The 207,625-nt window shown below is 64.4% G+C and carries 195 protein-coding genes, 1 tRNA gene, 3 pseudogenes and 1 other annotated feature; of the genes and pseudogenes, 88 read left to right on the forward strand and 111 right to left on the reverse strand.

Annotated features, from left to right (window positions below):
* Nucleotides 1–293 (reverse strand): annotated as a pseudogene (locus VLI63_RS15015) (hypothetical protein); the annotation flags it as partial.
* Nucleotides 294–309: 16 nt separating this feature from the next.
* Here VLI63_RS15015 and VLI63_RS15020 point away from each other — a divergent pair.
* Nucleotides 310–618: pseudogene (locus VLI63_RS15020) on the forward strand (recombinase family protein); the annotation flags it as partial.
* 148 nt (nucleotides 619–766) lie between these two features.
* On the opposite strand, the gene VLI63_RS15025 reads toward VLI63_RS15020, so the two are convergent.
* The 3 genes from VLI63_RS15025 to VLI63_RS15035 form a co-directional block, all read right to left on the reverse strand.
* Complete coding sequence (locus VLI63_RS15025; RefSeq protein ID WP_409157672.1) at nucleotides 767–1,423, reverse strand: response regulator transcription factor; 657 nt, start codon at nucleotides 1,421–1,423, stop codon at nucleotides 767–769.
* A gap of 1,127 nt (nucleotides 1,424–2,550) precedes the next feature.
* On the reverse strand, nucleotides 2,551–3,207 hold the full coding sequence (locus VLI63_RS15030; RefSeq protein WP_409157673.1) for a response regulator transcription factor: 657 nt from the start codon (nucleotides 3,205–3,207) through the stop codon (nucleotides 2,551–2,553).
* A complete protein-coding gene (locus VLI63_RS15035) occupies nucleotides 3,204–4,619 on the reverse strand; it encodes an ATP-binding protein (RefSeq protein ID WP_409157674.1) in 1,416 nt (471 codons plus the stop codon). The genes VLI63_RS15030 and VLI63_RS15035 overlap by 4 nt, the downstream gene beginning before the upstream one ends.
* Before the next feature lie 931 nt (nucleotides 4,620–5,550).
* Between VLI63_RS15035 and VLI63_RS15040 the strand changes: the two genes are divergently transcribed.
* The 3 genes from VLI63_RS15040 to VLI63_RS15050 all read left to right on the forward strand — a co-directional run bounded on the left by VLI63_RS15040 (nucleotide 5,551) and on the right by VLI63_RS15050 (nucleotide 8,816).
* Nucleotides 5,551–5,820, forward strand: coding sequence for a hypothetical protein (locus tag VLI63_RS15040; RefSeq protein WP_409157675.1), 270 nt, complete (start codon nucleotides 5,551–5,553; stop codon nucleotides 5,818–5,820).
* A 552-nt stretch (nucleotides 5,821–6,372) separates the two neighbouring features.
* Nucleotides 6,373–7,272: a bacteriorhodopsin gene (locus VLI63_RS15045; RefSeq protein WP_409157676.1), complete on the forward strand. Its 900-nt coding sequence runs from the start codon at nucleotides 6,373–6,375 to the stop codon at nucleotides 7,270–7,272.
* Nucleotides 7,273–8,534: 1,262 nt separating this feature from the next.
* Entirely contained in the window at nucleotides 8,535–8,816 is a 282-nt protein-coding gene (locus VLI63_RS15050) for a histidine kinase (protein ID WP_409157677.1), read from the forward strand.
* Between the two features lie 490 nt (nucleotides 8,817–9,306).
* Here VLI63_RS15050 and VLI63_RS15055 read toward each other — a convergent pair whose 3' ends face one another.
* From VLI63_RS15055 to VLI63_RS15085, 7 genes are all read right to left on the reverse strand, one after another.
* Nucleotides 9,307–9,825, reverse strand: a complete 519-nt coding sequence (locus VLI63_RS15055; RefSeq protein ID WP_409157678.1) for a hemerythrin domain-containing protein — start codon at nucleotides 9,823–9,825, stop codon at nucleotides 9,307–9,309.
* Nucleotides 9,826–10,054: 229 nt separating this feature from the next.
* Nucleotides 10,055–10,282, reverse strand: a complete 228-nt coding sequence (locus VLI63_RS15060) for an IS3 family transposase (protein ID WP_409157679.1) — start codon at nucleotides 10,280–10,282, stop codon at nucleotides 10,055–10,057.
* Nucleotides 10,283–10,304: 22 nt separating this feature from the next.
* Nucleotides 10,305–11,375 (reverse strand): IS110 family transposase, encoded by a 1,071-nt coding sequence (locus tag VLI63_RS15065; RefSeq protein WP_409157680.1) that lies wholly within the window; start codon nucleotides 11,373–11,375, stop codon nucleotides 10,305–10,307.
* A gap of 200 nt (nucleotides 11,376–11,575) precedes the next feature.
* The gene (locus VLI63_RS15070; protein WP_409157681.1) at nucleotides 11,576–12,268 is read right to left on the reverse strand and encodes an IS3 family transposase; all 693 of its coding nucleotides are present in this window, start codon (nucleotides 12,266–12,268) and stop codon (nucleotides 11,576–11,578) included.
* 57 nt (nucleotides 12,269–12,325) lie between these two features.
* Nucleotides 12,326–12,640, reverse strand: coding sequence for a transposase (locus VLI63_RS15075; RefSeq protein ID WP_409157682.1), 315 nt, complete (start codon nucleotides 12,638–12,640; stop codon nucleotides 12,326–12,328).
* 197 nt (nucleotides 12,641–12,837) lie between these two features.
* Nucleotides 12,838–13,488 (reverse strand): cation diffusion facilitator family transporter, encoded by a 651-nt coding sequence (locus tag VLI63_RS15080; RefSeq protein ID WP_409157683.1) that lies wholly within the window; start codon nucleotides 13,486–13,488, stop codon nucleotides 12,838–12,840.
* Nucleotides 13,489–13,679: 191 nt separating this feature from the next.
* On the reverse strand, nucleotides 13,680–14,276 hold the full coding sequence (locus VLI63_RS15085) for a TetR family transcriptional regulator (RefSeq protein ID WP_409157684.1): 597 nt from the start codon (nucleotides 14,274–14,276) through the stop codon (nucleotides 13,680–13,682).
* Nucleotides 14,277–14,363: 87 nt separating this feature from the next.
* On the opposite strand from VLI63_RS15085, the gene VLI63_RS15090 reads away from it, so the two are divergent.
* The 3 genes from VLI63_RS15090 to VLI63_RS15100 all read left to right on the forward strand — a co-directional run bounded on the left by VLI63_RS15090 (nucleotide 14,364) and on the right by VLI63_RS15100 (nucleotide 16,037).
* Nucleotides 14,364–15,122, forward strand: a complete 759-nt coding sequence (locus VLI63_RS15090) for an SDR family NAD(P)-dependent oxidoreductase (protein ID WP_409157685.1) — start codon at nucleotides 14,364–14,366, stop codon at nucleotides 15,120–15,122.
* 328 nt (nucleotides 15,123–15,450) lie between these two features.
* Nucleotides 15,451–15,696: a CopG family transcriptional regulator gene (locus VLI63_RS15095; RefSeq protein WP_409157686.1), complete on the forward strand. Its 246-nt coding sequence runs from the start codon at nucleotides 15,451–15,453 to the stop codon at nucleotides 15,694–15,696.
* Nucleotides 15,693–16,037, forward strand: coding sequence for a type II toxin-antitoxin system PemK/MazF family toxin (locus tag VLI63_RS15100; protein ID WP_409157687.1), 345 nt, complete (start codon nucleotides 15,693–15,695; stop codon nucleotides 16,035–16,037). The genes VLI63_RS15095 and VLI63_RS15100 overlap by 4 nt, the downstream gene beginning before the upstream one ends.
* A gap of 160 nt (nucleotides 16,038–16,197) precedes the next feature.
* Here the strand turns inward: VLI63_RS15100 and VLI63_RS15105 are convergent, their stop codons facing one another.
* From VLI63_RS15105 to VLI63_RS15120, 4 genes are all read right to left on the reverse strand, one after another.
* Nucleotides 16,198–16,650, reverse strand: coding sequence for a DUF6176 family protein (locus tag VLI63_RS15105; protein ID WP_409157688.1), 453 nt, complete (start codon nucleotides 16,648–16,650; stop codon nucleotides 16,198–16,200).
* 334 nt (nucleotides 16,651–16,984) lie between these two features.
* Entirely contained in the window at nucleotides 16,985–17,755 is a 771-nt protein-coding gene (locus tag VLI63_RS15110) for a polyprenol monophosphomannose synthase (protein ID WP_409157689.1), read from the reverse strand.
* Nucleotides 17,733–19,253 (reverse strand): hypothetical protein, encoded by a 1,521-nt coding sequence (locus VLI63_RS15115; RefSeq protein WP_409157690.1) that lies wholly within the window; start codon nucleotides 19,251–19,253, stop codon nucleotides 17,733–17,735. Before VLI63_RS15115 ends, VLI63_RS15110 begins: the two co-directional genes overlap by 23 nt.
* Nucleotides 19,254–19,865: 612 nt before the next feature.
* Nucleotides 19,866–20,909: a YhcG family protein gene (locus tag VLI63_RS15120; RefSeq protein ID WP_409157691.1), complete on the reverse strand. Its 1,044-nt coding sequence runs from the start codon at nucleotides 20,907–20,909 to the stop codon at nucleotides 19,866–19,868.
* A gap of 294 nt (nucleotides 20,910–21,203) precedes the next feature.
* Here VLI63_RS15120 and VLI63_RS15125 point away from each other — a divergent pair, with 294 nt between their 5' ends.
* The gene (locus VLI63_RS15125) at nucleotides 21,204–21,785 is read left to right on the forward strand and encodes a recombinase family protein (RefSeq protein WP_409157692.1); all 582 of its coding nucleotides are present in this window, start codon (nucleotides 21,204–21,206) and stop codon (nucleotides 21,783–21,785) included.
* A gap of 130 nt (nucleotides 21,786–21,915) precedes the next feature.
* Here VLI63_RS15125 and VLI63_RS15130 read toward each other — a convergent pair whose 3' ends face one another.
* The 6 genes from VLI63_RS15130 to VLI63_RS15155 form a co-directional block, all read right to left on the reverse strand.
* Nucleotides 21,916–22,866 (reverse strand): glycoside hydrolase family 43 protein, encoded by a 951-nt coding sequence (locus VLI63_RS15130; protein ID WP_409157693.1) that lies wholly within the window; start codon nucleotides 22,864–22,866, stop codon nucleotides 21,916–21,918.
* Nucleotides 22,859–24,187 (reverse strand): family 1 glycosylhydrolase, encoded by a 1,329-nt coding sequence (locus VLI63_RS15135; protein ID WP_409157694.1) that lies wholly within the window; start codon nucleotides 24,185–24,187, stop codon nucleotides 22,859–22,861. The genes VLI63_RS15130 and VLI63_RS15135 overlap by 8 nt, the downstream gene beginning before the upstream one ends.
* Before the next feature lie 4 nt (nucleotides 24,188–24,191).
* Complete coding sequence (locus tag VLI63_RS15140; protein WP_409157695.1) at nucleotides 24,192–25,046, reverse strand: carbohydrate ABC transporter permease; 855 nt, start codon at nucleotides 25,044–25,046, stop codon at nucleotides 24,192–24,194.
* A complete protein-coding gene (locus VLI63_RS15145) occupies nucleotides 25,036–25,851 on the reverse strand; it encodes a carbohydrate ABC transporter permease (protein ID WP_409157696.1) in 816 nt (271 codons plus the stop codon). Before VLI63_RS15145 ends, VLI63_RS15140 begins: the two co-directional genes overlap by 11 nt.
* A gap of 146 nt (nucleotides 25,852–25,997) precedes the next feature.
* Nucleotides 25,998–27,245, reverse strand: coding sequence for an ABC transporter substrate-binding protein (locus VLI63_RS15150; protein WP_409157697.1), 1,248 nt, complete (start codon nucleotides 27,243–27,245; stop codon nucleotides 25,998–26,000).
* Nucleotides 27,246–27,517: 272 nt separating this feature from the next.
* Nucleotides 27,518–28,558, reverse strand: a complete 1,041-nt coding sequence (locus VLI63_RS15155; protein ID WP_409157698.1) for a LacI family DNA-binding transcriptional regulator — start codon at nucleotides 28,556–28,558, stop codon at nucleotides 27,518–27,520.
* Nucleotides 28,559–29,097: 539 nt separating this feature from the next.
* Between VLI63_RS15155 and VLI63_RS15160 the strand changes: the two genes are divergently transcribed.
* The 3 genes from VLI63_RS15160 to VLI63_RS15170 all read left to right on the forward strand — a co-directional run bounded on the left by VLI63_RS15160 (nucleotide 29,098) and on the right by VLI63_RS15170 (nucleotide 31,434).
* Nucleotides 29,098–29,283, forward strand: coding sequence for a hypothetical protein (locus tag VLI63_RS15160; RefSeq protein WP_409157699.1), 186 nt, complete (start codon nucleotides 29,098–29,100; stop codon nucleotides 29,281–29,283).
* 854 nt (nucleotides 29,284–30,137) lie between these two features.
* Nucleotides 30,138–30,512, forward strand: a complete 375-nt coding sequence (locus VLI63_RS15165; protein ID WP_409157700.1) for a helix-turn-helix domain-containing protein — start codon at nucleotides 30,138–30,140, stop codon at nucleotides 30,510–30,512.
* Nucleotides 30,513–30,609: 97 nt separating this feature from the next.
* A complete protein-coding gene (locus tag VLI63_RS15170; RefSeq protein WP_409157701.1) occupies nucleotides 30,610–31,434 on the forward strand; it encodes an ImmA/IrrE family metallo-endopeptidase in 825 nt (274 codons plus the stop codon).
* Between the two features lie 342 nt (nucleotides 31,435–31,776).
* Here the strand turns inward: VLI63_RS15170 and VLI63_RS15175 are convergent, their stop codons facing one another.
* The 4 genes from VLI63_RS15175 to VLI63_RS15190 form a co-directional block, all read right to left on the reverse strand.
* On the reverse strand, nucleotides 31,777–34,869 hold the full coding sequence (locus tag VLI63_RS15175) for a type I restriction endonuclease subunit R (RefSeq protein WP_409157702.1): 3,093 nt from the start codon (nucleotides 34,867–34,869) through the stop codon (nucleotides 31,777–31,779).
* The gene (locus VLI63_RS15180) at nucleotides 34,870–36,186 is read right to left on the reverse strand and encodes a restriction endonuclease subunit S (RefSeq protein ID WP_409157862.1); all 1,317 of its coding nucleotides are present in this window, start codon (nucleotides 36,184–36,186) and stop codon (nucleotides 34,870–34,872) included. It lies immediately after the preceding gene.
* Between the two features lie 38 nt (nucleotides 36,187–36,224).
* On the reverse strand, nucleotides 36,225–38,204 hold the full coding sequence (locus tag VLI63_RS15185; protein ID WP_409157703.1) for an N-6 DNA methylase: 1,980 nt from the start codon (nucleotides 38,202–38,204) through the stop codon (nucleotides 36,225–36,227).
* A gap of 115 nt (nucleotides 38,205–38,319) precedes the next feature.
* On the reverse strand, nucleotides 38,320–38,901 hold the full coding sequence (locus VLI63_RS15190) for a recombinase family protein (protein ID WP_409157704.1): 582 nt from the start codon (nucleotides 38,899–38,901) through the stop codon (nucleotides 38,320–38,322).
* Between the two features lie 519 nt (nucleotides 38,902–39,420).
* Here VLI63_RS15190 and VLI63_RS15195 point away from each other — a divergent pair.
* Entirely contained in the window at nucleotides 39,421–40,956 is a 1,536-nt protein-coding gene (locus tag VLI63_RS15195) for a hypothetical protein (protein ID WP_409157705.1), read from the forward strand.
* A gap of 104 nt (nucleotides 40,957–41,060) precedes the next feature.
* Nucleotides 41,061–42,077: a hypothetical protein gene (locus tag VLI63_RS15200; RefSeq protein WP_409157706.1), complete on the forward strand. Its 1,017-nt coding sequence runs from the start codon at nucleotides 41,061–41,063 to the stop codon at nucleotides 42,075–42,077.
* A gap of 270 nt (nucleotides 42,078–42,347) precedes the next feature.
* Here VLI63_RS15200 and VLI63_RS15205 read toward each other — a convergent pair whose 3' ends face one another.
* The 5 genes from VLI63_RS15205 to VLI63_RS15225 form a co-directional block, all read right to left on the reverse strand.
* Entirely contained in the window at nucleotides 42,348–44,960 is a 2,613-nt protein-coding gene (locus VLI63_RS15205; RefSeq protein WP_409157707.1) for a CBM35 domain-containing protein, read from the reverse strand.
* Nucleotides 44,961–44,994: 34 nt separating this feature from the next.
* Nucleotides 44,995–46,635 (reverse strand): hypothetical protein, encoded by a 1,641-nt coding sequence (locus VLI63_RS15210; RefSeq protein ID WP_409157708.1) that lies wholly within the window; start codon nucleotides 46,633–46,635, stop codon nucleotides 44,995–44,997.
* 39 nt (nucleotides 46,636–46,674) lie between these two features.
* Nucleotides 46,675–47,949 (reverse strand): ABC transporter substrate-binding protein, encoded by a 1,275-nt coding sequence (locus VLI63_RS15215; protein WP_409157709.1) that lies wholly within the window; start codon nucleotides 47,947–47,949, stop codon nucleotides 46,675–46,677.
* Nucleotides 47,950–48,014: 65 nt separating this feature from the next.
* Nucleotides 48,015–48,866 (reverse strand): carbohydrate ABC transporter permease, encoded by an 852-nt coding sequence (locus VLI63_RS15220; RefSeq protein ID WP_409157710.1) that lies wholly within the window; start codon nucleotides 48,864–48,866, stop codon nucleotides 48,015–48,017.
* The gene (locus VLI63_RS15225) at nucleotides 48,866–49,801 is read right to left on the reverse strand and encodes a carbohydrate ABC transporter permease (RefSeq protein ID WP_409157711.1); all 936 of its coding nucleotides are present in this window, start codon (nucleotides 49,799–49,801) and stop codon (nucleotides 48,866–48,868) included. Before VLI63_RS15225 ends, VLI63_RS15220 begins: the two co-directional genes overlap by 1 nt.
* Nucleotides 49,802–49,945: 144 nt before the next feature.
* On the opposite strand from VLI63_RS15225, the gene VLI63_RS15230 reads away from it, so the two are divergent.
* Complete coding sequence (locus VLI63_RS15230) at nucleotides 49,946–50,977, forward strand: LacI family DNA-binding transcriptional regulator (RefSeq protein WP_409157712.1); 1,032 nt, start codon at nucleotides 49,946–49,948, stop codon at nucleotides 50,975–50,977.
* A gap of 595 nt (nucleotides 50,978–51,572) precedes the next feature.
* Nucleotides 51,573–52,754: an IS30 family transposase gene (locus tag VLI63_RS15235; RefSeq protein WP_409157713.1), complete on the forward strand. Its 1,182-nt coding sequence runs from the start codon at nucleotides 51,573–51,575 to the stop codon at nucleotides 52,752–52,754.
* A 272-nt stretch (nucleotides 52,755–53,026) separates the two neighbouring features.
* On the opposite strand, the gene VLI63_RS15240 is transcribed toward VLI63_RS15235, so the two are convergent.
* Nucleotides 53,027–53,629, reverse strand: coding sequence for a hypothetical protein (locus tag VLI63_RS15240; RefSeq protein ID WP_409157714.1), 603 nt, complete (start codon nucleotides 53,627–53,629; stop codon nucleotides 53,027–53,029).
* Nucleotides 53,630–53,896: 267 nt separating this feature from the next.
* Here VLI63_RS15240 and VLI63_RS15245 point away from each other — a divergent pair, with 267 nt between their 5' ends.
* Complete coding sequence (locus VLI63_RS15245; protein WP_409157715.1) at nucleotides 53,897–54,166, forward strand: hypothetical protein; 270 nt, start codon at nucleotides 53,897–53,899, stop codon at nucleotides 54,164–54,166.
* Between the two features lie 132 nt (nucleotides 54,167–54,298).
* On the opposite strand, the gene VLI63_RS15250 is transcribed toward VLI63_RS15245, so the two are convergent.
* A complete protein-coding gene (locus VLI63_RS15250; RefSeq protein ID WP_409157716.1) occupies nucleotides 54,299–55,048 on the reverse strand; it encodes an SOS response-associated peptidase in 750 nt (249 codons plus the stop codon).
* A gap of 427 nt (nucleotides 55,049–55,475) precedes the next feature.
* Here VLI63_RS15250 and VLI63_RS15255 point away from each other — a divergent pair, with 427 nt between their 5' ends.
* Genes VLI63_RS15255 through VLI63_RS15265 form a run of 3 tightly spaced genes read left to right on the forward strand, consistent with a single transcriptional unit; the run spans nucleotide 55,476 to nucleotide 58,893 of the window.
* On the forward strand, nucleotides 55,476–56,582 hold the full coding sequence (locus VLI63_RS15255) for a tyrosine-type recombinase/integrase (protein ID WP_409157717.1): 1,107 nt from the start codon (nucleotides 55,476–55,478) through the stop codon (nucleotides 56,580–56,582).
* Nucleotides 56,579–56,917, forward strand: coding sequence for a helix-turn-helix domain-containing protein (locus VLI63_RS15260; RefSeq protein WP_409157718.1), 339 nt, complete (start codon nucleotides 56,579–56,581; stop codon nucleotides 56,915–56,917). Before VLI63_RS15255 ends, VLI63_RS15260 begins: the two co-directional genes overlap by 4 nt.
* On the forward strand, nucleotides 56,914–58,893 hold the full coding sequence (locus tag VLI63_RS15265; protein WP_409157719.1) for a hypothetical protein: 1,980 nt from the start codon (nucleotides 56,914–56,916) through the stop codon (nucleotides 58,891–58,893). Before VLI63_RS15260 ends, VLI63_RS15265 begins: the two co-directional genes overlap by 4 nt.
* Before the next feature lie 350 nt (nucleotides 58,894–59,243).
* Here VLI63_RS15265 and VLI63_RS15270 read toward each other — a convergent pair whose 3' ends face one another.
* The 3 genes from VLI63_RS15270 to VLI63_RS15280 all read right to left on the reverse strand — a co-directional run bounded on the left by VLI63_RS15270 (nucleotide 59,244) and on the right by VLI63_RS15280 (nucleotide 60,214).
* Entirely contained in the window at nucleotides 59,244–59,513 is a 270-nt protein-coding gene (locus VLI63_RS15270; protein WP_409157720.1) for a TetR/AcrR family transcriptional regulator, read from the reverse strand.
* Entirely contained in the window at nucleotides 59,506–59,799 is a 294-nt protein-coding gene (locus VLI63_RS15275; RefSeq protein ID WP_409157721.1) for an SOS response-associated peptidase family protein, read from the reverse strand. Before VLI63_RS15275 ends, VLI63_RS15270 begins: the two co-directional genes overlap by 8 nt.
* Before the next feature lie 70 nt (nucleotides 59,800–59,869).
* Nucleotides 59,870–60,214: a DUF3024 domain-containing protein gene (locus VLI63_RS15280; RefSeq protein WP_409157722.1), complete on the reverse strand. Its 345-nt coding sequence runs from the start codon at nucleotides 60,212–60,214 to the stop codon at nucleotides 59,870–59,872.
* Nucleotides 60,215–60,521: 307 nt separating this feature from the next.
* Between VLI63_RS15280 and VLI63_RS15285 the strand changes: the two genes are divergently transcribed.
* Complete coding sequence (locus tag VLI63_RS15285; RefSeq protein ID WP_409157723.1) at nucleotides 60,522–60,749, forward strand: hypothetical protein; 228 nt, start codon at nucleotides 60,522–60,524, stop codon at nucleotides 60,747–60,749.
* Between the two features lie 104 nt (nucleotides 60,750–60,853).
* On the opposite strand, the gene VLI63_RS15290 is transcribed toward VLI63_RS15285, so the two are convergent.
* Entirely contained in the window at nucleotides 60,854–61,672 is an 819-nt protein-coding gene (locus VLI63_RS15290; RefSeq protein ID WP_409157724.1) for an SOS response-associated peptidase, read from the reverse strand.
* Here VLI63_RS15290 and VLI63_RS15295 point away from each other — a divergent pair.
* Nucleotides 61,572–62,794 (forward strand): IS3 family transposase gene (locus VLI63_RS15295; protein ID WP_409157725.1). Its coding sequence is split into 2 segments (ribosomal slippage): nucleotides 61,572–61,851 and nucleotides 61,851–62,794, totalling 1,224 coding nucleotides; the frame shifts between segments, so codons are not numbered across the junction. The genes VLI63_RS15290 and VLI63_RS15295 overlap by 101 nt on opposite strands.
* Nucleotides 61,850–61,963: a sequence feature (AL1L pseudoknot), on the forward strand. It overlaps the preceding gene by 114 nt.
* A 700-nt stretch (nucleotides 62,795–63,494) precedes the next feature.
* Here VLI63_RS15295 and mobF read toward each other — a convergent pair.
* From mobF to VLI63_RS15390, 19 genes are all read right to left on the reverse strand, one after another.
* Nucleotides 63,495–67,079: a MobF family relaxase gene (gene mobF, locus VLI63_RS15300; protein WP_409157726.1), complete on the reverse strand. Its 3,585-nt coding sequence runs from the start codon at nucleotides 67,077–67,079 to the stop codon at nucleotides 63,495–63,497.
* 234 nt (nucleotides 67,080–67,313) lie between these two features.
* Nucleotides 67,314–67,844 carry a DNA-processing protein DprA gene (locus tag VLI63_RS15305; protein ID WP_409157727.1) on the reverse strand — a complete coding sequence of 177 codons (531 nt, stop codon included), beginning with the start codon at nucleotides 67,842–67,844 and terminating at the stop codon, nucleotides 67,314–67,316.
* Between the two features lie 21 nt (nucleotides 67,845–67,865).
* Complete coding sequence (locus tag VLI63_RS15310; RefSeq protein ID WP_409157728.1) at nucleotides 67,866–68,246, reverse strand: hypothetical protein; 381 nt, start codon at nucleotides 68,244–68,246, stop codon at nucleotides 67,866–67,868.
* A gap of 77 nt (nucleotides 68,247–68,323) precedes the next feature.
* Nucleotides 68,324–69,829 (reverse strand): ParB/RepB/Spo0J family partition protein, encoded by a 1,506-nt coding sequence (locus VLI63_RS15315; RefSeq protein ID WP_409157729.1) that lies wholly within the window; start codon nucleotides 69,827–69,829, stop codon nucleotides 68,324–68,326.
* A 788-nt stretch (nucleotides 69,830–70,617) separates the two neighbouring features.
* Nucleotides 70,618–71,205 (reverse strand): prepilin peptidase, encoded by a 588-nt coding sequence (locus VLI63_RS15320; protein WP_409157730.1) that lies wholly within the window; start codon nucleotides 71,203–71,205, stop codon nucleotides 70,618–70,620.
* Nucleotides 71,202–74,081, reverse strand: a complete 2,880-nt coding sequence (locus VLI63_RS15325) for a LysM peptidoglycan-binding domain-containing protein (RefSeq protein WP_409157731.1) — start codon at nucleotides 74,079–74,081, stop codon at nucleotides 71,202–71,204. Before VLI63_RS15325 ends, VLI63_RS15320 begins: the two co-directional genes overlap by 4 nt.
* Before the next feature lie 13 nt (nucleotides 74,082–74,094).
* A complete protein-coding gene (locus VLI63_RS15330; protein ID WP_409157732.1) occupies nucleotides 74,095–74,613 on the reverse strand; it encodes a hypothetical protein in 519 nt (172 codons plus the stop codon).
* Nucleotides 74,614–75,113: 500 nt separating this feature from the next.
* Complete coding sequence (locus tag VLI63_RS15335) at nucleotides 75,114–75,728, reverse strand: hypothetical protein (protein WP_409157733.1); 615 nt, start codon at nucleotides 75,726–75,728, stop codon at nucleotides 75,114–75,116.
* 17 nt (nucleotides 75,729–75,745) lie between these two features.
* Nucleotides 75,746–76,123 carry a hypothetical protein gene (locus VLI63_RS15340; protein ID WP_409157734.1) on the reverse strand — a complete coding sequence of 126 codons (378 nt, stop codon included), beginning with the start codon at nucleotides 76,121–76,123 and terminating at the stop codon, nucleotides 75,746–75,748.
* A gap of 4 nt (nucleotides 76,124–76,127) precedes the next feature.
* Nucleotides 76,128–76,571 carry a hypothetical protein gene (locus VLI63_RS15345; protein WP_409157735.1) on the reverse strand — a complete coding sequence of 148 codons (444 nt, stop codon included), beginning with the start codon at nucleotides 76,569–76,571 and terminating at the stop codon, nucleotides 76,128–76,130.
* The gene (locus VLI63_RS15350) at nucleotides 76,568–76,969 is read right to left on the reverse strand and encodes a hypothetical protein (RefSeq protein WP_409157736.1); all 402 of its coding nucleotides are present in this window, start codon (nucleotides 76,967–76,969) and stop codon (nucleotides 76,568–76,570) included. The genes VLI63_RS15345 and VLI63_RS15350 overlap by 4 nt, the downstream gene beginning before the upstream one ends.
* 29 nt (nucleotides 76,970–76,998) lie before the next feature.
* On the reverse strand, nucleotides 76,999–77,211 hold the full coding sequence (locus VLI63_RS15355) for a hypothetical protein (RefSeq protein ID WP_409157737.1): 213 nt from the start codon (nucleotides 77,209–77,211) through the stop codon (nucleotides 76,999–77,001).
* 19 nt (nucleotides 77,212–77,230) lie between these two features.
* Nucleotides 77,231–78,118, reverse strand: coding sequence for a hypothetical protein (locus tag VLI63_RS15360; protein ID WP_409157738.1), 888 nt, complete (start codon nucleotides 78,116–78,118; stop codon nucleotides 77,231–77,233).
* Nucleotides 78,115–78,990 carry a type II secretion system F family protein gene (locus VLI63_RS15365; RefSeq protein WP_409157739.1) on the reverse strand — a complete coding sequence of 292 codons (876 nt, stop codon included), beginning with the start codon at nucleotides 78,988–78,990 and terminating at the stop codon, nucleotides 78,115–78,117. Before VLI63_RS15365 ends, VLI63_RS15360 begins: the two co-directional genes overlap by 4 nt.
* A complete protein-coding gene (locus VLI63_RS15370; RefSeq protein ID WP_409157740.1) occupies nucleotides 78,990–80,573 on the reverse strand; it encodes an ATPase, T2SS/T4P/T4SS family in 1,584 nt (527 codons plus the stop codon). The genes VLI63_RS15365 and VLI63_RS15370 overlap by 1 nt, the downstream gene beginning before the upstream one ends.
* Nucleotides 80,573–81,418, reverse strand: coding sequence for a hypothetical protein (locus tag VLI63_RS15375; protein ID WP_409157741.1), 846 nt, complete (start codon nucleotides 81,416–81,418; stop codon nucleotides 80,573–80,575). The genes VLI63_RS15370 and VLI63_RS15375 overlap by 1 nt, the downstream gene beginning before the upstream one ends.
* Before the next feature lie 2 nt (nucleotides 81,419–81,420).
* On the reverse strand, nucleotides 81,421–81,990 hold the full coding sequence (locus VLI63_RS15380) for an SAF domain-containing protein (RefSeq protein WP_409157742.1): 570 nt from the start codon (nucleotides 81,988–81,990) through the stop codon (nucleotides 81,421–81,423).
* Nucleotides 81,991–82,268: 278 nt separating this feature from the next.
* Nucleotides 82,269–82,580, reverse strand: coding sequence for a hypothetical protein (locus VLI63_RS15385; protein WP_409157743.1), 312 nt, complete (start codon nucleotides 82,578–82,580; stop codon nucleotides 82,269–82,271).
* A gap of 83 nt (nucleotides 82,581–82,663) precedes the next feature.
* Entirely contained in the window at nucleotides 82,664–83,392 is a 729-nt protein-coding gene (locus VLI63_RS15390; protein WP_409157744.1) for a hypothetical protein, read from the reverse strand.
* A 715-nt stretch (nucleotides 83,393–84,107) separates the two neighbouring features.
* Between VLI63_RS15390 and VLI63_RS15395 the strand changes: the two genes are divergently transcribed.
* The 16 genes from VLI63_RS15395 (at nucleotide 84,108) to VLI63_RS15470 (ending at nucleotide 99,970) form a co-directional block, all read left to right on the forward strand.
* Nucleotides 84,108–84,920 carry a hypothetical protein gene (locus tag VLI63_RS15395; RefSeq protein ID WP_409157745.1) on the forward strand — a complete coding sequence of 271 codons (813 nt, stop codon included), beginning with the start codon at nucleotides 84,108–84,110 and terminating at the stop codon, nucleotides 84,918–84,920.
* Nucleotides 84,917–85,978, forward strand: a complete 1,062-nt coding sequence (locus VLI63_RS15400; RefSeq protein ID WP_409157746.1) for a ParB N-terminal domain-containing protein — start codon at nucleotides 84,917–84,919, stop codon at nucleotides 85,976–85,978. Before VLI63_RS15395 ends, VLI63_RS15400 begins: the two co-directional genes overlap by 4 nt.
* Nucleotides 85,979–86,018: 40 nt before the next feature.
* Nucleotides 86,019–86,669: a hypothetical protein gene (locus tag VLI63_RS15405; RefSeq protein WP_409157747.1), complete on the forward strand. Its 651-nt coding sequence runs from the start codon at nucleotides 86,019–86,021 to the stop codon at nucleotides 86,667–86,669.
* A gap of 8 nt (nucleotides 86,670–86,677) precedes the next feature.
* Nucleotides 86,678–87,889 carry a hypothetical protein gene (locus VLI63_RS15410; RefSeq protein WP_409157748.1) on the forward strand — a complete coding sequence of 404 codons (1,212 nt, stop codon included), beginning with the start codon at nucleotides 86,678–86,680 and terminating at the stop codon, nucleotides 87,887–87,889.
* A complete protein-coding gene (locus VLI63_RS15415) occupies nucleotides 87,886–88,173 on the forward strand; it encodes a DUF6112 family protein (RefSeq protein ID WP_409157749.1) in 288 nt (95 codons plus the stop codon). Before VLI63_RS15410 ends, VLI63_RS15415 begins: the two co-directional genes overlap by 4 nt.
* Nucleotides 88,174–88,278: 105 nt before the next feature.
* Nucleotides 88,279–88,608 (forward strand): DUF6112 family protein, encoded by a 330-nt coding sequence (locus VLI63_RS15420; protein ID WP_409157750.1) that lies wholly within the window; start codon nucleotides 88,279–88,281, stop codon nucleotides 88,606–88,608.
* Nucleotides 88,609–88,632: 24 nt separating this feature from the next.
* Nucleotides 88,633–89,973: a conjugal transfer protein TrbL gene (locus tag VLI63_RS15425; RefSeq protein WP_409157751.1), complete on the forward strand. Its 1,341-nt coding sequence runs from the start codon at nucleotides 88,633–88,635 to the stop codon at nucleotides 89,971–89,973.
* Between the two features lie 15 nt (nucleotides 89,974–89,988).
* A complete protein-coding gene (locus VLI63_RS15430) occupies nucleotides 89,989–91,446 on the forward strand; it encodes an SCO6880 family protein (RefSeq protein ID WP_409157752.1) in 1,458 nt (485 codons plus the stop codon).
* 16 nt (nucleotides 91,447–91,462) lie between these two features.
* Nucleotides 91,463–92,962 carry an ATP-binding protein gene (locus VLI63_RS15435; protein WP_409157753.1) on the forward strand — a complete coding sequence of 500 codons (1,500 nt, stop codon included), beginning with the start codon at nucleotides 91,463–91,465 and terminating at the stop codon, nucleotides 92,960–92,962.
* Nucleotides 92,963–93,112: 150 nt separating this feature from the next.
* Nucleotides 93,113–94,180, forward strand: a complete 1,068-nt coding sequence (locus tag VLI63_RS15440; RefSeq protein ID WP_409157754.1) for a hypothetical protein — start codon at nucleotides 93,113–93,115, stop codon at nucleotides 94,178–94,180.
* 136 nt (nucleotides 94,181–94,316) lie between these two features.
* Nucleotides 94,317–94,718 carry a hypothetical protein gene (locus VLI63_RS15445; protein ID WP_409157755.1) on the forward strand — a complete coding sequence of 134 codons (402 nt, stop codon included), beginning with the start codon at nucleotides 94,317–94,319 and terminating at the stop codon, nucleotides 94,716–94,718.
* Nucleotides 94,715–96,475 (forward strand): type IV secretory system conjugative DNA transfer family protein, encoded by a 1,761-nt coding sequence (locus tag VLI63_RS15450; protein WP_409157756.1) that lies wholly within the window; start codon nucleotides 94,715–94,717, stop codon nucleotides 96,473–96,475. Before VLI63_RS15445 ends, VLI63_RS15450 begins: the two co-directional genes overlap by 4 nt.
* Nucleotides 96,476–96,583: 108 nt before the next feature.
* The gene (locus VLI63_RS15455) at nucleotides 96,584–97,663 is read left to right on the forward strand and encodes an ArdC-like ssDNA-binding domain-containing protein (protein ID WP_409157757.1); all 1,080 of its coding nucleotides are present in this window, start codon (nucleotides 96,584–96,586) and stop codon (nucleotides 97,661–97,663) included.
* Nucleotides 97,660–98,556, forward strand: a complete 897-nt coding sequence (locus tag VLI63_RS15460; protein WP_409157758.1) for a bifunctional DNA primase/polymerase — start codon at nucleotides 97,660–97,662, stop codon at nucleotides 98,554–98,556. Before VLI63_RS15455 ends, VLI63_RS15460 begins: the two co-directional genes overlap by 4 nt.
* 160 nt (nucleotides 98,557–98,716) lie before the next feature.
* Nucleotides 98,717–99,277 carry a single-stranded DNA-binding protein gene (locus VLI63_RS15465; RefSeq protein ID WP_409157759.1) on the forward strand — a complete coding sequence of 187 codons (561 nt, stop codon included), beginning with the start codon at nucleotides 98,717–98,719 and terminating at the stop codon, nucleotides 99,275–99,277.
* Nucleotides 99,278–99,379: 102 nt separating this feature from the next.
* Nucleotides 99,380–99,970: a hypothetical protein gene (locus VLI63_RS15470; protein ID WP_409157863.1), complete on the forward strand. Its 591-nt coding sequence runs from the start codon at nucleotides 99,380–99,382 to the stop codon at nucleotides 99,968–99,970.
* Between the two features lie 135 nt (nucleotides 99,971–100,105).
* Here VLI63_RS15470 and VLI63_RS15475 read toward each other — a convergent pair whose 3' ends face one another.
* The 3 genes from VLI63_RS15475 to VLI63_RS15485 form a co-directional block, all read right to left on the reverse strand.
* Nucleotides 100,106–101,311: a tyrosine-type recombinase/integrase gene (locus tag VLI63_RS15475; RefSeq protein WP_409157760.1), complete on the reverse strand. Its 1,206-nt coding sequence runs from the start codon at nucleotides 101,309–101,311 to the stop codon at nucleotides 100,106–100,108.
* Nucleotides 101,304–101,498 carry a helix-turn-helix domain-containing protein gene (locus tag VLI63_RS15480; RefSeq protein ID WP_409157761.1) on the reverse strand — a complete coding sequence of 65 codons (195 nt, stop codon included), beginning with the start codon at nucleotides 101,496–101,498 and terminating at the stop codon, nucleotides 101,304–101,306. The genes VLI63_RS15475 and VLI63_RS15480 overlap by 8 nt, the downstream gene beginning before the upstream one ends.
* Before the next feature lie 196 nt (nucleotides 101,499–101,694).
* Nucleotides 101,695–101,766 (reverse strand) — tRNA-Gln (locus tag VLI63_RS15485).
* A gap of 198 nt (nucleotides 101,767–101,964) precedes the next feature.
* Between VLI63_RS15485 and VLI63_RS15490 the strand changes: the two genes are divergently transcribed.
* Nucleotides 101,965–102,798 carry a cytochrome c oxidase assembly protein gene (locus VLI63_RS15490; protein WP_409157762.1) on the forward strand — a complete coding sequence of 278 codons (834 nt, stop codon included), beginning with the start codon at nucleotides 101,965–101,967 and terminating at the stop codon, nucleotides 102,796–102,798.
* Nucleotides 102,799–102,923: 125 nt separating this feature from the next.
* Here VLI63_RS15490 and gltX read toward each other — a convergent pair whose 3' ends face one another.
* The 5 genes from gltX to VLI63_RS15515 all read right to left on the reverse strand — a co-directional run bounded on the left by gltX (nucleotide 102,924) and on the right by VLI63_RS15515 (nucleotide 108,692).
* Entirely contained in the window at nucleotides 102,924–104,414 is a 1,491-nt protein-coding gene (gltX, locus tag VLI63_RS15495) for a glutamate--tRNA ligase (RefSeq protein ID WP_409157763.1), read from the reverse strand.
* Nucleotides 104,415–104,543: 129 nt separating this feature from the next.
* Nucleotides 104,544–105,548, reverse strand: a complete 1,005-nt coding sequence (locus tag VLI63_RS15500; RefSeq protein WP_409157764.1) for a YeiH family protein — start codon at nucleotides 105,546–105,548, stop codon at nucleotides 104,544–104,546.
* A gap of 142 nt (nucleotides 105,549–105,690) precedes the next feature.
* Nucleotides 105,691–106,467 (reverse strand): fumarylacetoacetate hydrolase family protein, encoded by a 777-nt coding sequence (locus tag VLI63_RS15505; RefSeq protein ID WP_354576336.1) that lies wholly within the window; start codon nucleotides 106,465–106,467, stop codon nucleotides 105,691–105,693.
* The gene (locus tag VLI63_RS15510) at nucleotides 106,464–107,597 is read right to left on the reverse strand and encodes a branched-chain amino acid aminotransferase (RefSeq protein WP_409157765.1); all 1,134 of its coding nucleotides are present in this window, start codon (nucleotides 107,595–107,597) and stop codon (nucleotides 106,464–106,466) included. The genes VLI63_RS15505 and VLI63_RS15510 overlap by 4 nt, the downstream gene beginning before the upstream one ends.
* Nucleotides 107,598–107,636: 39 nt before the next feature.
* Nucleotides 107,637–108,692, reverse strand: a complete 1,056-nt coding sequence (locus VLI63_RS15515) for a 3-isopropylmalate dehydrogenase (RefSeq protein WP_409157766.1) — start codon at nucleotides 108,690–108,692, stop codon at nucleotides 107,637–107,639.
* 202 nt (nucleotides 108,693–108,894) lie between these two features.
* On the opposite strand from VLI63_RS15515, the gene VLI63_RS15520 reads away from it, so the two are divergent.
* Nucleotides 108,895–109,146 carry a DUF6458 family protein gene (locus VLI63_RS15520; RefSeq protein ID WP_409157767.1) on the forward strand — a complete coding sequence of 84 codons (252 nt, stop codon included), beginning with the start codon at nucleotides 108,895–108,897 and terminating at the stop codon, nucleotides 109,144–109,146.
* Nucleotides 109,147–109,291: 145 nt separating this feature from the next.
* Here the strand turns inward: VLI63_RS15520 and VLI63_RS15525 are convergent, their stop codons facing one another.
* Together VLI63_RS15525 and VLI63_RS15530 are read right to left on the reverse strand one after the other, a co-directional pair.
* On the reverse strand, nucleotides 109,292–110,866 hold the full coding sequence (locus tag VLI63_RS15525) for a 2Fe-2S iron-sulfur cluster-binding protein (RefSeq protein ID WP_409157768.1): 1,575 nt from the start codon (nucleotides 110,864–110,866) through the stop codon (nucleotides 109,292–109,294).
* Complete coding sequence (locus VLI63_RS15530) at nucleotides 110,863–111,780, reverse strand: FAD:protein FMN transferase (RefSeq protein WP_409157769.1); 918 nt, start codon at nucleotides 111,778–111,780, stop codon at nucleotides 110,863–110,865. Before VLI63_RS15530 ends, VLI63_RS15525 begins: the two co-directional genes overlap by 4 nt.
* 72 nt (nucleotides 111,781–111,852) lie before the next feature.
* On the opposite strand from VLI63_RS15530, the gene VLI63_RS15535 reads away from it, so the two are divergent.
* Entirely contained in the window at nucleotides 111,853–112,275 is a 423-nt protein-coding gene (locus VLI63_RS15535) for a hypothetical protein (RefSeq protein WP_409157770.1), read from the forward strand.
* Between the two features lie 6 nt (nucleotides 112,276–112,281).
* Here the strand turns inward: VLI63_RS15535 and VLI63_RS15540 are convergent, their stop codons facing one another.
* The gene (locus VLI63_RS15540; protein WP_409157771.1) at nucleotides 112,282–112,695 is read right to left on the reverse strand and encodes a hypothetical protein; all 414 of its coding nucleotides are present in this window, start codon (nucleotides 112,693–112,695) and stop codon (nucleotides 112,282–112,284) included.
* Between the two features lie 121 nt (nucleotides 112,696–112,816).
* On the opposite strand from VLI63_RS15540, the gene VLI63_RS15545 reads away from it, so the two are divergent.
* Both VLI63_RS15545 and VLI63_RS15550 read left to right on the forward strand, forming a co-directional pair.
* On the forward strand, nucleotides 112,817–113,500 hold the full coding sequence (locus VLI63_RS15545) for a response regulator transcription factor (protein WP_409157772.1): 684 nt from the start codon (nucleotides 112,817–112,819) through the stop codon (nucleotides 113,498–113,500).
* A complete protein-coding gene (locus tag VLI63_RS15550; protein WP_409157773.1) occupies nucleotides 113,497–114,885 on the forward strand; it encodes an ATP-binding protein in 1,389 nt (462 codons plus the stop codon). The genes VLI63_RS15545 and VLI63_RS15550 overlap by 4 nt, the downstream gene beginning before the upstream one ends.
* A 4-nt stretch (nucleotides 114,886–114,889) precedes the next feature.
* Here VLI63_RS15550 and VLI63_RS15555 read toward each other — a convergent pair whose 3' ends face one another.
* From VLI63_RS15555 to serA, 3 genes are all read right to left on the reverse strand, one after another.
* The gene (locus VLI63_RS15555; protein WP_409157774.1) at nucleotides 114,890–116,101 is read right to left on the reverse strand and encodes an RNA polymerase sigma factor; all 1,212 of its coding nucleotides are present in this window, start codon (nucleotides 116,099–116,101) and stop codon (nucleotides 114,890–114,892) included.
* 39 nt (nucleotides 116,102–116,140) lie between these two features.
* Nucleotides 116,141–116,506, reverse strand: coding sequence for a YciI family protein (locus tag VLI63_RS15560; protein WP_409157775.1), 366 nt, complete (start codon nucleotides 116,504–116,506; stop codon nucleotides 116,141–116,143).
* Nucleotides 116,507–116,698: 192 nt separating this feature from the next.
* A complete protein-coding gene (serA, locus tag VLI63_RS15565) occupies nucleotides 116,699–118,288 on the reverse strand; it encodes a phosphoglycerate dehydrogenase (RefSeq protein ID WP_409157776.1) in 1,590 nt (529 codons plus the stop codon).
* 187 nt (nucleotides 118,289–118,475) lie between these two features.
* Between serA and VLI63_RS15570 the strand changes: the two genes are divergently transcribed.
* A complete protein-coding gene (locus VLI63_RS15570; protein WP_409157777.1) occupies nucleotides 118,476–118,877 on the forward strand; it encodes a DoxX family membrane protein in 402 nt (133 codons plus the stop codon).
* A 12-nt stretch (nucleotides 118,878–118,889) separates the two neighbouring features.
* Here VLI63_RS15570 and VLI63_RS15575 read toward each other — a convergent pair whose 3' ends face one another.
* The 3 genes from VLI63_RS15575 to VLI63_RS15585 are packed head-to-tail and all read right to left on the reverse strand — an operon-like array spanning nucleotide 118,890 to nucleotide 120,833.
* Nucleotides 118,890–119,276 carry a hypothetical protein gene (locus VLI63_RS15575; protein WP_409157778.1) on the reverse strand — a complete coding sequence of 129 codons (387 nt, stop codon included), beginning with the start codon at nucleotides 119,274–119,276 and terminating at the stop codon, nucleotides 118,890–118,892.
* On the reverse strand, nucleotides 119,276–119,680 hold the full coding sequence (locus VLI63_RS15580) for a hypothetical protein (RefSeq protein WP_409157779.1): 405 nt from the start codon (nucleotides 119,678–119,680) through the stop codon (nucleotides 119,276–119,278). Before VLI63_RS15580 ends, VLI63_RS15575 begins: the two co-directional genes overlap by 1 nt.
* A 4-nt stretch (nucleotides 119,681–119,684) precedes the next feature.
* Nucleotides 119,685–120,833, reverse strand: coding sequence for a mannitol-1-phosphate 5-dehydrogenase (locus tag VLI63_RS15585; RefSeq protein WP_409157780.1), 1,149 nt, complete (start codon nucleotides 120,831–120,833; stop codon nucleotides 119,685–119,687).
* A gap of 80 nt (nucleotides 120,834–120,913) precedes the next feature.
* Here VLI63_RS15585 and VLI63_RS15590 point away from each other — a divergent pair, with 80 nt between their 5' ends.
* Both VLI63_RS15590 and VLI63_RS15595 read left to right on the forward strand, forming a co-directional pair.
* Nucleotides 120,914–121,756 carry an FAD binding domain-containing protein gene (locus VLI63_RS15590; RefSeq protein ID WP_409157781.1) on the forward strand — a complete coding sequence of 281 codons (843 nt, stop codon included), beginning with the start codon at nucleotides 120,914–120,916 and terminating at the stop codon, nucleotides 121,754–121,756.
* Nucleotides 121,753–124,443, forward strand: coding sequence for a molybdopterin-dependent oxidoreductase (locus VLI63_RS15595; protein WP_409157782.1), 2,691 nt, complete (start codon nucleotides 121,753–121,755; stop codon nucleotides 124,441–124,443). The genes VLI63_RS15590 and VLI63_RS15595 overlap by 4 nt, the downstream gene beginning before the upstream one ends.
* 24 nt (nucleotides 124,444–124,467) lie before the next feature.
* Here the strand turns inward: VLI63_RS15595 and VLI63_RS15600 are convergent, their stop codons facing one another.
* The gene (locus tag VLI63_RS15600) at nucleotides 124,468–125,391 is read right to left on the reverse strand and encodes an XdhC family protein (RefSeq protein ID WP_409157783.1); all 924 of its coding nucleotides are present in this window, start codon (nucleotides 125,389–125,391) and stop codon (nucleotides 124,468–124,470) included.
* 139 nt (nucleotides 125,392–125,530) lie between these two features.
* On the opposite strand from VLI63_RS15600, the gene VLI63_RS15605 reads away from it, so the two are divergent.
* Nucleotides 125,531–126,892 carry an amidohydrolase family protein gene (locus VLI63_RS15605; protein WP_409157784.1) on the forward strand — a complete coding sequence of 454 codons (1,362 nt, stop codon included), beginning with the start codon at nucleotides 125,531–125,533 and terminating at the stop codon, nucleotides 126,890–126,892.
* A gap of 4 nt (nucleotides 126,893–126,896) precedes the next feature.
* On the opposite strand, the gene VLI63_RS15610 is transcribed toward VLI63_RS15605, so the two are convergent.
* Together VLI63_RS15610 and VLI63_RS15615 are read right to left on the reverse strand one after the other, a co-directional pair.
* Nucleotides 126,897–127,838, reverse strand: a complete 942-nt coding sequence (locus tag VLI63_RS15610) for a PDR/VanB family oxidoreductase (RefSeq protein ID WP_409157785.1) — start codon at nucleotides 127,836–127,838, stop codon at nucleotides 126,897–126,899.
* Complete coding sequence (locus VLI63_RS15615) at nucleotides 127,835–128,398, reverse strand: helix-turn-helix domain-containing protein (RefSeq protein WP_409157864.1); 564 nt, start codon at nucleotides 128,396–128,398, stop codon at nucleotides 127,835–127,837. Before VLI63_RS15615 ends, VLI63_RS15610 begins: the two co-directional genes overlap by 4 nt.
* 239 nt (nucleotides 128,399–128,637) lie before the next feature.
* Between VLI63_RS15615 and VLI63_RS15620 the strand changes: the two genes are divergently transcribed.
* The 9 genes from VLI63_RS15620 to VLI63_RS15660 all read left to right on the forward strand — a co-directional run bounded on the left by VLI63_RS15620 (nucleotide 128,638) and on the right by VLI63_RS15660 (nucleotide 136,880).
* Nucleotides 128,638–129,912 carry an amidohydrolase family protein gene (locus VLI63_RS15620; protein WP_409157786.1) on the forward strand — a complete coding sequence of 425 codons (1,275 nt, stop codon included), beginning with the start codon at nucleotides 128,638–128,640 and terminating at the stop codon, nucleotides 129,910–129,912.
* A gap of 8 nt (nucleotides 129,913–129,920) precedes the next feature.
* The gene (locus VLI63_RS15625) at nucleotides 129,921–130,700 is read left to right on the forward strand and encodes an ABC transporter ATP-binding protein (RefSeq protein ID WP_409157787.1); all 780 of its coding nucleotides are present in this window, start codon (nucleotides 129,921–129,923) and stop codon (nucleotides 130,698–130,700) included.
* On the forward strand, nucleotides 130,700–131,572 hold the full coding sequence (locus tag VLI63_RS15630; RefSeq protein ID WP_409157788.1) for an ABC transporter permease: 873 nt from the start codon (nucleotides 130,700–130,702) through the stop codon (nucleotides 131,570–131,572). The genes VLI63_RS15625 and VLI63_RS15630 overlap by 1 nt, the downstream gene beginning before the upstream one ends.
* A 73-nt stretch (nucleotides 131,573–131,645) precedes the next feature.
* Nucleotides 131,646–132,821 carry an ABC transporter substrate-binding protein gene (locus tag VLI63_RS15635; protein ID WP_409157789.1) on the forward strand — a complete coding sequence of 392 codons (1,176 nt, stop codon included), beginning with the start codon at nucleotides 131,646–131,648 and terminating at the stop codon, nucleotides 132,819–132,821.
* A gap of 7 nt (nucleotides 132,822–132,828) precedes the next feature.
* On the forward strand, nucleotides 132,829–133,602 hold the full coding sequence (locus VLI63_RS15640) for an SDR family NAD(P)-dependent oxidoreductase (RefSeq protein WP_409157790.1): 774 nt from the start codon (nucleotides 132,829–132,831) through the stop codon (nucleotides 133,600–133,602).
* A 56-nt stretch (nucleotides 133,603–133,658) separates the two neighbouring features.
* A complete protein-coding gene (locus VLI63_RS15645; RefSeq protein WP_409157791.1) occupies nucleotides 133,659–134,978 on the forward strand; it encodes an FAD-binding oxidoreductase in 1,320 nt (439 codons plus the stop codon).
* Nucleotides 134,975–135,757: a creatininase family protein gene (locus VLI63_RS15650; RefSeq protein WP_409157792.1), complete on the forward strand. Its 783-nt coding sequence runs from the start codon at nucleotides 134,975–134,977 to the stop codon at nucleotides 135,755–135,757. The genes VLI63_RS15645 and VLI63_RS15650 overlap by 4 nt, the downstream gene beginning before the upstream one ends.
* Complete coding sequence (locus tag VLI63_RS15655) at nucleotides 135,754–136,341, forward strand: pyridoxal 5'-phosphate synthase (RefSeq protein ID WP_409157793.1); 588 nt, start codon at nucleotides 135,754–135,756, stop codon at nucleotides 136,339–136,341. Before VLI63_RS15650 ends, VLI63_RS15655 begins: the two co-directional genes overlap by 4 nt.
* 146 nt (nucleotides 136,342–136,487) lie before the next feature.
* Nucleotides 136,488–136,880 (forward strand): PPOX class F420-dependent oxidoreductase, encoded by a 393-nt coding sequence (locus VLI63_RS15660; protein WP_409157794.1) that lies wholly within the window; start codon nucleotides 136,488–136,490, stop codon nucleotides 136,878–136,880.
* Between the two features lie 13 nt (nucleotides 136,881–136,893).
* Here the strand turns inward: VLI63_RS15660 and VLI63_RS15665 are convergent, their stop codons facing one another.
* Both VLI63_RS15665 and VLI63_RS15670 read right to left on the reverse strand, forming a co-directional pair.
* Entirely contained in the window at nucleotides 136,894–137,493 is a 600-nt protein-coding gene (locus VLI63_RS15665; protein ID WP_409157795.1) for a class I SAM-dependent methyltransferase, read from the reverse strand.
* Nucleotides 137,490–138,542 (reverse strand): methylenetetrahydrofolate reductase C-terminal domain-containing protein, encoded by a 1,053-nt coding sequence (locus VLI63_RS15670; RefSeq protein WP_409157796.1) that lies wholly within the window; start codon nucleotides 138,540–138,542, stop codon nucleotides 137,490–137,492. Before VLI63_RS15670 ends, VLI63_RS15665 begins: the two co-directional genes overlap by 4 nt.
* Before the next feature lie 130 nt (nucleotides 138,543–138,672).
* On the opposite strand from VLI63_RS15670, the gene allB reads away from it, so the two are divergent.
* From allB to VLI63_RS15685, 3 genes are all read left to right on the forward strand, one after another.
* Nucleotides 138,673–140,010: an allantoinase AllB gene (gene allB / locus VLI63_RS15675; RefSeq protein ID WP_409157797.1), complete on the forward strand. Its 1,338-nt coding sequence runs from the start codon at nucleotides 138,673–138,675 to the stop codon at nucleotides 140,008–140,010.
* A 65-nt stretch (nucleotides 140,011–140,075) separates the two neighbouring features.
* A complete protein-coding gene (gene pucL, locus VLI63_RS15680; protein ID WP_409157798.1) occupies nucleotides 140,076–140,969 on the forward strand; it encodes a factor-independent urate hydroxylase in 894 nt (297 codons plus the stop codon).
* The gene (locus tag VLI63_RS15685) at nucleotides 140,966–141,448 is read left to right on the forward strand and encodes a nucleoside deaminase (protein WP_409157799.1); all 483 of its coding nucleotides are present in this window, start codon (nucleotides 140,966–140,968) and stop codon (nucleotides 141,446–141,448) included. Before pucL ends, VLI63_RS15685 begins: the two co-directional genes overlap by 4 nt.
* A gap of 97 nt (nucleotides 141,449–141,545) precedes the next feature.
* Here VLI63_RS15685 and uraH read toward each other — a convergent pair whose 3' ends face one another.
* Both uraH and uraD read right to left on the reverse strand, forming a co-directional pair.
* Nucleotides 141,546–141,863, reverse strand: a complete 318-nt coding sequence (uraH, locus tag VLI63_RS15690) for a hydroxyisourate hydrolase (RefSeq protein WP_409157800.1) — start codon at nucleotides 141,861–141,863, stop codon at nucleotides 141,546–141,548.
* On the reverse strand, nucleotides 141,860–142,363 hold the full coding sequence (gene uraD / locus VLI63_RS15695; protein ID WP_409157801.1) for a 2-oxo-4-hydroxy-4-carboxy-5-ureidoimidazoline decarboxylase: 504 nt from the start codon (nucleotides 142,361–142,363) through the stop codon (nucleotides 141,860–141,862). Before uraD ends, uraH begins: the two co-directional genes overlap by 4 nt.
* A gap of 16 nt (nucleotides 142,364–142,379) precedes the next feature.
* On the opposite strand from uraD, the gene VLI63_RS15700 reads away from it, so the two are divergent.
* Nucleotides 142,380–142,928 (forward strand): NTP transferase domain-containing protein, encoded by a 549-nt coding sequence (locus tag VLI63_RS15700; RefSeq protein ID WP_409157802.1) that lies wholly within the window; start codon nucleotides 142,380–142,382, stop codon nucleotides 142,926–142,928.
* A gap of 28 nt (nucleotides 142,929–142,956) precedes the next feature.
* On the opposite strand, the gene VLI63_RS15705 is transcribed toward VLI63_RS15700, so the two are convergent.
* Complete coding sequence (locus VLI63_RS15705; RefSeq protein WP_409157803.1) at nucleotides 142,957–144,189, reverse strand: allantoate amidohydrolase; 1,233 nt, start codon at nucleotides 144,187–144,189, stop codon at nucleotides 142,957–142,959.
* Nucleotides 144,186–145,403, reverse strand: coding sequence for a pyridoxal-phosphate-dependent aminotransferase family protein (locus tag VLI63_RS15710; RefSeq protein WP_409157804.1), 1,218 nt, complete (start codon nucleotides 145,401–145,403; stop codon nucleotides 144,186–144,188). Before VLI63_RS15710 ends, VLI63_RS15705 begins: the two co-directional genes overlap by 4 nt.
* A gap of 98 nt (nucleotides 145,404–145,501) precedes the next feature.
* Here VLI63_RS15710 and VLI63_RS15715 point away from each other — a divergent pair, with 98 nt between their 5' ends.
* Complete coding sequence (locus VLI63_RS15715) at nucleotides 145,502–146,266, forward strand: SGNH/GDSL hydrolase family protein (RefSeq protein ID WP_409157805.1); 765 nt, start codon at nucleotides 145,502–145,504, stop codon at nucleotides 146,264–146,266.
* 854 nt (nucleotides 146,267–147,120) lie between these two features.
* Here the strand turns inward: VLI63_RS15715 and VLI63_RS15720 are convergent.
* The 6 genes from VLI63_RS15720 to VLI63_RS15745 form a co-directional block, all read right to left on the reverse strand.
* Entirely contained in the window at nucleotides 147,121–148,671 is a 1,551-nt protein-coding gene (locus VLI63_RS15720; RefSeq protein ID WP_409157806.1) for an AtzH-like domain-containing protein, read from the reverse strand.
* Nucleotides 148,664–149,731, reverse strand: a complete 1,068-nt coding sequence (locus VLI63_RS15725) for an acetamidase/formamidase family protein (protein WP_409157807.1) — start codon at nucleotides 149,729–149,731, stop codon at nucleotides 148,664–148,666. The genes VLI63_RS15720 and VLI63_RS15725 overlap by 8 nt, the downstream gene beginning before the upstream one ends.
* 119 nt (nucleotides 149,732–149,850) lie before the next feature.
* The gene (locus VLI63_RS15730) at nucleotides 149,851–150,882 is read right to left on the reverse strand and encodes a sulfate/molybdate ABC transporter ATP-binding protein (protein ID WP_409157808.1); all 1,032 of its coding nucleotides are present in this window, start codon (nucleotides 150,880–150,882) and stop codon (nucleotides 149,851–149,853) included.
* A complete protein-coding gene (locus VLI63_RS15735) occupies nucleotides 150,879–151,685 on the reverse strand; it encodes an ABC transporter permease (RefSeq protein ID WP_409157809.1) in 807 nt (268 codons plus the stop codon). Before VLI63_RS15735 ends, VLI63_RS15730 begins: the two co-directional genes overlap by 4 nt.
* Nucleotides 151,686–151,687: 2 nt before the next feature.
* On the reverse strand, nucleotides 151,688–152,461 hold the full coding sequence (modA, locus tag VLI63_RS15740) for a molybdate ABC transporter substrate-binding protein (protein ID WP_409157810.1): 774 nt from the start codon (nucleotides 152,459–152,461) through the stop codon (nucleotides 151,688–151,690).
* On the reverse strand, nucleotides 152,458–152,862 hold the full coding sequence (locus tag VLI63_RS15745; RefSeq protein ID WP_409157811.1) for a molybdopterin-binding protein: 405 nt from the start codon (nucleotides 152,860–152,862) through the stop codon (nucleotides 152,458–152,460). The genes modA and VLI63_RS15745 overlap by 4 nt, the downstream gene beginning before the upstream one ends.
* A gap of 55 nt (nucleotides 152,863–152,917) precedes the next feature.
* Between VLI63_RS15745 and VLI63_RS15750 the strand changes: the two genes are divergently transcribed.
* From VLI63_RS15750 to VLI63_RS15790, 9 genes are all read left to right on the forward strand, one after another.
* On the forward strand, nucleotides 152,918–153,526 hold the full coding sequence (locus VLI63_RS15750) for a GNAT family N-acetyltransferase (protein ID WP_409157812.1): 609 nt from the start codon (nucleotides 152,918–152,920) through the stop codon (nucleotides 153,524–153,526).
* Between the two features lie 142 nt (nucleotides 153,527–153,668).
* On the forward strand, nucleotides 153,669–154,745 hold the full coding sequence (locus tag VLI63_RS15755; protein WP_409157813.1) for a ThiF family adenylyltransferase: 1,077 nt from the start codon (nucleotides 153,669–153,671) through the stop codon (nucleotides 154,743–154,745).
* Nucleotides 154,745–155,935: a gephyrin-like molybdotransferase Glp gene (gene glp / locus VLI63_RS15760; RefSeq protein ID WP_409157814.1), complete on the forward strand. Its 1,191-nt coding sequence runs from the start codon at nucleotides 154,745–154,747 to the stop codon at nucleotides 155,933–155,935. The genes VLI63_RS15755 and glp overlap by 1 nt, the downstream gene beginning before the upstream one ends.
* Entirely contained in the window at nucleotides 155,932–156,900 is a 969-nt protein-coding gene (moaCB, locus tag VLI63_RS15765) for a bifunctional molybdenum cofactor biosynthesis protein MoaC/MoaB (RefSeq protein WP_409157815.1), read from the forward strand. The genes glp and moaCB overlap by 4 nt, the downstream gene beginning before the upstream one ends.
* Complete coding sequence (locus tag VLI63_RS15770) at nucleotides 156,893–157,309, forward strand: molybdenum cofactor biosynthesis protein MoaE (RefSeq protein ID WP_409157816.1); 417 nt, start codon at nucleotides 156,893–156,895, stop codon at nucleotides 157,307–157,309. The genes moaCB and VLI63_RS15770 overlap by 8 nt, the downstream gene beginning before the upstream one ends.
* A 121-nt stretch (nucleotides 157,310–157,430) precedes the next feature.
* Nucleotides 157,431–158,921, forward strand: a complete 1,491-nt coding sequence (locus VLI63_RS15775; RefSeq protein ID WP_409157817.1) for an alkaline phosphatase family protein — start codon at nucleotides 157,431–157,433, stop codon at nucleotides 158,919–158,921.
* Nucleotides 158,922–158,950: 29 nt separating this feature from the next.
* Nucleotides 158,951–159,490: a hypothetical protein gene (locus tag VLI63_RS15780; RefSeq protein WP_409157818.1), complete on the forward strand. Its 540-nt coding sequence runs from the start codon at nucleotides 158,951–158,953 to the stop codon at nucleotides 159,488–159,490.
* Nucleotides 159,491–159,611: 121 nt separating this feature from the next.
* Nucleotides 159,612–161,129: an alkaline phosphatase gene (locus VLI63_RS15785; protein ID WP_409157819.1), complete on the forward strand. Its 1,518-nt coding sequence runs from the start codon at nucleotides 159,612–159,614 to the stop codon at nucleotides 161,127–161,129.
* A gap of 71 nt (nucleotides 161,130–161,200) precedes the next feature.
* Nucleotides 161,201–161,737, forward strand: a complete 537-nt coding sequence (locus VLI63_RS15790) for a hypothetical protein (protein WP_409157820.1) — start codon at nucleotides 161,201–161,203, stop codon at nucleotides 161,735–161,737.
* An 18-nt stretch (nucleotides 161,738–161,755) separates the two neighbouring features.
* Here VLI63_RS15790 and VLI63_RS15795 read toward each other — a convergent pair whose 3' ends face one another.
* Entirely contained in the window at nucleotides 161,756–162,007 is a 252-nt protein-coding gene (locus VLI63_RS15795) for a MoaD/ThiS family protein (protein ID WP_409157821.1), read from the reverse strand.
* A complete protein-coding gene (gene moaA, locus VLI63_RS15800; RefSeq protein ID WP_409157822.1) occupies nucleotides 162,000–163,082 on the reverse strand; it encodes a GTP 3',8-cyclase MoaA in 1,083 nt (360 codons plus the stop codon). Before moaA ends, VLI63_RS15795 begins: the two co-directional genes overlap by 8 nt.
* A 166-nt stretch (nucleotides 163,083–163,248) precedes the next feature.
* Between moaA and VLI63_RS15805 the strand changes: the two genes are divergently transcribed.
* The 4 genes from VLI63_RS15805 to VLI63_RS15820 are packed head-to-tail and all read left to right on the forward strand — an operon-like array spanning nucleotide 163,249 to nucleotide 165,672.
* Complete coding sequence (locus VLI63_RS15805) at nucleotides 163,249–164,022, forward strand: hypothetical protein (protein ID WP_409157823.1); 774 nt, start codon at nucleotides 163,249–163,251, stop codon at nucleotides 164,020–164,022.
* Nucleotides 164,023–164,058: 36 nt separating this feature from the next.
* Nucleotides 164,059–164,652 (forward strand): sulfite oxidase-like oxidoreductase, encoded by a 594-nt coding sequence (locus VLI63_RS15810; protein ID WP_409157824.1) that lies wholly within the window; start codon nucleotides 164,059–164,061, stop codon nucleotides 164,650–164,652.
* 10 nt (nucleotides 164,653–164,662) lie between these two features.
* Complete coding sequence (locus VLI63_RS15815) at nucleotides 164,663–165,415, forward strand: ferredoxin reductase (RefSeq protein ID WP_409157825.1); 753 nt, start codon at nucleotides 164,663–164,665, stop codon at nucleotides 165,413–165,415.
* Entirely contained in the window at nucleotides 165,415–165,672 is a 258-nt protein-coding gene (locus VLI63_RS15820; RefSeq protein WP_409157826.1) for a DUF6510 family protein, read from the forward strand. The genes VLI63_RS15815 and VLI63_RS15820 overlap by 1 nt, the downstream gene beginning before the upstream one ends.
* Nucleotides 165,673–165,680: 8 nt before the next feature.
* Here VLI63_RS15820 and VLI63_RS15825 read toward each other — a convergent pair whose 3' ends face one another.
* From VLI63_RS15825 to otsA, 8 genes are all read right to left on the reverse strand, one after another.
* A complete protein-coding gene (locus VLI63_RS15825) occupies nucleotides 165,681–168,347 on the reverse strand; it encodes an FG-GAP-like repeat-containing protein (RefSeq protein ID WP_409157827.1) in 2,667 nt (888 codons plus the stop codon).
* Nucleotides 168,348–168,695: 348 nt separating this feature from the next.
* Nucleotides 168,696–169,328 carry a DUF998 domain-containing protein gene (locus VLI63_RS15830; RefSeq protein WP_409157828.1) on the reverse strand — a complete coding sequence of 211 codons (633 nt, stop codon included), beginning with the start codon at nucleotides 169,326–169,328 and terminating at the stop codon, nucleotides 168,696–168,698.
* 150 nt (nucleotides 169,329–169,478) lie between these two features.
* Nucleotides 169,479–170,504 (reverse strand): ketol-acid reductoisomerase, encoded by a 1,026-nt coding sequence (ilvC, locus tag VLI63_RS15835; RefSeq protein WP_409157829.1) that lies wholly within the window; start codon nucleotides 170,502–170,504, stop codon nucleotides 169,479–169,481.
* 166 nt (nucleotides 170,505–170,670) lie between these two features.
* On the reverse strand, nucleotides 170,671–171,177 hold the full coding sequence (ilvN, locus tag VLI63_RS15840; protein WP_255461241.1) for an acetolactate synthase small subunit: 507 nt from the start codon (nucleotides 171,175–171,177) through the stop codon (nucleotides 170,671–170,673).
* A gap of 4 nt (nucleotides 171,178–171,181) precedes the next feature.
* Nucleotides 171,182–172,981 carry an acetolactate synthase large subunit gene (locus tag VLI63_RS15845; RefSeq protein WP_409157830.1) on the reverse strand — a complete coding sequence of 600 codons (1,800 nt, stop codon included), beginning with the start codon at nucleotides 172,979–172,981 and terminating at the stop codon, nucleotides 171,182–171,184.
* Nucleotides 172,982–173,042: 61 nt separating this feature from the next.
* Complete coding sequence (ilvD, locus tag VLI63_RS15850) at nucleotides 173,043–174,740, reverse strand: dihydroxy-acid dehydratase (RefSeq protein ID WP_409157831.1); 1,698 nt, start codon at nucleotides 174,738–174,740, stop codon at nucleotides 173,043–173,045.
* 215 nt (nucleotides 174,741–174,955) lie between these two features.
* Nucleotides 174,956–175,771 (reverse strand): trehalose-phosphatase, encoded by an 816-nt coding sequence (otsB, locus tag VLI63_RS15855; RefSeq protein ID WP_409157832.1) that lies wholly within the window; start codon nucleotides 175,769–175,771, stop codon nucleotides 174,956–174,958.
* A complete protein-coding gene (gene otsA / locus VLI63_RS15860) occupies nucleotides 175,771–177,261 on the reverse strand; it encodes an alpha,alpha-trehalose-phosphate synthase (UDP-forming) (RefSeq protein WP_409157833.1) in 1,491 nt (496 codons plus the stop codon). The genes otsB and otsA overlap by 1 nt, the downstream gene beginning before the upstream one ends.
* A gap of 44 nt (nucleotides 177,262–177,305) precedes the next feature.
* Between otsA and VLI63_RS15865 the strand changes: the two genes are divergently transcribed.
* Nucleotides 177,306–178,274: a magnesium transporter CorA family protein gene (locus tag VLI63_RS15865; protein ID WP_409157834.1), complete on the forward strand. Its 969-nt coding sequence runs from the start codon at nucleotides 177,306–177,308 to the stop codon at nucleotides 178,272–178,274.
* Here the strand turns inward: VLI63_RS15865 and VLI63_RS15870 are convergent.
* Nucleotides 178,252–178,707, reverse strand: coding sequence for a hypothetical protein (locus VLI63_RS15870; protein ID WP_409157835.1), 456 nt, complete (start codon nucleotides 178,705–178,707; stop codon nucleotides 178,252–178,254). The genes VLI63_RS15865 and VLI63_RS15870 overlap by 23 nt on opposite strands.
* Before the next feature lie 147 nt (nucleotides 178,708–178,854).
* Nucleotides 178,855–180,012 (reverse strand): SLC13 family permease, encoded by a 1,158-nt coding sequence (locus tag VLI63_RS15875; RefSeq protein WP_409157836.1) that lies wholly within the window; start codon nucleotides 180,010–180,012, stop codon nucleotides 178,855–178,857.
* Between the two features lie 106 nt (nucleotides 180,013–180,118).
* On the opposite strand from VLI63_RS15875, the gene VLI63_RS15880 reads away from it, so the two are divergent.
* The gene (locus tag VLI63_RS15880) at nucleotides 180,119–180,310 is read left to right on the forward strand and encodes a hypothetical protein (protein ID WP_409157837.1); all 192 of its coding nucleotides are present in this window, start codon (nucleotides 180,119–180,121) and stop codon (nucleotides 180,308–180,310) included.
* A 2-nt stretch (nucleotides 180,311–180,312) separates the two neighbouring features.
* The gene (locus VLI63_RS15885; protein WP_409157838.1) at nucleotides 180,313–181,080 is read left to right on the forward strand and encodes a hypothetical protein; all 768 of its coding nucleotides are present in this window, start codon (nucleotides 180,313–180,315) and stop codon (nucleotides 181,078–181,080) included.
* A 46-nt stretch (nucleotides 181,081–181,126) separates the two neighbouring features.
* Here VLI63_RS15885 and VLI63_RS15890 read toward each other — a convergent pair whose 3' ends face one another.
* From VLI63_RS15890 to VLI63_RS15910, 5 genes are all read right to left on the reverse strand, one after another.
* Nucleotides 181,127–181,882 (reverse strand): FadR/GntR family transcriptional regulator, encoded by a 756-nt coding sequence (locus tag VLI63_RS15890; protein ID WP_409157839.1) that lies wholly within the window; start codon nucleotides 181,880–181,882, stop codon nucleotides 181,127–181,129.
* A gap of 2 nt (nucleotides 181,883–181,884) precedes the next feature.
* Nucleotides 181,885–182,673, reverse strand: a complete 789-nt coding sequence (locus VLI63_RS15895; protein WP_409157840.1) for a 3-oxoacyl-ACP reductase — start codon at nucleotides 182,671–182,673, stop codon at nucleotides 181,885–181,887.
* A gap of 68 nt (nucleotides 182,674–182,741) precedes the next feature.
* A complete protein-coding gene (locus tag VLI63_RS15900) occupies nucleotides 182,742–184,103 on the reverse strand; it encodes an aldehyde dehydrogenase family protein (RefSeq protein ID WP_409157841.1) in 1,362 nt (453 codons plus the stop codon).
* The gene (locus VLI63_RS15905; protein WP_409157842.1) at nucleotides 184,100–184,927 is read right to left on the reverse strand and encodes a gamma-glutamyl-gamma-aminobutyrate hydrolase family protein; all 828 of its coding nucleotides are present in this window, start codon (nucleotides 184,925–184,927) and stop codon (nucleotides 184,100–184,102) included. Before VLI63_RS15905 ends, VLI63_RS15900 begins: the two co-directional genes overlap by 4 nt.
* Complete coding sequence (locus tag VLI63_RS15910) at nucleotides 184,914–186,281, reverse strand: glutamine synthetase family protein (RefSeq protein ID WP_409157843.1); 1,368 nt, start codon at nucleotides 186,279–186,281, stop codon at nucleotides 184,914–184,916. The genes VLI63_RS15905 and VLI63_RS15910 overlap by 14 nt, the downstream gene beginning before the upstream one ends.
* Nucleotides 186,282–186,473: 192 nt before the next feature.
* Between VLI63_RS15910 and VLI63_RS15915 the strand changes: the two genes are divergently transcribed.
* Together VLI63_RS15915 and VLI63_RS15920 are read left to right on the forward strand one after the other, a co-directional pair.
* Nucleotides 186,474–188,015 carry an amino acid permease gene (locus VLI63_RS15915; RefSeq protein ID WP_409157844.1) on the forward strand — a complete coding sequence of 514 codons (1,542 nt, stop codon included), beginning with the start codon at nucleotides 186,474–186,476 and terminating at the stop codon, nucleotides 188,013–188,015.
* A gap of 132 nt (nucleotides 188,016–188,147) precedes the next feature.
* On the forward strand, nucleotides 188,148–188,606 hold the full coding sequence (locus tag VLI63_RS15920; RefSeq protein ID WP_409157845.1) for a hypothetical protein: 459 nt from the start codon (nucleotides 188,148–188,150) through the stop codon (nucleotides 188,604–188,606).
* Between the two features lie 431 nt (nucleotides 188,607–189,037).
* Here the strand turns inward: VLI63_RS15920 and VLI63_RS15925 are convergent, their stop codons facing one another.
* The gene (locus VLI63_RS15925) at nucleotides 189,038–189,238 is read right to left on the reverse strand and encodes a hypothetical protein (RefSeq protein ID WP_409157846.1); all 201 of its coding nucleotides are present in this window, start codon (nucleotides 189,236–189,238) and stop codon (nucleotides 189,038–189,040) included.
* A 159-nt stretch (nucleotides 189,239–189,397) separates the two neighbouring features.
* On the opposite strand from VLI63_RS15925, the gene VLI63_RS15930 reads away from it, so the two are divergent.
* The 5 genes from VLI63_RS15930 to arsA all read left to right on the forward strand — a co-directional run bounded on the left by VLI63_RS15930 (nucleotide 189,398) and on the right by arsA (nucleotide 193,943).
* Complete coding sequence (locus VLI63_RS15930) at nucleotides 189,398–189,709, forward strand: hypothetical protein (RefSeq protein ID WP_409157847.1); 312 nt, start codon at nucleotides 189,398–189,400, stop codon at nucleotides 189,707–189,709.
* A 76-nt stretch (nucleotides 189,710–189,785) separates the two neighbouring features.
* A complete protein-coding gene (locus VLI63_RS15935; protein ID WP_409157848.1) occupies nucleotides 189,786–191,210 on the forward strand; it encodes an SPFH domain-containing protein in 1,425 nt (474 codons plus the stop codon).
* A 168-nt stretch (nucleotides 191,211–191,378) separates the two neighbouring features.
* Nucleotides 191,379–191,768 carry a metalloregulator ArsR/SmtB family transcription factor gene (locus VLI63_RS15940; RefSeq protein ID WP_409157849.1) on the forward strand — a complete coding sequence of 130 codons (390 nt, stop codon included), beginning with the start codon at nucleotides 191,379–191,381 and terminating at the stop codon, nucleotides 191,766–191,768.
* 17 nt (nucleotides 191,769–191,785) lie between these two features.
* Nucleotides 191,786–192,178, forward strand: a complete 393-nt coding sequence (gene arsD, locus VLI63_RS15945; RefSeq protein ID WP_409157850.1) for an arsenite efflux transporter metallochaperone ArsD — start codon at nucleotides 191,786–191,788, stop codon at nucleotides 192,176–192,178.
* A 7-nt stretch (nucleotides 192,179–192,185) separates the two neighbouring features.
* Nucleotides 192,186–193,943, forward strand: coding sequence for an arsenical pump-driving ATPase (gene arsA / locus VLI63_RS15950; RefSeq protein ID WP_409157851.1), 1,758 nt, complete (start codon nucleotides 192,186–192,188; stop codon nucleotides 193,941–193,943).
* Nucleotides 193,944–193,993: 50 nt separating this feature from the next.
* Here the strand turns inward: arsA and VLI63_RS15955 are convergent, their stop codons facing one another.
* The 5 genes from VLI63_RS15955 to VLI63_RS15975 form a co-directional block, all read right to left on the reverse strand.
* On the reverse strand, nucleotides 193,994–194,404 hold the full coding sequence (locus VLI63_RS15955) for an arsenate reductase ArsC (protein ID WP_409157852.1): 411 nt from the start codon (nucleotides 194,402–194,404) through the stop codon (nucleotides 193,994–193,996).
* A gap of 74 nt (nucleotides 194,405–194,478) precedes the next feature.
* Nucleotides 194,479–195,381: a metalloregulator ArsR/SmtB family transcription factor gene (locus VLI63_RS15960; protein ID WP_409157853.1), complete on the reverse strand. Its 903-nt coding sequence runs from the start codon at nucleotides 195,379–195,381 to the stop codon at nucleotides 194,479–194,481.
* Between the two features lie 65 nt (nucleotides 195,382–195,446).
* Nucleotides 195,447–195,929: a hypothetical protein gene (locus tag VLI63_RS15965; RefSeq protein ID WP_409157854.1), complete on the reverse strand. Its 483-nt coding sequence runs from the start codon at nucleotides 195,927–195,929 to the stop codon at nucleotides 195,447–195,449.
* Nucleotides 195,930–196,796: 867 nt separating this feature from the next.
* Nucleotides 196,797–198,146, reverse strand: a complete 1,350-nt coding sequence (locus VLI63_RS15970) for a glycoside hydrolase family 28 protein (protein ID WP_409157855.1) — start codon at nucleotides 198,144–198,146, stop codon at nucleotides 196,797–196,799.
* Nucleotides 198,143–200,677 carry a glycoside hydrolase family 2 protein gene (locus VLI63_RS15975; RefSeq protein WP_409157856.1) on the reverse strand — a complete coding sequence of 845 codons (2,535 nt, stop codon included), beginning with the start codon at nucleotides 200,675–200,677 and terminating at the stop codon, nucleotides 198,143–198,145. The genes VLI63_RS15970 and VLI63_RS15975 overlap by 4 nt, the downstream gene beginning before the upstream one ends.
* Nucleotides 200,678–200,939: 262 nt before the next feature.
* On the opposite strand from VLI63_RS15975, the gene VLI63_RS15980 reads away from it, so the two are divergent.
* The 5 genes from VLI63_RS15980 (at nucleotide 200,940) to VLI63_RS16000 (ending at nucleotide 206,550) form a co-directional block, all read left to right on the forward strand.
* Nucleotides 200,940–202,214, forward strand: coding sequence for an ABC transporter substrate-binding protein (locus tag VLI63_RS15980; protein WP_409157857.1), 1,275 nt, complete (start codon nucleotides 200,940–200,942; stop codon nucleotides 202,212–202,214).
* Nucleotides 202,215–202,293: 79 nt separating this feature from the next.
* The gene (locus VLI63_RS15985) at nucleotides 202,294–203,217 is read left to right on the forward strand and encodes a carbohydrate ABC transporter permease (protein WP_409157858.1); all 924 of its coding nucleotides are present in this window, start codon (nucleotides 202,294–202,296) and stop codon (nucleotides 203,215–203,217) included.
* A gap of 31 nt (nucleotides 203,218–203,248) precedes the next feature.
* The gene (locus tag VLI63_RS15990; RefSeq protein WP_409157859.1) at nucleotides 203,249–204,061 is read left to right on the forward strand and encodes a carbohydrate ABC transporter permease; all 813 of its coding nucleotides are present in this window, start codon (nucleotides 203,249–203,251) and stop codon (nucleotides 204,059–204,061) included.
* Nucleotides 204,062–204,113: 52 nt separating this feature from the next.
* Entirely contained in the window at nucleotides 204,114–205,502 is a 1,389-nt protein-coding gene (locus VLI63_RS15995; RefSeq protein WP_409157860.1) for a glycoside hydrolase family 28 protein, read from the forward strand.
* Nucleotides 205,503–205,542: 40 nt separating this feature from the next.
* Entirely contained in the window at nucleotides 205,543–206,550 is a 1,008-nt protein-coding gene (locus tag VLI63_RS16000; RefSeq protein WP_409157861.1) for a LacI family DNA-binding transcriptional regulator, read from the forward strand.
* Between the two features lie 250 nt (nucleotides 206,551–206,800).
* Here the strand turns inward: VLI63_RS16000 and VLI63_RS16005 are convergent.
* Nucleotides 206,801–207,466 (reverse strand): annotated as a pseudogene (locus tag VLI63_RS16005) (IS30 family transposase); the annotation flags it as partial.
* Between the last annotated feature and the right edge of the window lie 159 nt (nucleotides 207,467–207,625).

Consider the following 207,625-nt stretch of genomic DNA (forward strand, 5'->3'; position numbering starts at 1 on the left):
TCACGGACTGTCGAATACGACAGATCCGTGGCGTCGTGCTCCTCCGCGAGACGGGCGAAGACTCGCCTCGCTGTGTGGCGCTGCTTGCGAGGGGCATCGAGGTCCTGGCGGAGCATCTCGTCGATCGCCGCCTTGAACACGTCCAACCTCGGCGCAGTCCGGACTCTTGGTTTTCGGACGGGCGGTTCCGCCTGAGCGAGAGCCTGCCGAGCTGTCGGCCGGCCGACGCCGTATCTTCGGGCTAGCTCTCTGATCGGATACGCACGCGTGTCCACGAACGAGCATGACCTCACCGCCCAATAGAACTCCCTGGAAGCTCTCGGCGTCCGATCGAACCTGATCTACACCGACCACGGTCTCACCGGCACCAACCGAGCACGCCCCGGCCTCCGCGAAGCACTCGCCGCCTGCCGGAACGGCGACGCTCTCGTCGTTGCCAAACTTGACCGGCTGGCCCGTTCACTCCGGGATGCGAAAGACATCATCGACGAACTCACCCTCAAGGGCGTCAAGCTCAGCATCGGCGGATCCGTGCACGACCCGACCGACCCGGTCACAGGCCTGCTGTTCAACGTCCTGGCCATGGTGGCCGAATTCGAATCCGACCTCATCCGTGCCTGGTTTCTCTGTCTCATAGAGGTTGTCGCTTGACGGCACCCGCGGGGCATGGAATTCAAATCTCGAATGGTCGTTTGAGAAACTCGACCAGGAAACGCTTTCGACGGACGTCCACGTTTCTAGGAGTTGTATGGGCGGGGAGCTCCTCCTACCGGAGTCGGTAGCCCATTCCCCTCACCGTTTCGATGCACTCCGGGCCGAATTTGCTGCGCAGGTAACCCACATATACCTCGACGACGTTAGATCCTGGGTCGAAGTCGTATCCCCAGACTCGGCTGAGGATTTGTTCGCGACTGAGGACCTCGTCGGGATGGCTAAGGAATTCTTCGGCGAGAGCGAACTCCCGAGCTGAGAGGTCCACGGTTTGATCGCCGACTTGAGCGCGGCGTGTTTTGAGATCGAGGGTTAGTGAGCCACGTCGAAGGGGAGCATTGCTGGCCTGTGCGGTGTCTTTTAGACGGACTCGAACCCGGGCCAGCAGTTCCTCGAATTTGAATGGTTTGGCGAGAAAATCGTTCGCGCCGCTATCAAGACTTAATACGGTGTCTTGCACGGAATGACGGGCCGTCAGCATGATCACCGGTGTAGTGGAATCAGTCAGACGAAGCCGGCGGAGGACCTCAAATCCGTCGAGGGAAGGAAGGCCGATATCAAGAAGGATGAGGGAGTAGGAGCCTGTTTGAACCTCCGCGAGGGCTTCGGCGCCATCGATTCGGGAGGTGCAGCCGTATCCTTCTGCAGTCAGGCCGCGGCGGAGGAAGTCGGAAATTCGTGTCTCGTCTTCGGCGATGAGGATAGTGCGCACGGCGTCGAGCCTCCAGTCGTGAGGCCCCGTTCACCGTCCGAGCATGCCAACAATGGGCGGTTGCCGCTCCGAAAAGCCTCTACTACTTCCTATCGGCCGGACACGGTTCGAATGTTAGCGGATCTGACGACAATTTTTCGACCGGTCTTCACAACTTTTTGGTGAGACTTCTCTTATATTTTCCCGCCCGGAACGCTAATCCGCGAGACTAAGTGGTGTGAAACATTCGCTGCTTGTGGTTGCCGTGTGTGCGACCGGCGCTGTCGCCGCTCTCAGCGGTACTGCGATCGCCGCGTTCGCTGTGCCGGCTACATCCCAGTCCATCGCCGTCAGCCGAGTTGCAGCTATCTGGGTACCTCTCGACTACCACCCGACGAATGTCACTGCATTTCCGTACTCCCGTCAGGCCAGCGTGGATGGCATCACTCTTGTCTCGGCGCCCGGCGCTCGCACAATCGGATACCCAAGCACTCCCCACAGTGCAGACGACACCGATTCTGAATCTACAGTCGCTTCAATTGGAGACTCTTTCTCGTCTCAATCTGAACCGGTAGCGCCCGGAGCGCCTGTCTCCGCTCAGCCGGTGGTGACGAGCCCAGCCGAACCCGGAGATCTGTCACCAGCACCGAGACCTGCAGGCACCGGAGAAGGAAACGCGACTGAGACTTCCCCCGCTAAGCAGGACCAGCCCGCCAAGCAGGACCAGCCCGCCAAAGACAAGCCCGCCAAGGCGTCGAAGGTGGAAGGTCCAAAGGGCAATGGTCCGACAGGGTCGAATTCATTGTCGGATCAGTCAACTGGTGGTGACGGATCCAATAAAGATAAGTCGGGCAAGAACGGCAAATAGTTCAGGTTGCTGTGACCTCCTCCTCGTCTTTCGTCCTTATCTGTCTGTCTCGGCGAGGCTCTTCTAGAGGAAATCCCGCCGGGAATTCCGAAGCACGGGAGTGGTCGCCAGGCGGGAAAGCTATTCCTGTCCACTAGCTGGTGGTTGTGGACATGTTTGGGGAAAGTGTCAGCGTTCGCACGTTGGTGTCCCGGTCGCTGGGTCGACTGCGCACTGGTTCACTTGTGGTGAGGGTGCGAGCACTGTTCGTTGTGTCCGCCCCCCCGTCCGGGAGACCTCCTTATTTGAGTCGGTACCCGAAGCCGTGGACGGTTTCTATGCTCGCACCGCCAATTTTTGATCGGAGCCCAGCGACTGTTTGCGCGACGACAGTCTGAGGCGACAGAGCCGCTCGGTCCCAAACTTCGGCGAGAAGTTGTCGGGGGCTGAGTATCTGGTTGGGATGCAGGAGGAACTCCTGAGCTAGAGAGAATTCTCGTGCTGTCAACTCCACCTGGCTCTGGCCGACGTATGCTCGCCGTGTGGCCGGATTCAGACGAAGCTCGCCGCGACACAGTTCGTCCGGGGTGGCTGGTGCCCGTTCGCGGAGCCTGAGTCGGACGCGCGCGAGTACTTCATCAAATTTGAATGGTTTGGTGATGTAGTCAGTGGCTCCTCCGTCGAGACCACGGACGATGTCATCGACTGCGTATCGCGCTGTCAGGAGCACCACCGGGGTTGAGACGTCGGTGAGGCGAATGTGGCGAAGAATTTCAAACCCGCCCATTCCGGGAAGTCCGACGTCCAGGAGCATGAGGTCGAAATGCCCAGATTTTGCGTGAAAGAGTGCTTCGGAACCGTCAGCTACGACCGTGCACGCAAACCCGGCTGACTGTAACCCACGGCTCACGAACCCGGAGATCCTGATCTCGTCTTCGGCAATCAATAATCTCGTCACGATTCCACCAGATCTGCTGGGGCCGAAACTTCGCGGGGAAGCATCAGGGAAAATCGGGTCCCGTTCGGCGACGAGACGAAGCTGACAGTGCCGCCATGCGATTCGGCGATTGCTTTGACGATGGGCAACCCCAGCCCAGAGCCGGCGATTCCGCGCCCCGAATCCACTCTCCCGAATCGGTCGAAAACTCGATCGGCCGCCTCCGGTGGGATTCCTGCACCTTGGTCGGCCACCCACAACTCCGCCCCCTCAACATGTGAGGTCGATCCGAGCTCGATCGGAGAACCGGGTGGCGAATACTTCGCCGCGTTGTCCACTAGTTGCAGCCATGCTTGTGTGATCTTCGCGGAATCGATGGACACCGTTACCTCCGCGGTATCGCCCAGAATCCACTCATGGTCGGGCAGGACAGATGCTTTCGCGAACACTTTCTGTGTCAAAGGGGCAATGTCCACTGCCGTCAGTTTCGGGGTTGCCCGTTCAGACTCGGCCAATAGTGCAAGGTCTTCAACTAAGCCGGTCACTCGGTCAAGTTCCTCGATTGCGAGCGTTCGAGTGGCGATTACCTCATCCGGGTCGAAAGCATTAAGGATTTCCAGATGACCGCGGACAATGGTGATCGGGGTATGGAGTTCGTGTCGAACATCGTCAAGAAGCTGCCGTTGGTCCGTCATCGCTTGATCTAAGCGGTCGAGCATCCTATTCACGGTGCGGGTAAGAGATGATAGGTCATCGTTTCCAACGACTGGGATCCGCTCACTTCGATTCGTGGAGGTCACTCGAGAGGCGGCCAAACGGAGAATTCGAAGTGGGCCGAGAAGTCGGCCTGCGAGGAACCAGGCTGAAGACCCAATGATGGCTATTGCCAGACCGATGACAATCCAATACGTCGTGAACGCCGATGTTAGGTCTCCGAGTTTCGCATTTAGATCTACCGCTGCCACGTAGACGCCGAAAGTGTGGTCCTCCGCGACCGTCACTGGCGTGGCCACATAGCGAACAGGACCGAACGCAGAAGTGATCGTCCCGATGTGAGTTTTACCGTCGGCCACCTCGCGATTTACCCGGGATACCAAGCCGGGGATCGCTTGCAAACGAAAGTCTGTCGGAACGCCGGGCGCGAATCGTGCCCGCGAGTCGAGAATACCGAGAGAGCTTTCATGCCGGGAGGGAAGCACCCGTCCGACCACGGCCTGTAAGGCACTGGAAGACGTGCGGAACGGCTCCGGGATCGTCGTGGACAAGCTTCCGGAGTCGGTGATGTTAGAGGCGCCGAGCACAACAAGACGCGCCGCTTCCAGACGAGAAAGGAGCGACGCATCCACCGCGCTCATGATCCGTTCCCGCTGAATGAGAAACGTCGCAGCGCCACCCGCGGCCATACCAAGAGCAGACACCAGAACGATAGCCACGACCAAACGGGCACGCACTGACCGGAACGGCCAGCGCAACCGGCGTCCCCCGAGACGATTCACCTCTCCAGTATGACCAGACAGTCCCGCTACAAGGTTGGCGTTCGGTACCCCAGAGAGGGGGGGCGCAAACCTTTCCCCAATTTTCCTTGGCGATGGTGCGGACTATTCGACCACGGCTTGAAGCTCTGCCGCTCCCCCTCATCTGGCTCGCGAGGCGCGATCCGAATGATGATTCAATCGACACTACGGGGAAGGTGGGCGACAGAAACGGGAGAGGGAGGCAGAGCACAACTAGCGCTCGGCTCCGGAGTCTTCCAATGAAATGCCGCAACCATCACACTCAAGCTCAACAGGGAAGTGCCCGGCTCCACCCGGACCGGGCACTATCACTGGCGTCATTTTGTGCCGGACCCGAACCAGCACCAAAGGACAACTCTGGAGAAACGTTCCACATGAACGACAACACTCACCCTCATGAGAAGTGCTGAACGATCGTCTACCCGAAAGAGATCGTTTTTCGCCCGTCTAATCCATTCCCCCGCCGGTACCCCTTGGGGTTCCCGGTAATACGATCCTGCCGCGTCGCGGAGGTAACAACGGAAGACGAGAATGAGAGACTTCTTATCTTCGCCTCTGAGCTGGGCCAACTCGTTATCGGGTTACCGCGGCCGGACAGCGGTCTTGGAATGGTAAGGCGAACGCTAGCCGCCTTTAAGCGCACCGCTCAATCCTGTCCCGTTCCCACCAGACCCAATTCGGTGCGTGCTGACCAGGTCGCTGCCACAGCGCGTAGGATCTCGGAGGTCGTTGACACCCGCCTTCGCTCTGAGATGAGCCCGCTGAAGTCTGCGTTGGCTTCCCAACCAGAATCGGCTTACGCCGGCCCCGGGCCTGGTACGCCGACGACGCGACCACCGACACTGTCGTGATGTTCATCTCCCCGACCGGTTCATCATTTGACACAGCTCTCACCGTCGATGGACTCACCGAATTCAGCTACCGGAACACCTCGGAACAGCCTGACGGTGTCACCGATCAGCAGTGGCGCGAACGGGAAGAGTACTGGGAGCGAGTCACTCCGACCGGAGCGCTCAAGGCGACGATGACTGACCTCGCGATCGAATCCCCTGTACTCGATTCGGCGGACCCCGCTGTGATCACTCAGCTGCTCGAGGTAATGCCTTCGTCGAACCGCTGAGCCCGGAGCGTGACAGTCATAACAGTCACCGATTGTGGCGAAGGAGGGCATCCGTCCGGATGGGCGAACTTTGTTCGTGAACGCCCATGACGTGAAGTGGACTCCGTTGTCGGCGTGGACAATTCCGCCAGCAGCGGGTTGCCTGGTTGATTGGGCTGTAGATGACTGCAGCATTTTTTCCCTTAGTATCAGCCATTCCGTGACCGTGAGTCCTAAGTGACGAACTTCAGAATCCGATCAGCCGGTTTGACCCGAGCGTGCAGTACCGGTTGATCGGCGAATGAGCAATGGCGAGACGCGAGATGAGGATTGTGATGAGCCGGGCGATCGCGAACGCGAGCACAACAATGACCAATTCGCTCGCCATCCACCAGCGGGTGTTTCGCCTGTCGCGCGGTTAGTGGGACTGAGCTGCAATTACCCGAGGCTGAGCTCGTACTCGCCGAGTCTCTCCTTCCGATGGGAGGAAAAGTACCCTTCCAACCAGACGTGTGCAGGAGTACAAGTATCTAAGTAAGTTACCTAATCCACACACTGTTAGGGGTTTCACACATGATTGACACGATTTCTCCCTGGAAAGCGAGCTTGACGCTGGCTGAGCATTCCATCATCGCTTATGTTCTCTCCATAGCGGGCTTGGCGCTGTTCGCGTTCTTCGTCAAATCGTGGGTATCCAGGAATGAAGTCACCTCCCGGTACCGCGACGGCGTGTACGCAGCCATGGGCGTCACCGGTATCGCTTTCCTGTCCTACCTTCTCCTTGTTGTCGAGTTCGCGATCGGATATGTGCAGAAAGGGCAACTCTGGGTGCCCAACTCGAACGCCATCCTCTCCTGGGCTGCGCGATATTTTGACTGGACTGTCACCGTCCCTCTTCTCGTCATCGAACTTCTCGCTGTGGCGACCCTCGCGGGCGCCGAAGTGACTCGTTTACGATTCGTCGGAGTCGGAGCCGCGATCCTCATGATCTCCACCGGCTACATCGGAGGCGTCGTCATCGATGAGGGCCAAAACATCGGCGCGCTGTGGATCTGGGGAATCATCTCTGGTGTTTTCATGCTGATTCTCTACTTCCTGGTCATCTATGTCATCGTTCGCGGCAACCGGGATCTCCCCGGCACAGCCGCCGCGGTCACGTTGCGAAATGCCGGCATCTTGCTTCTGATCACTTGGATGGCGTACCCGGTCGTGTTCGGTCTCCAGGGTTGGGGCCATGGCGGTGCCGTCACCACTTGGATGCAGGTTGTACTTTCAGTGGCAGACATCATCGCAAAGGTGGGATTCGGGGCAATGATTCATAAGGTCGCCAAAATTCGCTCGGCGATGGACATCGTGGAAGGCATCGACACGCTGCCCGAGGCGGTGTGGATCTCGTCCGAGAAACTCTCCGACAGCACCGCATTAACTGTGCCGGGCGTAACGCCTGCTGGCGGGCACGCGGGTCAACGCTAAAAGCACCTTGCACCGCTCCACCCGCTGGGAGGATCACTCGGTCTTCACGGGAGCCTCCCAGCCGGAGGTGCACGGGTCCCAGCCGACACCATTTGTACGGGACGGGCTGTGACCTACTGGGCTCTCCCCGCCCCCGGGGGGTTGGGGGGCGATAAACGGCGGAGAACGCGCCGGGCTCGCGGCGGTCACATCCGTTGCCCAGGCCGGCTCCAAGAAGCTAATCGTGATCTTGGACAGACGTCCGGAAGACGATGTCCGGCGTATCCGGTGCTTCGTGGGATAAGGGTGCGAACTTAGTTCCAGGAGAGATGACTCACAGCTGTCCCCACTGGGAGGTCCGGACCAATGCCGACATGGTCACCGCCTCAGACCGGGGATAGCCATGCCGCTTTATTTCCGCGGTCGAGTCGCCCTTCCGTTAGCACGAATAATGGTGGACCTTTTGGTCGTCTGCGCGTTGTTCACCGCGGTCCCATCTGTGATGGCGGTCGGATTTCACGTCACCTTCCGGACCTCAGTTCGTCACCTGACCGCCCCAAACGCACCGGGGTGGCTCCCGCTGAACGTTCACGGCCAGTGCGCGTCCTCGCTCCCCTGATGTTGCACACTACGAATCCGGAACTGCACCTTACCCTTATTGGCACCGTGGCAGCACGCCACGCCCTCATTGGCGAGTATTCACCAGTATGGAAATGCGTCAAAGATGTTGGATAGAACACCCGATGCCGATGATTTCTCTCGAGGCAAAATGACCACACGTGAACCTGCAGAGATATACCCCTCCCCTCATTTTGTGGACCCGGGAAAACTGTCGCACGATAATCCCACAGCGCCCTCGGTAGTAGAGCGATGGCTGTTGCAAACGCACCAATTGGGGCGGGCATTACTTACCTCGAATTCAACTCGTGATCCATCCACCGTCGTGGTGGAGCGTCTTCGCCGGGCTGCGCGCGCATCCCACGCCGCAATAATCAGCGGCCCCGGCCCCGAGGTCCAAGAACCCATCCCGTCCACGACCCTCAACCAACCCGCGATAAACCCCCACTCCCCCAAGCGCATCACCTCCCCGCCCCTGCCGGAGATCACCAATTTGTCGACCGCCTCGATCAGGACGGGAGTCTCATGCCCGGTACTGTTCTGATCGTCACCCTCACCGGCATGGGAGGGGAGAACACGACCCTCGCCCTCATCCGTTATCCTCCGCAACCTCGTTTCGCCCGGTTGAATCATCGCTCGCGCAACATTTTGTCGCCTCCGCTGCGGTGCTGGTCCAGTACAAGCAATCTCAAGAAGCGAAAATAGCCCAGGCGGTCCAAGCTGACCGTTTGCGTATCGCGTCAAACCTTCACGATCTCGTGAGACAGGACCTGTTCGGCTTAGCGCTCGCCCTTCACACAGTCGCAACACAGCTCCCCGACTGCACGCTCACCCAGGCGATCAGAGACAGCGTGGAAGAAATTGACGATGCTGACTATGTCAAGCTGACATGGTCACAAACTCTATTTTTGCGCTACGTCAACCCGTGCTCGATCAGACGAGTCTGAGGTCACGAATACTCAATATCGTGACCGCAACTCCGTTCGGGTTCGATCCTTCCGTAATGTTTGCCGGACGAATCGACGCCGCGTTTCCCGAGGAGCTTCATGAACCACTTTTGCATCGCTGAGTGAGATGCTCGCGAACGTGCTGCGTCACTCTGCCGCTCTCGCGGGTAGGGTTTCGGTAACTGCTGACCTTGGGTTCCCAATTGACCCAACTCATGGTCGTAGACGACGGTATCGGGTGGACCGGGAAACCCCACACCGGTCACTTCACCGAACGCATGGTGGACTGGGCAAGCGAACTCGGTGGCTCGTGCACATTCTCGACTTTCCCCTCAGGCGGAACACAGGTCCAGTGCAGCGTCCCATTTCGCCCAGCTTTAGCGACGTCGGAAAGCCCAATCTCTCCGTGGGCTGAATCAATCAGCATCGATTGCCGCGACCGCCCTACAGTGTCAACCACTGGATCGACGCATTCATCTAAGGGGACCGGTCACTGAGACGCATGATTGGTCACGAAGGTTTCAGGATCTCGATCCTTCGCAATGATGCCGCCCGCATTCTCTGATTCGAAAGTGACGAATGCCACAGCGATATCGTGACGTAGCTGGAAGTCCGCGTGATGCCGGAAGTCGGCGAGGTCCTGGCGTTCTTCCTCGGCCATGTGGTCGCTGTTTGCTTCCCGCGCCTTGACCACAGCTTCCCGCCACGAGTCGCTACCGACCTCGTGCCGTCCCACGTCCGCGACCGCGTCCCGGATCTCGTTGTGGTCTTTGATGACGTCCAAAGTTTCGCTGGCAGCCGTGTCCTCGCCCCCAGCGCCGGTGCCGATGTCCAGCAGGTGAGGATAAAAGAATTTCTCCTCCGCGGCGGCGTGAACGTCGAGCAAGATTTCCAGCCGCTTCCACACTGCGCTGAGCGCCTCGGTGTTATCGCGGTCAATTTCGTCGAGGTATGCAAAGAGGCGACGTTGTTCGTGGTGATCGTTCAAGATCACATCGGTGATGTCCATCAACACTCCAAATTGTCGGACCCGCGCATCCCGTATCTGCCGGGTCCCTGCGGTGGAAAGCGAGACTTCTGCGACGGGAGATTTGCCACGGTACCCCCAAATATGGTTGGTTTCCAGAGGCTTCAAATCTTCACCTCGCCGCTCAACACCATGTACACCACCCGGGGGAACCGCCGAGCGGACAAGTGGGCACGTATCGGACTGTTTTGAATCGCCCTGGGTTTCGTTCCTAGGTGTTCTCTTGGGAAGCGGTCGCTTCCAAGAGTGATTCGGTTTCAGCGTAATACTCGGTTTCGGCTTCAATGGGGGTGCGGTAGTCGAGCTCGGAGTGAAGTCGCTGGTTGTTCCACCACCACACGTACTCCAGGGTCGCGAGTTCGACTTGCTCGACCGTTCGCCACGGCCCGCGAGCACGGATCAGCTCGGCTTTGTAGAGCGCGTTGAGGGCCTCGGCCATCGCATTGATGCTCCTATGTCTGTCAAGTCGTGATTTCACCTGTTGTCGGGTTGACTTTGATGAGCTGATAGACCTCGCGGATGACGTAGCGCTTGAGGCATCGGATGATGTCTCGTTTGCTTTTGCCTTCGGTGGTTCGGCGGGTCACGTATGCCTTGGTGGGCTCGTGATGTTGCATGCGCACGATGACGGTGCGGTAGATGGCGGCGTTGAGTTGTCGGTGGCCGCCGTGGTTGATGCGATGCTTGCCGGAGGTCATCCCTGAACCGGTCGGGACGGGGCTGATCCCGGCGAGTTTCGCGAATGCCGCCTCGGAGCGGATGCGTTCGGGGTTGTCGCCTGCGACGATGAGGATTTCCGCGGCGGTGTCAACGCCGATGCCGAACTCGTCCAGCAGGTGCGGTGCCCGCTTCATGACGAGCTGCTCGATCATGGTCACGAGTTCCTTGACCTCCTCCTCGAGGGCAAGCCAGCGTTTCGCGATCGAACGCAGTGTGTGACGGATCGAATCGTCCGGGGTTTCCAGCGCACGAGGTCGTAACGCTGCGCAGTGTCGGGCGAGCATCCGCTGCGTCTTGTGGGCGGTATCAGCGCGGAGTTGTTCCGGTGCGTGGACGATCATCGCTTTGAGGGTGATCATCGCTGCAGAGCGATCCTTAACCGCGGTGTCGTGGGCGACTTTCAGTTGCCGGATCATCTCCACGGCTCCGTCGGCGGTCTTCGGGATCGCCGTTGCGAACCCGGCGAGAACAGCTCTGGCTGCGTTTTCCGCATCGAGGCTGTCGGACTTGCCATTGAGTCGGCGCAGGCGCCGGTCGGGCCTGGAGACCTCGATGACCTTGTGCCCGTGCCGCCGGAGGAACGAGGCGAGACCGGCCCCATAGGAGCCGGTGCCCTCGATCCCGAACGCGATGATCCTCCCGAACCCACCAGCCCAATCGAGGAGCTGCGTGAAGCCCGCAGTATCGGTCGCGATGGTCAGAGCTGCGAGGATTCCCCCAACCGAGTCCATCACTGCAGCAACATGAATGTGTTTGTGGGTGTCGACGCCGATGACGACGTGCCCCGATCTGACCTGCTCTATTTGGTCCACTGTGGTGTCTCCTTTGCCGGTTAGCGTGGTTTCCACGCTGTCGTCGGCGGGTGGACAGGACTGTCACGGGGACGCTGTCGAAAGTATGCTCCAGGCTCCTATTAGGTCACGCCCGTCCGGCGGCAGCGCTTGATACGTGCCCGGCCGGACGGTCGACAGATCAACGCAAAGGCACCATGCGGGCCAATCGTAAGCAAGGGTCAGACCGTGCCGGCCAGGACTACCCGATTCTTGCGGAACCCGGCAGAAACAGACTGACAATCGTATGAATCGCCGACGGTTCCAGTTGAGGGGATCGCGCCGAGTTCCATGATCCGATCCGTGTAGACCAACGCCATATAGTTCGACCCGTGGTCCGAATGGTGCGTCAGCCCGGTGAGATCTCCACCCGCGTCGAAGGCGGCCATGTCCAGGGCCTGGAGGGGCAAGATGTCGGCTTTCAGTGTGGCGGCGACGTTCCAGCCGACAATACGGCGGGAGAAGACGTCGGTGACGAACGCGACATAGGCGAATCCCTGCCAAGTGCGCACATACGTGACGTCAACGACCCAAAGTCGGCGTGGTGCATCAGCACGAAAACGTCGCTGCACTAGATCAATCGGGCGCTTGCCGGCGGGATCCGATTTGGTGGTGAACACCCGTTTCGAACGCTTCACCCCGCGCAGCCCAAGGGATCGCATGAGTCGGCCCGTCTGATCCCTGCCGATGCTCCAACCTTGTCGCCCCAGCAGTCGGTGCATTTTCCGCACCCCGTAGACGCCGTAGTTCTCCGCATGCAGGCGGCTGATCTCGCCGCCGATCAACTGATCCGACAGGGTTCTGGCCGATGCCGGGCGGCATTTCGCCGCCCGATATCCGCGGGCGCTGACAAATCCCACCTCAGCTGCCCGCATGGTGCGGCAGACGAGCTCGACCGGCGAAACGCTGCTTCATCTTGTCGATGAAGCGGATCATCTCGATGAGGGGCGGCCGAGCTCGGTGGCGAAAAACACGCTCGCTGAGCGCAGGATCTCGTTAGCTTTCTCCAGCTCGACGATCTGTTTCTTCAACCGTTTGATCTCCACCTGCGCCTCCGAGGTCGTCCCCGGTGTCCGGCCGGCATTGATATCGGCACGCTTTTTCCACAACCGCAACGTCTCAGGATTCACCCCAAGACGACCCGCGACATGATTGGCGGCAGCGAAATCAGACAAGTGATCAGGACGCGCCTCGGCGAGCATCCGAAGAGCACGCTCGCGAAACTCGGCGGGATAAGGGTTCGGCATAGTTCAATCCTCCAAAAGGAAAGAGCGGAACGAAACCCAGGGCGATTCAGAATCCCTTGTGGAGGCGATCGGTAAGGGACCCTTTTGACTTCTACGGGTGCCCGCAAGCCGAACCTTCCCCGAGCCAAATTCCGGCAGTAGTGCGATTGGTTGTGACGTGGTTGATGGTCTTTCCGTGATGCCAGACCCGGTCGGTCTCAGTCGTGATCGAAGTCGATATCGGCTCCGCGTATTGCGGCGACCGCTTGGATGGCCAGCTGGGCCCCCGCGTAGCCGATAACGGCGGCGAGGATGAGGGCGATGACTGGGTCGAGCCAGTAAAGCCCGCCGGTGAGCCAGATGATGGTGCCGGCCACGAGTACTCCAGCAGCTGCTGCCGCATCCGCGAGGGTGTCCAGGAGCACTGACTTCATGTGGATGTCTTCGCGACGCGAGGACAGGCCGAGCACAATTGCGCCGGCGATCATTACGGCGAGGGTGATCAAGCTGACCACGGCCATCGGGAATCCGAGCACGGCTGGAGAGCCTTCACGCAATCTCGCGATCGCTTCGACGGTGACAATGACGGTCACCGCGATGAGGATCGCGGAGTTGATGAGAGCGACGATAGCGATCGGCCTGTTAGCGCGGAGGTGATCCGGGTTTCGGTCGCGCAGGGTCACCGCGATCAGCCCGAGGGCCAGAGCCACTGAGTCGGCCAGCGTGTCGCCTGCTGCCGCGAGGACGCCCACCGAGCGGGCCGCGATGCCGACTGTAACCAGTCCGCCGATCAGGGCGAGATTCAAGGCGAGAACGATGGCAAGCCTGCGCCTCTGGCTGAATCGTACTGTGCCTGGATTCGAGCTCATGCGCTGGCAACGGATTTAAAGTAATACCTGTTGCACAGCGGACCGCACACCGAATCAACAGAACTGGGAGAACTCACCAGATCATCCTTTCAGACCAAGGCTGCGGCCTCGTCGTAGCGGCCCGCACGGGAACGGTCGGCGGGACGCGTCCCTGCTCCGAAGGCGGATCACTCTGCGGGCGCTTTTGCCTGTCAGCGATGGGATGGTGACGCGATTCGCCTCGCCGCTTCGACGACGAAGCGGCGACGTGCGGCACGTTCTGGCTGGTCGTCCGGTCCTGCGCCGGTGATCATCTCGGCCAGCTGAGGTACGGTCTGCCACCAGGCGGCCAGGGCGATCAGAGCGAAGACGAGATGTGCAGGATCGATGTCGCGATCGAGTAGGCCGTCACGCTGAGCGGTGGCGAAGCGGGCCACCTTCTCCCGGTAGTGCGTCGTGCGCACTGCGGCGTGGGCGGGCTGGCTGGCCTGCAGGCCCTCCCACTGCAGCAGACGGCCGAGCTCGGGATGGGCTGCGTGGTAATCATACGTGGCGCCGGCGAACTCGCCGATATCGTCCAAGGCAACCCCGGTGAGCTCGACGGCAGCGGATAGGCGCTCCAGCTCCGTCGCCAACACAAGTTCCCAGAGAGCCTTCTTGTCGCCGAAGTAGCTGTAGAGCCTCTCCTTATTCACGCCGGACCGGGCTGCGATCGAGGCCACCGTTGTGCCCTCGAACCCCCGAGCGGCGAATTCTATGAGTGCGGCATCACGAAGCCGGCGCTTTGTCCCATCCGTATCCCATGCCATCTTCACAGATTACCAACACTTGAGTTGGAGATGAGATGGATCTGGGATAGTATTCCAACCACATCGTTGGAGTTGGAGAGGAATATCATGACAGACACTAACCGTCTTCCTGCAGAGGTCCGTTCACCTGGGCCGGGTTCGGTCGCACTGGTAACTGGGGGAAACAGCGGCATCGGATTCGAGACGGCGCGACAGTTACTCGATCACGGCGCGACCGTATGGATCGGGGCACGCGACCTCGACAAAGGACACCGTGCTGCCACTGAGCTGGGCTCTTCCGCGCGCGTCGTGCAACTCGACGTCACGGATCCGTCATCGGTCGCGGCGGCCGTGCAGCAGATCGGCGAGCTTGACATCCTGATTAACAATGCGGGAGTGAATCCTGGCGGCGAAGACATTACCGGCGCCACCCTCGAGCAGCTGCGGACAGCGTACGAGACCAACGTCTTCGGTCTTATTTCCGTCACGCAGGCGTTCCTTCCCGCGTTGCGGAGATCGGCGCACGCTCGCATCGTCAACGTGTCCAGCGGGACCGGATCCCTCACCTGGAACAGCAGCCAGAACCCGCAGTTCGACTGGGAACGGGTGAAAGGTGGCGGCTTGGCCTACCGGAGCTCGAAGACCGCCGTCAACGCCGTTACGATGCTGACCGCTCAAGCACTCGGCGAGGAGATCAAGGTGAATGCCCTGGCGCCAGGGCTGCGCCTCACCAATCTCATAGCCGGGATGACAGCCGGCGGCGACCCGGCCGAGGCCGCTACGGGAGCCGTGCGTCTCGCGCTGCTGCCCGACAATGGCCCCACAGGAGCCCTCTGGTCCTGGGACGGCACCCGCGCCCCCTGGTAATCCACGGCCCCGTCAGCACAACCAGCCAACCAAGAAGGCATAAAAGACAAGCGCTGAGCCAACTCGAACTTCATGCCCGCAAGCCGGACGGCGACCGGACGGTATTTCCCACCATCGCGGAAGCAAGCTCAAGAGCACTTTTCGACCGATTCGGCCGCCCGTTAGCGGAACGACCACCGGACGGTATTTCCTCCCCTCGCGAGGGCGCGCGCGACACCACTTTTTGTCCGCATCGCCCGCCCGATAGTGGAAGGGTCAATGAAACATTTGGGTGGTGACGATTGGGGCCATCCTCGCTCGGGAAAGTATAACTAGTTATACTTTGGCTATGAAGACAGCGATTTCTATTCCGAACGGCGACTTCGAACGCTTCGAGCGCGTAGCAGCGCGGCACGGCATGAACCGGTCCGAGTTCTACCGCCTAGCGGGCAGTCGCCTCGCGGAAGAGTTGGAAGGCGAAGCCGAGTTGACGGCGCTTGCCAACTCGGTCATCGCCCGCGTCGGACAACCCTCCGCGGACAGCCCATTCCTTGGGGAATCGGAGCGCACCGTGCGTGAAGGTACGGACTGGTGATCGCCCACGGCGATGTCGTCTGGGTCGACTTCGGGTCACCACGTGGTTCTGAGCCAGCAAAGCGCCGTCCGGCCGTCGTCATGCAGGAGCAATGGCTTCTCGCCACTGAGATCGCGACAGTACTTGTCGTTCCGCTGACCTCGAACACTGCACTCGAAGCATTTCCCGGCAACGTTCTCGTGCCGGTCGAGGCGTCTGGGCTCGGGCAGGACTCCGTTGCAGTAGTGTCGCAGGTGGGCCCGGTCAGCCGCGAGTTCGTCGAGCCCTATCCCGTTGGACATGTCCCGAGCTACGTCCTCTCCAAGATCGCCGACGGCCTTCGCCTGGTCTTGGGTATCTGAGGGGCGCAGCATGCGCACCTGCCCACAGGCGGATCCCGCATGAGGGACGGCCAGCGGGCGGAATATCACGCCGGCGCGAGAGCGCGCTCGAGACCACTTTTCGTCCATATCGGCCGCCCGTAAGAGGAACCTCTTGCGGGCTTGGCAGGCCCGTTGCTTTCTAGACCGCCCCTGTTCGACCCCACCGCTCCATCATTAATCGGATATGCGAGGGAGTGAGCATGAACTTCGGCGTGAGCTCTTCCCACCCGCGTTCCTTTGTCCTTCGCGCATATGCATCATGCTCGGCACCCACGGGGTTCGACGTATCCAGGCCGCTACCGCCCTCGCCCATCAAGCTGAGGTGATAAATCCAGACGGACCCGTCGGCTTCGGTGTGCTGGAAAGTCGCTTCAAAGACGGCGCGTTCCGCTGGCAATTCCTCCAGGCACTCGTCATAACGATCGTTGAGCATATGCATCCACTCACCGAACTCCGCGTCCTTACCATCAAGCAACTTGGCACGGGACAGTTCCAGTCGAAGGCCATCCGGGACGGACCGCGGCATCGGATAGCCGTGGAACTGGTCGGGATCCACTGGTCGGAACGGGGTGTGCGGCACTGGCTCTGTCATGCACGCATTCTCTCAGCTTTGCGGGACCGCCTACCGATCGACCTTCGCGCGGAGATTTACCGCACGCGGAAGCCCAAGAGGAACAGCCGATAAGCCATTGACCTGTCCCTCGGAGGCAGAAATACCGTTCGCAGGAGGGACGATCAACGGGCGGTATTTCTCGGCGGCGCGAGAGGACGCTCAAGACCTCTTTTCGTCAGGATCGGCCGCCCGTAAGCGGAACGGCTACCGGGGCAACTTTTCGTCCGAATGCGAGTCAGTTCATTTTCAGAGGTGAAGCCGGGTCGGATGAATTGGGATGAAGAAGCCAACAAAGGTGGTCGCTTTGGTGACGCTATCGGTAACGGGCTGCGGCAGATTTGCCGCCGGTCAAAGATTTGGAGTTACGGGCTGTGATCGTCCACCAGGTGACTCGTACGAATGCTTCGACGACGATCCGGGTGCTCATTTTGGATCTGCCGTGCAGTCGTTCCACGAAAGTGATGGGGACTTCCACGATGGTTGCCCCGGCACGTTCTAGTTGCCAAGCAAGTTCGATTTGAAACGCATAGCCTTGCGCATCAATTTTGGAGAGGTCGAGGGATTTGAGTGCCTCGGAGGAAAATGCTCGGTAGCCAGAGGTGAGGTCATGCAGTCGTGACCCTAAAAGGGTGCGTGCATATCGGGTGCCTGCACGGGAAATGAATTGACGGTACCACGGCCAATTCTCAACTGTTCCCCCCGCGATCCAGCGCGTTCCGATTGCGAGATCCGCTCCGTTGCCAACGGCGGCGAGCAGCGTAGGTAGCTCTTCGGGCTGATGTGATCCATCAGCATCCATCTCCACGATTGCGGTGAAACGTTTAGACAGTGCCCAGGTGAAACCGGCAATGTACGCCGGTCCAAGACCCTCCTTGTGCGGCCGTTTCAAAACGTGTACCCGGGATTCGTCGGCTGCGAATAGGTCAGCCCAATCACCGGTGCCGTCGGGGCTGTTGTCATCGACGACGAGGATTTCCGCGGTCGGTACGGCAGTCAGGATGCGAGAAAGGACGCCAGGGAGAGTCTCTCGTTCGCAGTAGGTGGGAAGAATTACGAGAGGTTTAGGGGTTGCGGAGGAATTCACAGATCGTTTCTCTGTTCGTGGTGGATCGCTCGATCAATCGGTATCCAGCATTGTGCAAGAACCGAATATCAGAATTGTTGTCGCACGACGCGTTCTGCCCGGGACGCAAATACCAGAGTCTCGAATGGGTTTGAAGCGTGCCGGCGAGTTGAGAGAGCGCCGCTGTGGTGTCCGAAAATGACCACCGACCGGAATTGTTGAATGGCTTCAACAATCCGATATCGGAGACACGTTCAAAACTGTGCGGATATCCGTAGAGCGCGAGCCGTGGCCGAAGCGTTGACGGACCCGTCTCCGAAAAAAATATCGCGTCGCCCTCGCGGGAATTCTTCTGAATGTAGGCGGCCACCTCGGCTAAATCGCTGCCGCCGTTCTTCGCGTACAGGCTGCGCTGTGACACGTATGTGGGCACAGACACAACCACGATCAGCAGCAACCCCGCGACAGGCAACCAACGACGCTCGAACGAACGAAGAGCGAGGGCGATTAATAACGCCGCTCCCGGCGCACAAAAGGACAAATATCGCGCCAGGAATAACGGTCCGTCAATCGTGTTCGCAATCAGCAAAAGGACCAACGGAAGCAAAGTCCACGCGGCCGCCAATGGGAACAACGGCATGCTGGTAAGACGTCTTCGAGTTCCGGGTATCGAAACCGCAATGATCATCAAAACAACCACGACGCCAGCAGTCCCGAACGACGAGTCAAAAAAGGGTTCAACAACTATCGACCACACGTTGACCACATTTTGATCAGCCAGCCAAGAAATCTGCCCTTTTTGTGATGCGACCGCCGCCAAGAACGGGGCCGATACAGCGATCGCGATCGCCACAGAAGCAACCCAACGGATCTTGACGGACTTAGACGGTCGTGAAGACAAGAGGTACACGGCGTGAACCGGCAGGAGAAGCAGCGAGTAAATAAATAGGCCGGTGCTAGCAATGATCGTCGCAACATAGACCAGCCAAGGCAGGCGCCGGGGCTGAGAGCTGCACCACAACAGGGCAATAACCGCCCACACTGCCAGCGCGGCCGTGATCGCGTAAGAGCGCGCCTCGGCCCCCATATATGTGGTGCGCGGGAGCACCACGAATACCGCGGCGGCAAGAAGTCCCAGTCGCTGGTCCTGCATACGTATCCCGAGGATTACAAGACCAGCAGTCGCACATCCAATCGCCATCGCGGAAGGAGCCCGCAATGACAACTCGCTCGACCCGAAAAAATCGATCCACACATGCATCAGGGCGTAATACAACGCATGGACTGCGTCCTTGTGTCCAACGAACTCGACCAACGACACCCAATCAAGCCGCGCAGCACGAACTGTTGCGACTTCATCGCTCCACAACGATGGCCGCCACGACCAAGCAAAAGAAATCAGCGCACCAACAAGCCCGCACGCGATCACAACGATCCTCGAGAATGTCCCACCGCGAACGCTGTGATCGGTCGAAACGTGACCTGATGCCGGGGTCATATTGCCTCCCGTTCCAGCCATGACATCACGCGTAGTGCGACTCACTCGATGTCGATCTGTGAGCAGGAGAGCCAGAGAGAAGGGTGACAATGGCTGTAATAGCGCTCACGACAAAGCCATTGATTCTTCCAACTATTCAGCTTCCCGGCATTCACCGTGCTGGGATCGCCCATGACAACGGCCCGCATCGACACCGAGTCAGGGGCGGTTCGTGAGCGATCGTTGACAAGCACTCGATCAACAATAGTGAACCGAGTCTCCAGAACCAGAGCCTCAGCCGCCCGCCGCCCGGTGGTAATTGCAAGCTTGCACGAGAGCCATCGAGGCGCGACCTCGACTGTATTCGCCCGCCCGCAAGCGGGACGTCCTACGGGCACTCCCCCGCCGTTACTGGCATCGAGACATCAAAATTTCCGAGGGTGCCCGTTTAGGTGTTTCGACATTAAGCCCGATGACGGGGCGTCCTACGCAACAAATCACTGTCTCGAAAACCAAAGGATTTTCGAGACACTCGAGCTGGACGGGTCTCCAGGATCGCGTTCCTTATATGTAGGAACGACTTCACCGTCTCGGTAAGTTATCTCGCGGGCCGCGAGTGTCTCGGATGCGGGCCTGAGGGTTTTTGAGTCAGCGCTATTCCTGTTCGGCGGGCCCGTCAGTCCAGTCGAGCGCCGCTGCCAGCCGTTCAGCGTCAGGAAGCGCAGTTCGCTCCTCCGCCGGCAGGGTGTCATACGTGTACGTAGACACAGCCAACGGGGAACTGGACTGCCCCAGAGAATAACGAACAGTGTGATCGTTGCGACTGCCGCAGATCAAGATCCCGACTGTCGGGTTGTGGGCGGGTAGGCGCATTTTGTCGTCGACAACGGCAACGTAGAAGCCGAGCTTCCCGGCATACTCCGGCTGGAACTTCCCCGTCTTCAACTCGACGACGACGTAGCGCAGTTGGACAACATGGAAGAACAGCAAGTCCAGGTAAAAGTCGTCGCCGCCGACGTCGAAATGCACTTGCCGACCGACGAAAGCGAATCCGGCGCCGAGCTCCCGGAGGGTCTCGACGATGCGGTCCATCAGGGCCTGTTCCATGTCCCGTTCCGCCACCACACCGGTCAGGCCGAGGAAGTCGAACACGTAGGGGTCTTTCGCGATCTGCTGCGCAAGCTCAGAGTCAGGCGCCGGTAACTGCCGGGTGAAGTTGCTGGGACCAGCCCCGACACGTTCCCGGCTTCGGTTCATAATCTGGTTCATCAACACGTTCCGTGACCAACCATGCTCGACCGCTGCTGCTGCATACCAATCGCGTGTCACAGGGTCATCGAGTTTGTCCAGCAAGACGGTGATGTGACCCCACGGCAATTGTGCAACAGCCTGTTGCACAATTGGCTCGCCCGACCACGCCGAGGCGAACGACCTCATATATTGCAGATTGCGATACGACAGGCCGGTCATCTGCGGGAACTCCGCGCGGAGATCATCCGCTATGCGGCGGATTACCCCACTCCCCCACGCTTGGGTCTCCTGCTGCGCCAGGATCTCGTTCCCGAGATTCCAATACAACTCCACCAGTTGCGTGTTGACCACGCGTTGAGCACGAATCTGAGCGTCTCGCACACGGGTCTTCAACCCGGCGAGGAAGTTGAGGTATCCGTCTGGGATCGCTGCAACGGTATCGGCCATGCCCCTATTGTGGCCGACCCCTCCGGCATCAGCCCATCATCACCACCGGCGGAGTGCGTCAACACAAACTGCCGGTACCGATAAATGACACCGGCCGGCTCACCCGCGCCGCCGCTGAACCCGATCAGGGCGTCCCATCAAAGGATCCTTAGACAAGACGAACCGTCCGCATTCCACCACATCGAAAATTCTTGGCGTGTTCGCTCAGTCCCCTGTCTCAACAATGTGTCTCACACTGCTATTCTCAAGATTACAAGATTTAGACCTTTGGCGAGAAACTAAGAGGTAACCCCTATGACAGTTCTTGGTTATGCGCGAGTGAGCACTGCGGACCAGAACACCGAGCTCCAAATCCGGGAACTGGAAGCCGCGGGATGCCAACGCATCTACCGCGACCAGGGGATCAGCGGGACCAAGATCAGCCGGCCCGAGCTGGACAAAATGCTCGACCGCCTGAGCCAGGGCGATGAAGTGGTGGTGTGGAAGCTGGACCGGTTGGGACGCAACACTCGCCACCTCCTCGAGCTGCTCGATGGGTTCACCGAACGCGGCATCAAGTTCCGTTCCTTGCGCGACGGAATAGCCACCGATCCCGACAGCGAATTAGGGGGTGCCATGGCCAAGGCGATGGTCACCATCATGTCCGCTTTCGCGCAGCTCGAGCGCGACCAGCTCTCCGAACGAACTCGCGCCGGCATGGCCGTGGCGGCCTCCCACGGGCGGAAAGCAGGGCGGCGCGAAGTCACCGCCGACCATCGTGCCGTCACGAGAGCCCGCGAACTAAGAGCCCAAGGCCTGAAACCAGCTGACATCGGAAAGATCATCGGCACGAGTCGTGCCACCGTCTACCGATACCTCAACATGAATGCCGGTTGACACCAGCACCGGAAACAAGCGATTCGCCCAAACTCGGCCATTCCCGAACTTGATTCTTCTCATGCGCCAAAATGTCATAGAGCTCTGCGGGGCGTATTTAACAGCAAGCGGGACACGTTGCTACTTGTCCTCAGTCCTCGACGGATCGGTCTGTGTGCGACGGTGAATGGGTGAGCTTTCCCGGTTGGGCCACCGGTGCGCCATTGGCCCAGATCAGGCGATCGATGTACATCTGCCGTCGGGTGCGTGCGGGATTCCATGCGTGATAGGCGATGAGCGCGGCTCCGTCGGGGTCGTGGGTCACGGAGTTGTGGCCCGGGCCGATGAGTCCTGTGATGGCCGTGCTGAGAATATCGGCTTGAGCGCTGGGCGTGTGCGTCCAGGGGCCGAGAGCGGATGATGCGGTGGCGACGGAGACACCGTATCCCGCGCCTTCCCATGAACCGCCCGAGAAGAATAGGTGGTAGCGGCCGTGCTGCTGCACGACGGTTGGGCCTTCGAGGGTGTGCCAGTTCAAGACGCGACCGTACATGTGACGGGAGCGTTCGTAGATCTGCCAGTCTGAATCTGGCGCGCGGACTGCGGTCGTCGCCGTTTCCACGTCTGTCATAGTGATCATCCGTTTGACCGCAAGATGGGTGCCAGGTCGCGGTGCATCGAGCACGTCGCGTGCGAAGAAAAGGTATCGGTCACCGTTGTGGTCTCGGAACGGGTGCGCGTCGATCGCAAAAGTCTCGTCCGGGGTGAGGTTCACGCCGGTGTCGTCAAATGGCCCGAAGGGCGAATCAGCGACTGCGACTCGAAGGTGATGGCCCGCTATCCCATGTCCGACGGAATAATACATCCAATATTGACCGTCAGCGAATGCAACTTCTGGCGCCCAGTAAGAGTCGCCGAGCGCCGGATCCGTGCCGGCGAAAACGGTACCGATGGGTGTCCAGATTTTCAAGTCCGGTGAGCATAACGCTTCGAATCCTCGGGTGGAGAGTGCGGGGTCACCGGTGCCGTAGGCGAAGTATTTTCCCTCGAATCGGGTCAGGAATGGGTCGGCGAAGTATCCGCTGAAGACTGGTTTACGCATTCGTTTTTACCATTGGAATACCGGCAGCGAGCTCGGCAAAGCGGAGCGCTGCTGATGTGGGCGCTCGCCCAAGGTGCCCGTCCTCCCCTTCCTCGAGACGGATGAGGCCCATTCGACGCAGGAACGGTGTCTTTCGTCTGTCGCCGAGCTGCGAGGTGCTCGACGTTGACCTCGCGGAGATAATCGCGTCGTCGACGACAAACTCTTCGACGTTTTGCCCGGCTGATGCGTAGGACCAGTCGACGAAGTCCATGATCGGCCACCAGGTGTAGCCGCGGAGGTCCATTCCGTCGGCACGTAGTTCCTTGACGCGCTGCGCTGAGTCGTTCAGCCAGTTCGTTCGAGTTGCATCGTCGCCTTCAATGCTCGTCTCGGTGATCAGCATCGGCAGCGCATAGCGGTCCGCAAACCGAGCCAACGATTGCGTCAGTCCCGCTTCGCCGAGGTTTGTGGCGACCTGGGAAACAATGCCATCTGACTGTGTAAGCGTGCGCGGGGAGAGATCAGGGTAGTAATTGACCCCGAGCAGGTCGATGACGGGAACATTAGTGCGCATCGAGTCGAGTTGTTGCCGAGTAGCTCCGTTGTCGATGAGCCATTCGTACATCTCGTGCGATGGATCGACTCGTCCCAATAGGAGATCCGTTGGCAGCATCCCCAGCGATGACAGCTGCCTCGCGTGATCTTCAAGATCCTTTTCGGCTGTCTGGTACAAAGTCGCTGCTTCGACGTGCACGATGATCGCCTCAGGGTTCGCTGCCCGTACGGCGGCAATGCTGCTGGAGATTCCGGTGACGATGCCGAGCATCACGGTCGTCCAGCCATTCCAGCCCGTAAGCGCTGGTGGCCAGACCCCGCGAAGCCCGCAGAATGAGGCGGTTGTCAGGGGTTCGTTGAGGGGGGTGATGTGGTCCACCATCCCTCGATATCGTCCCGCGAACGCTCCGGCGAATTTCGCGATTGTCTCCGGGTATTCGGGATCGGCGAAGGAGTGCCTCAACCAGGTGGGGGTTCCGTAGTGGACGAGGTCGGCGATGACGGTGAGGCCCAGCTCATTGCTTGCATACTCGAGTCTCTCGTCGAGGACAGTCCAGTCGAACTCGTTGGGGCCTGTGTGCACGAGTGGCCAGTTGACGCCGTAGCGAACGGATGTTCCACCCATTTCGCGCACTGCCCGAAGGTCGGCCTGCCAATGGGCGCTGTGCTCTGTTAGCTCATATTCGTCGAGTGGCAGCATGCCAGACTCGAGAGGTGGATAGACGCAGGTGTCTTCTATGCCGCCGATCCAGGAGAACGAACCGGGAATAAATGGGTTTGTCATCAGGTCACTTCAATCCGGTGGTGGCGACTCCGGCTACGAAGTATTTTTGGGCGAAGAAGAAAGCAACTGCAATAGGGAGCAGTGAAATTGTGGCTCCCGCGAGTAGGACTGCATGGTCGGTGATGTGCTGCCCGCCGAACAGGGTGAGCCCGGCCGGGAGCGTCAACATGTCTGGCGAGGTAGTGACCACTAGCGGCCAGAGCAGGTCGTTCCACAGGTTCATGAAGTTGAGGATCGCCACTGTGGCGATGGCGGGTTTCGACAACGGCAAGATGACCTGCCAATAGATGCGCCAGTGGCTGGCCCCATCGATACGTGCCGCTTCATCGAGTTCTGTGGGGATGCTGATGAAGAACTGGCGAAATAGGAAGATACCGAATGCGCTGGTTGCCCTCGGGATGATGAGTCCCTGATAGGTGTTGAGCCAGCCGAAGTGGAATAGCTCAATGAAAACCGGGATTAGTGTCACCTGGAAGGGCACCATGAGTGTTGCAAGCACAATCCAAAAGCAGATCGTCCGCCCACGGAAATGCAGACGGGCGAGTGCATACGCGCACATTGAGTCGAACAGCAGGGTTGCCGCTGTGGTGACTCCCGCGAAGATGAACGAGTTGAGAAGCAGCCGCACGAAGGGCAGTTGCTGCCACACCCCGATGTACCCGTGAAGCGTGATCGAGGTAGGGAACAGGCTTGCTGGGTTGTGGAACAGGTCGTTTTCGGAACGCAGCGAGCCTGACAGCATCCAGATGAATGGGACGATCGCGGCGGCCACGCCGAGTCCAAGGAAGATCCATTTCGCGGAGGCCTGCAGCGGATGGGGGCGTGTCTTGCTGCGAACGCGGAGAGTGTCAGTCGACATCGTTGAACCTAAAGAATCGGAGCTGGAGGGCTGAGATGAGCATGATGATAAGGAACAGCACGAACGAAATCGCGGACGCATAACCGGTCTGATAGTTCACGAACCCGTCGCGATAGACGAGGTTCACGAGAGAGTCTGTTTTGAATAGCGGACCACCGCCGGTCATGACGTAGACAAGATCGAAGATCTGCAAGGACTGGATGGTGAGGATCAGCGTTGCGAACAGCATGGTGGGCCGGATTCCCGGGGGCGTGATGTAACGGATAATCTGCAGCGTCCCGGCTCCGTCAAGGCGACCTGCCTCGTAGCGTTCCTGCGGTACACCTTTGAGTCCGGCGAGCAGCAGGATCATTGCGAATCCCAGGTTCTTCCAGATGCTCACAAAAATCACGGTTGGCAGAGCGAGGCTGGTTGAGGTGAGCCACGCCACCGGCGGCAAACCGAGAAGGTCGAAAATACCGCCGACCAATCCGATGCTCGGGTCCAGCAGAAACTTCCAAACCAGTCCGATGCTGACCAGCGACACGATGGTGGGGAAGAAGAAAATGGAGCGAACGATCCGTGTCACGATCCCTTCGCCCTGGAGAAGAAGCGCCAGGATAAAGCCGACAACGATGAGCACGGCGACCGAAATTACTGTGAACTCCAGGGTGACTCCGAGAGCATTCCAGAATTGGGGATCTTTCACGAGCGTGACGTAATTGTCCAGCCCGATCCAGGCGGCCGGACCCCCAATCGTGACGCTCTGGAAACTGAAGATGAACGACTGAACGATCGGATAAATCACGAAGATGCCGAGGATCAAGAAGCTCGGCACCATGAACAAGACGGCGGGCTGCCAGCGACGACGACGAGGTAGCCTCCCGCCCGAGCGACGCGTTAGAGCGTCGCCCGGGCGGGAGGGGATTCCTGCTCGCGAGGAACGAGAGAGAATCCGATCAGATGCGATCACTACCCCTTGCATCCCGTCAGAGCGTTGATCGTGGCGGTGGCTGTAGCCGCGGCCGTGGAGACCGATGTACCGCGCGTGATCTGGCCGATCAGGGTGACGTAGCCGTTCGCGTCAACCTGGGTGGCGTTTTTCACCTTCGGCAGATACAGACGGGCATCGGGAAGCTGCGCTGTGAAGACCTTGACCGTTGCGTCATTGTTCAGCTTGGTGTCGTCGGCCATGTCGGTCCGCAGTGGCGGGAATCCGGTAGTCAAAGAGAACTTCTGCTGCTGCGCCTTGGAGGTGTAGTAGGCGAGGAATTCCTGAGCCTGCTTTGGATACTTCGTCTTTGCCGAGATGGCGAGCGGCGCGATCGAACCAAGCGTGACATTGCCGTTGACACCAGTGGGAATCTTCACAATTCCAAAATCCAGCCCGGCTGCCTTGTAGGACGACGCTGCCCACGGGCCGTTCATCTCCATCGCCGCCTTCCCTGCGGCGAACAGCGAGTCCGCCTGCGCGCCAGTCTGACCGACAGGAGAGATGTGGTCGTTGACGACGAGATCAGCCCATGTCTTGAGGCCGGCCTGGCTTTTCGCGGTCGACAGCACGCTGCATCCGGCCGAGTTGACGATATCCCCACCGGTCAGCCACTGCAGTATCGGCCACATCTGGATCGTCTGGTTGTCGGCCAGCGACAGCCCATACTGCGTCCGCCCGCTATCGAGTGTGAGCTTTTTGGCGTCCGCCTCGAATTCCGCGACAGTGGTGGGCGGCGTGAGGCCGGCGGTGGTAAACATCTTTTTGTTGTAGTAAAGGCTCAGGGACGCAAAGTTCGCCGGTATCGCGTACAGCTTGCCATTGTAGGAAGGCTCCTTAACGGCCGCCTGGGCAAGGTCAGTGGAGTTAACCTTCTCGCTGCCTGATCCGGTTTCGATCGGCAACAACGAATTCGTCTTCACGTAATTGGCGATGACGTTCGGGTCGGGGCTGGGCGCCGCGATGTCCGGACCGCTGCCAGTGAGCCACGCAGTGGGAAGCTTTTGCTGGATGGTGTCCCACGACTCAACAATTTGCTTCACCTTGATGTTCGGGTGGGAAGCGTTGAAATCCTTGACGATCTCTGCGTAGCCCGGACGGTCTCCGCCAGTGAATCCCGTCCACATGTTCAGGGTGACCTTGCCGGTGGAAGCGGTGGAGCCACTGCCGCTCGAACACGCGGACAGCGCAAGCGCTGCTACCCCGACGACCGCGATCGCCGCGGCCAATTTCCTCTTATTCACTGTGTACCTCTTCTTTGAGTGCTGCTGCCGATAGTTGTGGTGGTGCTCGGGTGGGAATCAGCCTGGTGCGATCCTAAAATCTGGCACTGCTAATCGCCCATTTGTTTTATCGTTTAAGCAAAGGATAAAAAATAAGCGATTCCTACCAGCGCTGGTCGAATCGACGATGTGCTGAATCGTTAAAGCTTGAAGCTAGCTTGACAAATGTCCTTGATCAAGTGCATAAATTTGTTTGGCGGCAATAATCGGTCCGGTAATCACGGGCAGCCGCACGATCGCCGCAGGGTGAGGGTGACGGGCAGCTCTAGTTGAGATGGTCCGACCGCAGTGCCGTCGATGAGCTCGAAAAGCAAGGTAGTAGCAATCCGTGCCATCTCTTCGGCCGGAGTGTGCATGGTCGTTATGCCGGGGGTCGTCACCCGCGAAAGCCCGAAGTCGTCGAATCCGACGATCGATACATCCTCGGGAACGTGTATGCCGTGCCCTTTGAGGGCCGCGAGCCCCCCAAAGGCCATATCGTCGTTAGCGAACACGATCCCGTCGAACTCGACGTTTTCATCAAGCAGTTGTTCGACTGCGCGACGACCCGACTCTTCGCTAAAATCTCCGTCGACGATGGTCGCGGCAGCAGCGACGCCCTGATCTTCCACCGCGGCAAGAAACCCCCGGCGGCGGTCGATTCCGGTTTGGTGATCAAGCGGCCCAGTCACATGGACAAGGCGCGACCGTCCGTGGATGTCCAGTAGATGGTTGGTAATTTTTCGACTGCCGGCTACGTCGTCGATCCACACGGTCACCGCGTCCGCCAGATAGGGAAAATTGCCGATCAGCACAACCGGAAGACCGGTGGCGACCAGAGCGCCAAGACCTGCGTCTGTCACTGCGGCGCTGGTGACTATGGCGCCGTCCGCGCTCCTCGAGCGCATGACTCTCTCGTACGCCACACGCTCCCCTGCCTCGCCAGTATCCGAGGTAGTCGACAGGACCACTTGCACATCGTGCGCGTTAGCCGCGGCAGAAATACCCGTGAGGAGGTGCATGAAATAGCTGTGTCCGAAAACGTGTTGTGAAGTATCCGGAACGATCAGCGCAATTGCCCCGGAGCGCTGGCTGCGAAGCGCGCGACCGACGGAACTCGGAACGTATCCCAGGTCGGCGGCAGCCTTGCGTACCGCGTCCTTCGTCTTCCCGCTAATGCGGGAGTGATCCGACAAAGCCATCGACGCCGCTGCCGATGTCACCCCGACTCTCTCCGCCACATCCTTCAGCGTCACTGACACGCGCGCCTTCTTGGGCATGAAAACTCCTTACGTCTCGACAATTATGTCTTAGGAGCACCTGCCAAGATTTATCGATTAAACAGTTTCAGAAGCTGTGATCGAGATTCAGGTTGCGTGCGAACGATAGATTGCTGAAGTCGCTTGCTGCTGAGCCCTCGAATATCTAGTCACGCATTGGCTAATTGTGGGATGCGTTTGGAATAAGTGCGGAAAGAACCTCCTGCGAGGGCTCACCATCGTCGCCGGTTTGACCGACCTCGTCGGCTTGCGCAGCCGCATCATCGTGTTCCGACATGTTTCGCAGTTACAGCCCACCCGTTCCTGAACTCACTTCTCATCGTGGATATCGGAGCAGTTCTCCAGTCACTCTTGCCACCCACAATTTCGGGCGCTCAACGTAATCATTCACACTTTACATATCGGCAGTTATCGGTCATTGAGCAGAACCAATTGCTCGTGAAGCACGGACATGGGGGGCAGCAAACTAAGTGATAGCGCGTTATGAAGAACCGAAAAACGGACGACCGCGCACGGCTGTGGCCCCGTACCCTTCGGATATGGCTCCAGACGAAAAGACACAGGACGAACCGATCATGGACGGCGCCACAGAAGCGAAGGCGCAGGAGAAGCTGGACGGCGGGCAGGATCAGGCGCGTGCGGATGCGAAGCGCGATGCGACTCTCGACGCCAGGGTTCGAGAGGTCGGCGGGGATCAGGCTGGGGACGACCCTGACAGTGATTAGATCGCCGTTGTCTGCACGTGACGAGCCAGACATGACCGGTCGCATGTTCGCTCGACTTCTTCGTTCTGCTGGTGCCCACTATCCAATTTCTGATGTCTATGAGCGGGATTATTTATCCGGCCGACATTGGTGGACCAGTCAGCGCGAGCATGTCACCGCATGGCTCGATGAGATCGAAGGACCAGGCGCTTATGAGCGAGCGAGCCGCGGCCTCGGCGCTCGGCGCTCGGCATGCATTCACGCACTTCCAATGCGCTCCGGGTCTGCTTTGGATTGCCGAGGCGCTGGGAGAAGATTGGGAAACGGTGCAGCTTGCCGCGGATACTGCAGCAGGCGTCGGCCGTCCTGGGACGCAATGCGCGGCCATTCGACGTCTGATCCCCTGGCAACGGATCCAAACGCTGCCGCGGTACGTTCAGATGGATGTGAATCACAAGTAGACTGCCGATCATGCGGCGCCGTACGCCGAAGGGGTCCGATCTCAATTCCAGTGAGATCGAACCCCTTTTTTTATTGGCGAGCTAGTACTACTACCCCTTCTCTGTGAGGCTCGTCTTCGGGTGCCTGCCGGCTGCCGCCGATGTGATGAAATGCCCGGTGATCGCGCTCCGGTGGTGCGTGCCGCTTGAACGGTTAGCACCGCTTTCGGTCACGCTAGTGCGCGGGTGGCGTGCGGCGGCTGCATTCGAGATGTAGCGACCGGAGATTGAACTGCGGTTTGCCATTATTTGGCCTTTCTGTCTTGTGCAAGCTATGTCCTGCAACGCTTAGAATACTATGCAACTCTGCTCCAATGTGCAAGTTTTTACCTGCACCGCTTGGTGGTCTACGCAAATATGCGTCAAACTAGGGGTATGCGCACGACCGAGCAGCAAGCCCCCCAAATCCCACAGCCCTTGGGTCCCTACCTCAAGAGCGCTCGACGATCGGTGGGGATGACTCTTCGTGACGTTGAGGCGAAATCCGAAATCACCAATGGCTATCTCAGCCAGATCGAGAACCAGCTGATTTCGAAGCCATCCCCGAACGTCCTATTCGAACTCGCAGAACTGTACGGACTCGACTACTCGAATCTTCTTGCGCGAGCTGGCCACCGGGTGCCTTCCAACTCGGCGCCTAATCAAGCGGCGTCTCTCAATGGAATTCCCCTTAGGGCATTGGAAGATCTGAATGAATCCGAGCGAAAAGATCTGATGGATTACGTTCAATTTCTGAAGAGCAAGCGGTAGTCGAGTGTCAGCGGGATCAGCTGGATCAGCATCAAAGAAGAAAATTCGTCAATATGCTCGAGGGTCGTTATCGGCCGCGGGAGTCGGCGACGTCTCTATGGTGCCTATCGATCAAGTTGCAGCAGCAGTTGGGCTTCAAAAGAGCGATCTCTACGAACTGGGAGAAGATGCACCCCAACGTATTCGCGACATTGTCAAAAAGCTGAAGGGAAATGTTCTCGGTTTCCTGGCAATCGAAGAGCGGAAGTATTTTGTCGACCGCAGCATGCCAATCCCGCGGCAGCGATTCACCGAAGGTCACGAAATCGGCCATGATGCCCTGCCGTGGCATCAGGCGGCCTTCTGGGGAGAAGACAAAACTACGATCGATCCCGCGACCAAGGAAACTCTCGAAATTGAGGCCAATCAGTTTGCCGCTGAGCTGCTGTTCGGGGCGGGACGATTCACCAACCAAGCGGATCAATATGCGCCAGGACTAGAAATTGCTCTCTACCTCGCAGCTGAGTATGGCGTGTCGGTTCATGCGGCCATCCGAAAGTATGTGGAAGACAGCAAACATCCCATTGCCGTGCTTGCGCTAGGGCGTTATCCCTCACACACCGGTGGAGTCAGACGATTCGACGGGCAGACTTTTGAGTCAGAGAAATTCGAAGAGAAGTACGGCCGGCTAACTGCGTTGATGCACTCCTCGATCGGAAGTACCACATACCCGGAATTGCCGGCACTTCTGAAACTGCAGACGGGAAGAGCACCAGCATGTGATGTCAAATTAGACACGGCACGCGGGTCTGTGACTTTCACAGCTGAAGGATTCACAAACGGTCGACTGAATTTCATTGTGCTTCACAAGCCCAGCAGACTCAGGGGCCAGAAGTTTCGACTTATATCAGCGAGCGGCTTCGAGCTACTTCCGGCCGGTTAAATACAGTTCGCGCTCGCCCGGCGACCAGCAGACACGCGACCCTACCGAGATGGTAAAGCCGAGTGAGGCAGTTTGCCTGCTTCAACATCTCCGCGACATATTCTTCATCAAGAATGGATCATCCGGCGACCTCCCGCCCGAGGAATTCGAAGCCAACTATTACGATGGCAAAACCGGCCCAACAGCCGATGAATTGACCAAAACAGCGGCATGAAACCTCGGACGATTCAATGACCCGTTTTAGTTGGCTAGGAAGTCACGTCCACCAGGGTGAACGGATCGACAAACTCAGGCAAGCAACCGACTAAGTCCGGAAAATCCATTGTTCTTCCAGCAAGCTGGTCAACCAGCAGCGCGTTCGGCCTCGTCGCGTGTTTTCTCATACAACCCCATCGCCACGAGAACATTGACCAGGGGCGCGAGGTTCTGCATCTGCAGCAGCGCTTTGATGGCGTTGTTGTGGCCGATGCCGGAGGCGTAGATGACGTCTTCGAGCTCGGCGAGGATAGTGGGTGATGTTTCGAAGTCGACGGCGGTGTTTGCCATCGCTTCGGCTTGAATCTTTTGGTTCTCGATGACGTGGCGGAGGATCGTTTCGGCACTGCTGACACCGTTCACTTCGTCGATATCCGTGCCGGTGAACAGCACATTGATCTTGTCGATGACGTCCTGAAGCAGCCCGTATTTCGCTTCCCGTGGTTGTGCGGAGCCCGCCGCGGTGATGCCAGTCAGTTCGCCCCCGCTGCCGGAGGTTAGCCCGAGGTTTTGTGCGTCGAGCTTGCGTAGGCGGTAGTGGGTGAGCACGATGTCGTCGGTGTTGACTGATGACGGGTCAGCGTCTTGGCGTTCGATCACGCGGCGATACACTCGCAGGAAGATGGCCCACTTCTCAATGTCGGTGTCGCCGTAGTCGAGAATTTGGGAGAGGAAGTCGTAGGCGCGAACGAACGCGTACACGGTGCCGCGGAACTCTTCCAGCCGGCCTTTCTCGAGGTCGTCGGCTGCTTCCACTGCGTCAGTCCAGCGGGTCCAGAACACGTCACGGGATGCTTTGATGTGCGAGTAGAGAGTGTTGTGGCTGATCTTGTTCAGCCAGGCGTCAACGACCGCGTCGACGTCGTGGGGGTCGATGATGTTCATGCTTCGCAGCTTGCCGCGCATGTCGTGGATGATGTTCGGATCCGACGGCACGGTAAGTTCTGCGTCTTCGTAGTAGGTCTGGAACGCTTCGAGAATCTCGGCCGGGTCGTTGACGAAGTCGATGATGTAGGTGTTCTCTTTACCCGGGATGACCCGGTTCAGACGGGACAGGGTCTGCACGGCGGTGATGCCGGAGAGTTTCTTGTCGACATACATGCCGACCAGTAGCGGCTGGTCGAAGCCGGTCTGGAACTTGTTGGCGACGATCATCACCTGAAAGTCGTCCCCGGCGAATGCCGCCTCCAGCGCGCGTCCTTTGAGTCCCGGGTTCATGTTGAGTTCGGTAAAATCCTCCGCACCCGACGCCTCATCGGTCACAGCGCCGGAGAACGCGACGAGGGCGCTGAGCTGCCCGTCGAGGTTCTGGTCTTTGAGGTAGTTGTCGATAGCCAGCTTGTAGCGGACCGCTTCTTTGCGTGAGCCGGTGACAACCATCGCTTTCGCGCGTCCGCCGAGTTCGCTACGCACGTTCGACCGGAAATGCTCAACAATGACGGCGACTTTCTGGGCGATGTTCGTAGGGTGAAGCCGCACCCACCGCATCACTTCGCTGTTCGCCTTCGACGTGTCAATTTCGACATCCAGCCCGGTCGCGGTGTCGGTGTGGGCAAGGCTAAATGCGAGATCGTATGGCAGGTAGTTCTTCAGCACATCGAGGATGAAGCCCTCCTGAATGGCCTGCTTCATCGAGTACAGGTCAAACGCCCGCTTCACCCCGATGTCGTCGCCAAGGCCGAACAACTCAACAGTCTTACCCTTGGGCGTTGCGGTGAACGCAAGGAACGAGATTGTACCGATGCCGACCTTGCGGGCCATCACATCCGCGAGCACATCCTCAACGTCAACAACCACATCCTCGACCTGCTCGTCATTCTCTGGTGCACCAGCGGTCAACACTTGCTTCAGGGATGCGGCTGCCTCACCCGTCTGGGACGAGTGCGCCTCGTCAGCAATAACGGCATACTTACGACCTGCCAGCCCCGCGTTCTTCTCGATGACAGCCAACGCATGCGGGAAGGTCTGCAACGTCACACCGATGATCTGTTTACCCGCCAGCAGCGCCTCAGCGAGCTGCTTCGACTTCGACGAATCAACCCCACGCGTGATCGCCTGAAAAACACCGGCTGTTGTCTCTAACTGCTCCACCGCACGCTGCAGCTGCCCATCGAGCACCTGACGGTCTGAGACGACGATGACCCCGTCGAACACTTTGACTCCGTCGGCGTTGTGCAGCTGCGCCATCCGGTGGGCTGCCCACGCAATCGAATCGGTCTTGCCGGAACCTGCGGAATGTTGGATGAGGTAGTTGTGCCCGGGGCCTTCGGCAAGCACCGCACGCTCAAGCTTGGTGACCGCCCGCCACTGGTGGTACCGCGGGAACCGCAACATCCGCGTGTAAGTCTTCTTCCCATCGATCGGGTCGGTCTTCTCCTCGAACCGGTAATGCAGAAACCTGCCGATGAGATCCAACCAGGTGCCGCGCTCGAGGATCTCTTCCCAGAAATACGCTGTCGGGCTGGTGCCAGGAATGGGTGCGTTACCGGCACCGTTGTTGTTGCCACGGTTGAACGGCAGGAACCGCGAGTTCACCCCATCCAGCTTCGTGGTCATGTGAACTTCCTCGTTCGTCACCACGAAATGCACCAACGCACCGCGACCGAACGACAGCAGCGGCTCCCCATCAGGCTTCCGATCCTGCGCATACTGCTTCAACCCCGCCGCAAGATTCTGCGTCAGGTCAGTCTTCAACTCGATCGTCGACACCGGGATGCCATTCACGAACAGCACCAAGTCGATACGGTTGCCATTCTTGGACGAGTACTCGACCTGGCGCATGACCCGCAAACGGTTGGCAGCGAACCGCTCCGCAGTCTTCGGATTCAGAGTCGTCGCAGGCCTCGCCTGGAACATCGTGAATTTCGCATTCAACACCCCAATGGATGCTTTCAGGACGTTCAGCGTCCCGCCACCGTTCATCGTGTCCGTCGTCTGCGTCTGAACGATACGGTCAAGAATCTGCTTCCGGCCAAGCTCACGCGATGCTTCGGACGCGTCGGCTTTGACAAGCTTTACCAACTGCTCCGGCTGCGTTGCCTCAAGCCACGCGAACACATCCGCCGGGAACAGGGCTCGGTCCCGGTCGTACCCGTCGTCGTTGGGCGAATACTCCCACCCGTGCGCCGCGAGGTATTCACAGATCTCGGTCTCGAACGCGTCCTCATGCTGAATCGCCAACTACGCCACCGCCCCATGCTCTCGTACATCAATCTTGCCGGTAACAGCGGCAGAGATGAGCGCGGCTCGACGCTCACGGGAGAGAGAGATAGCCTCGCGCGCGTCAGTCACGGCTGCGTCGAGTTCTTCAACCGCGATTCGGGCAACCTCCGCGATTTCCCTTTGCTCGCCGACTGCAGGAAGCGCTAGCAAAAAGGACCTCAGGGCGGACATCGGCAAGTTGTTGGCGAGACCCTCTGCGCCACTGATTGCACCTAACACTTGCTTCCGGTAGGGGTTCGAGTTCATGAATAGTTCGAGGAAGTCCAGGTCGATGTCCCTCCGGGGTTCAAGCCTGAACGTCTTGTCGGAAAGAATGAGGTCAAAATCGAGGACTCGGACTCGTGCGGCGGACCCGACGAGCGTTGGACTTCCACTTGCCCGATTCACGATCAAGTCTCCGATTCGAACCCTAATCGCGGCGTCGAACTCGAAACCTTCCGGCAATCGCTTGTGCTCTAACTGATTGAAGACCCCACCGTTAACGCATCCTGCTCGGAGCACCCCGGTTGAATTCTCGTCCGCCAGGCCCCCATCTGCCTGAGGGCTCACCCCTTGGGAAATGCGGCGGAGAGCCCGCTTGAGCGGCAACAACTTCCAGTGCTCCGGCACCTCGCCCATCCACTCAACCCCGCTGTCCTTCATCGGAACATTCGGGTCGAGCCCCTTCGTCACCGCGTGGCTGATCGTCGCAGCGCGCCGCTCGGCGAGCAGCCCGACGAGCTCCTCCTGGTCCGCGATGAACGCGTCGATTTCGGCTGTCTCACGGTCGAGGAAATTTGCGATTGATGTCTGCTCTCGAAGCGGCGGGAGTGGCGCTTGGATAGCGCCGATGTGCTGCAAATTTAGGCCGTCTCGCAGGTCGCCCCCGGCCATGTTCCTGATGGGCTGGTAGTTAGTCCGCAGCCAATACTGCAGAAATCGGTACTCGAGCAGATTGGCGCGCGGCACGATGGCCGCCATGGACTGATTAAAGGTGCTGCTTATTTCGAGGCGCGCGGCCATGCCCTTAGTTTTGCCTTGGCCCGCGAGGGCAATAAGCACTGAGCCTGCATGTGCCCATCTGGTACTGCTGCCTGTCGCGGCCGCAGGGGTGATGAGTTCGGAGGGACTCGTGATTGTCCCGTCATTGACCGAACCTGAATTGAGCCATGGAACGGAGCCATCTGTCCAGAACTCCGCCTTTGTCCGGTCCGGCGTCCCACCAGCAAAGATGGATGCCACGCGGGCGAGGCTCGTCGACTTCCAACCAGCGGGCAACCTCGAGGCCCAATCCATCGAGGTGTTTTGGTAGCTCGGGTAAGGCTCCAGTTCTGTCACGCTTTGACCGCCTCCAGCCGTGCCCGAATACGCCCGAGAACCGCATCAAGGTCTGCGTCAATCTCGGCTAGCGACCGTGGCGGCACATACTCGTAGAAGTGGCGGGTGAACGGTATCTCGCAGCCCTCTTTGGTTTTCGATTCGTCTATCCAAGCGTCGGGCGCGAATGGTGTCACCTCGCGTAGAAAGTATTCGTGAATATCTTCAGACCATGGGACGTTCTCGGTATCGCGCAGCGTCGGGTCGGCCTCGGGCTTGCGCCTCGCATCTGTGACGATCGGCGCATTCTCATCCCGATTAGAGAGCCCGGCGAGAAATGCCTTGAGCTGCGGAGCGGTGAGCGAAACCCCGCCGGCGGCGAGACGCGCGGCGAGCTGCTTTCGGAACTCGGCAACATCGGCTGTGGCCTCGATTGGGTGAGCGTTCGTGTGTGCCACCATCGCGTCGAAGTCGAGGGAGGCAAGCGCCTTCAACTCGCGGGCCACGGCTAGGCGCTCGGGGGTGAGCGCCCAGTTCAGACGCAGCGGCCGTTCAACGGTGATGGTGCGGTAGAAGAAGTCGGCGACAGGGAAAGTTTTCGAGCGGGGGTCATCCGTTGTCTGTTCGTAGAGTTTGACAAGCGTGCTGATGTCCTCTGGCCCGAGCTCGTTGCGCTTCGAGCCAAGTCCTTTGCGCATTTTGCGGAACAGCTTTGAGCCGTCGATGAGTTGCACCGTGCCCCTGCGCTCGGCGGCCTTTTTGGTGGAGAGCACCCAGATGTAGGTACTGATTCCGGTGTTGTAGAACATGTCTGTCGGCAACGCGATGATCGCCTCCAGCAGGTCACGCTCGAGCACCCATTTGCGGATGTTCGACTCTCCTGAGCCTGCGCCACCGGTGAAGAGCGGGCTGCCGTTGAGGACGATGGCTGCGCGACCGCCGCCGTCTTGTTCTGTGCGCATCTTTGAGATGAGGTGAAGCAGGAACAGCATCGACCCGTCTGACACACGCGGGAGTCCTGGTCCGAAGCGGCCGGCGTACCCGCGGAGGGTGTGCTCTTCGGTGACGGTCTTCTGCTGTTTCTTCCAATCGACACCGAACGGCGGGTTGGAGAGTCCGTAGCTGAATGTGGCGCCAGCGTGCCCGTCGTTGATGAGGGTGTCGCCGAAGAAGATGGCGTCAACCGACTGGCCTTTCACGGTCATGTCGGCTTTGCAGATGGCGTACGACTGCGGATTTATCTCCTGGCCGGCAAGGGTCAACGTCGCGGTCGGGTTGGCGCTTCGGATGTGGTCCTCGGCGACGGAAAGCATCCCCCCGGTGCCAGCCGTCGGGTCATACACGGACCGCACCACGTTCGCCTTCGCAAGCGTGTCCGACTCTGGGGCAAGAAGGATGTCGACCATCAACTCGATGACGTCACGAGGTGTGAAATGCTCACCAGCAGTTTCGTTGGATGCTTCCGCGAACTTGCGGATGAGCTCCTCGAAGATGTGGCCCATCTCCTCGTTCGGTACCTTCGCCGGCGACAGGTCTACTTGGGAGAACTTCTGCGTAACCATAAACAGCAGGTCGTGCTCGTCGAGCTCTGCGATGCGTTCAGAGATTTTGTACTTATCGAAGATGTCTTTGACGTTCTCAGAGAACCCGGTCACATAGTCGAGCAAGTTCGCGGCGAGGTTCTCGGAGTCACCGAGTGCGGTCTTCAGATCGAAGCGCGATTCGTTCCAGAACGAATACTCGTGCCCCGCCTTGTTGCGAAGCAGCGACGCGCGCACGGGAATCCCGTCCGCGGCGGCTTGCTCGACCGCAGCGAACACAGCCTGCTTCGTTGGCGCGAGCACGGCATCGAGACGGCGGAGCACAGTAAACGGGAGAATGATGTCTCCGTACTGGTGGGCTTTGAAACTGCCCCGGAGCAGGTCAGCAATCGACCAGATGAACGTTGCGTGATTGTCGCTCAAGCGCTTTTCCCCTTGTGTGTTCTGGCCACTCACGAGCCAGGCCGGCCTCTGCACGAGGGATCTGATGAGAACTTCTCCCGCATCCTACCTTCGGGTCGCAACGGCAGGGTTGCCCGAGGGAACGCCCGCCGTCGCGCTACTTGTTCTGTCAGTCCGCGAGAGCTCGAGACCTTCTATAGAACGTCGCACGCGACATTCCTAGATCGCGGGCGACTTGCGCTGCTGGCTCACCACTTTCGACAAGGCGGATGGCACTGCGGATCTGGCTGTCGGTGACGCGTTGTGGGCGTCCACCGAGATCCTTTCCGGCGTCGCGGCGTTTGCTGACGGAGTCGATGATCCGCTCGCGCTTGATATCGTGCTCCATTTGAGCCAGAGCCGCCATGATCGTGAAGAGCATCGATCCCATCGGCGTCGAGGTCTCCACGTCGCCACCGCCGAGGTTCAACACGCGAAGGCCCGCGCCACGGTCGCGGAGCCCTTGAGCGAAGTCGAGCATGTTCTGCGTTGATCGGCCGAGCCTGTCCAGGGTCGTGATGACGAGTGTGTCCCCGGCTTCGAGCGCGGTGAGGGCACGATCGAACTGCGGGCGTGAAGCGCGAGCCCCTGAGACTCCCTGATCGACGTAGAGATCATCGCGCCGGACGCCGGCGGCAAGCAGATCAGTTTCTTGCCGATCCGTCGACTGCGGCCCAGTCGATACGCGCGCGTAACCGATCAGCTTCGTCATGACGCTCCAGGTGTCTCGTAACTAGCGGTGAGTACTGAAATCCAAGCACATAGTTTCGACACATAGTTATAAGAATCGCGAGCCCGCTGAATTGCTGCACGCTGATGCGCTAATTGTTGCGACCGTCGAGACGTCTTACAACCCTAGGGATACGAGATCGCTGTCAATCTGTGTCGCTCCTCGTACTATTGGTCTGGGCCGAATAAATGAGGATTTGGAGCGAATGTGGCAAATCTAAGGGTCCACGAAATTGCGAGCCGCGCTGGCGTGACAAGCCAACAGGTCCTGGACTGGTTAAAAGCGCAGGGCGAGTTCATCAAAGGCCCATCGAGCAGCCTCGAAGGACCAGTCGCGCGAAGAGCCCTTCGACACTTTGGGGACGGCGCATTGGAAAAAGCTCTGACCCCCGCCTCTACCGCGGGAACGCCCGTCGAACATCGAGACTCGACCACGGAAATAGCCCGAATACTACAACGGGCGACTCCTGCTTCTAGGGAGATCGGCTGGCGAGCTGGGTCGGTGAAGCAGCCTATCCATCCCGATTTGCTAGCAAAGATGGATGAACTAGGACGCGTGTTCCCGGATTTCGTGGCGCATCGAAAAGCGCTAGCCGAGTTGGGCTCCCAGATCGTCTTTGCCCGGTTCTCCAAGAACCCGAAGTTCCTAGACTGCGGCGTCGCACTGGTCCGTTTCAGTGGCGCGATTGAATCGGGCTTTGGCCTGACTCGGGAGCTCCTGATCTTTTACACGCCCCACCATGACCTTCAGGTGCGCACCTACCAAGCCGCATTGGCTGAGATGCAGACTGTGGACCGGGAAATAACCCCAGACATTATTTTTGTGAGCGCTCCGGATCCTCGACTGCGTACCAAATTAGACGACTGGTCATCGGCGACACCGTCGTTGCGCGCAATTCCTTTGTCGCATGAAATGGATCCGAATGCCATAACGTTCATCAAACTGATCCGCGACTATGTCTACAGCAGGGATCTCTTCTATGAGACGACTCCCGTTCGCGGTGCCAGCTTCTTCGGTCGGAAAACGCTTCTGCAATCTCTCCGAGACGACGTCTTAAGTCAGCGGGTAGCTGGCGTGTTCGGTCTCAGAAAAGCAGGCAAGACCAGCGTTCTTTTCGAGCTTGCAGATCAAATGAGGCAGCAAAACGTTATCCCAATCCTTCTCGACCTTGAAGCTTTCCCTTCACCTCCCGAGGATCCAACTCCGGAGATTCTCTCGGACCTTCGTCGACGCTGCCTGGAAGAGCTCCGCGATCGAAAACTGAGAACGAAAGAGCTAGCCGAGCTGTCCCCCTCACCGACCATTGTTGAGTTCAAAACTGCGCTGCAGGCTCTACTGAGACGTCTCGAACCCGAGGGCGTCCGCCTCTTGATCATGCTTGACGAAATCGAGTACTTGACGCCCGCCGACAAGGTCGACATCGCCGAAGGCGACATGCCGCGAATTTCTCAGCTTCTTGCTTCTCTACGAAGCCTTGTTCAGGAGGCTTCAAATTTCACTTTTATGCTGTCGGGACTCACAAGCGCCATCATTGAAAGCGGGCGGCTTTACGGCCGCCCAAACCCTCTCTTTTCATGGGCAAAGGCTTATTACGTAGGCCCCTTTGCTCGCGATGAAGCGGACGACTTGGCATTGTCGACGGGCGCAAAAATGGGTATCGAGATCGAGGAGAAAGCACTGGAGGCACTTTTTGAGGCATCCGGCGGCCATGCGTTCCTTTACCGGAATTTCGCCTCGAATGTCGTGAGCGCACTTCCGCTGGAGGTCTTCAGAAGAATCATCACACGGCCCCTGGTCTTGTCCCGACTGATGGACTGGAAGGCGCAGGTCGGCGGAAACATCTCAGAAATGATTAATCACGTCACTCGCTACTACTCGACCGAATCGGTTCTGCTGGATGTTCTCCGCGAGCTTCCCGCAGAGTTTATGCAACTAGCAGAGGATGAACCACAAGCATTGCGTCATCTACTGGACCTGGGACTCGTCCGGAAGGTCGACCATCATTACGAGCTGAACTCGCTATTGGACCTGCTGTGACAATCGCGCGGAATTACAAGTCGGAATGGCTAGACACTCTGATCGGACAAGCTCAGCGATTCGGACTCATATTCCTTCAGCTCGGCGCCGCTCAGGGTCCAGTCATGGAATTGCTTCTCGCGTCTACCCACTCGTACGACATAGCAACGTACGTCTATATGCCGAAAGGGAACCGCAACGGGGACCCGACTTTCCTCACTGGCCTCAGCCCAAACGGCATTACTGCTGGGAATGGCGTGTCCTTGGGGGCCCTCAGAGAGCGTGTGATGGAAGACATGGCCTTGGGTGGGCGATTCGTTCTCGTGTCAGCCAGTCCCCGGATCGCATACCCGCTTGTTCCGGGAAGCTCACTTTTGGAAGACGCCAAGTTTCTCGCTGGTCCACTCGCTCCCGAACCGGCTGATCGAGACAAAAGCCCTGAGCTGGTCCTTCCAGAATGTCTTGAACGAGAAACAACTCTTTCGACTGTGCTCGAGACCGCCCTTTACGAGCTTGGCTTAGAACTCTGCGCGTCTCTCGACCATGCTTTGTTCGAAGCGCTGCTCGACACGAACGAATTATTCAGTACGCTTTCTGCGCGCGAGATCGAGGGTCTTCGTGGAGCTTCTCTCGTTCGAATGTCCGAGATCGGTCCGCAATGGACAATGCCGAAGCGAGTAAATGAACTTAAAAGAGCTCTCAGCGCGGTCCTCGCTGATCAGACCAACACTCAAGAAGCGATCGCAGCTGTCTTTGCGGGATTGTGGACTATAGAACGGACTATCCGCAGGGCGCTTCGACTGCGGGCTATAGACCTCTGGGGTGAGAAGTGGCGCCGACAGATTCTGGCGGGCGATTTGACCCCGAAAGTTGAAGGTCGAGCAATGACATCGGCATATGCGGCAGCAACAGGCGTTAGCCAGATCCGTGATCCTCTGGAATGGCTGACCATGGGTGAGCTTCTGGAAACCAGGGCACGGACCGTAATCGGCAACCTAGGCCTTGAAGATCCTCTTTGGAGGACCCTTGCGAACGAAGTTCTTCCTGTTCGAAACCAGATCTCGCATATGCGCCTCATCCGCCCGAGTGACTTGGGCACAGTATTGAAGTGGGTCAAGGTGGTTCAGCTCAAGCTGAGATGAGAGAGGGATTGCTGTCGCTTTACCTGACCCTCACGACGGGATTCCAAACGGCTAGCTGCAGCTCTGGCTCGGAGCTGAACCGGCGCAATAATTCGCCATCGCGCGCCCGAAAGCTCTATTTCCGGGTCCCCAGTGGGAGCCGACGAGACGCCTCGTAACACATGCGATCCAAGACGTTCCCGCCTCTATTCGCGCCGCCGAGTAACCGCAGAACACCGCCACTAACCGATCAACTCCACAGCGAAGTGTTCAGCATCGTTGCAAACGATGTCACTGCCTCCACAGCTGGAACCCGTCGTACGACGACCACTGACCGGAGGACGCCTTCGAGTACGCACCGAGCTGGAGCGTGCCGTTGGTCACGACGATGCCGCTGATCGAGATGCGCCGCCACTGCGGGAAGCCGAGCCCAGGGGTGCGAGCGGTCAACTCGGGCACGCTCGATCCGTAGCCCTTCGCCGAGAGGAATGCCTGGGTCTGCCCGCCGCCGCCGGTGGCCCAGGCCGTGAGCGTGTACGTGCCGTTGGTCAGACCGGTAAGCGTCTGGCCCGAATACACCTCGTAAGTGGCCGCCTTGTACTGGGTCAGCCGGTTCGTTCCCTCGAATCCGCCCGTCTCGACGAAGTCGGCGTCGGCGTCGGTGCCCGCGGTACCCGGCCACGTGGTCCAGTTGGCGGGTGTCTGCGCCACCCCGGCGGTCTCGAAACCGGCGTTGCCGACGGCGATGTCGGTTATTGCGCCGTAGACGGGCGTCGGCGCTGTGGACAGCGTCAGGGCGTCCAGTTCGACGAATCCGCCGTTGGCCGGTCTAGTGAGACGGATCGTGTTTGTCCCGGCCGCGAGCACTACCGGTACGTTCACGATGTTGCGGGAGAACGTGCCCCAGGCGGGCGTTCGCGGGAAGGGCACGGTGGCCTTGCTCGCGCCGTTCACTGCCATCGCAAGCGTACTGGTGCCCGTCGTCGCGTTGGCAAAGTTGATCGCCGCGCGATACTCGCCGGCCGCAGGCGCGGTCACTGTGAACAACACGTAGTTGCCTGTGTCGTCGAGTCCGCCGACATAGCTGCCACCGGACGCGCTCGTCGCGGTGCGGATGTCGCCCCCGCTGATCGAAGCGGCCTCTGCCTGGTAGACCGTCGCGCTGGGCGTCGAGATCTGCTGAACGCTGAGATCGTCGATGGCGCCGAATCCGTCCGGTCCAGACGGCATGTAGAGGCCGACCTCGGCTGTAGATCCCGTAGGTGTGAACTCGATGGATCGGTTAACCCACTGCTTGCCGGAGTTTGCGTAGGAGCCAACCACGCTGGCATCCAACTCGGATCCGCCGAAGTTGCTCGCGTAGAGGGCGGCCACCTGGTCGCTCTGTATGAACGCGCTGACGCGATAAGTGGCCCCGGCTTGGAGCCCCCTTAGCTGGGTCGAGAGTCGGGCCTGGTCGATGGCCGAGTCGGTGACGACGGTTCCCTTCCATGCGCCGGACAACGCCGTGCCGTTGCTCTCGGCGAACACGTTGGGAGAGCCGGTGTCGGGCGCCGACGTCCACGCCGTCCAGCCGGCAAGAGTGCCCTGCTCGAAGTCGTAGTTGTCGACGAGGACCGTCTTCTCGGGCAGCACTGTTTGCGCGTTGACGTAGAAGTTCGTCGAGTCCTGCGATCCGCCGTTGGCTACGATCTGTGCTGCGGCATTGCTTCGGTAGAGCGCGGCGATCGAGTCCCAGGACTGGCTCGTTGGATAACCGGACTTGATATTCGGCGGGAAGCCGGTCGTTAGGTCATTGATATATCGACCCGCGCCATTCTGGTAGATCTTGTCCTTAAATGGCTGGGGCGTGCCCGCCATGCCTTTGATGATGCCCATCAAGCCGGCAACTCCCGACGCGGTGCAGTCCGCATCGTTGCCGATCAGCGAGGCGATCTTGAGCGTGGTCAGATAGTCATTGTTGCCGTAGAGGATCGACAGGATCATCGAGCCATTGTTGCGGTCGGGGATCGCCTGCACGTTGTCCTGGCCGTAGACGTTGCGCACGAAGGAGAGCAGCTGACCCTGCGCCCAGCGCCAGTCGGTCGTGTTCTGATTGTGGAGCGCGACGGCCTTCTGGTAGATCTGGTAGGGCCAGCTGTTCCTGGGCAGCACGACGGACGCGTCCGCGAGCACCGTACGCGCGTCGGTGGCGAAGTAGCCGAGCGAGTACATGGTGCCGTACAGCTTGGCCCACGTGATCGAGTCGAACTCGGTGGTGACCGACGCGAACTTGCCCGTCAGGTCCCGGGCGGTCGAAGGCATTCCGGGGGCGACCATGCCAACGGTGTCGTTCTCGATGTAGCCCTCCGTCAGCCAGTAATACTGGTCGTATTCGGCTTGGCCCGTGAAGGGCGGGAGGTAGCCCGCATTGCGCATCAGGTCGTTCGCCACGCCTCCCGGACCCCAGTCGCCGATGTTGTGGGCCACCCACTCGTCCTTGATGTCCTGATAGCTGACATTCGGCCCGTGATCGCCCAGGATGAGCTGGTCGAAGAAATCGATGTGATAGTCATCGTCACTTCCGACCTCGTTGCTGGCGAAGTTGGGCAGCCCGACGCGGTCATAGCCCGGGTAGCCGTTGGGGGTCCAGCAGCTGGCCGGCGCGTCGCCCGAGTACGGTCCGGAGGCCGGCGAGAAGCAGGCGTCGGTCGGGTACGGATTTTCGCTCGCATACTCGTAGCCCGACGTCACACCACCGACCTGCCCAAGGATGCCCGCGAGCGTCTTGTCGAGATAGCTCGCCTTCGAGATCGTAAGCGTGGCCGCGTGCGCCGGTGGCGCGACCTCCGACACGGTGACTATTCCTGCTACCCCGATCGCGACAACTGCCGCGATCGCCCAGGCGGGTCGATATTTCACCATTGAGAACTCCTCGTTGAGATCGGTGGGTGGATTGTCAGAACGTGCGGGCGGACTCGGACTCGAGATACAGCTCGGCGTACTCGCGGGCGTCGCTGATGATCTGCGAGACGCGATCGGGGGCGAGTGCGAGGGTGTCCTCGACTACGCCCATCGTCGGGATCACGCCGCGCCGTACCGGCAGGCGCCACGCGGACACATACCCGGCTTCGTGGACGCCGGATGAGCCGTGCGCCGGGTCTCCGAGGCAGACGTGCCCGAAGGAGCGGTTCGTACGGGTGAAGAGCTGATCGTCGGGCAGGTCGTGGTACACGGGCACCGTGTCATGGTGCCCCGTCTGCACGAGCGGGATGATGCTGCTGAGGGCGTCGAACCAGGCCTCGCCCGCGATGAGGTGGCCGGGGATCGCGCGGAGGATATCCCCCGCCAAGCTTCGCAGTCCCTCGGTGGTGTCGCCGTTCGGGTCGTTAGAGTGCATGGCGGTGATGTCGAGGAAGGTCGCGTCGAAGCCGAAACGTTCGTGGAGCGATCCGATCTGCTCGACCAGGTGCGCACGCCAGGGCGCGAAAGCGGGGTTGATCATTGCGCCGGACCCGTGGTCGTAGTGGCGGGAGCCGTCCCAGTCGACCGATCCGGCGTCCATGAGCCCGCTCGCCCGGCGCACGATGCCCGGCTCGCCCCAACGCTCGAAGCCGGGCACGTCGCGAGAGGCGATGTTGGCGCCGAACATCGGCATGACGTGCACGCCGAGCTCGCGGGACTCGTCGACGAGGCGGCGGAATCCTTCTTCGCCGCCGAGCGCGGGATCGACGTCGTATCTTCCGTACCACCGGTAGTAACGCCCCTCCCAGCCGGGGAGGTAGGCGAGCACACGGGATCCATCGATCTGCCGGGCGACCTGGCGGATGACGTCCAGCATTGCGCTGTAGTCGAGGAAGGTGCGGCCGGTGAAGTGCTTGCCGTGCAGGGTGAGCACGAGCGACTTCTCGCGCATCCACTCGGGCACGTCGCTGCGATGCTCCCACGTGTCGGTGGGGTAGGCGCGGGCGATGTGCTCCCGGTGCTCGGTCACGAAGGCCGCGACATCCCGGGGCGGCTCGATTACCCATCCCGGAGCGTCGAACGCGGCCGACGGATGTGTGGCGTCCGCCTCCACGAGTAGGTCGACGTCCATGATCGCCGCATCGTCGAAGTGGGGGATAAAGGCGAACGTCTTGGGTCGCGGTTGCCCGTCGATGGAGCGCACGGCGAGGGCGTCTCCGATGATGAATGAGGGGCTCGACAGGTCGAACCAGCCGTTTGGGTACGAGAGGATGCGGCCAGTAGGCGGCACCTCGAGTGCATCCTCACGCACCCCCGAGACTGCCGAGGTCGGAAGGTCGTGAACGGTGACACCGATGCTGCGGATGCCGTCGGCGTGCTCGCCGCTGACCTCCACCCGTACCCCGCGCGCCGTGGGTGTGATGGACGCACGAAGGGTGCCGGGCGCCGTGGCCTGCCCGCCCGCCCAGGAGAGACCCCGCGCGTCCACCACCATCGAGCCGTCGGCGCTCACCTCGACGCTGGTGAGCGCCGGGTCGATGCCGTACACGTTCTCGAAGGTGTGGAGTCGGAAGCTGAGCTCGCCGATCGCCGTGCTGTAGCGCGGGTGCGGCCAGCGGAAGCTGAGGTCCATCATGAGGTCTCTCCTGTAACGGGGGTGGTCGGGGCCGGTGGGCTAGTTCTTCAGTCGGTCGTCGAACGCGCTCTTGGTGGACGCGATGGCGCCGTCACCCTGGCCTTCGAATACCCATGAGCGGATGAACTGCAGGAACGGACCGGTCGAGTCGATGAAGACCGAGTTGTACTTGGCCGTTTTCGGCACCTCGGCCACCGAGATCAGCTTGTTCGCGGTGACCCGGCGCGGCTCTGCCGCGGTGACGGGGTTGTCGACGAGGTCGGAGCGCACGACGAGCGATCCGGCCTTGGCGACGATGTTCGTCTGCGCGCTCTTGGACATGCTCCACTGGATGAACTGCCACGCGGTGCCCTTGTTCTTGGCGTTGGTCGGGATCCCGACGACGTCACCACCGAGGAAGGCGGAGGTCTTGCCCTTCGCGCCGGGAATGCCGGTCACGTCGAAGTCGGGGCCTCCCTTGGCACCGTAGATGCCGATGCCGAAGCTCCCGAGCGCGACCATGCCAATTTTGTTCGATTGGAATGCGGTGATCCAGGTGGCGCCGTTCTCGTCTTTCGCCGTCGGCGGCATGAGTTTCTCGTCCCACATCGACTTGAGAAGGTTCATTGATTTGGCGACGGCCGGGTCATCCAGCGTCGCGGCGGTGCCAGCTTTGTTGAGGATGTCGCCCCCGTCGGCCCAGATGAACGGGAGCGTCGTGTATGCGTTGCAGCCCGCGCAGTTGCCGGCGAAGTAGAAGCCGTAGGTGTCGGTGCCGAGGGCTGTCACCTTGCGGGCGTCGGCCAGGATCTCGGCCGAACTTGTGGGCGGTCCATCGATGCCGGCCGCCTTGAACAGCGTTGGGTTGTAGTAGAGAAGTGAGACGTCGAGCTGGTGGGGGACGCCGTATATCTTGCCCTTGCTGCTGGCGATGTCCACCGCGGCGGGGGCGAGCTCCTTCTCATAGGAGAGGCCCTTTACCTTGGACGTGATGTCGGAGAGCAGGCCCTGGGTCACGAGCGCTTGGGCGTTCGCGATGTCGACGACGGCGATGTCCGGGGTATCGCCGGACTGTACGCCCTGCACGAACTTCTGCACGTACTGCGCATCGGGAATCGCGACGAGCGAGATCTTCTGCTTGGGGTGATCCTTGTTCCACTGGGCCACGAGCGACTTGTCGAGCGGGGCATCGTTGGCGCGCACCCACAGGGTGGCAGGTCCCGTGCCCTCGGTGGCCGTCGGGGTGGCTGAGCTTGCACAGGCCGACAGCGCCAGCGCTGTTGTCGCCAGCAGGCCGACTACGGCGAGACGGCGGGACGCTTTCCTGGAATTCATGAGGTGCCTTTCGTTGAGTGGGTGCTCTTCTCTGAGCGTGGATGTGATGCGGACGGTGTGACGGGTCACTCTTTGACCGCCCCGGCGGTGAGGCCGGCGACGTAATAACGCTGAAGCAGGAGAAAGACGATGATGCAGGGCACCGCGGAGACGATCGCGCCGGACTCGAGAACGCCCCAATCCAGGGTCCCGAACGCTCCCGACTGCAGGTTCGCGAGGGCGACGGGAAGCGTGAACGACTCCTGCCGGGTGGTGAAAATGAGCGCCGCGAGGAACTCGTTCCATGCGTTGAAGAAGGCGTAGATCGCGACCGTGGCGATGCCGGGCACGACCATTGGGGCCATGACCGACCGCAGCGTCGTGAACGTGCTTGCTCCGTCCATGATCGCGGCCTCCTCGATCCCGAGCGGGATCGCCTGGAAGGCGGCGCGCATAGTGAAGACACCGAAGGGAAGCACGAAGCTCGTGTATACGAGCACAAGACCGAGGATCGTGTTGGTGAGGTGTGCACCGCTGAGGATCGCGTAGAGCGCTGGGATGATCGACTGGAACGGGATCATCAGTGTGCTTAGCAGCAGTACGAAGAGCACGCTGCTTCCGGGGAAACGGAACCGGGAGAATCCGTACCCGGCCAGCACGCTCAGTACCGTGGCGAGCAGCACTGTGCCTATGGACGCGCCGATGCTGTTGAGCACGTACCCCCAGATGCCGGCATCCGCCAGCGACTGGTAGTTCTCGGTGCTGAACGAGTGCGGCAGGAAGGTGGGCGGCACCTGGGCGAATTCGGCGGAGGTCTTGAATGAGCTGAGAAACAACCACGCCAGTGGCGAGATGAACAAGATGGCGAGGATGCCGGCGCAGATATAGAACGTCGCCGAGCGGAAGAATCCGCGGCTTATCGAGCGCGTACGGGCCATCAGTCGTTCCCCCGTCTCAGTACGCGGAACTGCAGGATGGTGAGTAGCAGCAGGATGACCATGAGGATCACCGAGAGTGCTGAGGCGTAGCCGAGGTCGAAGTCGATGAAGCCAGCCCGGTAGATCAGGTAGACGACCGTCACAGTCGAACTGTCCGGGCCGCCCTGCGTGAGGATGAAGAACTGGTCGAAGGCGAGGTAGCTGCTGATCACGGTAAGGATGAGTACCAACGCGATGGTCGGGCGCAGCAGCGGGATGGTCACGCCGAAGAGCTTCGTCCACCATCCGGCACCGTCAAGCTCTGCGGCCTCGTACAGGTCGCTCGGGATGGCGTTCATGCCCGACATGAGCAGGAGCATCGTGAGCCCGACCGTCTTCCAGACCACCATGATGATGACCACGGTGAGAGCGAGTCCGAAGTTGCCGAACCACGAGATGGGGGCGTGGATGAGGCCGAGCCGGGTGAGCACGTCGTTCACCACACCGATGCGCCCGTCAAGGATCCAGAGGGTCACGTAGCTGGCGGTAGCGAAACCGATCACCACCGGCACCACGAAGATCGTGCGGAAGACGGGAATGCCGCGGCGCTTGGACGACACGAGAAGCGCGAGGCCGAATCCGACGACGAATAGCACGACCGTGACGATGACCGTGTAGAGCGTCGTAAATCCGAGGGCCTTGAGCAGCGAGGCGTCGGTGAAAGCGCGCGCATAGTTGGCGACGCCGATGAAGCTGAGGTTGCCGAGAAGGGAGTACTTGAAGAACGAGACGACGATCGTCCAGATGGTCGGCGCCACGAACAGCACAGCGACGAGTGCGATGGCCGGGAGCACGTAGAGCACTCCCGCAAGTTGACGCTGCCGAAGCGGCCCACCCCGACGGCGCGGCACGCGACTTCGCGTTCCTGCGCCCGGGGGCAGTGGCACCGTCGCCATCAGAATCGTATCCTTCGAATAAATTACGAAATCGTTCCCGTAAGGTCGTGAATAGAGTTACTCACAAACGATGGCACAATGTCAAATAACGATTTCGTAATTCCGTTCTCCACGTTGCTATCACCAACCGAATCGAGGTCGATCGTGGCTACTAAGCCAGAGGCTGTCGACGCCCGCATCACCCTGAAAGACGTAGCCCAGCGGGTCGGCGTCGCGGTATCCACGGTGTCGAAGGTGGTCAACGACCGTCCGGATGTCGGTCCCGAGGTCAGGCAACGGGTGCTCGAGGCCATCGAGTCCATGGGATTCCGCCCCAACACGGTCGCGCGGGGGTTGCGCACCCATCGCAGCGACACGATCGCCATCGTCACGGACGACCTTGAAGGCGTCTTCACCAACGCGATGATGCGCGGGGTGGAAGAAGCGGCCTGGACCGCGGGCATGGGTGTTCTGCTCTGCAACACCTACGGCGACCCGGAACGGGAGCGCTCACAGCTCACCCGGCTCCTCGACAAGCAGGTGGACGCGCTCATCTTCATGTCGGGCAACCGGGTCGGCGCGCGCCCGAATCCCTCGGTGCACATCCCTGGCAGTGTGCCGGTCGTGTACCTCTACGAATACGGCGACCCCACGATCCCCTCCGTGCTCCCCGACGACGAGGGCGGCGCGCGCCTTGCCGTCGACCACCTGGTCTCGAACGGCGCCAGTAGGATCGCGTTCCTCAACGGACCGCCGGCGTGGGAGGCTACGCGCGATCGCCTGCGCGGATACCGCCGTGCGCTGGAGGCCGCGGGGATCATGTTCGACCAGACCCTCGTGCGGTCGTCACTGACCTGGCAGCCGGAGGACGCATACTCCGAGATGGTGGAGCTGCTTCGAACGGCTTCGCCCCTCGATGCCGTCTTCTGCGGCAGTGACGACCTGGCAACCGGTGCGCTCGCCGCGCTCGTCGACGCGGACGTGCACGTGCCCGACCAACTCCAGGTCATCGGCTTCGACGATCGCTCGCTGGCGGTGCACCAGCGACCGCCCCTCACCACAGTCGCGCTGCCGCTGATCGAAATGGGGCGAACCGCGGGGGAACTGGTGCTCGCCTCCATCCGCGGTGAGGCCGTCGAACCCGGAATCCGACTGATCCCGTGCGATCTGAAAGTGCGTGGGTCGACGCGCGACTGAGCTGCCGTCGAGCAACTTCAAGTGAGGGCGAGGCGCTCGCCCAGCACAGAGACATGTCAACGCGGTGACCCTCGCCGGTTGGCGATGGTTAGACGAAATTAGTCGCGCACCCAGCAGCGCCGGTAGACCTGTATGTTGTCCCTGCCCTTTAAAGGGTGAGATGTCATCTTCTCCGCGCCATCGATCATGCGGGAGCTGCTGAGCATGAGTGACGACGGCTTCGATGTAGCCGTACCGACGCTGGAACAATCGCTCCAATACTTCCGCAATGAGCACCTCGACGTTCCCAGCTACCTTGTCCTCACCGAGGGCGGGTAGACCGTCAACATCACAGTGGGAACCCCGAGACAGACGGGAATGCTGCGATCGATTATGCAGAGGCCCGAAAGGCATAGAGGGTCTGTGGCAGTGTCGGTTCGTGCGACGGGTGGATCTAGCACGCTGACGGCCCGAAGCTGAGCTTGCGCAACAATTTGCCGGCGCGCGCTCGAAATCGTTGTGCAAGCGACAAGAGCCCGAGCCGACGAGACGTCTCGTAACCCTAGGGCGGTCTCAGCCGGTCGTCGCAACACCTCATCGATATGGAGTGTTGCGCATGCCTGCAAGCCAGGTTCAGAAGGATCGTCAGTCTCGTTTCTGGGAATTGATCATCGAGGGACTTTCGTCGTCGACAGCGTGTGAGGCTCTCGGGGTGGACCGAAGCCAGGGGTATCGATGGATCAAAGCAGCGAGCGGACGAATACCGGTCCCGGAGCGACCGAGGTCGGGTCGTTACCTCGAGCAGGATGACCGGCTGCGGATCGCTGACCTGCGCATCACTGGCGCTGGTGTGAGGGAAATCGCCCGCGAGCTCGGCCGGTCTCCGTCGACGATCTCGCGGGAGTTGCGCCGAAATAGTCGCCCGAACATCGGTGCCTACCGGCCCTATGCAGCGCAGAAACGGTGTGACGAGCGGGCGCGTCGACCGAAGTCGTGGCGGCTCGATGATCCGGTCTTGGCGGCCGCGGTCGAAGAGCGGCTGGTGAAGAATTGGAGTCCTGAACAGATCAGCGACGACCTCGCCCGATCGTTCCCTGACCGGCCGGAGATGCAGGTGACCCACGAGACGATCTATCAGAGCTTGTTCGTTCAGGGCCGCGGGCACCCGCGCGCTGACCTCTACAAACACGTCCGCACCGGGCGTGCTGCCCGGCGTCCGCGGGCTCAGCGGTTCAACCCGAAGGGAAAGATTCGCGACAAGATCCTGATCAGCGAACGCCCTGCCGAAGCCGCCGACCGAGCCATTCCCGGGCATTGGGAAAGAGACCTCATCATCGGGTCAGCGTCAGGCTCGGCGATCGGAACTCTCGTCGAGCGAACAACCCGCTACGTGATGCTCGTGCACCTGCCTAACGGCCACAGCGCCGAGAACGTCCGCGACGGCCTCGTCGCCACGATCGCGACTCTGCCTACACATCTGCGCCGGTCGTTTACCTGGGACCAGGGCACCGAGATGGCCCGACACCGCGACGTCACCCTTGCCCCCGACATGGCGATCTACTTCTGCGACCCACACTCGCCCTGGCAACGCGGATCCAACGAGAATACGAATGGCCTGCTGAGGCAATATTTCCCGAAGGGCACTGACCTCAACGCTCTCGGCCCGGAACGCCTTCTCGAGGTCGCTACCGAACTCAACCAGCGACCCCGGAAAACCCTCGATGGAACCACCCCCGCCGCCGCTCTCGAGAAGCTACTCTCGAACCCACCAGAACCACCTGTTGCGACGACCGCCTGAGACCACCCATGCGATCCAAGACAGATCTGATGCCGACCGCGACACCGAGCGATCACAGAACACCGCTACTTACCGATCAACTCCACTGCTGAAGACCCCGGGAAAAACGGGGGTCAGCTTTGCCGGCGAAGACCTGGTGATAAACGATCGTTTATGACTTTCCGGTAGACGATCACTCATTGGGGCACTGCGTCAGGAAACTGTGGATGCTCTGCCGGACGGTCCGACGCGCACTCGGAGAGGTTGGTATTTGCTCGCATAGGGCATGTGAGTCAGTGTCGATACTGTCCGAGTGTGCCGGTCCTGACTGGCATGAATCGGGAGAAGTCGTTCAGGTCGTCCAAAGTGATGAACTCGTCTGCGCTTTCGTAGGCGAGGACCGGGTTTCTCGCTGTCGACGACCACAGTACGTAGGCATGATCCGGAACTCCCCGTTTGACTGCCGGGTAGGCCGCAGCTGTGACCGACGGTTGGACGTCAAGACTGCTTTCGTACTGCAAATGAACTCGAGCCACCAGCAGCGCGGCGCGGCCAAACTCGCTCAGATCGAACACGACCCGTTGCTTATCGCCGCCGATCAGCCCCCTGTTGCCCAGGCTGAGAACCGCGCGGCTTTGGTCAACTGTCGGGTGGTCAAGGATTGCAATTGACCAACCAACCCGTTGAGGCCACTGCTTCTCCCGTGTGCCTACGTCCCCGACACGAGACTCCTCGAAGGATGGCAGTTCCCAAGGCCGTGTGGCAGTCAAGCCGAGGATCTGCGCACGCGACAAATCTTTCAGGGGCGGGTACTGAGCGATTCGTTTTGGGATCCGCACGCCGGACAGGCTCGCGGCGACTCGTCCGGTTTGGTGGTAATGCAGCTTGGGTCGCACAGATACCTCCGAGTACGAGCCTCGGTCCGGTACGACGTTTGCTTGCAGTTCTCCGTACCGCCATCGTGCGCCCTGCACTTCTACGGGCGCGACGATCACGCCGCCGTCGGTGGCGAATACGAGTGTCCCGAAGGGTACGAAACAGCCTCGGGGGGACCACATACCTAGCCGGACACCCTTTCGTAGGGGCTTCATCTGGTGCTCAGGCATGGGAGGAGTTTACGATCCAAGCCCGAGGTCCCGACTAGTGGTCCCTAGGCTCAATGCATGGACGACGACGAGCTGCCCGACCTCGACAACATGACCGAGGCCGAAAAATCGGACTGGGCAATGAGTGTTCTCGACTCCTCGCCCCCGAACCTCGTTCGACAAGAAATCCTCGACAGGGGCGTGATCGAACCGGCGCTCGACCTCTTGAGAAAACGGGCCTACTCGGATGATCCCGAGATACGGGCAGATGCGCGGAGAGCCATAGCGGAGAGCAGCCTCGGCCTGTTGCTCTCTGAGGATCCGAACGACGAAGGAACGACACCGTAGCCACTCGCGGCGGCTTTCACAAACAAGGAATACCCGCGACCGAGGTTCCGGGATCCCGACGTCACCCCGAAATCGTTTCTGGCCTCGCACGGACGTCCCGCCAAGCGCTCGGTAGCGATCAGTTTCGGTCGATCAGGTTTCCGTGCTGAGCCAGTCCTCGGTCCCCTCGAGTGCCATGACGGGTTCGATGAGAGCTGGACCGTTGCCCCGAAACGGTATCGGTGCGACTTCGTACACCTCAAGCGCATTTGCGACAGGCAGGGCGGCCGTCACAGCGGCGTCGACCAGCTCCTGCGTGCCCTCGACAGCAGGATCTAACCACTGGTCCCACCACTCTTCGGGGAGCATTACCGGGTTGCGGTCGTGGATGTGAAGTAGCTCGTCGACCGCGCCGGAGGTCAGGATCGTTGCGGTGAGCGTCCACGCGTTCGGATCCTCATCGGTTACGGTGTGGTCTCTCCACCAGGAGTACAACCCGGCGAGCATCAGCTGTTCGCCGGCCGGATGGTGGATGAAGTGCGGCACTTTCGTCCCATCCGCGAAGGTCTGCCATTCGAAATACCCAGTCGCCGGCACCAGGGCGCGATGTGCTTTCAGCGGCCCTTTCCAGGTCGCTTTCGAGGCGAGATCTTCGGAACGCGCATTGAAGGTGGGGTACTTCAGCTTGAGGGTCTTTGACCAGGTGGGCACCAGTGACCAGCGGGCCGGCTCGAGCCGCCGCACCACCTCGGCACCGCCTTTCGCGGCCTCGAGCAGCACGGGGATCGTTTGGGTCGGGGCGAGGTTGTAGGACGGACGCCAGTTGCGGAAATCGCCGCCCTCGGCGACGAACTCGGTGATGAGCTCGTCGGTCTCTTTCGTCATAGCGAATCTGCCACACATGGTTACGACCGTACCGGCCTGCACGTGCGGTGGCTAGGCACTCCCCCGCCGCTCCACAGCAGACGCCCATACCCACACCTCGCGCGGTGTTCCGTTATACATCGTCCAGCGGATCTTCACGGCACGATCGGTCCAGGCGATCAACCATGTCCTATTGCATTAGATGCAACGCGCTGTTTCTATGGATCCTGCTTAGCGACTTGCAGTGGGGTCGAAGTTCCTGTGGCATTTATAAGCGGCTATTGACGGGCATGCGTACCGTCGCTGAGAGGACGGGGCTCGATTGCCGCGAATTCGGGGAGCATGAGTGTGCTTGTGTCGCGCATCGAGGACTATCCAGCTCCGATCCGGCGAACGTCGAAGGCGGCCGAGAACGTCTATTGAGTCATCTATTGCAACTTTCTTGCTTAAAGTTTACGCTCAGGGTGTGAGCAATGCTGCACTTCCGGGATCTGCACAGCTTGCTCTTGTTCCCGGCGTCCAGCATCTCGACGAGCACGATGCGGTCTGGCGGGGGATGTTGGAGGGCTGGGCGCGTCAGCAACGTAGCCGCGGCGTTGGGTCGTCGACCATCGAATCGAGCGTCCGGATGGTCAGTCGCTTCTGCGACTTCGCCGGGTCCTATCCATGGCAGTGGATGGCGGCGGATGTTGAGGAGTTCACGGTCCAGCTGATGTCGGGCACGTCCCGTATGGCTCCAAGCACTATCCGGCGATATCACGGGGCGATTTGTGCGTTCTGCGGGATGGTCACCGACAATCGGTACGGTTGGGTGTTTGAGTGCGAGAAGCGCTTCGGGGAGGGCCCTCATCAAATCTGCCATGAGTCGAACACACTCGCGCACCTGGCGGAGTACGAGGGGAAACCGGGTCGGCGCCCGTTCACGTTCGATGAGATTCAGCATCTGTTCGACGCTGCCGACGAAGAGGTTGCACGGACTGCGGGACTCCGGACGAAAGGCGCGGTGAGTGCACTTCGCGATGCCTACATGGTGCGAGTGACCTATGCGTACGGGCTTCGTCGGGGCGAGCTAGTGATGCTGGAGCCGGTCGACCTTCACCACAATCCCGCGGCCGCGGCATACGGTCAATTTGGTTCGCTGCACGTCCGATTCGCGAAGGGCTCTCGGGGGACCGGACCAAAGCGGCGGACGGTTCTGACCGTGCCGGAGCTCGACTGGGTCGTCACCTCTCTCCAGGAGTGGCTCATCTATCGCCAGGACGCCGGCATCGAGGATTCTGCACTGTGGCCGTCCGAGCGCGGAGGCAAGATGGGTTTGGGCTACTGGGACCGTCGTTTCAGCCATATCCGCGAGGTCGCAGGGCTCGACGTCCATCTGACGCCGCATTCGCTCCGCCACTCCTACGTCACGCATCTCACCGAGTTCGGTTACCCGATGGAGTTCCTCCGTCAACAACTCGGACACGTGTTCGCGGCGACCACACAGACATACGCCGGCGTCTCTGACGACTTCCGCCAACGTCTCATCCTGAAGTCCCTGTCCCGCATCAACCAGATGGGATCTCCAACATGACCACCACGATCAATATCAGCTGGCATCTCCGTACCCTCCTCGCGGAGCACGGTATCTACCAAACCACCCACGTCGTCCCCCTGCTGAAAGAGCACGGCGTGCACCTCTCGCGCGAGCAGGTCTATCGCCTGGTCACCCAGACGCCGCAGCGCCTCAACATGGAGGTGCTTGCAGCTCTGTGTTCAATCCTTAGCTGCACCCCGAACGACCTCATCACACTCGCGGCCGAGGAAGCAGCCTCGCCCCGACGCGCAGCGACCAACGGAAAGCGGTCGACTGTTCCTCCCCCACAGCCGCCCACCAAAACCACCCTGCGACGTCCTGGCAATCAATGAGCGAGAGCTCCGCGGAAAGCATCTCGCGTCTCACCGCGGTGTTGTCCGCTCAACTTCACGACCTTGGTGAGATCGGCGTCGACGAGAGCTTTGTGACGACCGCAATTGAATCGATGCGCGGCCGACCGAAGCTGGACCGACTGGCCCGAGAGGCAGAGGCGCACCCGAGCTTTGTAACCAGCCCGACCGTCGACTTGCCCGCCATGTTGCAGCGACTGAACGTCGCTCTCACCGCTTCCGGCGCCCGCCTGCCCCGATGCCAGACGTGCGGCTTCGAGCGACTGCTGCTGCGTTCTTCCAGTTCTGGCCTTTTTGTCTGCCGCTCGTGTCGGACCCACGAAACTGTTGAGGACTGCGCGCGGTGCCGCCGCCGCCGGTCTATCGCCGCTGTGATCGACAACGAGCGTCTCTGCGCGCCATGTGCGCGACTCCATCCCTCGAGGCAGACGGTCTGTATCGAATGCGGCAAGTTAGCTGCGCCGGCGGTCCGTACCCCGGAGGGTGGGATCTGCACCGCGTGCTACTGCCCGCCTCGCGAGATTTGCGGAGACTGCGGCGGACTGGAGCCGGTGACCGCTCGCATCGGCGCCTCCCCGCGGTGCTCCCGATGTTGGATGCGCACCAAGCGCACGGCATCGATCTGCCCCCGGTGCCAGCAGCTCCGAATCGTCACCTACCACGACGCCAACGCGCCCAAAATGCTCGTCTGCGCGCGCTGCTCAGGGCGAGGCCTGCGAAACGCCTGCGAGCAATGCGGGCGCGAGGACCTGACCTACGGACGCCGGTGCCAGATCTGCGAACTCACCCACCGCCTCACCAGCCTGTTTGAACCTGCCCACCCGCTTCAACTCGCCTGGACACGCCAGTTCCAGGCGAGCCTGCTCACGGTCATCACGCCCTCGAGTGCCCTCCGATGGCTGAGTAAGCCCGGCGGCGGAGAGCACCTTCGCCGCCTCTCACAGCTGGACCGGGTCATCGCACACGACGATCTTGATGACCTCGGCGACCGCCGCACCGCCGAGCATCTCCGAGCCTGCCTACGAACAGTCAGGTCGCTCGATGAGCGGGACGAGCAACTCGCTCTGCTCGAGCGCCGAATCGCCCTGTTCCTCGCCGCAGACCAGACACCAGACGCTCCCGCCCTTCGCGCCTACATGAACTGGGAAGTTCTCCCCCGATTACGGAAACGATCGAGCCGCTCCGAGCTGACCGCGAGCACGACGCGCCACACCCTCAGCCGCATGCGGGATCTCCACAAATTTCATCAATGGCTCGGAACTGAAGCCACCGACCTCGGCGACGCCACCCAAACACTCGTCGAGCGATTCATTAATAGCAACCCGACCCCCTGGCTCGCCGGTTACCTGAACTGGGCCCGCAGAACCCGTCGATGCGGCAACGTCGACGTTCCCGCCCACCGACACGGCACGCCGAACATCACCATGTCTGAAGCGGAACGATGGGACCGAGTCAACCAGCTGCTCACCTCACCCGATGGCGGTATCTCGGCACGTGTCGCTGGCCTATTCGTACTGCTCTACGGACAGCAACTCAGCAAACTCGTTCTACTCAGCAAAGGCGCCATCCATACCCTCCCAGACGGACACACGGAAGTTGCCCTGGGCACGCATCCAGTCCCGCTGCCGCGTCCGCTCATCCCGCTTCTCAAAGAGCTTCTCGGAGGCACTGATAGCAGTGCCTCCTCGGTCACCCGACCATGGCTTTTTCCCGGAAAGCACCCCGGAACGCACGCAACCGTTGGCGCACTCTCGCACCAGTTGACCAAGCTCGGCGTCAATGCGACACATGCACGAAACGCCGCACTCATCACCCTCGCGAGAGACCTTCCCACCCCCGTGCTCGCCGGCGCAGCCGGCATCGCACCAAACACCGCATCCAGCTGGGCCGAGCTCGCAGGCGAACAATTTCAGACCTACCCAGCAGCCCGCCAGACAACCAGTCCAGATTCGCAATAGTCCACTCCGCAATACTCCACTGCGCCGATAGCTTCACAACCCGGTCGGATAACGGCCTCATGGAAGCGAACATACGCACGCACGGCAATCGGAGCAGCTGCCTCGGTCACCGGATGGTGTGGAAGGTCAAGCTCAGCGTCGGTGAGCCCCACAGGGCGTGGACGCACTACAGCTTCTTCTATCTGCCGCTCGATACCACCGCCGTGGCGCTTGTTGTCTCCCATCGATTTAGTAGAACACATATTCGAATGTGTGAGCGTGCGGGCGCACAAACGCCCCCAGCCGGGGGAGAGAATGGCTGAGGGCGTGGCTTGTGAGACCTATCACCGTCGGTAGGTCGCGGCGGTGGGCTATTCGGGTGGCATCGCGGCGTCTTGCCGCTCGGGCCAGACGTGCTCGAGGATCGCGGTGCGGTCATCGAAGTATCGGTACAGAGTGCCGATCGACACATCCGCACCTCTGGCAACCTGCGCGGTAGTGAACCTGTCTCGGCCGATTTCCGGATCCCGGAGCAGCTGCCTGGCAGCAGCCTCAATCCGTTCGAGAGTTGCCCGAGAACGCCCCTGTTGTGGAGGATTGCGAATCAAACCGTTCCCAATGAGGTGCGTCGTATCAGTCATATCTTGTTCCTACTCTCAGGCCCGAACCGACGCTACTGCCCGGTGTCATCCTGGGTGACGCGCCGTACCTAGGCCGCCGCGCGGTCGATATCAACAGTGACCAGCGGGCCGGCTCGAGCCGCCGGACGACGTCGGCACTGCCTCTCGCGGACTCGAGCAGCACGGGGATCGTTTGGGCAGGGGCGATGTTGTAGAACGGACGCCAGTCGCGGAAATCGCCGCCCTGGGCCACGAACTCCGTTATGAGCTCGTCGGTCTCTTTCGTCATAGCGAATCTGCCACACATGTGTACGACCGTACCGGGACACCCACCCCGAGATGTGCGTTCAGACTGCTCTGAGAGTGCTGGTGGCCGGTTATCCCCAGAAGATAGCTGTCGGATCCCGCTCCACCTCCGACAACAGGTCCTCGATAGTTGCTGTCGCCGGCACTAAATCGTAGAGATGGAAACGTAGGTGCCGGTCGCGCCAGAACAGTTCCCACAGGCCCGTCGTTTTCGTGAACCGGATCCGGGCGATCGGAAACCGAGACCACTCAGAGCCGGCCTCCTCGTCCTGCCAGGGTGGTCGGCATTCCATGATCGTGAGATGACGGTCGGCAACGTCCACCTCAACCCGGATCTCATCCCGAACATGCTCCGGCACCCTCGTCCGGCACCACCGTTGCACCCGAGCAACATCCATTTCCGGTAACCCCGTCATGACAACCACTCTGCAGCCCACCACTCGCAGCCCACCGAACTGTGGACCGCTCCCCCGGAAGTGGAGGCTCCGATTCGACCAGGCATCACCTTGACCGTCCACGCAGCCCTCCGACCCGTAGGTGCTTCTATGGTCCCTCCCCCGGTGATTGATCATCTTCACGTGCTCGCTGCGACGAAATGGCTCATCGAGCATTGATTCGAATATGTGTTCGAATATGTGTTCGAATGGCTGAGCGCGGGAACAGCAGGAAAGGAGTGCGTCCATCAGAACGAGTAAGCGGTATGCGGCTCACTACGACCGTCTGATGGGACAGAACATTCTCAAACGGATCGCCGCCACCTCCGGCCCGCTGCAGTCCCTAACTCGCGCCGAACTGGCACTGGATACCGAGACGGTCACCCGGGATCCTCAACCCAAACCAGTGACCGCGTGGGTACGGTTCGGTGCAACACCTGCACAAGTCGATGCTGAGGCGTGCAGCTGGACGACGACCGCCGTGTCGATCAGATTAACGATCGCCGGCACCGAATAAAAAGTCTGAGTATGGGGATCAGCCGTACAACCACAAGGCCCACCCCGACCTAATCTCATGCTGATCTGACCTACCGGCCAGAATCAGGACTGCTCACCGCCGCGTCACGACGGTCGCGTGCTCACGGCTGCGACATCACTGCTGTGATATGTGTGCTCTACGGACCTCGCGCCCGTCGTGAGGCTCAACAACGCACCCCCAGCCGGAAGGGAGGAGGCGACAGGAAGCGCAGCGGCCACTGCCGCGTCGACGAGCTCCTGAGTTCCCGCAACGGTCGGGTCAAGCCACTGGTCCCACCATTCCTCCGGGAGCATGACCTGGTTTCGGTCGTGGATATGCAGAAACTCGTCTACCGCACCGGCGGTCAGGATCGTAGTGGTGAGCGTCCACTCGTTCGGATCATCGTCGCTGACGGTGTGGTCTTTCCACCAGGAATACAAACCTGCGAACATCAGCGGTTCGCCGGCCGGATTATGGATGAAGTGTGGGACTTTCTTCCCGTGCGAAAAAGTCTGCCACTCGAAATACCGAGACGCTGGCACCAGGGCGCGATGTGTTTTCAGCGGACCCTTCCAGGTAGTTTTGGAGGCGAGATCCTCCGACCGTGCATTGAAGGTGGGGTACTTAACTTTGAGAGCCTTCGACCAGCCCGGCACGAGTGACCAGCGTGCCGGCTCCAACCGTCGCACCACCGTGTCATCGTCGCCTTTCACGGCTTGGATCAGTACGGGGATCGTGTCAGTGGGGGCGATGTTGTAGGACGGTCTGAATTGCCCCGGGTTTAATGGAGGTTCTTGATTCCCCGAAAGTGGATGAGGACCAATGGCAGTACAACGTAGGTATCCGGAAGAGCTTCGCCAGCGTGCGGTTCGTCTTGTGCTTGATGCACGTGATGATGCCGGTGGCCGTCGTGGGGTGTGCACGAGGGTCGGGCAGCAGCTCGGTGTCCCGCCGGACACGCTTCGCGGTTGGGTTCAACGAGCCGAGATCAACGAAGGGGCACGGCCCGGGACGACGACCGATGAGCATGTCCGGCTGGTCGCGTTGGAGCGGGAGAACCGTGAGCTTCGACGGGCGAATGCGATTTTGAAAGCGGCGTCGGCTTTCTTCACGGCGGAGCTCGACCGCCCACTGAGCAGATGATCCAGTTCATTGACGATCACAAGGACGAGTTTGGGGTCGAGCCGGTCTGCAGGCACCTGCCGATCGCCCCGCAAACGTATTACGCGGCGAAGGGCCGGCCGCCGTCGAGGCGAGCCTTCTCGGACGACATCATGACCGAGAAGATCCACCAGATCCATACGGTCAACTATGGGGTCTACGGGGTTCGGAAAGTTCATGCCGAGCTGCGTCGGAACGGCGACCAGGTCGCCCGTTGCACCGTCGAACGCCTGATGAAGAGGGAGGGCCTTCGCGGTATCCGTCGGGCCAGAGGACCCCGCACAACAATTCCGGGGCCGTTGGCGGATCGGCCTGCGGACTTGGTCGACCGCCGGTTCACGGCGACCGCCCCGGACTGCCTCTGGGTCGCCGACATCACCTATATTCGGACGTTCTCCGGATGGGTTTACGCCGCCTTCGTCATCGATGTGTTCGCCCGTCGTGTCGTCGGCTGGCAACTATCGACTAGCCTGCACACCGATCTGGCCCTCGACGCGTTGGAGATGGGGATCTGGACTCGCCGGCGAGCAGGCCGGGACCTCTCTCAACTCATTCACCACAGCGACCGCGGAGTTCAATATCGAGCCATTCGTTACACCGACCGTCTCGCCGAAGCCGAGGCTGTCGCCTCGGTCGGATCCAAAGGTGACAGCTACGATAACGCCCTCGCTGAAGCGTTCAACTCGCTCTTCAAAGCCGAACTGATCCGCAACAAAGGACCCTGGCGAGGCATCAACGATGTCGAGATCGTGACGGCCGAATACATCGACTGGTTCAACCACCGCAGGCTCCACGGCGAGATCGGCCACCGACCACCCATCGAGGTTGAGAACGAATTCCTAAACAGCACCACCCCGTCCATCACACAGATGGAACGGGTCTAACCGACCCTCCACCAAACCCGGGGCTTGACAGTCGCCAATCACGGAAATCCCCGCCCTCGGCCACGAAGTCGGTGATGAGCTGATCAGTCTCCTGGGTCATCGCATAACGGCCACACATGTGTACGACCGTACCGGGACAGCCGCCCCGAGACCATGCGTTCAGACTGCTCGTCGCCGGTTATCCCCAGAAGATGGCGGTCTGACTCTGTCGGTGTTCTTTGATCCGCGCGCGGGGAAGAAGGATCAGGCTGATGGGTCCGAAGCAGATGAACTTGATTCCGTTCCAGAGGCCGAGGGGGACGAGCAGATTGAGCCACCCGGGCCTGCCGAGTTGGACTACTGGGGTGAGTGCGGCGGCCGCGATGAAGTAAACGACCCCCAAGAGCAGGAATGGGGTCCCTCATTTCAGGCCGTTGCGGGATCGGAGCCAACTCAGCAACATGTTGGCGGACGCAAAGGGGGGCCGCTCGGATTGTGATTGCCAGTTGCATAGCGAGAACGAGCAATGGTGGTGTCCTGTCTGATTGACGCGAATGGTTGCGGTCGGGCAGTTTCACGAAATCAGTTATCGGACACCCGGCGGCGGGGTTGTGCCGCCCAGACTTGAGTGCTGGGTCGGCCAGAACAGACTGCCTACTCGCGTTTTACCCCGGACTCTGGAAGCGGAACAGGTTGGATTTCCGTGTTCTCCCGCCCTGAGTCAGAGTGTTGGCTGAGATCGGTCCTGTGTGCGTTCCGCGTGTCGGCTCGGTGTGTGCGCGGGGGAGATTCCGCCAAGTCTCCGCGCGTTGCGGAGGGCGACCCGCGCGCGTTCCGCGTCCAGCCGCTGGTTGGTGTCTCCGGCTTCTTTTCCGATTGGCGTGTTGCCTGAGATGTTGTAGCGGTCCCGGTACGCAGCCACGGTCCTTACATGTCGGAGCCACACTTGGTGTTGTCGGGGATTGGTTGGCGGCTCCCCCAACGCCCTGGTCCAGGGTTCGTGGGTCTTCGTCGCTGTTTCGGCGATCGTCGTGGCGCGGTCTTCGATGAGGTGTTTGCGTTCCTTGAGCGCAGTCCGCATTTCGGCGGGCATGTCGCCGGTGGCTTCGGGGATGAGTCCTGCGATGAGCCGAGGCGATGGGCGCACCCGGCTTGTTCCACTGCAGGTGGCGGTGGCGCGTTGGAGGCGGTGTCGAAGCACGGCGCCGATGTCGTCGGCGTCGCTGAGATCCCGGGCGGTGACCAATCTGGGGAGCAGGGTGCCCGGGTTGTGGTGGTGGGCTTCGGCACGACGGAACTCGGCGGTGAGGGGCCCGAACGATTCGGCCTCCACAACTTGGCGGGCCTGCGCCGCGTTCAACCCGCTCGCGCTGACGAGCGCTACCCAACGTTTGTGTTGCGCAACATCTGCGATGGTTTCGTATTCTGCGGCAAGGTGGGCGATCCCCGCCCAACTGTTGTGCTCAGTGACGATGGCCTCGTGAGCGCTCTTCTGGGCGCCCTCATGGCCCAGCACTCTAGCGAGGATCCCTCTTACTGTGACCTCATCGTCGGGGAAGTGCTGGTGTTCCTCGAGGTGGGCCTGGTCGGTAGCGACGTAACAGGTGTTCGCATCCCGCCCCCGCGTCATCGACACGTAGAACGTCTCCCGGGTCATGGAACTGGAGTGCACGACCGCGTGGGCAGTATCCACGGTGGAGCCTTGCGCCCGGTACACGGTCAACGCGTAGGCAAGCTCCACATTCTCCGCCACATACCGCGCTGGCAGACGCACCGCACCCCCGACACGTCTCCCCGCACGTCGGACGGAGACTGAACCGTCGGAGTGGGTGGCGGTGATGATCCACCGGTCACCGTTCTTCACCCACGCCTTGCCAGTGGTCAGAGTCCGGTTGTTCTTCCGGGTGATCACCAGGTCCCCACGGCTGGCCTGAGTCTCGTCATGCAAATTTACCGGTCTGATCGCGGACACCTTCCCAGCGATCATCCGGTCCAGGCGGGCCCTCTCGTTTAGTACCCGAACAGTGTCAACCGTTTCGGCGATCATCACCGATACACGCCCCTGAGCGAGGTCGGCCCACCACGCACCGTACGCGGTCGCGAGAGTGTTCTCGAGGTCCCCGCCGACCACACGGTGGTGTTCCAGATAGGTGTCGATCACGGAGCTGTCACCAATGCGTAAGGCGAGAGTCGCTGTTTTCTCCCACTCGTTTCGGAACCGCCGCACATCAGAAAGTTCGGGGGCCCGGTCCCTGTCGCGGGCGATCATCCCGAACGCACCACCGGCATCCACCGCGGAGAGTTGTGCCCAGTCCCCCACCAGTAAGACTTTCGCCCCAACCTTGGCGGCGTGGGTGGCGAGAGTGTCCAGTGTGAAGGTGCCGGCAAGGGATGCCTCATCGACAATGAGGAGTTGACCGGGGGTGAGCGCCCATCCGTTGTGGGTGTGGGCGTGCACCCATTTCGCGGTGTTCTCCGTCGCAATCCCCAACTCTTCGGCAAGGACCTTTGCGGCGGCCGCGGACGGCGCCAACCCCGCCACCGACCCCCTCCCGTATTCGGCCTCCCACACCGCGCGAAGAACACCAAGCATTGTCGTCTTCCCCGTCCCGGCAGGACCGACGAGAACATCGACGACCCGCCCGGACGCGACAATTTGCCCGATCACCTCCCTTTGATCCGCGGATAGAACCTGCCTATTCGAAGCCGGCATGCCCGTGACTTTCTCAACCGTGGCCGCGTCCACCCGGCGTGCAGTGGTGGTGTGGGCGAGGTCAAGGAGGCGATCCTCGGCCGCAAGCAACGCGGTCGAGGTGAACAAGGTGCCATGCTTCGGACGGAACACACTCGACCCATCCGGACGTTGGAACACGACCGGGGAAGTCGCAAGCTCCGGTGGAGTGATCCGGATCGAACCCTGCTCAGCCGCATCCACCACCAGTCCCAGGGCGGCTTCACGATCGACGGTGGAGACGAACCGGACGCCCATCAGTTGCCGGGATGCTTCCGCGTGCAAATTCCATCGACGCCACGTCGACCGCTTCTGCCCCACCACCGCGACCACGGTGTGCCCGATCCCCTCCAACATCTCCAAGGACAGCTCGTCGGCGCGCAACAAAGCCGGGCGGCCGCTGTCGGCGACGATGCGGGTGGCCCAGGTGGTGCTGTCCTGGCCAAGGAGTACGCTCGCCCGTTCCCGCCACCCGGCAGTGAGGTCGGCAAGGGAATGCACCGTCTTCTCCGCTCTGGTCATCAACGTTGCTTCGGCCCGCAACCGCAGTATCGCCTTTCCCGAAGGGCGGCGCCCGTGCTTGTCCACGAACTCTTCGATCAGCCCATCGGTGGCGACTTCGATGTCTCGGGAGCGGGACGAGAACTCATGAATGAGCTCATCTGGCACCCCGACGATTTCGAACGCCGGATTACGGCGCTCCCCCCGCTCGCGCATCTCCCAGCCCAGACCGAGGTCGCGGGTGAGGTGGTCGGCGAGGATCGCGTTGTAATGCTCCGACAACGCCACCACCGCCGCATGCATCGGACGACCATCCAAGGTCCGCCATCTCCCGTCATGTGCACCCTGCACTTTGTTCGCCACCACCACATGGGTGTGCAACTGCGGGTCAGAGGACCTCGAGTCGTAGTGATCATAAGCGGTCGCAACAACACCCCGCACCTCCACTTGCGCAACCGAACCGCCCCCGGCGTCAACACCAACCCTGGTCATGGCAACCTCCCGCTCCAACATGCCGATCACCTCCGCAACAGCATCATGGTGGGCCTGCACAATCAGCCCCTGGGTGGCACCATCCGCAACAGCCCACACCGTGCTCACACTCTTCGGCACAGAAAACGTGTAATCGAACCCCGCAACAGCACGACGGCGATCGCGTGCGTCCTCCTCAGACTCGATCAGGGTGATTGCCTCAGCCCGCTCCACAACACCCAGCCCCGCCGGCAGGTCCCGGACGCGGGCATCGATGCGGTCTGCCGCGGTCTTGAACGTCAACCGTGCCTTCCCGAGTGGTTCCCCCGTCAGCGGATCACAGCCCGCCCCAAGCAGCAGCCGGAGGTGCTCGTCCGTCACCTCGCAGCCAGGCACCAGCCCCCCGTCGCCGAGCCCGCTGAGGCCCGAGCCGATCCAGTATCCCGGCGGCGCTCCCTTCTCCTGGTAATACCGGGTCAAAGGTGTCGATAAATCCCGGTTCCCATCCCCCGCCGCAACAGTCTTCAACAGGTAGCGGTAACCATCCCCGGCCGACATCACCCGCATCGACACCGTCACACCCACCACCCCCGTTGTTCTCACTCCTGCTCCGAGTGAGGTACGCGCAGCCCACCTCGACTGCAAGAGGTGTGTGGGCACCTTGAGCTGGTGCAGGCTCCGTACCTTCTCGATGAAGGAGAGCTCAGGGACGAGCGTGGAGGTTCTGGACGGACGGTGAGAAAGTGAGGCGAGTTGCCACAAAGAATAGACCAGCTATGTGCGGGCATGGCGAAAGCCCCCACCGGGTGGGCGGGGGCCTTCATGTGTATTGAGTGGTCAGTTCGCGGTTCGCACCAGCTCGGCGACCTCCTCTGCGTTGGTGACCAGCGTCGCCCCGAAGTCGCGGATCAACCGGTGGCAGCCCGCACTGGCGGCGCTGGTCACAGGGCCAGGCACGGCCCCGAGTTTGCGCCCGAGGGCGTGCGCGTGGCCAGCGGTGTTCAGGGAACCCGACCGCCACCCGGCCTCTACCACTACGGTGGCGGCGCTGATGCTGGCGAGAATCCGGTTCCGTTGCAGGAATCGCCAGCGAGTGGGTGGGCTACCCGGAGGGAGTTCGCTGATCACGAGTCCTTCCTCGGTGATCCGCTGCAGCAGGGTGTCGTGCCCTGCCGGGTAGAACCGGTCGACTCCCCCAGCGAGCACGGCGATGGTGTCGCCGTGGGCGGCGAGTGTTGCCCGGTGCGCCATCCCGTCGATGCCGTATCCCGCACCGGACACGACCGTGTACACGCGCGCGACCAGCCCTGCGGCGAGTTCCATTGCTACGTGTTCCCCGTACCCGGTGGCGGCGCGCGCTCCGACCATGGCGACGCGTCGTGCAATCGGTTAGGTGAGGAGTTCAGTGTTACCTCTTGCCCACAGGGCGATCGGTTCGTAGATGCCAAGGTCGGCCAACCCTTCGGGCCACTCCGGGTCGCCGGGAATGATGACGCGCGAGTCGAACTGTTCCGTGGCGCGCAGCACCTGCTCGAGCTGGGTGCTCGTCGTACGATCGGTGACCTGCTCACGGAACTGCGCGACCGTGCCAGCGTCCGCCTCGTTTCCGTTGTGCACGCCGAGGACGATCTGCGCGGTGCAGGATGCACCGTAAATTGCGATCAGCGCCCCCGTGATGGGGTCGGCGAGTTCGCTGAACAGGGTCAGGGCGATGCGGGCGAGCCGTTCGTCGGTGCCGTTCTCCACGGCGGTGATAGGTGAAACGTTCATGATCTGTTGTTCCCTTCCGGAAGCGTCGAGTCCGGGGTACCGCCCACACGTTTGGCGTGGGCGGCACCCTTTGGCGACTACTCGCCGTCCGTGTCCTGATCGACTACGTCGGTTGGCCCCGAATGATCCGGATCGGAATCAGCCGCGTCCGATTCCGGGTCGGCAGGCTCGGCCACATCGGTCTCGTCGGGAGTGGATGCCTCGTCTACCGGGGCATCGTCCTCGTCGGCTGGGTTCGGCTGAGGGCTGATGCCGAGGACAAGATCCTCGACCTCTGAGAGGGTGTAACCCCAGCCCTGCAACGCGGTGAAGTACGCCACATCGTCGGAGGTCGGGTTACGCCACGTATTCTTCGATGTGGCACCCTCCATCGCGGCTACCGCCACCGCGACCAGCACCGTCCCAGTTTTGGCGGGGTTGTGCTCGACCAGGGGTGCGAGTGGGCTTCTGGTGCCCCACTTGTACTCGAAGCCGAGCAACTCCAGCGCCACCGCGTGGTGGTCGTCCAGTGCACTGCGCAGCTGACTGGTGTGCGCCACCAGCACGGTCGCCGCGAACGGCAGCGCGTCCTTCGGTAGGGTGCGGCGGGAGAGGAACGAGGCCAGCCATTCCCGCCGAACAACCTCCGCGCTCCCCCATGCCTTGTTGTTAGCGATCAGGGTGCGCCGCTCCGTCTTCTCCTCCTCCGTCCACTTCCCGACCGGCGCACCGGTCGCGCTCGGCTTGCGCAGCCCGTGGGCTTTGAAGTCCGTGACGAAGTGCCCGAACTCGACACCCCGCCACGACTCGTGCACCGCGATCGCGTGACCGGGCTTCCCTTCGTAGCCCTCGATGGTCAGGGGCGCACCGTCCGCGTACTCCAAGTCCTCCACTCGCGCAGTGGTCTTGTCATCCCATCCCGGCCAATCGATCACCCGAATACCACGCTGAGCGAATCCCTCGATCAGGCTCGCAACCTGCCGGTCCGTGTCACGCTGGTCACGCAGCCGCTGGGCGTAGTGAGCGAACCCGTCCGGGTTGTTGCGCGCCGACTCCTCCAACGTCCGCACGAGCTCCGGGTCATCCTCGAACTTGATCAGCACAAGAGCCTGATCAAGCGTCAACTGGTGCTCGGTCACCGCGTTCGTCGCAACCTCACTGTCGACCACCGCAAGACCGGCCTTCACCCTTTTCGGCTTCTCGCCCAACTCCCTTGCGATCGCCGTCACAGACAGCCCGTCCAACTCCAACTGCTTCCACGCTGCCGCGCGTTCCCCGTCGGTCAGCGCCGTGCGCTGGTCGTTGGCGATCAACTGCCGGATGATGCGGATCGCTTCGGTGTCGGACTCGGGCACGATGTAGGCGGGAACTTCAAAGCGTTCCGCCTCAATCGCCCCTAGGATGCGGCGCTGGCCCTCCTCGACGGTCACCCGACCGTCCTCACCGGGGTATCCGATCACCGGGACGATGACGCCGTGCCGTTTGATCGACGCGACGAACTCGCGGGTCAGGTTTACCTGCGTGCGGACGTTCGCCTTGATCACCACTTCACGCGGGTCAACGTACTGGACGCGGATCCTGGTGCTTGTTTCTGTAGTGCTCATTTCGTGTTGCTCCCTCTGATTTCAGACGGAGGCCCCGGAGACGTGGGAATCACGTCCCTCTCAGAACCTCAGTGCCTTTCGGCACCTGCCGAAATTCGGGATCAGGAGGGAATGGTCAAGCCCGAAGAACGAAAATCTTCGACTTAAAAGCGAAGCGGTTTGGTCGAAGAATTTCGTGTGGCTTGACCAGGAAGGAATGATCCCGAACAATCACCCGCCGAAAAGGCACCTCGGTGCCAGTAAGGACAGGGCGGCGAAGCCGCGCAACTGAGCACTTCAGTCCGCGAGAGGAACTCGAAGCGCCAACACACAGGAACGGCGCGCAACGGGAACGCTGTTTACCGCCAGCATTGCACCGGCCGGCTTGTGAGGGATTGCGAATGTTCGGGGAGCCAGCCTCTGGCTGGCCCCCGGACGCGATGCGCGCTTTACTGGCAGCTATCGCATTGGACGAGGTCTGCTGGGTCGACCGGTATCTCGTAGCCGTCGATGTTCTCGTTCTCGTCATCCATGATGTTCTCCGTGGTTCTGATCGTGTGTGCCGGTTTGGCGAGAGACGACCAGACGGCCGACCAGAGAGCTCGGGGCAACGGACCGTGGAATACCGCAGGCACAGCCGAGGATATGCCGCGAAAGCCGTTGAGCCGGGCGAACGCCGGCCGTAGTCTCCTCAGCTAAATCAGCACGCCCACACGACCACCACAGCGGTCATCAATCGCAGCAGCAGAGGTGCGTGGAGTATCCCGGAATTGCTTTCCAGGACTGCAGCCGATCAGAGGCGAGAGACACTACGGTGCAGCGAAAAGGCCAAGCACTGCAGTTGTCATAATGCACACAGCGGCCAATCCAATTGCAGGGCCATGAGCACGAGCGTGCGAGACCCTCCCGGCCGCACGGCCGAAGAGCATCCCGGCGGCGGCAAAGACGATGGCGAGCGGTACGAGGTACATTGCCGCGAAACCCGCATAGATCGCCACCGTGACAGCGAGAGCACCCGCGAATTTGGCGTCACCGAATCCGAACCAGCCCACCAACCCGAGTAGCACGTAGACGGCAAAGACCGCCACCGCGGCGATCAGCGACTCCAGCAATCGCGTTCCATCGTGAGCGGCAGTCGATACAACCGCAGCTTGAACCAATCCCGCGGCAGCAACGGCTGAGACGTAACGATTCGGGAGCGTGTGAGTTCTGACGTCCACAACCGCCACTGCAGAGGCAGCTACCGTAAGGCAGACAGTGAGCGCCCACGCATACGCTTCGCCGGACACGTACGGGAACAGCAGAACCGCGACTCCGGCGCTGACAACGGCCGCGCCGGCGGCGGTGACCGCCGACCGGCGGAGGAGCCGCGTGTTCAATTCAGCGTGGTCGGTCACGCACGGATCCTCTGGTTGGCCCGGTCGATGAGGGCGCGGGTGTCGTCATCGACGTCATAGTCAGGGTCGTCGCCGCCGACCCTGGCGTAGAGGTCCTCGAGGACGGCATGGAACGTGTCGATGTCGCCAACCTGAAGTGCTGCCTTCAGTTCGATTCGCCAGCCGGCTTCGTTGAGAGGGTCGACCGCTTGTTGGATGCGGGCGGCGAAACGCACCAGTGGCGCGTTATGGCTCGTGAGGGCACGGTCGCCAAGCTCGTTCGCGGCGTCCATGATGGCGGCGATCATCACCTCTTGGGCGATGGCGATCCATTGCCACCAGCGGCGGGTGTTGGATCCGGCGAACGGGGTCCCCCTGACCAAGTGCAAGGCAGCGATAAGACGCTCGCTGCTGGCAAGCGTCGGATCCTCACCGATCAATGCACGGAAGTCGTCCCAATCGGAGCGAATGTCCGGGTGGAGTGCGTACCCGTGGTGGTTGGCGTTTTCGGGCAGGAATGGTTCCCCGGAGGAACTGCGCCCGAGGGCCACGCGGACTTGTTTGGCGAGTCCGCGCTGGTTGTTGCTGGCGTCTCGGGTGTCCGGCCAGAATGCTCGCTGAAGTTGCAGCCCGTCGACAGGGCCTTCGCGTAGCAGGAGGTACGCCATCAGCTCGATCCCGCGTCCAGGCATCTCGGTCGCCGGATCCAGACCCTCGGCTTCCACCGGGCCGAGGAGGCGGATATAGGGCGCGCGTGGCGCGGGCACCTCCCGGGCAGGCAGCGTCGTCGGCGAGATGGCCGCCTCACCCTGAGCAGGTAGCTCCGTGACGTCATCCGGTGAGTGGGTCCCGGGTTCCTCTGACGAATCTGATTCGGGTCGCGCGGCGATAACAGACGGCTCGGGCGATGCGTCATTGGTTTCGCGGCTGGCCGCAACGGCCGGAGCCGCTTCGTTGTCGGTGGTGTCGAATAATTCTTGGAGGAGCCCCAGTTCGCCTGGCCCGAGAGTTTGCGGAGTGAACGGCAGGGGCGGCATCACACCGCCAGTGAGGATCAGTTCGGCCCGGCCGGGGGCACCGATTCGGATCGTGGCGCTGCCAAGGTTCAGTTCTCCGGCCGCAATGACCGCGAATCCCAGCCGCGCACCCTTGGCCGTAGCAGTGATCAGTGCCTGTCGGAAAGGTTCGTCGGGCATGGTCGCCAGCAGAAGGATATGAGGTGCCCATGACTCGGTCTCTGATGCTAAGACGCGACCGGAATGAACATCATCGACACCATAGGTTTTGAGCGCTGCTTCTCGTTCTTCGAGCTCGGCTTTCACGCCGGGAAGCACCACTGCGATGTCGCCGCTCTGTTGAATCCGGAACCGATTAATGGTGCGAGACAACCGGCCGGACAGTCCGACCGTGGTGACTTGAATCTGTTCACCCCACGGGTTCCCTGCGAGTTCCGCCGCCATCGCGTTGAGAATGCCCTCGGCGCTGTCGTGATCGCCGGTGACGTTCAGGATGCCCAACCGCTCCAGGTCGAGGAGCAGCACTCCCGCGTTGTCGTCGACGCCAATGATGATCAACGCCGGATACGGGGACAGGACCGTGCGCGGTGGGGTGACGCGACTGCCGGCCTGGATCGTCCACACCGTGCGCTCCGCGGTTCCAGCCCGGAAGGGTTCCGGTAGTTCGGCTGGGTGGGTGAGGTAGAAGGTGATTTCCTCTTCGGCCATGCGAATCGCGAGCAACTCCGGGAGGGCCGTTCCAGTGTCCTCGGCGAAAACCTGAAGCAGACGCAGGGCATCGTCGATGTCGGCGAGTTCGAGCGGCTTGGCGAGCATCCGCAGCTCCTGCTCAAACTCAGCGACCGCACCCTCCGGCATCGCTATCCGCTGCCCCGACCGTCGGCGTCGACGTTGATTCAACCGGCGCCGACCAAGCGCAAAAAGGATCGCCGCAGCCAGCAAACCAACCACGCCTCCGGCGGTGCTCAGCGGTACAGCGAAATCCGACACGGTCCTCACCCCGTCTTCTCGGACCGACCGGCTCGATGTTGACGGGCTCGATGTTGACGGGGTCGTCGGGGTGGCCGATGACTCGGGGTTCCCGGTCGATGCGACCGCTTGCGGGTTCGCCGCGGATACGGGCGGCGAATTGGCGGGCTTCTTTGCAGCATGTCCGTCGGGGACGGGTTCTGGGACGGCGGACGAAGTCGGTGCCGCGGCGACCGGAACGCCGGGAACGGTCAACTGCCACCCGGGGCGAATCAGGTTCGGGTTAGTGAGGCGTTGCCCGCCCGGTTGCAGGGTGCCGGTGGAGGCTCGGAAGATGTCCATGTCCCGGGTCCCCACCCCGTAATACTGTTCCGAGATATCCCACAGGTTGTCCCCCGGCAGGACAGTATGGATGACATTACGCGGCTGCGGGATCGCGTCCGCAGCAGCGACAACGGGATGCTCCGGTACGCGGGACGGTGCCGGCATAGTTCTCACGGGCCCTATGGAGATGCTAGGCGCAGGGGCCGCCTGCCCCACGGGCGACGCGACCGTGTGGAATCCGGCGAAACTGGCGAACATGATCAGCACGGCAGAGACGAGAGCAGCTGCTGCGTATTGCTGTCCTTTCAGAACCCAGACCCGTTTTGTTGTCTGCCTGCCCGCGATGCTGGCTCCGATCTCGACCAGTAACGGACCAGCAAATAGAACCCACGCGACCCACGCGAGGCACGGCAGAACCTTCGTCAACAGAATGACGTTGCCGTAGTCGGGGATCAGTGTCACGATGTCGTGAAACTGGGTTGCGGTCGGCACTGGGTTGCCCGCCGCAAGAATCAGCGCGACGGGCACACCGATGAGGATGACGATGATAGTCAGCAGCGCGCCGGCGCCAAGGAGAAACTTTCTCATCACCGATCGGCTCCTAATATCCGAGACCGGTGGAGGCGGTGACCGTGTTCACGGACTCCAGCTGACCCACCCGCACCTGGGTGACGCTTCGAACAGTGGGAACTGCGATGGTCCCGTCAGTTCCGCCGCCTGTCCACCGCACCAACCAATTGCTCGTCGCCGTCACCGTGAAGGTCCCGTCTCCTGACGTTTTCTGGTATCGGAAGCCGCAGGTGGGTGAGTCGCTCGCGAGCTCGTCCTGCATCGCAGCTTCGTTGAACGTGGTTCCGGCACCGCAGGTGACTGTCTGACCATCCCCGCCGCTCCAGGTGACGGATTGGACCGCCGCTGTTGCGGTCACCGTCACTCCTCCCAGCGTTGCGGATTTCGAGTAAGGGCCGAAGGTGAGAGGTTGCGGGTTGTCGACCCATAGCCAGACCGGGATCCCCACCCAGGTGCGCCGGTAAGCGGCGGTCCCCACCGGGTCGTCGGTGTGTGTCTTGTCTTGGGGAGCCATGCCGATCGTGATTCCAGCGAGCGGGAAACTCTTCACTAGGAGTGCCGCTGCTTCAGCCGGCGTGTAGGTGGTTACTCCGGCGGGTGGGACATCGGACCAGAACGTCGCACCGAAGCAGTCCCGTCCACCTGCAGCGGCAGGCGGACAGTATGTGGTGCACAAATACCAGGCACCCGCTCCAGCGCTCTGGCCCGATGGCGGCGGCGACTGCTCCGCCGCCGGCGCGAGGCGCACGTAACCCACACAATTCCCTGGCTCGTTGCTCCACCACCCATCGGCGGTCTCGCACGGGACGGGCTGTCCTTGATATGAGCAATTCGCCGGCGCGTTAGTGAACCCGGCTGGCGCACCGGTGGTGCCGCTCTGGTTCGAGGAACCCCCGGAACCGCCATTGCCAACACCGACGCCGCACACGACGACGACACCGGTCGAGCAGTTGTTTCCGTCCCCTGAGTCCGCGTTAGCTGGCGTTACGAGAACGAACGTAGCAGCTGCCCCCAACAGCAGTGCGGTCAGAGCCTGGATGGACTTTGTCATCAGCATTGCGGTGCCCCGCTTTGCCCAGTGATGTTCGTTTGGTCAGTTACCCTCCAGGTCCGCAGTTCGGGTGAATATGCCACATTGAATTGGATAGGAAAGACTTTCACGCTGCGGTCAGGCGGGGGTGTTCCCGTGCTGGCCATTGAGCTTTGCTTCGAGAGGTCCCAGCATCCGCGGGCGTAGACGATGCCGTCGGGATAGCTCTTCCCGTTGCTGTCGATGAGCGTGCCGAAGGACGAAGCTGCGGCATTAGGTTCCCATGTAGGAGCCCCGCCGATGATTTTCAGTCCTTTCGCGCTGAGGTCTGAGGCGATCTGCTGCATGCTCGACCGGGCACCGTTTGTCGCGATCACGTCGATTCGATCGACATCCGCACCGCTGTCGTGTTCGATTTGGTACTGGATTTGCGTAAACGACTCGATCGTTTTGTTCGCCTGAACCCATGCGTCGTCGCTTGAGGTTGGGGAAGCAATAGAGGAGGATGTCGGTTTCGGGCTGGACGCGGATGGTGACGGGGTCGGATCTGTGTGTCCCTGCACGCAACCTGTCGCCATGATCGTGACTACAACGGCTGCTGCTGTGAGGACGGAGACCCGTCGGAACTTTGTCATTGCGTGATCCTTGGTTGTTAGTTCTGGTCGATGAGTTCGGCTGCGGCGGTAGCTTGGACGGGCATGGGGCCGAATCCGAAGTCGCCGAGGATTTTAGGAGTGTAGGTGAGGTCGACGGTGACGATGACTTGGTCGCCAGCGACGCGAACTGTGCCGGTGGCATCGGCGTCGTGGATATAGTTTTCGGCGGCGTTGATGGCGGCTTGGGGTGAGAGGTTGAACGCGTCTCCGTTGACGGCATCTCCGGTGGCCGCGTTGGTGCCTGCACGGGCGGCACCTTGCGCGATGGTCAGGGCTTGTTGCACTGATTGGGTTTTCCCGTCGCCGTCGACGACGACTCCGGCGATGATGACCATCGCGACAGCGAGGATGAGGACCAGGGGGATGTACTTCATCTGTTCACCTCTCCCGGTACGGGTCGACGGGGCTCGCGGCGGTCTCGGTGATGGTAAGAGAACCGGGGATGAGCGGGAAGGACAGGTCCGCGGTGTCGATGCGGCAGGTGATCGTGGCAGTCACGGTCCCGGTTTGACCCAGGGCCGTGTGAAGACCGTCACCACCAATGAGAACCGAGAGGGATTGGCAGGTGACGTTGCCGGCGAGGGCGAGCTGCGCGGCCTGGGTGGCGTGCGGGACTGCGTCTGAGTCGGAACCGGACAGCGAGGCGTCGCGGGCGGCTGCAGCCGCTGCGGACTGCACATTGTTGTCGGCGAGGCCGTAGCGTCCCATGAAGATGACGACGGCAACCAGCGGCACGAGGATGCCGATGAGGACAATGGCAAGGCCGGGGATGTCTTCCACGTCGCCGCGTTCATCTCGGAGGATTCGGTGGAGATGGTTCATGGGGCGGGTACCCATCTTTCGACGGGCCCGGTGATGGTGCGGGTGACCGGTGGGAGTTGCACTCCGGGGATCAACGATTCTGCGGTGCCGGTAATGGTGACGGTGACAGTTGTTGGGGTGCGGGTGATGTCGACTTGAGGGTGCTCGAGGAAGCCCGGCATCCCGTCGATTATCTGGTTGGCGGCGGTTTGCCCGATGGCGGGGGCGGACTGGTAGGCGCGGGCGTTGTTGTAGGCGGCGATGGCGGCGGTCTGGGCGACGTTGCTGCCCAAATACCAGAGCGCCCCTTGGAGGGCTGTGATGAGGATCAGGAACAGGCCGGGCAGGATGATAATCTCGGAGGCAAAGCCGTCCTCCCGGGCAAGGCCGGCCCGGAGGCGGCGTGCACGTATTCGCATCGTTACCCGGAACGTCATTGGGGTCGTGCCTAGGGGAGTTTGGCGAGGTAGCCGTTGACGAATGCGGTGACCAGCCCGATCACGGCAAGGCCGAGGACGACGCCGCCTACGATGTAGATCGCTTTCTCGGTCGAGGAATCGATACCGGCCTCCGGTTCCGCCATCAGCCTGTCGGCCCGCGCGCGGACGGACAGCAAGAGACGAACGGCGAGGTCGGGAACTTTCTGGGTGAGCGTTTTCATGGCGTTCTCCGTGAGGGGGTTAGAGCGTGGTGAGTTGCAGGAGGGTGGGGGTGATGGTGATGGCCAGAATCGGGAGGAGGCAGCATAGGACGGGGAGGTCCATTCGGGAGGTGAGCCGTTGGGCGGCGTCTTTGTCGTTGGCTGCGACCTGGGCGCGCAATTTCCGGCATGCCGCCCGGAGTTGGTCACGCAACCCCACGCGGGCTTCCGAAAGTCTGAGCAGCCGGGACATATCCACCAGTGCGGGTACCTCCACGGCAGTGCCGAGGCGTTCGAGGGCGTCCCATTTGGATACCCGGGTGAGGTCGGCGATCTGGTATTCACGGCGGATCCGCCGGAACACCCAACTGTCGGAGACGGTGGCGGCGCTGGTGAGGGCACTGTCGGTGGTGGTGTCCCCGAGCAGGGCAACGGAGACGAGTTCGAGGTAAACGGTGACGAACCGGGTGAACTCTCGCTGCGCATCCCTTGCTTTCGTCCGGACGGTTCCGTCGGGGACGGTCCACATGATGGCCGCGAGCACCGGGCACAACAGAAGTGGCAGGGCGAAGAAATAGCCGAGGACGAGTTGGAAGAAGGTGGGCAGGATGATGGGAGCGGCGAAACCGATGGCAGCAAGTTGCAGTTTCTGAGCATAGAAACGGCTGACGGGGATATCGAGCAGGTCGAGTTGTTTCAGTGGCGGCGTGAACCCGGGGATCGTGGGGGCATGCTGATGAATCCAGTTCCCGACCCGCTCCGAGGTGGTGGATGGGGGCGCGGCGACGGCTTGGGTGGGAGCGACGTCGCCGAGGCGGGCGAGGGCGTCGCTGGTGCGGATCGTCCGCGGGGCTGCGCGCAGGATCAGCAGCGCAAGGCCGGCGCTGATGGCGGCGCCGGGCAGGAATGCGAGCAGCAGCGAGCTCATGATCGGCGTCTCGCGCTGGGCAGTGCTGGGAGGATGATGCGAGCCTCCGGTTTGACCCTGGACTGGGCCCGCGCCCAGACCAACAGAACCACGAAAACGCCGAGAATGATGGCAAGGATGACCTCGCCGAGTGGGGTGCGGTAGAGGGCGATCTGGTTGGTGTGGGAGAAGAGGATGATCCCGACCAGCACGACGGTGATGATGCCGGTCATGGTGATCAGGCTGCGGCGGGGTTTCTCCCGTTCGATCGCGGTGTCCAGTTGCAGTTTGTTCTCCTCGGCGAGCATCTCCGCGACCGCATCGAGGGCTTTGGTGAGTCCGCCGGCGTTGTATTCGGCGGCCTGGATGAGGTAGATGATGACCTCGTCGACGTGGGCGCTGTTCATCTCCGCCGCGAACTGGCGCAGCGCCTCACTGGTGTGCCAGGATCCGCTCATCCGTTGGTTGAGCCGGTCAGCCGCGACCCGCAGGATTGGCGGTGCTGACCCGCGGGTGATGCTGATCACTTCGCGGAGGGTGAAGGCCCCGGTCTCCGCCGCAGAGGACAGGCTCCGCGACCAGGTCTCCAGCGCGGAGAGCAGGTCGCGCTCCCGGGTGTCCGGTTTGCCCAGCAGTACCGGTAGCCCGATCACCGCAGCCGGGACAACGACAACCAAGATGATGATCCCCGACACTGCGGCAGCAAGCACGCCCAGAAGCACCCCAACCAAGACCGTGGTCTTTGTTTGGCGAGTCACCGCCGCCCACCGCTGCGTGAGGGTGAATTGGGAGCTGTGGCGGTCCGGTCGGTTCGGGGCTGGGCGGAAGGCCACGACCATCATCACGATCCCGCCCACGAGCAGGCCACCAGCAAGGGCGGCGTAGATGAGCATCAGGTCACCTCCGCGAACATCTCAGCGTCCAGCCCGTATCGGGAGAAACGCTCCATCAACTGGACGCTCGGTTTTTCCGGCTGGGTCTGAACCCCGCGGTGGTGGTCCCATCTGAACAGCGGGGAAGCCATGGGAAGTTGCTCAGTAGGCCTGGCGATCACCTCAGCAATCTCGGTGACGACACGGCGACGGGTCCCGTCCTCGTTCAGGACGATGTCCAGATAGACGACAAGGTCGATGCTGCGCAGGATCTGCCGCAACGGGACCATGTCATCAGCCAACCCTTGTTCGCTCATCAGGATGTCGGCGAAGCGGTGCAACGCGTCGGTGGGGTTTCGGGCGTGGATGGTGGAGATCGATCCCTTCCCTGCCTGCATGGCCTTCAACGCGACCGGGCCTTCCGCTCCACGAATCTCGCCGAACAGGATGCGTTGCGCGGATGAGCGAAGCGACTCCCGGAACGCGTCCTCGAGACTGTACGTGGAGGTGAGGTCTGTGCCGGTAAGGGTGGAGGGAACGTATTGGAAGTCCGACACCTGGGCATGCCGGTGCGGCAGTTTGTTCAGATACAGTTCCCGCTCGGTTTCGATCGTGACGATCTTCTCCTCCCACGGCACCGCCGCCATCCACGCACGTAAGAACGTCGTCTTCCCCACCTGCGGGTACCCGGCAACAAGCGCGGACAGGTTCGCTTCGCTGGCGGCCGTGAGGAACTTCGCCATCTTGTTGGTGATCGTACCCAGGCTCACCATGTCGTCCAGAGTGACATCGACATGGTTGTGTTTCCGCAAGGTCACATTCGGCACCGAAGTGATCGAAGCGCCGGTGGCTGAGAAACGGGCGCCGCCAATGTCGAGGTCGATGTGACCGTTCGGGCGACCGAATGCCCTCCCCCGCCAACTGGCAAGGTCGGCGACCATCCGCTCGAGCTCAGCGTTACTGTCCGCGATCGGCGGACGCGTCTCACGCAGCCCGCTCGAGGTGGTGATCATGACGTTGTCGTGCCCGACAATGCTGACATCTTCGATGTTCTCCTCCCGCAGGTAGGCCTGGAACCGGCCATAGCGGAACGCCGAATCGAACACCGCCTGCACATGCCGAGCCGTCAACTCCGGACCCCACGCGTTATCAGGCCCATCGTTGAGAGTCCGATAGTCGGTGTGGTGTTGAACCAGCCGGCGGATCTCCTTCAGCGTGTCCGTCTCGAACGGGGTCTCGGGTCCCGCCGACGCGGTGGCCACATCGAAGTCGGCGCGACTGCGCTGCGCGGCAGGGTCGAGGCTCAACTCCTTAACGATGCTGTCCACCACTCGCCAATCGACCTCGTCAACCGACCCGCGAGCACCCACCTCAAGACGCTCCAATGCAGGTGCAGGGACTTCGTCGAGTTCGCGGGAGTCCGTCGCGGCGGCGAGCTTTGTTCCGGTGGCTGCTGCGAACAGGTGCAACGATCCTGTCGTGGGGTTGTCCGAGTTGGGCTCTGGCCCGGCCGACGGTAAACCACGGACCCGTTGCGGCGAGGCAAGCATGTCGTCGAGGAATGGCCTGGCCCGCTTTCCAGAGCCGGGCATGGGGTCGGCCATCAGCTTGCCTTCCCGACGATCGTCTCGCGGGCGGGTCGGGTTTGGTCGTCGAGGATGGTGACAGCGCGACGGATGGCCTGTCGGTAGAGGTTCCGGCCGGGACGGGGGTCGGGTTTGCCGAGGGAGAATGTGGCGGCCCCGCCGGGATCAAACGGCAGGCTCGCAAGGACCGGCATGACATGGGTGGCGAAGTCGCTGGACGGAATCGACTCGGCAGGTGGGTCGGTGAGGAGGAGCCGGTATTTTTCCGCTCTCCCGATTCCGTCGAGCCTGTCGGCGAGGTCGGGTAGTTCAATGCGCCGATACACCCGGTTGAGGTCCACCATCGTCGCTGCCGCGCATACCAGCACCCGGTCAGCCTCGTCCAGGATCGGCAGCCGGATATCGTTCGCTGTTGTCCGGCCGAGGTCGACGATCACGTCGATGCCGGCGTCGCTGAGAGACCGGAACAAACCAGGCAGACGGGCCCACAGCCCCCTGACCCCATCGATGATGGTGAGGTGAAAAAACCCAGGCACAACCCAGAGGCGGTGGTCGGGTGGCAGCGCTGGGGTTGGCATTGCGTCGATTGCGGGCAGGTCGTGAACCGCGATGGACAGTCTGGTCTCCGGGTTGAGGAGGTCTTCCCAGGTGAGAGTATCGCGGGCGTAGGCCATTGCGACCTTGTCCAGGCCTGCCACCGTCGGCGGAAGGTTGGACCGGAAGAACCCGGCCATCGCGGAGGTGACGTTCGCCGTCTCCGCCTCAAACAGGACGACCGGGCGAGGCCAGTGCACCGCGAACGCGAGGGCGGCGGTACTGACACCGGGCGACCCGGCGAACGAGGTGAACGCGATGACGGTCACGGTCAGCCGTTCGCCCCGGTCAGGTAGATCGCTACCGTCCCGGCCGCTGCCCGGCCGGTGAGATCCGCGGCGACCGTCTCGCTGACGTACACATCGACAATGGTGGTGCCCGATTGCTGGTTAATACTGGTTTCGAAAACCACCCCCGGAATCGTGGAGGTGGTGACGCTCGCATCCCCGATGGTGTTCGAGGCGATCGGAACAATTTCGACGCGGTTGCCGGCGACGAGGCGTTCGGCGGGCAGTTGTGAGGGTTTGAGCGAGAGGCCGACGAGGGCGCGGCCCATCGGGATCTGCTCTGTCGCGGCGATAGCCGCTGGGGTGACGAGGCTGCCTTTGGGTAGGTCGACGGTTGTCACTTTTCCGATCACCTCCGAAGGCGTGCTGGTTGAGATAGCGGGCGAGCGTTGGCCGGAGGCCAATGCCAGGGAGGTGAGGTCATCCGCGGTGATGGTCGTGCCCCGCGGGATGGTGTGGGAAACGGCGAAGACTTCGTCCGGGTGCCCGAGGGAGGTGTAGAGGAACACGCTGAGGAGACCACCGACGAGGATAAGCGCGGTCGCCCCGGCCACCCAAATCCACGACCGCCTCGTCCGGACAGGTCTGACAGCTCCAACTTCGGTCGCCGAGCGTGCCGGTCTCACAGCAGACGGCGTCGCCGTAGTGGTCGCCACAGGCCCAACCCTTCTCACAGACAGTCGCTGCCTTAAAGGGGTACGACGAAAGGGAGGAAGTGGTTCAAACAGGTTCTGAGTTTTTTCCCCGTCGACCGGCACCCGAGGCAGGGTGATACGGTCAGTCTAGGGTCCTTGCGAAAACGGCGGCAAGGAAATTTCAGCCCGAATTTGCTTTACTTGTGGCCCGTGATGGTTCGACGAAAATCGTTCACGGCATCGTCGAACGCCACCGCATCGATCCGCCAACGGCGGCGGTTACAGCGGCCGACGAGGTTGGTGTTGTGAAGATCGGTCTCCGCAACCAACAGACCTGCCGCAACAAGTGGACGGATCTGGCCGGTCACCGCGCTGCGACTGATACCGAGTTCACCCATCAACCCGGCGGCGGTGCAATATCCTTTCACGGAACGCGGTCCGCAAGATGCGGACGCGCGCGTCCGAGCCGCCGAGCGCGCGGGAAAGCGCGAGTAGGGCGATGTTCTCATCGGGCGACGATCGTGGCACGCCCCCATTGTCGCGCGCGGGCACGGAGCGTGGGAAGCCCCAAATAGGCGTGCGCCTGACTTTCCTAAGCCGCGAGGTATTCGGTCTGGGCGGCGGTTGACAGGCGCCTGCGAATCCGGGTGAGGCGGCTTCGCAGCCCCTCGAGGCTTAGCCCCATCTCCGCCGCGATCGCCGCATGGGTCTGCTCCCCCAGCGACGCCTTGATCAACAACGCAACCTCGGCACGCTCAAGAATGCGCCTGCCGACCGCCCAAGCAAGAAGGTTAGCGAGCTCCGCCTCCGGTGTGGGCTCGGGGGCCCACGCTGCGGAAACTGTTTCAAGAAATTGGTCGGTGACGGTGATGGTCCGCGCCGCGATAAGACGTTCGTTCGCGGACGGCTCGGGGGCGAGGAATCGAAGCATGTTCATCGTCAGGTTCGCCATCACGCGCACTTCCAGATGCATCCGGTACGTCCGGATACTCTCCCACGCAGCACCGATTGCGTAGCCTGCACGGTCGGCCCGCTCCAGATCGTCCAACCCGCGTACGCGTTGGGCGATTCTCTGCGCGGCAGGAATCAGTGCTTGAAGCAGTACCCGGTCGGCTGCAGCGTTCCCGTCACGGCCGAGCCTCAGCAGAAGGTGCAGGAGTGCGTCCTGGTCGCATCCGCTGGTCTGACGAATCATTGCAAGCAGCTCGGCTCCGCTGTGTCGACCTGGTGCGCCGCAGTCGATGGCGCGGCCGGCCAGGGTTGCCCATTCGCGATTCAACTGGGTGATCAGGGACGGTGCTCGCAGAAAAGTAGTCGACATGGTGTGCTCCTTTGAGTGGGGGAATACGGTCACCTGCGATCCTCCTCACCGCACGTGTATGGGTGCGTGTAATGGGTGCGTGTACTGCGCGGGAGCCTGGTCAGTGGCTCGGCAACCCGGACGCACTGACGCGTGTACTGGAGAGCGCGAACGTGTTCCCACGCGTGTGTCCTCGCCGGTACTGGAGAGTGAAATGTCATCCCGCGCGACGAGATTGACCCACTCCCCCATCCCCCACCCACCCCTTGAAGGTGGACAGGTCATTTGGACCCGTCCTGACGGAGGAACCATGGACGTTGAGCGAAACACGGAAGACGTGGACGGCGGACTCCGGTCCGCTCGGGAACCGGCCCCGAGCGCGCCCGATCGCCCCGCGTGGGCGTTGACTGAACTCACCCGCACGGGTGCCGGGCGGGCACCCACCAGCCACCTCGGCACCGACCCGCGCGGCATCGAGTGGGTTCGCCCGACCGAGTTGGCGCCTCGGATCGGCGCGGGCATCATGCAGCGAGGCGCGGATGCGCACCGCGACGTACACGCCTGGGTACGGGGGGCGGCAGAGCGGTCGGACCGTGCGCGCCGTCTGGCGCCGCTGTCAGCGTTCGGCAAGAACGGGCCAGCACCATCCACGGGTCGCGATCCAATCGGCCGGTGATACGCCATGTCCCACTACTCATCCCATCACCGAGCACCCCTGTCGAAGGAGTCCACCGCCATGAACACGCACATCCCGCAAGAACAATTCACCTCGCCGCGCTTCGATTCCGCAGAAAGGCTTCGCGCTGTGCTGAAACGGCTTGACGCTGCCGGTCCGGGTGCGTGGAAGGCTGACCAGGAAGCCCGGGAACTCATGCTGTTCGCGGAGCACAAGTATCGGCGGTTAGCCTCCACCTGGCATCGCGATGCTGCCGATGCCGCTCAGGCCGCGTTCCTTGCGATGATCGCGCCGACAACGCGAAACGCGGACGACCCCTGGGCGGTAGTGACTACCGCGGTGGCCCGAACCCTCAAGGCGGAGACCCGGGCTGAGCGGCACATGATCTCCACCGAACGAGCCCGCCACCCAGCGACTCTCGTGGATGACCCGCCGATCCGAGCCGGCGAGCACGAAGAATTCGTCTTCGACATCCTCCACACCGAACCAGACCCCGCCCCCAGCGACGGGCACATCGATCGTTCACTCATCGCGGAGGCGGTGCGGTTCCTTGCCGTCCTGGGCTGGCCCGATGACCTCGCCCAAGCGGGCGTCGACTATGTCACCGACCGGCTGATCGACGCCGGGAACCGCGAGACCGCTTTCGAATCGTTGCGCCGGGACGCGTCCATTCCCGCACAGCTTGACATCTCGCGAACCTCGTGGACACGGTTGGTGCGGTTGCTTCTCGGCGGCAAAGTCTCCCCGACGGTCCCTTCGCAGCACGGAATCCTGGCGCGAGTGGCGCTTGGCGAAACCGCGGTAACCCTCCTCGCCGACGACAGCCTCGTCCTTGCCGTGGTGGGGTCTCCCCGGTTGGGGTGGGCGGCATGACAGAAGGGCATATCGAACTTGCCCGAGCGGTCGCCTCGATTCGGGTCGGACACCGCCTGCGCACGGATTTGGGCGACCTTGATGAGCTGGTGCAGTCGATCGAACTGCAGGGGTTGTTGCAGCCGATCACGATCAGCCCAGACGGGACTCTGATCTGTGGGGTGAGGCGGTACGCGGCAGTGCTCGAGCTCGGGTGGAAAACCGTCAACGTGTGGGTGCGATCCGGAATCTCCACAGATCTCGAACAACTCATGGCTGAGCAGCATGAGAACACTTTGCGCAAACCCTTCACCCCGCTCGAGGCCGCCCGGCTGTACGCAGAGCTGAAGCCCCTCTACCAGGAAGACGCCGCCCGGCGGAAAGCCGCAACCCAATACCGATTTGACCCCGAAAACGTTGAATTTGCCGGTCCCGCAAAATTTGCGGGACCGTACGGGGACGCCCGCGCGCAAGCTGCTCGCGCCATCACCGGTAGACGATCAGACCTAACCCTAGAACGGGTCCTTGAAGTCCAACGTCTCGCCACCGACCCCGCCGCCGCCCCGCACATTCGTGAAACCGCGGTTCGTGAGCTGGAAGCAATGGACAACGACCACAAGGTCAACCGCCACTATCTCGTCGTCAAGGCCGCGCTGACTTCAGGTGCGTCGGAAGTCAGCTCACCCCAAACTCAGCCGCTGAATGAGTTGGATGCGCCGACGTCAGGGATGCCCTTCCGTCCCGCCGGGGACGAAGACGATCTTGTGCAGGCGGCCCGGCATGCTCTCACCCGCGCGCGCGCAACACGAAGCATCGCCCGCACGACACCCGACGGGGCTGTTCGTCAGCCACCGACGGAGGTGGCACATTTCGGTGTTCGGGCGTTCCTGATGACGATCACCGAAACCGATTACTGGTGGCTGCATTACGACGCAGAAGAGATCGGTGGCGCCTTGAGCGTCGATCAGTGGGAACGGTTCAACGACTGGGTTGCCCAATCCGTTGCCTTCCACGAGACCGCCCGCACGGCCGCGAAGCTCGCAGCCGTGGCACCGGCCACCGCAGGTGAGGGCATGTGACACACCTGAGGAGAACATCCCTCCATGAACGGAAGCTCCTGTGAAACCACGTCGTCGTCTGATCATCGCCCTCATCTTTGCGGGCGCCCTGCTGACGGGCATGGTCGGCGTCGGAATATACGGGCTACTTCAGCCCGCGAAGCAAATCCCCATGCCGACCGTGACAACAGGCGTTGCCACTGCAAGTCCGGTCCCGATCGCCCGAACGCCCCTGAAGCCCTTGCCTCGCACCGGCGACGCGGTGGCATATGCGAAAGCCGTGACCCCGGCGCTTTTCAGCTGGAACACGATGTCCGCGTTGGAGCCGGAGGACTACGAATCCGTGGTCACCGAGGACGCCGCCCCGACCGGAGTCGAAACCTCGGCTCTGGTGAACGACCTCGCCGCCTACTTCCCGACCGACACCCAGTGGCAACAACTGCGGGACTACAAGACCGCCGAAACGGTAACCATCCAGCACGCCGACATCCCCGCCGCCTGGGGTCAGGCCGTGGCATCCGACCCGACCGCGGTGCGACCCGGGACGGTTGCGGTAAACATCGCCGCTGTCCGACACCGCACCGGAGCCTGGTACGGGACACCAGCGGTAACCTCCGACCCGGTGACTTTCACCGTGTTCGTGACCTGCCAGCCGACCTTTGACCGCTGCCACATCCTGCGGCTGTCGGGGCTGAACGCCCCGCTGAAGTAGGCCCGGCCATGGTGAAGATCATTCTCGGCGCTGTCGCAGCACTGACCCTTCTGTTTGGTCCTGCAGCCGCGATGATCGGTGTTGGCCTGTTCGTGAACCCGGCGCTGGTGGAAGCCGAGCTGTGCAGCACATCCCACCTCAGCATTGCGGGGGCGGTTGCGAACAGTCTCACCGCGACCGCGACGAATGGCACCACCGTTACCCTGGACCACACCCAACTCGACAGGGCGGCCACCATCATCACGGTGGGTGGCCAGACATCCGGGGTTGGAACGAACGGGGTCCTGGTCGCTCTCATGGCGGCGCTGACCGAATCCCGGCTGCGGATACTCGCCAACCCCACCGTCTACCCCGCCTCCACGGACTACCCGAACGATGGTGACGGGTCCGATCATGACTCGCTCGGCCTGTTCCAGATGCAACCCACCGCCGGATGGGGATCGGTCGCCCAACTGATGGACCCCACCTACCAGGCCGCCGCATTTTATGGCGGACCCGACGGGCCGAACCACGGTTCCCCCCGAGGGTTGCTGGATATCCCCGGCTGGCAATCCCTCCCTCCCGGATCCGCCGCACAGGCGGTTGAGGTTTCCGCCTACCCGGACCGGTATGCCGACTTCGAGCCGGTCGCCCGCAGCATCCTTGCGACCCTTACGGGGAGCGCCCCGCCGGCAGGTGCCCCGGCCGCGGTCGCATTGTGTTCGAGCGTGTCCGGTAACCCGCAACAACTCGCGCAGACTCTCGTCGACGCCCACCGACAAGGAATCTTCACCGCCCTCGTGCCTGCCATGTACACGCAAGAGATCGAAGCGACCGCCAACGGAACCGTCACCAGCAAATGCCAGATCGACGCCCGGATCCTGCAAACCATCGTCCTTGTCCTCAACAAGTTCGGCTCGGTCGGGGTCAGCGATCTCGGCCGGCCGTGCCTGGGCGACACCCTGCACTGCCCGTCGTCACCGCACTGCCACATCCCCGACCAGGCAGTCGACTTCACCAGCGTCGGCGGTCATGCCCTGGACGGTTCCGACCCGCCCGACATTGCCCTTCTGCGCTATCTGGACACGATCCTCCCGGAGGGGTCATGGGCTGGACAATCCGAATGCCGCACCGCCTCCGGCGACCCGATGACCTTGACCCATATCGGGCAGTTCCCCGACACCTGCACCCACCAACACATTGACATCCGCGGCGCCGGAACTGCGCCCCTCACCCCATGAGCACACGACCCCGCACCGGAGGGGTGTACCCGAACATCGGTGCCGTTGGTGGAGCATCCACTCTGGTGTCGATCATCGGCGCCCTCTTGACGATCATCCTGATCATCGCCTGCCTCATGCTCATCGTGTGCGCAGCGACCTGGGCTGTGGCAGCCGCGCACGGCAACTACCACTCTGTGACGAAAGCCCGCACCGGCGTCCTGGTCGCGGTCGGCGCGGCCGCTCTCGCCGGTGCCGGTGTGGCGTGGATGAACTTTCTCCTCCATCTGGGAAGCACCCTCTAATCAATCCCGAAGCGAGGCTCGAGGTGGTGTGGGACGGCTGGCGCTCCTCACCATCAAACCCCGCCCACGCTCTCAGTGCGGGTCCCCAGCCTGGAGCTCAACCTCATGCCGATCCTCGTCCACTTTTCTACCCCACGTGCGGTCCTGGTCCGTCTGTCGCCAACGGACATCAGCATTCCGCCGAACACCACCGGGCTGCCAGGCATCGAAGCGTTGCGCACGATTGTCGGGGCGATCATGACCGTCGGACTGATCCTCTCCGTCCTGGCCCTGCTGATCGCAGCGATCGTCTGGGGATTCGGATCCCACTCCTCCAACCCACACCTCGCCGGCCGCGGCAAGACCGGAGTCCTCGTCGCCTGCGGGGCCGCGATCCTGTGCGGGGCCGCGGTGACGTTAATCAACTTCTTCTGGAACGTCGGCCAAAGCGTCTAGCGACAGCGGAAAGGAGAAAAGCCTATGAGTGGGGTGTGCGACATCCCGGTCCTTGCGACCGTGTGCCAAACCGCGGGACAGGCAGCCGGGTCGCTAGTTGAGGCGCCGTTCGATTGGCTCGCCAAGGCAGCAGGGAACTCTGCCCAATGGATGTTCCAAAGCGTGTGGTCGGTGTTCGACACCACCACCCTGGTGGATGTCACCAGCGACAACTACCTGAAGGTCTACAACGTCCTGTTCGGAATCGCGATCTTCATCATGCTGATCTTCTTCTGCCTACAACTGATCACCGGTCTCATCCGCCGCGACCCCGGCGCCCTGCACCGCGCCGCCCTGGGCCTCGCCAAATCGGTCCTCGGCTCCTTCCTGGTCATCACCCTCACCGCCACCCTGCTACAAGTCGTCGACCAACTCTGCGTCGGCATCGTGAGCGCCACAGGCACCACGCTTGATGAGATGGGAGCCAAGATCGGCGCCCTCACCGTCGGGCTCGGGTCGATCAGCGTCCCCTCCCCCGGGGTCGGGGCGATCATCACCATTTTTCTGTCGTTCCTTGCCATCGCGGCCGCGGCGATCGTCTGGTTCTCCCTCCTTGTCCGCAAAGCGCTGCTGCTGGTCGGCATCGTGCTGGCGCCGATCGCTCTGTCCGGGTCGGTGTGGGATGCTACGAAAGGGTGGGTGGGGAAGTGGGCGGCGTTCGTGATCGCCCTGATCGTCTCCAAACTTGTGATCGTGGTGGTGTTTCTGGTCGCCATAAACCAGCTCAACGCTCCGATCAATTTCGACCTGGCTTCCATCTCAGATCCGATCGCCGGGATCGTGTTGATGTTCGTCGCGGCGTTCGCCCCCTACATGGCCTACAAGTTCGTCTCCTTCATCGGTTTCGACATCTACCACGCGATGTCCACCGAGCAGGAAGCCAAGCAGGCCATGAACCGCCCGATCCCGGTCCCTGGGAAACCATCCGGCGATGCGGCGAAGAAAGTGCTCGACGGTGCCAGCGGGAAAGGAGGTGGCGGCGCTCCCCCGCCAGGACCAACCGCAGGCGGTGCGACGGCGGCCGGAGGTGGCGAAGCTGGGGCGGCTGCTGGCGCGGGCGGGGGTGGTGCCGGCGCCGGTGCGGGCGGGGGTGGAGCTGCTGCCGGGGCTGGGGCGGCTGCGGCTGGTCCCGCCGCAGCCGCAGTGATCGGTGCGGAGGCGCTCAAGGCTGCCGCGACGGCGGGACCGAAAGCGGGCGCCGCGGTCGGTGGTGCCGCGGACCAACACATCACGGCCAGCCAACAACCGCTCACCCCAACCAGCACCGCCGGCACGGCGCCTCCTATAGCAGCAGGGAAGCCGGCATCACCGACCGCGCAGGTGTGAGATAAAGGAACATTGATGACAGATCCCACGCCGGACTTCGTATTGCGGCCCGTGAAGTTCTCCCGTCTTGCCGGTCGAGGAATTCTTCTCGGCCTGACCGTCCCGCAATTGATCACCGCCTCCGTCGCTGTGACGTCGATCATCTTCTCCCTCTACTTCGCCGGCGCCCCGGGCCTCGCCTGGACATCGCCAGTCTGGGTCACGAGTGCCGCCGGCACCTGGTTACCGGTCGGCGGACGGCCAGCGATCCTATGGCTGCCCGTCGCCGGGCACTGGTTCTGGCGATCCGCACGCAAACAAACCTCCTACCGGAAACGTGTCGCCACACCACGGCCGACCGGGACCCTCGCCCTCCCCGGGGATGCGGCCGCGCTGCGTGAATGGGAGGACCCGGAGACCGGGGCTGTGATGATCCAGGACCCCTACGGGCAAACCCTCACCGCCATCCTTGAGGTCACCCACCCGTCATTCATCCTGTTAGATCCGATCGAACAACAACGCCGCGTCACCGGGTGGGGGCGGGTTCTGGCCACAACGTGCCGCTCCGGCCGAATCGCTCGCCTCCAAGTCCTCGAGCGAACCCTGCCGGACTCCGGGTCCGGTCTCGCCCAATGGTGGGCTACCCATGGCAACGATGACGGGTCGTGGGTGGCAACCACCTACCGGGAACTCATCGAACGAGCAGGCCCTGCGGGGGAACGGCATGTGTCCACGATCAGCCTGTCGCTGGACCTCAACGCGGCGGGCCGGTCTGTCAGGGCAGCCGGTGGTGGGATGAAAGGCGCCGCGCACGTCCTCCGACAGGAGATGACGACACTCACATCAGCGCTACGCACCGCAGATCTGAAACCTTCCACCTGGTACCCACCGAGACAGCTCGCGGCGATGCTGCGCAGCGCATACGACCCCGGTGTTGCTGTCACCCTTGAGCGCGCGAATGGAGTCGGCCGCGTCCTCGCCGACGCAGGCCCCGTCGTGGTGGAGGAATCCTGGGACCGGCTACGGAGCGACACCGCCTTCCACACGGTGCTGTGGATCAGCGAATGGCCCCGCAGCCTCGTCTTCCCCGGCTTCCTCGCCCCAGTGTTGCTGACCGGCGGCATCACCCGGTCGTTCTCCCTCATCTGCGACCCGATCCGCGCCGACATCGCCGCCCGCGATATTCGCAAAAAACGAACCGGCTACATCTCCGACGCGCACCAACGCGCCAAGGTCGGGCAGATCGAAGACCTCCGCCAAAGCGCCGAGTACGACGACGTCCTCCAACAAGACGCCGACCTCACCGCAGGCCACGGGCTGCTGCGCTACACCGGCCTCATCGCCCTGTCCGCCCCCACCGAAACAGAACTGGAAGCCGCCGTGGCCACCATCGAACAGGCCGCAATCCAGGCCTCCTGTGAAACCCGGCGCCTGGTCGGACAACAGGCCCAAGCATTCACCGCCGCGGCCCTCCCCCTCGGCAGAGGCATCTAACCCAAAGGAGTACCGCATGGCCAAACCCTCGACGATCCTCCACACCAGCTCGCTGGTCACCCCAGCGAAGCAAACCCGACGCAACAAGAAGGAACGCCTCCGCGAGACAGCGGCCATCCACGCCGCGTCCACCAGCCGGACCCGCGCTGAGGCGAAGGCACGATATGAGATCGACCGCGCGCTGACGAACGCGACCAGTTACCTTCCCCGGGGTGGGGAGAGAGGACCGAGTGCGCTGCGGTCGTACCGGCGCTTCCGGGTGCCCACCCATCAGGACACCTCCGCGAGCCTGGCTGGCGCATACCCGTTCCTGGCCGAGGGCGGCATGGGATCAGCCGGAGTATTCGTCGGCCAAGACCTCTACTCCGGCGGCTCGTTCGTATACGACCCATGGGATCTCTACAGGCAAGGGATCATCACCGCCCCGAACATTGTCCTTGCCGGGATTGTCGGTGCCGGCAAATCCTCCCTCGCCAAAAGCCTTTACACCCGCTCCATCCCGTTCGGCCGCCGCGTGTATGTGCCGGGAGATCCAAAAGGTGAGCACACCGCCATCGCGGAAGCGGTCGGCGGGAAAGCGATCATCCTCGGCCACGGAATGATGAACCGCCTCAACCCGCTGGACGAGGGATACCGTCCATCGGGCCTTTCCGATGCCCAGTGGAGCGCCCAGGTCACCTCCCGGCGGCGAGACCTGATCGGTGCGTTGGCAGAAACGATCCTTGATCGAGCATTGTCACCGTTAGAGCACACCGCGATCGACGTTGCCCTGACGGCGGCAGTCGCATCCACGACCGTGCCGGTGCTGCCGGCGGTCATCGACCGGATCCTCAACCCCGACAGAGGCGAGGATGCCCGGCTAGCAGAGGATGGCCGCCTCCTCGGGCACGGCCTACGCCGGCTGGTCTCCGGCGACCTCGCCGGACTCTTCGACGGTCCCTCCACCGTCCAGTTCGATCCCTCGCTACCCATGATCTCTCTCGACCTGTCCCGGGTCGCCGAGAACTCCGCCCTGATCTCCGTGCTGATGACCTGCTCATCCGCGTGGATGGAATCAGCATTACTCGACCCCGCCGGAGGTCAACGCTGGGTGATCTACGACGAAGCATGGCGGCTGATGCAGTTCCCTGCACTACTTCGACGGATGGACGCGCAGTGGAGACTCGCCCGCCACCTAGGGATTGCGAACATGCTGATCTTCCACAAACTCACCGACCTCGACAACGTCGGAGACAAGGGAACCGCCATGCACGCGCTCGCCTCCTCGTTGCTCGCGAATGCGGAAACCCGGATCATCTACCGGCAGGAAGCCGACCAACTCGGCACCACCGCCAAAACCCTGGGACTGACCGGAACCGAACGAGACCTCCTCCCCGGGCTCGGAGTCGGGCAGGGACTTTGGCGGATCAAAGAACGTTCCTTTGTCGTGCAACACCAACTGCACCCCAACGAACTCGCAGCCTTTGACACCAATTCACGATTCCTGTCTTCCGCGAGTCCCCCGTTGCCTGAATAGGTCGCCACACCCGGCCCGCTGGCGAGGCGACGACTCACCGGCGGCCTGCGCGCACCTGTGAGGCATGCGCATCTGGCCGAAGACCACCGTCGAGCAACTCACCCGGCTAACCCGCGGAGTCACTGCTCTGCCAGTTGCCGTTGGGTGGTCATGACGGGCAACCAAGAAAGCGCGAAGGCGCGTGCGAAGGCACGAGAGTGGCAACAGCGTTGGCGTGCGGCGAACCCGGAACTGATCAAAAAATACCGGCTGAACGAGCGGGAACGGCGCGCCGAGTATCAGGCCGCTAACCCGGAAAAGTTCCGCCAAGACAGGCGCGACTACGAGCAACGCCGGCAGGAACACCTCAAAGCGCAGGACGCGCGCCGAACGCAGAACCGGCAGCGTGCGAAGGACTGGGCCGCAGCCAATCCTGAGCGGGCCCGCGCGAAGGGAGAGGAATGGAATGAACGGAACCCGGGGCGAATCCGCGAACTTAAACGTAACTACTACCAGCGCAACTCTGAAGAGCGAAAACGAGCGGCCCGTGAACAGAACACGCGACGCCGGCAGGATTCCGCACAGCGCCAACGCGAACGCGAGTACCAGGCAGCACAAAGCGATGTGCGAAGCACGGGCCAGAGGGTTCGCCGTGCTGATCCGGAGCTGCGGGACAAGCTCAACCAGGAGCAGAACGAACGCCGCCGCCGCGAACGACGCCGCCGACAGCTGGGCCTGCCGCCTCGACGTCCGCATCGTGCCACCATCAATGCGCGCGCGGAGAACAAGGCAGCAGCCAGCGCATTCTTCTCCCGACGACATGCACCATCCGCAATGAGAGCGCTTCTCCAAGAGCAGGCGGAGGTGCGGGCAGCGACCGCCCTCATTTCGGACGCTTTCTGGGCCGCGGAACTCGCAGCCCAAATCCGAGCCGACACGAGGCGACCTGCCCGGATCGCAGCACTCACACACGAATTGCTTGCAACGGTCGAGGGTGCCCAATTGCGAGAGGAAGTCCGGATGGACTCCCTCGCTCGCGCACGTCGCGGCGCACAGCCCTACCCGAATCTGGAGGCCGAGGCTCGGCGACGTGCGCTGGCGGCACTGACCATCCCGCGCACGCCGGTCAGAGACGGCAATGCCACCCCAGCTACAACGAGGCCAAAGTTCGGAACGTTCGTGGTGGGGCAACGTGGGACAAGAGCCGTTCAGCCTAGTCGCGGGCTTCCGGCCATATGAGGCTCCGCACGTCTCCCGTCCCTCCGACCGGCCAGGGGCCCCTGCCGGCGGCACCGGGACAACCTCGAGCAGTCTCTGGGGAACACCACGCACCTCAGAAGAACAAACGACCACCTTTTCGCAACCTGGGAGCACTGTGCAACAGTTTTCGGCCCACCAGTCGGTCCCACACGTTGTTATCGCCATCGGCGAGGACGGGACTATCGACTCGACCCTAGAAGGTGAGTTGTTCCTGCCTGGTTCGCTCGGGCGGAACCTGGTCGGCGAGTTGATCGCCCACATCGCAGAGCAAGACGGCGGTCCGATTCGCCTCGAGATGCGCGAAGGCGGCCGTGCCGCCGATGTGCAGGAAATGATTGGTGAAGGGTTCCTGCCAGGTGAGAGGGTCGCCATCGCCGTCATCGTCGGTGAACGCCGAGCAGCAACGAACGGACGTGTGTATGCCGTGCTCGAGACGATTCCTGCACCGCATGGGACTTCCGATTTGATCCTGTTCGGGACGAGCTCCGGCACCCTGGTTCGTGGCGGCACCCCGTGAGCGCACAGCAGGTACGACCCGTCAACGACCAGCTCTTGAACCTCGGATTAGGTGCCCTCGGCGGAGGTGTCGCATTTGCTCTCATCCTGCGGGGTGCTGGCACGGCCACGGCATGGCTGAGCGGGTTGCCGGTGCCGACCGGAGGGGCCGGTTCCGGTCTTGGAGTGTTTGCCCATCCCCTCGACCCCGGGATCCCTCTTGGTGTGCACGGGTTGAACTGGATGCTGTACTGGACCCTCGTCACCGTGATGCTCGCCATCATCATGGTCCCCACGGTGTGGGTGGTTGCGAAGGTGCGCGCTCATCGCAGCCAGGCTGATCCACGGAAGCTAGAAGGTACGGCCACCGCTTCCGAAATACACCGGCTCGCCTCAGCGAGACAACTCATGAAACTAGCGCCAACAATTCGGCCCTCAGTGACGCATCCGACCGCGCGCGATGTCGGATACCTCCTGGGCACCGCGCACGGTCAGCAAGTGTGGGCGACCGTCGAGGATTCCATCCTGCTGATCGGGCCGCCCCGCAGCGGGAAAGGGTTGCACATCGTCATCAACGCGATCCTCGACGCCCCCGGAGCGGTCATCAGCACCAGCACCAGACCCGACAACCTCACCGCCACCCTCACCGCGCGCCAACGACTCGGACCCGTTGCGGTGTTCGACCCGCAGCAACTTGCCCCAGGACTGCCGGTCGGATTGCGGTGGTCGCCGGTGCGAGGCTGCCAGGACCCGTTGACCGCGATAATCCGAGCAACCGGACTCGCCGCCGGCACCGGGCTCGGCGGCAACCAGGTCGAGAACGGGTCATTCTGGGAAGGCAAAACCCGGGCAGCCATCCAATCGCTGCTGCACGCGGCCGCCCTCGACGGACGGGACGCCCGCACCGTCTACCAGTGGGCGCTCAGCCCCGCAGCAGCGGGGGATGCGGTGCGGATCCTGCAAACCAACTGTCACGCGGCATACGGGTGGGCGGACTCCCTGGACTCGATGATCCAATCCGACCCGAGAACCCGAGACTCGATCTGGCAAGGCGTCGGCCTCGCCTTCCAGGCTCTCGCCGATCCCCGCGTCCTGGCCGCCGTCACCCCCTATGACGGCAAAGAATTCGACCCGGCCGACTTCCTCACCCGCCGCGGCACCCTCTACCTGCTCGCCACCGGCGCCGGAGCTGGGGCATCCGCGGGCCTCCTCGCAGCGTTCATTGAAGACCTGGTCGAAACGGCGCGGAAGCTCGCCGCCCGCTCCCCCGGAGCCCGCCTCGACCCACCGCTCCTGATGGCACTGGATGAGATCGGAAACCTCGCACCCCTCCCGTCCCTACCCACGTTAATGGCAGAAGGAGGCGGCACCGGAATTACCACCATGCCCGTCCTGCAATCACTCGCGCAAGCGCGTCAGAAATGGGGCGACAACAACGCAAACGCCATCTGGGACGCCTCGATCGTCAAAATCATTCTCGGCGGAGCGTCCAACAGCCGCGACCTCCAAGACCTCTCCACCCTCATCGGCGAACGCGACGAACAAACGAACTCCGTCTCCACCGACCAATACGGCGGCCACTCCTCCCAACGCTCCCTCCGCCGCGTCCCCGTCATGCCACCCAACGTGCTGCGAACCCTGCCATTCGGGATCAGCGTGACCATGCTGCGAACTGCCCGCCCCATCATTACCGACCTGCGCCCCTGGACCGCACGGGGCGACGCCCGCCAACTCCAAGACGAACGCTCCAACCTCGAAGACCAGCTCCGAACTTCCTGACCTACACCGCTCACCGCGCCATACCCCCGGGCGCGCGGGCTGCGCGGCGCACCTCTACGAGTGCATGGAATGCGTGCGTGAACAGTCGGACAGGGAGCAGGAAGCGGGATGCCGGAGTCGGACGAGCAGCGATCCGCGCGCGACGAGCGGATCGCTCAGCTGCACGAACAGTTGGTCGACGCGGTCGACGGGTTGGTATCCAGCGATGACTGGCGTCGGGCGATGGAATTCGCCGCCCGGTTCCGGGGCCGATCCTTCGGTAACACCCTCCTGATCTGGGTACAGCACTCCGCCGCATACGAGGCCGGGCGGGTACCCGAACCGATGCCCTCCTACGTGGCCGGGTTCAGGCAGTGGCAACAACTGAACCGGGCCGTCGCCAAAGGCCAAACCGGGTACATGATCCACGCCCCGGTGACGGCCCGGTTCGCCACCATAACGCCTCAGATTGCAGAATCGTGGCGACGTCTCGGTCGAGCGGAGCAGCCTCGGCTTGGGGAGGTTGTTCGTTCCCGGATGATCGGGGTGAAGCCGGCCTACGTCTGGGATATATCCCAAACCGCAGGCGACCCCGTCCCGGTGCGTCCACCCGCACGGTTGCTGCGCGGTGCCGCACCGGAGGGGTTGTGGGATGGGTTGGCGGCCCAGGTTCACGATCACGGTTTCAGGATCCAACGGGTGTCCGACGAACGTGCCATCCGCGGGGCGAACGGGCTCACTGACTACACCAGCCGGACCGTGTCGGTGCGCAGCAACATGGACGACGCCGCCCAAGTGAAAACCCTCGCCCACGAACTGGCCCATGTGATGCTGCACGGCCCCGACAACCCCGACGCCGCAGCCCACCGGGGCATCGGCGAGGTCGAGGCCGAATCGGTGGCGTTGATGATCGGTGCCGCCCACAACCTCGACACCAGCAGCTACACCATCCCCTACGTCAGCTCCTGGGCCAGTTCTGTGGAAGGCAAAACCCCGGCCGAGGTGGTACAGGCAACCGGGGAACGAGTCCGCGCAACAGCGGTAGCTATCCTACGCAACCTGACGACCGCGCAGATCGGAGACGGCGACCCGCCGGGACTGGTCCGCGAAGCACCCACAGCCCAAAGGTCGGTGCCCCCACCGGTGCCATTTCACCGTGTGACCTCCCTCCGGCAGGGCAACGCTTCTTCGGGGATGCCTGCGCTGTGATCGGAATCGTCCCCATCCTTGCGGAGGTCGCCGCCCTTCCGCTGCCGCAAGCGGCTGCCCGTTTTGCTGCTGAATCGATACCAGTGTTTCCGTGCGTACCCGGCGAGAAACGGCCGCTCACCACACACGGCTTTCACGACGCCACAACTGATCCGCGGACAGTGCGTGCCTGGTGGGACAAGTGGCCGATGGCGAACATCGGGATCCCCACCGGGGCGTTTTCGGGGATCGACGTAGTCGATATCGACCGGCGTCCGGAACACTCCGGGTTCGCCGCGTTCGAACGAGCACGTCGCTCCAGGATCACTGGGCGCTGGGAGGCGCTGATTCGCACCCCTTCGGGTGGCATCCACGCGTACTACCCGACCGACGTCGATCACCCGCAGCAGTCCTGGCAAGCGCCGTCTGCACACATCGACTTCCGCGGCGACGGCGGCTACATCCTCGCCCCACCCTCAATTGCTGGGACCGCATCAAACGCGCACGGATATACGGTGATCGCGACAGCGAACCGGCAAGGGGCAGCCATCAATGCTGACGCGCTCCGCTCGTTCCTCGAGCCGCTCCCCGCCGTACCGCCTCGTCCGCGCCGTCTCCAACCGGTCAACGTTGAAGGACTGGCTGCCTGGGTTGCGGCCCGTGGTGAGGGTGAGCGGAACAGAGCCCTGTTCTGGGCGGCATGCCGCGCCGCTGAAACCGGGACTCAACCCGACCAGCTGCATGCGGTCCTCGGTGCGGCGGCCGAAGAGGCAGGACTCACCGCACGGGAGGCCGCAACAACGATCCGGTCCGCCCTTCGCGTCACCGCCGGGCGATGTAAGCCCACCTTGCCAGCCCGCGCCCACCAGGGTCCCCCACCGAAACGACTGGACAACGGGCCGCTCGGGCTATGAGCCAAACGGAACACCAGCAAGCCATCGAGCCATCGAGCCATCGAGCCAACCATCGGGCGCGAAGGGGCGACCGGATCCCGCTTCTGGCGCGGCCATCGCTCCTTACTGTGGCAAGCCATGAGGCACCGCCATTTCGCAAACATATTGAAGGAGCAGTCCCATGACTATCCGCACCCAACAGTCCCTCTCCGGATTCATCCTCACCGACCCCGAACTGTCCATGACCAGCAAAGGAGAGGCCCGCTTGTTCTTAAGGGTCGGGCAGGAACACTTCCAACGCAACGACGACGGGTCCTTCACCCAACTCGAGTCCAGCTTCCACAACCTCGTCCAATATCGCAAAGCCGCCGAACGCTCCTACGAGCGTTTCCAGAAAGGCGACAATTTCATCGCCGAAGGGTACGTCCACGAATACGAGCATGAGGTTGATGGGGAGGTCCAGGCAGGAGATGAGTTCGTGGCCAAGAAAATGGGTCACGATGCCGCACGCCAGAGCTACACCGTGAACCGCAAAGCACCCGTCGGCAGCGCCGCAGACCCGGAGAGCATCGCGGCCAGCGAAATTGCCGGAGAACTCCCTGCTGGGACCGCTCCAACCCCTGTGTCTGCACGGGCTGCTGCTGCCCGTGGCAGTTCGGAGCGGCGCGAACAGCTCGCCGACATCAGCACGAACCACCCCCACCGGAGCGCACCCGCGCAATCAAACGCGCTATCCCTGTAAGGAACGAGCCCGATTTGCTGGTGCGGCCGAGGCCAAACCTTGACACCCTTCCCCCCGCTACCAGCACCCCATTTCCCGGACGTAACCATCGAGGGCATGACCATGGATGACCACCCCACACTTCCTATCGATGTGCCAAAGTTGGACGAGCCCGAAGCAGGCGATGACGAATTCGCTGGCCCGTCCGAGGAAGAACTGCGCAGACCAGAACCTCCGCACCCGGTCAACTGGAATGTGCTCACGGCGGAGGAAGCGGTCCAGGAGTGGTTCGCCCTCGACGGCTGGGTGAATTGGCTGCGCCGCAGCTACGGTCTCCCTGTCACGATCATCCCCCCGTACTGGCACCGGCACCCAGAACTGGTCTGGGAACTCTCGGCGCTCCACCTCCACTGGCTCGGCGCTTACGATCCGGAACAAGAAGGATCCGCACCCGTGGCGTGGCACGCCGACTTCGCGGCCGCCCGTGAACGACTCCGAGACTGGACGGCAATCGCTGGCACCAAACTCGACAGCGATCGCCCTACCCGACAAACCACTTGGCCCGGAGCGGAATCGGCGCCGGACCAGGCGGAACATGCGATCGTCAACCGCGAGAAGGACTTCGCCCAGTTTGTGAAAGACGACTTCGCAGCCCGAAGAGCGGCGGAAGAGACGTTCTTTAAAGATGCGGCGGTAAAACCGGTCGTTTCTTGAGTTACAAAGGCGGGCGACTCCTCCCCGGGCACCGCATGAATCACTGCCGATCGCCGATCGAGGAGCAGGTGGTTCTGGTCGAACCAGTGCACCCAGCCAGGTTCGCGAAGACCGCAACGAGCGCGACAGGGCCAGTCAGCTTCCTAGCAACCCGTCGAGAACGCCGACCGTGATGGGGTCGACTTGTTCGGCGCTGACGACGTAGCTGGTCCGGGTGATTTGCTCGCTCGCGTGCCCAAGCAGCCGGGACGCGAGCGTTAGCCCCACCGCGCGCTCCACAAGGGTGGCGGTGGTGCGGCGATAGATGTGAGTGCTGTAATGCCCCACCTCCACGTCGAGCTTTTCCAGTTCCTCGAAGTTGTCGTGGATGAAGGATCGAAGAAGTCGTTCGTAGTTGCTGACGCTGATAGGGTTCCCGTTTTTCGTGGCGAACAGCAGTGCGTCCTTTCCTTTGCCGGCCAGTGCGAGTCGGCGGCGGACCGCCGCGGCCGCGAGCGCCGGGAGCGAGACCCGGCGGCGCTGGCGGGAGCGTTTGGGGGAGTTCTTCCGGGTGATCCCATGTTCCTTCGTCTGCACGATGGTTCCGTCGATAAGTAGCGTCGGCGGAGCGGTGGTCATGTCCACATCACACCGGCGCAGCCCGATGCACTCCCCCACCCGCGCCGAGGTCCCGAGCATGATGTCCATCCCGTCGATGAGAGCCCGGTAGTCCGGGCGCGGCCCGTTCGTGGATGTCTCCCGCCAGTGCTGCATCAGTTCACGAATGCCGACGATCTGCGCCGGGATGAGGATCGAGGTCTTCTTCTCGGCCAACGGCAGCCGCTGCACATCCCGGACAGGGTTGTACCGGATGGCATCGTCACGCACCGCGTATCCGCAGATCTGTCCCAACACGACTCGGGCGCGGCGGGCGGCGGAGACGCTGCGGTGCAGCATGATCGCCTGGATGATCCGGTCGCATCTGCCCACGGTCAACACGTCGAGGGTGATCCCGCCGCACTGCGGCAGCAGGACGCACCGGACGGTCGTCTCGTAGGACTCGTAGGTGGAGAACGTGAGTGACCCGGCGATCGCTCGGGCGCGCACCTGCTCCAGCCAGCACGCTGCGGCCTCGGCGATCGTGTTCGTGCCAGTGAGGCCGGCGAGCATTGATGTGCTGAGCGTGTCGGCTTTGTGGCGGAGCGCGATGCGTGCGGCGTCTTCGGTGTTGGCGACGGCCACAAGCTGATGCAGTGTCCCGGCGTCGTCCCTCGCCCTGGCTCGGGCACGGTAGCTGTCCGCGGCGAGGCGGGTGATCTGGATTGCGCCGAGCTCGCCGGCGCGGATGCGGGGCCTAGCCATGCCGGCGCTCCTTCACCCATCCGAGCAGGTCGTCCTGCTCGTAGCGAACGTGCCGCCCGAGTTTCAGCCAGGGAGGTCCGTTCCGGGTGAGCCGCCAATCCTCGACGGTTCGGACTGGAAGGCGCAGGAGTTCGGCGACTTCGTTCTGGGTGAGAAAGACCGGCGCCGAGGGCGGCAACGTTTGCATATCCAGAAGGTGCGCGAGCCGCTCCAGCACGTTCCGGGAGTGGCCAGTGCCGCCCCGTAATCGCGGACCGAAAAAGCCTCGAATCGGGCCCGTTGTGGGGTTTTTGGTAAAGAATCTGTTTGTTGACACCAGATTGGGGCGACCAGAGGCCCGGGTGGATGGGCTGTTGAGCCGCGGTTTCTCGCCGAATTTACTGCTGGGGTACCTGGACTCGAACCAAGAACAAAAGAATCAGAATCTTCCGTGTTGCCAATTACACCATACCCCACCGCACTCCGGACGAACCCGAGCCGACTAGTCACTCTAACCTACCGGCGGGGGGTCGCCCAAATGCTGGGCCGAGCTCTCGGCGAGGCGTGACAGAATTCGTTCGAACCTCCCGCAGATCTCCACGCTTCGCTGAATCGAGCCGGCCACGCCTTCCCCCCTCACCTTCCTCACCACCTGGCGATTCGACGCAGTTTCCGTGGGGGTTGTCGTGCTGGCCGCAGCCCTCTACGCCGCGGGCGTGCTGGCGTTGCGCCGGCGGGAAGTGCCGTGGCCGGTCATCCGCACCGTCTGGTTCTTCGCACTCGGTCTCGGCTCATTCGCCGTCGTGAATCTGGGGTTCCTCGGCGTCTGGAGCACGGACCTCCGCTGGGCCTTCACGACCCGGATCGCCCTCCTCCTCTTCGCCGTGCCCGGCCTGCTGAGCCTCGGTGCACCCGTCGCGCTGGCGAGGCTGGTGCTCACCGGCGGCTCGCTACAACGGATGGATGCCGTGATGGGTTCGTGGCCCGTACGGCTGGTGGGCAACGCGGTATTCGCTCCCCTGTTCGCACTGGCGGCCTTCTCGGTGTTCCTCACGCCGCTGGCGGGCAGCCTGCGCGAGAATGCGTTCGCGGGCGCTGGGCTCACGGTGGCAGTGCCCCTGGTGGGCCTCCTCATGGTGTTGCCGATCGTGGAGAACACCACGCAGCGCACGAGCTTCTTCATCACCGTGGAGTTCCTTTTCGTGTTCGTCGAGCTGGTGGTCGACGCGATTCCGGGCATCCTGCTGCGCCTGAACAACCATGTGCTCGACGGGCTCGGTCAGGTGGCGGGATCACTGCCCACGTGGTTCCCCTCGGCGTACCACGACCAGCATCTCTCGGGCGACCTTCTGTGGTTCATCGCGGAGGTCGCGGATGTGCCGGTGCTGATCCTGATGTTCCTGCGATGGTCGCGCGTCGACCGCTCGGAAGCGAAGGCGCTCGATGCGCTGACCGACGAGGAAATGGATGCGCTCACCCGGGAGCACCTGCGGGGGCCGCGCGAGTAGACCGCGCCGGTCGAGCAGCTTCCCGGCGGTCGAGTAGCGAGCGCCAGCGGGCGTATCGGGAACCCGCACGCGACCTACAGGTCCCGGAACGGGCGCTGAGCGCCCTACTCGACCAGCGGAGCGCCCTAATCGACCAGCGACGCAGCCAGGCGGGAGAGTCGCGCGAGCGTCGACTCTTTGCCGAGCAGCTGCATCGACTCGAAGAGCGGAGGACTGATCCGCTTGCCAGAGAGCGCGGTGCGCAGCGGGCCGAACGCGATGCGCGGCTTGAGCCCTCCGCCGTCGATCAGCTCGGTGCGCAGCACCCGCTCGATCTCGGCGTGAGACCAGTCGTTCAGCTGTTCGAGCGCACCGACCGCGGCATCGAGGATCTCGGCCGAGCCCGCCGGGGGCGTCGCATCCGCGTCCACCTCGATGGAGTCATCCGGGGCGAAGAAGAATCCGAGCAGAGCGGGTGCCTCGCCGAGCAGCTGCATGCGCTCCTGCACGAGCGGGCCGGCCTCACGCAGGATCGCCTGCTCGGTGCCGGTGGGCGGATCGGAGACGAGCCCCGTCAGGTACGAAAGAAGGCGCTCCACGAACACGTCCGGAGCGAGCAGACGGATCTGGTCGCCGTTGATCGACTCGGCCTTCTTCAGGTCGAAGCGGGCCGGATTGGGGTTCACGTCCGTGATGTCGAAGGCAGCGACCATCTCGTCCATGCTGAACACATCGCGGTCGTGGCTCAGCGACCAGCCGAGCAGCGAGAGGTAGTTGAGCAAGCCCTCGGGGATGAAACCGCGTTCGCGGTGATGGAACAGGTTCGACTCCGGATCCCGTTTGGAGAGCTTCTTGTTGCCCTCCCCCATCACGTAAGGCATGTGGCCGAAGCGCGGGATGGCACTCGCCACTCCGATCTCGATGAGCGCGTGATAGAGCGCGATCTGCCGCGGCGTCGACGACAGCAGGTCCTCACCGCGCAGCACGTGGGTGATGCCCATGAGCGCGTCATCCACCGGGTTGACGAAGGTGTAGAGCGGGGCGCCGTTCGGTCGGACGACCACGAAGTCGACGAATGACCCGGCGGGGAACGTTATCTCGCCACGAACCAGGTCGTCGAACGAGAGGTCGGTATCCGGCACCCGAAGGCGCAAGGCCGGCGAGCGGCCCTCGGCGCGGTAGGCGGCCTTCGCCTCATCGCTCAGGTCGCGTTCGAAGTTGTCGTAACCCTGTTTCGGATCGCGCCCGTTCTGGATGTTGCGGGCCTCGATCTCCTCCGCCGTGGCGAAGCTCTCATAGAGGTGCCCGCTCGCCCGAAGTCGCTCGATCAGGCCGGCGTAGATCTCGCCGCGCTGGGACTGGCGGTAGGGCTCGTTCGGACCGCCGACCCCCACTCCCTCGTCCCACTCGATGTTCAACCAGCTCAGCGCGTCGAGAAGCTGAAGGTAGCTCTCCTCGCTGTCGCGCGCGGCATCCGTGTCCTCGATGCGGAAGACGAGCTTGCCGCCGGTGTGCCGGGCGTAGGCCCAGTTGAAGAGGGCCGTGCGGATGAGTCCGACGTGCGGGGTTCCGGTGGGCGAAGGGCAGAAACGGACGCGGACGTCGGCTCCGGTGGCTGTGCTGAAGGAGGGTGACATGGCGCATCAATCCTACCGGGGAGTGGTTTCACTCAGCCTGACGGTCGCTCGCACGGATGTTCCCGCCAGGCGGTTCTGCGCACGCACGAGAGCGACCGAACTCGACGAGCGGGATAGAGGCGGGGTCACTCAGGAGAGATACACCGCGGCAAGGGCGAGACCGAGGATGACGACCCACGACACGAGGCCGGCCGCGACCGCCCTCAGGCCAGAGCGCGCGAGCTGCTCGACACGCAGCGAGGCGCCGATGCCGAAGAGCGCGGCGGCAAGGAGCGCCGACTGCACGATGTCCGCGATCGCCAGCACGGTTTCCGGCAGCGGCACGAACGACCGCAGCAGAACGGCGACGAGGAACCCGATGATGAACAGCGGCACGATCGGCGGTCTCTTCGTGGAGGCGCGCGACGAGGCATCCGCTGCCGCATCACGCCGCCGAGTCTGGATCGATGCGATCGCGACCATGGGTGCGAGCATCAGCACCCGGGTGAGCTTGACGACCACCGCGACTGCGAGAGCCGCCGCGCCCGCGGTCTGGGCGGTGGCGACCACCTGCCCGACGTCATGCACGCTCGCTCCGACCCAGTGCCCGAACTGGCGGGCGTCGAGCTGGAACAGGCCCGCCAGGGCGGGCAGCACCACGATCGCCAGCGTGCCATACAGGGTGACGAGCGTGATCGGGGTGCCGGTGTCCTTCTCCGGGGAGCGCCGAGCGGCAGCCATCGCGCCGACCGCCGATACGCCGCAGATGGAGAATCCCGCCGCCATGAGCACGGCCTGGTCACCCTCGAGCCGGAACGCGCGTCCGACGAGCCAGGTGATGACGAAGCTCACGATGACGAGCGCCACGATGGCGAGGATCGCGACCCAGCCGAGGCGAGCGATGTCGACGAGGCTGAGCTTGAGCCCGAGCACCACGATGCCGAGTCTCAGCAGTCGACGACTCGCGATGGCCAGGCCGGGGGCGAGCACACCGTCCAAGCCGCGACGGAATGGCGGGATCGAACCGACGATCACACCGAGGATGAGTGCTGCGGTGAGCCAGGGCAGGCCGGGGAGCAGCAGATGCAGCCCGAAGCCGGCCGCCGCACCGACGGCCGCGAGGGCGAGACCGGGGAGCCAGCGGAGACGAGTCACGAGAGGCGGGTCTCGATACGGTCGCTGAGCGACCTACTCGACCACCGGGCGATGCCGGCCGAGAATGAGTCGCCGCATCGAGACCACCGCGCAATGCTGGCCGAGAACGGGCCGCCGCACCGAGACCACCGGGCGGGGCGAGTCACACTCGGTTCTTCGCCGGATTGCTGAGCGTGCCGATTCCCTCGATGGTGATATCGATCGTCTGGCCGTCGAGGAACCCGCCGAGGCCGGCCGGTGTGCCGGTCATGATCACGTCGCCGGGAAGAAGAGTCCAGACATCAGACACGTATTCGATGATCTCGGGGATCTTGTGCAGCATGTCCCTGGTGTTGCCGTGCCGGCGAGGCTCGCCGTCGACGTAGGTCTGGATCTCGAGGTTGGACCAGTCCAACTCGGTCTCGATCACCGGACCGAGCGGAGCGAAGGTGTCGTATCCCTTCGCTCTGGCCCACTGTCCGTCGGCGAACATCTGGTCGCGAGCGGAGATATCGTTGCCGATGGTGTACCCGAAGATCACGTCCGCGTAGTCCGCGGCCTTCACCCGCTTGGCGATCTTGCCGATCACGATCACGAGTTCGCCCTCGTGGACGATCCGCCCCTCGACGGGCGGCATCTGGATCGTGTCACCCGGTCCGACCACGGCGGTGTTCGGCTTGAGGAAGATGAGCGGCGCCTCGGGAGAAGCCGCGTCGTTCTTGAGCTCATCGCGGTGAGCCGCGTAGTTGAGGCCGATACAGACGACCTTGGAGCGAGGGATGACCGGGGCCAACAGCTTCACGTCGGACGCGGCGACGCGCTCCCCCGTGGTGCCGAATCCGCTGAACATGGGGTCGCCGGAGAGCACGACGTAGTCGTCCCCGTCGAGGATGCCGTAGCGGGGATCCCCGCCGTCAACCGAGAAGCGCGCGATTTTCACTGTGCCACCGAATCCGAAACCGTCGCCGAATCGTCGCTGTCGAGCCGCATCATCCAGCCGTGCCGGTCTTCGACCGTGCCGTACTGGATGCCGGTGAGTTCCTCGCGAAGCGACAACGCGAGTTCGGTGCTGTCGTGCCTGATCTCGAATCCCTCTGCCTTGAGCAGGCCGATCGGCGCAACGACCGCCGCCGTGCCGCAGGCGAAAGCCTCGACGATGTCGCCGGATGCCGCACCCTCCCGCCATTCGTCGATGGTCACCCGCCGACGTTCGACCGTGTGGCCGCGGTCCTCGGCCAGCTGAAGGATCGAGTCGCGCGTGATGCCCTCGAGGATGCTGTCGGACGCCGGGGTGAGCAGCGTGCCGTCTTTCTTCACGAGCACGATGTTCATGCCACCGAGCTCCTCGAGGAACTTCTCCTCCTCGGAGTCGAGGAAGAGCACCTGGGCACAATCGTGCTCGTAGGCCTCAGCCTGGGCGATGAGCGACGAGGCGTAGTTGCCACCGGTCTTCGCCGCACCCGTTCCGCCCTTTCCGGCGCGCGAATAGGTGGTCGAGAGCCAGATGCACACGGGGGCGAGACCGCCGCTGAAGTACGCCCCGGCCGGGCTCGCGATCACGTAGTAGTTGACCTTCTCTGCCGGGCGCACGCCGAGGAAGGCCTCTTTGGCGAACATGAAAGGCCGAAGGTAGAGGCTGGTGTCCGGCGCCGTCGGCACCCAGGCACCGTCGGCGGCGATGAGTTCCCGCAGCGAATCGAGGAAGTACTCGGTCGGCAGCTCGGGAAGGGCGAGCCGGCGAGCCGAGCGCTGCATGCGCGCCGCATTGGCCTCCGGACGGAAGCTCCAGATGGAGCCATCGGCGTGGCGGTAGGCCTTCAGCCCCTCGAAGATCTCCTGCCCGTAGTGCAGCACGGCCGCGGCGGGGTCGAGTTCGATCGGACCATAGGGCTGAACCCGCGGGCGGTGCCAGCCGCCTCGCGCGGACCAGCAGATGTCGACCATATGGTCGGTGAAGTGCTTGCCGAACCCCGGATCGGAGAGGATCTCGGTGCGCTCGAGCTCGGCGAGCGCCTCGGGGTTGAGCCGACGGGTGAAATTGAGTGTTGCCGGAGCGAGCAGGTTTTTCATGGAGTCCCTATTTCTTACGAACCAAAATTCTGGCAGATCTTAAGTGTGCGGCAGTTGCGAGCGGATGGCGTCGCCGACCTGCGAGGTGCTTCGTGCCGCGGCCCCGCGCGAGGCGAGATCAGCAGTGACCGCCGCCGTGACCTGCGCCGCGGCATCCGGCAGTCCCAGGTGATCGAGCAGGAGCGCGACCGACAGGATCGCCGCGGTCGGATCTGCCTTCTGCTGCCCGGCGATATCGGGAGCCGAGCCGTGCACCGGCTCGAACATCGACGGAAACGTGCCGTCGGGGTTGATGTTGCCCGATGCGGCAAGTCCGATACCGCCGCTGATCGCGGCCGCGAGGTCGGTGAGGATGTCGCCGAAGAGGTTGTCTGTGACGATCACGTCAAACCTAGCGGGGTCGGTGACGAGGAAGATGGTGGCGGCGTCCACATGCAGGTAGTCCACGGTTACGGCCGGGTACTCGGCCGCGACCCGGTCGACGGTGCGCTGCCAGAGGCTGCCGGCATGGGTGAGCACGTTGGTCTTGTGCACGAGCGTGACCTTCTGGCGCGGCCGAGCGGATGCCGCAGCGAATCCGTAGCGCACCAGGCGCTCGACGCCGAACGCCGTGTTCACCGACACCTCGTTCGCCACCTCGTGCGGCGTGCCGACGCGGATAGCACCCCCGTTGCCCACGTAGGGCCCCTCGGTGCCCTCGCGCACCACGACGAAGTCGACGATGCCGGGATCGGCGAGCGGGGAGACGATCCCCGGCAGGAGACGGGTCGGACGCAGGTTCACGAAGTGGTCGAGGGCGAAACGAAGTCGAAGCAGTAGCCCACGCTCGATCAGGCCGCCGGCGAGACGCGGATCCCGGGGATCCCCGCCCACGGCGCCGAGCAGGATCGCGTCGTGCGTCTTGAGTTCATCGAGACCGGCATCGCTCAGGATCTCGCCGGTGGCGAGGTAGTGCGCGGCGCTGAACGGGAAGAGCGTGGTGGTGAGCTCCACGTCCATCGGGATCACCGCTTCGAGGACCTTCACCGCCTCACCGACCACCTCTGGACCGATTCCGTCACCGGGGATGAGGGCGAGGGCGATGCTGCGGCGCATGGGATGACTCCAGGGGAAGAGAGCTGGTAAACGGGGCGTTCCGGTTTGATTCTGGCCCGCTCCCAGCGTACCCGCAGGAGATTATCGCAAATCTTGCCCCCCTTTTAGGGGACAGACGGCTACGATTGTTGGTGGACACTGATTATGTGTGCCGCCACTCGGCGCACTTTCACTCACCAGGGCAGCACCGGAAGGACTCATCATGGGTATCGGTACAGGCATTTTTCTTTTCGTCGTCGGCGCGATCGTCGCATTCGCCATCAGCCTCACTGTTCCGGGGGTCGATCTGCACGTCATCGGGTACCTCCTCATGGGAGCCGGCGTCGTCGTCTTCCTGATCTCGATCATCATGGTCTCGCGCAAGCGTTCGACGGTGTCGACCACCCGCACCGCGGTGGACCCGACGGGCAACGAGAAGATCACCAGCCAAGAGACTCGGGGCGACGTCATCTAGTCCCCCCACACGAACCGACGCGCCCCCCTCCGATTCGGGTTCGGACGGGGGCGCGTCATCGTTTTGGGCGCGTCATAGTTTTTGGCGCTAGATGTGCTTTCGGAGCTAGATGTGCTTTCGGACCTAGATGTCGAGGTTTTCGGAGCTAGATGTCGAGAACGAGATCCGGTGTGGTCGCCCGCGAGACGCACGGGTACATGATGCCGACGCGATCCTTCTCTTCGTCGTCGACGACCGAATCGAGATGATCGGGAAGCCCGCTCACCACTCGCACCTCGCAGGTGCCGCACACGCCCTTGCGGCAGGAGCCGAGGATTGGGAGACCGTTCTGTTCGAGGGCGTCGAGGATGCTCTGGCCGGCCGGCACGTCGAAGTTCTTCTTACTCTTGCGGCAGCTCACCATCACGGCCTGGGGACCGCCGATCGCCGCGCGCTCTACGGGCTGGAAGCGCTCGAGGTGCAGGCGCTCCCGCGGCACAGCCGCCGCGATCCGCATCATGAGTGCCTCGGGGCCGCAACAGTAGACATCCGTCTCCACCGCCTGCAAGAACTTCTCGAAGTTGAGCGTTGCGGCGTTCTCATCTGAGGCATGCACCAGCACACGGCCCGGATAGCGGTCGACCAGTTCGTCCGCGAAGGCCATCGACTTGCGGCTACGCCCGACGTAGACGAGGTGCCACTCCCTCCGGGTGGGAAGGGATTCGATCATGGCCTTGATCGGCGTGATGCCGATTCCCCCGGCGATGAAGGTGTAGGAGAAGGCGGGTTCCAGTTCGAAGTGGTTGAGCGGCCCGGTCACCTCCAGTTCCAGGCCGGGACGCGCATTGGCGTGGATCCAGCTGCTGCCCCCGAGCGAGGGCTGGGTCTGTAACACCGCGATGTCGAAGTGCGACCTGTCGGCAGGATCCCCACACAGCGAGTACTGGCGCTCGAGACCATTCGGGAGCGCCAGTGTGATGTGAGCCCCGGGGTGCCACACCGGCAGCAGATCGGTGGTGGTCGGCACCAGCCGAAGTCCGAGCACTTCGTCGGAGACACGGAATGTCGCGGCCACCCGCATGGTCGTGCGGTCGAGAACGAGAGGTAGCGCGGCGGACCCTGTTGCGAGACCGTCACCCGAACGCACGGTCGTGTCCGACACCGTGGTGTCAGGGACACTTCGCACCGACGCGCTACCCCGGCTTGTAGTTGCTTTCGTGCCGGCCAGCACCCGAACGAGCACCGCAACGACCGAGAGACCGATGATGGAGATCGCCACGATGCGATACCAGAGAGCCGCGACATCCGTTCCCGTGAGGCCGGCATGGAACGACACCAACACGACGATCAGGTAGCTGGAGTAGTGAACGGCCTTCCAGAACCGCCGCGGGAGCCAGCGCATGAGCAACGAGGAGCCCTGCACCGCCACGAGAAGGTAGAACCCCAGGATGCCGATCGCGACGGGCAGCGCTCGATAGTCCGAGGAAAAGGGCACGAGGACATTCGCGACGGAGAAGTGCAGCCATCCATCGAGCATGAGCGTGACCATGTGGATCAATACCATGACGATCGCTGTGCCTCCGAGATAGCGGTGGAGGTCCTGCAACCACGAAGGGTTGTCGACCTTTCGCAGCACCCGGGTGGAGAGCAGGGTGCCCCACACGACGGACAGCGTCATGAGAGCCCAGGCCACGATCGCACTGGCCCGGGTGATGTACCACCACAGGTGGGGAGAGTTCATGCGTAGTCCTGCCAGTTCGGTGAAGTGTGAAGGGTTCCGTCACGATCGATGACGCATCCCGCAGCCCCGACGGAGGGGAGCCACGACAGGTAGTCCGGAGTGGGCCTAAGGAAGCCGGGTTTCGTCAGCGTCTCCGCATACCAGCCGTAGGCGGCGATCACGGAGACGGTGTGCGCGTCACTCACCGCGCTGGTTCCGGTGGTGGCATCCATCAGGTGGTGCCGCTCGCCAGGGCCGGAACCCCATCGACGCTTCAGCTGGCTCGAGGTCGCGATTGCCCCGGCACCGAGTCGGATGATCGCCGCGTATTCGCCGTCGGCGTGGGGATCCTCGAGGCCGATGCGCCACCCCTGCGCGCCTGGGGCGTCTCCGGCGACCGCGACATCACCGCCGATCTCGGCCATCACACCCCAAGCGCCTTCGGCGAGCGCGAGTTCGCAGATCAGGTCGGCGGTGAGCCCCTTGCCGATTCCACCGGGGTCGAGAGTGGTGCCCCGGGGAAGCGCGATGGCGTCACCCTCGATCAGCATTCCGCCGATCTCACCGGGCGCGCGGGCCGAGTCGGGCAGGGAGGTGGATCGCTCGGGATCGACGCGGGAGTTGACATAGCCCGCTTCGAGCAGCTCAGGCAGGAGGGTGGGATCGAAGTCCCCTCCCGTTCGCGCGAATCCCGCGAGCATCGCGGTCGCGAGCCGCACAGTGAGCGGATCGACGTCAACCGGGTCGCCTTCGGCCCAGTTGAGCCGGGTGATGTCGCTGGTCGGGAGGAATCGGCTCCACAGCTGCTCGCACCGGTGCGCGAGTGCGAAGCAGGAATCGAGCGCTGACGACGCTCCGCCGACCACGGTGATCGTGCTGTGGCCACCCATGTGCGGCTCGCGTCGCATCTTCGCCACCGGTTCCGTTCCGGTCATGTCGAAGACTGCCCGAACGGCATCCCCCGAGATCGAACGAGCCCCCACTCGAATCAGCCCCCAGAACCGCCGGTGGACCCGTTCACGGGTGCGGGTGCGGGTGCGGGTGCGGGTGCGGGTGCGGGCGCAGGAGCAGGCGCAGGCGCAGGAGCTGCTGGAGCAGGAGCCGCGGCAACGGGTGCTGGGGCAGGAGCGGCCGGTGCTGCCTTCGCCGCGGCAGGGGCCGCAGCGGGAGCCGCTGCCGGTGCGGCCGCAGCGGGAGCCGCCGGGGCAGGCACTGCTGCTGCGGGAGCCGGATCGGCCGGATTCGTGGTGCCGCCCGCGGCGGGAGACTGTGCCGGCGTGGTTGCCGACGGAGTGGTGCCGGATGCGGGGGTCGCGCCCGTACTCTCGGCGCCCTGGGCGTTCGCGGTCAGCTGGAGACCGGCCACGATGCCGACGAGCGCGACGATCGAGGCAGCCCCGGTGAAGGTACGTGCACGCTGGGCGGGATGAATGGGACTAGTCATCCTGGTGCCCCGATCCGCCATCGTGCGAGTCGTCACCCTCGGGTTCGTGCGTCCGGGTGGGGCTGGGGGTGGGGGTCGTCGAGGATGACGGGCGAGTTTCGGACTCGTGGGTCTCGGACTCGTGGGTCTCGGCGGGAGGCGTCTGGGTCACAGGGCCGGGCTTCGTTGCCGCGTGAGCCGGCTCGGCGGCCTCGGCCGAATCATCCCCGGCTTCAGGTGCCGGAGTAGAGGTCGGCGCCGTGGCCGGCGTTGCGCTCGGAGTCGGGGTGGGGATGAGCACGGAAGTCGCATCCGTGGGAGTCGAGGAGGAGACGAGCGAAAGCGTGCCGGAATTGACCGCCATCGCCGCTCCGGCGGTGCCGAGCACCGCGATAACCGTGAGGATCGTAATTGCGGGAGATTTCATGTCTTCAGACTAGGAATCGATCACTACACGTTCGACCCGCGGAAATCCAAGAACTGTCAAAGATTGAACTACTCGACGCGACATCCACGCCAGTTCCCACGGTGGGGTCCAGAATTGGGCCATGCGGGTACTGGTGGTCGAGGATGATGCCGCCGTCGCGGGCGGGATCGTAGACGGCCTCACCATCGCCAACATCGAATCCCGGCTCGTCGCGACCGGCGCAGACTGTCTTTCGGCGCTCGGCGCCTTCGCCCCCGACCTGATCCTGCTCGATCTCGGTCTGCCCGACATGGACGGCACGGATGTGTGCCGCGCCATCCGACGTGAAAACCTCACCCCGATCATCGTGGTGAGCGCGCGCAGTGACGAGATCGATCGCGTCGTCGTTCTGGAGATGGGAGCGGATGACTTCGTCGTCAAGCCCTTCGGCATGCGCGAGCTCGTCGCGAGGATGCGTGCGGTGCTTCGGCGCACGGGCGCCGCGGAGGCCGCACCCCCGACGGCTGCATCCCAGACGAAGAACTTCGGTCCCCTGTCGGTCGACCTCCGGGCACAGAAGGTGACGGTCGGGAACGAGGAGGTCTACCTCACCCCGAAGGAATTCGAGCTTCTGGCCTACCTGTCGCAGGATCCGGGGGCGGTCTTCCGGCGATCCGAGATTCTGCACACGGTCTGGGACACCAACTGGTATGGCACCACCAAGACGCTCGACACCCACATCGCGTCGATTCGCAAGAAGCTGGGCGATCCGCGCTGGATCGAGTCGGTGCGGGGAGTCGGTTTTCGGTTCGGCGTGCCGGCGTGAAGTGGCGCTTCACCGCGATCCTCATGATCGTCGCCCTCATCGTCGTGCTCGTTCAGGACATCCCCCTCAGCGCGCAGCTGCGGGTGGTCGAGCGGGATCGCATCATCACCTCCCTCGAACGGGACGCGTTCATCCTCGCCGGGCGAAGCGAGGAGTCCCTCGAGTCCGCGACCGACACCGACCATGCCGTCATCGCTGAGCTCGCGCGACAGTATCGAGCCGCGGGAGGCTCCCGGGTCGTGATCGTCGATTCGTCGGGCACCGCCCTGGTCACCAGCGACGACGACAGCGCGTCGGTCGGCAGCTCCTACCTGTCCCGGCCCGAGATCGCCAAGGCGCTGACCGGGCAGATCGCGACGGGTGAGCGGTTCTCCGACACCCTCGACGAGCAGCTGCTCTACGTGACGGTGCCCGTACTCAGCGGCGCGAGGATCTTCGGTGCGGTGCGCCTCACCTATCCGGCCCAGGTCGTGACGGATACCCTGAACCAGCGTCTGCTCACTCTGTGGCTCGTCGCCCTGACGACTGTGCTGCTCGCCGGCATCGTGGGACTCGTGCTCTCCACCACGATCACGCGCACCCTGGAGAAGCTCGAGGAGACGACCGGGCACCTCGCCGAGGGCCGGCTGCACGTGCGGGCGGATGATCGCACTGGCGCCCCCGAGCTTCGATCGCTGTCACGCTCCTTCAACATCATGGCGGAACGGTTGGATGCGCTGCTCGAACAGCAACGCACCTTCGCCTCCAATGCATCCCACCAGCTGCGGACCCCGCTCACCGCCCTCCGGCTGCGCCTCGAGTCCGCGCGGGTGCTGATCGACACCGATCCCGCCGGCGCGGCCGACCGGATGCTGACGGCGGAGGCCGAAGCGGAACGGCTCGGCGAGATCATCGAGGGGCTGCTGCTGCTGAGCCGCACCGAGTCCAGTTCGGCGCCTCTCGAGACCGTCGATCTCGCGGCGATCGCCCGGGCGAGAGTGGACCACTGGCTGCCGCTCGCGCAGGAATCCGGAGTCGCCCTGGAATTCCGTGGGCCGCCGTCGGCCTCGATCTCCGCGGTGGCGACAGCCGCCGACCAGATCATCGACAACTATCTCGACAATGCCCTGACCCACAGCCCCTCCGGCAGCACGATCGTGGTGCAGACGCAAGAGAGTGACGGTTCGGTCGCGCTTCACGTGCTCGACCAGGGTCCGGGAATGCCGCCGGAAGAGCGCGCGCAGGCCTTCGAGCGGTTCTGGCGGGGACGACCCGACGGCGCGGGCAATGGTCTGGGCCTCGCGATCGTGGCCCAACTGGCCTCGGCGAGCGGAGCCACCGTGCACCTGGACGATCGCCCCGGAGGCGGGCTCGACGCGAGCGTTCGATTCAACGCATCGAGTTGACCATCTACGCGCCGAGCCGCTCGGCCACCCGTGCGTAATATCGCAACACCGCCTTGTTCTTCTCGCCCAGGGATGCCCGCAGCAGTGCCTCTCTGGCCGCATCGCGCGCTCCCCGCCGTTCTTCGACATCGACGAGGGCAGCGAAGACGCGCCGGTCGAACTCCTCGCTCCGCCGCCCGACGAGCTGCCGCAGCTCCTCAGCGGCGCTGTCGAGTTCGGATGCCCCCAGATGGCTGCGCGCAATGATGGCCCCGAGGGTGACGACCGGAGCCGGCCACACCCGCGCCAGGCCGAAATAGAGGGTCGAGATCGCGGCCCAGTCCGTCTGCTCCCAGGTCTCTGCGGAACTGTGCAACCCGGCGATGCCCGCCTGCAAGGCGAACCGCCCTCCTCCCGGGAGCGCCCGCGCGGCGAGGTCGAGCCCGCGCCGGATCCGCTGCCGCCCCCAGGCGGACCGGTCGACCTCCGCGAGGGTGAGCGGCATCCCATCCGCGGTGGTGCGTGCGACGCCGCGCGCCTCGCCCAGCTCGATCAGGGCGAGCAGCCCCAGGGATTCGGAGTCCGCGGGGTATTCCGCGACGATCGAGCGGGCCAAAAGCAGAGCGAGCGCGGAGAGTCGGGGATCCATGAGGCCGCCTCCGGCCACGGCCGTGTGCCCGAGCGTGTAGACCCCGTAGACGGTGGTGAGCGCGACCCCGAGGCGCTCCGCCCGGGCTGCCGCGCTCGGCCAGGCGAATCTCTCGCCGGAGCGGCCGATCACCTGCTTCGCGCGGGTGAGTCGCGCCGCGATGGTGGCCGGGGAGGTGCCGAAGAAGTCGGCGATGTCGGAAGTAGGCACGCCGCAGACGATGCGAAGGGCGAGGGCGACCTGCTGCTCGGGCGAGAGCAGTGGATCGCACGCGACGTAGACCAGCCCGAGCCGATCGTCTTGCTCCTCGACCTCATCCTCGCGGATCTCCGGCTCGGCGAGCAGCGGTAGTTTCTGACGGAAGACCGCCTCCCGACGCAGGATGTCGACCGCGACATGGCGCGCCGTAGTGGTGACCCACGCACCGACGTTCTGGATGTGCTCCCCCGCCGCGATGCGATCGGCCGCGCGGGCGAAGGCCTCCTGGGCGCTCTCCTCCGCGACATCCACGCTCCCGGAGGCGCGAAGAATGGCCCCGACGACGCGGGGCCATTCTTCGGCGAAGGCCGTCTCGAGAGTGGAATTCATGCGTCCATTCCGGTGTAGCACCTCCGCCTGTCGGTCGGTCTACATTCCGGCCATGTCCCAGATGGGATGCAGCTCGAGCCTGTCACCGGTCGGACAGAGTGCAGCGAGTTGCTTGGCCTCCTCGAGCGTCTCGGTCTCGATCACGTAGTAGCCGCTGACGACCTCGGTGGTCTCGGCGAGGGGCCCATTCGTGAAGACTGCGGGCTTCCCGTCTGTTGCCGGCACGATTCCGACCGATGACGTCGCACCCTGGAGGGCCTCTCCGCCGAGGATCTTGGCTCCGGCCGCGGCGACCGCGGCAGAGAACGCCCCGTGCGCGCGACTGGCTTCTTCCATGCCGCCCTCCGGAACGTCGTTCGGATCCCAGGTCGGTTCGATGATGAGAATGAGGTATTTACCGGACATGATCGCTCCCTTGTGTTGGCGGACCGACCTCCACAGCGGCTGGCCCTTTCCCCTACGACGAACGAGCCTCGCCGAAATCGACACCGGTGAGCGGATTCGTTGCTCGCACCATACTCCGGGTGCGGTGTTCGGGGTGGGCTGCGTTCTGCGCGGACCCCGCCCGAATCCGGCCCGCTCGCGCTGCCGGAGAACCTAGTCGGTGATGTCGATCTCGCAGAGCAGGTCGGCCTGGATGGCGACGCGCACCGTCTCGAGCAGTCCCTCTGGCGCCGGAGAGTCGACGGTGAGCACGCTCAACGCCTGGCCGCCCGCCTCGCGACGGCTGATCTGCATGCCCGCGATATTGATGCCCGCCTCTCCGAATTCCTTGCCGTAGACGGCCACGATCCCCGGGCGGTCGGTGTAGACCATCACGATGAGATGCTGGGCGACGGGCACCTCCACGTCGTACCCGTTGATCTCGACAATCTTTTGCGTCTGCTTCGGTCCGGTGAGCGTGCCCGAGACGGAGACCTGGCTGCCGTCGCTGAGCGTGCCCCGGATGGTCAGCAGGTTGCGATACTCGTCGCTCACCGCATCCGTCGTCAGGCGCACGGTGATGCCACGCTGCTCGGCGAGCAGTGGCGCGTTCACGTAGCTCACGGATTCGCTCACCACATTGGTGAAGATTCCCTTGAGAGCGGCGAGCTTCAAGACCTTCACGTCGAATTCGACGATCTCGCCCCGGATCTCGACATCGACGGCAGTGATCGGGCTCGAGGCGAGGCCGGCGAAGACCTGCCCGAGCTTCTCCATGAGCGGGATGCCCGGGCGCACCGTCGGGTCGATGACGCCACCGGCCACGTTGACGGCATCCGGCACGAGCTCCCCCGAGAGGGCGAGCCGCACCGACTTCGCGACCGAGACCCCGGCCTTCTCCTGCGCCTCGTCGGTCGAGGCGCCGAGGTGGGGGGTGACGACGATGTTCGGCAGCGCGAGCAGCGGAGAACCCACCGGCGGTTCGTGCACGAAGACGTCGAGGCCGGCACCGGCGATCGTGCCCGCGGTGAGGGCACGATAGAGGGCATCCTCGTCGATGAGTCCGCCGCGGGCGACATTGACGATGAACGCCGTGTCCTTCATGAGAGCGAACTGCGCGTCGCCGATCATGCCCGTGGTCTCCGGCGTCTTCGGCATGTGGATGGTGACGAAGTCGCTCTGGGCGAGGAGTTCGTCGAGGCTGAGAAGGGTGACGCCGAGCTGCTGGGCGCGCGCGGCGGTGACGTAGGGGTCGTAAGCCACGATGTTGGTGCCGAAGGCCTGCATGCGCGCGGTGATGAGGGCGCCGATGCGACCGAGTCCGATGATGCCGATGGTCTTTTCGAACAGTTCGACCCCGGTGTACTTCGAGCGCTTCCACTGGCCGTCGGCGAGAGCACCGTGGGCCGCCGGGATGTGCCGGGCGAGGCTCAGGATGTGGCCGACCGTGAGCTCGGCGGCGGAGATGATGTTCGAGGTCGGTGCGTTGACGACCATGACACCCGCCTCGGTGGCGGCCTTGATGTCGACGTTGTCGAGTCCGACGCCCGCGCGGGCCACGACCTTCAGCTGCTTCGCGGCGGCGATCGCCTCGGCATCCACCTGGGTGGCGGAGCGGATGAGCACGGCGCTGGCCTCGGCGAGAGCGGCGAGCAGGGCCGGCCGGTCGGTGCCATCGACGGAACGAACGTCGAAATCGGGGCCGAGGGCCTCGACGGTAGCAGGAGAGAGCTCTTCAGCGATCACAACGATCGGCTTTGCCACGAATCGGATCCTTCGTTTGGGAAAGGGGAGATGCCGCGCCGCGACGGACGCTTCGGCCCTTGAACTTTATCCCACCGCCTGCGGCCCGCCCCGCCGTGTGACGCCGTGCGCCGAACCGACCCGCCGTCGCCGGTCTGCATGACTCCTGCAGGAGTTGTGCGAAGCCGACGGCTGGGACAATGGACGGATGACCGCCTTCGAGATCGTTCAGCTCGTGTTCCGCATCCTGCTGGCCATCGTCTTCGTAGGGATGGGCATCAACCACTTCCGTCCGGGACCGGCCCGGGGCATGGCCGCGATGATTCCGGAGTACTTCACGCGGGGCGGCCTGATCAGCGGGACGACCCTCGTGCGGTTCACGGGCGTCTGCGAGATCGCAGGCGGTATCGGGTTGCTCGTGCCGGTGACGACATTCCTCGCCGGCATCATGCTCGTGGTGTTCCTCGTAGCGGTCTTCCCCGCGAATCACCTCGCGTCGGAGCATCCGGAGAAATTCGGGGCGGCGGCCATTCCGTTCTGGCCGCGCTACATCGCCCAGCTGGTTCTCATCGCGATAATCCTGGTCTCGATCGTGACCGTTCCCCGCTAGCGGGAGGCGGAATCAGGCGAGGGCTTCCACCGACAGGGTCGTCGCGGCAACGAGGGTGAGCCCGATCACGAACAGCAGCACCTTGAGCAACACGGTCTTGCGGCGCCCGATGATGAAGGCGAGGGCGAACACCACCGGCGCCAGCAGCACGTCGATGACGAGCCATCCCCAGGGGATCGGCACCGGGTCGAGCTTCACGACGGCCCGCGCCTCGTTGTAGAGGGTGATCTGCGAGGTCACGCCCACGACGTTCGAGATCGCCTCGAAGAGGTCGTAGACATAGAAGAGGCCGAACAGGATCGCGATGGTGAGGCCGAGCCAGCCGATGCGCGCGCGGCCCGGCGTGGCATCCGGTTCCGGGGCAGGCGACACGGGGTCGACGGGGGTCGGGTCGGTCATCAGGCTCCCAGTCCGAGGATGAAGGGCCACGGCGCGAGCAGCACGACGCCGAGCATGAGCCAGAGGATCCGCACCCCGGATCGGCGTTCACGGGCGAGCACGAGCACGCCGACGAACCAGGCCGCCGGTGCCACGACGGCGAGAATCTGCCCGAGCCGGTACATGAAGGTGAAGAACAGCCCCGTGGATGGCACGGTGCTGCGCTGCACGCCGACGATCCAGCCGACGGTGAAGAGCAGGAAGATTCCGCCGAAGACGCCCAGTGTCACGAGCAGAGCCGAACTCATTCCCGGTTCGTCGAGCTCGGTGGCATCCCTGGGTTCGTCGACGAGGGGTGCGTCGACATGGGTCGGGTCCGTCTCATCGCCCCAACTGAGGCCTGCGTCATCCGGTTCGGTCGCCACGGGCTCAGCGATTCAGACGAAGTTGGATGACCTCGACGAGGTGCGGGAACAGGGGGTGATCCGGCTCGACGCCGGTGATCGCCACCGCGAGCTCGTCGGCCGGAAGGCCGCTGGAGAGCAGCTCCTGCAGCTGCACGCTCTCTTCGTCCCCCGGCACATCGAAACGCAGTGCGGCGCCGACGGCATTGAGCAGGTCCCAGGCGGGCATCCCGCGCTCGGCGAGCTCCGCCGCGGGCCCGATGAACCGTTCATTGCGGCTGAGCTTGCGCATCGGGTTGCGCCCGACCCGCTCGCAGGTGTCGGGAAGGTGCGGGTTGGAGATCCGCACGAGAGTCTTCTCGATGTACGCCTGCTGCTCGTCGGCGTCGAATTCGTGCTTGGCCACCATGAGCGCCTTGGTCTCGGCCAGGGCGGCACGCACCTCGGCCTGCAACTCTGGAGTGGCGAGCGCCTCACGGATGGACACCCAGCCCCGATCGATGCCGTGATAGGCGGCGGCGGCGTGAGCGGTGTTCACGGTGAAGAGCTTGCGTTCGATGTAGGGGGCGAGGTCGTCCACCCAGGTGATGCCGTAGATGTCGGGAGTCGTGCCGGTACCGTCGCGGCCGCGGAACGGGGTGCGGTCGACGACCCACTCGAAGAACGATTCGATCGTGACATCCAGCCCGCCGTCCTGCTCTGGCACGATGCGGTCGATCGCACAATTGGCGAAGACGGCGTTGTGGGCTGGGGCGTGCTTGCGCACGTGTTCGGCGAGGATGTCGGTGCCGCCCAGCGCGTTCTCGCAGGCGATGACCGTGAGTTTGGGCGCATCCTTGTGGCGGGAATCGAGTCCCTTGGCGATCACCGGGGCGATGAACTGAAGGATGCGCGCACCGACTGCTGTGGTCACCACCTCGGCGGAGGCGATGGCGGCGACGACATCAGCCTCATGGGTGCGGCTGTTGATGGCCCGGAAATTGTCGACGACGCTCGACTTCGAGTTCTCCCCCACCTCGTGCACGTGGTAGCTGTCCGCGGCCTGCAGTTCCGCGATGATGTCGTCATTGACGTCGGCGAAGATCACCTCGTAGCCGCTCGCATGGAGGAACTGGGCGACGAAACCGCGGCCGATGTTGCCGGCTCCGAAATGGACAGCGGTCTTGTTGCTCATGGCTGGTAATTGTACCGGGGTGTCTACCGCCGCGGCGTTGTCATAAACCTGTCACATTGGTGCGGTTTACTGAGGGGACAATGGACCTCATCGACGTGCAGGAGATCCGGGTGCCTGCGACCCGGGCGGATATCTCTGTGGGGCCGAGCGAGAAGATCCTCGCCGGCGGAACGTGGCTCTTCTCCGTTCTGGAGACCGGCCTCACCGGCCTCATCGACATCACCCGGCTCGGCTGGGCGCCGGTGACCCGCACCGATTCTGCACTCGTGATCGCGGCGACCTGCACGGTCGCCGAGCTCTCCCGACTCACCCCGCCCGAACTGCGCACCGACCCGGTCCGTGCCGGTCGCGGGCTCGACTCGCCCTCCGATCCCCTCGCGCTGTTCTGGCAGTGCGCGAACTCCTTTCTCGCCTCGTTCAAGATCTGGAATGTCGCGACGGTCGGGGGCAACATCGCCCTCGCCCTCCCCGCCGGCCCGATGATCTCGCTCGCCGCGAGCCTCGATGCCGAAGCGGTGATCTGGATGCCCGGGGGCGGTGAGCGCCGGATGCCCGTCGCCGAGCTCGTCACCGGTGTCATGAAGACCGCGCTGGTGCCCGGCGAGGTGTTGCGCGAGATCGCCATCCCCCTCACCTCGCTCGAGTCACGCACGGGATTCCGTCGCATCGCCCTCAACGACCTCGGCCGCACGGGAACCCTCGTGATCGCACGGCGGGCACCGGCCGGTGAAACGGTGTTCACCGTGACCGGGGGCACCTCGCATCCCGTGCAGCTCAGGTTCGCTGAGCCCCCGACCGCTGCACTGCTGCGGGACCGCCTCAGCGCGATCGACTGCTGGTACGACGACGCGCACGGATCACCCGACTGGAGGCGCGCCATGAGCGGGCGATTCGCCGAGCAGCTGCGGCAGGAGTTGGCATGAAGTTCTCGGTGAACGGTTCCCCGGTCGAGGCGACTCCGGCGGCCGGGCAGGTGTTGCGCACGGTGCTGCGCGACCTGGATGAGTTCGACGTGAAGAAGGGCTGCGACAGCGGCGACTGCGGCGCTTGCACGGTGCTGCTCGATGGCGACCCGATCCACTCGTGCCTCTACCCGGCCCACCGCCTCGAAGGCGCGGAGATCACGACGGTTGCGGGTCTCGGAACTCCGGAGCATCCCCATCCCCTGCAACAGTCCTTCGTCGATGCAGCGGGATTCCAGTGCGGATTCTGCACCGCAGGCATGATCGTGACGGCATCGACCTTCGATGAGAGTGACCTCGACGACCTGCCGCGCCTGCTCAAGGGCAACATCTGCCGCTGCACCGGCTACCGGTCGATCCGGGATGCCATCTGCGGCACCTCGAACACCCAGACTCCGGCCTCGGGCGAGGCCGCCGGACAGTCTGTGCGAGCGCCGGCCGGAATGCGGATCGCCACCGGCGAGGAGCAGTTCACCCTCGACTTCCGCACGACCGGACTGCTGCATCTCGCGGTGCTGAAGAGCCCGCACGCCCACGCACGCATCCTCTCCATCGACACCTCCCGGGCGCTCGCCGCCGATGGCGTGCACGCCGTCCTCACCCACCGCGACTCCCCCACGACGCTGTTCTCGACCGGGCGACACGAGATGCGCACCGACGATCCCGATGACACTCTCGTGCTCGATCCGGTGCTGCGGTTCATCGGACAGCGGGTCGCCGCCGTCGTCGCCGACACCGTCGCGATCGCCCAGCGCGCGCTTGCTCTCATCGAGGTGGAGTACGAGGTGTTGGCCGGCGTCTTCGACCCGGAGCTCGCGCGCCAACCCGGCGCTCCCCTGCTGCACGCGGAAAAGGGAGCCGAGCAGCGCGTGTCGGCTCCCGAACGGAACGTGCTCGCCCAGATGCACGGGGAGATGGGCGACGTCGACGCGGCGATCGCCGCAGCGGATGCCGTCGCCACCGGCACCTGGCGCACGCAGCGGGTGAACCACGCCGCCCTCGAAACCCACGCGACCCGCGGCTGGCTCGACTCCGACGGGCGGTTGGTGCTGCGCACCTCCTCCCAGGTGCCGTACCTGGTGCGAGACGAGCTCTGCCACATCTTCGACCTGTCGCCCGACCGGCTGCGGGTATTCACCGCCAGGGTCGGCGGTGGCTTCGGCGGCAAACAGGAGCTCTTCACCGAGGATCTCGTCACGCTCGCCGTGCTGCACACCGGGCGGCCGGTGCAATACGAGTTCACCCGAGAGGACGAGTTCACGCTCGCTGCTCCGCGGCATCCGATGCGGGTGTCGGTGACGCTCGCCGCGACCGCCGACGGCACCCTCACCGCCATGGCGATCGACGAGCTCATGGACACCGGCGCCTACGGCAACCACGGCATCGGCGTGATGTTCCACAGCGTCCACGAGTCGATCAGTGTGTACCGCTGCGCGAACAAGCGGGTGGATGCCGAGTCGGTCTACACGAACAACCTGCCCTCCGGTGCCTTCCGCGGCTACGGCCTCGGCCAGGTGATCTTCGCCATCGAATCGGCGATGGACGAGCTCGCGCGCACGCTCGGAATGGATCCGTTCGAGCTTCGTCGGCGCAACGTCGTCGTGCCAGGGGACGACATGGTGGTCGTCGAGCCGCACGCCGAAACCGACCTCATCTACGGCTCATACGGGCTCGACCAGTGCCTCGACCTGGTGCAGGGGGCGCTCGCCGGCCCGCCGCCGACGGCCGATCCCGGCTGGGGCATCGGCACGGGCATGGCCCTCGCGATGATCGCGTCCCTCCCTCCCCGCGGACACTACGCGGATGCCACGGTCACGCTGCAACCCTCCGGCGACATCGAGATCGGGGTGGGCACTGTCGAGTTCGGCAACGGCACCACCACCGTGCATGCCCAGCTGGTGGCATCCGCTCTCGGCACGACTGTCGATCGTGTGCGCATCCGCCAGTCGGACACGGACGTGGTGACCTACGACACCGGAGCCTTCGGATCCGCCGGGGTGGTCGTCGCGGGCAAGGCCCTCCTGGCCGCCGCATCGGCGCTGGAGCAGCTCATGCTCGAGCGGGCATATTCGATGACCGCACTCTCCGCGGGGGTCGTCGAGCACGGCGGGGTTCGTTTCGGGGAGCGCGTCGTGCCCGCGTCAGAGCTTCTCGCGGAGGGTCCGCTCACGGCGACCGGCCGCCACGACGGCACTCCCCGGTCGGTGGCGTTCAACGTGCACGGCTTCCGCGTCGCCGTGAATCCGGCCACCGGCGAGGTGCGCATCCTCCAGTCCGTGCAGGCGGCGGATGCCGGCACGGTTCTCAACCCCGAGCAACTGCGCGGACAGATCGAGGGAGCCACAGCGCAGGCCATCGGTACCGCGCTCTACGAAGAGATGCGTCTCGATGGCGCCGGGCGAGTCACCACCACAGCGTTCCGCAACTATCACGTGCCGCGGTTCGCGGACATCCCCCTTACCGAGGTGTTCTTCGCCGAGACCTTCGATGCGCTCGGGCCGCTCGGAGCGAAATCGATGAGTGAAGCGCCCTACAACCCGGTGGCGCCCGCGCTGGCCAACGCGATCCGGGATGCCCTCGGCGTGCGACCGCACGAGCTGCCGATGTCGCGCGAACGGCTCTGGCGCCTGGCCGGGTCGGCCGAATAGCCGCCCGTCGCGAGCCGATCCGACCTAGTCGGCGCGCACAGCGAGGGCGGCCGCATCCCTGACGGGCACCGGATGGATGGCCCCGGCAGTCGTCGACAGCGGCAGGGCGGATGCCGCGAACCGGGACGCAATGACCTCCGCAAGGATCGCCACCGCGGTCTCCTCCACGGTGCTGGCGCCGAGGTCGAGGCCGATCGGTGATCGCAGCCGGGCAATCGCCTCCTCGCTGACGCCGCGCTCGCGCAGGGAGGCGACCCGACGGTCATGGGTGCGGCGCGACCCCATCGCACCGACGAAGGCGGCAGGCGAATCGAGTGCGAGGGCGATGAGCTCGGCGTCGAACCGGGCGTCGTGGCTGAGAACGCAGATCACCGTGCGCTCGTCCACTTCCGCCGTCTCGAACCACACGGTCGGCCACGAGACGACGATTTCGGCTCCCGGGAATCGGGCGGGAGTCGTGAAAAGGGAGCGTGGGTCGCACACGGTCACGCGATATCCGAGCACCTGGGCCGCCGACGAGAGGGCCGCCGAGAACTCCATCGCCCCGAACACGATCAGGTGGCGCTCGACCGGTGCGCGCTCAGTGAATCCGGCGCAGACGTCGAGATCGCGCTGGGCCGCGAGCGCGGAGATCAGGTCGTCATCGAGAATCTGCACATGGATGCGCAACTGTCCGCCGCAGGTGAGCCCCACCGAGTACGCGGACTCGTCGCTCACCCCATACTCGACAGTGCGCGGGATGCCGTCGGAGAGAACGAGCTCGCAGGTCTCGACGACAGCGCCCTCGACGCATCCGCCCGCGATACTGCCGATCACCGAGGCGCCGTCGAAGGCCATCGAGGTGCCGACGGTGCGCGGCGCGCTGCCGTCGATGGACACCGCGGTGGCGACGGCGAGCCGGCTGCCTGCCGCGACGGCGGCGAGCAGGCGATCCGCGATCTCGAACATGCTTTCAGCATCGCACAGGCTCATCACGCGGCGGTTACAGCCTGCTGTGTAGCAGCCGAGCCCGTGATCAAGTCGAGAGAGCCACGGTCGAGGGTGGCGGTGTCACGCGTCGGACACACGCGGGTGCTAGAAAATCACCATGCTCACAATCGCAAACGCCACCCGCATCGTCGTCGATGAAATGACCGAACTCACGGGCACGCTCGTGATGCGGGACGGCGTGGTGTCAGAGATGGCGAACGGAAAGGAGACGGCGCCCGAAAGAGTGACGGCGACCGGAGCAGTGACGGCGACCGAAAATGAGAGAGCGGCCAACGAGCCGCAGAACGCCGAGACCCTCGATGCGAGCGGATGCGTGGTCACGCCGGGTCTCGTCAACGCTCACCACCACCTGCTGCAGTCCGCCTTCCGCACGCTCCCCGGCACGCGTGGCGTGGCGATGCGGGACTGGCTGCCCACCATGGCAGCGGCCTACACCCGCGCGGGTGTGGACGCCGATCTCGCCGCGGTCGCGGCATCCGTGGGTGTGGCCGAAGGGTTGCTCTGTGGCGTCACGACGGTCGCGGATCATCACCTCACCTGGCCGAGCGGCGCGGATTCGGTGGCCATCGCCACCGCGACAGCGGACGCCGCGCGAGCCCTCGGCGGCCGGCTGGTCTTCGTGCGGGGATCCGCGCGCGACGATCCGCAGGAGGCCGCGAGCTCGGCCGAGGCCATCGTGCAGGCGCTGCTCCCCCGCACCGGCGACGGGATGCTGCAGCTCGCCGTCGGTCCGGCCGGAGTGCACAGCGACAGCCGGGAGACTTTCGAGCTGCTCGCCCAGGTCGCCGCAAGGCACGGGCTGCGGCGGCGGACTCAAGCCAACGAGCAGGTGGATGTCGCGATCGCGCTGGAGAAGTACGGCAAACGGCCGATCGACCTGCTCGAGGACTGGGGCTGGCTCGAGTCGGACGTGACACTCGCGCACCTCTGCGACGTGACCGGTGAAGAGATCCGGCGGCTCGCGGCATCCGGCATCACGGCCACCCACGCGCCGGGCTGCGACCTGCCGATGGGGTGGGGGATCGCGCCGGTCGCGGCGCTGAGGGCCGCCGGCATCGTCGTGGGCCTCGGAACCAGCGGCGGCGGGAGCAACGACGCGGGACACCTGCTGGTGGACGCCCGGCTCGCGATGCAGGTGGCGCCGCTCGTCGGGCCGCCGATTGCGGCGCGAGAAGTGCTCGCCATGGCGATGGCGGGCTCCGCCGCCGGACTCGGTCGTCCGGAGCTCGGCAACCTCCGCCCCGGATCCGCCGCGGATCTCTGCGTTTGGGATGTGTCAGGAGTCGCCGATGCCGGCGTCGCGGATCCCGTGGCCGGCCTGCTGTGGGCGAATCCCGGGCGCCGCCCGAAACACGTGGTCGTTGCCGGCCGTCTGGTCGTGCGGGACTACGAACTGGTCGATGCCGACGAACGTGAACTGGTGGCGCGCCTGTCCGCTCGCGTTCCCCGGGAGGCGTAGGAGGCTAGAGCTCCAGCACCAACCTCGGGCAGGCCGCCCTCGAGACACAGATGTACATCACGGAATTCTGCTCTTGCTCGAGGGGCGTGAGGATCGAGTCGCGATGGTCGACCTCGCCCTCCAGAACCGGCGTCTCGCAGGTACCGCAGGTGCCCTCGCGGCAGCTGGAGAGCACGAACACTCCGGCCTCCTCCACCACCTCGAGGATGCTGCGGTCCGGCGGCACGGTGAGGGTCTCGCCGCTCAGGGCCAGCTCCACCTCGAAGACACCCTCGAACACCGGAGCCGCAAGTGGTTTGGCTTCGAAGCGCTCGACGTGCAGCGGATGCCCCCCTGCGGCCGCCTCCACCGCCTCGATGAAGCGCGTGGGGCCGCAGGCATAGATCGTGGCCGCCGGGTCGAGCGAGCCGAGAAGCTCGGCGAGATCCACCCGCGTGCCCTGATCGCTGAGATGGAGTGTCGCCTCCCCGATCTCGTCGAGCAGTGCGAGGGCGGACCGGGATCGCCCCGAGTAGTGGAGCTCGTACCGGATGCCGGAGGCCGCAGCCGCGCGTGCCATCGATGCGATCGGCGTGATGCCGACCCCGGCCGCGAGCAGCAGCACGGGAGAGCCGGGGAACGGCGCGAATTCGAAGTGATTGCGCGGCCCCCGCGCCCGGATCGTGTCGCCCACCGCGAGTGCGTCGTGAAGCCACACCGAACCGCCTCTGCCCGAGGGCTCCCGCAACACGGCGATGCGCCACGTCGGGGCATCCGCAACCAGCGAAGGAAGTAGCGAGTACTGGCGTTCGTCGCCCGAGGGCAGCACGAGGTCGATGTGCGCGCCCGGCTGCCAGTGCGGCAGCGAGGAGGAATCGGATCGGGCGATTTCGAATACGTCGATCGAGTCGGCGACCTGCACGCGCCCAACCACGACGGCGTCGAACTCTGTCTCGTGCGAACTCATCGCGACTCCGGTTTCTCTTTCACGACGAACAGCCGGTAGCCGCCCGGTTCGGCGGCATGCCACCGATGACGGATGCCGCCCGCGAAGTAGACCGAGTCGCCGGCGCGCAGCACCGAAGACTCGCGACCATCGAAGTCCACGATCACGACACCGGAGACCACGTGCAGGAATTCATCGCCCTCGTGCTCGTAGAACTCGCCGGGCACCTGGTTCGAGCCGCGAAACTCCATCGGATGAAACCGTCGCCGGCCATGCACGAGAAGGCGTCCCTCTCCGTCACCGTAGGGGCCGCGGGTGCCCTGGTCTGCATGCACCACCACGATGTCCGACTGGTCGGCCGCATCGTCCTCCGCGGCGGCCATGAGCTCGAGCTGACTGCTGCCGAGGGCGCGCGCGATCTTCTCCAGCGAAGTCATGCTCGGGCGCGCCCTGCCCCGCTCGAGCTGGCTCAGGAAGGGGTGGGACAGGTCTGCACTCACAGCGAGCTGGACTAAAGTTAGTCCTCTGGCTCGACGCAGTTGACGGATACGGCTGCCGATTCGTTCGGCTTGCAGGTCAATCGCGGAATCGACGGTAGTAACGGGGTCCTCCTCACTGTGAGAGCGCTAGCGATCTTGCAGGACGGGAGCGGCCCGGGCAACCCGACGGACTCAGGCTTAATAGATGGAAACGATGCCGTTACATGTCGGAAACGGGGCGTCCCTAGATTCGATGATGTTGACGATATCAACATTTTTCAGCGACCAACTCACCGGTGCGATGGTCGCCCACCCCCGTCGTTCGAGGAAGGTGCCGCACCGTGTCATCCCTGCCCCGCAGCATCCGCCAGCTGACCAATGCGACTCTGCCCGATGGCTCGCGAGTGGATGTCACTCTCGACGGCGGCACGGTGAGCGCCGTGTTCCCCGCGGCGACGCTCGCCGCCAACGCTGACGTCCAGAATGACGGCTCGACTCTCGACCTGACCGGCTTCCTGCTGCTGACGGCCCCCGCCGAACCGCACGCGCACCTGGACAAGGCCCTCTCGTGGGATCTCATCGATCCGCCGATGGGAGACCTCGAGCTCGCTATCGAATCCTGGCGTGACTACACCGCGGTGATGACGGACGAGAGCATCGCCGACCGGGCTCGCCAGGCGGCGATCCTGCTCCTCCGTCAGGGCACCACCGCCGTCCGCACGCACGTGGACATGCTCGTGGGCGACGACCCGATGCGCGGAGTCCGCGCGCTCGTGCGGGTGCGCGAAGAATTCCGCGAACTGATGGACATCGAACTCGTCGCGCTTGCCGGGCCGTTCGTGCCGAGCGAACTCGTCGACGAAGCCCTCGACCTCGGAGTCGATCTGGTGGGCGGTGCGCCGCACCTTGCCGAGGATCCCCTCGCCGACCTCCGCCGCCTCATCGCCATCGCCGAGCGGCGCGGTGTCGGCAGCGACATCCACACCGACGAGAGCCTCACCGGCGCACCGACCCTCGGAGAGTACGCACGGCTCGTCCGCGACTGGACGGTGCCGGCATCCGCGGGCCACTGCGTGCGCCTCGGCACTCTCGAACCCTCCGAGCTCACCGCCGTCATCACCGAGGTGCTCGCGAGCGATCTGGGCATCATCTCGCTGCCCATCACCAACCTCTACCTGCAGGGTTGGCAGCATCCGGTGGGCACCCCGCGCGGGCTCACGGCGCTGAGGGCACTGCTCGATGCCGGAGTGCGCGTCGCGGCCGGAGCCGACAACGTGCGCGATCCGTTCAACCCGGTCGGGCGCAGCGATGCGCTGGAGACCGCGTCGCTTCTCGTCTCGGCCGGGCACCTCACTCTCGACGAGGCCTACGCGGCCGTGAGCTCCGGGGCTCGCTCCGTGATGTCGCTTCCCGTCGCCGGCGTCGAGGTCGGCGCTGCCGCCGAGTTGCTTGCCGTGCGCGGAACCAATCTCTCGGATGTCATCGCCAACGCCTCGGCTGACCGCTTCGTCATCCACGCCGGCCGTCTCGTGGCTCAGAGCACCGTCAGCTATGACGTTGCGGTGCCTCGCGTCGCCGCGGAATCCCCCACACCCTCCCTAGCCGAAACGAGGTGATGCTGAGCATGTCCGCCCCAGCACTCATGAAACCGTCTCGCAGCGCCGCATCCAGTGGCACACTGCTCGACTTCCGCAATGTCGCGATGCAGTTCCCCAACGGCACAGTCGCCCTCAGCGGCATCGACCTCACCGTGAACCGGGGGGAGTTCGTCACCGTCGTCGGACCCTCCGGCTGCGGTAAATCCACCCTCCTGCGCATCGCCTCCGGTCTCGAAACCGCCTCGGAGGGCACGGCAGAGGTCGACACGAAGCGCATCGGCTATGTCTTCCAGGACGCGACGCTGCTTCCCTGGCGCACGGTGCAGGACAACGTCGAGCTTCTCGCCGAACTCAACGGCGTCAAGCCGAAGGAACGCCAGGCGAAGGCGAAGGAAGCGATCGAACTCGTCGGCCTCGGCGGCTTCGAGAAGAACCTGCCCAAGCAGCTCTCCGGCGGGATGAAGATGCGCACATCGCTCGCCCGCTCTCTCACCCTCGAGCCGGAGCTGTTCCTCTTCGACGAGCCATTCGGAGCCCTGGATGAGATCACCCGCGAGCGACTGAACGACGAGCTTCTCAAGCTCTTCGTCGAGAAGCAGTTCGCCGGTCTCTTCATCACCCACTCGGTCTCAGAAGCCGTCTACCTCTCCACCAAGGTCATCGTGATGTCCGGCCGTCCCGGATCGATCGTCGGCACCTTCGACGTGCCGTTCCCGATGCCGCGGGATCCGGACATCCGCTTCACCGCGGAGTTCGCGGAGCTGGTCGGCGAAGTGTCCCACGCGCTGCGAGAGGGGCACCACTGATGTCTGTTGCAGGCTCGGAATTCGCGTCCGGCGCGGGCGCCGGAGATTCTCTGTCGCCTCGCGCGCTCCGGCAGGCGCGCATCAACCGGGTCTACGCCCGGCGGGCCAATCAATGGTGGCCTCCGCTCGCCGTTCTTGCCGTGCTGGTGGGGCTCTGGTATCTCGTGGCGAACTACTACGCCAGCCAGCAGCTCGCCTTCCTCGTGCCCTACCCGCACCTCGTGGTGAAAGCCGCGTTCGCGGATCCGCTGTTCACCCCGCAGCTCGTGGCCGACCTCGGCAACTCCACCCAGGTCGCCCTCACCGGTCTCGTCATCGCGATCGTGATCGGTGTGGTCTGGGCGACGCTGATGGCGCAGGCCAAGTGGGTCGAGCGATCCCTGTTCCCCTACGCGGTGATCCTGCAGTGCATCCCGATCCTCGCGCTGGTTCCGCTGATCGGCGCACTGTTCGGCTATGAATTCCTCTCGCGCGTGATCGTGACGGTGATGATCTCGATCTTCCCGATGGTGTCGAACACGCTCTTCGGACTGCAGTCGACGGATCTGGCCCAGCGCGAACTGTTCAAACTCCAGGGTGCGAGCAAGTGGACCACCCTCACCAAGCTGCAGTTTCCGGCGGCGCTCCCGTCGATCTTCGTCGGACTGCGCAACGCCGCGGGCCTCTCGGTCATCGGTGCAATCGTCGGTGACCAGTTCTTCCAGCGGGGCACACCCGGTCTCGGCGTGCTGATCCAGGTCTCGACTTCCCGGCTCAACGGCGCGGGCACCTACGCGGCCATCCTCACCGCCTCGCTGCTCGGCGTCGCCGTCTTCCTGCTCTTCGGATGGCTCAGCCGGCTCGCCATCGGCAAGTGGTACGACTTCGGCTGATCCGCCTACAGATTTCCACCCGCAGCACCGTTCGCAATCACCCGCAGAATCACACAGCACACGAGGAGTACCAATGCACAAAACAGCAGTCCGCTCCACCATCGCCGTCGGCATGGTGTTCGCTGCAGGAATCGCCCTGGCCGGCTGTGCCAGCGCGTCGCCGAGCAGCAGCACAGCCCCGACCGCCGCAGCAGGCGCCGTCGACCTCTCCGGCGTCTGCCCGGCCACCGTCACCATCCAGACCGACTGGAACCCCGAGGCCGACCACGGTCACCTCTACCAGCTGCTCGGACCGAACCCGGTCATCAACGCCGACAAGAAGTCCGTGAGCGGTGACCTGTACGCCAGTGGCAAGTCCACCGGCGTCAAGGTGGAGATCCGTTCCGGCGGACCGGCCATCGGGTTCTCGACGGTGAGCTCGGAGATGTACAAGGACAAGGACATCACCCTCGGCTACGTCTCCACCGACGAGGCCGTCCAGCTGTCCGCGAGCCTGCCGACGACCGCGGTATTCGCCGAGAACGACATCTCCCCGCAGATGATCATGTGGGACCCGGCGACCTACCCCAAGGTCAAGACCATCAAGGAACTCGCCACCGCGCTGAAGAACGACGGCGGAGTCGTGCGTTACTTCCAGGGCGCCGCGTACATGGGCTATCTGCAGGGATCGGGCATCCTTCCGGAGTCCCAGACCGATGGTGCCTACGACGGCACCCCGGCGAAGTTCGTCACCGCCAAGGGCAAGGACGGCCAGCAGGGCTTCGCCACCGCCGAGCCGTACATCTACCAGAACGAGGTCTCGGCCTGGGGCAAGCCCGTCGACTTCCAGTTGATCAACGACACCGGGTACCCCATCTACCCCGAGGCGATGTCGGTGCGTTCGTCCGAGCTCTCCACCCTCAGCCCGTGCCTCAAGAAGCTCGTGCCGGTGCTGCAGCAGGCCGACGTGGACTACATCTCGAAGCCGGCGGCAACCAACAAGCTGGTCACCGACCTCGTGACGGCGTTCAACAACGGCTGGGTCTACTCCGAGAAGGTCGCGGACTTCGGCGTCAGCCAGATGAAGAAGCTCAAGATCGCCTCGAACGAATCCAACGCCTATGTCGGCGACATGGATGAGGCCCGTGTGCAGAAGGTCATCGACATCGACACCCCGCTGTTCACCGCGTCGGGTTCCGCACCGAAGGCCGGCCTCAAGGCGGCCGACCTCTTCACCAACGAGTTCCTCGACACGTCGATCGGATTCTGAACCACCCATGAGTGATCCACTGGTGACGACGACCCCGGCCCGCCCCGCGCGGCTCGCCGGCAAGCGTGTCGTCGTCACCGGTGGCGCTCGGGGAATCGGCGGCGAGATCGCGCGTCGGTTCGCCTCGGAGGGTGCGCGGATCGCCGTTCTCGACAGGCTGGTCGAGGAGGGCACCCGGCTGGCCTCCGAGGTCGGCGGCACCTTCATCCCGGTCGATCTGGTCGACCCGATGGACACGGCAGATGCCACCGCCCGCGCGATCGACCACCTCGGTGGCGTCGACATCCTCGTCAACAGCGCTGGCATCCTGCGCTTCTCCCCGCTGCTCGACGTGACCGTGACCGACTGGAACGAGATGTTCTCGGTCAACGCCCGCGCCATGCTCACCACCATGCAGGTGGCCACCCGGGCGATGATCGCCGCCGGTTGCGGGGGCAAGATCATCAATCTCGCGAGCATGGCCGCGAAGACGGGCGGAGCCGGTGAGGGACACTACGCCGCCTCGAAGGCCGCCGTCGTCGCCCTCACCCGCGTCGCCGCGCTCGAGTGGGGAACTCACGGCATCACGGTCAACTCCCTCTGCCCCGGCTATGTACTCACCGACATGGGCGCGGCCACCCGCACCGACGAGGACATCGCGACCTGGTGCGGATACTCCCCCCTCGGCCGACTCGGCGAGCCCGCGGATGTCGCGGGCGTCGCCCTGTTCCTCGCGTCTCCCGACGCCGACTATCTCACCGGACAGGCGATCAACGTCACCGGCGGGATGGTCATGCACTGATGTTGAACCTGCACTGACGTTGAACCCGCACTGACATTCGATTCGAAGGACCATTGATGAACGACTTCCCCATCGCCGCACTCGAGGCCGAGTTGCGCGAACTGCTCGGTGACCGCGGCGTCAGCGTCGAACTGGCCGCACGCCAGCGGGCCTCCACTGACGGGGCGCACCTCTCCCCCGTGATCAACGAGCAACTGCCGCTCGGGCTCGCGGAGCTCGTGGCCTACCCGGCGAGCGCGGAGCTGATCGCGGCGACGGTCGCGGCGGCCGTGCGGCACGGCATCCCGATCACGCCGCGGGGCAAGGGCACCGGAAACTACGGCCAGGCCATCCCGATGGCCGGAGGCCTGGTGCTCGACATGTCCCGCGCCCGGGCGATCACCGAGGTCGGCGACGGGTTCATCACCGCGGAGGCCGGTGTCTCGATGGCGGCTCTCGAGCAGGCCGCCAACAAGGCCGGCCAGCAGATTCTCATGTATCCCTCCACGGCCAACTCCTCGCTCGGTGGCTTCCTCTCCGGGGGCTCCGGCGGCACCGGATCGATCAAGCACGGCTCCAACAGCCAGGGCTTCGTCGCCGCGCTCGACGTGGTGCACGCTGTGGCGGATGCCTCGCTCGTGCACGTCGCCGGTGAGGCCGCGCAGCCCTACGTGCACAACTACGGCACCGCCGGGATCATCGCCCGGGCCACCGTCGTCACCGAGCCGCTGCAGGACTGGCGGGGATTCTTCGCGAGCTTCGACACCTTCGAGCAGGCGATCTCCGTGATCAGGGAGATCGGCGCCCTCGAGCCCACCCCCCGCCTGGTCTCGGCGGACCTGGCGACCCTGGCCAACGCCCTTCCGCCGGATCCGGCCATTCCCGCCGACCGGGCGAGCCTGCGGGCGATTCTCGATCTCTCGACGGTTGCCGCGGCGACGGCCCTGGTCGAATCGGCCGGGGGCCGGGTCGAGGACGTGCGCGAGGGCGCGCAGGCCACGATGAGGATCAGCATGATGTCCTACAACCACCCCATCGAGTTTCTGCAGAAGGTCTACCCCGACCGCTACTTCCACGTGGAAGTCAGCGGCGACGCGCTGGTGGATCGCATCGACGAGGTGCACGCGGTGTACCCCGGTGGCATGCTGCACATCGAGGCGCAGCACGAGCGCCCGATCGGCATGCTCGCCGGTGTCTACTCCAGTGCGGAGGAGGTCTTCGCGGGCTTCGAGAAGCTCACCGAGCTGGGCGTCGGCTACCACAATCCGCACCAGTGGTTCGTGGACTTCGAGCCGGAACGCACCGCCGCCCTCGCGGCGACGACCGACCCGCAGCGCCTGCTGAACCCGGGCAAGCTCGTCGCTCCGTCGGTGTCCACCGGAGCCAAGGTCTCATGAGCATCACGTCCCGTGACCTGGTCAACCTCTCCGGGCCGGCCGCCGCTGCCGCTCTCACCGAGGACTCCATCCTGGTGCTGCCGACCGGTGCGATCGAACACCACGGTCCACACCTGCCGCTCTCGACCGACTTCCTGATGGCCGACATGATCGGGCGGGCGGTCGTCGAGTCGGCGGCATCCGCCGGTCAGGATGTCTGGTTGCTTCCGCCGCTCGCCTACACGAAGTCGGACGAACACCACTGGGCGCCCGGCACCGTGTGGCTCACCTGGGACACCCTCATGCAGACGGTGGTCGACATCGGACGCTCGGTGGCCGCGACCCCGGCGAAGACTCTCGTGTTCTACAACGGGCACGGCGGAAACATCGCTCTCCTGCAGGTGGCCCTCCGAGAGCTGCGGCGGCGCTTCGGCCTGCGCACCTTCCTCATGGGCACCGGCATCATCGCCGGTGACGGCGACGTCGGCCCGGATGAACGCGGCTTCGGTATCCACGGTGGCCACGAGGAGACATCGATGATCCTGCACCTGCGGCCAGATCTCGTGGACATGACGCAGGCCGACCGGTGGGTTCCCGACCACATGGCCGACCTGAAGCACATCAAGTTCAACGGCGGCCCGGTGAGCTTCGGCTGGCTGTCGAACGACTTCGGGCCCGTGGGCGTCATCGGCGACGCGACCGGTGCGACCGCCGAGCACGGTCGCGTGATCTTCGACCGCGCTGTGGCGAACGGTGTCTCGGCGCTCGACGAGATCGCCCGATTCCGGCACCGACCATGAGTGAACCGCAGAGCCCCTGGCAGGTGGTCCAAGAGTGGCTGCCCGGCAACGACGAGCCCGAACGCCCGCAGATGAACCTCTCGACCGTGAGCATCACCGGGGAACCGGATGCCCGCACCGTGCTGCTGAGCGAATACGACTCTCAGGGGTTCTACTTCCACACCGACGCCCTGTCGCGCAAAGCGGCCGCGATCGTCGCGAACCCCGCCGTCGCCCTCACCTTCCTCTGGCCCGGATTCACCAAGCAACTCGTGGTGCAGGGGCGCGCTGAGGTCGCCCCCGCGCACGAGATCGCTGCCGCCTACCGGGCCCGCTCGCCGTTTCTCCAACAGTTGGCCTGGCAGAACACCTTCGAGTTCGCCCAGTTGCCGGATGATGAACGTCGCGACCGCTGGGCGACCTTCACCGAGGAGCACACCGTCGGGGCATCCGAGCCCGTCTTCTCCCAGCCCGAGACCTGGATCGGCTTCCTGGTGCGACCCACCCGTATGACCTTCTGGTCGAGTGGATCGGATGCCCCGAGTCGCCGGGTCGAATACCGCGCGACCTCCGGCGGCTGGACTGTGGCGTACCTGCCAGGCTGAGCCGTCCCTCTTCTGCATGACTCCTGCAGTCTGGCGGCCGCCAGCAGGGGTGCCCGCAAACACGGGGGACTTCTCGCGGCCCGGGGCACACTGCGGGAGTTGTGCAGCGAGAGATTCGGTGTCCGCCGGAATGAGAGAATCGGGTCATGTCCGCTCCCCAGCTCACCGACGACGGCGTCCGCTTCGTGACCGAGCGGCACCTCGCCACGCTCTCGACTCTCTCCCGCAACGGATCTATCCACACGGTGCCGGTCGGATTCACGCTTCATGACGGCACCGCGTTCATCATCACCTCGCGCTCCTCGCAGAAGGTCCTGAACGCGCGTCGCTCCGGCCACGCCACCATCTGCCAGGTGGAGGGTGCCGGCTGGGTCACCCTCATCGGCCAGGCTGAGGTGCTCGAAGACCCCGAGAGCATCGCCCTCGCCGTTGCCCGCTATGCCGAGCGCTACCGGCAGCCGCGGGTGAATCCCGAGCGGGTCGCCATCGCCGTGCGTGTGGAGCGGATGCTCGGATCCTCCGGGTTCATCGAACGCTAGCTGTACTGCTGAGTCAGGCGGGCTTCGTCGCCAGGAGGATCGTGTCGATCGCCACGGAGCCGTCCGCCGTCGTGCGGTCGTAGCGGCGGCACTCAACGATGTCGAGACCGGCTGCGGCGGAACGCACCGCCTCGAGGCCCCAGAGCATCGCGGGGTCCTTCGGGCCGCCGGTCCCGTGCTGGAGGTTCTCGCTGTCGTGGCCGATCATGGCCAGCGTGCCTCCGGGAGCGAGAGAGGCTATCGCGTTCGAGATCGCAGCGGTGAGCTCTGTCGCGGGCAGCTGGAGGTAGGCGACGACCACGAGGTCGGCGGGGGTCGGCGACACCCAGGTGGTGGCATCCGCCGTCACCCAGTGCAGTTCGAGACCGGCGGAGGCGGCGCGCTGCCTCCCGATCGCGAGGCCCGCCGAAGCGAAGTCGACAGCCGTGACCCTCCAGCCGCGAGAGGCCAGCCACAGGGAGTTCCGCCCCTCTCCGGCGGCAAGGTCGATCGCCGATCCGGGAGGGAGAGTGCCGGTGACCCGCTCGACCCAGGCGTTCGGTTGTATCGACCACACCGGTTCGCCGGATGCCGCGGCGGCGGCATAGCGGTCATTCCAGAAAACGTCGCTCATGAGACATCCAATTCGTCGGAGATGCGGGCGAGGGCTTCGGCGAACCAGGCTTCACGCCCGGGACCGGTGCCGCCAGAGAGGTTGATGCCACGGACCCCGTCGATCTGCAGCAGTTCTCGCCCGAGTTCGACCGCGGCGGCGATGCCCTCGGCGAAGGGATCGCGCGCGGCGAGGATGCGGTCGAGATAGCCCTCGGGCAGCACGAGGGTCGTGAAGCTCTGCAGCAGTTCCGCACTCTCGCGGTCGACCACTATCGGCACGCACGGGATGAACATCATCGTGGCGCCGAGCTGCCTCGCGGAATCGACGAACGCGGCGACAGGCGCCGCGCCGCCGGCATGATTGACGAAACAGACCTCCGCGCCCGCGTGCATCTTCTCCAGCAGTCGGGCCGGGCGCCGGTCGACGGGAGGCGTGGCCGGGGACTCTCCCACCGACACCAGGTGCCCGGCGGCACGGGCGAGTGCGGCGGTCTCGGTCGAGTCGAGGTCGAAGACGGGCGCGGCATCCGGTCGGCTGCCGGTGAGGGTGTGGTCTCCGGTGACGCAGTGCACGCCCACGACGCCGACGTGCGCCAGGCCGGCGAGCTCGCCCTCCAGCGCGACGCGGTTGCGATCGCGGCAGTTGAATCCGGTCCACACCGGAAGGCCGGCGGACTGGATCAGGTGCGCACGATAGGAGGGTGCGAACTGCACGCGGGCGGCACCCGCGTCCCCGGCGAGCACGGCATCCACCCGGCCGGAGAGGATGTCAGCGCACTCGGCGATCGACGCGGCATCGAGGGCACGCGCCGGGAAATCGGCGACGACGATCGCACGTGTGCGCAGGAGCGCTCGCATCCGCTCCGCTCCGGCGGATGCCACGGGCTGGGGCAGCGGGTCGGCCGCACCGGGCTCCACCTCGCGTTCGATGCCATGCCAGCGCACCGTCGGCAGCGCGAGGAACACGCACGGAGCCGGTGACACCTCGCAGCTGCCGTCGAACTCGACCCCGCCGCACGGACCGTACTCCATGTGCTTGGGGCACGCGTCGAGCGCTGCGATCGTCATCCCCTCATTATTCAGGAACCTGTGGGAAGGATCGGGCGGATGTCACCCACCGAGGTCCCTCTGGTGAACAGTCGTCCCTCCCGCCCCACAGGTTCCTGAATAATGAAAGGACCAGACGAGGGGGACGCGGATGACCGCACGGTTCGAGTTGGTCGTGGGGGCAGCATCCGCCCTCATCGACGGGGTGTTCCGCCCCGCGTGGGTCGGGATCACCGGGGGCCTGGTCGCCGCAATCTCGGACCGGCCGCTCGAGGGCTCGAGCGAAGTCACCCTCGCGGAGGACGAGGTGCTCCTTCCCGGACTGGTCGACACCCATGTGCACATCAACGAGCCCGGCCGCACCGAGTGGGAGGGCTTCGCCAGCGCCACCCGCGCCGCTGCCGCCGGGGGCGTGACCACGCTGATCGACATGCCCCTCAACAGCATCCCCACCACCACGACCGTCGACGCGCTCGAGATCAAGAGACGCAGCGCGGCCGACACGGCGATCGTCGATGTCGGATTCTGGGGTGGCGCCGTCCCGCAGAACCTCGGTCGGCTTCGTGAGCTGCACGACGCCGGAGTCTTCGGGTTCAAGGCCTTTCTCGCGCCATCCGGGGTGGACGAATTCGATCACCTCGATGCGGCCCAGCTGGAACAGGCCCTCGAGGAGATCGCCGGGTTCGGCGGGCTGCTCATCGTGCACGCCGAGGACCCGGGCGTACTCGACGCCCATGCCAACGCCGGCGGCACGGACTACCACCGCTTCGTCGAATCCCGGCCGGATGAGGCGGAGGTGACGGCGATCGAGCGGGTCATCGCGGGAGTGCGCCGCACGGGGGCGAGAGCGCACATCCTGCACCTGTCGTCCGCCGCGGCCCTCCCGGCGCTGAGAGAGGCACGGGCGGAGGGCCTGCCGATCACCGTGGAGACCTGTCCGCACTACCTCGCCATCAGCGAGGAGCAGGTGCCCGACGGCGGCACCCAGTTCAAGTGCTGCCCGCCCATCCGTGGGGATGCAAACCGGGATGCCCTGTGGCAAGCCCTTCTCGACGGCGACATCGACATCGTGGTCACCGACCACAGTCCGAGCACCGCCGCCCTCAAGTTCGCCCACGACGGAGACTTCGGCCTGGCCTGGGGAGGCATCGCCGGGCTGCAGACGGGACTCGCCGCCGTCTGGACGGAGGCTGCGCGCCGCGGAATCCCTCTCGAACGGGTGATCGGCTGGATGGCGACGGGCCCGGCAGACTTCGCGGGACTCGGAGCGAAAGGCCTCATCGCGGTCGGTGCGGCCGCCGATCTGATCGCCTTCGCACCACAGGCGACCTTCACGGTGCACGCCTCCGAGCTCCTGCACAAGAACCCCGTGAGCGCCTACGACGGGCGCGAACTGGGCGGGGTCGTGCGGCGGACCTGGCTGGCGGGGCATCCGGTGTCCGTCTCCGCGGATGCAGCGAGCGGTGGCACACTGCTCAGTCGGCCGTGAACGTCGTTACAAAGAATGTTGACCACGGAAACATCGCGGTCACACGAGTTTGCGAGGATCCCACAATGGCAATCATCCTTGGCGACAACCAGTACGGCAAAGCCGAGTGTCGGCTCGTGCGCATCTATCGCGATTCGAAGCGGCACGAGATCCGCGACCTCAATGTGTCCACCGCGCTCCGCGGCCCGTTCGAGCCGGCCTATCTGGTGGGCGACCAGTCCAACGTGCTCCCCACCGATACCCAGAAGAACACCGCTTTCGCCTTCGCCAAGTCGAAGGGCATCGACTCGATCGAGAGCTTCGGCCTCGAGCTCGCCCGCCATTTCGTGCGCGACGTCGACCCGGTGGAGGGGGCCCGCATCGAGATCGAGGAATACGCCTGGGAACGCGCCATCGTCGACGGCGCCGAGCACGACCACACCTGGTTGCGCAAGGGCCAGGAGATCCGCACCGCCGCGGTGACGGTGGATGCCTCGGGCGAACACGTCATCGGCGGATTCAAGGACCTCGTCATCCTCAAGTCCACGGGCTCGGAGTTCGCCGGATTCCTCACCGACGACTACACGACCCTCAGCGAGACCCACGACCGCGTCATGGCCACGGCCCTCGATGCCAAGTGGCGCTTCACGACGACGGATGTCGCGTGGGACGAGGTCTACCGCGGCATCAAGAGCATCCTCGTGCGGGAGTTCGCGACGCTGCAGTCCCTCGCCCTGCAGCAGACGCTGTGGCATATGGGGAAGGCACTGCTCGAGACCTACCCGTGCATCGCGGAGGTGCGGCTCAAAGCGCCCAATCGGCACCACTTCAGCTACGACATCGGCCAGTTCGGCCTCGACAACAGCAACGAGGTCTTCATCGCCGCCGACCGGCCCTACGGACTGATCGAGGCCACCATCCTGCGAGACGACGCCCCGGATGCCGGCCAGGCCTGGCGTGCATCGGCGGGCCTCGCATGACCACCTTCGACGCGGATGACACCCGCTGGCTCGAACGCACCGTCGAACTCGCCACCCTGAACATCGCCAATGGTGGCGGACCTTTCGGCGCGGTCATCGTGCGCGATGGCGTGCTGGTCGCCGAGGGGCAGAACCGGGTGACCGCCGATCTCGATCCCACCGCCCACGCCGAGGTGGTGGCGATCCGAGCGGCGTGCCAGGTGGAGCAGTCGTTCTCGCTGGCCGGGGCGACCCTCTACACCTCCTGCGAACCGTGCCCGCTCTGTCTCTCCGCGGCCCTCTGGGCGCGGGTCGATCGGGTGGTCTTCGCCGCCGACCGGCACGATGCCGCCCGCGGGGGTTTCGACGACCTCGAGTTCTACGAGTTGTTCGCGCGCGACCGCGGCACCTGGCACATCCCGGTGGAGTCCGTGCGTATCCCGCAGTCCCCGGCGCCGTTCGACGCCTGGCTGGCGAATGAGGCTCGCACGGACTACTGAGTCGGCCGGTCGGTCGCTGGCGAAGTGTCCGTCGCGAATGATCACCGCACTCCGCCGGCTACGGAGCGCCGGGGCTACCGCGCGAAAGGAGCGCAGTTCAGCTGCCGCGATACGTCGAATAAGCGAAAGGGCTCAGCAGCAGCGGCACGTGGTGGTGAGCGGTCCCGCCGAGCACGAAGTCGATCGTCACGACCGGGAAGAAGTGCGGAGCTTCGCCGAACCAGGTGCCGGTATCGAAGGACAATCGGTAGCGGCCCGGTGGGAGGGCATCCGGTCCGAGGGAGGCGATACGGCCGTCGGCATCGGTCGATCCCGTCGCGATGGCAGAGCCCGCGGCGGTGGACAGCGTGACCGGCACTCCGACGGCGGGTCGTCCCGTCGCGGTGTCGAGCACATGCGTGGTGACGTGGCTCACGATAGCTCGCCTTCGGCGGGAGCGGCCCACAGCTTCTCGATGCGCAGCAGTGCGATGTCGCGCAGTTGCTCGCCGACGATCTCGAGTTCCGAGCTGTTCGGCAGTTCGAGGCGCCTCTCGAGTTCGGCCAGGATCTCCGCCCGGGACCGTCCGGCGGCACGGATGATGAACACGCGTCCGAACCGCTGCTCATAGGCGACATTCCCGGCGGCGAGCTCGGCGGCGAGATCTTCCTCGTCCGAGCCGAGGCCAGCCTGCTCGTTGCGGCTGAAGGCCTGCGCCGCGCCATCCCCCACCGGCTTCTCACCGATGCGCGGGTGGTGCTGGATCGCCTCGTCGATCTCGCCCGCACTGAGCGGGGTCGCGGCCGCCCTCGCCACCTCCAGCAGCTCCTGGACCGACTCGAACGGAGCAACCCGCACCACGTCGTCGACCCAGCGCGGCACCGCGAGGCTCGCCATCAGTCCGGCGCGGAGTTCGGTGAGGGGCAGCTCGATCATCTGCCTAACATTACCCATGACCACGCTCACCGGAATCGTGCTCGCGGCGGGCAAAGGCTCCCGCCTCGGGCGACCGAAGGCGCTGCTGCGCACCGCGGAGGGCGAGCCCTGGATCGCCCGGGCCGCTGGCCTGCTTCACGCCGCCGGCTGCACCCGCGTGCTCGTGGTGCTCGGAGCGGCCGCCGAGGAAGCAGGGGGCCTCGTGCCGGTGGGCTGCGAGATCCTGGTCGCGGAGAACTGGGCCGATGGCATGGGCGAGTCCCTGCGGGCGGGACTCGACGCGGCGAGCGGGGACGCAGCGCTCATCACCCTCGTCGACATTCCGGACCTGCCGGTCGCCGTCGCGGAGCGGATGCTCGAGCAGCCGGTGACCAGCCACACACTGAGGCAGGCGGTGTTCGACGGCCGACCGGGGCATCCGGTGCTGATCGGCAACACGCACTGGGACGCTGTCGCCTCGACCCTCGTCGGTGACCGGGGTGCGCGCGACTACCTCGCGGCCAACGGCGTGCGCGAAGTGGAGTGCGGGGACCTCTTCGACGGGCACGATATCGATCGGCTGTAGCCTCCGACCGGCCCGTCGTCTCGCGATGTCAGTACTCTGACACCAGGTGAAGGACCGCAGCTTCATAGGCGTCGAGCGCTGCCGCGACATCCGCCGCCGTCACATGCTCATCCGGATGGTGACTCACGCCCCCGCGACAGCGCAGGAACAGCATGGCGAACCGGGTGAGCGCCGAAACGGCGACCCCGTCGTGGCCCGCACGGCTCCAGAAGGCCATCGGTTCGGCATCGCCGGTGGAGCGGATTCCCGCGCCGATGGCCGCCTGCAGGCCGGGATCGCAGGTGACGGCATCGGCCCGGTACGTCTCCGTCGCGGCGAAACTGAGCCCGCGCCGGGTGCAGATCTCGTCGGCGGCGGCGCGGATGCGTTCGAGACAGTCGTCGCGGTCGGCGTCGAATTCGGCCCGAAGGTCGAGGCTCAGCTCCACCCTGCCGGGAATCACGTTCACGCCGCCGGGGAACGCCTGCAGGCGCCCGACAGTGCCGATCGTTCCCGTCTCCTTCGAGAGCCGCTCGATGGCGACGACCAGTTCGCTCGCGCCGATGAGGGCGTCCCGGCGACGGTCGAACGGCGTGCCGCCCGCGTGCCCCGCCGTGCCGGTCACCGTGAGTGCGAAGCGGCGCGCGCCGGCGATCGAGGTGACGACGGCGAGCCGCCGATCGGCGTCCTCGAGTTGCATGCCCTGCTCGATATGCGTTTCGAGGTAGCCGACGAGCGATTCGCCGCGGCGGAACGCCCCCGGCAGGCGCGCGGGGTCGAGCCCGAAGTCCTGGAAGGCCTCGGCGAGGGTGATGCCGTCCTTGTCGGTGAGCTGCCACCACTCTTCGTTCCACGTGCCGGCGAGGGCCCGGCTGCCGAGCAGCGCTGTGCCGAAGCGGGTGCCCTCCTCGTCGCTGAAGGCCACCACCTCGAGAGCGAAGGGCAGGGCGATGCCGGATCGGCGCAGCCGGTCGACGACGGCGATCGCGAGAAGCACGCCGAGCATGCCGTCGTAGCGGCCGGCATCCGGAACCGTGTCGATGTGCGAACCGAGGAGGAGGGCTGGCAGCCCCGGCGCGGAGCCCTCCAGGCGGCCGCACTGGTTGCCGGCGGCATCCTGCCAGGTCGACAGGCCGGCCTCGGTCATCCAGCGGGCGACGAGGTCGTTGGCGGCGCGATGCTCCGGAGAGAGATGCACCCGCTCGAGCCGGTCCGGCTGGCTCGACAGCCCCGCGAGGTCGTTGCACCGCTCGAGGATGAGGGCGGCCTCCGGAGCGCTCATGAACCGTAGAAGTCGAGCGCGGAGCCGACCCCGCTGCCCGCCGTCACCGCGACACCACCGCGGCGGAGCACCTGCTCGAGAGCCGCGAGGGTGGTGAGCACGGTGTCTCGCCGGGCGTTGTAGCCCATGGTGCCGATGCGCCAGACCCGGCCGTGCAACGGGCCGAAGGAGGTGCCGATCTCGATGCCGTAGTCGCTGAGCATGGTCGCGCGCGCGCCGTCTCCGTCGATCCCGGAGGGGATCTCGACCCCGACGACATTGTTCATGCGCACCGACTGGTCACCGAACAGGTCGAATCCGAGCCCCACGAGACCGGCGACCATCGCCGAGCCGTGCAGCCGATGACGTTCGATCGCCTCGGGGATGCCCTCCTCGATGAGGATTCGCGCGCACTCCCGGGCGCCGTAGAGCATCGTCGTGGCCTCGGTGTGATGGTTGAGCCTCTTGGGGCCCCAGTAGTCCATGATCATCGCGAGGTCGAAATAGTTGGAGCGGATCGGGCTCGCCAGCACGGCATCCCCCTCGGAGCGGATGCCAGCCTCGATGCTCTTGCGTCGGTTGATCACGTCCACAGCCGCCGCCGAGAGCGTGATCGGTGCACTGCCGGAGGGGCCGGCGAGGCACTTCTGCAGGCCGGCGGTCGCGACATCAACTCCCCAGGCATCGGTCTCGAACTCGTTGCCTCCGAGGGATGCCGTGGTGTCGGTGTAGATAAGCACGCCGTGTTTGGCGCAGATCGCGCCGACCTCGTCGAGGGGCTGGGCGAGGGTCGTGGAGGTGTCGCCATGCACGATGGCGAGGATCTTCGGCTTCGAGGAGAGGATCGCCGTCTCGATCTCGGCCGGGATGAAGACCGTGCCCCACTCGCGTTCGACCACGTGCACTTCTGCTCCGCAGCGCTCCGCGATCTCGCGAAGGAGGTGGCCGAATCGTCCGAAGATCGGCACGAGCACGCGATCGCCCGGCTCGATGAGAGAGACGAGCGCGGCCTCGATTCCGGCGCGCGAAGTGCCGTCGACCAGCAGGGTGGCCTCGTTCGCGGTGCGGAAGACGCCCCGATAGAGCTCCATGGTCTCGGTCATGTAGGCCGTCATCGCGGGGTCGTACTGGCCAACCAGCTGGGCGGACATCGCCCGCAGCACGCGCGGATCGGCGTTGATGGGGCCGGGGCCCATCAGCAGCCGCTGCGGAGGATCGATCGGGTAGCTCTGCATGGTGTCCTCGCGGGGTGTGATGAATCTGCTGGTCGAGAAGTCCAGCCTACGGAACGGGCGTTTCAGACGGGTTTCGCGAAGTGTGATGGACTCGGGGCGTGACGATCAATTTCTCCAGCTATGTTGCCATCGGCGACAGCTTCACCGAGGGTGTGGGGGACGACCTGCCCGACGGACGCGTGCGAGGGTGGGCCGACCTGGTCGCCCTCGGCCTCGCCGCGGCATCCCCGGAGCGAGTCAGCTACGCGAACCTCGCCATCCGGGGGCGGCTGCTCGCCCCGATAGTGACCGAACAGCTCGATGCCGCCATCGCGCTCTCCCCCGCTCTGATGAGCATCAACGGGGGCGGCAACGACATCCTGCGGCCGCGGGTCTCGATCGGCTCGATCGCCGACCAGCTGGAGGCCGCGGTCGACAGGGCGGTCGCGAGCGGGGTGCACGTGATCCTGGTCAGCGGCGCGGACCCCACCCGGCACATCCCCCTCGGATCCTTCGTGCGCGCGAGGGGAGAGCTGCTCGCGGCATCCGTTCGCGGCCGGCTGCCCAAGGAGCACGTGACCTTCGTGGACAACTGGGCCGATGCCGAGCTCGGGCGGCTGCCGTACTGGTCTCGCGACAAGCTGCACCTCAATCCGATGGGGCACGCCCGGGTTGCCGGAAACGTGCTGGCGGCGCTCGGTGTTCCGATCGCGGATGCTTCGGACCCCGGCACCCCCGCCGAAGCGCATGAGCGCACCTCCGCCTACTGGCGGCGCTACGTGCTGCCCTGGATCGGACGTCGCCTCACCGGCCGCTCCTCTGGCGACAACCGTGAGCCGAAGATCGCGAGCCTTCAGCCGGTGGAGCTGCCTACCCGCGACTGATCGGTGCGGGTTCGTGTCCCCCGCGACTGATGGCGCGGGTTCGGGTCCCCCGCGACTGATGGCGCTTTCCCGCGATCGCCCCCGGCGCGACCCGTCACTAACGGTCGCGCTGGCCCGCCGAGAGAGCAGTTTCTGACGGGTGGCTCCCGCCTCTCCCCGGACTTCCCGGCCTGCCCGGCCTGCCCGGCCTCCCCGGCCTCCCCGGCGTACCCGGCCTGCCCGGCCTCCCCACGCGCGACCGCTCGCCGCCGGCCACCACCCCCGCGTCAACCGTCACAACTGGTCACCCCGGCCCGCCGGGAGGACAGATTCTGCCGGCTGACTCTCGCCTCTCCCCGGACTTCCCGCGGCAACTGTCACAGACGGTCGCCGTGGCCAGCCGAGACAGCAGTTTGTGACGGGTGGGCCTCGCCCAAGGGGAGCCCTCACCGGGGATACGTCCCGGCGCTCGACCGCACCTACGGCAACCTTCCCCGCGAGCGACCAGTCCCCGCCGAGGACCACCCCGCGTCAACCGTCACAACCGGTCGCCCCGGCCCGCCGGGAGGACAGTTTCTGCCGGTCGGCACTCGCCTTCCGCCAGCCGCCCCGCGGTCACCCGTCCCAAATAGTCGCCTCGGCTGGCTGAGACAGCGTCTTCTGCCGGATGGACAGAGCCGGCGGCAGAGCGGGACAAACGGGGGAGCTCACACAGGCAGAGCGGGACAAACGCGCCAGCTCACACAGGCGTAGCGGCACAAACGCGCCAGCTCACACCGGCACAGCGGCACAAAGGCGCGAACTCACACCGGCGCAGCGGCACAAACGCGCAAGCCCACAGCGGCGCGCGAGCCCACCGCCACACCGCTACACCGCTACGCCAGCGACTCCCCCATCGCTATGAGTGCCACGTCGGTGTTCGGCGGTCCGACGAGGCCGAATCCGACCGGTGCACCTTCCACTGTCAACAGCGGCACGCTCAACGACGGCCGGCCGGCGATCCCGGCGACACAGGTGAGGCGCAGAGTGCTCTGGCGCACCTGCTCGATCGTCTCGGCATCCGCTGTCGTCGACGGGGCGACGGATGACGCCGACGGCAGAAGCAGCACCCGGTCGCCGACGATCGATTCGATGCGTTCGCGGGCGAGCTCGAGCGCCTGCCGCGCGAAGGACTCGGTCTCCGGATCGATCGTCGCGCCGAACGCGAACCGGGCGGCGATCTCCTCGCCGAGGGCGTCGGGATGCGCGGTGATCCACTCCCCGTGGGTCGCCCACGCCTCGGCGGACTGCACCGTGCGGAAGATCTCGTGCAGGTCGTCGATGTCGGGAAGCGTCACCTCGACCAGATCGTCGGTGAGGCCGGCTTCGGCGAGTCGGGCGAGCGTCACGGCGAAGGCATCCTGCAGTTCCGGTGTCGCGAGCGCGAGGAGCGCCGGTGCGACAGCGAACCTCCCGGAGACCTCGGCACGGCCGGCGCTGCCGAGGGAGGCGGATGCCGCGGCGCGCAGCGTGGCCGCATCGCGCGTCATCCAGCCCACGGTGTCGAACGAGGGCGCGAGCCCGAGCAGGCCATCGCGCGCCACGGCGTCGTGCGTCGTGCGGAGTCCCCAGAGGCCCTGGTAGGAGGCGGGCACCCGGATCGATCCACCGGTGTCCGTGCCGAGGCCGATCGAGACCTGCCCGGAGGCGACAGCCGTGGCCGGACCGCTCGAGGACCCGCCCGGAATCGCGCCGACGACAGCGGCGTTCGGCGGAGTGCCGTAGTGCGAGTTCTTGCCGGCGACGCTGTAGGCGAATTCGTCGGTCTGGGCGATTCCCTGCACCGTCGCGCCTGCCGCGAGGAGCGCGGTGACCGCCGAGGCATTCGCGACGGTTCGAGGCGCTTCGGCGAGATACGCCGGCACTCCGGCACCCACGGCGAATCCCGCGACGTCGAAGAGGTCCTTGACCGCGACGGTCTCGCCGACCAGCGGACCCTCCGCGGCCCCGGTGACCAGCGGGCTGCCGACGACCCGCCAGACGGATGCCGCGATCGCGGGAGCCGGAACGCTCACGTGGGCGGCCTCGACCAGCCAGTCGACGTCTCCGTCGTTCGTGGAGCTGCGGTGCCAGAGCTGGGTCTGCTGCCCCCGGCCGCCGGTGGCGGGAAGGGTCACGGCCACGACGAGCGCGCGATCGTTGCCGAGGTCACGCACGTGGATGTCGCCGATACTGCGGGCGGGAGCTCCGCCGCGACCCTGCCGGAAGACACTGATCGCGTCGTGACCCACGAGGACGCCGCCGGCGTCGCCGCGCAGCGTCCCGTCGCCGGGAGCGAAGAGCCGGTCGAGCGCGGCGAGATCGTTGGCCATGAGGGCCCGCTCGTACTCCCAGAATGCGTCGAGGAGCCCGTCCGGAGCGGCTCCTTCTACTGTGCTGTCAGTCAAAATCTGCCACCCTAATCTTTGCGTGAACGCCTTTCACGATATCCACGACCTGCGAGATGTTGAAGTCCGTCGCCGCGCTGAGGTACGCGTAAGCGTGTGCGGCGTCGAGTGAGAATCGGGCCTGCAACAGGGCGATCGCGGCGCGCACGCAAGCCTTGACCGCCTCATCCAGGTCTTCGTCCATGCCGGTCGGCACGAGGTAATCGGTCGTCTCCACCAGGGGCCCGACCAGGCCGCCGAAGGCTTCGAGTGCGTCATGCTGGGTGAGCACATCGAAGCGCAGGGTCGCCCGCAGGGAGGCCTCCATCGCGGTGAGGGCGACTTCGCCGTCGCCCTGCGCGAAGTGCGGGTCTCCGACGTAGGCGAGCGCGCCCTCCGCCTGGATCGGCAGGTAAAGACTGCTTCCGACTGTCAGCAGGTTGATATCGATGTTGCCGCCGTGTGGCCCGGGCGGCACGGAGTGCGGGCGCACGTCTCCCGCAACGGCCACCCCCATGATTCCGAGAAACGGTGCGAGCGGAAAGCGGATGCTGTGCTCGCCGCCGAGCACGCGCGGCATCGTGCCCAAGCCTTCGGAGACGCCCGCGAAGACGCTCACACGCTCCCCGTCGACCGGGTACTCGCCGGGGAGAGCCCCGCGGCCGTGTCGGTTCGACACGATTCCGTAGGGCACCCGCTGCAGGGTCTCGAGCACGGTGATCTTGAGCAGGTCCCCGGGCCGGGCGCCGCGGATGCGTACCGGGCCGGTGACCACGTGGGGGCCGTCGACCGCCGGGTCACCCCGGTAGTCGGAGGAGGCGAGCGCCACGGCATCCGTCAGCACGCTGTCGGCGTCCACCCCGAACCCGGCGAAGAAGGCGAGCGGATCGCGGCCCTGGTCTTCGTGGATGCCCTCGTGGCTGATCGTGTCGATCGTGACCTCATCGCCCGTATCGATCGTGAGCACGGGACTGTCGGAGGCGCAGGGAAGCCGCCCCCAGAGCACTGCGGAGCGATCGGCCGGCAGGTAGTGAGGTGCGCGGATCGGGCCGACACCGGGCTGGAGTACGGCGTCGGACATCGCGCTCTCGCTTTCGGCTCGGTGGCGGCACGGGCGATCCGTGCTTTCTGAACCCTACAGAGAGCTCCAACGGGGGCGGCGACGCCATGCGGTGGGGGCGCAGATCCGCCCTGCGGCACTCAGCGTGGGTACACCGCCACTTCGTCCTCCGGCAGGCCGAACCAGACCGGCAGTCCGGGACTGAGCCCGAGCACTGCCGCGCGACCCGGCGAGATGTCGGCTGCCATCGATGCCGACCGCACCCGCACGCTGTCCCCACGGGGCTCGAGATCCTGCACCGTCACCGGGAACGCATTGGCACCGGCCGGGCGATCGAGCTGCACGGAGATCGCGGAGGGTCGTGCCGCGGCGGCGGCGGGCGCGCCGAGCGTGCCCGTGCCCGCGCCGGTGACCACCGTGCCGTCCGACATCCGGAGCCCGGTGGCGGTGCGCACCCCGGTGAGCAGATTGAGTCCGGCGAGACCGGCGGTGAACGGATGCCGCGGCCGCTGCAGCACCTCGGCCGTCGCCCCCTGCTCCACGATCTTCCCCTCGCCGAGCACCACCACGCGGTCGGCGAGGGTGAGGGCGTCGAGCACCTCGTGCGTGACCACGATTGCGGTGCGGCCGGCGAGCACCGTGCGGAACATGCGCCGAAGGGTGGGTGCGACCGCCACGTCGAGGGCGGCGAGCGGCTCATCGAGCAGTAATAGTCGAGGCTCCGGTGCCAGGGCGCGCGCGATCGCCACCCGCTGCGCCTGTCCGCCCGAGAGCTGGGCCGGGCGGCTGGCGCCGAGTTCCGCCGCCTCGACCGCGGCGAGCCACCGGTGGGCGGATGCCCGTGCTTCCGCCCGCGGCCGGCCCGCGCTCCGCGGCCCGAAGGCCACATTCTCCAGAGCGGTCAGGTGCGGGAAGAGCAGTGCTTCCTGGGCGAGCAGCGAGATGCCCCGCCGATGGGGCGGCAACCAGAGCCCGCGGGACAGGTCGAACAGGGACTCCCCGTCGAGATCCGCCCGGCCGGAGTCGGGCCGCAGGAGTCCGGCGAGGATCGAGAGAAGGGTCGATTTACCCGCCCCATTCGGCCCGAGCACGGCGAGGGTGTGCCCCTCGGCCACGTCGAGGGATACGTCGAAGCCGCGCTCGGCGACCGTCGCCTGCAGGTGCAGCGTCATGCGGTGAACCGCGCCCGGGTGGCGGGGGCGGTGCGCAAGGTGAGTCCGACCACCACGAGGGAGACGACGACCAGCACGAGCGACAGGGCCACAGCGGCATCCGGATCCGTCTCCCGCTGCAGGTAGATCTCCAGGGGCAACGTGCGCGTGACCCCCTGGAGGCTGCCCGCGAAGGTGAGGGTGGCCCCGAATTCGCCGAGGGCGCGGGCGAATGACAGCACGGCGCCGGAGAGCAGCGCGGGCAGCACGAGGGGCAGCGTGATGCGCCTCAGTACGGTGCTCGGCTGCGCTCCCAGCGTGGCGGCCACCGCCTCATAACGTGTGCCAGCCAGGCGGATGGCTCCCTCGAGACTCAGTACGAGGAACGGCAGGGCGACGAAGGTCTGGGCGATCACGACCGCCACCGTGGAGAATGCGATGCTCACCCCGAGCGCCTCGAGCGGGCGGCCGAGCAGACCCTGCCTGCCGAAGGCCGCGAGTAGCGCGATGCCGCCGATCACCGGGGGCAGCACCAGGGGCAGCAGCACGATCGTGCGCACGACCCGCTGGCCGGGAAAGGTGGTGCGCGCCAGCAGGAGTGCCATCGGCACACCGAACAGCACGCAGAGCGCGGTCGCGGCGAGCGAGGTGCGCAGACTCAGCAGCAGGGCGTCGACGGAAGAGGCACTCGTGACCAGAGCGACGAATCCGCCCCAGTTCACCCGGGTCGCCATGGCGACCAGCGGCAGCAGCACGAACGCCGCGCCGACGATCGCGATCGCGATCACCCAGCGCGGCAGTCCGGAAAAGGCTGTGCGGTCCATACTCAGGGGGCGCCGAAGCCCGCCGCGGCGAGCACGGACCGGCCGACCGCGCCGGTGACGAAGGCCACGAAGGCGGTGGCGACCGCCTGGTTCGTTCCCGCCTTCACCGTGGCGATCGGGTAGGTGTTGACGGCCGCGCTCGATTCGGGGAACGTGATCCCCTTCACGCTCGAGCCGGCACCCTTCACGTCGGTCACGTAGACGAGGCCGGCATCCGCCTCACCGGACGAGACCTTGCCGAGCACATCCGTGACCGCGTTCTCCTCGCTCACCGGGCTGATTTTCACCCCGCTGGCGGTTTCGACGGCCACCGTCGCCGCACCGCACGGCACGGTCGGCGCGCAGACCACCGTTTTGACGCCGGGCCCCGCGAGGTCGGCGAGGGTCGCGATCTTCGCCGGGTTGCCCGGTGGCACCGCGATCTCCAGCACATTGGTGGCGAAGTTCACCGGAGTCGACACCAGGGCCGAGACCTTCGTCATGTTCTTCGTGTCGGCCGAGGCGAACACGTCGGCGGGCGCTCCCGCGGTGATCTGCGAGACCAGGTCGGCAGACCCCGCAAAACTCGTCGCGACGGTCACGCCGGGGTGCGCTGCCTCGAAATTGGCGGCGAGTTCTCCGAAGGTCTTGGTGAGGGATGCCGCGGCGAAGACCGTGATCGACCCGCTGAGGGTGTCATTATTCGGCGTCGCCGATGGCGAGGGCGCGGCGGCGGCACATCCGGCTGTAGCGAGAAGGATGCCGAGCGTGAGGATGGGGAGGAACCCTTTTCTCACTGTTTCCCGCCGGGGGTCTCGATGATGACCGTCGTGGCCTTCACGACCGCAATGGCGACGGATCCCGGCTCGAGCCCCAGGTCCCGTACGGCCTCGCTGCTCATGAGGGAGACGACGCAGTGCGGCCCGCACTGCAGCTCGACCTGGGCCATGACGGTGTCCATCACGATGTTCGTGACCAGGCCGACGAAGCTGTTGCGGGCCGACCGCGAGACGCCGGAGGGGTCATCCGGCAGCACCGCGTGGTCCCGCGCCAGCGTCGCGAGGGCGAGGCCATCGACGACGGCACGCCCCGACTCGTCCTTTTCGGCGATCAGGGTGCCGTTGTCGACCCAGCGGCGCACCGTGTCGTCGCTCACTCCCAGGTAGAGGGCGGCATCTTTTATCCGTATCTGCGGCATGGATACCATATTACTTCCGTTTTCACGGAAGTCAGGGCCCGTCTACGCTAGGCCTATGGAGCAGAGCGGCGAACCCCCGACAGCCCGGATCGCCACGGCGGCAGACCTCGACGGCATGGTGCGCACGCTCACCTCCGCCTTCCTCGGCGATCCGCTCTGGGGACCCTCCTTTCCGGATGACGTGCGCCGGGTGGAGCAGATGTCGGCCTTCTGGCGGCTCTTCACCACCTCGGCGCTGCGCTACCCCTGGAGCTTCGTCACCGAGGAGTGTGCATCCCTGTCGATCTGGCTGCCACCGGGCGGCGAGGACCTCACGGATGACGAGGCGCGCGGGTACGACGCCTTCCTCGTCGACCTGGTCGGCGCCGAGGCCGCCCGCCGGATCGGGGTCGTCTCCGCCCAGTTCGAGGAGCTGCGCCCGACGGAACCGCACTACTACCTCAACTTCCTCGCCACCCACGACGAACACCGCGGGCACGGCCTCGGCATGACCCTCCTGCGGGAGAACCTTCACCGCGTCGACGCCCTCGGGGCCGCTGCCTACCTCGAATCGACGAACCCGGCGAACAACACCCGTTACCAGGGCGTCGGATTCGAGCCGAGGGGCGCGTTCACTACGGCGACGGGGCACGTCGTCACCACGATGTGGCGGCCGGCGCGCTAGACCGCGACCGCTCCCACCCGTCACAATCCAGTCGGGAAGCTCTCCCTGCCGACACGATGCGACGGGTGGGCGGAGCAGACCGCTCGAGTCTCCCGCTCGTCGACCTGCGCCCCCGCCCGATCACACCTGCGAGAATCGAAGGATGCAGGCATCCCCGGGCGCGAGATATTCCCGCCAGCTCGCCCTCCCCGGCTTCGGGCCAGAGGCTCAGCAGCGACTGGCGGATGCCCGCGTGCTCGTGATCGGCGCCGGCGGGCTCGGCAGCAGCGTGATTCCGGCTCTTGCCGCGGCGGGTGTCGGCACGATCGGCATCATCGACGACGACACCGTGGAGCTCAGCAACCTGCATCGCCAGCTCGCTCACGGCCTCGCGGATGTCGGTCGCGCGAAGGCGCTCTCCGCCGCGGAAACGGTGGCCGCCATCGACCCGGCGGTCACGGTGAACGCGGTCGAGGCCCGCCTCACCGCGGACAACGCTCTCGAGCTCTTCGCCGACTACGACCTCGTGGTCGACGGCAGCGACAACTTCCCCACCCGGTACCTCGCCAATGACGCCGCGGCGCTCACCGACATCCCTCTGGTCTGGGGCGCGGTCTCCCAGTTCGCCGGTCAGGCCGGCGTCGCGTGGGCATCGCGGGGTCCGCAGTACCGCGACCTGTTCCCGGCTCCCCCGCCCCCCGGATCCGTGCTCTCCTGCGAAGCCGGTGGGGTGCTCCCGACAGTGGTGGCCGTGATCGGATCGATCATGGCCGGCGAGGCGCTGAAACTCATCACCGGCGTCGGCAGACCTCTCATCGGGCGCGTCACCACCTTCGACGCCCTCACCGGTGGATTCCGCGAGCTCGCCTATGCCCCGGATCCGGATGCCGCCCCCATCACCGCCCTCGTCGACTACGAGCTGTTCTGCGGCATCCGCGACACCATCGACGTCGACGAGCTCGCGGCCTCTCTCGACGGAGTGACGCTCATCGATGTGCGCGAGCCCTGGGAGGCGGAGATCGCCAGCCTTCCCGGGTCGACGCTCCTGCCCCTCGGTTCGATCGGCTCGAGGCTCGGGGAGATAGACCGCTCGAAACCGGTGGTCGTCTATTGCCACTCGGGCATCCGCTCGGCGAGCGCCGTCGCGATGCTCGGCGAGCGCGACATCCCGGCCCGCAGCCTCGTCGGCGGAATCGACGCCTGGTCGCGCCGCATCGACCCCAGCGTCGCGAGGTACTGATGGCTCACCGCTCGGTCGAGGAGCACGTCGCTCATATTCGCAGCCTCGTCGTGCCGGCCATTCCCACCGGTTCCGAGACCGTCCAGCTCGGCGCCGCCCTCGGGCGCGTGACCGCCGCGGCCATCCTCTCGCCGGTGGATCTGCCCCTCTTCCGCAATTCGCAGATGGACGGCTTCGCGGTCGTCGCGGCAGAATTGCACAGCCTTCCGGTGACCCTCCCCGTCGTCGGTGAGATCCCGGCGCGCCGCGGGACTCCGCCGACACTGGCCGCGGGCACTGCAGTGCGCATCATGACCGGTGCCGTCGTGCCGGAGGGAGCGGATGCCGTGGTGCCGGTCGAAGACACGACCGCGACCGCCGACTCGGTGACGATCGCCCGCGCACGCGTCGCGGGCGAGTTCGTGCGCGACCGCGGAAGCGACCTCCGGGCGGGTGATCCCCTGCTGCCCGCGGGCCTGCGGCTGGCCTCGCGTCACCTTGCAGCCCTGGCGGCCGCCGGTATTGACAAGGTAGAGGTGCGACGGAGGGCGCGCGTAGTCGTGATCAGCACCGGTGCGGAGCTGACCGAGACGGGAAAGCGGGCGGGTCCGGGCGAGATCTACGACTCCAACGGCACTGCGCTCACCGCGGCGGTCACGGCCTGCGGTGCCGAGGTCACCTTCGCGATCGTGTCATCCAACGACGAGCTCTCCCAACTGCGCGGTGCCATGCTGATGGGAGTCGCCAACGCCGACATCATCCTCACCTCCGGCGGCATCTCGATGGGTGAGCACGAGGTCGTTCGCGACTTTCTGAGCACCATCGGCGGTGAGGTCGGACACATCGCCATGCAGCCCGGCGGGCCGCAGGCGACCGGGGTCTTCAGCGGTGTTCCCGTGATCAGCTTTCCCGGTAACCCGGTGAGCACGCAGATCTCCTTCGAGGTCTTCGTCGCGCCGATCCTGCGCGAGGCGGCGGGCCTGCCCGCGGCCCATCGCCAGCGGCGCACCCTCTCCGCCGATGTGCGCTCGGCACCCGGCAAACGGCAGTTCCTGCGCGGCCGGGCACTGCCCGATGGCCGCGTCGAAGTCGTGGGCGGGCCGAGCTCGCACCTGGTGGCCGGGCTCGCGGCATCCGACCTGCTTATCGACATCCCCGAAGACACCATCGAACTGAAAGAGGGCGACCCCGTGGAAACGATCGACCTGTGAGCAATCTGAGCCATCTCGACGAAGACGGACGCGCCCGCATGGTGGATGTCGGCGACAAGGCGATCACGGCCCGCACCGCCACCGCCACCGGGCGGCTCGTGACCACCCCGGATGTCGTGGCCCTCGTGCGCGCCGATGACCTGCCGAAGGCCGATGTGCTCGCCACCGCTCGCATCGCCGGAATCTCCGGCGCAAAGAAGACGAGCGAGCTCATCCCGCTCTGCCACCAGGTGCCGCTCTCGTCGGTCAGCATCGACTTCCAGTTCACGGATGACGCGATCCTGGTGTCGGCGACGGCCAAGACCGTCGGCCGGACCGGGGTAGAGATGGAAGCCCTCACCGCGGTGGCGATCGCCGGCCTCACGCTGCACGACATGGTGAAGGCTGTGGATCCGGCGGCGGTGCTCGGCGAGATTCGGCTCGAATCGAAGACCGGCGGCAAGCGCGGGCATTGGACCCGGCACGGGGTCATCCCACCCGAAGCCGTTCGATCCGGCAGTGCGGCAGTCGTCGTGGCCTCCACCGCCGGAGCCGCCGGAACGCGGGAAGACACGACCGGGCCGGTCATCTCCACCTGGCTCGCCGAGCACGGTTTCGCGGTCGACGCGGTCACGGTCGTGGCCGACGCCGATATCGCCTCCGAGTTGTCGCGGGTGGTGGCATCCGCCCCCGCCGTGATCATCACGACGGGCGGCACAGGCCTCAGCCCCACCGACCGCACCCCCGAGGCCACCATCGCCCTGCTCGATCGCGAACTGCCCGGCGTGGCCGAGGCGATCCGCGCCCGCGGGCTCGCTGCGACACCGACCGCGGCCCTCAGCCGCGCCGTCGCCGGCACGGCCAACGGCACCGTTATCGTGAACCTTCCGGGATCCACTGGCGGCGTGCGCGACGGCCTCGCGGTTCTCGACGGGCTGCTGGAACACCTCGTGGCGCAGATCGCCGGCGGTGGCGCCCATGAGTGACGCCGTGCGTGCCCTCATCTCCGCCGAGCCCATCGACGCCACGGCCATCGAGGACTTCGTGATGGATGCGCAGCAGGGCGCTCTCGTGACCTTCCGCGGGGTCGTGCGCAACCACGATCACGGGCTCGCGGTCACGTCGCTCGAGTACTCCGCCCATCCGGATGCCGCCCGGTTCTTGACCGAGTGCTGCGAGACGATCGCCGCCGAGACCGGCCTCCGCGTGGCCGCCGCCCACCGCGTCGGCCCACTCGTCGTCGGTGATATCGCCCTCGTCGCCGCGGTGGCCGCCGCTCACCGCGGCGAGGCCTTCGCCGCCTGCGAGCGACTGGTCGACCTCATCAAGCTGACGGTGCCGATCTGGAAGCGCCAGCACCTCGCCGACGGCGCCACCGAGTGGGTCGGGCTGTAGCGCCGTCGAATTACTTACTTGACGTCAAGTAGTTACCTGACGTTCATCTTCGCGCACTTCACCACGACCTCGCGCGGGGCCACCATGGAATCACGATTCCGGCCAGTGGAGGCGCTTCAGAATGACACTCACTCGAACCAAGAAGACGATCATCGCGAGCATCGCGGCGCTCGCCACCATGGCCGGCGTCGGCTTCGCCGCGGGCCCCGGATTCGCGTCCGGTTCTGACGACAATCACCGGAGCGAGTTCCACGCTCCCAAGGTGGGCCACGTGTGGACCATCATGCTCGAGAACAAGTCCTATGAGGCCACCTTCACCGGCCTCAACCAGAACGACTACCTCTGGAAGACGCTCCCCTCCTACGGCGAGCTTCTCACCCAGTACTACGGCACCGGCCACTACTCGCTCGACAACTACATCAGCGCCGTCTCCGGCCAGGCACCCACTCCCGGCAACCAGGCCGATTGCCCGCAGTACACCAACGTCGCGCCGGGACTGCCGGCCCCCGATGGCCAGGTCTACGCGTCGACCGGCTGCGTCTATCCGGCATCCGTCCAGACGATCTTCAACCAGCTCGACACGAAGAAGGTCTCCTGGAAGGTCTACAACCAGGACATGGGCAACGATCCCACGCGCGAGAACGTCTACAGGTGCGGCATCCCCGGTGACCCCTCCGGGGCCGGTGTCGTCGACCCGGGCGGCGCCACCCCGACCGACCAGTATGTGGCGAAACACAATCCGACCGCCTGGTTCCACTCGGTGTTCGACAACCCCGCGGACTGCGCGAACGTCGTGCCGCTCGACGGCTACGCGGCAACCGCCGGCCACGCCGCCATCCCCAGCCTCGCCGATGACCTCAAGTCGGAGAAGACCACGCCGGCCTTCTCCTGGATCACCCCGAACAACTGCTCGGACGCCCACGATGCCACCTGCAAGGGCGACAACCTCTCCGGCGACCCGAACAATCACCAGGGTGGCCTGTACGCCGCGGACCTGTTCCTCAAGAAATGGATCCCGGCGATCATGAACTCGGCAGCCTTCCAGAAGGATGGCGAGATCCAGATCCTCTTCGATGAAGCCTTCCCGCCCTACAAGATGTACGGCAACTCGATCGCGGACCAGCAGTACGCGGCAGACAGCAAATTCGGCACCGACACCGGCACGGGCGCATCCGCCCAGGCCGAGGCCGACACCGCGCAGTCCGTGGTCGCCTGCTGTGGCGAACTCCCGGGCCCGAACACGACCCAGCCCGGCTTCCAGGCCTTCAACCAGGACACGACCCCCGGCGGTGGCGTGACCGGAGCCGTGCTCATCAGTCGCTTCATCACGCCCGGTTCGGTGAGCGCCCAGCCCTATAACCACTACAGCTGGCTGCGCACCATCGAAGACACCTTCAACATCCACCGGGGAGGAATCGACGGTGACGGCCACCTCGCCTACGCCGGCACCGATGGACTTCGACCGTTCGGCCCGGACGTCTACAACAACGCGGCGGGGCGCGCCCTGAAGCCCGCTCCGTCCGGCAGCTCCCTCTATCCCGCGACGGCGAGTGTCAACGAGCTGCCACAGGCGAAGATCGTGAAGCAGTCCGTGCCGGTCGACGGCAAGTGAGGTCGACGCTGAGGGGTCTGGCCGGTGTTGTGGTCGCGTCCGCCCTGCTGGTCGGGATGCTGAGCGGATGCACCACGGCATCCACCGCGGCATCGGTGACGGACTCGCTCGGAGCGGTACCGATACCGACGGCTCCGGCCGTGGATCCGGTGCCGACCGCCACGATCGGCAAGCCGCAAGTGCTCGCGATGGGAGCGCCGACCCTCGTGGTCTTCGACGCCTCCACGCGCGGCACGGCAACGGCCACCGGCCCGGACCAGACGATCACCCAGCCCGGGACATCTACCCTCGTGGGTGGAGTCGCCATCAGCACGGCGGCCACGATCACCCTCACTGTGACATCGGCGAGCGGATCCATCGCGCTCTCCACCGCGGATCTCGTCTGCCGAGACGAGACCGGTGACGTGATTCCGCTCACCGCGGTCGGTCCGGCGAGCGCGACCGCCCCCGCGGGAGGCACGGCCCAACTGGTGGTTTCGGGCACTTTCACCAGCGGTGCGGCGCAGGTGACGTGGCAGCCATCCGGGCATCCGATCGCCCTCTGGGACTTCAACATCGAACTCGACTAGCGCCGCTCGTCCGTCGTCGTTAACCTTCCGGCCATTCGGGGGTCATCCAGGTCTTCTACTGTGCAGTCGTGGCGGCGCACTCCTGCGCCGTCGCACTCCAGCAGACCTCAGGAGAATACTCATGCGACGACGAATCCCTGTTCTCACCTCCGCAACACTCATCACCGCGCTCGTTGCCACCGCCGTTGTGGCCGGAACCGCCGGCGTGGCCTCAGCACACGGCGACTCCGGCGACGACGGGGGGCGCGCCAAGAACGTGATCTACCTGCTCGGCGACGGCATGGGGCGCACCCATGTCACCGCGGCCCGGGAGCGCTTCTACGGCTCGGATGGCAAGCTCGCCATGGAGACCCTCCCCGCGCAGGGCTATGTCAGCACTTACGCGGTCGAGAAGCTGTCGGGCCAGCCCGGCACAACGAACTTCCACCCGAACCCGGTCACCGACTCGGCCTCCGCTGCGACCGCCTGGTCGTCCGGAGTCAAGACCTACAACGCGGCCCTCGGCATCGACGCCACCGGCACGGTCAAGCCGACGGTCATGGAGCTCGCGAAGAAGGCGGGCCTGCGCACCGGCAACGTCTCCACCGCAGAGATCACGGATGCCACCCCCGCCGGCCAGATGAGCCACGCTCTTGCGCGCGGATGCCAGGGTCCGGTCTACTCGGACGCCGCATGCCAGGATCTATCTATCACCGGCACCGCGCTTCCGACCAGTGACATCCGGGTGACCCCGATCGCCGACCAGATCGCCCGCAACGGCACCGCGGACGTCATCCTCGGCGGAGGGCTCAGCCGCTTCGACGCCGCCGACGAGAAGGCGCTGAAGGACCAGGGCTACTCCGTGCTCGGCTCCCCCACCAGCCAGACCGTCGCGACGAAGTCCGATCTCGCCGCAGCATCCGGCCAGAAGGTCTTCGGCCTCTTCAACCGGGGCAACCTCACCATCGAGAAGTCAAAGCAGGACAACCCGACCTCGGTGCAGGCCCAGGAGCCGACCCTTCCCGAAATGACGAGCAAGGCGATCGCACTTCTCACCAGCAAGTCGAACTCCAAGGACAAGAGCGCCAGCAAGGGCTTCTACCTGCAGGTCGAGGGCGCCCTCATCGACAAGCGTTCGCACGCCAACGACGCGGCCCAGACTCTCGGTGAGATGAAGGCCTTCGACGACTCGGTGAAGATCGCCAAGGAGTTCGCTGCGAAGGACGGCAACACCCTCGTCATCGTCACGGCCGACCACGAGTGCGCCGGCTTCAACATCATCGAGAAGGGCACCTTCACGAACGCCGAAGCGACCGCCCCTCCGACGAATGTCGACTCGGGCAACCCGGCGAACAACTCCACGCCGACCCGGCCGAACAACGCCAAGGACGCCGCCCGCTCCACCGGGATCATCAACGGTGCCGGTTCCGCCGACCCGAAGGACTTCGCCCCGGCGACGTTCCGCATCCCGAGCGACCCGGCCAGCGTGGTCGACGGATCCCCGGAGGCCGGCCTCTGGCTGACCTACCTCTCGGGCAACCACACGGGTGCTGATGTGCCGGTGTACGCCTACGGACCCGGCTCCGAACAGCTGGACGGCACCATCGACAACACCGCGCTGTTCGGCATCGTCGGCAAGGCACTCCGCGTCATCAAGTAGGTAGCACCCATCACGGTCCGGGCCGGGGAGCGCATCCCCGGCCCGGACCGCACAGCGGCAAGGACACCCCCATGAAGAGACCTCCGATCATCGCCATCGCAGTCGCGGCAGCAGCCGTCGTGATCGCCGGGTCGATCGCGATCGGCATGACCGCGATGGCGCGCACCGACGCCGCGGCGCCGCTGCCGACGGATGCCGTGAAGACCACGCTCCCCGGACTGGTGGCGGCCAGCGGCGCACCGGAGCTCGACAGCATCCGCCTCCTGCGTCCGAAACCCGGAGAGCTGCGCCAGGCGGCCGGGCCTTTCGACGACAGGTTCGCACTCGACGGCCTCGCCTTCGACGGCACGAGCGCGAGCGGCGCCCTCCGGGTGACGAGCGATGTGAGCGCGGTGCTCGACCTGGAGATCATCGCCGGGTTCTACGATGCCGGCGGATCATTGATCGGCAGCGCCCGCTTCGTCTATCACGCGACCGATGACGGCCCGGTCGACCCGGTCACGGGCACCCCGGTCGAATCCATCCCGTTCCGGGTAGCCGTGCCGGCGGAGTTCGCCGGGCGCGCGGTCTCGGCGTCGGTCGGCGTGCCCGTCCTCGTCAACGAGTAGCGGGGACCACGACGGGGCTCAGCCCCCGGCGAACGGCGGAAGGACGTCGACGCGCGCGCCGACCGACCTGTCATCGTCTCGACTGACCACGCCGTCGACGAGGAACGATCCGGATGCCAACACCCGGGTCATCGCGTCGCCGTACCGCTCCACCAGCACGGCTCGCAGCTGGCCCACTGTGGCGACGGAGGGCAGAATTTCCTCTTCGCGCCCGGACGCCTCCGCCGCGGAGGCGAAGTAGCGCACGAGAATGCCAGCCGGCTCAGCCACCGATGGCGCCCATGCTGCGCTGCGGGCGCACGAAGTCAGCCCGGTCCATGCCATGCCCGGCCTGCTTGCCCCACTGGGCTGCCCGCCACCACTGCGCGATCGTCGCATCGTCGGAACCGTTGCGCAGCAACGCGCGGAGGTCTGTTTCGTCGTCACCGAACAGGCAGGAGCGCACGGTGCCCTCCGCAGTGACGCGGGTGCGGTCGCAGGCCTCGCAGAACGAGCGGGTCACGGAGGCGATGATGCCCACCGTGGCTGGACCGCCATCGACGGTCCACTCCTCGGCGGGCGCCGAGGGGTCTTCGCGGTGCGGCTGGCTCAGCGTGAATCGTGCGCCGAGCACATCGAGCAGCTCCGCGGCATCCACCATGTTGTCGCGCGCCCAGGCCTCATCGGCGTCGAGTGGCATCTGCTCGATGAAGCGCAGTCTCACGCCATTCGCGAGGGACCACCTGAGCAGGTCTGCCGCACCGGCGAGGGTATCGCGCATGAGCACGGCGTTGATCTTGAGGGGGGTGAGTCCGGCATCCTTCGCGGCCTGGATGCCGGCGAAGACCGACGGCAGCCGGTCGCGCCGGGTGAGCCGGGCGAAGTGGTCGCGGTCGACGGTGTCGAGGGAGATGTTGATGCGGGTGAGCCCGGCCTCCACCAACTCGTGGATGCGGTGATCGAGCCCGATGGCATTGGTCGTCATCGAGATCGACGCCCTGCCGCCCCCGGGCAGCCCCGCGACGGCGGAGGAGCGACGGATGATTTCGGCCAGGTCCGCTCGCATGAGCGGCTCTCCCCCGGTGAAGCGGACGTCGTGCACGCCGAGGTCACGAACCGCGATCTCGACGAGCCGGGCGATCTCTATGGCCGTGAGCAGGTCGTCGCGGGCGATCGCGGGAAGCCCCTCCTCCGGCATGCAGTAGGTGCAGCGAAGCGAGCACTTCTCGGTGATCGAGATACGGAGGTCGCGGGCCGTGCGGCCGAAGGTGTCGAGCAGGCCAGCCTCGTCCGGGCGCCCGACCGTCGGCGGAAGTCGTGCCGGGTCGCGCCGGATCCCCGGGATGCCGAGCGCGAGGGAAGTCATGGAATCAGCCTACGTGACGGGGTCGGGGCGAATGCCTCCCCGGCGCCCCACGAAACGCCGGACGGGCCGACGGAGGAACGGCCGGTTCGACAGGACTACAGCCCCGATGCCCCCCGGCCTTCAGCCGGGCGCGCGGAGCACCGCCCGACGTGGAAGAGTTGACTCCATGCCCGACGAAACGCTGCGACTGCCGAACACGATCTTCCAGGCGGTCTTCGACCTCGGCGACAAGCGTGCGGCGAAGATCGCCCTGCCGCCGACATTGCGTGAGCCGGAGATCTTCGCCGAGTGGCAGGACGACGAGAACGTCGTCTCCCTCTATGTCGGCTACGACGACGGGCAACTCCACCTCGACCTCGGCACCAACGGAGGCGAGCACCACTTTCACGGTGCGAATGGCGACGCGAGCGAGAACAGCCCGTGGAACGATTCCGACACTGCGGTGTTGCTTGCCTGGTCCAGCGCTCTCGCCGCCAACTTCTTCGAGCGGATGCCAGAGCTCATGGAAGACATCGAGGAGGCCGCGGCCTGGCATGAGGAGGGCTATCCCCTCTATGTGTGCGAGACGGAGCCCGCCCAGCTCGACCTGATCGAGGTCGAGATCGAGGGCGAGATCCTCACGCTGCCCTGGCTCGGATCCGGGGGCGTCAGCCAGGACCACGTCGACGGAGAGAACCATCCGATCGCCCTGCTCTGGAACCCCGTGGATGGCGCCACTCCCGATCGCACGATCGCCCGCGCCTGGCTAGATCCGGTATCGGGTGAGCCCGTGACCTCTCCCGAACAGGGCGTCGACTGGTCCGCCGTCGGCCTCGAACGCGACGAGGTGCTCTCCTGGCTGGAAGGCATCTACCTCAACCACCACATCACGCCGGATGCCGAGATCGAGCTGGTGCACGCGGTGCTCGAACGCATGGGTGGACTCGACCGCGAGCAGTAGGCGTCGCTATTCTGGGATCGACCGAAGGAGCTTCTCATGGCTGTCATCTCTCGCGGTTTCACCGGCCGCGGTCGCGAACACAATCCGGAGCTTCCCCCCGGCCAGTACCTCACCGCAGACTTCCCGGTGCTCTCGGCGGGACCCACCCCCGACATCGACACCGCGGACTGGCAATTCGGTATCCGCACGGATGACGCGACCCTCCACACCTGGACTTGGGACGAGCTGCACGCCCTGCCGATCGAAGACATCGACACCGACATCCACTGCGTCACCCGCTGGTCGAAGTTCGGTACCAGCTGGCGAGGCGTCTCCCTCGACACCCTGTTCGCCGGGGTGGAGACGAGCGACGAATACGTGATGGCACACTCCTACGGGGGCTACACGACCAATGTGCCGCTCGAGGATCTGCTGGGCGGCAAAGCGTGGATCGCCTTCGAGTTCGACGGTGACCCGCTCGATCCCGAGCATGGCGGTCCGGCGCGGCTACTCATCCCGCACCTGTATTTCTGGAAGAGCGCCAAGTGGATCCGGTCACTCGAGATGATGGCATCGGACGAGCCCGGGTTCTGGGAGCAGAACGGCTACAACATGTACGGCGACCCGTGGCTGGAGCAGCGCTATTGGTGAGCGGCAGTTGGTGACCGAACGCGAGACCCGGGATGCGCCGCCACACCGGGTCGGGCTCTGGCATGTCGGTGTGGTCGTCTCGACCAATACCGAGACTCCCACCGGGCGCAGCATCGTGCTCGACGTTCCTGGCTGGGGCGGCAACCTCGCAGGCCAGCACGCGGATGTTCGGCTCACCGCGCCGGACGGCTACCAGGCCGTGCGCTCCTACTCCATCGCCTCGGCGGGGGACGGGGACCGGGTCCAGCTCGCCGTCGACCGCTTCCCCACCGGAGAGGTGTCGCCCTACCTCGTGGATGAACTCCTGCCCGGGGATGAGCTGGAGCTGCGCGGTCCGCTCGGCGGTTGGTTCGTCTGGCACCCCGTCCAGACCGAGTCGGTGCAGCTGATCGGCGGAGGCTCGGGGATCGTGCCACTGATGGCGATGATCCGATCCCACACCGCGTCGGGCAGTACCGCTCCCTTCCGGCTGCTCTATTCGGTGCGCACCCCGGATGACGCGTTCTTCCGTTCCGAACTCGAGACGCCGACCCCCCACCTCGACGTCACCTGGCTGTACACCCGCCGAACGCCGGACGGATGGCCGCGCCCGGCCTCCCGCATCGCGCTCGCCGACCTCGAGGCATCCGCCTTCGCCGCGTCCCAGACCCCTTCAGTGTTCGTCTGTGGTCCGACGGGATTCGTCGAGACCGTCGCGAACGACCTCGTCGCTCTCGGGCACGACCCGCAGCGTGTGAAGACCGAACGATTCGGAGGCGCCTGATGCCGGAACCCGTGGACGGCAACTCCCTGGCGGGGCCCCTCTCCGAGCTGTTCTCCGCCGATCTCACCCTTGCGGTGGCGCGCTGCATCGGCTGCGGCGACGTCTCCGAACTCGCGCGCGCGACGGTCTACCCGGATCCGACCGGCTACGTGGTGCGCTGCGGCCAGTGCGACGACGTGCTCATGGTCGTCGTCGAGGAGCCGGACAGCATCTGCCTCGAGCTGCGCGGGATGTCCTGGCTGAAGGTGCCGCGCTAGCGAAGTCGCTAGCTGATCGTGGCGAATCCCGACCAGCCCGAACCGATCTGCGAGACCGCTCCCCAGCCGCCAAGACCGTTTCCACGATAGAGGTAGAGCGCGCCGGAAACAGTTCGGCCGAGCACATCCGCGTTGCCGTCGCCGTCGAAATCACCGACGGACACGATCGCCGACATACCGTTCCAGCCGGAACCGATCAGCCTGGTAGTGCCCCAGCCACCATGGCCGTTACCCGGGTAAAGGTATAGGTTGCCGTTGCCCGCCCGAGCGATCACGTCGGGATAGCCATCACCGTCGAAATCGCCCGGTGACAGAATCGCGGTCATTCCCTGCCAGCCGCTCCCCACCACGGTCGTCGAGGTCCAGGAGCCGTGGCCATTGCCCGCATAAAGGTATAGGGCGCCCGCCGCAGTTTGCCCTAGGACGTCTTGGTTGCCGTCACCGTTGAAATCGCCGGCAGAAAGGACCGCCGTCATCCCGTTCCAGCCGCTACCGACAAGGTGCGCGCTCGTCCAGCCCTTGTTTCCGCTTCCGGAATATAGATAGAGCGCGCCCCCGCTCGTACGACCGAGGATGTCCGAGAACCCGTCGCCGTCGAAGTCTCCGACCGGCACGAGGGAGGTCATGCCATTCCACCCAGAACCGATCACAGACGGCGCCTGCCAAGAGCCACTCCCGTTTCCTGGATAGACATAGAGCGCGCCTCCGGGAGTTGTCGCAAGAACATCCGAGAACGTGTCCCCGGTGAAGTCGTGGCCGCCGCGCGACCCCCGCCCCATCCCAATCGTTGTGCTGAATGAACCGGCCATCCCCTCGGTGAGGGTCAGGGTCGGCGATTCGACGTGACTGCCCGAGAACCATTCGGAGTAAGTCGCCAACACCCTGTACCTGCCCGGGGCTAGCCCCGAAAAGCGATAGATTCCGTCGGAGGCGAGCTGCGTCGACGCGCTCGACACGACCCAATTGTTAGCGTCGTCGAGGACTTCGACCTGTGCTCCAAACGACCCGTTTCGGGATACCCCGGTAAGCAGAATCTGGCCGGAAAGCGACGCGGCGTGGAGGAGCGTCGCGTTGATGCCAACCCTGACCTGTCCCCGCGCCACCAGCACGGTAGGCGCGTAAGAGTACTGCGTATAACGGTAGCTCTTCCCCGGCCAGCTCTGATTCGCAAAGGTATCGGCGTTGGTGAAATCGATCTCGTACCCCGCGGCGGGGAGGCCGACGAAGGAGTACTTCCCGGCCGCGTCCGTTGTAGTCTCGCGGAAATCCGCAAACTGGCCCGCCTGGGGGCTCCCCGCGGGGAAGTAGCCGAGCGCATCGACCGTCACACCTGCCACTGGCTGCCCACTGCTCGAAATGACCGTGCCGGAGACCTCGCCGCCCGGCGGCATGGTGAACACCAGTCCGCTGACGCCTGCAGCCGGCACGACCAGCGCGGTAGATTCCGACTGATACAGAGTGGCTGGGTAATACAGGTCCGGGAAGTCTGCCGCCCCTGAGTATTCGAGGACGAGAGTGTAGCTTCCTGCCGGTACGTCGGGGATGGAGAAGTTCCCCGCCGAGTCAGTTGGGGCACTGGACACCACAGTCTGACCGGCGTCCCGGTACAACAGGAAGGCCGTCACTTCATCGGCACCGGCGGGATGAGCAGAATCACCGAGGTCGACGTGGCCCTCGACTGACAACGCGGGGACCAGAATGACATCGGCCCTGGCATTCGTGTCAGCAACCGAGCCGCTGGTGTCTGTCGAACCGTCGAAGTAGGCCGCACTCCTCGTGTAAGTGAACGAGACACGATAGAGGCCCGAGTCCGGAAGGTCCGAAAACGAATAGTGGCCATTCGCGTCTGTCGTGGTACCGCCCGCGATCGGAACCCACTCCGCAAGGTCGGCGTCGTAGTAGCTGCATGTGACGTCCACGTCGCCCACGCCGACAGCCACCGCAGTTGTGCCAAGGAAGGCCGTGCCACTGACGCTCTGCTTGGGCCACATGCTCATCGATTGCTGGATCAAGTCCTGCCCGGCGGAGAAAGTGATCAGCTGCGCAGCTTTTTTTGACGCGCTGCTCCCGAGGTAGAGGCTCTGATAGTTGCCAGTTCCGACGTAGACAAAATGGAGCCGGTAGACGCCGGCGACGAGACCCGGCAGCGAGTATGCGCCGCCGGTGGTTGTCAAGACTCCGGCGCTTTCCGGACTCCAAACCTTGTCGCGTTGATAGACGCTGTAACGGACCGAGACCTGGCCGGCGGTGTCCGCGTGTGGATGATCGAAGAACCCCACGAGGCCACTGATAGCCGCAGCACGGGTCAACGTCATGTTTGTTTGCGGAAGATCGGCTGCATTAATTGAAAGCCAGGACCCCACACCGTAGGGTTTGTCCGGCCAGAGCATCGAACTGAACGGACCCACACCGTTGTAGGCGAAATAGACCCAGTATGACCCGGTCGCCAGGCCGGGCAGGAGATAGTTGCCGCCCACATCCGTCTGCGTGGTGGCCACAGGGGTCTGCTCGGATCGATAGTCACCGATCGTCACCGTGACCTCGCCTGCTCCCGCGGATGTGCCTACGTCACCGAGATAGACGTGTCCGCTGACGGAATATGTCGCCGCCGCATTCGCCGACGCCGGCACGAGTATTCCCAGCGAGACGATGGCCGCGATGATCACTGCGACCATGGCCGTTTTCCACGCGCGGGGAGAAGGTACGGCGGCTACGGGATTCATCGGGAGTCCTCAGGTCGTTCGCCGTGCGGAGCACGTGCTGGCGAGAATATATCAGTCTTTTGATGGGTCAGGTTCGCTGAGCTTATTTCGGTCCGAAGTCCCCGGGTCGCGCGTCGGACGGACACGGTAGGCGAACACCCAATGTGACGGACAACCCAACCGCGCGCGGGTCGCTAAATCCAGAGGCGGTCGGCCTCGCGAGCCGCGATCCGTGCTCCCCGGCGTACTGCCGACATTGGCTCGCGTTGACAGAATGCCTGAAGTCCCCATAGTCGAGAACTCCGCATTAAAAACCTCGGGCTACCTTCGCAGCAGACGCCGGCAGAGCACGAACGCCCAGCCGAGGATCCCCAGCAGACAGATCCGCTCGGTGAGGCCGACCAGCTGCGGCAGCAGAGCGAGGCTCAGGCCGAGCGACACTAGCCCGGCCAACGCGACTACCAAGAAGAGCGTGACGGTAGGCGTGCGCCCGATCCAGGCGGTCAGCAGCGCCATGGCCACCAGCACCGCGAGAAAGCCGGATGTCGCGAACACCACATGCACGAACCCGACGCTCGTGCGCGGGGTCATACCGAATTCGCCGGGGCGGTTGACGTCCGTGGGGAAGAACACGAGGGCCGCCGAGCAGAGTCCCGCCAGCGCCAGCAGGACCGAGCCGGCTCTCCGCCGCCACGAAGCCGGAGCCGTGACTGAAACAGCTACGACGAGGCATCCGCTCATCACCGCCCTGGCCAGGAAGTTGAGGTTCATGGCCCACCCGAACTGACCGACGGCGAGATCGCTCTCGGCATCGGTCAGCACCGAATAGTGGGGCGGCAGAAACTGCAACACCACGTCGACCAGCACGTAGAACAACACGAGGGCCATCGCCACAGCGGCGGAGGCGCGGCGGACGCGGGTGGCAGTCGACGGCTGCAGCGTCGGTGGGTTCATCCCCCAACCCTCTCGCATCGCGGTGGCGACTGTTCTCGATGACGGTGTACTCGATGTCGGGCGAATACGGACACAGCGGGCCGGCACGCTGGCCCGGAATCGCCGAAGGGGCCCCGGCTCGACAAGAACCAGGGCCCCTTCAGAAAACGACTAGCGGGCGGCTGAGCCGTCGGTGTAGTCCTCGTCGACCTGCTTCCAGGCGAAGAGAGCGCGCAGCTCCTTGCCGGTGGCCTCGATCGGGTGGGCCGCACCCTTCGCGCGCAGCTCGAGGAACTCGGGCGCTCCGGCATCCTGGTCAGCGATGAAACGCTCGGCGAAGGCACCGGACTGGATGTCGGCGAGAACGGCCTGCATGTTCTCCTTCACGTGCGGGTCGATGACGCGCGGGCCGGAGACGTAGTCTCCGTACTCGGCGGTGTCGGAGACACTCCAACGCTGCTTCGCGATGCCGCCCTCCCACATGAGGTCGACGATGAGCTTGAGCTCGTGAAGCACCTCGAAGTAGGCGATCTGCGGCTGGTAGCCGGCCTCGATGAGGGTCTCGAAGCCGTACTGCACGAGCTGCGAGACGCCACCGCAGAGCACGGCCTGCTCACCGAACAAGTCGGTCTCGGTCTCTTCGGTGAAGGTGGTCTTGATGCCGCCGGCGCGGAGTCCGCCGATCGCCTTGGCGTAGGACCATGCCAGCTGCCAGGCCTGGCCTGAGGCATCCTGCTCGACGGCGACGATCACGGGAACACCACGGCCGGCCTCGAACTCGCGACGCACGGTGTGACCGGGTCCCTTGGGCGCGACCATGATCACGTCCACGCCCTCCGGCGCGGTGATGTAGCCGAAGCGGATGTTGAAGCCGTGGCCGAAGAGGATCGCGTTGCCGGGGACGAGGTGCGGCTGGATGTCGGCGGCGTAGAGTCCGCGCTGGTGCTGGTCGGGCGCGAGGATGACGATCACGTCGGCCCACTCCGCAGCCTCGGCGGACGGCAGCACGGTGAAGCCGGCCTCCTGCGCCTTCACCACGGACTTCGAATCGGGCTTGAGGCCGACGACTACCTCGACGCCGGAATCGCGGAGGTTCTGCGCGTGCGCGTGGCCCTGCGAGCCGTAGCCGATGACGGCCACCTTCTTGCCCTGGATGAGGCTGAGGTCGGCGTCTTTGTCATAGAAGATCTCGGTCACTTGGTTTCCTTTTCCGTTTCTGCTGGTTGAGTGCGCCCGCCTGGGCCGCATTTCTGCTGGTCGAGTAGGCCCGCCAGGGCCGTATCGAAACCCGCGGTTTCGTGGTTCTGTGTTCTGTTATTCGAGGTCTCGCTCCGCGCGGCAGAGCGCGCTGCTCGACCACCGCTTAGCTCTTGAAGACTCGTTCGGTGATGCTCTTGGAGCCGCGCCCGATCGCGAGAAGGCCCGACTGGGCGATCTCCTTGATCCCGTAAGGCTCGAGCACCTTGAGCAGCGCATCCACCTTCGCCGTATCGCCGGTGACCTCGATCACCAGGGCGTCGGTCGCGACATCCACGATCCGCGCGCGGAACAGCGTTGCCGCCTCGAGGATCTGGCTGCGCGTGGTGTTGTCCACGCGCACTTTGATCAGCATGTGCTCGCGCTCGACGGTCTGAAGCGGATCCAGTTCGACGATCTTGATCACGTTGATGAGCTTGTTGAGCTGCTTCGTCACCTGCTCGAGCGGCAGTTCCTCGACATCCACGACGACGGTGATGCGGGAGAGTCCGGGGATCTCACTCGCACCGACAGCGAGGCTCTCGATGTTGAAACCACGGCGCGCGAACAGACCGGCGACGCGCGTCAGCAGTCCGGGTTTGTCCTCGACGAGAAGCGAGAGTACGTGCGTCACGGGCCTACTCCTCGTCCCACGACGGCGCGTGGTCTTTCGCATATTGCACGTTCGAGTTGCCGACGCCCTGCGGCACCATCGGCCAGACCATCGAATGAGGACTGACGATGAAGTCGATCACCACCGGACGGTCGTTGGTCTCGTTCGCCAGCTTGATCGCGGCATCCACGTCTTCCTTGTTGCGCACACGGATGCCGAGCGCGCCGTACGCGTCCGCCATCTTCACGAAGTCCGGGATCATCACCGTGTCGTGACCCGTGTTGAGGTCGGTGAACGAGTGGCGGCCGTCGTAGAACAGGGTCTGCCACTGTCGCACCATGCCGAGGGAGGAGTTGTTGATGATCGCGACCTTGATCGGGATCTTGTTGATCGTGCAGGTGGCGAGCTCCTGGTTGGTCATCTGGAAGCATCCGTCCCCGTCGATCGCCCAGACCGTGCGCTCCGGTTCGGCGACCTTCGCACCCATGGCCGCGGGAACCCCGTAGCCCATGGTGCCCGCGCCGCCGGAGTTGAGCCAGGCGTTGGGACGCTCGTACTTGATGAACTGCGCCGCCCACATCTGGTGCTGGCCGACGCCCGAGGCGTAGATCGCCTCCGGTCCGGTGATCTGGCCGATGCGCTCGATCACGTACTGGGGGGAGAGCAATCCGTCTTCCGGCTCGTCGTAGCCGAGGGGGTAGCGGGCGCGGAGCAGGTCGAGACGCTCCCACCAGACCGTGAGATCGGATGGCGTGGTCGCCACCGCATCGCGGAAGGCGGTCGTGAGGTCGGCGATGACGTCCTTGGCATCGCCGACGATCGGCACATCGGCGAGCCGGATCTTGGAGATCTCGGCCGGGTCGATGTCGACATGGACGACCTTCGCATTCGGCGCGAATTCGCTGGGCTTGCCGGTGACCCGGTCGTCGAAGCGGGCTCCGAGCGATATGAGCAGGTCGGATTCCTGGATGGCGAGCACCGCGGGCACCGTGCCGTGCATCCCGGGCATGCCGAGGTTCAGCCGGTTGGAGTCCGGGAAGGCACCGCGCGCCATGAGCGTGGTCACGACCGGTGCGCCCACCAGCTCGGCGAGCTCCAGCAGCTCGGCGGATGCCTTGGCGCGGATCACTCCGCCACCGACGTAGAAGACCGGGCGCTTGGCCTCGGCGAGCATCTGGGCCGCCGCGAGGATCTGCTTGCCGTGGGCCTTGAGTACCGGGCGGTACCCGGGCAGGTCGACCTTCGGCGGCCAGATGAACGGCGCGCTGTTCTGCTGGCAGTCCTTCGTGACATCCACCAGCACCGGTCCAGGCCGGCCGGTCGTGGCGATGTGGTACGCGGCCGCGATGGTCGCCGGCACGTCTTCCGGTCGGGTGACCAGGAAGGAATGCTTGGTGATCGGCATGGTGATTCCGGAGATGTCGACCTCCTGGAACGCGTCGCTTCCCATCAGGGTGGAGAACACCTGGCCGGTGATCGCGAGCAGCGGAACGGAGTCCATATAGGCATCCGCGATCGCGGTCACGAGGTTGGTGGCACCGGGGCCGGAGGTCGCGATGCAGACCCCGAGTCGGCCGGTGGATGACGCGTAGCCCTCGGCAGCGTGGCCCGCGCCCTGCTCGTGGCGCACCAGGATGTGGCGGATGCCGGTCGACGACATCAGCTCATCGTAGAAGGGCATGATGGCCCCGCCGGGGAGCCCGAAGACGTCGGTGACGCCGAGGTTCTCGAGCGAGCGCAGGATCGCGCCCGACCCGGTGAGGATCTCGGGCTCGGTGGCTTTCTTGGTCGGTGCTGCTGGCACGGGAGCGGTTTCCGTGGACATGGCATATTCCTTGCGAGACATAGAGTGCGAATGGTGGGGGGCGAGACGTCCCGACCCCGGGTTAGCCCGTGATCGCGCCCTCTGCGGCGGAGTGCACGAGCTTCGAGTACTTTGCGAGAACGCCACGGGTATAGCGCGGGGGAAGCGGAGCCCAGCCAGAGCGGCGAGCGGCTAGCTCGGCCTCGTCGACAAGTAGATCGAGAGAACGAGCGGCGATATCGACCCGTATTAGATCACCATCGCGCACGAAGGCGATAGGACCTGCGTCCACCGCTTCGGGTGCTATGTGGCCGATGCACAGTCCGGTTGTGCCGCCTGAGAATCGTCCGTCCGTCAAGAGTAGTACATCCTTGCCGAGCCCGGCTCCCTTGATGGCGGCGGTGATGGCGAGCATCTCGCGCATCCCCGGGCCGCCCTTCGGTCCCTCATAGCGGATGACGACGATGTCGCCCTTTCCGATCTTGCCCTCGGTGAGGGCATCCATCGCCGCTCGCTCGCGCTCGAACACCCGCGCGGGGCCCTCGAATACCTTGGCGTCGAAGCCGGCGGTCTTGACGACGGCGCCCTCCGGTGCGAGGGATCCGCGCAGGATGGTGAGTCCTCCGGTCGCGTGGATCGGGTTGTCGAGCGTGCGGAGCACCTTCCCGTCGAGCGGCGGGATGTTCAGTTCGGCGAGATTTTCGGCGAGAGTCTTGCCGGTGACGGTGAGCGCGTCACCGTGCAGCAGCCCGGCATCCAGCAGCGCCTTCATCAGCACCGGGATGCCGCCGCGACGATCCAGGTCGTTCATCACGAACTGGCCGAAAGGCTTCATGTCGGCGAGGTGGGGAATGGTGTCGCCGATGCGGTTGAAGTCGTCGAGCGAGAGGTCGACGTCCGCTTCCCACGCGATGGCGAGGAGGTGGAGCACGACGTTGGTAGATCCGCCGAGGGCCATCGCCACGGCGATCGCATTCTCGAAGGCATCCTTGGTGAGGATGTCCCGGGTGGTGATTCCGAGGCGCAACAGGTTGACGACGGCCTCGCCGCTCTTGTGGGCGAAGTAGTCGCGGCGCCGGTCGGCCGCGGCCGGACTCGTCGAGCCTGGAAGCGCCATCCCGAGCGCCTCGGCGACGCTCGCCATGGTGTTGGCCGTGTACATGCCGCCGCAGGCACCCTCGCCCGGCGCGATCGCGCACTCGATGGCGTAAGCATCCTCGTCGCTCATCGTGCCGGCCTTGACGCCTCCGACGGCCTCGAAGGAGTCGATGATGGTGACCTCCTTCTCGGTGCCGTCGCTGAGACGCACCCAACCGGGAGCGATCGAACCGGCGTAGAGGAACACGGAGGAGAGGTCGAGGCGGGCGGCAGCCATGAGCATGCCGGGAAGGGACTTGTCGCAGCCGGCGAGCAAGACGGAGCCGTCGAGTCGCTCGGCCTGCATGACGACCTCGACGGAGTCGGCGATCACCTCACGGCTCACCAGCGAGAAGTGCATGCCCTCGTGGCCCATGCTGATGCCGTCGGAGACGGAGATGGTGCCGAACTGCAGTGGGTAGCCGCCGCCGGAGTGCACGCCCTCCTTTGCGGCCTGCGCCAGGCGGTCGAGACTGAGGTTGCAGGGGGTGATCTCGTTCCACGAACTCGCGATGCCGATCTGGGGCTTTTCCCAGTCCGAGTCGCCCATGCCGACCGCGCGCAGCATGCCGCGGGAGGTCATGGCTTCGATACCGTCGGTTACGGTGCGTGAACGGGGCTTCCAGTCGACTGTTTCGGGCATGTAACAGAGTCTAGAACGCGCTCCGTGTTCACATTCCTCACGCACGAGTGACGCGTGGCTCTCCACCGTGGCGGGGCAGGCGCCTGCTCGCGGGCCGCTCCCCGTCTCGCGGAGGGAGACACGTCCCCCGCCACGACGATAATTCACCACCGGGAGTCGCTGGCGCAGGTGCGCGGACAACGGTTCAGAGCCCCGGAACAGCGGATGCGACAGGGCTACTGCTCGTGTACGTCGCCTTCGCGCAGGTCGGCGAGCAGGTTGATCGCCCGGGCGACGTCGATGGGTCCACCGACCCGGAAGTTGGCGAGGGTGGATCCCTGGCCGCTCTTGAGGCCCACGTCATCCGCACCGAGTGCCGCGAAGGCGTCCTCGTCCGTCACGTCGTCGCCCGCGTAGAACACCGCCGTGGCCTTCGTGTAGGTGCGCAGATGCTCGACGGCCTCGCCCTTGTTGGTGGAACGCACCGAGAACTCGAGCACATTCTTGCCGCTGCGGATGGTGAGGTCATCGAGCTCGGCGGCGGTCTCGCTGCAAGCGACCAGGTGCGCGATCCGGCTGTTGTGCTCTGACGCGAGCCGGGTGTGGAGCGCGAAGCCTGCCGGCTTCTCCTCCAGCCAGACCTCGTCGAAGGAATTGGCCACCTGGTTGAGCACCTCGCCGAGAACGTCGATGCGCTCGAACTCCGTCGTGTTGAGGGTGACGCTGTCACCGGGGTTGTCGAGTCGGAGCTCGATGCCGTGGGACCCGACGAGCAGCACGCTGTCCGGCAGGTCCGACACCTCGATGAGACTGTCGAGGGCACGACCGGAGACCAGTGCCACCCGCGTGTTGGGCATGTCGTTGAGGCGAAGCACGGCGGCGCGGGCCTCGGGCAGCGCACGGGCGTGCTCCGGGGCATCCACCTCCGGCGCGAGGGTGCCGTCGAAGTCGAGCGCCACGAGCAGCCGTCGGGTGCGCGCGAGTTCCCGCAGTGCTCCGATGAACGGCTCAGGCAGTCGAGAGAAGTTGGGAGGGGTGTCGACGTCGACCATCAGGAGAGCTTGTGCCCCTCGGATCCGTGGTGCGCCCGGCTCTCGAGCACATCGAGGAAGTCGCGCGACCAGCGGGAGACATCGTGCTCGAGCACCCGCTTGCGAAGCGATCGCATGCGCGCGGATCGTTCACTCCTCGGCATCGCGATGGCCTGCAGGATCGCCTCCTTCACGCCGTCGATGTCGTGCGGGTTGACGAGGAGCGCCCGTTTCAGCTCGTCGGATGCCCCGGCGAATTCGCTGAGGATGAGCACACCGTCGTCGTCGAAGCGGCAGGCCACATATTCCTTGGCCACGAGATTCATGCCGTCCCTCAGCGCCGTGACGAGCATCACGTCGGCGGCGAGGTACAGCGCCACCATCTCATCCCGGGGGAAACCGTGGTGCTGGTAGCTGATCGGCACGTGGGCGATGGTGCCATAGTCGCCGTTGATGCGGCCGACCGTGAGCTCGATGTCGTCGCGCAGCGCCATGTAGGCCTGCACCCGCTCGCGGCTCGGGTTGGCGACCTGAACGAGCGTGACATCCTCCGAGCTCAGCTTGCCCTCGGCGAGCAGCTCACCGTAGGCCTTCAGCCGGTGGGTGATGCCCTTGGTGTAGTCGAGGCGATCGACCCCGAGCATCACCGTTCGCGGATTGCCGAGCTCGGCACGGATCTGCTTCGCGCGCTCCTGCACCTCGGGAGTGCGGGCGAGTTCTTCGAAACTGGCACTGTCGATCGAGATCGGGAACGCGCGGGCGACCACGGTGCGGAAGCTTCCCTGGCGTTTGATCTCGCCGTAGACGCGAACCCCCGGCGAACCGTCGACGATGGGCACCTCGACCTGGTAGCCCTTGGTGGCATAGCCCTTGAGGCGACGCACCGCCCGCTGGAAGTTGCTCGCATCCGCGACCCGCTGGAACCCGATCACGTCGGCTCCGAGCAGCCCCTCGATGATCTGGGTGCGCCACGGCAATTGGGAGTAGATGCCATAGGGAGGGAACGGGATGTGGTTGAAGAATCCGATGGTGAGGTCCTGGCGGATCTCACGCAGAAGCTTCGGAACGAGCTGGAGCTGGTAGTCCTGGATCCAGACCACCGCGCCGAGTGCTGCGGCTGTGGCCGCGGCATCCGCGAATCGCTGGTTGACCTCGACGTAGCTGTCCCACCACTCGCGGTGGTAGCTGGGCGGGGCGATCACGTCGTGATACAGCGGCCAGAGCGTGTCGTTGGAGAAGCCCTCGTAGTACTGCTCGATCTCGAGCGCAGTGAGAGCAACGGGGATGATGTGGATGCCGTCGCTGTCGAAGGTGCCGAGTTCGAGGTCCGGCTGGCCACCCCAGCCGATCCAGGCGCCCTCGTTCTGCTTCATGACCGGCTCGAGGGCGGTAACGAGGCCGCCGGGAGAACGGCTCCAACTGGCGGTTCCATCGGGGCCGACAACCCGGTCGACGGGGAGGCGATTGGACACGACGATGAAGTCGTAGGTGCCGCTTGTCGTTGAAGTCACTGTGCCGTCAAGGCTACTGCACGGCACGGAACTAGCATTGCCCGATGGCAACTACCCGGCTTTATAATCACGGCTCGCTGAAGACCGAAGGGTTCCCGGTCGAAGACATCTCCGACCACATCCTCGAGAAGGGCTGCACGGTCTGGGCGGACTTCCTCTCTCCCAGTGAGTCGGACCTCGCGAAGATCACCGAGGAGCTGGGGCTGCATCCGCTCGCGGTCGAGGATGCCGTGCATTCCTCCCAGCGGCCGAAGCTCGACCGCTACGAGACCCACCTGTTTCTGGCCGCCTACGCCGTCTCGCTCGACACTGTGACCGGGGAGCTCGAGACCCATGAGATCAAGGCCTTCATCACGCCCCACGCACTGGTCACCGTCCATGGCCCGGATTTCGACATGTCGAAGGTCGTCCAGCGGTGGGACAGCGACAGGGACCTCGCGAAACACGGCGTCGCCTACCTGCTCTGGGGGCTTCTCGACGAAATCGTCGACGGCCACTTCGAGACGGTGCAACAGCTCGACACCGCCTCGGACGAGCTCGAGGATGCCCTGTTCGACGACCGCCCCCGCGACAAGGAGGTGCAGCGGCGATCCTTCGAGTTCCGCAAGTCCCTCGTGCTCCTGCGGCGGGTGGTGCTGCCGATGCGTGAAGTCGTGAACACCGTGCTCCGCCGCGATCTCGAGGCCTTCGACACGGAGATGACGCCGTACTTCCAGGATGTCTACGACCACGTGCTTCGCGCTACCGAGTGGACGGAGTCGCTCCGCGATCTGGTCTCGACCATTCTCGAAACGAATCTCAGCATCCAGAGCAACCGCATGAACCTGATCATGAAGAAGGTGACGAGCTGGGCGGCCATCATCGCCGTCCCGACGGCGATCACCGGATTCTTCGGTCAGAACCTCAAGTTCGCCGGGTTCGGCACGACCTGGGGTGTCTGGCTCTCGATCGGGCTGATCGTCGTTGCATCTCTCGGGCTCTACCTGCAGTTCAAGAAGCGCGACTGGCTCTGACGCTGCGCGGCGAGCGGGAGAGCCCGATGACCGCGGCGATCGACTGCCAGAGCACGAAGGCCTCGACCACGAGGGAGAGAAGTCCGAGCGGTTCGAGCCAGTTGCCGATGTCGTCGGTCGCTCCGGGCATGCCGACCGTGCGGTTGATGGCGTAGCCGGCGATGACCGCGGCCGACAGCACGCCGGCGGCGATGAAGTCTCGCCGGGTGCCCGCGACGAAAAGGCGCTCGGTCAGCACGAAGGCGGCGACGATCAGGGCGATGTAGAACGCGGCAAGGTAGGGGGTCTCGGCGAATTTGCCGGGCAGATCGAGGATGTGGATCGCGGCTACCGAGGCGAGTCCGAGCCCGACGGCGACGCGTCGGCTCGACGCCACCACTCGACGGTGGGCGGTGAAGGTCTCGGTGGTGGGTTCTTGGAGCGTGGTTGACATTTTTCCCCCTGGGAAAGTCGATACGGATGAGATACGCACGTTCGACGCTAGGAGCCTCTCCCTGGCATTTCGGCCTATGTGTGAGCTTTCACATGCACAGTCGCCGCATTTGCCGAAGCCTTTGAGGTTGCGGCAACACCCGGGAAATCAGCCCTGCGAGAGAGCGAGGCCGAGCGTCGCGAGAGTCACCGTGATCGGCGCCGCAATGAGCCCGAGCAGGGCGTAACGAGCCCACGAGATCTCGACATCCAGTGCCTTCAGTCGTTCATGCCAGAGGAGGGTGGCAAGCGACGCCCAGGGGGTGATCAGCGAACCGACGTTCACGCCGATCAGCAGCGCGACGAGCCGAACGGGGTCTCCGGCCACCGGCTCGAGGGCCAGATACGCAGGCAGGTTGTCGATGGCGTTGGCGCCGAGGGTTGCGACTCCCGCCAGCCGCAGCAGGCTCAGCGGGTCGTGGCCGGTGCCCGAAACGGTGGCGAGCAGCATCCCGAGACCGAGCGAGTGGGCGGCTTCCACCACGAGAAAGAGGCCGGAAGCCAGCAGCACGAGTTGCCACGGGAGCAGTCCGAACCGCAGCACCGAACGGCGCCTCACGAGAAAAAACACCCCGAGAACCGAGGCCGCGATCACCGTGGGAATCCAGACCTCCAGGCCCGAGACGAGGGAGGGGATGAGCAGTGCCACGACCACACCGCTCGCGATGAGCAGCACGCGATCGTCGGGCGCCTCGGCCGGCTCGGTGCGATAGCGCACCAGGAGGTCCCGGCGGAAGACGAGGAACAGGATGAGCGCGGGCACCACCACGGAGATGAGTGCGGGCACAGCGGTGAGGGCCGCGAACTGGAGGGGACCGACGCCCGCGAGCTCGTGCTCGGCGAGCAGGTTGGTGAGATTCGAGACCGGGAGCAGCAGCGACGCCGTGTTCGCCATCCACACCGTCGTGAGGGCGAAGGGCAGCGGTGACAGCCCGGCATGACGAGCCAGGATCACGACGACCGGCGTCAGGAGCACGGCGGTGGTGTCGAGTGAGAGAAAGATCGTACCGACCACCGCGAGGGCGAGCACCAGCAGCCAGAGCAGCCACGCCCGGCCGCGACCCCAGCGCGCGGTCTGCTGTGCGACGAGGCGGAACAGGCCGGCTTCGGCCGCGAGCTCGGTGACCACGGTGATCGCGACCACGAACAGCAGGATCGGCCAGACACGCTCCCCGATCGCCAGCGCATCGGCGGCGGGGAGGATGCCGGTGGCGATGGCCGCGAACCCGACGAGGAGCAGGGCGGCCCCGAGAATCGCAGTTCGCACGTCGTCCCTTTGCTGCTCGGCGCCGTTCCGGCATTCCACACTATCCCGGGCTGTGCGCTCTTCTCACAGCGGAGTACCGTGGAAATATCGACTTGAAAGGCATCCGTTGCGCAAATACATCTTCAGTGGCACCCTCATCAGCGCCGTCCTCGGCGGGTGGGGTACCCTCCAGACGACAAGAAAAGGTCCGCGCGACTGGCGACTCGCCCTCATGTGGATCAGCTGGGTCATCACCGTCGTAGTGGCGGTGGATTCAGTTGTGGAGCAGTCGCGCAAGGTCGACGAGCTAGAGGAGTAACCATGCACAACCCACTCATTCCGGGAATGTACGACATGGGCGCGGGGGCCCTCGGGTTCCTCGGTTTGGTGGTCTGGGGCTTCTTCTCGCTGCTCGCCCTCGCGATCGTCATCGGACTCGTCTTCCTCCTGGTGCGCTTCCTCCTCGTTGCGACCAGGGCCGCGCAGTTGTACGTCGCGAAGAACGAGCCGCCGAAGCCGCCGGCAGCGCCGCGTCCGAGCCCCGCGGCACCCAGTGCCCCCGCTTCCGCTGCCTCCTCGGCGTCGACGGCCCCCGCTTCCACGCCAACACCACCCACGAAGACACCGCCTGCCGCCGCGAAGTCCGCGGCACCATCTGCCGCGTCCACGACGACGTCCCCGACCGTGGCATCCCCGACCGTGTCATCCCCGACCGTGGCATCCCCGACCGTGGCATCCCCAGAGACGACGGCCACGACCAAGGTCGCGCCCGTCGTGCCGAAGGCCGCGCCTCCGACTCCCACCCGCACCATCACCCCGGCGACTCCCCCGGTGTCGGCGACTCCCCCCGTGTCGGCGACTCCCCCGGTGTCGGCGACTCCCCCCGTGTCGGCGACTCCGGAAGCGAAGGTCGCGGCCGCGAAGTCGCCGATCGTGAAGGCACCGGTCGCGAAGGCACCGGTCGTGAAGGCACCGGTCGTGAAGGCACCGGTCGTGAAGGCACCGGTCGTGAAGGCACCGGCAGAAGAGGCGCCGGTCACCACAGCGCCGACCAAGCCACGCACCCCGAAGGCACCGCCGACCCTCTAGCGTCAGACCGTCTAGCGCCAAGGCAGCACACGCAACGAAGACGGCTTCAGGCGAGGAACGCCCGTAACAGTGCGGCGGAGCCCTCGAGGTGTTCCTGCATCTCGGATGCCGCCCGCTCGGCATCCCCGGTGAGAATGGCGATGACGATCGCCTCGTGCTGCTGGTTCGAGTGTTCGATGTTGGGCTGCAGCAGCGGGATGTCGTCGAGCAGTCCGTTCACCAGCATCCGGTTCTCCGCCAGCAGCGGCACAAGCGATGGAGCTCCCACCAGCTCCCCGATGGTGAGGTGCAGCCGCGAGTCGAGCCGCCGGTAGTCGGCGATGGTCGCCGCCGCCGTCTCTCGCAGGCGGGTCCAGAGCAGTTCGCGGTCGCCGGCCGAGAGACTGCGGGTCGCGGCGGATCGCGCCGCTCCGACCTCGAGGATGTCGCGCAGCGCGAGCACGTCCTCGATCTCCCCCGCGGTGGGAGGGGCGGATGCCGCAAAGCCGTCGATTCCGGAGGCCGCGACGCGCGGCGGTGGCGCGTCCACGACGAAGGTGCCGCCGTAGCGACCGCGACGCGAGATGAGGAATCCCGCATCGGACAGCGAGCGGATGGCATCGCGCACGGTGTCGCGGCTCACCGAGAATCGGGTGGCGAGATCACGTTCGGAAGGCAGCGCCTCACCCGGCGGCACGATCCCGAGGCGGATGGCCTGCAGGAGACGGCTCACCGTCTCCTCGAAGGCGTTGCCCGCGCGAACGGGTCGGAAGAGGGCATCGCCGGCGACATCCGCCCGCACCAGCCCTCCCCCGTCGCTCACGATTACAGGGGTGTCACGTAGGCGGCGCTGATACCGCCATCGACGAGGAAGGTCGAGCCGGTGATGAAGGAGGAGTCATCGCTCGCGAGGAACGCGACCGCCGCAGCGAGCTCTTCCGGCTCCGCAAAGCGTCCCTTGGGGATGTGCACGAGACGACGCTGGGCGCGTTCCTCGTCCTTGGCGAAAAGCTCCTGCAGCAGAGGAGTGTTGACCGGGCCGGGGCACAGGGCGTTCACCCGGATGCCCTGGCGCGCGAACTGCACGCCGAGTTCGCGGCTCATCGCGAGTACGCCGCCCTTGGATGCCGTGTAGGAGATCTGGCTGGTCGCCGATCCGAGCACCGCCACGAACGAGGCCGTGTTGATGATCGAACCGGACTGCTGGGCCACCATGTATATGAGCGCCGCACGGCAGCATAGGTAGACCGACTTGAGGTTGACATCCTGCACGTTCTGCCACGCAGGCAGTTCGGTGGTCTCGATCGAGTCGTCGTCCGGTGGAGAGATGCCGGCGTTGTTGAAAGCGATGTCCACCGATCCGTAGGTCTCGTTGGCGGTCGCGAAGAGGGCGTTCACCTGGGCCTCGTCGGTCACGTCGACCTGCACGAAGAGCCCCTCCACCTCTGCAGCAGCCGCCGCTCCCGCTACGGGGTTGAAGTCGGCGATCACCACGGTGGCCCCCTCCGCGGCGAACCGCCGGGCCGTGGCGAGACCGATGCCGCTCGCTCCCCCGGTGACGACCGCGACCTTTCCCGCGAGCCGCTGCGTGAGGTCGATCTTCGCTACTGCCATGTGGTGGTTCTCCTAACTGGTGCGGGTCGAGTAGGCCGCGCGCGGCCGCATCGAGACCCGCGGATCGGTCAATCGGTGCTGATGAAGACGTTCTTGGTCTCGGTGAACGCGGTGGCGGCATCCGGTCCGAGCTCGCGCCCGAGACCGCTCTGCTTGAAACCGCCGAAGGGAGTCGAGTACCGCACAGAGGAGTGCGAGTTGACCGAGAGGTTGCCGCTGTCGATCGCGCGGGAGACGCGGATGGCGCGGCCGACGTCCCTCGTCCAGATCGAGCCGCTCAGGCCGTAGATGCTGTCGTTGGCGAGGGCGATGGCGTCTGCCTCGTCGTCGAATGGCAGCACACTGACAACCGGGCCGAAGATCTCGTCCACCACCACCCGGTCGGTGCGTGAGTCGGGCAGCAGCACCGTGGGAGCGAACCAGTAGCCCGCCCCATCCGGAGCGCTTCCGCGGAAGGCGACCTGGGAGTCATCGGGGACGTACGACCGGACCTTGGCCAGGTGCGCGGCGGAGACCAGCGGACCCATCTCGGTGTCCTCTGCGAGCGGGGATCCCACTCGCACGCCCTTCACGGCGGGCTCCAGCAGCTCGAGAAAGCGGTCGTAGACGCTGCGCTGCACCAGGATTCGGCTGCGCGCGCAGCAGTCCTGGCCGGCATTCTCGAACACCGCGTAGGGGGCGGTGGCCGCGGCCTTCTCCAGGTCGGAGTCGGCGAAGACCACGTTCGCCGACTTGCCACCGAGCTCGAGGGTCACCGCCTTCACCTGGTCGGCGCAGCCGGCCATCACTCCCTTGCCGACCGCGGTGGAGCCGGTGAACACCACCTTGCGCACATCCGGATGGGTCACGAACCGCTCACCGATCACGGAGCCTTTGCCCGGCAGCACCTGGAACAGCCCGGGCGGCAGGCCGGCCTCGAGGGCCAGGGCACCGAGGCGGATCGCGGTGAGCGGTGTCCATTCCGCGGGCTTCAGCAGCACCGCGTTGCCGGCGGCGAGCGCGGGAGCGAAGCCCCAGGCCGCGATCGTCATGGGGAAGTTCCACGGCACGATCACGCCGACGACGCCGAGTGGCTCGAGGAAGGTCACGTCGATGCCACCGGCCACCGGGATGGTCTTGCCGATCATCCGCTCCGGAGCGGCGGCGTAGTAGTCGAGCACGTCGCGAACATGCCCGGCCTCCCAGCGCGCCTGCGAGATGGGATGCCCGGAGTTCGCCACTTCCAGCCCCGCGAGATTCTCCAGGTCGCCGTCGACGGCCCGCGCGAATCGGCGAAGGGCAGCGGCCCGTCCGGCAGGCGGGAGTGCCGCCCAGGCACGCTGGGCGGATTTCGCGGCGGCGACCGCGTCATCCACCTGCTCGAGGCTGCTGTGCTCGACGGTCTGCAGCGACACCTCGGTTGCCGGGTTGATGAGGGTGATCCCGGTCATCGGGCCGCCTCCGCGCGATGGTAGTCCCTGGCGGCATCCACGAGGCCCGCGAAGAGCCGGAGGTCATCGCCGGTCTGCTCCGGATGCCACTGCACGGCCACCCCGAACGGCACGCCATCGAGCTCCACCGCCTGGATCACGCCGTCGTCGGTGCGCGCGGTCACTCGAAGTCCGTCTCCCACGCGGTCGATCGCCTGGTGGTGGTAGACCGCCACCTCGAGCGGATCGGTGCCGACGAGTCGTCCGACCGCGCTGTCGGCTTCCGCCTCCACATCGACTTGGCTGAAGGTGCCGCCGCCGAGCTGGTACTTGTCGGTGCCGATGATCTCGGGGAGGTGCTGGTGCAGGGTTCCGCCGCGCGCGATGTTGAGCACCTGGGCGCCACGGCAGATTCCGAGGAATGGCAGTTCGCGCGAGATCGCCGCAGTCAGGAGCGCATCCTCCCAGGCATCCCGGTCGGTACGCGGGGTATCCGTGGTGGGATGCGGGTCCTGGCCGTACCGGGCCGGGTCGACGTCTTTACCGCCGGTGATCAGCAAGCCGTCGAGCCCATCGAGCACCCGGTTGGCGATCTCCTCGGAGACGGGCTGCGGTGGCAGGAGCACGGCGATGCCGCCCACGCGGGTGATCGCCTCCAAGTAGACCTTCGGCAGGAAGGCGGCCTGCACGTCCCACACCCCGGTCTGCGCCTGCTCGAGGTAGGTGGTTAGCCCGATAATGGGCGCGCTGGAGCTATCGTGATCGCGCCAGCGATCACGCGACGCCAGCGCCGACGGAGCTTGCGACGTCGGGTTTGCCGCAACAGTATTCTCAGAAACGCTCAAAGCCGCGCACCCGCTCCCAGTCCGTAATAGCGGCATCGAAGGCCTGAACCTCGATGCGCGCGTTGTTGAGGTAGTGCTCCACGACATCCGCCCCGAAGGCTTCGCGCGCGATCTCGGACTGGCCGAAGAGTTCCGCCGCCTCCCGCAGCGTCGTCGGCACGCGCGGGGCATCACTGCCGTAGGCGTTGCCCTCGAACATCGGCTCCAGCTCCAGCTCGTGTTCGATTCCGTACAGCCCGCCGGCGATCAGCGCCGCCGTGGCGAGGTACTGGTTCACATCGCCGCCGGGCACCCGGTTCTCCACCCGCATGCCGAGGCCGTGCCCGACGACGCGAAGCGAGCAGGTGCGGTTGTCGAGCCCCCAGGCGACGGCCGTGGGGGCGAAGCTTCCGTCGACATAGCGCTTGTAGGAGTTGATGTTCGGCGCGAAGAACAGCGTCATCTCGCGCATGGTCTTCAGCTGCCCCGCGAGGAAGTGGCGGAACATCTTCGACATGCCGAGAGTGTCGGCGTCATCAGCGAAGACGGCAGTCCCGTCGGCGCCGCGGAACGAGATGTGGATGTGGCAGGAGTTGCCCTCCCTCTCGTTGAACTTGGCCATGAAGGTGAGCGCCTTGCCGTGCTTGTCGGCGATCTCTTTCGCGCCGTTCTTGTAGATCGAATGGTTGTCGCAGGTGGTGAGCGCGTCCTCATAGCGGAAGGCGATCTCCTGCTGCCCGAGGTTGCACTCGCCCTTCACGCCCTCGCAGTAGAGCCCCGCTCCCTCCATCGAGACGCGGATGTCCCGCAGCAACGGCTCCATGCGCGTCGAGGCGAGTAGCGCGTAGTCGATGTTGTAGTCGCTCGCCGGGGTGAGACCGACGTAGCCCTTGCTCCACGCATCCCGATAGCTGTTATCGAAGACGATGAACTCGAGTTCCGTGCCGACGTAGGGCACGAGACCCTTCTCGGTGAGCCGGGCGATCTGCTTCTTCAGGATTTCACGGGGAGCCGGGTCGACCGGTCGCTCGTCGAGCCAGGTGAGGTCGGCCATCACGAGGGCGGTTCCCGGGAGCCACGGCACGAGTCGGAGCGTCGACAGGTCGGGGATCATCGCCATGTCGCCATAGCCCTTCTCCCACGAGGAGATGCGGTACCCGTCGACGGTGTTCATCTCGACATCCACCGCTAGCAGGTAGTTGCAGCACTCCGCACCGTGGCTGCTGATCTCCTCCTTGAACAGGCGGGCGGATGCCCGTTTGCCCACGAGTCGCCCCTGCATGTCGGTGAATGCCACGATCACGGTGTCGATTGCGCCGTCATCGATGAGTTTGTTGAGCTGGTCTGTAGTGAGCATTCCCGTGCGAGCGGCCATGGGGGTTCCTCGTCTTCTCGAGCGTTTGCCAACCATTGCATCACGGTGGCACGACCCCGATCCTAGGGCGTGTAATGCACTGTTTACATCCAAAGGTAGACACGAAGTACCAATAAACGCCATGCTCTCCGATAAGCGTGACGCGGTGGCTCATCGCGCCCGGCTCCCGACGATCCCCTCCTGGAGGAATGCATGTCAAAGAACACGGTCTCCGGCGTCACCTACACGAAAGCCGAAGACGGCTATTTCGAGAAACGAAGTCTCAAGCGCACAGCCGGATTCTGGGGCCTCTGGGGCATCGGAATCGCGGCCGTCATCTCCGGCGACTTCTCCGGATGGAACGTCGGCCTCGCGACTACGGGCTGGGGCGGCCTGCTCATCGCCACCATCGTCATCGTGATCATGTACTTCACCATGATCTTCTCCATCGGGGAGATGTCCGCGGCGATGCCGCACACCGGCGGGGCGTATTCCTTCGCCCGAGCGGCGATGGGACCGTGGGGAGGATTCGTCACCGGGATCTCCGAGTCCATCGAATACGTCGTCACCACGGCAGTGGTCGTGCTGTTCTCGGCCGCCTACGCCGGTCAGATCATCACCGACCTCACCGGCGCGGAGGTACCGGCCTGGCTGCTGTGGATCATCCTCTACGCGGTCTTCATCGGCCTGAACTCGCTGGGAGCCTCGGTCGGATTCCGATTCGCCCTGATCGTCGCGATCATCTCGATGGCCGTGATCCTGCTCTTCGCGGTGCTTTCCATCGCGAATGGTGCGGTCGACTTCTCCCGGCTGTTCGACATCGCCCCGACATCGGGCAACTCCAGTTTCCTGCCATTCGGCGGCGTCGGCATCCTGTTCTCGCTGCCCTTCGCCATCTGGTTCTTCCTCGGCATCGAAGAGTTGCCGCTGGCCGCGGAAGAGGCGAAGAATCCGGCGAAGGACATCCCGCGCGCGGGAGTATGGGGCATCATCACCCTGGCCTTCTTCGGGCTTCTCATCCTCTTCCTGAACCCCGCAGTGACGGGCTCGAAGGCCCTCACCGTTTCGCCGGGTGACGGCGACGAACCGCTTCTCGCCGGCTTCCGGGCGTTCCTGCCCGACAGCGTGGCTGCTCTGCTCGCACTCTTCGCACTCATCGGGCTGCTCGCGTCGCTGCAGGGCATCATGTTCGCTTACGGTCGCAACATGTACTCGCTCTCCCGGGCCGGCTACTACCCGAAGTTCCTCTCCCTCACCGGCAAGAAGCATCAGACCCCCTGGGTGGCCCTTCTCGTCGGAGGAGTGATCGGCTTCGTGATCCTCGTCGTCGTTGCGCTGGTCATCCCGGCTGTCAACCCGGATGCTGCGGGTGCCGCCACCGGAATCATCCTGTTCATCGCGGTCTTCGGCGCGGTCATCTCCTACGTGATGCAGATGATCTCGTTCATCGTGCTCCGCCGTAAGTTCCCTTCCGCGAAGCGCCCCTACAAGAGCCCGACCGGTATCGTCGGCGCCGTCATCGCCGGCATCATCGCTGTCGCGGCGTTCATCGGCATCGTGGCGAACCCCACCTTCAACCTCGCGGTGATCACCTTCGTCGTCATCTTCGTCGTCGGACTTGCCATCTTCGCCCTCGTCGGGCGCAACCGCCTCGTGCTCTCGCCAGAGGAGGAATACGCCATCAGCGGCGGCCTCCACGGCGACCCCCAGACCGAGGGCTACGACGCGATGGAAGACGAGGTCTTCAGCAAGTAACCTGCACCGTTCGAAAAAGGCTCCGGATGTCGCATCCGGAGCCTTTTTCGCGTCGGCGTGTCATCGGCCCTGTTCGAGGGGTCGGGCGCATACTGAGCAAACTATCAACCTGAACTTGAAGGGTGAGTCGTGATGGAATCACGCACGCACAGTCGTACGATCTCGCCCGAGGAGTCGGCAGAGCTCGAAGAACTCGTCTTCGAACTGGTGCGCGAGCGATTGCTCAAGGCCGTCGGGGCAGGTGGCATGTGGACACTGCAGTTCCGCGCCAGCACCGACACCGACTCGCTCTTCGGCGAGACGATCTCCGAATACATCGCCCGTGACATCGCCGACCAGATCGCCGCGCCCCGCGCCGCGGTAGAACTCGCCGAGGCCTCGGACGAGGCCGAGCTCGAGCGCGTCGAAGACGACGTCCAGGCCTCCGTCGACGAAGAGATCACCGTCGAGCAAGAGATCACCGTCGAGCAAGAGACCACCGTCGAAGCCGTCGACTGGTCCACCGCGCCCGCGCCGGCAGAAGCCGATGTCGTTCTCGTCGACGAGCAGCACGACGAACACCGCATGTTCAAGCCGCGCAAGGCCGCCTGAGCGGTCGGTTCGGCGAGTGCGGAAGCGCACTCTGGGCGCAGGGCGTCAGTCGCAGTATCCGCGCCAGTCGCACTCGCCAACCGTCGCAGTGTGCCCGGCGCAGTGTGCCCGGCGCAGTGTGCCCGGCGCAGTATCTCGGCGCAGTATCTCGGCGACCTCGGCGTGAGGCGTCCCCAGCTCACGGATCACGAGTCGTGCCCCGTTAAACACTGATCGCCGCCGCTCCGAGGAGCGGCGGCGATCGGGGTTTAGACTCGATTCCCGAACCGAGGCAAACCTGAATCATCGTGCCAAAAGCGCCCCCGCGCTCGACACACGATATTCAGGAGACCCAGAGTTTGTGTTGCCCCCTGCATCTGGCTCAACTTTACCTCCGCAATGCCGAGCTTGTCTCTAGTGGGGAATACCCCAGAACGGGTGGTTAACGCTCGCTAGCTGAATTTCTTGCGAGCGACCTTCGCGGCCTTGTTCCGCACCTTCTTCGCCTTGGCGCGAGCCTTCTTGACCTTCGGGTCATTCCAGTACTTCGTCGCGGCGTGGGTGATCTCCTTGTACCGGTCTTCGCCCGCCTTGGCCCCCAGAATGTAGGCGGCGAAGGCGACGAGCACGATCAGCACGTACTTGAACTTCATAGTTTTCTCCCTTGGTTACCGCCCATACGGTGCCCTCATCCGGTCGGATGGTCAATCCCTTAGCGGCAGATCCTCGGCTGGGCATTCCTCGAAATCGTCTCCTGTCAATGGCTGCTCTGAAAGTCACCGCCGTTTTAGGCTCGAACCATCCTCGGCGCAATGGAGCCCGAGAACATCGGAGCGGGACACATGACCATCCACTCGACAGCCACGCGCGGCATCGGCAGTTCCGATGCAAACGGGCGATCCTTCGACAAGATCGTGCGCCACGGGGGTCGGAGCTTCCTGGCCACCTCCACGATGGCGGCGATTTTCGCGGCCCGGGCGGAGGATGTGATCGCCCGCCTGGATACCGAACTCGTGCCGCTTCTTCATCGCGACGGCGTCGAGCTGCTGCTCGTCGGACCGAACACCGCGTTCGCCGTCGTCGACGCCGCGGCCGGACTCCGGGGGTCCTCCCCCCGCCAGTAGCACCCTGCGGGCGAGGGAGGCTCGTGCAATTTGTCGAGGGATGTTAGCGTTCGGGCACCGAACAAAGGACGTCGTCGTGCCCTTCAACCTCAATCCCCTCGTGGCGATCATCGCCGCCGTGATCGTGGTCTTCCTCATCGTGCTCATCTATGCGAAGTCGATCTACAAGAATGCAGGCCCGGATGAGGCGATCCTGATCACCGGCAAGCGGGCGAAGGTGAAGACCGTCGACGGCGTCGCGACCGAGGAGTCGGGCATCCGCATCGTCGTCGGGTCGGGGGTCTTCATCACCCCGTTCTTCCAGAAGGCGTTCAAGATCAGCCTGCGATCGCGCGCGATCGAGCTCGCCGCGGTGGCGCAGGACGCCCGCGGAATCACCCTCACCGTCGAGGCCGTGGCCATCGTGAAGGTGGGCGACACTCACTCCGCCATCCTCGCCGCCGGCCAGCGCTTCATCGGCAACGACAAGAACATCGACGGTTTCGCCCTCGAGGTGCTGTCGGGTTCGCTGCGCTCCTCGATCGGTGGCACGGATGTGCAGACCATCATCCAGAAGCGCGACGAACTGGGTGCCGCGGTACTCTCCACCGCGCGAGAGTCTCTGCTCAGCCAGGGCCTCGACGTCGACTCGTTCGAGATCAAGGGCATCTCCGACGACAACGACTACATCCACAACATGGGCCGCGCCGAGCAGGCCTCCGTGCTGAAGGCCGCGGAGGTGGCCGAGGCCCAGGCCGGCCAGGCCTCGCAGGAGGCGTCCATCGCGGCGGAACAGGCCGTGGCGATCGCCCAGAACACCCTCGCGCTCAAGCGCGCTGCCCTGCAGCTCGACACCGACAAGGCCACGGCGGAAGCCGCCGGCGCCAAACCTCTCGCCGAGGCGAAGACCCAGCAGAACATCGTGCACGAGCAGGAGGTGACCGCGCAGGCCGCAGCGAAGCTCCGCACCGCGCAGCTGGCCTCGGAGGTCAACGCGGTCGCGGATGCAGATGCCTACCGCGTGAAGGTCGCGGCGAACGCCGCCGCCGAGGCCCGAGTGATCGCCGCCACCGCCGAGCGCGACAGCCGGGTCGCGAATGCCGAGGCGATCCGCGCGGAAGGTCAGGCCACGGCCGACGCGATCCTCGCCAAGGGCCAGGCGGAGGCGGCGGCCACCAAGCTCGCGGCCGAGGCGGTCGCCCAGAAGTCCGAGGCGCTCATCCAGCTGCGACTCGTGGAGATGCTGCCGCAGATCGCCCATGAGCTGGCGGCCCCGATGGGCAACATCGACCAGCTGACGGTCGTGTCGACGGATGGCGCGAGCCAGCTGACCAAGAACGTCGCGGGGGGCTTCACCGAGATCGACGCCGTGCTCAAGTCGACCACCGGAATCGACCTCCGCGGGCTGCTCGGCAGCTTCGCTGGCGGCGCTGCGGCCGGGGCAGCGGCGGGGGCTTCGGCGACAGCGTCACGAACGGCTCCGCCCGCTGAGGCGCCGGTGGTGGATCAGCCCCAGATCTAGCGCGGATACAGATCTAGCGCGGATACAGGTCTGGCGAAGATGCAGCGCCAGCGATCGATACAGTTCCCGCGATCTATTCTCTACTGCTGCTCTGGCCCGCTGCGGGCCGCGGTCCTCGGTTGCAAGAGACCTATTTGATATATGTCGAATTAATGCGACACTGGTCGCATGCCCAAAGCACTGCCCGTTCTCGACGACATCTCGCCCATCTGCTGCGCGCCGCTGTCGTCTACCCCGGACTTCCCCCTCGACGATGCGGTTCGCCTTGCCGTGCGCCTGAAGGCCATGGCAGACCCGGCTCGGCTTCGACTCATCGCCTACATGCTGAACCAACCCGACCAGGAAGCGTGTACCTGTGACCTGGCCCCAGCCGTCGGGCTCTCGGAGGCGACGGTCAGCCATCACCTGAAGACTCTCGAGAAGGCCGGGCTGGTCTCGAAGGAGCGCCGGGGCATGAATGTGCATTACGCGGTCGAATCCCCAGCCATCCGCGCTCTCGGCGTCGCCATCCAACTGGACGTCCCCGCCGCTCTCGACCCCACTACCTGTTCAGCCTGACCGAGAAAGAGAACACCATGCCAACGATCCGTATTTACGAACCCGCGCTGTGCTGTGACACCGGTGTCTGTGGAGTAGACGTAGACCAGTCGCTGGTCACCGTCACTGCAGACGTTCGGCGCTTGCAGGAACTGGGCGCCGACATCGTGCGCCATGATCTGGCCACCGACCCCACCGCATTCACCGGCGACGAGACGGTGCGGGCCTTCATGAACACCGTCGGGTCGAAAGGACTTCCGCTGACTGTTGTCGACGGTGTCACAGTCGCCACCGGCTCCTACCCCACGGGGGAGGCACTTCGCGATTTTGCCGGGCTGGGCGCTCCCGATCAGCCGTCTCGGTCTCGCCTCGAGCTCGGGCTCACCGAGAGCTCGGCCGGGGGTTGCTGCGGCGGTTCCGGATGCTGCTGAGACGATCGTGAGGTTTCTCGAAGACCCGCCCCGGTTCGTGTTCTTCACCGGTAAAGGCGGGGTCGGAAAGACCTCGGTTGCCTGTGCGACGGCGCTGGAGCTCGCCAGCGGCGGAAAGCGGGTGATGCTCGTGAGCACCGACCCCGCATCCAACATCGGGCAGGTCTTCGACATGACGATCGGCAACACGATCACGGCAGTCTCCGCAGTCCCGGGGCTGTCAGTGCTCGAGATCGATCCGGAGCAAGCGGCTCAGGCGTACCGTGAACGGATCCTCGCACCCGTGAGAGGGCTGCTTCCCGAGAGCGAGATCGCCGGGATTGCCGAGAGTCTCTCCGGATCGTGCACCACGGAGATCGCGTCCTTCGATGAGTTCACGAACCTGCTCACCGACACCGCGGCCTATGGGCTCTACGACCACATCATCTTCGACACCGCCCCCACCGGCCACACCATCCGGCTGCTGCAACTGCCGGGATCGTGGACGGAGTTCCTCTCCACCGGCAAGGGCGACGCCTCCTGCCTCGGACCGATGTCGGGGCTGGAGAAACACCGGACCATCTACGCGAACGCGGTCGAGGTACTCACCGATCCCACGCGCAGCCGTCTGGTTCTCGTCGGTCGCGCACAGGCATCCTCCCTGGCCGAAATCGATCGCACCTTCGCGGAGCTGTCGGAGATCGGCATCCGCAGCGGATACGTCGTGATCAACGGGGTGTTGCCCGATGCCGCCGGTGATGAGCCCATCGCCGAAGCCGTGCGGAACCGGGAGGGCGAGGCCATGCGGGCCATGCCGCCCTCGATTGCGGCCCTGCCGCGAGACACGCTCGAGCTGAAGACCGGCAACATGGTGGGCATCGCGGCACTCCGAAGCCTCTTTGCGGCCGGTTCGTCAGCCACCCCAATTCTTTCGCGGGCCGAAGAGACCATCGAGGCGCCCCTTGCCGCCCTCGTCGATGAGCTGGAGAGGGACGACCACGGTCTCATCCTCTGCATGGGCAAGGGCGGCGTCGGCAAGACCACCATCGCTGCCGCGGTCGCCGTCGCCCTCGCGGAACGAGGACACGAGGTCCACCTCACCACCACCGATCCCGCAGCGCATCTCACGGAGACGCTTCACGGCAGCGTGCCGGGTCTGACCGTCTCCCGAACAGATCCGGAAGTGGCCACGCGGCAGTATAGGGACCACGTCCTGGCCACCAAGGGCAAAGATCTCGACGAGAACGGCAGGCTGGCCCTGGCCGAAGACCTCCTTTCACCGTGCACCGAAGAGGTGGCGGTCTTCCAGCAGTTCTCCCGTGCGGTCCACGAATCGCGGCGCCAGTTCGTCGTGATCGACACCGCCCCGACGGGCCACACGCTGCTGCTACTGGATGCCACAGGCTCCTATCATCGCGAGATTGCCCGTCAGATCGGCGACAGTCTCTCGTTCGTCACTCCGCTGATGCGACTGCAGAATCCCGAGCAGACGAAGGTGATCCTCGTCACCCTGGCCGAGACGACGCCGGTACTCGAGGCCGAAGGGCTTCAGCAGGATCTCGAACGGGCGGGCATTCACCCCTGGGCCTGGGTGGTGAACAACTCGATTGCGGCGGCGCATCCACGATCGCCGTTCCTCCGTCAGCGCGCCGCAAACGAGGTCGAGCAGATCGGCCGGGTACGAGCTCTCAGCCCGCGGCTGGCGATCGTTCCTCTCCTTGCCGAGGAGCCCGTCGGCGAACGGCGGCTTTCGGCGTTGACCGAGGGTGCACGCCAGCCCGCCTGACCGCGACTGATTGGCCCCGCTGACTACGCCGACCGTCGCGGCCGGCGTGGTCAGTCGATTGCGGGCAGCAACTCGGCAAGCAGCGCCTGAACACGGGCTTTGATGTCGTCGCGGATCGGGCGCACCTCGTCGATGGGCTTGCCCCTCGGATCGGTCAGCTCCCAGTCCTCGTAGCGCTTTCCGGGGAAGATCGGACAGACGTCTCCGCAGCCCATCGTGATGACCACGTCGGAGTCCTTGACCTGCTCGGTGGTCATGAGCTGGGGCACCGCCTGGGAGATGTCGATGCCCTCCTCTGCCATTGCCTGGATCGCCATCGGGTTGATCTGGTCTCCCGGTTCCGACCCGCCGGATCGCACCTCGACGGCACCCCCGGAGAGCTCGCGCATGTACCCGGCGGCCATCTGCGAACGACCCGCGTTATGGATGCAGACGAACAGGACTGTCGGCTTCTCGGCCATGGGATTCCCTACTTTCGACGATACCGAAAGCATAGACCGTGATCTATCAGTTGATGACGCAGTTGGTGGACAATTCAGGCGGAGTTCACCGCGAGCGACACGAGGAGTTCCCGCACCCGCGATTCGATGTCGTCCCGGATGCCCCGCACCCGTCCGATCGGCAAGCCCACCGGGTCCTCGATGTCCCAATCGAGGTACCGTCTGCCCGGGTAGATGGGACAGGCGTCCCCGCAGCCCATCGTGATGACGACATCCGCCGCTCGCACGACCTCGTCCGTCAGCGGCTTGGGGAACTCGCCGCCGATCGACACTCCGATCTCGTCCAGTGACGCGACGACGACCGACCGGACGGCATCGGCCGGCGCGGATCCGGCCGTGCGCACCAACACGGCATCCCCGGCCAGATGGCGCAGGATCGCCGCCGCAATCTGTGATCGGCCCGCGTTCTGCACGCAGACGAATAACACCTCGGGAACCCGGTCGATCGGGGGTGATTCGCTGCGCGCCAAGGCCGACAACCGGTCCGCGGCGAAGCGAGAGGTGAGGGACGGGAGGTATTTCGTGGTCCGTTCGCCGTCGGCGAGGAGGGCGTGGCTCTCCCGCACGTACCGTTCGACGGTCTCTGGTCCGAACACTCCCGCGAATCGTGCGGTGAGATCGGTCGAGATCCGTTCGAGCACAGCCTCAGCCAGTTCCGTCGAGCGATGCGGGTTGAGCACCTCCGCCACACGATCGACATGATCCGGATGCATCGAATACCAGGCGAGACGGCCTTCCGGAGTGCGCGTCACCAGGTCTACATCCACCAGCGCCTTCAGGTGATGGCTCACCGTCGGTTGGCGCAGCCCCAGCTGGAGTGCGAGCTCCCCCACCGATCGCCTGCCCTCCGGGCTCTCCATGATGAGCCCGAGGATGCGCGCGCGGGTCGGATCCGAGAGGAGCTTCAGCTCTCCGGAGACCCGCGACTCGGTTTCCATAGACGGCAGTCTATGCGAGCGGCGGTCGAGCCAAGAGGAACCTCAGACCCGACCCTCGATCGGTATCAACCGAAGCGGATCACTCGCAGGCCGGCCGCATCCAGGGCCGCGAGGCCGACGCGTTGCCGAATCGATCGTCGCAGCTGCAGCGGAACCAGCTCCGGCACCGCCATAGTGACCTGGAAGAGGATCTCTGAGGCGAGAAGCCGGAGGAGGCGGGGTGGAGTCATGCGCGAGCGGCCGCTCTGGATCACGCCGATCTGCACGGCGTCCGGCGCGAGAAGCGCATCCATCCCCCGCAGCATCGTGGCCGCTCGCGCGAACGACGATCTGCGGCCGTCGCCGTCGACGGCGAGGATCACGATCGCCGCCTTCTGGCCGCTCGCGATGAGCGTGGTTCGATCGGTCACGGTGATGTCGGACAGCTCGCTGCCCGAGCGGATGCTCGCGAGCAGCTCGTCGGCGTCGCCGTCGATGAGGATCGGGCTCGCCGACAACCGGTCGGCCGCAGCGCGAATGGCCTCGGCGCGACTTCTCGAGGAGGGCATGAGTACATCATCCGGGATGGGAGAGTCGAGTGTTGTGGTGCACCCCCCCGGACTTGAACCGGGAACCCACTGAGCAGGATTGAAGCTGCCACGGCCGTCCCGGAAAGTCCTGAAACCACGCTTGGACGGCATTTTTGGCGACATCGAGTCTCTTGCACTGACATAGCGGTACTCACCGGTATTGGGGTGCCGGTTTCCATTTCGGTGAGAATTCGGTGAGTAGAGAATGACTCGTGCCCGCTCCACCGGCCGGCTTGGGGTCCATTAGAGTCGGGCCGGTTACGACCCTGACGGGTGAAGTTGACCGGACAGTGGTGCTGAGTCAGCCATACCTCCTCGTTCCCGAGAGCCGACCGGCAGGTCGGCCCGCGATCTGCCGAGGTTGATGAGATCGATGAATTCGACCCCCGAAGCAAAATCGCGCCTCGTCGCGAACCAGTCAGCCGAGTCGTCGTCCAACGATCGCGAACGCCAGAAGGTCGTCAGCCTCGAAAATGAACGGATAGAGCGGTCCAGCGACTCCGTCTCGTTCGTAAGACGCCCGTTTATCGGGCTCAAAGTCGGGCGGCTCAAACGGCGATCTTCCGACCAGCAGGGAGCCCAATCCCAGTAATGACAAGGATGTGTCTGTTGATCGTCCGGCTATGGGGCATCAGAGTCAGCTGTGTTGGATGGCCATCATCAATTGCGCTGGTCGACTTCGTGGCCGTTATGAACACGCCCGCCGCACTGGTTGCTTAACCGGGAACTGTCACCTATCAGTGCAGCTGACCCTTTCGACGCGACGAGTATGTCGACGCACAACGGGGCAACCTAAATGGCCAAAGTGGTCCTGGCTAACGCCGCCAGAGACAGCTGGCCACCTCCTCAGCGATCGACCAGCCGCTCGCCGTCCACTGAGATGTCATGAAAATCAACGTTCATCGAGTCGGTGATCCTGGCCACCGCGGTGCGGCTCAGTTGAGCGCTTCGGGTGACCCGGACGTCCCGCAAAGCGGATCCGCGGACGCCGTGCACGCGGATCGCTACGACAGGGTCGTCGAAAATGCCCCCGTGAGGCACAGGTCGGATATCAGCTCGATGCGGGTCTGTCGCAGATACGCGATCCGGAGCAATGAGCTCCAATTCGACGTCGCTCACGGTAATGCCCTCGACGGCGCCATCCACCTCCGAATAGAGGAAGATACCGCGTGGCGATCTCGCGGTAATCCCCCGGAAGGAGATCTCCGATACGGTGCCGACTCGCGTCGATCTGGCCGCCGCGGTCACGTATATCGGCTCACCACGACCCCACCACCGCTCGTCGAACAAGTCGGTGTTGACGACGATGTTCTCGAATCGCACCCGCCGGATCATCCCGCGTTCGCGCAGACTCACCGCGAGTCCGCGATTCGAGGAGTAGATGACGCATCCCGACACGACGACATCCTGAATCGCGGTGTCGCATTCAACGCCGCAGAGGATCGCTGTCGAGGAGCTTTGCAGCGTACAGCCGACGATCGTCACGTTCTCGCAGACCCGGCCATCCCGGGTGCTCTCGATGGCCGCCTTGAGGCAGATCGCGTCGTCGCCCGCCTGGATATCGCAGTCGCTAATCCGGACGCCGCGGCATGCGTCGATGTCGATGCCGTCGCTGTTTGGCATCCTGACATCGTTCTTGATTGAGACAGCATGGACCACGACGTCATCGCAACGGCTCAGCCGTACCGTCCATAGCGAGCCGTCGACGATCCTTACATCGGTGATCGCCACCCCCACGATATCTCGGAAGTAGATGGTGAAGACACGGTGATCGGCGGCGGCATGGATGTCAACACCCGGCTCGACCACGTAGCTGCGGCCGTTCCCATCGATGACACCGCGTCCGGTGAGCGCGACGCCGCGCGCGTCATCCGCGGAGAGGAACGAGGCGGTCAGCACGGAACTGTGGTCACTGGCCGGTTCGTCCATCTGGACGACGCCATTTTGCCGAACCGAGAAGTCTGCGAATTCAGGCGACGCCTTCAGCGTCGCACCACCGGGGACGTGCAGTTCGACATGGGAGAGCAGCACGATCGACCCGGCAAGATAGGTCTTGCCGGGAGTGAGGACGACACGACCGCCCCCGGCATCGGATGCCCGGACGATGGCCGCCTGGATTGCGGCGGTGTCGAGGGTCGACCCGTCGCCGGTCGCCCCCTCGTCGTCCACCAAATAGTCGAGCGTGGGCACGGTCACCCTCGATCCATGCGGGCGATGAGCTGGTTCGCTGAACGAAGAACCTCGGGAGCCGTGATGGCGTTCTCGAGGACCGTACCATCCGTCTCGATCGCGAATGTCGCGCTCTCACCCGGCAGCAGTGTTACCAACGCCTGGTCGACTCGTGCGTCAGGAGCCACCTTGTCCACGAGCAGAGTCAGGTCCCTCACTAGAGTTTCGGCGTACACGGTCAGGAGGTAGCCCGCGGCGTTTCGCATAAATTCTGACCTGAGACGATGTTCCGGAAGTGAGCTTTCGCGGTAGTCGGCGAAGAACCAATCGGCCGAATGACCGTCGAGGTCAGCGCGGATCATCTCCGAGGTCTCATCTCCTGGCACAGCAATGTGGCCGGGAATATCCTGACGCCAGGATGCGCGCGCCAATACGTGGATCGGAATCTGCTCGGCAGCTAGGACGGAGCCGGAGAAGTCATAGCGGGTGATGGCTAGAGTGCCCGACCAGTCCCTGTCGGTGTCGTTGATCATGATGGCCTGCACACCGCCATCGCTCGGCTGGAGTGTCACTAGCCGGTCCGCGTGCGCACGTCGCAGCGCGTGAAGCAGCGGCTTCGCTCGACCGTATCCATCGACCGCGGCCCAGGACGTGACCGGCCAGCTATCGTTTAGCTGCCAGACAATCGAGCCCATGCAGTGCGGGGCGAGGGATCGGAAGTACTCGATCGCCGTTCGAATCGCGACCGCCTGGTTCAAGGACATCGCCCAGTGCCAGTCCTCCATATCGTTTGGAAGTGGGAAGTGTCGGACAAGGCCGTCTGTGAGCTTCGCGTTCCCTTCGGTCGCCTTCTGGTGTGCGAGCATGCCGGGCGACTCCGGGGTGAGCGGATTGTCGCTGATGGATTCCGTGAGGGTCGCCCACGACGGGGGTCCCTGCCAGCCGAACTCGGAGACGAAGCGGGGTGCGTAGTCGCGGTAGTGGGAATAGTCCTTTTGATTCCACAGATCCCAGATGTGCATGGTGCCGTGATCGGGGTCATTGGGCGATTCGGGATTGCCGGGCGAGAACGGGCTGCCGGGGGTGTAACCGACGTGGGGTGCGAGCTCGGCGACGATCGCGGGGAAAAGTTCGTAGTAGTAACGACTTCCCCATGTCTTGCCTTCGAGGCGGAGGGGCCATCCCCACTCGGTGTACCCCCAGATGTTCTCGTTGTTGCCGTTGAAGACCACCAAAGACGGGTGAGTGCCGATGCGAGCGACCGCTTCGCGGGCCTCCGCCTCGAACTCGGAGAATAGTGGTTCCTCTTCGGCGTATGCGGCGCACGCCAGCAGGAAGTCCTGCCAGGTCAGGAAGCCACGCTCATCGCACTCGTCGTAGAAGTCCTCGCTCTCGTAGATGCCGCCGCCCCACACGCGGATGAGGTTGATCCCGGCGAACTCTGCCTGCTCGAGACGGGCCGCGTAACGGGCGCGGTCCACCCGGTGCGGAAATGCATCGTCGGGAATCCAGTTCGCCCCTTTGACGTAGATCGGGCGATCGTTGACCCGAATAGTGAAAGGCGTCCCGGCATCATCCGGTGTCATTTGGAGTTCCACGTGGCGAAAGCCGATCCGTTTGATTACCTTGTCGAGGGAATGCTCGCCTATGGACCGCTCCTCATTGTTCCCCGCGTTGTCGTGGAGTGTCACTGAAAGCTCGTAGAGGTTCGGCTCTCCATAACCGCGTGGCCACCAGCGTTTGACCGAAGGGAGGTCGATGATCAGCGTCGCGTCGGTCTGACCGGGCTCGAGCGCGAGCTCCACAGTGTGCCCGTCGATTGTCGCGACGAGTGCGAGATCCGCGTCGCCGGGGCGGGCGAGCTCGACGTGGACGACGACCATTCCGCCTGCACCCGTGTCGCCGACGGTTGCCACTGGGCGCACGCTTTTGATGCGCGCAACCGAGAAGCTCTCGATCGTCACCGGGCGCCAGATGCCGGAGGTCGCTGTGTCGATCCCCCAGTCCCATCCAAAGCTGCATGCCATCTTGCGGATGGCGTTGTATGGGTGTCGATTGGTGTGGGGCCGATATTCGAGTTCGAGGCTGGCGCGGTCGGCGTAGGTCACGGGTGCCGAGAAGTCGACACACAGTTCGTTGTCCCCGTCAATCAGAAGAGGCGCCACATCGAAGCGGTAGCTGCGGTGCATGTTTCGAGTGGATCCGATGAGAGTTCCGTTGAGTCTGATCTCGGTGATCGTGTCGAGCCCTCCGAAGGCGATTTCCACCGTGTCGGTGTCGACCGGCGACCATTTGAACGACGTCGAGTAGCGCCAATCCGTTTGGCCGATCCATCTCAGGAGGCCTTCGTTCGCGTCAAGGTACGGGTCGGGGATCAACCCTGCGGCGAGGAGATCGGTGTGCACCGTTCCGGGAACTGACGCGGGAACACTGATCCCCACCAACTCGGTCGGAATCGGCCCACGCACCGCCGCCAGCGTCCAACCAAAATCTAGGCGGCGCACCACCGGCCGCGTCGCACCTACCGCTGCCAAACCGGTCGCTGACGAAGAATTCACGAACATGGTCCTTTCAACTTGCAAACGATATTTGAACTTAACGTTCAGTGAAGCACGCGCGAAACAATGGACACGAGAGGCACTGCTTGAAGCTGTGGACAGGCAAGCGGTGATGTAATGCTCGCCGTACTGCAGCAGTCTTGCACCAATTTACGGCAGAGCACAGCCCCCGCGAATGTGGTCGTCCCAAACTTAACCGGTTCATTGACGCGGAGCGTTTCCCGTGTTTAGATCAGGTCACCCATTCCTGCAAGGAGGCAAGATGAAGTACGTAAAAGCGGTTGCTGCGGCAGCTGCACTAGTCACGGTGGTAGCTCTCACCGGATGCGCCAGCGGATCCTCTGGTTCCGCGAAGACCCTCAGCATCCTCTCGAACGTTCAGCCTGGTACCCCGCAGGCGAAAGTTCAGGCCAGGGTCGTGGCGGCGTTTGAGAAGGCCACAGGCGCTAAGGTCAAGGTGTCTTCAGCCGGCGTCGACATACCGAAGGTGTACGAGACGTCGGTGGCGGGACATAAAGAGGCGGATGTGGTGATGGTAAACCTCGCCGACACCACACCCCAGTGGGTAAAGCAAGGGATCGCGGTCCCTGCCTCGAAGTACCTGTCGAAGTGGGGCCTGAAAAGCAAGATCTTGCCGGAGGCACAGAAGCAGTGGACCGACGCCAAGGGCCAGGTTATGGGATTTCCCTATAGTGGATTCGTCTGGCCGGTCTGGTACAACATGGCGCTGCTCAAGCAGGCTGGGATCACGGCAGTCCCCACGACCACCGATGAGCTGCTCGCCGACGTGGAGAAGATGAAGGCCGCCGACGTCCCCACACTTGTGGTGGGTGGATCGGACTGGTCCGGCAACAAGCTGTTCTTGCAGATCGCGCAGTCGTACTTGTCCGCGAAGCAGGCAACGGACGTGATGGCCAATGGAGGCTACTGCTCCGCAAGCTCGCTCAAGGGAATCAGCCTCTTCACCAAACTCCGAGATGCGGGCCTCTTTCTCAATGGCACTCAGGGCTACACCTCCGATCAGATGAACGCAACTTTCTATGGCGCTAAGGCAGCGATCATGTCTGCCGGATCGTGGGCGTTCGCGTCGACTCCGACCGCACTCCAGAGTGATGTGAAGCTGGGCGGATTCCCTATTCCTTCTGGGAGCTCATTCGATAAGCCGACCGCGTTCGAGGGCTATACAGGCCTCGGATTTTGGATCAGCAAGAACGGTGACAAGTCGGACAAGATCGACCTGGTTAAGAAGTTCATCACGTCGTGGTACTCGCCCACGGTGGCTGCCGAGTACGCTCAGGCCACCAGTGCGCCGGTAGCACTTGTCTCGACCTCGAACAGCCAGACTTTCACGAACACCGTCACTGCTCAAGCAGTCAACGACCTGCCTGGCAAGGTCGCCTTCGGCGTCATGCCCGACACGGTTGTCCCCGCGAACCTGCAGGATGCGCAGATCCGCGTGACAACCGAGGCGTACGCACCGGGCATGAGCGCACAGCAGATCTGCTCGGCGCTGAACGCCATCTATCCCACGAAATAGGCAGTGTCACTATCCTGCGCAGGCGGTACTTTGTGCCGCCTGCGCAGGCCCATCCCCTGTCAAGTTCCGAGGAGACCCCATGACCTCCGTCACTGAGAAACCCCTTCAGCTCCCTCTGTGCGAACCCACTCGGCGCCGTCGGCCGTTCAGCCCAGCGCTTGGCCTGCTGTCCGCGCCCGCCATCATCTGGTACGCCCTGTTCACCATCGGGCCGCTTATCGCGGTCTTCGTCGTGGCCACGCTCGACTGGCCGGGCATCATCGCCACCCCGAGCTTCATCGGAGCGAAGAACTATCAGACAATTTTCGACGACCCGGTTTTCTGGATGTCCGTCCGCAACACCTTCGTGCAACTGATCATCGTGATCCCGGTCATGATCCCTCTCGCCTTCATGACCGGTTACTACGTCAGCATGAAACCGCGAGGACACCGCATCCTGCGCATCATCCTCTTTACGCCCGCGCTGCTATCGGTGGCGGCACAGGCAATCGTTTTCTTGTCTATCTTCGCGCCGACCGGATTGCTCAACGGAGCCCTGACCAACGTCGGACTGTCCTCTCTGGTGACTCCCTGGCTGGCATCCGACAGCACGGCGCTCGGAACCGTCATCGCCGTCAACCTGTGGTCCGGCATCGGCTTCACTGCCATTCTTTTCAGCGCTCGACTGTCCGCCGTCCCCGGGGAGGTCTACGAGGCCGCCGAACTTGACGGAGCGCGCCACTGGCGACGCATGTGGCAGATCGCCTTTCCGATTATCAAGGACTATTTCGGCGTCCTCACCATGCTGCAATTCCTCTGGGTGCTCTTCTCGTCGGCCGCTACAATCCTGCTGCTCACTGACGGCGGTCCCGGCAATGCCTCCTCGACACTGTCGTTCCTGGTGTATTCCAAGGCGTTCGAGCAGAACGACCTCGGGTACAGCCAGGCTGTCGGCACGCTCCTCTTCGTCCTAGGCGTCATCGGGATGGTTCTGATCCGACGTCTATTGCGAGCGAGGTACTGATATGGCCACGTCTGGTCGCGCGAAAACCGGGATGAGTCCCGTCGCCCACGTCCTAGTCTGGGTGTACGGGGCCCTGCTCGTCATCCCGGTCTACTTCATGCTGATTTCTTCGTTCAAGACCAACGAAGCGATTTTCAACTCGCCCTTCGCCTTCCCGACCAGTTTCTCGTTCTCGAACTTCGTAAACGCCTGGCAGAACGCCAGCATGGGAACGGCGTTAGTGAACTCGACAATCGTCACGGTGGTCGCCGAGCTGCTCACTCTGGTGCTCGCAGTCCCGGCCTCCTATGCGATCGCCCGCGGTCGTGGTCGCGCGAGCAAAGTGGTCGAAGGAGTCTTCGCCGCCGGTCTGCTGGTCCCCGGGTTCGCCGCCCTCGTCCCAACGGTTCTGCTCGCGGTCGCTGTCGGGCTCTTCCACACCCGTGAATTTCTGTTCCTGTTTTTCCCCGCGACGGTCCTTCCGCTCTCTGTGATTCTTCTCGCGCAGTTCATGCGTTCGGTGCCGGCCGAGCTGGAGGAGAGCGCGATGATCGACGGTGCATCCCGAGTCCGAATCCTCATCAGCGTCTACATCCCCATCGTCGTGCCAGGAATTGCGACCGTCGCTATCCTCAACTTTCTAACCTTTTGGAACGAGTACCTCTTCTCGCTGATCCTGGCCGGCCCCGAAACAGACGTGAGAACGGTGCAAGTGGCCCTCCCCGCGCTGGTGTCACAGACCAACACGCAGTACGGCGTCTTGATCGCCGGTGCGCTCATCACCATGATCCCCGTCTACATCGTCTACATCGTTTTGAACCGTCGACTCGAGGATGCCCTGCTGCAGGGGGCGCTCAAGGGCTGAACAAGCGAACTCAGCGGCACATCACAACAGACTCACCGGAGAAACCAGGACAATGACCTCAACATTCAATATTCGCGACTTCGGGGCCATCGGAGATGGAGTCGCGAACGACGCCCGGCCGATCCAGGCGGCCGTAAACGCCGCACACGAGCGGGGTGGCGGCACCGTTCTGGTGCCCGGCGGAGCCACCTTCCTCTCCGGGTCCATCGTTCTCAAATCGAACGTCGAGCTGCATGTGGAGCGAGGAGCAATCCTGCAGGCTAGCGGCAAATGGGAGGACATCACCGAAAGGCATTCCGTCACCGCGCTTTCTTCTGGTGTCACCACCGATGGCTGGGAGCAGAGCGGCATCTTCATCGCGGCATACGAGGCGACCAACGTGGCGATTAGCGGTGCCGGGACCGTCGACGGCGGCGGTCGTCATTACGTGTTGGAAGATCTCGGCCCGATCTACCGCATGCCGATCAACCGACCCTTCACGGTCTTCTTCATCGGATGCACGGATGTGGTCCTCACCGAGACGATGTACCGCGACGGTGCCTTATGGACCATCCGTCTCTCCGGATGCGAGAGCGTCCACATCCAGGGCATACGCATCCGCGGCGACATGAAGCTGCCGAATGCCGACGGGATCGATATCGACCGATGCCGGAACGTGCGCATCAGTGACTGCGACATCCGCTGCCCCGACGACGCGATCTCGCTCAAGACCTGCGAAGAGTTCCCGCAGTACGGGGCGTGCGAGAACATCACCGTGACCAACTGCGTGCTGGAATCCCGATCAAGCGCTCTCGTGGTGGGAGTCGACGCCATGGCGCCGATCCGGAATGTCATCTTCAGCGGCTGCGTCATCGTGAACAGTCACCGCGGCTTGTCGGTCAACCTCGGGCAGAACGCACTCTACGAGAACATCCTTTTCTCAGACATCGTCGTCGAAACTCGGGTCTTCGACGACAGATGGTGGGGACGTGGCGAGCCGATTTACGTGTCCGCGTTCCCTTGGCAGGACGACATCGGCAGGATCCGCAACGTGCGCTTCGTTAACATCCTCGCGCGCGGCGAAAGCGGCGTGCACATCTCCGCGGTCCGGTCGGGGCTGATCGACGGCGTCCTGCTCGACAACGTCCGTGTCGAGGTCGATCGCTGGGGTGACGTCGAGGGTGGTTTTGTCGATCGTCGACCTTTCAGCGGAGAGCCGAAGATCTTCGCGAGCCCGATATCGGCGTTCCACATCGACCACGCCTCGAATGTCAGCATGCACAACTGCGAAGCCGCGTGGGGAAGCAATCTTCAGGATTATTTTGCGCACGCGTTGGAGGCGGTCGACGTCGACGGGCTGCGGGTTGACGGCTTCATCGGAGAGGCCGCCTTCGCGGGTGTGGCTGCCGAGCATGTGCGTCGAGGCGAGATGTCCGTCGCGGGTGTGATCAGCAGGGCATGATAGGTGGATAGTGCGAGGGATTGGACTGCACATTTCTCGAGTGACGATCGCGGACATTGCCCAGCAGGCTGGCTTGTCGAAGGGTGCGGTCTCCTACGCGCTCAACAACAAGCCGGGTGTGTCGGCAGATACGCGTGAGCGCGTCCAAGCGATCGCCAGCGGGATGGGATGGCACCCAAGCCTTGCTGCGCAATCGCTTACCACCTCGCGCAGCAACGCAATCGGTCTTATGCTTCAGCGCCCTGCCCGGATGCTCGGCAATGAACCCTTCTACATGGAGTTCATAGCTGGGATCGAGACCATCATTGCGCCGAACGACATTGCTCTCGTGCTCCACATGGTGGAAAACTCGGAGCGCGAGGTCGCTATCTATGAGCGATGGTGGGCACAAGGCCGAGTAGACGGTGTGCTCCTCGTGGACGTCGTTTTGGGCGACCCTCGCGTAGAGGCGGTCAATCGACTCGGGCTTCCGGCCGTGGCGATCACTACCCGTGAGGCTGCGAGGGGACTCCCGCACCTGTGGACCGACGACAGAGCCGCGATGACCGCGGCCGCCCGGTATCTCATCCGACTCGGTCACAAGCGGATCGCCCGCGTCAGCGGGCTGGCCGCCCTAGATCACTCAGTGGTTCGAAACAGCGCCTTCACCGCCGCCGCCGCCGAGGCGGGTCTCGATAGTGCGACGATTATCAGCACCGATTTCAGCGGTGAAGCGGGTTCGCGCGCGACGCGAGACCTGATGTCCGCCGCCGCTCCACCGACCGCGATTATCTACGACAACGACATCATGGCGGTCGCTGGTTTGAGCGTCGCAGCGGAGATGGGAATCGATGTGCCTCGAGAGCTGTCATTGTTGGCCTGGGACGATTCGCCTCTGTGTCGATTGACCCACCCCGCACTGTCGGCGATGAACCGTGATGTCTCCGAACTCGGCGGGCAGGCAGCGGAGATGCTGTTGACTCTGATAAATGGCGGCCACGTCGAAGATCGGGAGTCCGCACTACCGGTGCTAATTCCACGGGGCAGCACCAACGCCGTCTCGCCATGAACGCCGAGCCCACGTTGATCCCTGCGGACGAGAAGGCTTCTTGTTGTTTGATTCAGAAGGGCGTGGAGTTTGACGCTATGCGCCAGCGTTTTGAGAATCCTCTTCACGCATCGTCCGACCACTAGGTCAGGGACGCGATCAACAACTTCGGTACACGTGGCGTAGCCAATTGAGGTTCCGGTTGCGGGCGGTTGCGGCTTCATCCAACTCGAATCGACACATTCCGGTGTCTCATAACCAAAGGGCGGTCTCAGGCGGTCGTCGCAACAGTGGGTTTTGGTGGGTTCGAGAGTAGCTTCTCGAGGGCGGCTGCGGGGGTTGTTCCGTTGAGGGTTTTCCGGGGGCGCTGGTTGAGTTCGGTGGCGACTTCGAGGAGCCGATCCGGGCCGTGGGCGTTGAGGTTCGTGCCCTTCGGGAAGTACTGGCGTAAGAGCCTGTTCGTGTTCTCGTTCGAGCCGCGTTGCCAGGGTGATCGTGGGTCGCGGAAGTAGATCGCCATGTCGGCTGCGATGCTGATCTCTTTGTGCTAGGCCATCTCGGTGGCCTGGTCCCACGTCAGCGAGCGGCGCAGGTGTGCGTGGAGTGTCTGAATCGTGGCGACGAGGCCATCGCGGACGTTCTCGGCGCTGTGCCCATCGGGCAGGTGAACGGGCATCACGTAGCGGGTGGTGCGTTCCACGAGAGTGCCGATCGCGGAACCCGGCCTCGCACCGACGATGAGATCGCCCTCCCAATGCTCCGGGACGGCGCGGTCGGCGGCTTCGGCGGGTCGTTCGCCGATCATGACCTTGTCGCGGATCTTCCCTTTCGCGGTGAACCGCTGACTGCGGGGACGTCGGGCAGCGCGTCCCGTGCGGAGATGTTTATGCAGATCAGCGCGTAGATGACCACGCCCTTGGACGAACAGGGTCTGGTAGGGGTCAGCTCACGAAACGGAAGAAATAACACGGGAGGTTCAACCGGTCAGCGCACCGGTGAGTTGTTCAAGTCTCTCATTTGGGGTGGCGTATCCGTAGCGTTTCCGCGGTCGCCGGTTCAGGGCAGCAGCCACCGTGTTGAGGTGTTTCTGGGTGTG

The organism is Lacisediminihabitans sp. H27-G8, assembly GCF_046156175.1.
Classification (GTDB): Bacteria; Actinomycetota; Actinomycetes; order Actinomycetales; family Microbacteriaceae; genus Lacisediminihabitans.

Coding starts and splice junctions, on each gene's coding strand:
- VLI63_RS15040 (WP_409157675.1), top strand. CDS start 5,551: ATGTTCATCTCCCCGACCGGTTCATCATTTGACACAGCTCTCACCGTC.
- VLI63_RS15045 (WP_409157676.1), top strand. CDS start 6,373: ATGATTGACACGATTTCTCCCTGGAAAGCGAGCTTGACGCTGGCTGAG.
- VLI63_RS15055 (WP_409157678.1), bottom strand. CDS start 9,825: ATGGACATCACCGATGTGATCTTGAACGATCACCACGAACAACGTCGC.
- VLI63_RS15060 (WP_409157679.1), bottom strand. CDS start 10,282: ATGGCCGAGGCCCTCAACGCGCTCTACAAAGCCGAGCTGATCCGTGCT.
- VLI63_RS15070 (WP_409157681.1), bottom strand. CDS start 12,268: ATGCGGGCAGCTGAGGTGGGATTTGTCAGCGCCCGCGGATATCGGGCG.
- VLI63_RS15075 (WP_409157682.1), bottom strand. CDS start 12,640: ATGCCGAACCCTTATCCCGCCGAGTTTCGCGAGCGTGCTCTTCGGATG.
- VLI63_RS15080 (WP_409157683.1), bottom strand. CDS start 13,488: ATGAGCTCGAATCCAGGCACAGTACGATTCAGCCAGAGGCGCAGGCTT.
- VLI63_RS15085 (WP_409157684.1), bottom strand. CDS start 14,276: ATGGCATGGGATACGGATGGGACAAAGCGCCGGCTTCGTGATGCCGCA.
- VLI63_RS15090 (WP_409157685.1), top strand. CDS start 14,364: ATGACAGACACTAACCGTCTTCCTGCAGAGGTCCGTTCACCTGGGCCG.
- VLI63_RS15095 (WP_409157686.1), top strand. CDS start 15,451: ATGAAGACAGCGATTTCTATTCCGAACGGCGACTTCGAACGCTTCGAG.
- VLI63_RS15105 (WP_409157688.1), bottom strand. CDS start 16,650: ATGACAGAGCCAGTGCCGCACACCCCGTTCCGACCAGTGGATCCCGAC.
- VLI63_RS15115 (WP_409157690.1), bottom strand. CDS start 19,253: ATGGCTGGAACGGGAGGCAATATGACCCCGGCATCAGGTCACGTTTCG.
- VLI63_RS15120 (WP_409157691.1), bottom strand. CDS start 20,909: ATGGCCGATACCGTTGCAGCGATCCCAGACGGATACCTCAACTTCCTC.
- VLI63_RS15125 (WP_409157692.1), top strand. CDS start 21,204: ATGACAGTTCTTGGTTATGCGCGAGTGAGCACTGCGGACCAGAACACC.
- VLI63_RS15130 (WP_409157693.1), bottom strand. CDS start 22,866: ATGCGTAAACCAGTCTTCAGCGGATACTTCGCCGACCCATTCCTGACC.
- VLI63_RS15135 (WP_409157694.1), bottom strand. CDS start 24,187: ATGACAAACCCATTTATTCCCGGTTCGTTCTCCTGGATCGGCGGCATA.
- VLI63_RS15140 (WP_409157695.1), bottom strand. CDS start 25,046: ATGTCGACTGACACTCTCCGCGTTCGCAGCAAGACACGCCCCCATCCG.
- VLI63_RS15155 (WP_409157698.1), bottom strand. CDS start 28,558: ATGCCCAAGAAGGCGCGCGTGTCAGTGACGCTGAAGGATGTGGCGGAG.
- VLI63_RS15160 (WP_409157699.1), top strand. CDS start 29,098: ATGGCTCCAGACGAAAAGACACAGGACGAACCGATCATGGACGGCGCC.
- VLI63_RS15165 (WP_409157700.1), top strand. CDS start 30,138: ATGCGCACGACCGAGCAGCAAGCCCCCCAAATCCCACAGCCCTTGGGT.
- VLI63_RS15170 (WP_409157701.1), top strand. CDS start 30,610: ATGGTGCCTATCGATCAAGTTGCAGCAGCAGTTGGGCTTCAAAAGAGC.
- VLI63_RS15180 (WP_409157862.1), bottom strand. CDS start 36,186: ATGGATTGGGCCTCGAGGTTGCCCGCTGGTTGGAAGTCGACGAGCCTC.
- VLI63_RS15190 (WP_409157704.1), bottom strand. CDS start 38,901: ATGACGAAGCTGATCGGTTACGCGCGCGTATCGACTGGGCCGCAGTCG.
- VLI63_RS15200 (WP_409157706.1), top strand. CDS start 41,061: ATGGAATTGCTTCTCGCGTCTACCCACTCGTACGACATAGCAACGTAC.
- VLI63_RS15205 (WP_409157707.1), bottom strand. CDS start 44,960: ATGGTGAAATATCGACCCGCCTGGGCGATCGCGGCAGTTGTCGCGATC.
- VLI63_RS15210 (WP_409157708.1), bottom strand. CDS start 46,635: ATGATGGACCTCAGCTTCCGCTGGCCGCACCCGCGCTACAGCACGGCG.
- VLI63_RS15215 (WP_409157709.1), bottom strand. CDS start 47,949: ATGAATTCCAGGAAAGCGTCCCGCCGTCTCGCCGTAGTCGGCCTGCTG.
- VLI63_RS15220 (WP_409157710.1), bottom strand. CDS start 48,866: ATGGCCCGTACGCGCTCGATAAGCCGCGGATTCTTCCGCTCGGCGACG.
- VLI63_RS15225 (WP_409157711.1), bottom strand. CDS start 49,801: ATGGCGACGGTGCCACTGCCCCCGGGCGCAGGAACGCGAAGTCGCGTG.
- VLI63_RS15235 (WP_409157713.1), top strand. CDS start 51,573: ATGCCTGCAAGCCAGGTTCAGAAGGATCGTCAGTCTCGTTTCTGGGAA.
- VLI63_RS15245 (WP_409157715.1), top strand. CDS start 53,897: ATGGACGACGACGAGCTGCCCGACCTCGACAACATGACCGAGGCCGAA.
- VLI63_RS15250 (WP_409157716.1), bottom strand. CDS start 55,048: ATGTGTGGCAGATTCGCTATGACGAAAGAGACCGACGAGCTCATCACC.
- VLI63_RS15260 (WP_409157718.1), top strand. CDS start 56,579: ATGACCACCACGATCAATATCAGCTGGCATCTCCGTACCCTCCTCGCG.
- VLI63_RS15265 (WP_409157719.1), top strand. CDS start 56,914: ATGAGCGAGAGCTCCGCGGAAAGCATCTCGCGTCTCACCGCGGTGTTG.
- VLI63_RS15270 (WP_409157720.1), bottom strand. CDS start 59,513: ATGACTGATACGACGCACCTCATTGGGAACGGTTTGATTCGCAATCCT.
- VLI63_RS15275 (WP_409157721.1), bottom strand. CDS start 59,799: ATGTGTGGCAGATTCGCTATGACGAAAGAGACCGACGAGCTCATAACG.
- VLI63_RS15280 (WP_409157722.1), bottom strand. CDS start 60,214: ATGACGGGGTTACCGGAAATGGATGTTGCTCGGGTGCAACGGTGGTGC.
- VLI63_RS15285 (WP_409157723.1), top strand. CDS start 60,522: ATGGGACAGAACATTCTCAAACGGATCGCCGCCACCTCCGGCCCGCTG.
- VLI63_RS15305 (WP_409157727.1), bottom strand. CDS start 67,844: ATGGTCGGAGCGCGCGCCGCCACCGGGTACGGGGAACACGTAGCAATG.
- VLI63_RS15310 (WP_409157728.1), bottom strand. CDS start 68,246: ATGAACGTTTCACCTATCACCGCCGTGGAGAACGGCACCGACGAACGG.
- VLI63_RS15315 (WP_409157729.1), bottom strand. CDS start 69,829: ATGAGCACTACAGAAACAAGCACCAGGATCCGCGTCCAGTACGTTGAC.
- VLI63_RS15325 (WP_409157731.1), bottom strand. CDS start 74,081: ATGAGAAAGTTTCTCCTTGGCGCCGGCGCGCTGCTGACTATCATCGTC.
- VLI63_RS15335 (WP_409157733.1), bottom strand. CDS start 75,728: ATGACAAAGTTCCGACGGGTCTCCGTCCTCACAGCAGCAGCCGTTGTA.
- VLI63_RS15340 (WP_409157734.1), bottom strand. CDS start 76,123: ATGAAGTACATCCCCCTGGTCCTCATCCTCGCTGTCGCGATGGTCATC.
- VLI63_RS15345 (WP_409157735.1), bottom strand. CDS start 76,571: ATGAACCATCTCCACCGAATCCTCCGAGATGAACGCGGCGACGTGGAA.
- VLI63_RS15350 (WP_409157736.1), bottom strand. CDS start 76,969: ATGCGAATACGTGCACGCCGCCTCCGGGCCGGCCTTGCCCGGGAGGAC.
- VLI63_RS15355 (WP_409157737.1), bottom strand. CDS start 77,211: ATGAAAACGCTCACCCAGAAAGTTCCCGACCTCGCCGTTCGTCTCTTG.
- VLI63_RS15360 (WP_409157738.1), bottom strand. CDS start 78,118: ATGAGCTCGCTGCTGCTCGCATTCCTGCCCGGCGCCGCCATCAGCGCC.
- VLI63_RS15365 (WP_409157739.1), bottom strand. CDS start 78,990: ATGCTCATCTACGCCGCCCTTGCTGGTGGCCTGCTCGTGGGCGGGATC.
- VLI63_RS15370 (WP_409157740.1), bottom strand. CDS start 80,573: ATGGCCGACCCCATGCCCGGCTCTGGAAAGCGGGCCAGGCCATTCCTC.
- VLI63_RS15385 (WP_409157743.1), bottom strand. CDS start 82,580: ATGAGAACATCGCCCTACTCGCGCTTTCCCGCGCGCTCGGCGGCTCGG.
- VLI63_RS15390 (WP_409157744.1), bottom strand. CDS start 83,392: ATGTCGACTACTTTTCTGCGAGCACCGTCCCTGATCACCCAGTTGAAT.
- VLI63_RS15395 (WP_409157745.1), top strand. CDS start 84,108: ATGAACACGCACATCCCGCAAGAACAATTCACCTCGCCGCGCTTCGAT.
- VLI63_RS15400 (WP_409157746.1), top strand. CDS start 84,917: ATGACAGAAGGGCATATCGAACTTGCCCGAGCGGTCGCCTCGATTCGG.
- VLI63_RS15410 (WP_409157748.1), top strand. CDS start 86,678: ATGGTGAAGATCATTCTCGGCGCTGTCGCAGCACTGACCCTTCTGTTT.
- VLI63_RS15415 (WP_409157749.1), top strand. CDS start 87,886: ATGAGCACACGACCCCGCACCGGAGGGGTGTACCCGAACATCGGTGCC.
- VLI63_RS15420 (WP_409157750.1), top strand. CDS start 88,279: ATGCCGATCCTCGTCCACTTTTCTACCCCACGTGCGGTCCTGGTCCGT.
- VLI63_RS15425 (WP_409157751.1), top strand. CDS start 88,633: ATGAGTGGGGTGTGCGACATCCCGGTCCTTGCGACCGTGTGCCAAACC.
- VLI63_RS15430 (WP_409157752.1), top strand. CDS start 89,989: ATGACAGATCCCACGCCGGACTTCGTATTGCGGCCCGTGAAGTTCTCC.
- VLI63_RS15435 (WP_409157753.1), top strand. CDS start 91,463: ATGGCCAAACCCTCGACGATCCTCCACACCAGCTCGCTGGTCACCCCA.
- VLI63_RS15440 (WP_409157754.1), top strand. CDS start 93,113: ATGACGGGCAACCAAGAAAGCGCGAAGGCGCGTGCGAAGGCACGAGAG.
- VLI63_RS15455 (WP_409157757.1), top strand. CDS start 96,584: ATGCCGGAGTCGGACGAGCAGCGATCCGCGCGCGACGAGCGGATCGCT.
- VLI63_RS15465 (WP_409157759.1), top strand. CDS start 98,717: ATGACTATCCGCACCCAACAGTCCCTCTCCGGATTCATCCTCACCGAC.
- VLI63_RS15470 (WP_409157863.1), top strand. CDS start 99,380: ATGGATGACCACCCCACACTTCCTATCGATGTGCCAAAGTTGGACGAG.
- VLI63_RS15475 (WP_409157760.1), bottom strand. CDS start 101,311: ATGGCTAGGCCCCGCATCCGCGCCGGCGAGCTCGGCGCAATCCAGATC.
- VLI63_RS15480 (WP_409157761.1), bottom strand. CDS start 101,498: ATGCAAACGTTGCCGCCCTCGGCGCCGGTCTTTCTCACCCAGAACGAA.
- gltX (WP_409157763.1), bottom strand. CDS start 104,414: ATGTCACCCTCCTTCAGCACAGCCACCGGAGCCGACGTCCGCGTCCGT.
- VLI63_RS15510 (WP_409157765.1), bottom strand. CDS start 107,597: ATGAAAAACCTGCTCGCTCCGGCAACACTCAATTTCACCCGTCGGCTC.
- VLI63_RS15515 (WP_409157766.1), bottom strand. CDS start 108,692: ATGCGCCGCAGCATCGCCCTCGCCCTCATCCCCGGTGACGGAATCGGT.
- VLI63_RS15520 (WP_409157767.1), top strand. CDS start 108,895: ATGGGTATCGGTACAGGCATTTTTCTTTTCGTCGTCGGCGCGATCGTC.
- VLI63_RS15525 (WP_409157768.1), bottom strand. CDS start 110,866: ATGAACTCTCCCCACCTGTGGTGGTACATCACCCGGGCCAGTGCGATC.
- VLI63_RS15530 (WP_409157769.1), bottom strand. CDS start 111,780: ATGACCGGAACGGAACCGGTGGCGAAGATGCGACGCGAGCCGCACATG.
- VLI63_RS15540 (WP_409157771.1), bottom strand. CDS start 112,695: ATGAAATCTCCCGCAATTACGATCCTCACGGTTATCGCGGTGCTCGGC.
- VLI63_RS15545 (WP_409157772.1), top strand. CDS start 112,817: ATGCGGGTACTGGTGGTCGAGGATGATGCCGCCGTCGCGGGCGGGATC.
- VLI63_RS15555 (WP_409157774.1), bottom strand. CDS start 116,101: ATGAATTCCACTCTCGAGACGGCCTTCGCCGAAGAATGGCCCCGCGTC.
- VLI63_RS15560 (WP_409157775.1), bottom strand. CDS start 116,506: ATGTCCGGTAAATACCTCATTCTCATCATCGAACCGACCTGGGATCCG.
- VLI63_RS15570 (WP_409157777.1), top strand. CDS start 118,476: ATGACCGCCTTCGAGATCGTTCAGCTCGTGTTCCGCATCCTGCTGGCC.
- VLI63_RS15575 (WP_409157778.1), bottom strand. CDS start 119,276: ATGACCGACCCGACCCCCGTCGACCCCGTGTCGCCTGCCCCGGAACCG.
- VLI63_RS15585 (WP_409157780.1), bottom strand. CDS start 120,833: ATGAGCAACAAGACCGCTGTCCATTTCGGAGCCGGCAACATCGGCCGC.
- VLI63_RS15590 (WP_409157781.1), top strand. CDS start 120,914: ATGGACCTCATCGACGTGCAGGAGATCCGGGTGCCTGCGACCCGGGCG.
- VLI63_RS15595 (WP_409157782.1), top strand. CDS start 121,753: ATGAAGTTCTCGGTGAACGGTTCCCCGGTCGAGGCGACTCCGGCGGCC.
- VLI63_RS15600 (WP_409157783.1), bottom strand. CDS start 125,391: ATGTTCGAGATCGCGGATCGCCTGCTCGCCGCCGTCGCGGCAGGCAGC.
- VLI63_RS15605 (WP_409157784.1), top strand. CDS start 125,531: ATGCTCACAATCGCAAACGCCACCCGCATCGTCGTCGATGAAATGACC.
- VLI63_RS15610 (WP_409157785.1), bottom strand. CDS start 127,838: ATGAGTTCGCACGAGACAGAGTTCGACGCCGTCGTGGTTGGGCGCGTG.
- VLI63_RS15625 (WP_409157787.1), top strand. CDS start 129,921: ATGTCCGCCCCAGCACTCATGAAACCGTCTCGCAGCGCCGCATCCAGT.
- VLI63_RS15630 (WP_409157788.1), top strand. CDS start 130,700: ATGTCTGTTGCAGGCTCGGAATTCGCGTCCGGCGCGGGCGCCGGAGAT.
- VLI63_RS15635 (WP_409157789.1), top strand. CDS start 131,646: ATGCACAAAACAGCAGTCCGCTCCACCATCGCCGTCGGCATGGTGTTC.
- VLI63_RS15640 (WP_409157790.1), top strand. CDS start 132,829: ATGAGTGATCCACTGGTGACGACGACCCCGGCCCGCCCCGCGCGGCTC.
- VLI63_RS15645 (WP_409157791.1), top strand. CDS start 133,659: ATGAACGACTTCCCCATCGCCGCACTCGAGGCCGAGTTGCGCGAACTG.
- VLI63_RS15650 (WP_409157792.1), top strand. CDS start 134,975: ATGAGCATCACGTCCCGTGACCTGGTCAACCTCTCCGGGCCGGCCGCC.
- VLI63_RS15655 (WP_409157793.1), top strand. CDS start 135,754: ATGAGTGAACCGCAGAGCCCCTGGCAGGTGGTCCAAGAGTGGCTGCCC.
- VLI63_RS15660 (WP_409157794.1), top strand. CDS start 136,488: ATGTCCGCTCCCCAGCTCACCGACGACGGCGTCCGCTTCGTGACCGAG.
- VLI63_RS15665 (WP_409157795.1), bottom strand. CDS start 137,493: ATGAGCGACGTTTTCTGGAATGACCGCTATGCCGCCGCCGCGGCATCC.
- VLI63_RS15670 (WP_409157796.1), bottom strand. CDS start 138,542: ATGACGATCGCAGCGCTCGACGCGTGCCCCAAGCACATGGAGTACGGT.
- allB (WP_409157797.1), top strand. CDS start 138,673: ATGACCGCACGGTTCGAGTTGGTCGTGGGGGCAGCATCCGCCCTCATC.
- pucL (WP_409157798.1), top strand. CDS start 140,076: ATGGCAATCATCCTTGGCGACAACCAGTACGGCAAAGCCGAGTGTCGG.
- VLI63_RS15685 (WP_409157799.1), top strand. CDS start 140,966: ATGACCACCTTCGACGCGGATGACACCCGCTGGCTCGAACGCACCGTC.
- uraD (WP_409157801.1), bottom strand. CDS start 142,363: ATGATCGAGCTGCCCCTCACCGAACTCCGCGCCGGACTGATGGCGAGC.
- VLI63_RS15700 (WP_409157802.1), top strand. CDS start 142,380: ATGACCACGCTCACCGGAATCGTGCTCGCGGCGGGCAAAGGCTCCCGC.
- VLI63_RS15705 (WP_409157803.1), bottom strand. CDS start 144,189: ATGAGCGCTCCGGAGGCCGCCCTCATCCTCGAGCGGTGCAACGACCTC.
- VLI63_RS15710 (WP_409157804.1), bottom strand. CDS start 145,403: ATGCAGAGCTACCCGATCGATCCTCCGCAGCGGCTGCTGATGGGCCCC.
- VLI63_RS15725 (WP_409157807.1), bottom strand. CDS start 149,731: ATGTCCGACGCCGTACTCCAGCCCGGTGTCGGCCCGATCCGCGCACCT.
- VLI63_RS15730 (WP_409157808.1), bottom strand. CDS start 150,882: ATGACGCTGCACCTGCAGGCGACGGTCGCCGAGCGCGGCTTCGACGTA.
- VLI63_RS15735 (WP_409157809.1), bottom strand. CDS start 151,685: ATGGACCGCACAGCCTTTTCCGGACTGCCGCGCTGGGTGATCGCGATC.
- VLI63_RS15745 (WP_409157811.1), bottom strand. CDS start 152,862: ATGCCGCAGATACGGATAAAAGATGCCGCCCTCTACCTGGGAGTGAGC.
- VLI63_RS15750 (WP_409157812.1), top strand. CDS start 152,918: ATGGAGCAGAGCGGCGAACCCCCGACAGCCCGGATCGCCACGGCGGCA.
- VLI63_RS15755 (WP_409157813.1), top strand. CDS start 153,669: ATGCAGGCATCCCCGGGCGCGAGATATTCCCGCCAGCTCGCCCTCCCC.
- glp (WP_409157814.1), top strand. CDS start 154,745: ATGGCTCACCGCTCGGTCGAGGAGCACGTCGCTCATATTCGCAGCCTC.
- VLI63_RS15770 (WP_409157816.1), top strand. CDS start 156,893: ATGAGTGACGCCGTGCGTGCCCTCATCTCCGCCGAGCCCATCGACGCC.
- VLI63_RS15775 (WP_409157817.1), top strand. CDS start 157,431: ATGACACTCACTCGAACCAAGAAGACGATCATCGCGAGCATCGCGGCG.
- VLI63_RS15785 (WP_409157819.1), top strand. CDS start 159,612: ATGCGACGACGAATCCCTGTTCTCACCTCCGCAACACTCATCACCGCG.
- VLI63_RS15790 (WP_409157820.1), top strand. CDS start 161,201: ATGAAGAGACCTCCGATCATCGCCATCGCAGTCGCGGCAGCAGCCGTC.
- moaA (WP_409157822.1), bottom strand. CDS start 163,082: ATGACTTCCCTCGCGCTCGGCATCCCGGGGATCCGGCGCGACCCGGCA.
- VLI63_RS15805 (WP_409157823.1), top strand. CDS start 163,249: ATGCCCGACGAAACGCTGCGACTGCCGAACACGATCTTCCAGGCGGTC.
- VLI63_RS15810 (WP_409157824.1), top strand. CDS start 164,059: ATGGCTGTCATCTCTCGCGGTTTCACCGGCCGCGGTCGCGAACACAAT.
- VLI63_RS15820 (WP_409157826.1), top strand. CDS start 165,415: ATGCCGGAACCCGTGGACGGCAACTCCCTGGCGGGGCCCCTCTCCGAG.
- VLI63_RS15825 (WP_409157827.1), bottom strand. CDS start 168,347: ATGGTCGCAGTGATCATCGCGGCCATCGTCTCGCTGGGAATACTCGTG.
- VLI63_RS15830 (WP_409157828.1), bottom strand. CDS start 169,328: ATGAACCCACCGACGCTGCAGCCGTCGACTGCCACCCGCGTCCGCCGC.
- VLI63_RS15845 (WP_409157830.1), bottom strand. CDS start 172,981: ATGTCCACGGAAACCGCTCCCGTGCCAGCAGCACCGACCAAGAAAGCC.
- ilvD (WP_409157831.1), bottom strand. CDS start 174,740: ATGCCCGAAACAGTCGACTGGAAGCCCCGTTCACGCACCGTAACCGAC.
- otsB (WP_409157832.1), bottom strand. CDS start 175,771: ATGGTCGACGTCGACACCCCTCCCAACTTCTCTCGACTGCCTGAGCCG.
- VLI63_RS15865 (WP_409157834.1), top strand. CDS start 177,306: ATGGCAACTACCCGGCTTTATAATCACGGCTCGCTGAAGACCGAAGGG.
- VLI63_RS15870 (WP_409157835.1), bottom strand. CDS start 178,707: ATGTCAACCACGCTCCAAGAACCCACCACCGAGACCTTCACCGCCCAC.
- VLI63_RS15885 (WP_409157838.1), top strand. CDS start 180,313: ATGCACAACCCACTCATTCCGGGAATGTACGACATGGGCGCGGGGGCC.
- VLI63_RS15895 (WP_409157840.1), bottom strand. CDS start 182,673: ATGGCAGTAGCGAAGATCGACCTCACGCAGCGGCTCGCGGGAAAGGTC.
- VLI63_RS15900 (WP_409157841.1), bottom strand. CDS start 184,103: ATGACCGGGATCACCCTCATCAACCCGGCAACCGAGGTGTCGCTGCAG.
- VLI63_RS15910 (WP_409157843.1), bottom strand. CDS start 186,281: ATGGCCGCTCGCACGGGAATGCTCACTACAGACCAGCTCAACAAACTC.
- VLI63_RS15915 (WP_409157844.1), top strand. CDS start 186,474: ATGTCAAAGAACACGGTCTCCGGCGTCACCTACACGAAAGCCGAAGAC.
- VLI63_RS15920 (WP_409157845.1), top strand. CDS start 188,148: ATGGAATCACGCACGCACAGTCGTACGATCTCGCCCGAGGAGTCGGCA.
- VLI63_RS15925 (WP_409157846.1), bottom strand. CDS start 189,238: ATGAAGTTCAAGTACGTGCTGATCGTGCTCGTCGCCTTCGCCGCCTAC.
- VLI63_RS15930 (WP_409157847.1), top strand. CDS start 189,398: ATGGAGCCCGAGAACATCGGAGCGGGACACATGACCATCCACTCGACA.
- VLI63_RS15940 (WP_409157849.1), top strand. CDS start 191,379: ATGCCCAAAGCACTGCCCGTTCTCGACGACATCTCGCCCATCTGCTGC.
- arsD (WP_409157850.1), top strand. CDS start 191,786: ATGCCAACGATCCGTATTTACGAACCCGCGCTGTGCTGTGACACCGGT.
- VLI63_RS15955 (WP_409157852.1), bottom strand. CDS start 194,404: ATGGCCGAGAAGCCGACAGTCCTGTTCGTCTGCATCCATAACGCGGGT.
- VLI63_RS15960 (WP_409157853.1), bottom strand. CDS start 195,381: ATGGAAACCGAGTCGCGGGTCTCCGGAGAGCTGAAGCTCCTCTCGGAT.
- VLI63_RS15965 (WP_409157854.1), bottom strand. CDS start 195,929: ATGCCCTCCTCGAGAAGTCGCGCCGAGGCCATTCGCGCTGCGGCCGAC.
- VLI63_RS15980 (WP_409157857.1), top strand. CDS start 200,940: ATGAAGTACGTAAAAGCGGTTGCTGCGGCAGCTGCACTAGTCACGGTG.
- VLI63_RS15985 (WP_409157858.1), top strand. CDS start 202,294: ATGACCTCCGTCACTGAGAAACCCCTTCAGCTCCCTCTGTGCGAACCC.
- VLI63_RS15990 (WP_409157859.1), top strand. CDS start 203,249: ATGAGTCCCGTCGCCCACGTCCTAGTCTGGGTGTACGGGGCCCTGCTC.
- VLI63_RS15995 (WP_409157860.1), top strand. CDS start 204,114: ATGACCTCAACATTCAATATTCGCGACTTCGGGGCCATCGGAGATGGA.